The following is a 168,650-nucleotide window of genomic DNA, read 5'->3' on the forward strand; positions in this document are numbered from 1 at the left end:
TCGTCGGTGAGATCAAGCGGTTCTTCCGCGACACGACATGGGCGGTGCACGTGCCGCGCCGCCTCCAGGAGCTGCGCGTCGAGCTGGCCAAGGCCCGCGAGGAACTGTCGAGCAGGCTGGACCGCGATCCGACGGTCGCCGAACTCGCCACGCTGATGAACCTGTCCGAGGAAGAGGTGGTCGAGGGTCAGATCGCCTCCAACGGTTACAACTCCTCCTCCCTCGACGCCGCGTTGACCGGTGACGGTGCCGACGACGGCGAGGCGGTGCTGGCCGACTTCATCGGGGTCGAGGAGCACGGGATGCGACTGGTCGAGGACTTCCAGTCACTTGCCCCGCTGCTAGCCGAACTCAGCGACCGGGACCGGCAGATCATCCATCTGCGGTTCGTCGAGGAATCGACCCAGGCGGAGATCGGTGAGCTGCTCGGCTGCTCGCAGATGCATGTCTCCCGCCTGATCAAGCGCATCATCACGCAGCTGCGCGAGGGCATGCTCGGCGAGCTGGACTACGCCTGACACGCGGGTCGGCCTGACCGTCCGGACCGACCGGTGAGTCGGGACCAGTAAGCCTGGTCCCGACTCACCGGTCGGTCCGGTCACCGGTCGGTCCGGTCACTGATCGGTCCGGTTGAGTGGCAGCACGGCCCTGACGTACTTGCCGACCGGTACCCGGCGGGCGGTGACCTCGGACGCGAGTGCGTGAACGATCTCCAGACCGTGCCGGCCGATCCGTTCCGGGTCCCGGGGGTAGCGCAGGGGCAGCGCGGCACTGCTGTCGTACACGGACACCGTCACCGAGGTGTCCGTCCCCTCCAGCTCGAGGACGTACGGGCCGTGACTGTGCCGGTCCGCATTGGTGACCAACTCGCTGACCACCAGAACCAGTTCACCGTCGACACGTTCGTCCGTCGGAGCGCACCACTCCTTCCGCAGCTGCTCGAGGAAGTTCTCGGCGAAGGCGCGTGCCTCCGCGATGCAGCCCGGCTCGCCGGTGAAGTGCGTCGCCCGGCGCAACGGTTCGGCGGGGACGCCGAAACCAGTCGGTATCACTGCTCCGCCCAGATGTTCGATCATGTGGCGCTCTCTCGGTGCCCGGTCCGTCCGGACCCGGTCGCATCACTGCTCGTACCCCGAGTCACGCTCCGCAGTCCCCCCGTTCCCCGGGCCTCCCCTGGACCTCAGGAGGACGGCGAGCTGAACGCCGGCTGGGGCGTCGTCTCGGAGAGGCCGTCGTCGGGCGGTGACAGCGGCGACGCGGGTGCCGAGGAGGGTGGCTGGACGGCCGGGGGCGAGGAGGGGGGCGCACTCGATGTCGGCGGGCAGGGCGTGGCCGACGGGCTCGCGGTGCCCGGTGTGGCCGGTGTGGCCGGTGACGCGGGCGGGGTCGGTGGCCCGGTCGAGACACTGGGTGAGGACACACAGGGCAGCGGTGACTGCGGCGGCAGCAGGCCGGGCGACGCGGACGTCGGCTCCGAGGACGCTGCCGAGGGTGCCGACGAACTCACCGACGGGGTCGGCCGGTCGGCCGGCGGATCGGTCTTCTGGTCGTGCCGGCCCGTGTCGCCCTGGTGGCGGTGGAACCAGTCGCCGCGCTCGGGGTCGTAGACGACGAAGATGTTGATGACCGTGGTGGCGGGCGCCACGACGACCACGTTCGAGGAGCGGTACGAGGGCCACGCGTCGCCCTTCGGGTGCGGGGCGCTCTGCTGTCGTACCGGGTCGGTGAGCGGGTTGCCGCAGGCGCAGCGCACGCGCGGCCGGCCGCGGTCGTCGACCAGGACGGCCGTGCCGGTCTGCAGGACGGCCTGGTAGCTGGTGGCGGCGGCGTCGCGGTAGCCGTGGTTGGTGACGCGGGTGTCCATGCGCAGCTGTACGGGGGTGAGTGAGCGCAGGTAGGCGGGGACCCCGGCGGGCTGGAGGCCGAGGACCGAGGCGAACGCCCCGTTCTTCGCGGGGGCCGTCCCGAGTACCCGGATCTGCTTCTCCACGTCGCAGCTGGCGACCTTGCGGGTGCCGCCGTACAGGCCGGGCGAGGCACCGTCCACGCCCCGTAGGGCGTTCGAGGTGACTGTCGTCGAGACCGTGGCGGTGGGGGTCGTGGCCGGCGGGGCGGAGCTGTCCTCGGCCGTGGACTCGGTGAAGGGGTCGGGGCCCGACTTGTCCGCGGCCTGGAGGAAGACCTCGCCGCTCGCCCGGTCGGTGGTGCCGTCGGAGCGGGTGAGAACGACGATCAGGGCCACGGCGGCCACGACCGAGGTGACGAGCACCGCGATCCGGGGCACCGACCTCCACCATGGCCGGTCGCGCCCGGGACCCGGCCCGGTTCCGGGCCCGCCGCCGGTGCCTCCGCCGCCTCCGATTTCCCCGCCTCCGCCGTCGGCGGGCGGCTGGGACGGTGGTCCCGCGGGTGGCTGGGAGGGGCCCGACAAGGGGCCGGAGGGCGGTCCTGTGGGGCGGCCGGAGGACGGCTGTTCGACGCTCACGGGCTCTTCTTCCGACGTGGGCTCCTGCGGCACTCGAACCGATTTATGCCGCTTTCTTCCACAACATTCCCATTGTGCGCCCTGGTCCCGGGTCGCCCGCAAGCGGACGCCCTTGTTCCTCCCGACAGGCGCACCGCCCGAGAGCTGCTTAGCGTGGCAGGGTGAGCACGCGAACCCCCGCTCCCGTGCCGGTCATCGCCGAGGAGCGGACCGTCTCCCGGCACGGCTGGATACAGGCCCTGGCCGCGGTGCTGACCGGACTGGGTGCCATGGTGCTGACCGCCGGGCTGGGGCTGTGGGCGGCGGGTGCGGGCGATCTGCCGGACGGCGCGTTCCCCCGGGTCGTCGCGGCCACCGTCGTGACAGCGGTCGGCGGCACCGTCGACCTCACGGGCGACGCCGGAGACCTCGCCGAGACAGCGGGCGGCCTGACCGTGATGCCCCTGTCGGTGACGCTGATCGGGGCGCTGGTGACCGGCGCGGGGTTCCTGCGCCCGCTGCGGCACCGGGCCGTCGCCGGAGCTCCCGAACTGGCCGGCTGGGCGGCGCGCATCGCCGTCCTGTGGCTGCTGGGCCTGGGAGGTCTGGCGTTCGCGGCCCGCCAGACCTTCGCGGTCTCGCTGGGCGACGGAACGCTCGCCGACATCGGCGACGTCTTCGGGGCCTCACCGAGGATCGGCTTCACGACCGACGTACCGCTGACACTCCTCGCCGGCCTGCTGTGGCTGGCGGGCGTACTGACACTGGCCCTGCTGGTCTCCCGTGGTGCACCGCTGCCCGCGCGTCTGCTGCGCTTCCAGGAGTCGGTACGTCCGGCCGCGTACGCCATGGTCGTGCTGCTGCTCGCCTTCGTCGCCCTGGGGACCGTGATCGGGCTCGTGGTGGCGGTGACGCGCGGGCAACCCGCGCAGTCGCTCGCGCTGGTCCTGCTGGGCATGCCGAACCTGGTCTGGCTCGCCCTCACCACCGGCCTGGGTGCCACCTGGGAGGGGCGCGTCGACGGTCCCTTCGGGCTGCCGATGCCGCACGTTCTCGACGAGGTGCTGCGCACCCCGGACACCGCCACGCTCAACCTGGACACCCTCTCCGGCTTCGACGGCAGGGTGTGGTGGCTGGTGGCCGTCGACGCGGCGCTGCTGCTGGCCGCCGCGTTCCTGATGGCGGCGCGCTCACCGGCCCGGATGCGGGCCTGGCAGCACGCCGTGCGCATGGCGGTCGCGCTCGCGCTGACAGTCCTGATGATCTGCCTGATCGGCCGGATATCCGCCCGCTTCGGCCTGTCCGTACTCGGCGTCGGCGACCTCGGCGGCAACCTCTCCGGCAAGCTGTTGCTGAGCCCGCAGCTGTGGGGTGCGCTCGGTCTCGCCCTGCTGTGGGGACTGGCCACCGGGTTCCTGGGCGCACTCTTGGCACGGCGGGTGCACCGGCGGGGCGCGGTCGAAAACCGTTAGGCCGGGTCCGACTGCCGCGCGGACGTGACCCGGTATGCGTTCCGGCACGTGAGCGCCGGGGAACATCGGAGACGGGGACGGCCAAGTTATACGCGCCCGTGTACTGTCCGCCCGCCACGATGCCCGAGACCTTTGGAACAGGCGAGGCACGGCACGCTCCCCTGCGACGACGAGGCGCCACCGCTCTCCTCCGGCCTACAGTCGCCGAGCAATTTCCGGCGCCAACTGCGCTATACCGAGGGCCTGTTGCGGGTTACCCCGGCCGCCGGTGGCCCTGTCGGGTGAACACCGGGCGGGCCCAGGCCGGCGGCCTCGGTGGTCGTTCCTCGGCGGTCTCGGGCAGTCGGACCACCTGGGTGGGCGCGTGATCCGCGTGCACGGGTCCTGTCGAGGCCGTGCGGAGGGCGGCGACGAAGTCGAGGCAGGAGTCGTAGCGGTCGTCGGGGCTCTTGGCGAGGGCCTTCGCGAACACCGGGTCGACGCCGGCGGGGAGTTCGGGGCGCTGTTCGGTCAGCGGTGGCGGCTGGTCGTACTGGTGGGCCCACAACAGGGCCATGTCGTCGTCGCGTTGGAAGGGCGGGCGGCCCGCCAGGATCTCGTGGACGACGCACGCGAAGCCGTAGACGTCGCAGCGGCCGTCGACCGGTCGCCCCGAGATCTGCTCGGGCGACACGTAGTCGAGGGTGCCGACGAACTGGCCGACGGTCGTGAAGCCGGTGAGCGACAGCGACTTCTTCGTCAGTCCGAAGTCGGTGAGGTAGACGTGCTCGGGGTGGTCGGTGTCGGTGCCCCGGGCGACCAGGATGTTGCCGGGTTTGACGTCCCGGTGGACCAGTCCGTGCTCGTGGGCGGCGTCGAGCGCCGAGGCGACCTGAGCGGCGATGCGGAGGGCGACGGGGAGCGGCAACGGGCCTTTGCGGTCGAGGAGATGACGCAGGTCGCTGCCTTCGACGTAGCGCATGGCGATGTACAGGATGCCGTCCGTCTCGTCGGCCTCGAAGACCGGGACGATGTGCGGATGGTCGATCGCGGCGGCCACCCGCGATTCATGGGTGAAGCGTTTGCGGAAGGTGTCGTTGCGGGCGAGTTCCGGGGCGAGGAGTTTCAGGGCTACGGTCCGGTCGAGCCGCAGGTCCTTGGCCCGGTAGACGACGGCCATGCCACCACGGCCGATCTCCTCCTCGACGCGGTAGCCGGCGATCTGCGTCCCGAGCAGGTCGGAGGGCCGTCCCGCGTGCGACCGCGTGTCGTGGTCCGGGTCGCGTGCCATCAGCCGCTGCCGATTCCGCTGCCGCCGTCCCTGACGACCTGGGTGGGCGCGTGGCCCAGGTCGGGCACCACCTGGGTCGGCTCCCGCGCGGGGGCGGCGGGTTCCCGATCGGCGGCGTAGGTGCTCAGCCGGGTGCCGTCGGTGTACACCCAGCGCTCGTGCTCGGCGTCGTACAGCCACACGGACTCGCCGTCGACGACGATCCCGATCCGCTGGCCGCGCGTACGGCCCCGGAACGACTCCCGGTCGAGTGCGCCCCCGGTCAGCTCCTCCACGGCGCCGCGGTACCGGGCCAGCGCCTCTTCCGCGCGGGCCAGCAGGGGGCGCGGGTCGGCGGTGCGGGCGAGCGGGGCGGCGGCGGCGGGCGGATCCTGCGGTACGGCGACCAGGAGCCGTCCGTCGACCCAGGCGGACCAGCCGTTCGCGCACCGGACGTGCCCCCAGTCGCCGCGCCGTTCGACCAGTTCGACCGGCAGCAGCGCGTCGAGGGGCACGGTGGGCCGGGACGGGTCGGGCGCGTCCCAGGCGGCCAGGCCGTCCTGCGGGACGACGTGCGTGGGCCGGAATCCGGAGATCTGGTATCCGGAGATCCGGTATTCGGCGGACGTCATCTCACCCACCCCTCTACTTCCGCATGACAGCCGGTTCGTGCCGCCGCAGCAGCCGGAGGACCACGTACCCGAAGACCACCGACAGCACGACCAGCATCCCCGCGTTGAGCAGCCAGACCGCGGCCGAGTGTTCGAACAGCGGGTCGCCGGTCAGTTCGCCGGGGACGATCCGCGACAGTCCGATCGTGCCCGCCATCGCGCCGAGCGCCCACCGCGAGGGCACCAGCCAGGCGAGCTGCTCGATGCCGGGGACGCCGTCGAGTTTCAGCAGGGCCCCGCAGAACACCACCTGGACGATGGCCAGCAGCACGAGCAGCGGCATCGTCACCTCCTCCTTGCTGACGAGCGCGGAGACCAGCAGGCCGAGCATCATCGCCGTGAAGGAGAGCAGCGCGACGGCGACCGTGAGCTCCACGAGGGGTGGCATCAACACGCCTTTCCCGCCGGGTGTGTTGAGGTCGACGCCGAGCAGGGCGACGAGGGTCAGCACGACGGCCTGGGCGACGGTGACCGTCCCGAGGACAACGACCTTCGACATCAGATACGCCGATCTGGACAGGCCGACGGCCCGTTCACGCTGGTAGATCACGCGTTCCTTGACCAGTTCGCGCACGGCGTTGGCCGCACCGGTCAGGACGCCGCCGACGCACAGGATGAGCAGCGCGTTCATCGCCGTCTCCTGGGTGAGCCGGCTGCCGGCGAGCGCCCGGGCCATCGCGCCCATCACGAACGGCAGCGCGACCATGATGGCGAGGAAGGTGCGGTCGGCGCTCAGCGCGGCCGTGTAGCGGCGGACCAGGGTGCTCAGCTGGGCGCCCCAGCTCTGCGGCTTGGGCGGGGGCGGGGCGGCGTCGACCGGGCCCGACCTCGCCAGCCGGGGCTGGGCGGACGAGTTGACGATGTACTGCCCGTGGAACGGTGAGGCGCGGTACTCCCCCGCCCAGTCCCGTTCCTGGTCGCGCTCGAAGGCCTCGAACGCCTCGGGCCACTGCTCGTACCCGAAGTAGGCGAGAGTGTCCTCGGGCGGTCCGTAGTAGGCGACCTTGCCGCCGGGCGCGAGGACGAGCAGCCGGTCGCAGACGTCGAGGCTGAGCACGCTGTGGGTGACGACGATGACGGTCCGGCCGTCGTCGGCGAGACCGCGCAGCATGTGCATCACCGAGCGGTCCATCCCCGGGTCGAGGCCCGAGGTCGGTTCGTCGAGGAAGAGCAGCGACGGCTTGGTGAGCAGTTCCAGGGCCACGCTGACCCGCTTGCGCTGTCCGCCGGAGAGGCTGTGCACGGGCTGGTGGAGGCGCTGTTCCAGGCCGAGTTCGCGCACCACCTCGTCGACGCGGGCCCGTCGTTCCGTCTTCGCGGTGTCCTGCGGGAAGCGCAGTTCGGCGGCGTAGGTGAGGGCTCCGCGCACGGTCAGCTGGGCGTGCAGGATGTCGTCCTGCGGGACCAGGCCGATGCGCTGGCGCAGTTCCGCGTAGTCGCGGTAGAGGTCGCGCCCGTCGTACAGCACCGTGCCGTGGTCGGCGGGGCGCTGGCCGGTCAGGGCGTTGAGGAGGGTGGACTTGCCTGCGCCGCTGGGTCCGACGACCGCGAGCAGGCACTTCTCCCCCACCGGGAAGGACACGCCCTCCAGGAGCGTCTTGCGGCCGTGGTCGACGGCGACGGTGAGGTCCTGGACGTCGAGGGAGACCTCGCCGGTGTCGACGTACTCCTGGAGCTGGTCGCCGACCAGGCAGAACGCGGAGTGGCCCACGCCGACGATGTCACCGGGAGTGACGATCGCCCGGGCGACGGGCGTGCCGTTGAGGAACGTGCCGTTGTGGCTGCCGAGGTCGACGATCTCGTACGTCCCGTCCGGGTGGGCGCGCAGTTCGGCGTGCCGGCGGGAGACGACGAGGTCGTCGACGACCAGGTCGTTGTCGGCGCCACGGCCGATGCGGACGGTGCGGGCGGACAGTGGCCGGACGGTGGTGGGCTGCCGGAAGGTGCCGGTCAGGGAAGGCATCGAGACTCCGGCGACCGCCGAGGGGCGTTCGCGGGCCGGCGGGGGCGGGCTGACGAGGACGGCGCGCGGTCCGTCGCCGGGACTGCCGAAGCGCAGAACGCTGCCGGGTCCGACGTCCCGTTCGTGGATGCGCAGGCCGTCGGCGTATGTACCGTTCGTGCTGTTCTCGTCCTCGACCGTCCAGTGGTCGGCCTCGGGCCGCAGCACCGCGTGGTGCCACGAGACCCGGGCGTCGTCGATGACGATCTCGCTGAGAGGGTCGCGTCCGACGTGATAGTCGTGGCCCGGACTCATCACCGTGGAGCCCGTCTCCGTCTCCAGGACGAGTTCGGGCGCCGTCGGCGCGACCGAGCGGTCTACCATGCCCAGAATTCTAGCTATTCGTCCGCATATACGCCCGGCCAGCCTCGGGACGCCGAAGGCCTCGGCGACTATGCGACCGGTATGACCAGTGCCGGGTTGGTCCGCTGCATCCGCAGCGCGTCCACGGACTCGGCGAGCAGTTCGTACTCGGCGGTCTCGTCGTACGTGGCGATCCGGACGAGCCTGCCGCCCGCCAACTCATTGGCGACCAGCTCCTGTTGGTACGGGTCCATGGACCAGGTGCGCAGCAGGCGGGGCACGTCGGGCACGGTGGCGGCCACCGGGATGAGCGCGTTCGGGGGGAAGTACGGTTCGTCGGGCTGCGGATCGAGCCGTTCGGCGATCCAGTTCGCCCGGTCCCGCAACCACCACAGAGCCAGCGCGAGGGTGGGTGCGCGATAGGTACCCAGCGGTACGCCGATACGTCGGCCCGCACACACTCCGTACGCCGTGACATGGCAAAGGAACTCGTCGTGCACGATCTTTCCCCCGATCGCCTGCCGGCCGTGCCTCGCTTTCCCTGCGACTCGCTCGCTGTGCGCGTTGGTGCTGGTCACTCGATGGTCACTCAGTGGTGCAGTGTTCTACCACTTGAGTATCTTCACTATTGACACTCTGTCACCACGCCTTTCCAGCCAGTTTCCAGGCTTTCTCCTGGCATATTCCTGGCAGGTATGGACCGGAATCCGACGGGACGGCCTCTCGCCCCGTCGGCAGATCTCCGGAGATTCGCGATGATCGCGGGATTCGCGATGAGTTTTCCGCTTCCCAGTGGTCTCTTTAGCGAAGACCACTGGAAATGGAGGGCCCCATGGCCACCAGCGGAAAAGTCGACACCATCGACGCCGAATTCACAGCCGTACTGCGCAAAAGCCCGGACCCCGGGGGCTGGACCTACCTGGTCTGGCCGGAATCCGCCACGTTCTTCGGTACCCGCGGCCTGGTCAAGGTCGGCGGGACGATCGACGGGCACCCTTTCCGCAGTTCGTTCATGGCGCTGGGCGACGGCACCCACAAACTCCCCGTGAAGGCCGAGATCAGGAAAGCCATCGGAAAGAATGAGGGTGACACCGTGACAGTACGGCTGGCGGAGCGGCTCCGTTCATAACGGGGCGAGGAAAGATCGGGAAGAGATCAGGCCTTGATGACCGCGTCGATCCGGGCCAGCTCCTCGTCGGAGAACTCCAGGTTGTCGATGGCCGCGACGCTGTCCTCCAGCTGCCGCGGGCTGCTCGCGCCGACCAGGGCCGAGGTCACCCGGCCGCCGCGCAGGACCCAGGCCAGGGCCAGCTGGGCCAGGCTCTGGCCGCGGGACTTGGCGATGTCGTCGAGGGCGCGCAGCTGCTGCACGAGGTCCTCGGTGATCCGGTCGGAGTTGAGGAAGGGGCTGTCGCTCGCCGCCCGCGAGTCCGCCGGGATGCCGTCGAGGTAGCGGCCGGTGAGCAGGCCCTGCTCCAGCGGGGAGAAGACGATGGAGCCGACCTGGAGCTCGTCCAGCGCGTCGAGCAGCCCCTCGTCCTCCGGACGGCGGTCGAGCATCGAGTAGCGGGGCTGGTGGATCAGGAGCGGGGTGCCCAGCTCGGCCAGGATGCGGGCGGCCTCCCGGGTCTGCTCCGCCGAGTAGTTCGAGATGCCGACGTAGAGCGCCTTGCCCTGCTGGACCGCCGTGTGCAGGGCACCCATCGTCTCCTCCAGCGGAGTCTCCGGGTCCGGGCGGTGCGAGTAGAAGATGTCGACGTGGTCCAGGCCCATCCGGGTCAGGCTCTGGTCGAGGGAGGACAGCAGGTACTTGCGCGAACCCCACTCGCCGTACGGGCCCGGCCACATGAGGTAGCCCGCCTTGGTGGAGATCACGAGTTCGTCGCGGTACGGGGCGAAGTCGGCCCTGAGGGCCTCACCCAGCGCGGACTCGGCGGCGCCGGGCGGCGGGCCGTAGTTGTTGGCCAGGTCGAAGTGGGTGACGCCGAGGTCGAAGGCGCGGCGCAGGATGGCCCGCTGGGTGTCGACCGGACGATCGGGGCCGAAGTTGTGCCACAGGCCGAGCGACAGCGCGGGGAGCTTCAGGCCGCTGCGTCCGGTGCGCCGGTAGGGCATGTCCGCGTAACGGTCGGTGTGTGCGGTGTACAACGCGACTCCAGAAGGGTTGGCACGGTGGATGTGATCAGTCTGGTCCCACTCTTCCCCCGGAGCCGGGCAGTGGTCCAACAGGAGAATCCGATGGAATTCAGCGGATAGGCTTCTCAATCATGGAACTACGCCACCTCCAGCACTTCGTCGCGGTCGCGGAGGACCAGCACTTCACCCGGGCCGCCGAACGCCTGATGGTGTCCCAGTCGGGCCTGTCGGCCTCGATCCGCGCACTGGAGCGGGAGCTGCAGACCCCGTTGTTCGTGCGTACCACCCGCCGGGTGACGCTCACCGAGGCGGGGCGGGCACTGCTGGGCGAGGCCGAGCGCATCCTGGCGGGGGTGCGGGCGGCGCACGACGCCGTGGCCGCCGTACAGGGCGTGCTGCGCGGGACGCTCTCGCTGGGCGCGGAGCAGTGCATCGGCGGGGTGGATGTCGCCGGGCTGCTGGCCGCGTTCCGGCGGCGTCATCCCGATGTGGAGATCCGGCTGCGTCAGGCGGGGTCCGAGGCGATCGCGGACGAGGTCGCCGCCGGGCGGCTCGACCTGGCCTTCGCGATCCGCACCCGTAAGGACTCCGACCAGCTGCGTTCCGTACCCCTCAGCAGTGAGCCGATGACCGTGCTGTGCCATCCGAGCCATTCGCTCGCCCTCGCGGGCGCGGTGACTCCGGAGGAGCTGGGCGGGGAGGCGTTCGTCGACTTCCATCCGGACTGGGGGCCGCGCCGGATCACGGACGAGGTGTTCGCCGCCGCGTGCGTACGGCGGACCGTGGCGCTTGAGGTCAACGACGTGCACAGTCTGCTGGACCTGGTCGGGGAGGGGCTCGGCGTCGCGGTGGTGCCCCGCCACTTCGCCCACAAGCGCGCGGCTCTGGCCGCGCTGCCCGTGAAGGGCACCGGCGAGACGGTGTACGAGACGGTCGCGATGCTGCCGCCGCCGCAGGCGACGAGTCCGGCGGCCCGGGCGCTGATGGAGCTGCTGGAGCGGCCCGAGCGGCAGGGCTGATACGCGTGTCCTGTTCCTGATGCCATAGGCACCGCGGTGCCTATGGTGGGTGGCATGGATGCCAAGGACGTTCTCATCGACGCGTACGGCCGGATCCAGGAAGAGGTCCACAACGCCCTGGACGGTCTGTCACCGGACGACCTGTGCGCCCGGCCCGCCCCCGACGCCAACTCCGTCGCCTGGCTGGTCTGGCATCTCACCCGGGTCCAGGACGACCATGTCGCCGACGCGGCCGGCTTCGACCAGGTCTGGCTGAGCGAGGGCTGGGAGAAACGGTTCGGGCTGGGACTGGAGCCCGGCGACATCGGCTACGGCCACAGCGCGCGGCAGGTCGCCCGGGTGCGGGTGGAGTCGGGCGACCTGCTGCTCGGCTACTACGACGCGGTGCACGCGCAGAGCCTCAAGTTCCTGCGGGGCCTGACCGCGGGCGACTTCGGGCGGATCGTCGACGAGCGCTGGGACCCGCCGGTCACCCTCGGCGTACGGCTCGTCAGCGTCCTGGCCGACGATCTTCAGCACGTCGGCCAGGCCGCTTATCTGCGGGGACTGCTTCAGAGCGCCGAGGCGTAGCCCGGCAGGACGACATCCTCGATGAGGGCGTTGCGCTCCTCGAACGGGATGAACGCGCTCTTGACCGCGTTCACGGTGACCGTGCGCAGGTCCTCGACCGTCCAGTCGGCCTCCTCGACGAGGAGGGACATCTCGCGGGTCATCGTCGTGCCGGAGACCAGCCGGTTGTCGGTGTTGAGGGTGACACGGAAGCCCAGGTCGCGCAGGGCGGTGATGGGGTGCTCGGCGATCGACTTGGCGGCGCCCGTCTGGAGGTTGGAGGTCGGGCACATCTCCAGGGCGATCCGGCGGTCGCGCACCCAGCGCGCGAGATGGCCGAGCTTGCCGTCCACGATGTCCTCGGTGATGCGGACGCCGTGGCCGATGCGCTGGGCGCCGCAGACCTGGAGGGCCTGGTGGATGCTGGGCAGGCCGTGGGCCTCACCGGCGTGGATGGTGAACGGCACGCTCTGGCTGCGCAGGTGTTCGAAGGCGGCGAGGTGGTCGGCGGGCGGGAAGCCGTCCTCGGCGCCCGCGATGTCGAAGCCGACGACACCGGCGTGCCGGAAGGCGACGGCCAGGTCGGCGGCCTCACGGACGCGGTCGAACATGCGCATCCCGCACAGCAGCGTCCCGACCCGCACCGGGGTGCCCGCGGCGGCGGCCTTCGCCATGCCGGCCGCCAGGCCCTCCTGGACGGTCTCGACGACCTCGGCGAGGGTCAGGCCGCCGTTCACGTTCAGTTCGGGGGCGTAGCGCACCTCGGCGTAGACGACGCCGTCCTCGGCGAGGTCGAGGACGTATTCCTCGGCGGTGCGCAGCAGGCCCTCGCGGGTCTGCATCACGGCGAGGGTGTGCTCGAAGGTGGCTATGTAGCGCACCAGGTCACCGGAGTTGGCGGCCTCGTAGTACCAGGCGGCCAGTTCGTCCGGGTCGGTGGTGGGCAGGGTGTGGCCGACCTCGGCGGCGAGCTCGACCAGGGTGGCGGGGCGCAGGCCTCCGTCGAGGTGGTCGTGCAGCACGGCCTTGGGGAGGCGGCGGAGGGTGGCGGTGTCGACGGGGGACGCGCTCATGTGCGGTGTTTCCTCGGCAGGTGGTGGTGCGGTGGGATGGGTCTAGGCGGTGGGGGGCTGGAGGAGGTCCCAGCGGTTGCCGTACAGGTCCTGGAAGACGGCCACCGAGCCGTACGGCTCATGGCGCGGCTCCTCCAGGAAGATCACGCCGGCGGCGGTCATCCGGGCGTGGTCGCGGGCGAAGTCGTCGGTGTGCAGGAAGAAGCCGACGCGTCCGCCGGTCTGGTCGCCGATCCGGGAGCGCTGTCCCTCGTCCTTGGCCCGGGCGAGAACCAGACCGGTGCCCGCCTCTCCGGCGCCCGGCTCGACGACGACCCAGCGGGAGCCGTCCGGGCGCGGGGTGTCCTCGGCGAGCCGGAAGCCGAGCGCGTCGGTGTAGAAGCGGATCGCCTCGTCGTAGTCGCCGACGACGAGGGTGACCAGGGCGATGCGTCTCATCGGCTCTCCTCGGACTCTCGGGGGGGGTGGTGGCGCGGTGGACTGTCCGGCCGGCCTGCGAATCACGTGCGGTTGACGGGTGAGGTTATACGTAACACGCCACGTGTGTCACCTCCGTGCCCGCACGTGTGATCTGCTCCGCATCCGCGGGTCCCGGGAACGATCGCCGGGGCGTGATCGTCGAGCAGATGTGAACCGTGAGCGTGCCGTGGCGAGGGCCGGCTCTCCTGCGCTGGGGAGCCTGGTCGCTTTCGTGCTGCTGACGCTGCTCGCCGTCACGGTCGTGGCGCGGGGCGGCGGCACCCTCTTCGGCGACCGCGACCTGCTGGAATGGTCGCTCGCCCACCGCCCGGACCTGGCCGTCACCCTCGCCCGTGTGGTGACCCACACCGGCACGGGCTTCGTTCCGTACGTCCTGGTCGCCCTGGCCGGGTTCCTGCTCGGCCGGACGGCACGGCAGCGGATCCAGGCAGCCGCCGCCTGTCTCGTTTGCCTGGTCACCGCCCAGGCGGTCCGGTTCTCGGCGATGGCGCTGCTGTCCCGGCCCCGGCCCGACACGGCGCTCTGGGCGACGGACGCCGGCCACTGGTCGTTCCCCTCGGGCCACACCACCACGTCGGCCATCACCGCCGGACTGCTCGTCCTGGCCGTCCGGACACGGGCGCCGCGCGGCCGGTACCTGATCGTCGCCGTGATCGGTTGCTGGGGTGTGCTGGTCGGGCTGACCAGGGTCTATCTGGGCGTCCACTGGTTCTCGGACGTGGTCGGCGGCTGGTTGTTCGCCGTGTGGTGGCTGGGCCTTGTGGCGTACGGGGTGTCGCGCTTCGCGCCGGACTCGTGGGCGGAGGTGCTGGGCGGCGACAGGACCCTGCGGCCGGGGGTGATGCTGTTGCCCGGTATACCGGGGCCGGGATCAGAGGTCCGACTCATCCACGGCAAGGTGGGGATCGCGTCGGAGTCCGACTGCGGCGCACCCCCACCGGGTGCTGTCCTTCCCGGAGTTGAGCACCATGTCCGAGCCGCCGCAGCCGACCGGATTCCTCTCCCGCCAGAACGTGACGTTTCCCAGCGCTGACACCACCGCGCACGGCTACCTGGCACTGCCGCCGTCCGGCAGCGGACCCGGCGTGATCCGGGGCGGGCTGCCCGGCTTCTCCGGCCTCAAGGCCGAGGTGCTGGGCCACTACGGCGAACTCGACGAGAGCATCCCGGTGGAGAGCCTGGACCGGCTGCGCGAGGCCATCGAGGAACAGTCCGATATCACCCCGGACCCGCGCGTCCACCCGGCCTACCACGCCTTCTTCAACGACTCCCGCCCGGTGTACGACGCCGAGTCGGCGACCCGGGCGTGGGAGAGCACGGTGCCGTTCCTCAAGGAGCAGGTGCGCTGAACGCCGGTGCGCTGAGCATGAGTGGCCGACGCGAGGGAGGGCGGGCGGGCGGGCCGGGGATGGTTTCCCTCGGCCCGCCCTGACCTTTTCGGTCCTGTACGTCAGTTCAGTTCCGCTCCCCTGCGTCAGCCGCTCGCGCCCGCGAGCCAGGCCGTGGCGTTGAGGGCGAGGGGCGCGTTGGTGGCGCCGGTGTCGTTCCAGCCGTCGTACAGGGTGTTGCCGGACTGGCCGGTGCCGTCGTCGATCGGGGAGCTGTCGCCCCAGAACGCGATCCGGCCGCTGCCGAAGGTGCTGGTCAGGAAGAAGGCGCCGGTGTTGCCCGAGTACCCGGAGCGGTAGAGCAGACCCTTCACGGCGGAGTTGTCGGCGGGCTTGAGGGTGGCCGTCGTACCGCTGGCGATGAGGCTCTTGGTGACCGTCCCGAAGGTGCCGTGCAGGACCGGGTTCGACGCGGCGGTGATCGCGGCCGGGTAGCCGGAGCTGATGCTCAGGGAGTCGATGGAGAAGCCGAAGGGGTCGGTGGAGTCGACGCTGTTGTTGGTCATCAGGTCGTTGAGGATCTCGACGGCGTCCTCACCGTCGTTGTTGCGGTCGGCCCCGGTGTGGTCGGAGATCATGAAGAGGCCGCCGCCGTTCTGGACGAACTTCATGATCGCGGTCTTCTCGGCGGTGGTGAAGAGCGTGTTGGGCTCGGGGAGCACCAGTGTGTCGAAGTTCGACAGGTCGGTCGCCGTGGAGCCCCCGTAGGCCAGGCTGGAGCCCGAGGCCAGCGTCTTGAGGCTGTAGTCGCCGGTCTTCTGGAGAGCGACGCCCCAGGAGGAGAGCGCGCCGGTCCAGTCGGTCTCGCCGGAGGGGGCGGAGTCCTCGGAGAGCGGGTCGGGCTGGCTCTTGGAGATGATCCAGTCGGCGTTGCCGGCCGTCTCGGCGTGGGCGTTGTCGAAGAGGATTCGGTGGGGGGTGGCCGCGGTCGCGGTGGTTGCGGCGGCGGTGGCCTGGACGGCGGCGCCGGTGGCGATCAGGCCGAGCACTGCCAGGGCCGAGGTGAATCTGTGGCGGGACCCGGTGATGGCGTACATCTGGCATTCCTCCATAGGTGGGGGGGGAGAGCTGGGGGAAAGCGGTGCGGGTGACGAATCTGCGCGCGTAGACCGGGCGTTGGAGGCCTCCCGGTGCACACAAGGCAGGACCGTACCGACAAGATCCGCGCCACCGGGAGGCCCGGCCGGGGTTTCACGTAAAGCTCTTACGCACGTGCGACCACCGGCCGAGAAGGGGAATTTGGGGGCGATTACGGGTGATGTGACACACCGAGTCGGGACAACTCGTCGTCTGTCAGACGCAGTCCGCCCGCCGCCACGTTGGCCACGACGTGGTCCGGGTTGCCCGTGCCCGGGATGGCGAGCACATGCGCCCCCTGGTGCAGGCTCCACGCGAGCCGGATCTGGGCGGGGCTCGCGTCGTGCGCGCGGGCGACGGCGAGCACCGCGTCGTCGTGGGTGTCGGCGGCGCCCTGGGCTCCGCCGCTGCCCGCGACCGCGAAGAAGGGCACGAAGGCGATGCCCGACTCCTCGCACAGGCGCAGGAGTTCGTCACCCTCAGGGTCTGGGCGGTCCAGCGCGTACCGGTTCTGCACACACACCACCGGGGCGATCTCCTGCGCCTCGGCGAGGTGTTTCGGCTCGATGCCGGAGATGCCGAGGTGGCGGATCAGGCCAGCCTCGCGCAGTTCGGCGAGCGCGCCGAAGTGCTCGGCGACGGAGTCCTGGTTCATCCTGCGCAGGTTGACCACGTCGAGGTGGTCGCGGCCGAGCTGGCGCAGGTTCTCCTCGACGTGGCCGCGCAGTTGGTCGGGGCGGGCCGAGGTGGCCCACTCCCCCGAGTAGTCACGGTAGGGGCCGACCTTGGTGACGATGACCAGGTCGTCCCCGTACGGCGCCAGCGCGCTGTTGATCAGTTCGTTGGCGGAGCGCAGCGCGGAGAAGTAGAAGGCGGCGGTGTCGATGTGGTTGACGCCGAGTTCGACGGCCTTCCGCAGCACGCCCAGCGACCGTTCGCGGTCGCTGGGCGTGCCGAGGTGGAAGGCCGCGCTGCCGGTGAGGCGCATGGCTCCGAAGCCGAGCCGGTTGACGGTGAGATCGCCGAGTTTCCAGGTGCCCGCGGCGTCCGCGGCGTCCGCGGTGATCGTCTCCGAGGCCATCGGTGGAGTCTCGCATGCGCCGCACGTGCCGGACCGGCGGCCGAGGCTGCCTTTGGGCGCCCTTTACGGATAGACGTAGGTGTTCAGCGTGGTCACCGCCGAGGCGGGATTGCCGAGGTCGTAGCGGTCCACGGCGAGGAAGTTGGGCTTCTTGCGGGCGGCCGGCCGGCAGAACCGCTGGGCCCGGTCGGCGAGCTTGGTGTTGTCGGTCGTCGCCGTGGAGGCGATCGCCACGTCCCGGAAGTGGTTCATGACGAAGAGGGGCCTGAAGGCGCCCTCGGTGCGGGTCAGCGGGGTGTTGGAGTCGGCGCCGTACCAGCGGCTGTAGCAGGACCAGTCGGAGGTGCCGAGGCCGCCGCCCATGGACCAGTAGTTCTCCACGGTCCACTCGCGCTGGTACATCACACCGAAGGTGTCCCGGGTGAGTCCGGCGGTCTGGTCGGCGGAGCGGCTGTGGTCGGTGAAGATCAGCAGCCGGTCGTTGGCGGCGACCAGATCGGCGATCTTCGGCCAGCCGTTCTGCCGTACACCGGTCTGGTCGGGCCGGTAGAGGACGTCCGACAGACCACTGACGCGGGCGAGTTCGCCGCGCAGGACGCCCGGGTCGACGTAGTCCTCCAGGAAGACGGTGACGACCTGGGTGGGGTTCTGCTTGAGAAAGTCGACCATCCGCTGGAGGTCGACCCAGAGGGCGACCGGGCTGCTGACGAGGGTGCAGCTGTTGTGGCAGAGGATCGCGCCGTCGGAGGTCTGGTGGATGTCCAGCATGAACCCCCGTACACCGTCGGCGAGTTGCTGGTTGATGCCGCGCGACTGGTTGGGGACGAAGTTCACGAAGGGCGGGGCGAAGCCGCCGTCGACGCCGTTGGCGTAGGCGTTGTGGGCGGTGAGGAACGTGACCTGGTCCAGGGTCCGTTGGTCGGCGGACGGCATCGGGGCGACGGTGGGGGCGACCGGGGTGAGGTACCAGGCGGCCAGGCCGCCCGAGTCGCCGATGGCCAGCTGGTCGGGGTAGTTGGCGCCGGACGGCTTGGCGGCGACCGTCAGGTAGCGGGTGGCACCGGGGGCCTTGAGGGTGTACTGGTCGGTGCCGGACGGGGTGATCTCCCAGGCCGCGTCGGCGCTCGTACAGGCGACGGTCCTGGCCTGGTCGCCGGAGCGGCCCAGACAGGAGCCCGCGGTGTCGGTGCTCTCCAGGAGGTGCGAGGTTCCGCTCGCGCGCAGCGTCCACTGCTGGCGGTCCTCGTTGCCCTTGGGCCTGTGCTGTTCGACGGCTCCGGCGTCGTCGGCGGCGTTGAGTCCGGTGGTGGCGCTCTGGACGTAGTAGGCGCCGACAGCCGGAACGGGGGCGGCCAGAGCGGGCGGTGCCGGGGCGGCGACCACGGTCGCCAATGCGGCTGTTGCGGTGAGCAGAGCGGTGCGGGGGGTCGGCATCTACGGGGGCCCTTCATCGACTCGGCGGCTCGACGACTTGGTCGGCAGGGGCATGACATCACGAAGCCCTGCATGAAGTCAGCACACCCGTCACACCCGTCCCTCAACCATCAACACCCGTCTGTCACTTCGGTCTGACCTTTGATATGTTTCGACGCCACCGAGGCTGCGGGAGGCGTCCGAGCTGTGGACTTCGAGCTGACCGAGGATCAGGAAACGATCCGCAAGTCCGTCGCCGGACTCCTGCGTGACTTCGACGACCGGTACTGGATGGAGAAGGACCGCGACCACGAGTTCCCGGCCGAGTTCTACGACACCGTCGCGCGCGGCGGCTGGCTTGGGCTCACGATCCCCGAGGAGTACGGCGGCCACGGCCTCGGCATCACCGAGGCCACGCTGCTCCTGGAGGAGGTCGCGCGGTCGGGCGGCGGAATGAACGCGGCGAGCGCGATCCACCTGTCGATCTTCGGGATGCATCCCGTCGTGGTGCACGGCTCCGAGGAGCTCAAGCGCCGGACCCTCCCCCGTATCGCCACCGGCGACCTCCATGTCTGTTTCGGCGTGACCGAACCGGGGGCGGGGCTGGACACGACGAGCATCACGACGTACGCGCGCCGGGACGGCGACCACTACGTGGTGAACGGCCGCAAGGTGTGGATCTCCAAGGCGATGGAGTCGGAGAAGATCCTGTTGCTGACGCGGACGTCGAAGATCGACGAGGTCACGAAGAAGACCGACGGGATGACGCTCTTCCTGACCGATCTCGACCGCGCGCGGGTCGACATCCGCCCCATCCCGAAGATGGGCCGCAACGCCGTCACTTCCAACGAGCTGTTCATCGACGATCTGCGGGTGCCGGTGGAGGACCGGGTCGGCGAGGAGGGGCAGGGGTTCCGGTACCTCCTCGACGGGCTCAATCCGGAGCGGATGCTGATCGCCGCCGAGGCGCTGGGCATCGGGCGGGTCGCGCTCGACAGGGCTGTCCAGTACGGCAAGGAGCGAGTCGTGTTCGACCGGCCCATCGGTATGAACCAGGGGGTTCAGTTCCCGCTGGCGGACTCGCTGGCCAGGCTGGACGCGGCCGAGCTGGTGCTGCGGAAGGCGACCTGGCTGTACGACCACGGGCGGCCGTGCGGGCGTGAGGCCAACACCGCCAAGTACCTGTGTGCGGACGCCGGGTTCACGGCGGCGGACCGGGCGCTGCAGACGCACGGCGGGATGGGCTACTCCGAGGAGTACCACGTGGCCCGCTACTTCCGTGAGGCGCGGCTGATGCGGATCGCGCCGATCAGCCAGGAAATGATCCTCAACTATCTCGGCTCCCACGTGCTGGGGCTGCCGAGGAGTTACTGACCATCGCTGATGGTGCATCGGTCATCGCCCGGCAGAAGCCTGATGAGGGGAGTCAGTCATGAGCGACAACAGGGGGCTGTTCGATCTGACCGGCCGGTCCGCTCCGGTCACGGGGGCTGCGGGCGGTCGGACAGGCCATGTGACAGGCGGCGCGCGTCCCGTATTGAATGGTCCGGTCGAAGTGGTGCCACCGACGAGAGGCTGACCTGTGCAGAGCGCCGGACATTCCGCCAGTGATCCACGCTTCGACGTGGTGAGGGTGCCCAAGGCGTCGGACGTGCTGGCCGCCGAGGTGCGTGAGCGGATCCTCTCCGGCGAGTTCACCGAGGGCATGTCGCTGCCGCCGGAGCGCGCACTGGTCGACCAGACGGGGCTGAGCCGCGCGACGGTGCGGGAGGCGCTGCGCATCCTCGAGGTCGAACGGCTGGTGCGGATCAGGCCGGGTCGCGGCGGCGGCGCCTTCGTACACCGGCCGGGCCACGAGTCGGTGACGAACACGGTTCGGCTGGTCATCCGGGGTCAGCAGATCCGGCTCGAGGCTCTGCACGAGACGCGCGAGGCGATCGAGCCGACATGCGCCGCGCTGGCCGCGAAGCGGCGTACGGCAGCCGACCTCGCCGAGCTCGACGCGGCGCACGCCGAGTTGATGGCGGCGGACGACGACGTCCCGCGCTTCCTACGGGCCAACGTCCGCTGGCACACCGCTGTGGCGAAGGCCGGCGACAACGAGCTGTTGATCGGTTTCATGACGGCGCTCTCCCAGTCGATCTACGCCGCCACGGACATCGACCGGTTCATGGACGCGGAGATCCGCGAGGTCACCGCCCGTGCCCACGCGCGGATCACCGAGGCGATCCGGGCGCAGGACGGGCCCGCCGCGATGCGGCGGATGACCCGGCACGTGTGCGGGTTCGCCCGCGCGGCGGCCGAGGTGGACCAGCGGCAGCGAGTGGAGCTGCCCGCACCGGGCGACGACTGACAGGGCGCGCGCCCCCTCCCGAGCCGAGCTCCACCTGTGCGAGAATGCTATTTCCATTCAGCGTGAACAACACTCTTCACTTTCGGTCTGACCTTTACTAGCATCCGAGGTCGACCGACCAGTGGCGCCAGCGGCAAGGGAGAGGGTGCGCATGGGCGAGGCCGACTCCGTCCTGACCGTGACCGCCGACGGCGATGTCCGCGTCGTCACCCTGAACAGGCCCGACAGGCTCAACGGGGTCTCCGAGGAGCTGCACCGGCGACTCGCCGCGGTGTGGCGGGAGTTGGCGGACGATCCCAAGGCGCGGGCCGTCGTCCTCACCGGAGCGGGACGGGCGTTCAGTGCGGGCGGCGACTTCGACCATCTGCGCCGCCATCACACCGACCCCGAGCTTCGGGAGCGGTCGATCCGCCTCGACCGGACGATCCAGACGGAGATGATCCGCTTCCCACTGCCCGTCGTGGCAGCGGTCAACGGCCCTGCGGTGGGCCTCGGTTGCAGCCTCGCACTGGGCTGCGATCTGGTGCTGATGGCCGACGACGCCTACCTCGCGGACCCGCACATCTCGGTGGGCCTGGTGGCCGGTGACGGCGGTGTGACCCTCTGGCCGCTGCTCACGAGCCTGCTCCGGGTGAAGGAGTACCTCTTCACCGGGGACCGCATTCCCGCCGCGACGGCGGTCCAACTCGGTCTGGCCAACCGGGTCGTTCCGGCCGCCGACCTCCACCAGGAGGCGCTGGCGCTGGCCCACCGGCTGGCGGCCCAGCCTCCGGAGGCACTGCGCGCCACGAAGGCGGCGCTGGCCGTCGTGGTGGAACAGATGACCCGAGGCGGCATGGAGGCGGCCCTGATGGCGGAGCGGGCCACGATGACCAGCCCGGACCATATCCGGATCGTCGACGAACTTGCGTCGCGGGCGGAGCGCCGGTCCAGGGGCGGGGAGGGGTAGCGCGTGGACACCGAGGAGTTCGTGCTCGTACGCGACCAGCTGCGTTCGTTCGCCGCCCGGTTCCGCGTGGGGTCCGCCGACGACGTCAAGCCCTCGGCCGGCGCCGCCGCGCAGGAGGCACTGGGCGAGTTGGGGCTGAGTGAACTGCGCCGGGCCACTCCCCCGGCCGCCACCGTCCAGGAGTGCGCGCTGCTCTCCGAGGAACACGGCAGCCTGCCACTGCCCACCTCCCTCCTCGGTACGGTCCTGCTCGCCCCGGAACTCCTCCGCCTGCTGGGGACACCGGCGGCGCCGGGCCGGACCCCGACGATCGCCCTCGGCCGCGACCTTCGCTTCCCCGCCGCGAGCTCCTCCCCGCTCGTCGCCTGGGACAGCGAGGGCGCGGACGAGGCGCTGTGCGTGCTGCCCGACGGGACGGTGACCGCGGCCGGGCTGGGTCCGGCGGCACCGAGCGTGGACCTGTTGCGCGCGATCCGTATCGCGGAGCCCTCAGGGCGCGTGGTGGGACGGCTCGATACGGCCGGACACCGGCACTGGCAGGCGTACGCGTTGACCGTCGTGGCCTCCGAACTCGTTGGTGCGGCTCGGTCGTTCGTCGCACAGAGCGTGGAGTACGCGCGGGAACGCGCCCAGTACGGGCGGCCGATCGGGTCGTTCCAGTCGGTGCAGCATCTGCTCGCCGACGCGACCGTGCTCGTCGAGGCCTGTGCGAGCGCGACCCGGTACGCCGCCTGGTGTCTCGACCACGAACCGCCGGAACGGGCGCTGGCCGCCGCGCGGGTCGCGAAGGCCGAGGTGAACAGGTCGGCGGTGGAGGCGGTGTACGCCGGTACGCAGGTGTTCGGCGGGATCGCGCAGACGTGGGAACACATCGCGCACCTGTATCTGCGCAAGGTCCGCGTGGGCGCCACGGTCCTGGCCACGACGGCCGATCTGCTGACGGTGCTGGCCGAACCGGAGGCGGTGCGATGACCGACACCCCGCTGGACTTCGGCGACCCGGCCGACCTGAATCGGCTCCGGATACGGTTCCGCGCATGGCTGGCCGAACACCCGCTCCCTGAACGGCACTTGGACGAACCGGTGCCCGTCTTCCTGCGTCGCTGGCACCGCCAGCTGCACTCCGGTGGCTGGGTAGGCCTCGATGTACCGGAGCGGTACGGCGGCCGTGGCCTGACGGCACTTCACCAGGTGGCGATCAGCGACGAGTCGGGCTCCTGCCGCGCCCCTGGCGTCCCCCGGATCGGCTATCTCGCCCACGCCCTGCTGGAGTTCGCCTCCGAGGAGCAGCGCCTGCGCATGCTGCCGAGGATGCTGGCGGGCGACGAGGTGTGGTGCCAGGGGTTCAGCGAGCCGGGCGCGGGCTCGGACCTCGCCGGGATGAGCACTTTCGCGGAGCGCAGGGGCGATCACTACGTGGTCCGGGGCCAGAAGCTCTGGACCAGCTACGCCCAGTACTCCGACCTGTGCCTGCTCCTTGCCCGCACGGACCGCGAGGGCTCGCCGCACCGCTCGGTCACGGCGTTCGCGCTGCCTCTGGACCGCGCGGGCGTGACCGTCCGGCCGCTGCGGGCCGCCAACGGAGACGACGAGTTCTGTGAGCTGTTCCTCGACGACGTCCGCCTGGAGGAGTCCGAACGGGTCGGCTCCGAGGGCGACGGCTGGCCGCTGGCGATGACGACGGTGTCGTACGAGCGCAACGCCCTGGACACCGGCCATCTGTCGAAGTACGGCCTGCTCGTCGAACGTCTGCGGTCCACCGTCCGGGAGCGCGCTGACACACTCCCGGACGGACTGCGTTCCGAGATCGGGCAGTGCTACGTGGACTACGAGGTCCTGGTGGCGCATGCCCGGCGCCGTACCGCCGAGCGCCTGGGCGGGCAGGTCGCCGGACCCGAGTCGTCCGTCGACAAGCTCCTGATGACGAGGGCCGAACAGCGCCTGTACGAGACGGCGCTCAAGGTGTTCCCGGAGCAGCTGGCCGAGGACGGCGGCGAGCTGTTCGGCGAGTACCTCTATTCGCGGGCCGCTTCGGTGTACGGCGGTACCTCCCAGATCCAGCGGAACATCATCGCGAAACGGGTCCTGCATCTGCCTTCGTCCGGCCGGCCTTGAGCACTGGAGCCTTCTCGATGCGATACGACGAAGAATTCCTGACCATTCCCCATGCCATCAGGCTGGCCGCCGAGCGCTTCGGAGACGACATCGCACTGATCGACGAGGACCTCCGATGGAGTTTCCGCGAGCTGGAACAGCGAATGACGGAGGCGGTGAGAGCCACTGTCGCGCTGGGGATCGAGGAGGGTGACCGGGTAGGGCTCTGCGCGCCCAATTCCGCCGAATGGATCTTCGCCGCACTCGGCATCCAGGGTGCGGGAGGTGTCGTCGTCCCGCTCAACACACGCTTCAAGGCGGGCGAGATCTCCTACATTCTGCGCAAGTCTGGAGCGAAGGCGGTTTTCGCGGCCCCTTTCCTAGGCAGCGATTACATCGCCGAGCTGTTGCGGCACGACCCCGATCTTCCGGCGCTCCGCAGGACGGTGTCGGTTCTCGGTGCCAAGGGTGCCGCGGATCTGTCGTGGACCGAATTCCTGCGGGCCGGTGAGGAAGTCCCCGCCGCCACGGCCGAGGAGGTTGTCGGGCGGCTCACCCCGGACGACATCTCCGACGTGATGTTCACCTCCGGCACGACGGGCCATCCCAAGGGCGTCATTCTCACCCACGGCCAGTCGCTGCGAGCTTACGGCTGGATGGCCGAGGAGTACACGTTCCGGCGCGGCGACAGCTTTCTCGTCATCCCGCCGTTCTTCCACTGCTTCGGCTACAAGGCGGGCTGGCTGGCCTCCTTCCTGCACGGGGTGACGGTCATTCCGATGCCGGTGTTCCATCCCGGAAAGGCGTTGGAGATCATCGAAAGAGAACGTGTGAGCATTCTCCTGGGCCCACCGACGATCTTCCACGACCTGATCAACCACCCTGACCGCTCCGGACACGATCTTTCGTCGCTCCGGGTTTCCATGACGGGCGGCACCACCATTCCGGAGTCGCTGATCCGCGCCATGAAGTCGGATTTGTCCTTCGACATCGTGATGAGCGCGTACGGGCTCACCGAAGCCTCCGCATTGGTGACGACCACCTGTGTCGACGATTCCGAGGAGACGGTGGCCCGCACGACCGGGCGGGTCATTCCGGACGTCGAGGTACGGATCGTCGACGAGACAGGTCAGGAACTCGCGGCGGGACAGGACGGAGAAATCCTCGTACGGGGATACAACGTCACCCGAGGTTATTGGGACGACCCCGGGGCGACCGCCGTCACGATCGACGACGAGGGCTGGCTGCACACCGGGGACATAGGGCGGCTCGACGGGAACGGGAATCTCTCGATCGTCGACCGGAAGAAGGAGATGTACATCGTCGGCGGATTCAACGCCTATCCGGCGGAGATCGAGAAGCTGCTGCTGGCCTACGAGCCCGTAGCGCAGGTCGCCGTGATCGGTGTGCCCGACGAGCGGCTCGGCGAGGTCGGCTGTGCCTTCGTCGTCCCGAAGGAGGGGTACGAGGTCGGCGAGAAGGACATCGTCGAGTGGTCGCGCGAGCACATGGCCAACTTCAAGGTGCCGCGCCATGTCCGCTTCAGCGACCAACTCCCGCGCAACGCCAGCCAAAAGGTCCTCAAGGACGAGTTGCGCACCCGCTTCGAAGCGAAGGCCTGACATGGCCGACGAAGCCGTTCCGGCCGGGGCCGTCGGGCCGCTCGACGGCATCACGGTGGTGACGTTGGAGCAGGCTGTCTCCGCTCCCATGTGCACCCGTACCCTCGGCGACTTCGGCGCCCGGGTGATCAAGGTGGAGAACCCGAAGGGCGGCGACTTCGCCCGGCACTACGACGACGTGGTGAACGGTCTCTCGGCGCACTTCGTGTGGATCAACCGGGGCAAGGAGTCGGTGGCTCTGGATCTCAAGTCCCCTGCGGGAATGGCGGTGTTGCACCGGCTGCTCGCCCACGCGGACGTCCTCGTCTCCAACCTCACCCCCGGCACCACGGCCAAACTGGGCATCGCTCCCGCCGACCTGGCCGTACGGCATCCGGAGCTGATCGCGGTCGAGATCGACGGGTACGGTCCTGGCGGCCCCCTCTCCCACAAGCGGGCCTACGACCTGCTCGTCCAGGCCGAGGCGGGGGCGTGTGCGGTGACGGGTCTGCCCGGGGCACCGGCCAAACCCGGACCGCCGATGGCCGATGTGTGCGCCGGACTGTACGCGGCCATGTCCATCATGGCGTTGCTGTACGAGCGGGGGCGTGGGCGGCATGGCGGACCGGCGTCGGTCGCGGTGAGTCTGTTCGACACCATGACGGAGTTGATGGGCTATCCGCTGACGTACACCCAGCACTCGGGCGTCGACCAGCAGCCCTGGGGCATGGGTTCGCCGGCGGTGGCACCGTACGGGGCGTATCCCACGGCCGACGGTCACACCGTCGTCCTCGGGACGACCAACGACCGTGAATGGCAGCGGTTCGCACGGGAGTTGCTGGGCAGGCCCGACCTGGCGGACGACGAGCGGTTCGCCACCACGCCCGGCCGGGTCACCCACCGGGCCGTCCTGGACGCCGAGATCAGCGCCTGGTGTGCCCGCCACGAGCTGGCGTACGTACAGAGCAGCGCGGACGCCGCCGGGATCGGCAACTCGCGGTTCAACACGCCGAGCGAGGTGGTCGCGCATCCGCATCTGAAGGCGCGTGACCGGTGGCGGAAGGTCGAGACACCGTACGGGCCGATCTCCGCACTGCTTCCGCCGCCGGTGATCTCGGGCTACGAGCAGCCGATGGGCGCGATCCCGGCGCTCGGTGAGCACACGGCGGCCGTACTCGCCGAGTTGGGCATCGACGGTCAGGGCGAGGAGACGGGCAAGAATACGGACCCGGACACGGATACTGGCGAGGGCGTGGCGACGTGAGCGGCGCAGCGCCTGTGCTGCTGTGCGACGACCGGGACGGCGTACGGACGCTGACGCTCAACCGGCCGCGCCGGAAGAACGCCATCGACGCCGAGTTGTGGGCCGCGTTGCGAGACGCGTTGACGGACGCAGGACGTGATCGCGACGTGCGGGCGCTGGTGGTCACGGGGGCCGGGGGCGCGTTCTGCTCGGGGGCCGACATCTCGGGCGGGGTCAGCGGCGTCCATCCCCTGTACCGGATGCGGACGTTGAGCGAAGTCGCCCTGGCGTTGCACGAGTTGCCGGTGCCGACCATCGCCAAGGTGACCGGTGTCGCGGTCGGGGCCGGGTGGAATCTCGCGCTCGGGTGCGATCTGGTCGTGGCCACGCCGGAGGCACGGTTCTCGCAGATCTTCGCGCGGCGCGGGCTGTCCTTGGACCTGGGGGGTTCCTGGCTGTTGCCGAAGCTGGTCGGGTTGCAGCAGGCCAAGCGGCTCGCGCTGCTCGCCGAGACGATCAGTGCCGAGGAGGCCCGGGCGCTCGGGCTGGTGACGTGGGTGGTGGCGGCGGACGAGGTGGATTCCTTCGTGGACGGACTCGGGGCGCGGCTGGTGGTGGGTGCGCCTGTCGCGCTCGCGCAGACCAAGGCACTGCTGAACGAGGGTGCCGACCGCACGCTGCGGGACGCGCTCGCGAACGAGGCCCGCGCCCAGGGGGTGAACTTCGCCACGGCGGACGTGTCGGAGGCGTTCACGGCGTTCGCGGAGAAGCGGGAGCCGTCCTTCGACGGGCGGTGGTCGGTAGTGGGAACCGGGACCGGCCCGGAGACCACCGACTCGGCGGCGCCTGGCGCCCCTTCGGTCAGGAGGCCGTAGTGCGTGAAGCGGTGATCGTGACGGCGGGGCGCAGCCCAGTCGGGAAGCGCGACGGCGGCCTCGCAGGCGTCCACCCGGCCGACCTGTCCGCCCTCGTCCTGCGCGCGCCGCCCGAGCGACCCGCATGATCCACCACATGCGGGAGCGCGGCCTGCGCCACGGCCTGCAGACCATGTGCGAGGGCGGCGGCACAGCGAATGCCACTCTCGTCGAACTCGCCTCCTGACGGGAGCAGTTGTGCGCAGAGAGATCTTCACGCCCGACCACGAGGCGTTCCGCGGGCTCGTCCGGGACTTCGTGGCCAACGAGGTGGTGCCGTACTACGCCGACTGGGAGGAGGCCGGGCGACTGCCCCGGGAACTCTTCGAACAGCTCGGCTCACTAGGCCTGTTGGGCATGTCCGTCCCCGAGGAGTTCGACGGTGCGGGCCTGGACGACTACCGTTACAACGTGGTCCTCCAGGAGGAGGCGGCCCGCGCGCTGGTCACCCTGGGTACGGTACGCACCCAACTCGACGTCGTCCTGCCCTACTTCCTCACCTACGCCGACCAGGAGCAGCGCGCCCGCTGGTTCCCCGGCCTCGCCGCCGGCAAGTTGCTCACGGCCGTCGCCATGACGGAACCCGGTACGGGCTCCGACCTCGCGGGCATCCGCACGACCGCCGTCCGGGACGGCGACTCGTACGTCCTCCACGGGGCGAAGACCTTCATCACGGGCGGGCTGCTCGCCGACCTGGTGGTCGTGGTGGCCCGGACGGCCACCGATCCCGACGACCGACGCGCGGGGCTGACCCTGCTGGTCGTCGAGGACGGCATGCCGGGGTTCACGCGGGGCCGGGTGCTGAAGAAGATGGGCATCAGAGTGCAGGACACGGTCGAGCTTGCCTTCGACGACGTACGTGTCCCGGTCGCCAACCGGCTCGGCGAGGAGGGTGCGGCCTTCGGCTACCTCGGCCACAACCTGCCGCAGGAGCGGATGACCGTGGCGGTCGGATCGGTCGCGCAGGCGCGGGCCGCCCTCGATACGACGGTCGAGTACGTCAAGGAGCGCCGGGTCTTCGGGAAGCCGGTCGCCGCCTTCCAGAACACGAAGTTCGAACTCGCCGCCGTGGCAGCCGAGTTGGAGGCGGCGCAGATGATGCTCGACCGCGCTGTCCTCGAACTCGTCGACGGTGAACTGTCCGGCGCCGACGCGGCGAAGGTCAAGCTGTTCTGCACGGAGATGCAGGCCCGGGCCGTCGACCGATGTCTTCAACTCTTCGGCGGATACGGGTATATGCAGGAGTACCCCATCGCCCGGCTCTACACGGACGCGCGCATCACCCGTATCTACGCCGGGACGAGCGAGGTCATGAAGGTCATCATCGCCAAGTCGTTGGGACTGTGATGCCGGATGTCCGGGACAGCTGATTTCGAGGGCCGGACGGGCGCCGCGTTCGTCGCGGGCGGTACCGGTGGCATCGGCGCGGAGATCGTACGGATGTTGGCCGAGCGGGGCAGCGACGTGGCGTTCACATACCGAGCCAACGAGACGGCAGCGGTGGCGATCGCCGGCGAGGTGAAGGCATACGGCCGTCAAGTCCTGGCGCTGCGGCTGGACTTGGGGGACGAGATGGCCACGGCGGAGGCGGTGGGCGAGGCCGACGAGGTGTTCGGAGGGCTGCACACGGTCGTGTACGCGGCCGGTCCCCACGTACCGATGAGGCATCTCAGCAAGGTGACGCCGAGCGAGTACCGTGCCCAACTCGACGCGGACGCCGTGGCGTTCTTCAGTCTGGTCCATCCCGCGCTGCCGAGGCTGCGGGAGACCCGGGGCAGCATCGTCGCCGTGACGACGGTGGCCACCCGCCGTTACCCGGTCCGGGACGGGCTGTCGGCGGGCACGAAGGGCGCCGTCGAGGCGGTGGCCCGGGCGCTCGCGGCGGAGGAGGGCCGGTACGGGGTCCGCGTGAACTGTGTGGCGCCCGGGATGCTCAACGACGGTATCGCGGGCCGTCTGATCGCCTCCGGGGAACTGGACGAGGCCGCGCTCTCGATCACCCGGCGCAACATCCCGTTGCGCCGCTTCGGGGCAGCGAAGGACATCGCGGAGGCGGTGGCGTTCCTCGCCTCGGAGCGCGCGGGGTTCATCACGGGGCAGGCGTTGGGGGTGGACGGTGGGTACAGCGTCTGACGCGTCCCTTCACTCGCGCCTGCTCATTCGGGTGCGGTGATGCGGTCTCCGGCTACGAACGCCGCCCTGACGGTGTCGGCTGTCAGTGCGTCGAGTGCTTCCCGCAGGGGTACGTGGAGCAGGCACAGGTCGGCGACCTCGCCGACCGCCAATCGCCTTGGCCTGGCGGGGTGTCGGGGCTCCCCGGTGAACAGGTTCAGGGCCGCTTCCGCGTTCAGGGCCTCTCCCCCGGTGCGTTCGACGGTGGCCCGCATGACCGCCCACGGGTCATGGGTTCCGTAGGGGGCGTCGGTGCCGGCGGCGAGTGGGATGCCCGCGTCGGCCAGGGACCGGCAGCGGTAGAGGTGGGGGCGGTCGTCGGGGTCCACGTCGGTGGCGTAGGCGTTGCCGCGTTCGGCGGGGAAGTGCGGCTGGGTCACGACTGTCACGCCGAGCTGCTTGATCCAGGGGATCGTCTCGGCCGGGACGACGGATGCGTGCTCGATGCGGTCGCCGTCGACCGGGCCGGCCTCGTCCAGGGCGAGGAGGGTCACGAGCAGCTGCACCCGGGTCACGCAGTGGACGGCCACCGGGCGTGGCCGGAGCGACGCGATCCGGACGGCGAGTTCGGCCGGGGCGGGCAGGGTGGCGTCGTCGAGCATCAGCTTCACGGGCGCGTCGACCGTCATGACGAGCAGCCGCTGCGGCAGCACCGACAGCAGGTCGAGGAGACCGCCCGCCGGGTGCGGATCGGCGTTGGTGAACCCCGTGACACCGAGCGCCGCCGCCCTGCTCCCCACACCCTCCAGATCCAGCCGCACGGGCGGTACATGTCCACGCAACCGTTCGTCCTCCCGCCAGAACCGTCCGTCGCCCGACTCCGTCTCCAGACCGGCCGCCCGCAGCGCGGCACTGTTCCACACCCACAGCGCGCCGGTCCGGTGCTGGACGCGGACCGGCCGGTCCGGCACGAGGTCGTCGAGGGCCCATCGGTCGAGGTCGCCCGCGACGCTCTCGTGGTAGCCGACGGCCCGCACCCACTCGCCGGGCGCCCCACCGTGCAGGGCCGCGGCGAGTCCGTACCGGCCGGCGACATCTACCGGGCCGACCCGGACGGACGCGGCGTCGGCGGCCAGCGCCGCGAGGTGGATGTGGTGGTCGTGGAGGCCGGGAAGCAAGGCGCCGCCGCGCCCGTCGATGAGGTCGGGGTCGTCTCTCCCGTCTCGCCCACTTCTCCCGTCCATCCGCTCTCCGATCTCGGCGATACGCCCGTCCCGGACACGTACGTCCGCTCGCCCGGCGCCCTGGATCTCGACGTTCCTGATCAGCACGGCGACGGCACCAGGGAGGCGGCGCAGGCCGACATGGCGAGGTTCAGCAGTTCGCCGCCTCCGGTGGCGAGGGAACGGGCCGTGGCATGGGCGGCGTAGACGCCGGTGACCGGGTCGGCGAGCGCGTCGCCCAGGAACACGGGGTCGCCGTGAGCGTCGACGCCGGTCAGGCCGCCCGCGGCGGCGGCGTCGTCGCCGAACGCGATACGGTCGTCGTCCCTGCCGTAACCGGTGATGCTCACCCAGACCCGGCCCGGCCGGGCGGCGAGGAACTCCTCGGCGTGGACCCCGAGCCGGCGCAGCGCCCGCGCCCGGGACGCCTCGATGACGATGTCCGCCCCCGCGATCACCTCGGCGAGCGCGCCCGAGGCGAAGTCCAGCACCAGACTGTCGTGCCCCTCGTGCAGCCAGCGGTAGAACGCGGGCGACCCGACACGGGCACCGTCCGGGCGGGTCACGCTCTCCACCTTCACCACTTGGGCGCCCGCCAGCCCCAGAAGGCGCGCACACAAGGGGCCCGCCCAGAGGGCCGACAGGTCGACGACACGCAGGGCGGCTGTGTCGCGTACGCGCTGCTCGCCGAGACGCTCGGTCCGTACCGGGGGCCCGCTCACGGAGGCGTGCTCCGAGGCCGCGATCCCCAACAGTTGTGCGCTTGTTGCCACTTCGGCGGCCTTGGCCCGGCGCACCACCCTCTGAAGCGGTTCGCCCGCCACCCCGTTCAGGAGGGCGACGAGAGCCGGTACGGCGGCCAGGTCGTCGGGACGGGCGAGGTTCACCGCGGTCCAGCCGTCGGCCGCTTCGAGGAGGTGACAGGAGCCGCCGGCCGACGACCGGCCCGGGAGGGCGTGGCCCATCAGCCGGGCGCGGAGAAAAAGGGCCGCGGGCAGGTCGACGGACACGCCCGTGAGAGCGGTGAACTCCTTCGCGACCGAGACCAGCGGAGACAGGTACGGCTCGACCGACCCCATCCAGCTGTCGAGAGCGTCATTCTCCAATGGCCAAACGCCCTTCTCCTCCGAGGTAGCCCCAAATTACACTCCGGTCGTGACCTTGCCCTCCCCCTTCGTCCTCGTCGACCTCGACCGTGGACCGAGTCCCGACCTCGGCCTCGGCCTGGGCCTAGGAACGACTGGAGTGACCGGGCGGGTGCTCGTAGGCATCGCGGAGAAACCCATCGCGGCCGACGCACGCTTCGACATCCTCCTCACCAGCGAGCCCGACCCACCACGCCCCTGGGTGAGCTGCGCCGACCCGTACGCCACGGCCCGCCGTCTGGCGGAGATCGTCGCGGACCGTCCCGCCGCCTCGGTCGCCCTGACGCAGGTGCTGCGGATGGGACCCGCGCTGGCGCCACCCGACCGTCTGGTGGCCGAGTCGCTCGCCTATTCGACGCTCCAGGCATCGGCTGCCTTCCACGCCTGGCTGGACTCGGCGCCCGCTCGTACACCACGCCCCTGCGCTGAGCCGGTCGCCCTGGCCCGTGACGGTGACAGCCTCTCCATCACCCTCGACCGGCCGCAGGCCCGCAACGCCATGGACGCCGGTACGCGGGACGCCCTGTGCGAGGCGCTCGAAGTCGCCGTACTGGACCCGTCGATCACCCGCGTCGACCTCTACGGCAACGGGCCGGCCTTCTGCGCCGGCGGGGACCTGAGCGAGTTCGGCTCGGCCAGGGATCCCGCACAGGCCCATATGGTGCGCGTCCACCGCAGTCCCGCCGCCCTGCTCCAGCGGTGCGGTGCGCGGGTCACGGCACATCTGCACGGCGCCTGCATCGGGGCGGGCATCGAACTCACCGCGTTCGCGGGACGGGTGCGGGCGACGCCGGACACAGTGATCCGGCTGCCCGAAGTGGGGATGGGACTGATTCCGGGCGCGGGCGGCACAGCCAGCCTGCCGCTGCGGATCGGGAGGGAGCGTTCGGCGTATTTGGCGTTGTCGGGGGAGGCGCTGGGAGCTGAGGATGCGCTTCGGTGGGGGTTGGTCGACGAGGTTGTTCAGGGGGACTGAGCGCTCTGTGCGATGTGCGGTATTGAGTCTGCGGGCAGTCGGTGGCTGGTCGCGCAGTTCCCCGCGCCCCTGAAGGGGCCCTGCCCCGTCACTTTCCCGTCCACACCGGGGGCCTGCGCTCCGCGAACGCCCTCGCTCCCTCTGTCGCGTCGGCGCTGCGGAACACCGACTCGATCTCCGACGGTTCGGCCAGGCGGCGTTCCCGCATCAGCTTCTTGGTCATGGCGACGCCCAACGGGCCGTTCTGTGCGATCCGTTCGGCGAGGGCCAGTGCCTCCGCGCGGACTTCCTCGGCCGGGACGACCCTGTTCACCAGACCGATCTCCCAGGCCCTGGCCGCCGTGACCAGTTCACCCGTGAGGCCCATCTCCAAGGCAACGGCCAGCGGGATGCGGTCGGCAAGGGTGGTGGCGCCACCGGCCGCGAAGAGGCCGCGTCTGACCTCGGCGATGCCCAGGGACGCGGTGTCGGCGGCTACCACCAGGTCGCAGGCCAGAGCGAGTTCGAAGCCGCCGGCCACCGCCGACCCGTTGAGCGCCGCGACGACCGGGGTGGTGACGCCCTCACGGTAGAACCAGAGCAGGCTGTCGAAGCGGGCGCCGCGTGCGAACGCCTTCAGGTCCATGCCGGCGCAGAAGGCCGGGCCCGCCCCGGTGAGGACGATCGCCCGGACGGCAGGGTCGGCGTCCGCCTCCTTGAGGGCTGTCGACAGTTCGTGAAGCAGCTCTGGGTTCAGGGCGTTTCGCGCCTCGGGCCGGTTCATCGTGGCCACAAGGACGCTGCCCACCCGTTCGGTCAGGACCAGGTCGTCCTGCGCCATGACAACTCCTCTTCTGACAGGGGCTCGGTTCAGTCCGACGCGGGCAGCGGCCTGGCCGCCTTGACGGTCATCGGAGCGCCGTCGCAGACCAGTTCGCCCGCTCCGGAGGCGGTGCAGAGCAGTTCGAGGGTGCCCGTGGCGTCCACGTACCGCTTGCCGACGAGGGTGCCCGAGCCGGTGTCCTTGACCTGGGGGGCGGAGGCGGCGGGCACCATGGGCGCGCCCGCGCAGGTGAGTTGGGGCTGCGCGTCGGCGGAGGCCCGGATCACGACCACACGGGTGCCGCAGGCGGTGCTGGCGAGCTGGTTGCCGGGGCGCAGCGTCGGTGCCGGAGTGGTCATGGCCAGGGTCCCTTTCGAGCGGACGGTCGAGGTCACGCGGGTGATCGCGGGGCCGGAGTCACTCCGGGTCGTGCAGCCGGTCCTGGTCGCGCAGTCGTTCGGCGAGGAGGCTGACGTCGTACGACTGGCGGGCCATCCAGAACCGCAGGAAGCCGGTGAGGGAGTAGCGCAGGAACAGCGCCGAGCCCACAACTCCGGCAGCGATTCCGGCGAGGCCCAGAGCGAGACCGTCGTTCTGGACGAGGGGGTCGAGGGTGTTGTGGGCGACCAGGTAGCCGGAGGCGCCGAGGATCAGGCCGAGTGCCATCAGGGTTCCGCCGAGGCGCAGCCAGAGCCCGGAACGGGCGGCGGCCGGGTCGGGGATCTTCAGTTCGGTCAGTTCGCGGACGAAGCGGTCCGCACGTGGCTCGGTGGACGTCATGCGGAACTCCCGAGGTAGAGGGCGGACAGTTCGGCGCGCAACCCGTCGTCGGGGTGGCCCTGCCGTTGGATCCGGCCGCGCACGAGTACGGCGGCACGGTCGGCGATGTCGAGGACGGCGGCGGCGAACTGCTCGACGACCAGTACGGCCACACCCTGGCGGGCGATCTCCGCGACCTGTTCGTAGAGGCGGGCGACCACCAACGGGGCGAGTCCCATGGAGAGTTCGTCGAGAAGCAGGACGGCCGGGTCCGTGGCGAGCCCTCGTGCCAGGGCGAGCATCTGCTGTTCGCCGCCTGACATGGTGCCGGCCGCCTGCGAGGCACGCCGGGCGAGGACGGGGAAGCGGCTGAACGCGATTTCCTCGACCTCGGCCCGGCTGCGGCCCGTGTAGGTCATCATCAGGAGGTTGTCGCGCACCGAGAGGTTGGGGAACACCCCGCGGCCCTCGGGGATCAGGCACACTCCGGCGCGGGCCAGGTCGCGCGGAGCGGCTCCCGTCATGTCACGCCCGCCAAGGAGGAGTTGCCCGGACTCCGGCGGGTGGACGCCCGCCGCGATGCTCAACGTGGTCGTCTTTCCAGCGCCGTTGGGGCCGAGCAGCGCCACCACCTCGCCTGCGGCGACGCTCAGATCGACTCCGTGCAGGACGGTGATCCGTTCGTGGGCGGCGCGGATGCCGCGCAGTTCGAGTAGCGCGTTCACGCGTCCCCCAGATAGGCGGCTAGGACCGTCTCGTCGTTGCGGATCACCTCGGGCGGGCCGACGGCGATGACCTTCCCGAGGTCGAGGACGTACACGTCGTCGCAGACGCTCATGACGAGACTCATGTCGTGTTCGACGAGGACGACCGCGGTGCCGTCGTCGGCGAGGGAGCGCAGGAGAGCGGCGAAGCGTTCGGTCTCCTCGCCGTCCTGTCCGGCGGCGGGTTCGTCGAGCAGGAGCACCTTGGGGCGCAGGGCCAGCGCCCGGCCGACCTCGACGAGGCGGCCGACACCGGTGGGCAGACTGTCGGGGGCGGTGTCGGCGATGCCGGTGAGGCCCAGCCGGTCGAGGATCTCCGTGACGACGGCGACCGCGCGCGGCCGTTCGGGTCCGAGTTCGGCGGCGACGAGCAGATTGTCGCGGACGCTGAGCCGGCCGAACAGCTCCAGCCGCTGGAACGTGCGGGCGAGTCCGCAGTGCGCGCGGGCGGAGGGACGCAGCCTGGTGACGTCCCGGTCGCCGAGGAAGACCCGTCCCGAGGACGGTCTGCGCAGCCCGGACGCGACGTCGAACAGGGTACTTTTCCCTGCCCCGTTGGGCCCGATGAGCCCGGTGACGCGGCCGGGCTCGGCGGTCATACCGACCCCGTCCAACGCCCGGTTCCCGCCGAAGGAAACCGTCACTCCACTAACTCGCAGCGACGCCACGGGCCAGCACCTCCCCGTCCTCCGGGCGCCAGTCACGCCGTACGCCCCACCACTCGACCGGAATCTCCGGCTCGGCCGCCGGGGCCTGCCTGACGCTCGCCCATGTCCGTAGTGCGACGGCCACGACGACGGCTCCGCCGAGGAAGGTCCAGCCGTTGATGACGTCGCCCAGGCGCAGCAGCCAGGCCGTGGCCAGCCAGGCGGCGAGTGCCGTGAGCGCGATGCGGTCGCGGCCGAGCGGCTCCCACTGGCGCCGGAAGTGGGCCGAGATGCCGTCGGGGCTCTTGCCGAGGCCCATACCGGCGAGGGCCGGCAGCAGGGCGACCGGATTCTGCAGCGCGGGCGCGACGGCGACCAGCGCGTTGGTCGGTCCGATGAGCGCCGTACCGGTGAACAGTCCGTTGCCGACCGCGCCGAGGCCGCCGATCACCGCGACCAGGAAGATCGGCAGCCCGGCCACGAGGTTGAACTGGTCCGGTGTGATGGCCCGTTGCTGCATTCCGTAGAGCGCGCCGCCGAGGCCCGCGATCCCCGAGGCCAGCGCGAACACCAGCACCTTGGCGACGAGCAGGTTGCCGCCGAGCGTGGCGTATGCGGCCTCGCTGTCACGCAGGGCGATGAGCCGCCGCCCGAACCGGCCCCGCCGCAGCGCCGCGACGCCGATCGACGCGAGGGCGAGACAGACCGCGGCGAGCACCATCAACTCCTCCCCGCTGTCCAGTCGTAGCCCGAACAGCGAGGGCCCGGTCACTTCCACCGAGCCCTGGTCGAACAGTGCGACCTCGATGCCGAACACGTGGAAGGCGGGGAGGGTGAAGATCCAGCGGTCGAGTACGACGGCGAAGGCGGCGGTCCCCAGCGCCAGGTACACGCCGGACAGCCGCAGCGCGGGGAGCGCGATCAGCGCCCCGGCGACCGCCGAGACCAGAACCGCCAGGCCCAGCGCCCACAGTTGCCCATGAGCGCCGAAGTGCGCCCACACGACCGCGCCGATCCCGGCCATGCTCAGCTGGCACAGGGAGATCTGGCCCGCGTAACCGGTCAGGGGGACGTACGAGAGGGCCACCACGCCGAGCGAGAAGATCGGTCCGTAGGTGATGAGGTCGGCCTCGCCGAGCATCGATGCCAGCACGACTCCGAACGCCACGGTCACCACAGCGAATACCAGCGTGCCGCGTGGAGTGGGTACTGGGACCGGGGCCAGCCGCCGGTCGCGTCCGCGCAGCCGCCGGTGCGGGAACACCAGCAAAGCGATGAACAGGAGCAGGGCGGGCGCGGCGAGGCGCAGGCCTGGCAGGTAGTCGTTCTGCGGCAGGTAGCCGGTCAGATAGCTCTCCGTGCAGCCGATGACGACTGCCCCGATGAAGGTGAGCGGCACACTGCGCAGTCGGCCGAAGACGGCGGCGGTGTAGGCGCTGACGATCAGGAGGGAGAGCTGCGCGGCATCGAGGGTGACGCTCGGTGCGATCAATATGCCACCGAGTGCGGCGAGTTGGGTGCCCATGATCCAGGCTGCCTTGTTGGCCCGTACGGGATCGGCGCCGGTGAGCCCGACGAGTGCGCGGTCGTCGACGGTGGCACGCATCTCGGCGCCGGCGCGGGTCCGGTAGAGCAGGACGCGCAGTCCGGCGGCGACCGCGAGGGCCACACCCATGGTGATGGCCTGGTGCCAGGTGACGGCGGCAGGGCCGATGTGGAAGGGGGTCCGGTCGGCGAAGAAGGCGGGCAGCGGCCGGGCCACGTTCGGGTCCCAGATCCAGCGGGCGACCCCGATGAGTCCGCTGAGCAGCGCGACCGTCATCACCAGCCGTTCCGCTTCGCCGAGCGCCTGCACGGGCCGCAGGATGAACCGCTCGACGAGGAGCCCGAACGCCGGGGCGAGCAGGAGCAGTACGACGGCCAGTGCGACCGGAACCGGCCACCCCCAGCCGACGGAGAGCTGCCAGTAGGTGAAGGCCGAGAGCATGCCCGCGGCGCCGTGCGCGAAGTTGAACACGCCGGTGGTGGTGTAGGTGAGTACGAGGCCGCTGCCGATGACCGCGTAGATCGCGGCAGTGCTGAGGCCGACGATGCCGAAGGTGAGGAACTGGTCCATGACGCGCCGTCACTCGATGTCGGGGTCGGCCGACGGAGTGGTCCCCTCTCTGAGGGTGGAAACTAGCTTCTCAATTGGAGAGAATCAAGCATTCCGACAAGCCTGGGAGAAACGATGACCGGACAGCGCAGGGGAACCGCGATCGCCATGACCGAGCCGGAGCGGGACGCGTTCCTGCGTACCCGGCCCGTATGCCGGGCGGCTACCGTCGGAGCGGACGGCGCCCCTCATACCAGCGCCCTGTGGTTCGTGTGGGACGGAGCGGCCCTGTGGCTCAACTCGCTGGTCCGCAGCCAGCGCTGGACCGACCTGGACCGCGACCCGCGGCTCAGCGTGATCGTGGACGACGGGGGCTCCGACTTCACCCGACTGCGAGGCGTGGAGCTGAGGGGCCGTGTGGAGGTGGTCGGCGAGACGCCCCGGAAAGGGGCGCCTGTGGATGAACTCCGGGAGCCCGAACGCCTGTTCGCGGACAAGTATGCCGACGGCCGGGACTTCCCGTACGACGGGCGGCACGCATGGCTGCGGGTGACGGCGGAGAAGGTGGTGAGCTGGGACTTCTCGAAGCTGCGGCGGGACCGTTGACGTCTTCGCGGCCTCCGTGAGAACCTTCCGCTCTCTTTTAGAGAATGGAATTCTCAGTGTCCACTGACGACCTGATGGAGATCCAGCAACTGCTGGCCCGGTACGCGGTGTACATCACCCAGGGGAACCTGGACGGCGTGCTCGCGGTCTTCACTCCCGACGGGACCTACAGCGCCTTCGGCGACACCTACGCCCTCGACGAGTTCCCGGCACTGGTCGCGGCGGCGCCCAAGGGCCTCTTCCTCACCGGGACGGCCGTTGTCGAGCCGGGCAGGGACGAGAACTCCGCGTCCGGCACGCAGCCTCTGTGCTTCGTCGACCACACCACCCACGACCTGCGCATCGGCTACTACAACGACACCTACGTGCGCACCGCCGACGGCTGGCGGTTGCGCACCCGCGCCATGACGTTCATCCGCCGCAGCGGCGCGCACGACTCGGGCCGCCCGCACGCCTATCAGCGCCCCGGGACATGAACGTCACCGAGTTCCGCACGGACCTGCGGCGCTGGCTCGACACGAACGACCTCTCCCCCGGCCCCGACGACTCGCTCGACGCGCAGGTCGCGCAGCTCGCCCGGATCCGGCGCGCGCTGTACGAGGCGGGGTGGATGCGGTACGGATGGCCCGCCGAGGTGAGGGGGCTCGGCGGGCCGGCCGTACTGCGCGCGGTGCTCGGCGAGGAGGTCGCCACCAGAGGCCTGGCCGAGCCCGGGATCTATTCCATGGTCGAGGTTCTGGCCCCGACGATGATCTCGTACGCGCGTCCGGAGCTGGCCGCCGAGATGGTCCCGCTGCTGCTCGGCGGACGGGAACAGTGGTGCCAGGGCTTCTCGGAACCGGGTTCCGGCAGCGACCTGGCCTCGCTCACCACCAGGGCCGTCCCTCGAGGTGACAGTTGGGTGGTGACGGGCCAGAAGGTGTGGACGAGCCTCGCCCAGTACTCCGCCCGATGCGTCCTGCTCACCCGCACAGCCCCCGGCCATGCGGGCATCACCGCTTTCTTCGTCGACATGGACACCCCCGGGATCACCGTCCGGCCGCTGCGCACCATGCACGGGGTGGACGAGTTCGCGGAGGTGTTCTTCGACGACGCGGTCGTCCCCGGCGACCGGATGCTGGGCCGCCCGGGCGACGGCTGGCAGCTGGCGATGGACCTGCTCCCGCACGAGCGCTCCACATGCTTCTGGCACCGGATCGCCCATCTCTACACCCGACTTGATCGTCTGCTGGAACAGGCGCCCGCACCCGACTCCGCCCAGGACGACGACGCCCTCGGCGCCGCCTATCTCGCCCTCCACACAGCCCGCTGCCGCTCCCACGCGACGCAGCGACGCCTGGCGGAAGGGGAGCACCTGGGCCCGGAGACCTCCGTCGACAAGGTCCTGCTGGCCACGGCGGAGCAACAACTCTTCGACACCGTACGGGACTTGCTGCCCGGCGTTCTGGAGCTGACCGAGACGCCCTGGCGGTCGGAGTACCTGTACTCACGCGCGGCGACCATCTACGGCGGCACCGCCGAGATCCAACGGAACATCATCGCGCGCCGGTTGCTGAACCTGGGGAAGGAGTAGCCGTGGACGCCGCCGAACGGGACCTGCTGGCCGAGACGCTCCGCAAGACGATGGCGACGGCGACAGGTCCGGCGCTCGACTCGGCACTGAGCGACCTCGGTTGGTCCGACCTGCTGGTGGAGGCGCCCAAGGCCGCGGTCCCGCTCGCGTTCCGGCTGCTCGGCGAGACGGGCGCCCATGCCTCGCTCCTCAACGACGTGATGCTGCACGCGGCGGGTCTGCCGCTCGGGGGCACGCCAGCGCTGCCGTACACAGGCGGCTCGTGGGTGGTGTGGGAGCGCGGCGGGAGTGGGACGCCGGGTATCTCTCTCGACGATGAACTGCCATTGCAGGTCGGCCCTGTTGGGGAGCCGATTCCGCTCGGTGCGGGTCGGCTGGCGCTCGGCTGGTGGTTGGTGGGCACCGGGCGGGCGATGCTCGCGCTGGCCCGCTCGCATGTGCTGGACCGTACCCAGTTCGGCCGGCCCCTCGCTTCCTTCCAGGCCGTACGGCACCGGCTCGCGGAGACACTCGTCGCCCTGGACGGCGCCGAGGCGACCCTCGTGGCCGCCGACGACGACCTCGGCGCGCTGCTGGCCAAGGCCGCGGCCGGGCGGGCCGCGCTGACTGCGGCCCGGAACTGTCAGCAGGTCCTGGGCGGGATCGGCTTCACCGCCGAGCACGATCTGCACCGGCATGTCCGGCGGGCGCTGGTGCTGGACGGACTGCTGGGCAGCGCACGGGAGTTGACACGGGAGGCGGGGGCGCTCGTACGGGAGAGGCGGTCGGCGCCACGGCTGGTGCAACTCTGACAGCCGTCTCTCACCTCTGTCCCCTCTCTGTCCGGTATCTGGGAGCCCCTGTGACGGATCTCTGGAGTGACCTCCTCGCGTGCCTCGACCTCCGTCCTGCCGATGGGGACTCGGAGTTCGAGGGAGCCAATCAACGCCTCGGCTATCACCGGCTGTTCGGCGGCCAACTGCTCGGCCAGTTCGTCCGGGCGGCCACACTCGCCTCCCCGGACAAGGCGGTGAAGTCCGTACACGCCCTCTTCGCCCGCGCGGGTCGGCCCGACGAGCCCGTCCGCTACGAGGTGTCGCGTCATCACGAGGGCGGAACCTTCGCTACGTTGGGGATCATCGCCCGTCAGTCCCCCGGCGTCATGGCCACCGCCTCGGTGTCGATGCACGCCGTCGAGGACGGCCCCGACCACCAGACGCCGTTCCACGTCCCCGCCGTACCCGGCGAGGAGTACTCCGTGGATCTGGATCTGCTGCCCTGGGACACCCGCGCGGCCAGCGCCCTGGACACGCCCAAGTCGGAAACGCCCGAGTACGAGCTCTGGATGCGCACCCCGGCCGTCGGCCCCGAACTGGCCCCCGCCCTCACGGCGTACGCCACCGATCTGAGCCTCATCGGCACTGCGCTGCGCCAGGTCGAGGGGATCGGTCAGCACGATGCGAACACGGTGTTCACGTCGGCCGTGACGGCGCACACCGTCCGCTTCCACCGGCCCTTCCGGACCGACGCCTGGCTGCTCCTGCGCCAGCACAGTCCCCTTGTGGCGCACGGCCGTTGCTACGGCCGCGGTGACGTACTCACCGAAGGGGGCTCCCTGGTCGCCTCGTACGCCCAGGAAGCCCTGCTTCGCTTCACATAGCCGACGGCCGTCAACTCACGTCACGGTGCCGGTACTTCGATCACCGTCGCCGAGCCCATCCCCCCGCCCGCGCACATGGCGGCGACGCCGATCCCGCCGCCGCGCCGACGCAGTTCGTGCACGAGGGTGACCAGCATCCGGGCGCCCGTGGCGGCGACCGGGTGACCGAGCGAGCAGCCGCTGCCGTTGACGTTGACGAGGTCCGGGTCGAGGCCGAGTTGCTTGACAGCGGCCACGGGTACGGCGGCGAACGCCTCGTTGATCTCGTAGAGGTCGACGTCGGAGAGTGAAAGCCCCGCGCGCTTCAGGGCCTTGGGGATCGCGGTCACCGGGGCGAGACCCATGTCGGCGGGGTCGACGCCCACGGACGCCCACGACCGGACCGTGCCGAGAGCCGGGAGGCCGAGGCGGTCGCTGGCGATGACCAGGGCCGCGGCGCCGTCGTTCGCACCGCCCGCGTTGCCTGCCGTGATGCTGAAGCCCTCGATCTCCGGATGCAGCGGCTTGAGCGCTGCCAGCCTCTCCGCGCTCGTGTCGCGTCGCGGGTGCTCGTCGACGGAGAAAAGGCCGTGTGGGGTGTCGATCGGGACGAGTTCGGCGTCGAAGCGGCCCTCGTCGATGGCGCGTACGGCGTTGCGGTGGGAGCGCAGCGCCCAGTCGTCCATCTCGGCGCGGCTCAGACCCGCCCGGACGGCCGTGTTCCAGCCGACAGTGATCGACATGTCGGTGTTGGGGGCGTCCGGCCGGGCGGGGTGGGTCGGTGACATCCAGGGTTCCCACTCCCCGTCGGCCTTGGTCACCGAACGCGGCGAGGTGGAGGCCGAGTTGACTCCGCCGGCGATGACAAGCTCGTCCATGCCGGCGCGGATGCTCGCCGCCGCGCTCTGGACAGCGGCCTGGCCTGCCGCGCAGTGCCGGTTGTGAGCGAGGCCGGGCACCCAGGTGAGGCCGGCCGTCAGCGCGGCATGCCGGGCGATGACTCCGCCGCCGTACAGGCCCTCTCCGAGGACGATGTCGTCGATGAGGGACGCGTCCACGCCGTCGGTGGCGGCTGCCGCGGCGACGATGTGGTGGGCGAGGTCGAAGGCCGTGGTGTCGCGCAGCGTGCCCTTGAAGGCGGTGCCGACGGGAGTGCGCAGGGCGGACACGATGACGGCTTCAGGCATGGGTGGCCTCCAGGTCGGCGAGCAGGGTGCGGCGCAGCAGCTTTCCGGTGTCGGTCTTCGGCAGTTCGGCGCGGAAGACGACGGTGTCGGGGGTCTTGGCGGAGCGCAGGCGTTCCCGGACCCAGGCGAGGATCTCGTCCGGGTCGCCCTGCCCGACGAGCACGGCGACGATCCGCTGCCCCCACTCGGGGTCGGGCAGTCCGAGCACCGCCGCCTCGACGATGCCGGGATGGGTGAGGAGGACGTCCTCGATCTCGGCCGGGGCGATGTTCTCGCCGCCCCGGATGATGGTGTCGTCGGCACGCCCCTCGATGAACAGATAGCCGTCGGCGTCGAGCCGCCCGCGGTCCCGGGTGGCGAACCAGCCACCGGCGTCCAGAGCGGCACCGTGTCCTCCGTACTCGCCGGAGATCTGTTCACCGCGCACGAACACCAGCCCTGTACCGCCGACTTGGACCAGCTCGTCGGTCTCCTCACCGCGGATCTGGATCTCGACGCCCGGCAGTGCGCGCCCCACCGAACCGAGCCGCTCGCGCACCGCCGGTTCGTCGGACAGGAGCGCCTGGCGGTGGTCGTCGGGGCCGAGGACGGCGATCGTGGACGTGGTCTCGGTCAGTCCGTACGCGTTCACGAAACCGGTGTCCGGGAAGGCCCGCAGCGCCCGTTCGACGACGGGTCGCGGGGTGCGGGCGCCGCCGTACGCGAGGCTGCGCAGCGTCGGTGTCCCCGCGGTGGCACCCTCACGGACCTCGGCGACGATCCGGGCGAGCATCGTCGGGACGACCAGCGCGTGGGTGACGCGCTCGCGTCGGACGGTGGCCAGCCACTCGGGCGCGTCGAAGGCGGACTGGTACACGATCCTGCGCCCCGAGTAGAGGTTCGTGAGCAGGTTCATCAGACCGGCCACGTGGTACGGGGGCACCGCCACGAGTGTCGCGGCGTCGGGCTCGGCGGACCCGAACTCCTGGGTGTTGAACACGTAGGCGAGCAGGTGGCGGTGGCGCAGGAGCGCCGCCTTGGGTTCGGCCGTCGTCCCGCTGGTGTAGAGCACCACGGCAACGGCGTCCTGGTCCTGCGGCGCCGGCTCGTCGTCGCCCTCGCCCATCTCCAGCGCGGCTGACAGGAGTTCGTCGAGGTCGGCCGGGTTCAGTACCAGGGCACCCGGGTGGCGGCCCAGCAGTCGGGCCAACTGGTGTTCACCGAGGCGGTAGTTGAGGGGGATGAAAGGAACTCCCGCCAGGGCCGCGCCGAACAGGGCGACGGGGTAGGCGAGATGGCTGGCGCCCAGATAGAGGACGGCCGAACGGCGCCGGAAGCGGTGTGCGGCGGCCCGGGCGCGGTCCAGCAACTCCGAGGCGGTCAGGGAACGGTCGTCCGCCGTCACCACCACCCGGTCTCCGGCCGAGCTCGCCATCTCCAGAAGCGTGGTTATATTCATGAGAATGCTATTCTCATCTGACTAGAGCCCTGCTTGCAAGAGAGGAAAACCTTGATGCAGATCAGTGGCAGCTCGGCAGTCGTCGTCGGCGGGGCGGGAGGTCTGGGCGAAGCCACCGTCCGCCGACTGCACGCGGCGGGAGCGAAGGTGGTCGTCGCCGACCTCGCCGACGAGAAGGGCAAGGCGCTGGAGCAGGAGCTCGGCGTGCGCTACGTCCGGACGGACGCCACCAGCGAGGACGATGTCCTGGCGGCGCTGGCCGAGGCCGAGTCGGCGGGACCGCTACGGATCTCGGTGGACTGCCACGGCGGCCCGGCGAGCGGCGGCAGGCTGATCGGCAAGGACGGCACACCCATCAGCCTCGACGGCTTCAGGACGACCATCGACGTCTATCTGACCGGCGTCTTCAACGTGCTGCGCCTGGCCGCCGCCGCCATCGCCAAGCAGGAACCGACGGATGACGGCGACCGAGGGATCATCGTCAACACCGCTTCGATCGCGGCGTACGAGGGCCAGATCGGCCAGCTCCCCTACGCTGCGGCCAAGGGCGGGGTCGTGAGCATGACCCTGGTGGCCGCCCGTGACCTGTCCCCGCTCGGCATCCGGGTCGTCACCATCGCCCCGGGCACCTTCCTGACTCCGGCCTACGGCAAGGCGGGCGACCAGTTGGAGGCCTACTGGGGTCCCCAGGTTCCGCATCCCCGGCGGATGGGCCGCTCCCCCGAGTACGCGGCGCTCGTCGAGCACATCTGCGAGAACGGCTATCTCAACGGCGAGGTCATCCGCCTCGACGGAGCACTCAGGTTCCCGCCCAAGTGAGCGGCGGGAGTGGGTCGTTGAAGGGGAAGGTCGCGTTCGTCGCCGGCGCGAGCCGGGGCATCGGGCGGACCGTCGCCGTCGCTCTGGCGGAGGCCGGGGCGTCGGTGGCGGTGGCCGCGCGGTCCGAGGAGGCGGGCCGGTTGCCGGGGACGATCCACTCGGTCGCCGACGCGATCACGGAGGCGGGCGGCCGGGCGTTCGCGGTGCCCTGCGACGTCAGCAGCGAACAGTCGGTGGAGGCGGCCGTGGCGTCGGCCGTCGGCGAGTTCGGCGGCATCGACATCCTGATCGCCAATGCCGGGGTGCTGTGGCTCGGCCCCGTCGAGTCCACACCGCTCAAACGCTGGCAGCTGTGCCTGGACGTCAATCTGACGGGCGTCTTCCTCGTCACCAAGGCCGTGATCCCGTACGTCCGGGAGCGCGGCGGCGGTTCGCTGGTGGCCGTGACGACCAGCGGGGTCGGGATGACCGACCGGGGTGCCAACGCGTACTGGGTGTCCAAGGCGGCCGTAGAACGGCTCTACCTCGGGCTCGCCACCGACCTTCGTGCCGACAACATCGCCGTCAACTGCCTGGCCCCGTCCCGGATCGTCCTCACGGAGGGGTGGCAGGCGGCGGGCGGTGGCCGCGAGATCCCGCCGGAGATGGTGGAGCCGCCGGAGGCGATGGGCCGGGCCGCGGTACGGCTGGCCGGGCAGGACTCGGGCGGGATCACGGGGACGCTACAGCGCTCGGAGCCGGTCGGCTGAGGAGCGAATACCGGATGCCATCCTCCGTACGGGAAAAGGTAGTTGGCATCCGGCACGTCAGGTGTACGTCCTACCGCCCAGCCCGTTCCCGTACCGCCGCACAAGCTCCGCCGTCGATCAGCAGGTCGATGCCCGTGATGAAGCTCGCCTCCGCCGAGAGCAGGAAGGCGACTCCCGCGGCGACCTCCTCGGCCCGGCCCGGACGGCCGGTCGCGGACCGGCGTACGAGCGCGTCCATGGTCGGCTGGTTCGCGGCTTCCTGCCTGCCCTGCGGGGTGTCTATGACGCCGGGCGAGACCGAGCAGATACGGGCGCCGAGCGGGCCGAGCCGGAGCGCCTCACTCCGTACGAAACGGTGTACCCCGTGTTTGGCCCACGCGTAGGCGGCGCCGCTGTCCTCGACAGCCGGTCCCAGAGCATCGTGGAGCCGGCCGAGGAAGGCGTCGTCGAGAGGATCGTCCAGGACGGCGGCGACAGCAGGATCGGCTTCCAGGTTGCCGAGCAGCGGGGCCATCGAGGCGAAGCACACCAGCGCCGTACCGTCCGTGGCGAGCGGGCGCAGGGCCTCGGCGAGCCGCGCGGTGCCCACCAGGTCGACCGCGAAGATGGTCCGCCAGTCGGCCATCGTGGGCGAGATTCCGGCGGCGTGGGCGACGGCGCGCAGGGTGCCCAGTTCGGCGGTGCGTGCGGCGAGCCGGGCCAGTCCGTCCCGGTCGGTGACGTCCAGGACGAACGGCTCGACGGCCGTGGCCCCTCCAGCACCTGCCAGTTCCTTCGCCGCCGCTGTCACGGTCGCCTCGTCCCGGTCGACGAGCAGCAGCGTGTCCACCGTGCCGACCAGCCGCCCCGCGCACGCCAGCCCCATCCCCCGCCCGGCACCGGTCGCGATACCTACGGTGTTCATGCTCTGTCCCCTCCGTCGGCCCAGAACTTCTCCAGCATCGGCTGTGCCGCCCGGTCCACGAGTTCGACGAGGACACCGTCGGGGCCGCGCAGGAACGCGAAGGCGGACCCGGCGGGTCCGATGCGGGACGCCTCGAGCGTGTATCCGAGGTCGACGAGTCCGGCGCAGTCCGCGCCGACGTCGTCGGACCAGTAGCCGACGTGGTGGACTCCCCCGCCGGGCGCCGCTTCCCAGAGGGTGCCGGGGATGCTCCGGAGGATCTCCAGCCGGGGTGAGGTCCGCGAGTACACGCAGCTGAGCCGTACTTCCGCGTCGCCGGTCGACAGTGTCACGGTCAGCGGGCCGGCGATCTCCGCGCACCACTCGTAACCGAACGCGGCCGACAATCCGGCGAGGGTCCCTTCGAAGTCCTCGGCGACGATGCCAAGGTGGAACTGGTCCTCACCTCTCATGACTCGACCACCTCACGCTCACCGGAACCGCGCAGGACGGCACCGTTGTGCTCGCCCAGCCGGGGTGGCGGCCGGTGGTCGGGCTCGTGACCGGCGATCCGTACCGGGCTGCGGACCAGCCTGTAGTCACCCGCCGTCACCACGACCTCAGGTGTGGCTGCCAGTGCCTCCGGCAGCGTGCGTACGGCGGCGGCCGGTACGCCCAGGGGCCGCAACCGGGCTTCCCAGGCCGCGGCGGTGTCGCCCGCCAGAACCGCCGTGACCGCCTCCAGCACCTCTTCCCGCCGGGCCGCCCGCTCTGCCATGGTCGGAAACCCCTCGACGCCCGCCTCGGCGGCGAAGGACTTCCAGAAGCCGTCGTGGGTGATGAACAGCGCCAAGTGGCCCTCAGCTGTGGGGAAGAGCTGCGCCGGTACGTAGTACGAGTGCGCGCCGAGCGGCAGGCGCCGTGGCTCGGTGCCCTCGTTGAGGTAGGCCGAGGCACGGTAGTTGAGCTGGGACAGCATCACGTCCCGCAGGCAGACGTCGACTTGGCCGCCACGACCCGACACGATCTGCGCGAGCAGACCCAACGCCGCTGTGAGGCCGGTCGAGTTGTCAGCGGCGGAGTAGCCGGGCAGTGTCGGCGGGCCGTCGGGATCGCCGGTGAGCGCGGCGACTCCGGTGGCCGCCTGGACGACGTAGTCGAAGGCGGGCTCGTCACCCGTGGCCAGCCCGAAGCCGGTCAGCGCGACACACACGATCCGCTCGTTCCACTTCCGCAGCGCCTCGTACGTCAGCCCCAGCCGGTGGATCGCCGACGGCTTGAGGTTGACGAGCAACGCGTGCGCGTCGGAGGCCAGTTCACCGAGTCGGTCCTGGCCCTCCGCGGTCGTCAGGTCCAGGCAGACACTGCGCTTGCCCCGGTTGAGGCTGGCGAAGTAGGCGTCGCTGACCTGCCGCGAGATGTCCCCGCCGGGCGGCTCGATCTTCGTGACCTCGGCTCCGAGGTCGGCGAGCATCATCGTGGCGTAGGGCCCGGCCAGCATGTGGCCGACCTCCAGGACGCGGATGCCCGCCAGTGGCCCGGCGGTCGGCCCGGGGCTCATCGCACTTCCGCCGCGATGGTGGCCAGCATGTCCCGTGTACGGCGCTTGGAGGCGACAAGTTCTTCCCTGTCCTCGCCGATCGGCAGCAGCCGTACCGACAGGTCGGTCACTCCGGCGTCGGCGAAGCGGCGGAACCGGGCCAGGATGGCCGCCTCGTCGCCGGCCGCGCACAGGTCGCCGATGTCCTGGGCGTCGCCGTAGTCCAGCAGGCGCTGGTAGTTGGGCGAGATCTCGGCCTCCCCGAGGATGCGGTTCGCGCGTTCTCGGGCCGCGTCGACCTCCGTCGGGCGGCACAGACAGACCGGGATGCCCGCGACGACCCTGGGCGCCGGCCTGCCCGCGCCCTCGGCCGCCTTGGTGATGCGCGGGACGACGTGGTCGGCGACCGCTCGTTCGTCGGCCATCCAGAGGACGGTGCCGTCCGTACGCCCGCCCGCGAGGGCCAGCATGACCGGGCCGAGCGCGGCGATCAGGACGGGCAGCGGGCCGACCGGGCCGAGGTCGAGCGGGTTGTGCACGGTGAAGGTGGCGTTCTCGACGTCGACCGGACCGGGGCCGCGCAGGGCCACGTCCAGGACGTCGAGGTAGTCGCGGGTGAACGCGGCCGGCCGCTCGTACGGCAGCCCGAGCATGTCCCGGACGATCCAGTGGTGCGAGGGTCCGACGCCCAGCGCCAGTCGGCCCCCGGTCGCCGCCTGCGCGGACAGCGCCTGGCGGGCGAGGGCGATCGGATGCTGGGCCTGGAGCGGTACGACCGCCGTCCCGATCTCGATCCGTTCGGTCCGCGCGCCCATCAGCGCGACGGCCGTCAACGCGTCGAAGTCCGTGGGTATCTGGGGCACCCACGCGGTGTCGAGGCCCGCCTGCTCGGCCCACATCACGTCGTCGATCATCCGCGCGACCTTGCGCGCGGCGTCCCCACGCTCCGGCCCGATCATCACACCGACCCGCACAGTGCCTCCAGACGTCCGACAGGTTTCCGAGCAGAGTTCGAGCAGAGTTCGAGCAAGTCCTAGGAGCCCGTGGCCGCGCTCCCCGCGCCACCCGTCAGCGCCCGCATCTCCGCGACGAGCACGTCGAGCGGCGTACCGGTCGGGAAGACCGCCGCCGCGCCCGCCGCCCGCATCCGGGGTACGTCGGCCGGTGGGATGGTGCCGCCCACGACGACGGCGATGTCGTCGGCCCCGGCGGCCCGCAGCGCCTCGACCACCTTCGTGGTCAGGGCGAGATGCGCGCCGGAGAGGATGCTGAGCCCGACCACGGCCACGTCCTCCTGGACAGCGGTCGCCACGATGGTGTCGACGCGCTGGCGGATGCCGGTGAACACGACCTCGAACCCGGCGTCACGCAGCGTCCGCGCGACGATCTTGGCTCCGCGGTCGTGGCCGTCCAGGCCGGGCTTGGCGACCAGGATCCGGGTGGCGGCGCCCATCAGAACACCACCGGCTGCTGGAACTCGCCCCAGACCGCCTTCAGCGCGGCGACCATCTCCCCCACCGTGCAGTAGGCGTTGGCACAGTCGATCAGTACGGGCATCAGGTTCTCCGTCCCGTCCGCCGCGCGCGCCAGCCGGAACAGCTGCTCCCGTACAAGGGCGGCGTCTCGCGTGGCCTTCACGTCGGCGAGGCGTTTCAGCTGCCGGTCGCGGCCCTCCGCGTCCAGTTCGTACGTCGACAGGTCCGGCGGCGGCTCGTCCGAGACGAACCGGTTGACGCCTACGACCGGACGGGTGCCCGCCTCGACGTCCAGGTGCAGTTGGTAGGCCTCGTCGGCGATGAGCCCTTGCAGATAGCCGTCCTCGATGGCCCGGACCATGCCCCCGTACCGCTCCAGGTCGTCCATGATCTCGACGATCCGTGCCTCGGTCGCGTCGGTGAGCGCCTCGACGAAGTACGAGCCGCCGAGCGGGTCCGCGACCCGGGTCACGCCGGTCTCGTGGGCGAGTATCTGCTGGGTGCGCAGGGCCAGGGTCGCCGACTCCTCGCTGGGCAGCGCGAAGGGTTCGTCCCAGGCGGCCGTGAACATCGACTGGACGCCGCCGAGTACGGAGGCCAGCGCCTCGTACGCCACCCGGACGGTGTTGTTCTGCGCCTGGGGCGCGTAGAGGGAGGCCCCGCCGGCCACGCAGCCGAAGCGGAACATCGACGCCTTGTCGGTCGTGGCGCCGTACCGCTCCCGGACGATGGTGGCCCAACGCCTGCGTCCCGCACGGTACTTGGCGATCTCCTCGAAGAAATCGCCGTGGGTGTAGAAGAAGAAGGAGATCTGCGGGGCGAACTGGTCGACCGTCATCCGGCCGCGCTCCAGCACCGTGTCGACGTACGTCACCCCGTCGGCGAGCGTGAACGCCATCTCCTGAACGGCGTTGGCACCCGCGTCTCGGAAGTGCGAGCCGGCCACCGAGATCGCGTTGAACCGGGGTACCTCGGCGGCGCAGAACTCGATGGTGTCCGCGATCAGCCGCAGGGACGGCTGGGCGGGCCAGATCCAAGTCCCCCTGGACGCGTACTCCTTGAGGATGTCGTTCTGGATCGTGCCGGTGAGTTTCGCGCGCGGCACACCCTTGCGTTCGGCGGCGGCGACGTAGAAGGCGAGGAGGATCGCCGCGGTGCCGTTGATGGTGAAGCTGGTGCTGATCCTGTCGAGGGGGATGTCCCCGAAGAGGATCTCGGCGTCGGCGAGGGTGTCGAGGGCTACGCCGACACGGCCGACCTCCTCTGTCACTTCGGGGTCGTCGGAGTCGTAGCCGCACTGCGTGGGCAGGTCCAGGGCGACCGACAGGCCCGTACCGCCCTGTTCGAGGAGATAGCGGTAGCGGCGGTTGGACTCCTCGGGCGTGCCGAAACCGGAGTACTGGCGCAGCGTCCACAGCCGTCCCCGGTAGCCGGTCGCGTAGTTGCCGCGTGTGAAGGGGTAGTTGCCTGGCTCGGGCGGGTCGGCGCCCCGGTCGGCGGGTCCGTAGACCGCCTGGAGCGGGATGCCTGAAGCGGTCTCGTCCGGTCGTGTCATCTCAGCTGGTCCTTCATCACCTTGCCGGTGGCGTTCAACGGCAGTTCTTCGAGGAACTCCACGAACCGGGGAGCCTTGAACCCGGCCATCCGCTTTCGGCTCCAGGCGATCAGTTCGTCCGCCGAGACGGGTTCGCCACGGACGACGAACGCCTTGGCGACCTGCCCGAGCCGCTCGTCCGGCACACCGATCACGGCGGCCTGCGCGACGGCCGGGTGTTCGAGGAGGAAGCTCTCGATCTCCGCCGGGTAGGCGTTGAAGCCGCCCACGATGAACATGTCCTTCTTGCGGCCGACGATCCTCAGGTGTCCCCGGTCGTCGAGGGTGCCGAGATCTCCGGTGTGCAGCCAGCCGTCCGCGTCGATCGCCTCGGCGGTGGCCGCAGGATCGTCGAGGTAGCCGCGCATGACGCTGTAGCCGCGGATCAGGACCTCCCCGTCGTCCGCGACGCTCACCTCGACGCCCTCGCAGGGGGTGCCCACCGTGGTCGCGATGTCCTCGAAGGAGTCCCCGGGTCGGGAGGCCGTGGCCGTGCCCGCCTCGGTCAGGCCGTACCCGGTCATGATGTGCCGGAAGGGCAGGTCGCTGACGATCCGGCGGATGAGCTCGACGGGGATGTCGGCGGAGCCTGTCACCGCCACCCGCAGGGAGGACAGGTCGCGCCGGTCCCCGGCCGCCAGGAGCGAGTGGTAGAGCGTGGGCGGGCCGGGCAGAACCGTCACCTTCTCGCGCTCCACCAGATCGAGTACGCGGTCCACGTCGAAGACGGGTACGGGCAGGATGGTCGCGCCCCGGATCAGGGAGGCGATACAGCCGGCCTTGTAGCCGAAGATGTGGAAGAACGGGTTGACGATCAGATAGCGGTCGCCCTCGCGCAAGGTCGCCAGGTCGCACCACTCGCCGTACAGGCGGAGCGTCTGGGCGTGGGTCATCAGGACGCCCTTGGGCCGCCCGGTGGTCCCGGACGTGAACGTGATGTCGCTGACGTCGTCACCGCTCACCGCCCGCTCGAACGGCGAACCGCTCGTCAGGAAGCCCGACTTGAGGTCGATCACCGGCACACCCGGCGGGCCCTCGAAGTCCAGGCCGAGGAAGCCCGCCTCGACCAGGACGAGTTTGGCCCCGCTGCGGCGGACGATGTCGTGGGCCTCGTCCGCCTTGAACCGGGTGTTGACCGGGACGAGCACCCCGCCGGCGGTGAGCAGCCCGAAGGCCGCGACGATCCACTCGGCGGAGTTGGGCGCCCAGATCGCGACCCGGTCGCCCCTCCCGATCCCGGCAGCGGCGAAGGCGCCCGCGGCCGTGCGCACCCGGTCGGCCAACTCGGTGAAGGTGAGGCGGAGTTGGCCGTCGACGACCGCTTCGGCGTCACCGAAGCGGTCGGCCGCGCTCAGCACCATCCGCGGGATGGTCTCCCACTTCATCCCGGGATCAGCCTGGAGAGGTTGCCGCCCATGATCTTGGCCTGGTCGGTGACGCTCAGGTGCTGGATGGCGTCGACGTAGCTCTGCGGCTGGGCCAGGCCCTCGGGGTGCGGGTAGTCCGAGCCGAACAGCACCCGGTCCACGCCCATCAGGTCGATGAGGTCGCCGAGGTCGTCCTCGTAGAACGGGCTGACGTGGATGCTGTCCTTGACGGCCTGGACCGGGTCGCCCAGGAACTCGTTCGGCATCTTCTTGTAGACGTCCCGGAGTTGGTCGAGCAGCGGCGCCACCCAGGAGGAGCCGTTCTCGATCAGCGCGATCTTCAGCCCCGGGACCCGGAACAGGGCGCCGTGGCAGACCCAGGCGGCCACCGCGTCCTGGATCGGCCGCCACTCGGACACCGTTCGGAAGGCGTTGGGCTTGAACGGGAGCATCTCGTTGGTCCCGCCCTCCCAGTCGCTGGTGTACCGGGCGTAGCCGCTGTCCGAGGAGTGCATCGCGACCAGCACGCCGGTCTCGACGGCGCGCTTCCAGAACGGGTCGAACTCGGGCGCCGCGAAGGAACGCGAGCCGCCGTAGCCGGGCACCGGGGCGGGGCGCACCAGGATCGCCCTGGCGCCGCGCTCGACCGCCCAGTTCAGCTCCGCGATGGCCTTGTCGACGATGGGCAGGGTGATGACGGGGGTGGTGAGGATGCGGTCCTTGTGGTTGAAGCCCCACGTCTCGTGCAGCCACTCGTTGAGCGAGTGGATCACCGCGTGGATCAGTTCGGGATCGTCCCGCATCCGCTCCTCGATGAGGCTGGCGAGCGTCGGGAACATCAGGGTCTTCTGCACTCCGAGCTCGTCCAGAAGCTCCAGCCGGGCCCCCGGTTCACGGAAGGCGGGGATGGAGCGCATCGGCTCGCCGAAGATCTCCCGGCGGCTCTTCCCGTCCGGGTTGCCGAACTTGAAGTAGTCCTCCATCGCCCCGGGGCGGGCGACCACCTCGAAGGTGGGGTTGGGGATGTACTCGCTGATCTGCCCCCGGATCGCGATCTTCGTACGGCCGTTCACCTGCACGTACTGGATCGCGCCCGCGTATTGCTTGGGGAGGTGCCTGGTCAGCGCCTCTTCGGTCTCGTACAGGTGGTTGTCCGCGTCGAAAAGCGGATACGGCAGCTCGCGCGACGGCATTGAGATCCTCCTTCGCAGATTGCGAGAATCTTATTCTCACTTCTTGCGGCTCGCAATGTCCTTGCGGAGAACGAACTTCTGAACCTTGCCGCTCGCGGTGCGCGGGAACTCGTCGACTACGTGCAGTTCCTCCGGCCACTTCTGCCGGGCGAGGCCCTCCCGGTCGAGATGGGCGCGCATCTTGTCGAGCGTGGGCGCGGGGTGACCGGGCCTCAGCCGCAGGACGGCCGCCGCGTGTTCGCCGAGCCGCTCGTCGGGTACGGCCACCACCGCGGCCTCCGCGACACCCGGCAGGGCGAGCAGCACCTCCTCGACCTCCAGCGCGCCGATGTTCTCGCCGCCCCGGATGATGATGTCGGCCTTGCGGTCGGTGATCGTGAGATACCCGTCGCCGTCGACGACCCCGATGTCACCGGTGCGGTACCAGCCGTCGGCGTCGAAGGCCCGTCCGGTCAGCGCGGGGTCGGTGTAGCCGAGGCAGAGGTCCGGTCCCCGGCTGAGGATCTCGCCGTCCTCGGCGCGCCTGACCTCGACGCCGGGCAGGCGGTCGCCGTCGGTGTAGAGCCGCTTGCCCTCGGGCGCGGTGTGGCGGGAACCGGTGATCGAGGGGTGCTCCGTGCTGCCGTACGAGCGGAAGACGGTGATGCCGAGGCGGGCCAGCCTGTCGGTGACGGCGGCCGGTACCGCCGAGCCGCCGAGGCCCGCGTACTTCATGCCGGCGAGGTGGGCGGGCGTGAAGTCCGGATGGTCGAGGAGGCTCGTCATGTAGTACGCGGCGCCGCCGCCGACCGTCAGCCCGTCGCTCTTCATCAGGCCGAGGGCCGTGCCGGGGTCCCAGACGTCCGCGAGGTTCACCGGGGTGCCGTCCAGGACGGGGATGAGGAAGGCGTTGACCATGCCGATGAAGTGGCCGACGGGTGCCGAGGTGAGCTGGCGGCCCCGGTCGGGCGGGTAGAGCCCGGCCAGTTGCCGGGTCTCGAAGCCGAGGGTCTGGTGGCTGTGCACAACTCCCTTGGGATCACGGGTCGTTCCGGAGGTGAACGCGATGAGGGCTGGGCCCGCCGGGTCCGCCGGGAGGACCCCGGGCAGGGGTTCGTCGGCGAGCAGGTCATCGAAGTCCCGCCCGACGACGCCGACCACGGGCACGTCCGCGCTCAGGTCGGGCTGGTGTTCCAGGTGGCCGAAGCGGGCGGCGGTGACGAAGACGTTCGGCCGGACGGCGTCCAGGATGTACCCGACCTCCTTGCGCCCGTAGAAGTGGACGACCGGCACGACGACCGCACCGAGGAACGCCGACGCCCAGAAGACCGCCGCCGCCTCCATCCAGTTGGGCAGCTGGAACGCGACAACGTCGCCGGGACCCACCCCGCGCGCCCTGAGCCCGGCCGCCAGTCGGCGTGCGACCCGCTCGACGTCGGCGAAGGTTCCCGTCCACGGCCGCACCGCCGAGTGCACGCGGAACTCGGTGCCGGGGGCGGCGGTCAGGCCGTGCGCCAGCAGGTCACCGAGCGTGTCTCGGGTCCACCAGCCCTCCGCCTCATAGCGCTTGGCGAGCTCGGCGGGGACTGTGCGCGTGGGGATCGTTCGCATTGCGGGAACACCCTCCCTTGTAACGAGAATTGCACTCTCGCAGAGAGAGAAGGTAAATTCCATACATGGTACGAGACCACGGTTTCCACCCGGTCCGGATCAAGCGGATCGTCCAGGAGACAGCCGACACGCGCACGTACGTACTCGACGCTCCCTTCCCCTATCGCGCCGGACAGTTCCTGACGGTGCGAGCGTGCGGCACCCTGCGCAGCTACTCGATGTCGAGCTCCCCGGACACCGACAGCGAGTTGACGACCACGGTGAAGCGCGTCCCGGGCGGTCTGGTGTCGAACTGGATGCACGACCACCTCGCACCCGGCGACCTCATCGAGACCACGTCCCCGGCAGGCGTGTTCTGTCTGCGCGAGGGGACGACGCCGCTGGTCGCGCTCTGCGGAGGCAGCGGGGTCACACCCGTCCTGTCCCTCGCGAAGACCGCGCTGGCCACCACCGGACGGCGGGTACGGGTACTGGCCGCCAACCGGGACGCGGACTCGGTCATCTTCGGCGACACGCTGGCCGAGCTGGTGAAACAGCACCCTGACCACTTCGAGGTCCGTCACCATCTCGACGACCGGCAGGGTCTCGTGACCGGGGCCGAGGTAAGGGAGTTCGTGGGCGCCGACCTGGGCGCGGACTTCTACCTCTGCGGGCCCGCGCCCTTCATGGCGCTCGCCGAGAACACGCTTCTCTCGGACGGTGTCCGGTCCGGGCAGATCGTCGTTGAGCGCTTCTCGGTGCCGGGTCCGACGGTCGAGGAGTCCATCAGCACGCTGTTGCCCGGTGGCGGCACGGTCACCATCGCTCTCGCCGGAAAGCGCCGCACCGTCGACCAGCATCCCCGCGAGTCACTGCTGGAGAGCGCCCGCCGGGCCGGTCTCATGCCGCCCTTCTCCTGCGAGATGGGCAACTGCGGCACCTGTATCGCCCGACTCACCGAGGGCGAGGCCAAGATGCGCGTCAACCACGCCCTCGACGACGAAGAGGTCGCCGAGGGCTGGGTGCTGACGTGCCAGGGCGAACCGGTGACCCCGCACGTCACGGTCGAGTACGAGAGCTGAGCCCGAGAACCGAGTCCGGGAACCGAAGTCCGCGCCCCACCGACCGAAGAGGCACACATGGTTGATCTCGAACTCGAACTGGACGAGGGCCTGGCGGTCATCACCATCAACCGCCCGCACGCCCGCAACGCCATCGCGCCGGCCACCATGGACGAGCTGGACCAGGCCCTCGACGCGGCGGCGGACGCCCGGGCCCTGGTCATCACGGGCGCCGGCGACAGGGCGTTCGTGTCGGGCGGCGACCTCAAGGAACTCGCCGCGATCCGCACCGAGGACGAGGCGCTGGCGATGGCCCTGCGGATGCGCGGCGTCTGCGACCGGCTGGCCGCCTTCCCCGGCCCGGTGATCGCCGCCCTCAACGGGCACGCGTTCGGCGGGGGCGCCGAGGTCGCGGTGGCCGCCGACATCCGGATCGCGGCCGACGACATCAGGATCGGCTTCAACCAGAAGGCCCTGGCGATCATGCCCGCGTGGGGCGGCGCCGAACGCCTGGCCGCACTGGTCGGCAGGGGCCGGGCACTCCTGCTCGCCGGCACCGCGCAGATACTCGACGCGCCGGAGGCCGAACGCCTCGGCCTGGTGGACCGGGTGCTGCCCCGGGCCGCCTTCGAGGAGGGCTGGCGCACGCTGGCCCGACAGCTCGCCACCCGCCCCGCACAGGAGATCAAGCGGGTGGTGTCGGGGAACCTGACGGCGGACGAGGCGGCCCGCGCCTTCGCCCGACTGTGGGTCTCCGACGAGCACTGGCAGGCAGCGGAAAGGGTGATGTCCCGTGGATGACACACGAGTTGAGACCGCAGACGGAATCGTCGGCGAACACCGCGGCCTCGCACAGGCCTGGTCCGACGACTCCCCCACACCGACTGAACACCGCGCCACACAGACCGACTTGACGGACGTGCGCATCGAGGCGGGTGACGCGGCGGTCGACGCGGGTCAAGTAGGGTCCGTACGCGTCGAGTCGAGCCCGATCGGGCCGGTCGTGACCCCGCCGGACCCCACCGATCTCGTGATCCTCCACCTGCACGGCGACCGGCACATCTCCGGCACCCCGGAGTCGGCGCTCGATCTGGCCGAGCGGCTCGCGCTGCGCACCGGAGCGGTGGTCGTCTGCCCGCGCTACCGCTCCTCGTTCCCGGGCGCCCTCGACGACGTGCACGCCGTGTACGACTCCTGCCGGGCCCGGGGTCCGGTGGCGCTGGCCGGGGAGCGGCTCGGCGCCGGGCTCGCGGCCTCGCTGCTGGTGCGGCTGCGGGACATGGGGGCGGCGGCGCCGCAGTGCGCGGTGTTCGGCTCGGCGCTGCTCGATCTGACCCTGGACGCGCCGAGCCTGCTGTTCAACGCGGCGGCCGAGCCCACCTTCGACCTCGACGAACTCCGGCTGCGAACCGCCCTCTACGCGGCCGGCACCGAACCGTCAAACCCGTTGCTCAGCCCCCTGCACGCCAACCTGCACGGACTGCCGCCGGTCCAGTTGCTGGTCGCGGGCACCGATCCGCTGCTGGACGACTCGCTGGGATTCGCCGCCCGCGCGGCCCGTTCCGGGGTCGCCGTGGATCTGCGGGTGTGGGAGGACGCCGAGCGGTTGCGGACCGGGACGGTGGCGGCCATGGCCGGGTTCATCCGGGCGTGGACCCGATCAGAAGGGTCATCACGTCCCGCATGATCTCCGGGTAGTCGGACTGCTCGTCGTCCATCAGCCACTGCAACTGCATCCCGTCGAGCATCGCGACCAGGGCACTCGCAGCCGCGCGCGGGGTGAGCCCGCTGGGCAGGCGGTCGCCGTATATCTCGGTCAGCTGGGCGACGGTGTTGTCCTGGATCGAGCGGTAGTGGTCGTGGAAGAACGCGTGGGAGGGATCACCGCCGATGATCCCCTCCGCCACCAGCACGCTGTGGATCTGGACGAGCCCGGCGTTCTGATGGTCGTAGGCGACGACTTCGGCGACCAGGCTCGGCAGGTCCTTGTCCAGGTGACCGGCGGCCAGATGCTCCCGAGCCAGGTCCTCCCGGCGCTGGAGCAGCGCGTGCAACAGGAGCTTCTTGCTGGGGAAGTAGTGCAGGACGCCCTGCCGGGTCAGCCCCGCCCGCTCGGCGACCGCGTCCATCGAGGCCCGTCTGTAGCCGCGCTCGGCGAACACTTCCAGGGCGGCACCCAGGATTTCCTCACGCCGGGCCGTCGTCTCCACGCGTCACCTTCTCCGCCGCCGGCACACCGATGTGCCGGTACGGTCACCACACCACACAAGTGCCTCCCGCGGCCACTGCCACAGGCCGGCCATTTCCGGGGCGGGGTACGCACGACACGACACGCCAACGCCCTCCTGACAGACGGGCGTTGGCGTGTCGTGAAGGAACGGCCGCGGTGACGGGCCGGGGTCAGCCGTTCCCGGCGGGCGGCTCGAACCCGGCGACGATCACCATGTTGGTGTCGGCCGCCGCGTGCCGCAGAGGCTTGGCCTTCTCGTACTCGGCGGACTCGTACCAGGCACGGGCCGCCTCCACCGACTCGAACTCGAGGACGATGGTCCGGTCACCGTGCCATTCGCCCTCCAGTTGCTGCGGCCCGTCGTCGACGGCGAGGATCGACGCGCCGCTCGCGACCAGCGTCGCCCCGGCGGCGCGGGCGTAGACCTCCAGGCCCACCGGGTCCTTGATGGCCTCGGTGACGATGACGTATCCCTTGGGCATCTGCCTGTCCTCTCGGTTCACTGTGCGGGCCGGGCTCAGCTCAGCACGATGGCCCGCTCGGGGCAACTGCCGACAGCGGTGCGCACCGCGTTCTCGTGCTCGGCGGGAATTTCCGGCACCAGCACCTCGGCGTACCCGTCGTCGGTGAGGTCGAAGACCTCGGGGCACAGGGTCCAGCACACGCCGTGCCCCCGGCAGCGGTCCTCGTCCACTGCGACCTTCATCGGGCGCGCCCCTCTGCGGGCGTGAACTCCAGGCCCAGGTGGGTCAGTCCGCGCAGGATGTACGTCGGCAGATACCGGTACCGGCGGGCGTCGGCGGGGCCGTGCACCGCCTCGGAGATCCTGATGTCGGCCGTACGGTCGAGGATGCGCTCGATGGCCACGCGGCCCTCGGCCCGGGCCAGGGGCGCGCCGGGGCAGGTGTGGACGCCGCGGCCGAACGCCAAGTGGTGGCGGGCGTTGGCCCGCGTGGCGTCGAAGGTCTGCGGGTCCTCGAAGTGGCGCGGGTCGCGATTCGCTGCGCCGTTCAGGACCATGAGCGTGGTGCCGGCCGGGATGTCGACCCCACCCACCGTGGCCGGTACGCGGGAGAGCCGGAAGTCGCCCTTGATGGGGCTCTCCATCCGCAGCACCTCTTCGATGAAGTTCGGGATGCGGTCACGCTCGGCCCGCAACAGGGCCTGGATCTCGGGCTGTTCGGCGATGATCTGGAGCGCGTTGCCCAGCAGCCGGACGGTGGTCTCCTGGCCGGCCGCGAAGAGGTTGGTGGCGACGCGGGCGACGTCGGCGACGTCGGGGGTCGAGCCGTCGGGGAAGGTGGCGATGGCGAGGCCGGTGATCACGTCGTCGCCGGGTTCGCGGCGACGGTCCTCGACATACTCCGCGAACCGTTCGTACAGGTACTCCAGGGGCGTGTGCGTCATCTCGCCCTTGGTGCTGCCGACGCCCGCGTCGGAGTGCGGCCGGTTGAGTTTCTCGGCGAACTCGTCCCGGTCTGCCTCGGGTATGCCGAGCAGGTCGGTGATGACCCGCAGGGTGAAGGGGGCGGCGAAGGCGCCGATGAAGTCGCCCTCGCCCGCGGCCAGATACTCGTCCAGCTGGGCATCGGCGAGATGCCACATGGACGCCTCGTTCTCCTTGAGGCGCCTCGGCGTGATGAGCCGCATCAGCAGCCCGCGATGGGCCGTGTGCAGGGGCGGGTCGAACGTCGGCAGCTGGTCGCTCATGGGGAGTTCGTCCCGGTGGCGCTCGATCAGCTCGCTGACGTCGTCGCCCTCCAGCGGGACCGGGAACCCCGGGAAGGGCCCGGTCACCGACACGCACGAGGAGAACGTCTCGGCGTCACTGAAGACCTGCACGGCCTCGTCGTAGCCCGTCACCATCATCACGTCGTGATGGTTCTCGCGCTGTACGGGGCACTGGCCGCGCAGGGCCTCGAAGTACGGATACGGGTCCGCGACGGCCCCCTCGTCCCGGAAGAAGTCGATCGCCTCGAAGTCGTTCACGGCCTGTACCGCTCCCTTCGTCGCCCTGACGGCAGACGATAGCAACGCTCACAAATAATGAGAAGACCATTTCCATCCAGGGGAATCATCCTGGGACCCGCCTGGTGGAGATCAGCGGTCGGTCGATCCGCGCCATGACGGCGAGGGCGTCGTCGGCCGTTCGCATCACGGTCGAGCCCGCCGGAGTGCCGACTCCTTCGGCGAGGTCTGCCAGCAGTCGGGCGTCCTTGCGCAGCAGCGGTCCGCCGTGAACGGCGATCCGGTCGAGGGTGCCGCCGGCCGCGGCGACCCGGCCGAGCGCGAAGCTCGCCCCGCTGCCGTGCGCGAGGACGTCGGCGAGGCCGGCGGGGTCCACGTCGAGGGTGCGCCCGAGGGCGAGTACGTCGGCGGAGGTCGCCAGATTCGCCGTGAACAGGGCGTTGTTGAGCAGCTTGGCGACCTGCCCAGAGCCCAGCGGGCCCATGTGGACGACCGGATCGCCGTACGTCTCGAACACCCGCCGGCAGAACGCGACGGTCCCGGACTCGCCGCCGACCATCACCAGCAGCCGCCCCTCGGCCGCCGCCGCGCCGCCCCCGCTGACCGGCGCGTCGACCAGGGCGACTCCGCGCAACCGGGCCCGGTCGGCGAGCCGACGGCAGGTGTCGGGGTGGACGGTGCTGTGCACGGCGATCACCCCGCCCTGCCGGAGCCCGGCGAGCACACCCTCGTCACCGACGACGACCTCCTCGACGTCGGCGTCGTCACCGACACAGACGCACACCAGGTCACTGGCGGCGGCCAACTCGGCGGCGGAGACGGCACGTTGAGCAGGCGTGCCGGCGAACGGGGTCAGCGAGGCGGGTCTTCTCGCCCACAACGTCGTCGGGAAACCGGCGTCGACGATACGCCGTGCCATGGGCCCGCCCTGACTCCCGAGCCCGATGAACCCCACACGCATCAGCCGGTCTCCTGCCCTGCCACTCCGGTGACGGTCGGCTCCTCCGTCTTCACGGCCCGTTCGGGACGCTCGGGCCGCCAGAACGTCGCCAGCAGCCCCGCCGTCGCCACCACGGCGACCCCGAGCGCGATGCCGCCCCCGGCCCAGCCGGTGACCTCGATGTCGGCAGCGTGGTCCACGGACACCTTGCCGGGCCCCAGTACCCCGAGCGCCAGGGAGATCGCGGCCAGCATCAGGACGTACTCGTAGCCGTCCTTGAACACGAAGAACCCGTTGGGCCGGTGGGCGAGGAGCCCCGCGACCAGCATCACCGAGACCACTGCCGCGCAGGCCAGCGGGGTGAACAGACCGAGGACCAGCAGCGCGCCCGCGCCCACCTCGGTGATCACGCTCATCCACGCCTGCAGCGTCCCGTGCCGCAGCCCGAGCCCGCCGAACCAACGGGCCGTGCCCTCGATCTTTCCGCCGCCCCGCCAGTGGTTGAGCCCGTGCGCGATCATGATGACGCCCAGGACCACTCTGACGACCAGCACCGCGACCGCTTCCGCGTTCGTCAACTTGCTCTCCCCTGCTGCCGTTGGGCGACTTCCGCCGCCTCTGTCGCTGCCGCTTCTGCTACCTCGCGTGCGAGCACGCACTCCTCAACGAACGAGAGCACCTTGAGGTGATAGGCCAAAGACGTCAACCCAATGCTCAAGTTGTGTCCGCCGCCCGCCTGTTCGTCGACGGCGACCCGGGGCGACGCGGTGAACAGGGAGGCGATGTCGGCGAGCGCCGAGGGCCCCGAGCTCCACACCCGCTCGTGTTCGCCGAGCGTGTAGTGGACGGGGACGCGGATCAGGGGGGCGAGCTGGGGAAACGTGTCGATCCAGCTCCGGGCCACGACACCCTCGTACGCGGGCGAGCGCGAGGAGATACGGGCACCGCCGACCACGTCGTCGGCGTACAGACGCGACGGTTGCCACAGCAGGTCGTGCACCCTGCTGTTCGGCGGCCGGTGCCGCCAGTCGCCGAGGATTCCGGCCGCGTCGTCGTGGTGGCGGCGTCCGGTGCCGGCGAGTTCCAGGCCGAGCAGTTCCGGGCCGCGCCGCTCGTCGGCCGCCATACGGACCCCGAGTTCGCTGCCGATGGAGTGCGCCCACACGAAGACGCCGGCCCCGCGCGGGCGGGCCGCGAGGAGTCGCTCCACAGCCCCGTAGGTGACGTCGACACGACGCTCGGGGGACGTGAACTCGTCGGCGTACGGGGCCGAACTGCCGTATCCCGGACGGTCGATGGCGATGACGGTGAAGCCGAGGGCCTCGCCGGTGCGCAGCAGGGACAGCCGGGGCCGGTCCGGGTAGTCGAAGTAGCCGGAGAAGGCGGCCCCGCCGTGCAGCGCGAGGACGACGGCGCGTGGTTGCCGTGCCTCGCGCAGCAGGGCCGATACGGGGATGCCGTCCACGTCGACGACGACGCGAGAGGCACCGGTCATGTGTCGGCCCGGAAGAGGATCGCACCGCTGGGGGTGAGTCCTCCGGTGCTGACCACGGCGACCCGGGCGTCCGGCACCTGGCGCGCGTCGGCCTCCCCGCGCAGTTGGGTGATCGCCTCGTGGATCAGCCCCAGACCGTGGGTGCGGCCGTGGGAGAGCTGCCCGCCGTGGGTGTTCAGGGGCAGCAGTCCGTCGCGGGCGATGTTCTTGCCGCCGTCCAGGAAGTCCTTGGCCTCACCGATCCCGCAGAAGCCCAACGCCTCTATCCAGGAAAGGCAGTTGAAGGTGAAGCCGTCATAGAGCTGCGCGATGTCGACGTCCGTCGGCCGCAGCGAGGTGCGGGTCCACAGATGGGCGGACTGGCCGAGCACCTGGGGTTCGTGGGTGAGGGTGCTCTGGTCCCACTCGATGCGTTCGAGGATCTGGGTGCCGACCGCCTCGACGAGGACGGGCGGTCTGGCCAGGTCCCGGGCCGCGTCCACGGCGGACACGATCACGGCGACCGATCCGTCGCAGGGCACGTCGCAGTCGTAGAGCCCGAAGGGGGTGGTGACCGTCCTGGCCTGGAGGTAGTCGTCCATGGTCAGCGGATCGCGGTAGATCGCGGTGGGGTTGAGCGCGGCGTTCGCCCGCTGGTTGAGGGCGATCCAGCCGAGGGTCTCGCGGGTGGTGCCGTAGCGGTGGAAGTGGCGTTGCGCGTTCATGGCGAGGGTGTGCGAGGCCGAGATCGCGCCGAAGGGCTTCATCCAGCCCGCCGCCGCGGGGCCGCCGGGCGGGGTGATCCGGCCGCGTTTGACCAGTTCGCCGTACGACGACTCCCACACCGTACGGAAGCACAGCACATGCCGGGCCAGGCCACCCGCGACCGCGAGCATCGCCGCGATCAGTGAGCCGCCGGGGCCGAAGGTCTCGCTGCCGCCGTTGTACCAGGTGGGCCGGACGCCCAGCGCGGCCTCCAGCGCCATGACTCCGCCCTCGGCGAAGCCTCCGTACGCCCCGGCGCCCGGGTAGGCCGCCAGACCGTCGATGTCGGCGATGGTCAACCCGGCGTCGGCGATGGCCTGTTCGCAGGCTTTCACCGTCAGCGACAGGGGCGGTACGAGGAGGCGCCGCCCGATCTCCGAGGCGCCGACGCCGGTGATCGCGACCTTGTCCTCGAACTTCTCCGGGGTGACCATCGGGCGTACGCGGGACGGGAATCGGGACGGTTCGATGGCGTCCGTGGGGAAGGGGGCCGGGGATCCCTGGTCGGCCGCCGGGCGGAACAGGGGGAGCCACGCGTCCCCGGCCCGCTCGAAGACGACCTCCATGCGCATGCCCAACTTCAGCTGGTCGGGCTCGCACTGGACGGTGTTGGTGGTGAGGCGGACCCGGGGGTCCTCCTCGATGGCGACCTGGGCGACGACGAACGGGGTCGGCAACCCGGGGGCGGGAAAACGGTGGTTGACGGTGAAGCCGATCAGGGTCGCGAAGCCGGAGACGGCCCGCACGCCGGTCTCGTGCCCGTGGCAGTAGCGGCACACCGGCTGCGGCGGATGGATGAGGGCCGCGCAGGACCCGCACTCCGTCAGCCGCAGCCGGCCGTCCGCGCCGGAGGTCCAGAAGAAGGCGTTCTCCTCTGTGATCTCCGGCGCGGCCCGCCCCGACGTGTCGGGTGTCTCGTCGGTCATTCGGCGATCTGCGCCTTCGCCCTGCGAACCGTCACCGGCTCGGCGATCCGCTGCTCGTCGCAGACCCGCTGCAGCTTCTCCAGGGTCTCGTCGAGCCCGGCGCCGAGCCGGGGGCCCGGGGTGAAGGTCGCCGGGAGATGGCGCATGCCCTGGATGATGCCGATGGTCTCGTAGTGCACAGTGCCCTCCGGGTCGCACCGGTAGTCGGGCATACGGTCGAACACCTGGGTGACCATGCGCTTGAAGACCGTACGGGCGACGTTGGATCCGATGCAGCGGTGGATGCCGAGGCCGAAGCTGCTGTGCCGGTTGGCCGGGCGTTCCAGGTGGATGGTGTCGGGGTCGGGGAAGACGGAGGGGTCGCGGTTGGCCATCGCCCAGGACAGCCAGAGCCGTTCTCCCTCCTTGAACCGTGTTCCGGCGATCTCGCAGTCGGCGGAGAACGTGCGTCCGTCGCCCGGCGCGGGCGCGAAGAACCGCAGGAACTCCTCCGTGGCAGAGTCCAGCAGGGTGTCCCGGTCGCGGCTGAGGCGGTCCCGCTCAGCGGGATTCTCCCCGAGCCACTCCAGCGCGTGCGCGGTGAGCGCGGTCGTGGTGTCGAAGCCACCGCCGATCAACAGGGCGAGTACGCCCAGGAGTTCGCTGTCCGGCGGGTTTTCGCCGTTGATGTCCGCGTGGATCAGTGCGTCCACCAGTCCGGGCCTGGGGTTGGCGCGGATCTCCGCGATGGCCCTGGCCAGACCGACGGCCATGTTGCGGCCCATCTCGGCGACCCGCTGCATGTCGGGCGAGTCCGGCGGTGTGTAGACGGAGGCATGCGCCGGCTCGTTGTAGACGGTCCAGTCCTTGAGCGGGATACCCATCATCGCCAGGGTGAGAACGGCCGGGACGACGTTGGCCAGGTCGTCGACGAAGTCGATCCGGCCGGACTCGATCCTCTCGTCGATGGCGGCCCGGACCACCTCGTCGATGACCGGGATCCAGCGGCTGATGGCGGCCGGGGAGAGGTAGGGGTTGAGCGACTGGCGGTAGTGGCGCTGCTCGGGCGGGTCCATCTCCAGGAACCCGCCCTGTACCTGTCCCCGTTCCTTGGACGGTGGCGGGATGGTGATGCCCTGGTATCCGCGCCGCTCCCCCTTCACGTCGTGGTCGTTGGAGATGAACTCGGCCGCCCGGGCCAGTTCGAAGACCTCGCGGTTGCCGCTGGCGACCCAGTGGCCGCCGTGCGTCTCGGTCCAGGCGATCGGGCACCTGGACTGCAACTCGTGGGTGGTCTCGGTGAACTGGTGCCGGTACTCGGGGGTGTGCCGGTCGAAATGGATCGTGTGCTTCTTGCGGTCGGCGTCGTCGTCCGTGGTCATCGTGTTGTTGTTCTCCCCTCAGGAAACGAAGATCGCGCGTTCCGGGCAGGACCTGACCGCCTCGATGACCTGGTCCTGCTGGTCGTCCGGAACCTCCTCGTTGATCGCCGACGAGTGACCGTCGATCTCGCTGAGCTCGAACACCTTCGGAGCTCTCATGGCGCAGAGCGTGTGGCCCTGACAGCGCTCCGGGTCGACCCGTACCTTCACGACCTGATTCCTTCCTGCCGCAACTTCGGTCGTCCTGCCGCTACTTGGGGCTGTCTGCCGCCCCTTGGGGCTTTCTGCCGCTACTTCAGGTCAGCCATCGACTTGCCGACGTCGGCGAGCGTCATCGGCTTGCCGTAGGAACCCTTGTACTTGTACGCCGGAATGTCGCAACGGTAGGAGCCCTGATCCGGCTTGAAATCGGCGACGGTCCAGCCCTTGTCGGTCGCCTGCACCACGTTGAAGCACTTGGGCGGGTTGGTGACCTTCGTCAGGTCCATCGGGGCCTGGAGACCACCTGCGGTCCACTCCGTCTGCTTCATCGCGTTCTCGTACACGCACTTGCGGGTCAGGTCGTCGCACTCGCCGGCCGCGGTGGCGAACAGCAGCCAGGCCGTGAAGGAGCGCAGTGCGGGCAGGGTGACCTGGGCGTCGGGCGCGTACTTGGCGAACAGGTCCTGGACCTCCTTGGTCGCAGGGTTGTCGGCGGCCTGCTCCAGGGGGGCGACACCGCTGAGGTCTGCGTAGTTGTTCTGCTTGGCAAGGGAGCTTTTGGCCAACTGGAGGAAGGCGGGGCCGTAGGCGTTGTTGTTGGTGTCGATCCAGTCGAGCTGGTAGCCGGTGTTGGTCAGCGCCTGTTCCAGTTTGGCGAGCTCGTTGAAGGAACCGTTGAAGATGAGGCCTTTGATCTTCTTGCTCTTGATGGTCTGCGCGTAGGGCGTCCAGTCGGAGACCCCGGCCGCCGGGTAGACGTCCGCGTAGGCCACCTTGCCGCCGATCGCGGGAATCAGTTCCTTGACCTGCTCGGCGATGACCTTGGTGATCGGAACGTCGCCGGAGATGACGCCGACGTGCTGGGCGGAGTCCGGGTGGGCCTCCTTGATCAGCCACGTGTAGTAGCCGGTGTAGGGGGCGTAGCCGACTCCGGCGCCCTGGGCGAGCACCTGGAGGTCCGCGCCGAGGGCGTTCAGCGGGCCGGACTGCGCGGGGAAGTCGGGCAGCAGACAGCTCAGCCGTGCCTTGACGCCGAGCCCGTCGAAGGCGGCCCCGCCGCCGACGAGGGCGAAATCGTCCCGGCAGGCCTCGATCATCCGCTGCTGGACCTCCATGAGCTTGGAGTCGCGGGTGACGGGGACGATCTTGCGTCCGTTGATGCCGCCGGCGGCGTTGCACCACGAGGTGAACACCTTGGCCGCGTCGACGAACTCCGGGTTCTTGGTGAAGCCGATGTCGCTGAACACACCGACCTTGATCTCGCTGTCGGTGACTCCCTGTTCGGTGACGGCCTTGGGACTGCCGGAGTGGCAGACGTTCTTGAGTGTGCCGAAGTCCGCGTTCGCGGCGGCACCGGACGCGGATGTGGACGGCTCGTCGGCACTGGACGTGTTCGTGGAGCGATCGGAACACCCGGCCAGGGCCAGGACGAGCGCGGTCGCGATGAGCAGTCGTCTCATCGGTCCTCCCGGTGAATCGGTTCTGGAACTGCGGTGATCACCCGGTTGCGGTGATCAGGTGACCGCGCCCACCTCTTTCAGTTCGAGGATGCGGGCCCAGTCCAGGCCCAGTTCGAGGAGGATCTCCTCGGTCTGGGCGGCGAACTCGGGCGCGGGCCCGAGTGGTACTGGGGTGGTGACGTCGAACTGCACGGGACTGGCCGCGAGTTGGAGCTCGCCGGCCGTCACGAGGTACTCGTTGGCCCGGACCTGGGCGTCCTCGCCGACCTGGAGGGTGTTCTGTACGGGGGCCCAGGGTCCGGCGAGGGTGGCGAAGCGCTTCGTCCAGTCGGCGAGCGTTCGGCCCGCGAGCACCTCGCGCAGGATCTTGACGGCCTGCTCGGTGTTGGCGGCGATGAGTTCGGCGGTGGCGAAGCGGGGATCGTCGGCGAGGTCAGGCCGGTCGATGTGGTGGCACACGTCGGCCCAGAACTTGCCGGGCTGCATCATCACGAAGGCCAGATGCTGGCCGTCGGCAGTGGCGTACAGCCCGGACAGGGGGTTGACGACAGAGCCGTGGACGCCCGCCGGTGGCGCCGCCCAGGGCCTGCCGAGGTGGAGGGAGAGGGCGGTGGCGTGTCCCATGGCCCAGACACCGCTGCCGAGCAGGGACACGTCGACGACCGAGGCTTCGCCGGTGCGTTCGCGCCTCAGCAGCGCCGCGGCGATACCGCCGGCGAGGTTCGTCCCCGAGATGGTGTCCCCGTAGGCGGGCCCGGGCGGGCTGATCATGCCTTCGGTGCCGGCCGGGGTGATGCTGGCGGCGGTGCCGGCCCGGCACCAGAAGGCGGTCATGTCGTAGCCGCCCTTGCCCGCCTCGGGGCCGCGGGGTCCGAGGGCGCTTCCCCGGGCGTAGACGATGTCCGGGTTGACGGCGCGGATGTCGGCCACGTCGATGCCGAACCGTTCGCGGTGTCCGGGCAGGAAGCTGGTGAGGAAGACGTCCGCGCGTCTGGCCAGGTCGTACAGCACCTCGCGGCCCTCGGGTTTGGAGATGTCGAGGCCCAGGCTGCGCTTGCCCCGGTTGGCGTGCTCGACGTTGGGGTTGGGATCGCCCTCGACGACGAACGTGCCGGTCCTCCTGAGCCCCCGCTGCGGGTCGCCGTTGACGGCGTGCTCGACCTTGACGACGTCCGCGCCCCAGTCGGCGAGTACGGCACCGGCCGAGGGGACGAAACCGTACATGGCGACTTCGAGGACGCGGATTCCTTCCAGTGGCCTCACCGGACGACCGCCGCGAAGGACTTGTACTCCAGGAACTCCTCGAGCCCGGGGACTCCGCTCTCGCGGCCGATGCCGGACTGCTTGTAGCCGCCGAACGGTACGTCCGCGGCGAAGTAGTTGCCGCCGTTGATGCTGAACGTGCCGGTCCGGATGCGGCGGGCCAGGGCGATGGCCCGCTCCTCGTCGGCGCTCTGGATCCCGCCGGACAGTCCGTAGACCGAGTTGTTGGCGATGCGGACCGCGTCGTCATCGTCGTCGTACGGGATGACCGTGAGCACCGGTCCGAAGACCTCGTCCTGGGCGATCTCGCTGTCCGGGTCGACGTCGGTGAGCAGGGTGGGGGTGAAGTAGAAGCCGGGGTCGACCTTCGTGCCACCGGTGACGAGTTTCGCGCCCGCGGCGACGGCCCGCTGGACCATTCCGTCGACCTTGTCGCGCTGTTTGGCGCTGATGAGCGGGCCGGCGAAGGTCTTGGGGTCGGTGGGGTCCCCGAGGCGCATCCGGGCGAGGCCCGCGGCGACCTTCCCGACGATCTCGTCGTGGTGGGCCCGGGGCACGAGGAGGCGGGTGGTGAGGGCGCAGCCCTGTCCCGAGTGGGAGCAGATGGTGCCGGCCGCGAACATGGCGGCGGTGGTGAAGTCGGCGTCGTCGAGGATGATCATCGCGGACTTGCCGCCGAGTTCCAGGAAGACCTTCTTCACGGTGCGGCCGGCGACTTCCATTATTCGGCGGCCGGTGGCGGTGGAGCCGGTGAAGGAGACCATGTCGACGTCGGCGTGGCCGGTGAGCACCTCGGCGGCCTCGACGGAGGTGGAGGTCAGCACGTTGACCACGCCGGGCGGGATGTCCGTGTGCCCGGCGATCAGTTCGCCGAGGAACAGTGTGGTCAGGGGGGTGTCCGGGGCTCCCTTGAGGACGACCGTGCAGCCCGCGGCGAGCGAGGGGGCGAGCTTGGCCAGGGCGAGCTGGTTGGGGTAGTTGTACGCGGTGATCGCGGAGACGACCCCCACGGCCTCCTTCTCCACCCAGCGGCGGTGGCGCTGACCGCGGATCTCGACCTCGCCGAGGTTCTCGGTCAGGGGGTACTTCCGCAGCAGGTCCGCGTAGTAGCGGACCAGCTTGACCGGGTCGTCGAGCTGGGGGCCGTAGGTGAGCATGCGGGGTGCGCCCACCTCGGCGATGGTGAGCTCGCGCAGCTCTTCCAGGTGGTCGGTCAGGGCCTGGTGCAGCTGGTCGAGACAGCGGATGCGGAACTGGACGTCGGTCGGCCAGCTCGTGGTGTCGAAGGCCCGGCGGGCGGCGGCCACGGCGGCCTCGGTCTGGGCGACCGTGGCGTCGGGGGCCTGGCCGAGGACCTCGCCGGTGGCGGGGTTGAGCGAGGGGAAGGTGTTCTCGGTCCCGACGAGCGATCCGTCGATGAGCAGCCGTTTCACCGCGGACTCCCCTGTACGTCGCTGGATTGCCGCTTCACCGCGAGCCTCCCTGTTCGTCGCTGACTCGCCGCCTCACAGCCGGACCCCCTGGCCGCCGTCCACGGCGATGACCTGGCCGGTCAGCCAGCCCGCGGCGTCGGAGAGCAGGAACAGCACGGTCGGGGTGAGGTCACTGGGCTGCCCCATCCGGCCGAGCGCCAGCCGCTGCGCCATCGCGGCCTGGTGCTCCTTCGGGAGGACGGTGCCGGTGGCTTCTGTGTCCGTCGGCCCTGGCGCGATGCCGTTGACCCGGATGTTGCGGCCACCGAGTTCAGCGGCGAGCGAGGCGGTGAGGTGGTTGATGCCGGCCTTGGCGAGCCCGTAGTACCCGGTGGCCATGTAGGAGGCGGTGGACGACTGGTTGACGATCGCGCCGCCCTCGGTCATGTGCGGGACGACGGCCCGGGTGCAGTAGATCGCGCCCATCAGGTTCACCTGGATGAAGCGGTTGAGGTAGTCCAGGTCGACGGTGGTGATGCCGTCGCGCTTCATGCTGTGGTAGATCGCGGCGTTGTTGACCAGGTAGTCGATCCGGCCGAACTCCGCGACCGTGGCGGCGGCCAGCGCCTCGGCCGACGCGGGGTCCCCGACGTCGACCTTGACGAAGATCGCCCCGTCGATGTCCTTGGCGACCCGCTGCCCCTGCTCCTCGTTGATCTCGGCTACGACGACGTGGGCACCCTCGGCGGCCAGCGCCCGAGCGTAGTCCTCGCCGATTCCCTGTCCGGCACCGGTGACGATCGCCACCTTGTCCTGGAACCGCATCCTGTCTCCTTGCTCGGATGGGCGGCCTTGCTCCAACGTGGCGGAAACTACATTCTCACTTTCAGCAAATCAACCATCCGAACACGAGAATGTGCCGCATCACAGCGAGTTGCAGGCGAACGAAGGGCGCCCGACCCACCACCCACGCCCCCGCACCTCCGACTCGAGATCCGCACGACACTTCCGGGCGACCATTGATGAGAATATCATTCTCACTCAGGGAAGGGATATTTTCATGATCGATACGAGGGTGTCGAGTCAGGCCCCGGGCCCCAACCGGCAGACCAACGACCGCACCACGTGGGAGACCCCATGAAGACCGCAGTTGTCACCGGAGGCAGCTCCGGAATCGGGCTGGCCGTCGCCGAGCGGCTGACGGCCGACGGCTATCACGTCGCGACCCTCGACCTGAACTCCTGCGACTCGGCCCCGGCGCTGTCACAGATCGCCGACGTCACCGACCGGGCCCAGGTGGACAAGGCGCTGGCCGCCGTCCGGGAGCGGCTCGGGCCATGCACCATCCTGGTCAACGCGGCCGGGGTGGCGGGCTACAAGCGCTTCCAGGATCTGACGTTCGCCGCCTGGCAGCGGGTCGTCGACATCAACCTCAACAGCGTCTTCCACTGCGTCCAGGCCGTACTGCCCGACATGCTGGAGGCGGGCTGGGGGCGCATCGTCAACATCTCCTCCTCCAGCGCGCAGTCCGGGCAGCAGTTCATGACGCACTACGTCGCCGCCAAGTCGGCGGTCAACGGCCTGACCAAGTCACTCGCGCTCGAACTGGGCCCGGCAGGCATCACCGTCAACGCGGTGCCGCCCGGCTTCATCGACACGCCCATGCTGCGCAAGGCGGAGTCGCGCGAGCTGCTCGGCGGGACGGTCGAGGAACACATCCAGCGCACTCCCGTACGGCGGGTCGGGCGCCCCGAGGACATCGCCGCGGCCTGCGCGTTTCTCGTCTCCGAGGAGGCCGGGTACATCACCGGGCAGATCCTGGGCGTGAACGGCGGACGCAACACATGAACCGCACGCGCCGCATCGCACCCCTCCCGCACGCCGAGTACCTGAAGGCGCTGGGCTCCTCGGCCCCCGACCCGCAGAAACCGCCCTCGAACGCGCTCGGACTGCTCGCCCGGCACCCCGAACTGGCCAAGGCGTTCCTCGCGTTCAACAAGTACCTGCTCGTCGACTCAACGCTGTCGAAGCACACCCGTGAGCTGGTCATCCTGCGAGTGGCCTGGCGGCGGGAGTGCCGGTACGAGTGGGCGCAGCACCTCCTGATCGCCCGGCGCGCCGGGATCACCGACGAGGAGATCGACCTGGTCCGGACCGGCGCCCCGACGCCCCTCAACCGGGCGGTGGACGAACTGGAGACGGACTCGCGGCTGTCCGACGCGACCTACCAGATGCTCGGTGCGGACCTGGACGACCAGCAGCTCCTGGATCTGGTGTTCACGGTCGGCACGTACGGCGCGCTGGCCACGGCCTTCAACACCTTCGAGGTGGAGCTGGATCCAGGAATCCTTGACGAGAACTTCAATAGCCAGACATGAGAATGCTATTCTCACACTAGAGAAGGGAGTGCTCATGCCACACTTCGCCAAGCCGTCTGCCGGCAGCTGGACCGAGCAGTACCCCGAGTTGGGTACGAGTCCCGTGAACTACGAGGACTCGATCGACCCCGCGTACTACGAGGCCGAGCGGGAGGCCGTCTTCAAGCGGACCTGGCTGAACGTCGGGCGCGTGGAGCAGGTGCCGAAGACCGGCAGCTACTTCACGAAGGAGCTCGCGGTCGCGGACACCTCGCTGATCATCGTGCGGGGCAGGGACAAGGAGATCCGCGCCTTCCACAACATCTGCCGGCACCGCGGCAACAAGCTGGTGTGGAACGACTTCCCGGGCGAGGAGGTCAAGGGCACCTGCCGTCAGTTCACCTGCAAGTACCACGCCTGGCGCTACAGCCTCGACGGCGATCTGACCTTCGTCCAGCAGGAGCAGGAGTTCTTCGACCTGGACAAGTCCGACTACGGACTCAAGAACGTCCGCTGCGAGGTCTGGGAAGGGTTCGTCTTCGTCAACCTGGACCCGAACGCCCAGCCGCTCAAGGAGTACCTCGGCGAGTTCGCCAAGGGCCTGGAAGGCTATCCCTTCCACGAGATGACCGAGGTCTTCACGTACAAGGCGGAGATCGGCAGCAACTGGAAGCTGTTCATCGACGCGTTCGCGGAGTTCTACCACGCCCCCGTCCTGCACATGAAGCAGGCCGTCAAGGACGAGGCCGACAAGCTCCTCAGCGTCGGGTACGAAGCGCTGCACTACGAGATCCACAGCCCGCACTCGATGATCTCGTCCTGGGGAGGCATGTCCCCGCCCAAGGACCTGAGCATCGTCAAGCCCATCGAACGCGTCCTGCGCAGCGGCCTGTTCGGCCCCTGGGAGGCGCCCGACATCGAAGGGCTCGACCCCCTTCCTCCAGGTCTCAACCCGGGCGGGCACCGGGCGTGGGGCAACGATTCCTTCGAGTTCTTCCCCAACATGACGCTGCTGATCTGGAAGCCCGGCTGGTATCTGACGTACCACTACTGGCCGACGGCGGTGGACAGGCACATCTTCGAGGCCAACCTGTACTTCGTGCCCGCCAAGACGGCCCGGGAGCGGCTGAAGCAGGAGCTCGCGGCGGTCACGTTCAAGGAGTACGCCCTCCAGGACGGCAACACCCTGGAGGCCACGCAGACCATGCTCAAGAGCCGGGTCGTGACCGACTTCCCGCTCTGCGACCAGGAGTTGCTGCTCCGCCATCTGCACAAGACGGTCGCCGACCACGTCAAGGAGCACACCGATGCTGCCCAGTGAGTTCGCGACGCTCGAACCGTTCGCCCCGTGGGTCCTGGAGACCGAACGGGAGCGCTACAGCAAGCGGCTGGCCAGTTCCATGGAGGAGATGCAGGCCTTCTACGACGAGGCGTTCCCGCTCCTTGAACAGGCCTCCGACCACCTCGACAAGTTCCCCCTCGACGAACTGCCGGAGCTGGAGCGCAACTTGCTCCTGCTGATGTTCTCCCTGGTGAACGTCTCGTTCCCGGTCGAGGTGTGGAAGCAGGCCCGGGTGCCGGACAGCGGGGCCGCCTACATGGACCTCGTCGTCGAACCCAGGGTCTGACCGCCCGTGGTCACGCTCAAGGCGGCGCGTGTACTGCACGTCGAGACCGGGGAGTTCGAGGAACCCGGCCTCGTCCATGTCGACGGCGACCGCATCGCGCGGACCGGCGACGGGGGTGACGTCCTGGACCTCGGGGACGTCACCCTGCTGCCCGGCCTGATGGACATGGAGGTCAACCTCCTGATGGGCGGCCGGGGGGAGACCCCGGTCCTGTCCATGGTCCAGGACGATCCGCCGCTTCGCATGCTGCGGGCCGTGGGCAACGCCCGGCATACCCTCCGGTCCGGCTTCACCACGGTCAGAAACCTCGGGCTGTTCGTGAAGACCGGCGGCTACCTGCTGGACGTCGCCCTCGCCAAGGCCGTCGACGCCGGCTGGATCGAGGGGCCCCGGATCATCCCCGCGGGGCACGCCATCACCCCGACCGGCGGTCATCTGGACCCGAGCGTGTTCGGCGCGCTGGCCCCCGGCATCATGCCGCTCTCCGTGGAGGAGGGCGTCGCCAACGGGGTCGACGAGGTGCGCAAGGCCGTGCGGTACCAGATCAAGCACGGGGCACGGCTCATCAAGGTCTGCGCGTCCGGGGGTGTCATGTCCCACACGGGCACCCCCGGCGCGCAGCACTACTCCGACGCGGAGTTGCGGGCCATCGTCGACGAGGCCCACCGGCGCGGGCTGAAGGTGGCCGCGCACACCCATGGGGCCGACGCGGTGCGTTCGGCGGTCGAGGCGGGCATCGACTGCATCGAGCACGGCTTCCTGCTGGACGACGAGACCATCGCGCTGATGGCGGAGCGCGGCACCTTCCTCGTCCCGACCACCGCGCTGATCGACGGCATGGATGTGTCCCGGGCCGCGCCCGAACTGCGCGCCAAGGCCGCCGAGGTGTTCCCGCACGCCCGGTCCGTCGTCGCCAGGGCCGCCAAGGCGGGCGTCCGTATCGCCGTGGGCACGGACGCGCCGGCCATCCCGCACGGGCGGGGCGCCCAGGAGATGGTCGCGCTCGTCGAGCGGGGCATGGAGCCGATGGAGGTGCTGCGGGCGGCGACGGTCAACGCGGCCGAGCTGATCGACGCGGACGACCGCGGACGCGTCGCGGAGGGCCTGCTCGCGGACCTGATCGCCGTACCGGGCAACCCACTTGAGGACATGTCGGTACTGGCCGACGTGCGGTTCGTGATGAAGGGGGGCAAGATCTTCCGCAACGAGCAGTCATGACGCGAGCCGTACGAACAGGGCCGCTCGGCGGGGTACGCCCACCCCCGCCGAGCGGCCCGTTCGGCGTCCGCCACCACAACTCCCGTCCGGCTACTGGCCCTTGATGTGTTCCTTCATGCCCTCCAGCCGGGTCAGCACCGGATACCCGCTCACGCTCAGCGCGTTCCCGTGCCCCGTCTCGTGGATGTCGAACACCGACTGGACGGCCGCGTAGAAACCCTGGACGTCGAGGGTCTGGTTGACGGCCCGCTTGGCCTGGCGCAGCCCGAAGGGCGGCATCTGGGCGATACGGTCGGCCAGGTCCATGGTGGCCGCGTCGAGTTCGTCTAGCGGGACGACCTGGTTGACCATGCCGACCCTCTCCGCCTCGGCCGCCGTGACGGCCCGCCCGGTGAAGAGGATCTCCTTGGCCTTGCGCGCGCCCAACTCCCAGGTGTGACCGTGGTATTCGACGCCCCCGATGCCCATGTGGACGACGGGGTCGGAGAATTCGGCGTTCTCGGCGGCCACGATGAGATCGCAGGGCCAGCAGAGCATGAGCCCGCCCGCGATGCACTTGCCCTGCACGGCGGCGATCGACGGCTTGGGTATGTTGCGCCAGCGCAGCGTGTACTCCAGGTACCGGCGGGTCTCCGCATTGTAGATCCACTCCAGGGTGATCTCCTTCGGGCCCGGCCAGCGGTCCTTCAGGTCGTGCCCGGCGGAGAAGTGCCGCCCGTTGCCGCGCAGCACGATGACGCGTACGTTTTCGTCGGCCGCCGCCCGGCTCCACGCGGCGTCCAGATCGTCGAGGAGCGACATCGTCTGGGCGTTGGCGACCTCGGGCCGGTTGAGCGTGATGACCGCGACCCGGTCCTTGACCTCGTACAGAATCTGGTCCATGCGCGTGCTCCTTGTCGGTCCCGGCGGCTATCTGGGCAGGCCGAGGATGCGCTCGGCGATGATGTTGCGCTGGATCTCGGAGGTGCCGCCGGCGATGGTCCCGCCGAAGCTGCGCGCGTACCGTTCGAACCAGCTGGAGGAGAACACCTCCATGTTCATGTGGAAGTGCGGGGCCGTGGAGACGGGGTGGCGCAGGGCGTCGGTGCCGTGCGCCTCCAGGGCGCGCAGAGTGGCGTTCTGCACGGCCTCCGAGCCGAACAGCTTGAGTACGGACACCTCGGCCGGATTACGGTCGGTGCCGAGCTGGCGGTAGCCGAGCAGCTTCAGCGCCTGGAAGTCCATGAGGAGGGTGGCGTACCACTCCTCGTCGCTCGGCGCGTCCCGGATCAGATCCTCCAGTCGCTCGGCGTAACTCAGCCAGAGCAGGGTCCGTTCATGCCCGAGCGAGCCGTTCGCCACCTTCCAGCCCTGGTTCAGCGGCCCGATCAGGTTCTCTTTTGGCACCCGGACGTCGGTGAAGAACACCTCGTTGAAGTCGAAGTCGTCGGGAGCGGCGATGGACCCGAACGGCCGCCTGACCACACCCTCGGTGTCGGTCGGGATGATCAGCACGCTGATGCCCCTGTGCTTGGGCGCGTCCGGATCGGTGCGGACGAACGTCAGCAGCACGTCCGCGTCATGGGCCCCGGAGGTCCACACCTTCTGCCCGTTGACGACGAAGTGGTCGCCCTCCAGAGCCGCACGGGTACGCAACCCGGCGAGGTCGGAGCCCGCGCCCGGCTCGCTCATCCCGAGGGCGGCCGTCAGCTCCGCACGAAGAATGGGAGCCGCCCACCGCCGTTTCTGCTCGTCGGTGCCGAAGCTCAGGATCGAGGCCGCGATGATGCCGACGCCCTGCGGGTTGAAGCTGTGGTAGATCCGGCGCCGCGACATCTCCTCGGCGTGGGCCAGCAGTTGGGGCAAGGTGGCGTCGCGCCCGCCGTACTCGGGCGGGTTGCCGGGCACCAACCACCCGGCGTCGAACAGTTTCCGCTGCCATGTCCGCGCCCAGGGAGGCACATCCGCGCTCGACTTGGCACGAGGTACGGCCTCCTCGGCGGTAGGCAGGTTGGCGTCGAGGAAGGCGGCGAACTCGGCCCGGAACTCCTCGATCCCGGGGTCGGCGGCAAGTCTCATACCAGCAACGCCTTCCTGTGCACGGCCGCGGTCCCGAGCAGCAGATCACCGGCCTTGGCCCGCTTCAGATGGATCTGGAGTTCGTTCTCCCAGGTGTAGCCCATCGCGCCGAAGAGCTGGAACCCGCTCTGGAAGCAGAGCCGTTGGCACTCCCCGGCCGCCGCCTTGGCCATCGCGGCGGCCCTCGCCCGTTCCTGGTCGTCCTCGGCGATGGTGAGGGCGGAGTAGAGGGCGAGCGCCCGGGCCCGTTCGATCGCGACGTACATGTCGGCGGCCTTGTGCTTGACCGCCTGGAAGGACCCGATGGGCACCCCGAACTGCTGCCGCTGCTTCACATGCGCGACCACCAGGTCGAGGATGCGCCGACAACTGCCGACGGTGGAGATCGCCAGCCCCATCAGCGCCAACTCGGGCACACCGGCCACGAGTTCGGGGTGGTCGACCCGGGCGACATGAATCGTCGGGTCGAAGACGGCGACCCGCTCGGCGCGTACGTCGGCACCGCCGCGGACGACCACACCGTCCTGGGTGAGCAGGGCGATCTCGTCCGCCCGGTCCGCGTCGAGGACGAACTCCCCGGCGCCGTCGAAGACCGCCGTCCCCGAGCCGTTCGGCAGCCGTCCGGCCAGCGGTGCGAACCAGGTCGCCGTGGCCAGGAAGGGCGTCGGATCGGCGGCATACCCCAGCTCCTCCAGAATGATCGCCAGCTCCACCGGAGGAGCCTCCAGCCAGCCCAACTCCAGGTAGGTGGACCAGAGTTGTTCCTCGGGCAGCGCCCGCGACTTGGCCACCGTCTCGCGCACCACGCGCTGCAGCAGCCGCTGGTCCTCGTCGAATTCAAACTCCACGGGCGACCTCCAGAAGGACCTTGCCGATGGCACCGCGGCCCACGCGCAGCGCGGCGCACACCTCGTCGAGCGGGTGGACCGCGTGGATACGGGGGTGGATGGCACCCTCGGCGAACAGCCGGTGCAGTTCGGTGCGGGCGACGGTCAGCTTCTCCCGGTCGTGCCGGGCCCAGCCGCCGAAGTCGAAGCCGTGGATCGTAACGCCCTTGAGCATCGCGAGGTTCAGCGGGATGCCCGGGATCTCGCCGCTCGCGAACCCGACGCTGACGAACCGACCGCCCCAGCGCATCCCGCGCAGCGCCTGCTCGGAGTGCGGCCCGCCGACCGGGTCGACGACCACATCGGCACCGCCCGCCTCCTGGAGCGCCCGCTTCAGGTTCTCGTACGGCAGGACGGTGTGGGCGCCGGCTTCGGCGCAGGCGGCGCGTTTCTCCTCGCTCGACGCGACGGCGATCACCTCGGCGCCCAGCAGCAGGGCGAGTTCGACGGCGGCCAGGCCGACCGCGCCGGCGGCGCCGAGCACCGCGACCCGCTCACCCTCGCGAACATCGGCGACCAGGCGCAGGGCGTTGAAGGCGGTGGCGTGGGAGACACCGAAGGCCGCCGCGCGTTCCGTGGGCACGGCGGCCGGGATGCGGTGGAGGCTGGTGGCGGGCACGGCGACACGTTCGGCGAAGGCGCCGACGAAGGCTGAGCCGAAGACCCGCTCCCCCGTGCCGAAGCCGTGCCCGTCCCGGGCGACCACCCCCGCGAACTCGCTCCCGGGGATGAAGGGCACCTCGGCCTTCACCTGGTAGGCACCCTCGATCACCAGCACGTCGGCGAAGTTGACCGCCGCGAAGCGCACGTCGACGGGCACCTCGCCCCGCGGTTCGGGGACCTCCTCGACGATCACCGGGCCGCCGATGGTGTGACAGCGGGCAGCCCTCACAGCCGGGTCGTCGCGGCCAGTTCGGCGGCCTGGGCGGCCATCGTCAGGACCGTGTCGCCGTAGAAGGCCATCTTGGGGTTGCCGCCGTCGCCCTTGACGTGCCGGGCGTAGCCGCCTTCGAGGACGATGGCCATCTTGAAGCGGGCCAGCACCACGTAGTAGTCGATCTCGGCGACGTCCCGGCCGCTGACCTTGGCGTAGTGCTCCAGGAGGTCGGCCCGGTCGGGCATGCCCTCGTAGCTGACGTACCCCTTCTGCGAGCGGTCCTCGTCGGCGTTCGGCCAGCCCATGATCACCCAGGCGAGGTCGAGGAGCGGGTCACCCACGGTGGCCATCTCGAAGTCGACGAGGGCCGCGAGGCGGGCGGGGGCGCCGTGCTGGAACATCACGTTGGCGAACTGGTAGTCGCCGTGGATGATGCCCGGGGTCCAGTGGCTCGGCCGGTGCGCGCGCAGCCAGGCGGCAGCCGTGTCGAGTCCGGGTATCTCGCGGAACGCGAACTTCGCCAAGTGCGCCTGCCAGCGGTCCACTTGACGGTCGTGGAAGCCGTCGGGCCGGCCGAAGCCCTCCAGGCCCTGGGCCCGCCAGTCGACGTTGCCGAGCCGGGCGATGCCCTCCACGAGCTCGTGGGCGAGGCCCGGGCGCAGGGAGAGGTCGCTCTTGAAAGGCTCGGGCCAGCCGCCCTCGACGTTCATCGGTGACCAGCCGTCGACATGACCCATGAGGTAGAAGCAGGAACCGATGACGTCCGTGTCCTCGCACACCGCGACGGCCTCCGGATGCGGAACGTCCGTCCCGTTCAGGGCGTTCAGCACCCGGAACTCGCGCAACATGGTCTCGTTGCGCCCCGGCGGGACCTTCTCGGGCGGCTTGCGCAGGACCAACTGGCGGTCGCCGCGCCGGACTTCGTAGATGTCGTTGGAGGTGCCCCCGGAGATGAGGGACACCTCGACGGGTTCACCGGGGGCGATGTCCCGGCCGTCCAGCCAGCGGGCGAGCGACTCGGTGTTCACAGGTTCTCCAACTGCTTGCGGGCCCACTCCCGGCGTGCGGGCAGATGCTGGGTGGGCCAGAGTCCGGGGGCGGCCTCGTAGCCGCGCAGGAGGTCGCGGGCCACGGTGATCTTGTGGACCTCCGTAGGTCCGTCGACGACGGCCATGACGGCGGCTCCGGTCCACATGTCGGCGAAGGGCATCTCGTTCGAGACGCCCAGGGCGCCGTGCAGATGCATCGAGCGGTAGACGACGTCGTGCAGCACCTTCGGCGTCAGGAACTTGATCGTGGCGATGTCCTTGCGGACCCTCTTGTAGTCGCTGTATTGATCGATCTGCCAGGCCGTGTAGAGGACCATCAGCCGGAACTGGGTCAACTGCGCGTAGGAGTCGGCGAGATCGGCCTGCACGAGCTGCTTGTCGGCGAGGCGGCCACCCTGCGTCTCACGTGACAGCGCGCGCTCGGCCATCATGTCCAGCGCCCGTCGGCACTGCCCTACGACCCGCATCGCGTGATGGACGCGTCCGCCGCCCAGCCTGGTCTGCGCGATGGCGAACGCCTGCCCCTCCCCGCCGAGCAGCGCGTCACCGGGGACACGGACCCCGTCGTACGCGATCAGCGCGTGCATGCCGTCCTCCGGGCCCTCGCCGAGCAGCCCGACGTTGCGCTCCATCCGGATTCCCGGGGTGTCGCTCGGCACCAGGAACATCGACATGCCCTTGTACGGGCTGACGTCCGGGTCGGTCACCGCCATCACGATCACGAACTTCGAGGTGCGGGCGTTGGAGGAGAAGTACTTGCGGCCGGTGATGACCCAGTCGTCGCCTTCGCGCACGGCCCGGGTGGTGAACATCGTCGGGTCGGCGCCGGCCTGCGGCTCGGTCATCGAGAAGCAGGAGAAGCACTCACCTTCGAGCAGCGGCTGAAGGTAGCGCTCCTTCTGTTCCTCGGTGCCGTAGCAAGCGATGATCTCCGCGTTGCCGGTGTCGGGGGCCGCCGTGCCGAAGATGACGGGTGCCCAGCTCGACGCACCGAGGATCTCGTTGATGAGAGCGAGCCTGACCTGCCCGAAGCCGCGTCCGCCCAGTTCGGGGCCGAGATGCGGGGCCCACAGTCCCTGGTCTCGCACCTGTTGCTTGAGGGCCCGGACGATCGGGCCGGTCTCGTCGTCGAGGGGATGGTAGGCCCGGTCGGGGTGGAGGAGGTCCAGCGGGTCCACGCGCTCGGCGCGAAACCGCCTGATCCACTCCAGCTTCTCCTCGAACTCGGGCTCGGTGGAAAAGTCCCATGCCATGTCGGACGACCCTCGTTTCGACAGCTCGTTGTCGCGCGGGCGCTGCTCCGGATGTCCGCGATGCAGGTGAGAATAACATTCTCATTCAGCGTAAGTAAGAGTCTCGGAAGTTGCGGTGCGTGATTCGGTAGGGAGCTTCGACTGATTACCGCTGAGGTGCAGTATCGTTCTACGCGTGACCGCCATCCCCGAAGAGCCCGCATGGCGCCAACGCGCCGTAGAGCGATCCACCCGCGCCGCGAAACAGCGCGCCGAGCAGCGCGTTCAGCGCTTCCTGGACGCCGCGCAGGAACTCATCGCCGAGAAGGGGACGACCGACTTCACCGTCCAGGAAGTCGTCGACCGCTCGAAGCAGTCACTGCGCAGCTTCTACCAGCACTTCGACGGCAAGCACGAGTTGCTGCTCGCCCTGTTCGAGGACGCCCTCTCCACGTCGGCGATCGAGATCCGTGAGGCCACGTCGGGCGGCGGGGAACCGCTGCCCCGGCTTCGTGTCGCGGTGGAGATGCTGTTCGAGCAGTCGCTGCCCAACCCCGGTGTCCAGCGCCCTCTGTTCAGCGACTTCGCCCTGCAACTACTGGTCAAGCACCCGGCTCAGGTGGCCACCGCGCACCTGCCCCTGCTGAACCTGTTCACCGAGTTGCTGGAGCAGGCCGCCGAGGCGGGCAGCGTCCACGCGGACAAGCCCCGGCGACTGGCGGCGCTCCTCATGCAGACCGTCATGTTCTCCGCTCAGGCCAACAGCGTCCCCTCGGACAGCCAGGCCCACCCGGTGACCGCCGACGAGGTGTGGCAGTTCTGCCTCGGCGGCATCTCGGGCGCGTGAGCCACTCCGCACCCACCGCTCACACCTGACACCGATCGCCCGTCTTGCCGAGAACGTCATTCTCGGCAAGACGGGCGATGGGCGTTCCGGCCCGCCGGCTTCAGGCCGGCGGCCTCGGCTCACCGACTCCAGCTGAGCGGTGTCAGCTCAGCGGCTTCGCCAGCACCGCCTTGCGGTGGCTGAACGTCTCGATCGAGTAGCGGCCGTGGTAGCTGCCCATCCCGCTCTCCCCCACACCGCCGAACGGCAGGTCGGAGACGGTGAGATGGGCGAGCGGCAGACCGTAGCCGACAGCGCCGGAGGACGTCTCGGCTGCGATCCGCTCCCGGGTCGTGCCGGACTCGGTGAACACGTACAGCGCGAGCGGCTTGTCGCGGTCGTTGATGAAGCCGATCGCGTCGTCAAGGCCGGGCACCGTGACGATCGGCAGGATCGGGCCGAAGATCTCCTCCCGCATCACGGGCGAGGCGGGGTCGACGTCGGCGAGGACGGTCGGCGCGATGTACTTCGTCGTACGGTCCTTGACCCCTCCGGTGACGACCCGGCCCGAGTCGAGCAGACCGGCGAGCCGGTCGAAGTGACGCTCGTTGACGATCCGGCCGAACTCGGTGGAGGTGGCCGGTTCCGCGCCGAACAGGTTCTCGACGGCCTTGGCGAGCGCGGGCTCCAGCGCGGCGGCGGTCTCCGGGTCGGTGAGGACGTAGTCGGGGGCGACGCAGGTCTGGCCGGCGTTGAGGAACTTGCCCCGGACCAGCCGGTCGGCGACGACGTCCACATCGATGCCTGTGTCGACGAACGCCGGGGACTTGCCGCCGAGTTCGAGGGCGACCGGGGTGAGGTGCTCGGCGGCGGCGCGCATCACGATGCGGCCGACGGTGCCGTTGCCGGTGTAGAAGATGTGGTCGAAGCGCTCGGCCAGCAGGGCCGTGGTCTCCGGGATGCCTCCCTCGACCACGGCGACCGCGTCCGTGTCGAGGTACTGGGGCAGCAGCCGAGCCACGATGTCGGAGGTGGCGGGGGCCAGTTCACTCGGCTTGACCACCACCGCGTTACCGGCGGCCAGCGCGCCGACGACCGGGGTCAGCAGGAGCTGGACCGGATAGTTCCAGGGGGCGACGACCAGGACGACGCCCAGCGGGTCGTACTGCGTCCAGGCCGTGGCGTCGGCGCCGAGGCGCTCCGGGACCGGCGCGGCCTCGGGGCGCAGCCAGCCGTCGAGGTGGTCGAGGGTGTGGTCGATCTCCCGGATCGTGAAGTCGATCTCCGTGCGGAAGGCCTCGGTCGAGCTCTTGCCGAGGTCCGCGTGGAGCGCGGCGGCCACGTCCTTGCCGTGCTCCGTGAGCAGTTCGCGCAGCCGGCCGAGTTGGGCCTTGCGCCATTCGACGGGCTTGGTGCGGCCCGTACGGAAGGTGGCACGCAGGCGCGCCACGATGTCGGCGGGCTGCTCGGGGGGCGTGGGGTGGTTCACGGTGCCTCGCTCACGGTGGTGTCATGCGGTGGTCTCGGGCGCGGAAGGCCGGCTCGATGCTCTCGACTCATATGCCAACCCTTCACGTGGCAAAATATATTCCACATACACGAAGATGGCTGTGAGCGACTGACCATCACCGTGCGTGTCAGACCTGGGCCGCCGTCCCGTCGAGTGTCACGGCCAGCCGGTCCAGGAGAGCGCTCAGCAGTTCGTCGTCACCGTCGCTGAGCAGCGGCCAGTCGGCGCGGACCTCGCGGTCGAGGCGGCGCCAGTACTCCTGGCCGCGCGGGGTGAGGTGGACGAGGATTCGGCGGCGGTCGTGCGGGTCGACCCGGCGGTGCACGAGGTTCTGGTCGACGAGGTGGTCGACCAGCCGGGTCAGCGTCGGCGGCGGCAGGAAGACGGCCTCGGCTATCGCGGTCATGTGGTGACCGGCGCCGTCGGAGAGCAGGGCGAGTACCCGCCAGGCGTCGAGGGAGCAGCCGTGCTCGTCCAGGACGGGCTGGAGGCGGCGCGCGGCCAGTCGCTCGGCCCGCGTCAGGAGCCGCAGAAGGTCCTGGGGCCGGCGCTGCGACGGTGTGGGCATCCTGCTCCTCGATCCCGGGGATATGTACATCGTATGAGACGTCTGAAAGTTCGTCGGCCCGCCCCGGCGCCACGACGCCGGTCCTTCAGTCGTCGACCTGGCCCAGGAAGGGCCGGACCTCGACCGGCATGGTCGTCGCCAGGGCCGCCTTGCGGCCCCACTCCAGGGCGACGTCGAGGTCGGGTGCCATGAGGAGGCAGATCCCGCCCAGGAACTCCTTGTTCTCGGCGTAGGGCCCTTCGGTCTCCTCGACCTCGTCACCCAGGGGCCGCAGCACGGTCGCGGCGTCCGGGCGGTGCAGTCCGCCTGCGAAGACCCAGGCCCCGGCCTCGCGCAACTCGTCGTGGAAGACACTCAGTCTGTGGTTGATCTCCACCATCGACTCGGGCGCGGACGGTTCCCCGACCGGCTTCATGGCGCTGAGCAGGTAGTACTTCATCGCGTCCTCCTGGGCATCACGGCTCTGCCCCATCTCCTACACGAAGGGAGCACCTCCACGGAGGCACAACGCACCGCGACACCGGGAGAATCTTGTCCATGACCGCCATCGCGCACCCGCTCGTCACCGTCGCCCGCCGGTTCGCCGCCGATGTCCTGGCCCCGCAGGCCGGCCGGGTCGACCAGGAAGGCGTGCCCGCGAGCAGCATCAAGGCCATCAAGCGGTCGGGGCTGCTCGGGGTGAGCGCGCCGAAGGAGTACGGGGGTGCGGGTGCGCCCGCCTCGGTGGCCCGGGAGGTCGCCGAGATCCTGGCCGGGGCCTGCTGCTCGACCTGGTTCTTGCAGACGCAGCACCACACTCCGGTGAAACTGTTGACGGAGTCTCAGTTTCCGGTAAGGGAGCGCCTGTTGGGCCCGCTGTCGACGGGCGAGCTGCTGTCCGGGATCGCGTACGCGCACCTGCGTTCCTTCCCTCGCGTTCCGGTACGGGTCGGGTACGAGCGGGGCGGCTGGCGCTTCGACGGGACGGTCCCCTGGTACACGGGCTGGGGGCTGAACGACGTCATGCTGCTCGCGGGGCTGTCCGACACGGACGAGGTGGTGTTCGCCTTCGCCGACGCCCGCGAGCAGTCGGGGCTGCGTGCCTCGCCGCCCATGCGACTGGCGGCACTCACGGCCGCCCGGACAGTCTCCCTGGAGCTCAAGGGCCTGCGGCTGCCGGAGGAGGCGGTCGTCCTGCGCACCCCGCGCGAGAAGTTCGCCCTCGTCGACCTGCCCCGGGCCGCCAACACGAACCCGGCCGTGTTCGGGGTGGCGTACGCGGCCCTCGATCTCCTCGCCGCCCACCCGGACGCCACGGCGACCGCGCGCTCGCTGCGCACCCGCCTCGACGCCGTACGCCGCAACGCCTACGCCCTCGCGGACCACCGCCGGCCCCAGGAGCACATCACGGACCGGCTGGCGCTCAAGACCCGCGCGTACGACCTGATGCGCTCCGCGACGACCGCGGCGATCGTCGCCGGCGGCGGCAGATCGCTGGACCTGAACAGTCCGGCCCAACGCCTGGCCCGCGAGGGCCTGTTCCTCCTGGTACAGGCCCAGACGACGGACGTCCGCAGCGCCCACCTCACCTCACTGGCCGACTGACCCCTGAGGGGCGCGGGGCCGTGTCGATCTGCGGCTCCGCCGCGGGGCGCGACAAGCCCCCACGGGCCCGCAGCATGCGAACTGCCGATCTCGCGGAGCGCCTAGCTCGCGAACGGCACCTGTGCCGCCGGGGCGGCGGTCGCCGCGAACGGATGCCGCCACAACCCACGCGCGGCCAGCCGCGGCAGCACCCCCTCGCCGAACCAGTACGCCTCCTCCAGGTGCGGATAGCCGGAGAGGACGAACTCGTCGATGCCCAGGTCGTGGTACTCGGCGATACGGTCGGCGACCTCGTCGTGGCTGCCGACGAGCGCGGTGCCCGCCCCGCCGCGCACCAGGCCGATGCCGGCCCACAGGTTGGGGTGGATCTCCAGCCCGTCCCGGTTGCCGCCGCCGTGCAGGGCGAGCATCCGCTGCTGTCCCTCCGACTCACTGCGGGCGAGCCCGGCCTGGATGTCCCGTACGGTCTTCGTGTCGAAGCCCGCGAGGATCCGGTCCGCCTCCGCCCATGCCGCCTCGGCGGTGTCGCGGGTGATGACATGCAGCCGGATGCCGAACCGCAGGGTGCGCCCCTGCTTGGCGGCAAGCCCCCTGACCCAGGCGATCTTCTCGGCGACCTGGGCGGGCGGTTCGCCCCAGGTGAGGTAGACGTCGACGTGCCGTGCGGCGACCTCACCGGCGATGGGCGAGGAACCCCCGAAGTACACCTCGGGGATCGGATCGGGCGCCCGGGCCAGCTTGGCGTCCTCGACCCGGAGGTGTTCGCCGGTCAGGCTGACCGTCTTGCCTCCCACAACTCCCGTACGACTTCCAGGAATTCGCCGGTACGACGGTACCGGGCATCCTTGTCGAGGAAGTCGCCGTAGGCCTTCTGTTCGTGGCTCTCGCCGCCCGTGACCACGTTGAGGAGGAGCCGTCCGCCGGTCTGGCGCTGGAAGGTGGAGGCCATCTGCGCGGCGAGGGTCGGGGAGACGAAGCCGGGGCGGAAGGCGACCAGGAACTTCAGGCGCTCGGTGTGCTGGCTGACCATGGCGGTGGTCAGCCAGGCGTCCTCGCACCAGGCACCGGTGGGGGTGAGCGCGCCGACGAAGCCCAGGTCCTCGGCGGCGCGGGCGATCTGGCTCAGATAGGCGACCGTCGGCGGCCGGTTCTGTCCGAAGGCGGTGGCCGGGGTGCCGTGGCCGCCGCCGACGACATGGCGGCTGTCACCGTTGGTCGGGAGGAACCAGTGGAAGGTGAGGGACACCGAAATCTCCGATCAGGTACGTCGCGCACGTTGCGTACGTCGCGTTACAGCAGTCCGTGGCGGGGCGGTTTCGTGCCGTTCAGCACATAGCGGCCGATGTGCTGGATCTTCCAGCGGACCGGGTCGTGCAGGGTGTGGGTGCGGGCGTCGCGCCAATGCCGGTGCAGGTTGAGGGAGTTGAGTGCCGAGCGGGTGCCGGCGACCTCGAAGAGGGCCCCGGTGACCTCCACCGCGGTGGTCGTGGCGTGCGCCTTGGCGACGGCCACCGCGATGGACGCCTCGGCCGCCGAGTCGTCGGTGAGGTCGGCTCGGGCCGCGTCCACGGCACGGGCCGCCTCGCGCAGCAGCGCCTCGGACGCCCTCAGCTGGACGGCGAGTTCACCGAACCGCTGGATCAGCAGCGGGTCGTCGGCGGCACTCTCGGCGGCGCTCTCGAACCAGGGGCGGCTCTTCGTCCGGACGAACTCCGCGGCCTCGGCGAGCGCACCTCCGGCGATGCCGACGTCGATGGCGGTGTGCAACAACTGGGCCACCGCGCCGTGGAGTTGGGGTTCCTGGAAGGTGAGGTGGTGCGGGAGGACCCGGTCGGCCGGGACGGGGACCGCGTCGAGCCGGACGGTGCCGCTGGCCGTCGTCCGCTGGCCCATGCCGTCCCAGTCGTCCACGACCGTGAGGCCGGACGCGTCGTACGGGACGTACGCCACGTGCAGGTTGTCGTCCTCGGCGCGGGCGAGGACCGGGATCCAGTCGGCGAACAGGGCGCCGGTGGAGTAGTGCTTGACGCCGGTCAGCGTGAACGAGCCGTCGGGCTGCCGGTCCAGGCGGGTGCGGATGTCCTGGACGTTCTTCGTGCCAGCCTCCGACTGGGCGTTGCCGAACCGCCGCCCGGCGAGGATCTCCCCGAAGAAGAACTTCCGTTGTTCTGCCGTGCCCTGACGGCGGATCACGTTGACGTACACGAAGTGGTTCTGCGGGATCTGGGCGAGGCTGGCGTCGGCGGAGGCGAGCAGCCGGAAGATCTCGGCCAGGGTCTCCTGGCGTACGTCCGCTCCCCCGTACTCGGCGGGCACGGTGACCGCGAGGAGTCCCGAGGCCGAGAGGCGGTCCAACTCAGCCCGCGGGAGCCGTCGTTCGGCGTCCCTCGCGGCGGCCCCGGGGCGGAACTCGTCCGCCAGGGCCGCCGCAACGGTCAGGGCCTCCACGTCGTCGGCGATGACTTTCGCGGTCATGCGGGTCAGACCGCCGCGGCGAGAAACGGGGAGCGGCCGAGCGCCGCCGAGAACTGGTCGAGGACCTGGGTGAGGGCCTCGGCGGCGGCCGGTGCGACCGCGATGGAGCCGTCCTCGTGTGCGGTGATGTCCTTGTCGAGGGTGAACCAGCCCTGGACGATGTGGGCGGCGCCCATCGAGTTGAGAACCGGCCGCAGGGCGTAGTCGATGGCCAGGACGTGGGCGGTGGTGCCGCCTGTCGCCAACGGCAGCACGGTCTTGCCGGTGAGGGCGTACTGCGGGAGCAGGTCGAGGAGCGCCTTGAGGACACCGGAGTAGGACGCCTTGTAGACCGGGGTGGCGACGACGACGCCGTCGGCGCGTGCGAACAGTTCGGTGGCCTCGACGATCGCCGGGTGGCGGAAGTCGGCCCCGAGGAGAGCCTCGGCGGGGATCGTGCGTACGTCGAGCGGGATCACCTCGTGTCCCTGGGCGACCAGCCTGGCGTCCAGGTGGCGCAGGAGTTTTCCGGTGCGGGAGGAGACGGAAGGGCTGCCGGAGACGGACAGGACGGTGGCCATGGGTCCTCTTTCGGGAGGCTTGCCGGGACCCGGGGCGCCTGTGCGTGGCAGGCGTTCCGGTCGAGCGGGCGGTCAGGGATGCCGGGCGGCGGGCGAGGCGGTGTTCAGGGTGGGACTCTGTCGCCGCGGCGGTGTGAAGGGGACGGACGTCAGACGTGGACCGCTGCGGACTCGGGCTCGTTCTCCGGGAGTTGGGCTTCGAGTTCGCGGACGAGGGGCAGGACCCGGCGGCCGAAGTACTCGACCTCCTCGTGGTAGTGCAGGAAACCGAGGAGGAACAGGTCGACGCCGAGGCGCTTGTAGGCGACGATCCGCTCGGCGATCTGTTCCGGGGTGCCGATGAGCCCCGTACGGAAGCCGTCGTTGTACTGGACGAGGTCCTCGAAGGTGGAGTCCTGCCACATGCCTTTGCCGTCGCCGGCGGACTGTCCGGCCTGCTTGACGGCGGCGCCGAATCCCTCGACGGCCTCCCGGTCGGCGTTCGCGACGATCTCGCGGAGCGTGTCGCGGGCCTCGGCCTCGGTGTCACGGGCGATCAGGAAGCCGTTGAGGCCGACCTTCGGTGCCCGGCGGCCGGCTTGGCCCGCCGATGCCTGTACGTCGTTGATCTGCTCGACGACTCCGTCGAAGTCCTTGCCGTTGGAGAAGTACCAGTCGGAGACCCGGCCGGCCATGGCGCGGGCGGCGGTGGAGTTGCCGCCCTGGAAGATCTCGGGGTGCGGGCGCTCGGGGGTGTTGAGGGGCTTGGGCTTGAGAGAGAAGTCGCGCAACCGGTAGAAGTCACCGGCGAGTTCGGTGTGGTCCTCGGTCCAGATCTGGCGGAGGGCCTGGATGAACTCCTCGGAGCGGCGGATGGGGGTCCCTCCCGGTTCGAGCGAAGCCGAGAAGTGGGGGAGCTCGTCGTGCTCCAGCCAGGGCTCGCCGAGGGCGGTGAACTCGCCCTTGAACCAGCCGCTGACGACGTTCACGGCGAAGCGCCCGTTCGACAGGTGGTCGGCCGTGGCGCCGAGTTTGGCGAGGACGCCGGGGTGCCAGAGGCCGGGGTGGACGGCGGCGATGACCTTCAGGCGCTGGGTGGCGAGGAGCAGGGCGAGGCTGAAGCTGGTCGACTCGTGCTGGAACTCGGCGCCGTAGCTGGCCATGTAGCGGACCTGGCTGAGCGCATACTCGAAGCCGTTGTTCTCGGCGAGGACGGCGAGTTCGCGGTTGTAGTCGTAACCCCAGTCGGTGCGCTGCTCGATCCGGCTGGTGACGAGTCCGCCACTGACGTTGGGGACCCAGTAGGCGAATTTCACGGGCTCTGCGGACATACGGAACTCCTGTTGCGGAATGCGTTTTCGGGCACGCCGATTCCCGTCCGGAATGACATCCGGCAAAATCTCAGGCGGTTGCGGAAACGGAACGGTCGCGGCGGATCAGGATGGGGATCAGGCCGCGAGGCAACAGGAGGCACTGGAGACGCGCGCGAGGTCGACGTGCCGTCGCCGCGTGAGGTCCAGTCGCATCTTCATGTCGTCGATCGTGACAGTCGCCGAAGACGGCAGTCAAGGAAAACCCGACCGGTCTCGTATCCCGGACCACCTGATTTCACGAAGGCGTGACAGGGAAACCCTTGAACGGGTCGCCCGGACGCCCGCATTCTGCTGCGGTGCGTACTGAACAGCTGGAATACATCGCGGCGGTCACCCGGCTCGGTTCGCTCCGCCGGGCGGCGGAGGAACTCCGCCTGTCGCAGCCCGCGTTGAGCGAGACCGTGCGCAATCTGGAGCGGGAACTCGGGGTCGACCTGCTGGAGCGGAAACGGTCCGGCGCGACGATGAGCGCGGAGGGCCGGGAGCTCCTGCCGCACATCATCGACGTCCTCGACGCGGTGGACCGGCTGCGGGGCGCCGCGGGCGAACAGCACCGCATCAGCCGCATGGTGCGCGTCGGCACGGTGAACGCGGCGACCGTGCCGCTGCTCATCCCCGCCGTGCGGGAGTTCCGCGCGACGCACGAGCTGACGCAGGTGGAGGTGGTGGACGTACAGCAGGCGGAGATCCACCGGGGGCTCGCGGAGGGCGGTTTCGACCTCGGGCTCGTGAACCAGCTGGAGGGTGACGACGTACCCGCCGGCTTCGAGAGCACCGAACTGCTGCGCGGACGGCCCGTGGTGTGCGTACGTCCGGACAGTCCCCTCGCCACCCGGTCTGCGGTGTCGGTGGCCGACCTGCTCGCGGGGCCGCTGATCGCGATGCGCTCCGGATACGTCATGCACCGCTATCTGCACCGGCTGCTGGAGGGACACGGCGCGGCCTTCGCGTACTCCACGGACGGTGCCGAGATGGGCAAGCTCATGGTCGCGGAGGGACTCGGTGCGACGGTGCTGCCCGACTTCAGCGTGATCGGCGACCCGCTGGAACGGCGCGGCATCCTCACCTACCGGCCGATCGCGGAGGACGACACCACTCAGGTACTGCTGACCCTCCAGCGCCGCCGCGCGGAGTCCGTACCCCTGGCCGCGCGCGATCTGCACGAGGTGTTCGTGCGCCGGGCCGCGGAGCTGGGCGGGACACTCACCGTACAGAGTGGGTCACCTAGCATCACCGCACTGCCCATAAGGGATAAATAAGAGCACAATACGAGTAAGCGGCGTTCACCGCATACCGCAACAGAAGCGGTCAGGCCTGCACAGTCGAAGGAGACGAGTCATGGCCAATGTCTCGCACACCAGAGGTGACATCCACAGTCACCCTGATGTATCCGAAATGCGGGCGCGGTACGCCCGTATGCTCGGCGGTCGCGATGTGGCGCTCGTGGACGGACCGGTGTTCCTCGTCGGTCTGTACTGCGCGGCATCACCCTGGATCCTCCACTACACGACAAGCCAGCCCCCGCTCGTGACCCACAACCTGATCATGGGCATCGCGATCGGCCTGCTGGCCCTCGGGTTCACCAACACTCCGGAACGCATGTACGGCCTCAGCGGGGCCCTGTGCGCGATGGGCATCTGGATGATCGTCTCGCCGTGGATCGTCGGCGACAGTCCTGATGCGGGTGTCGTGCTGAACAACGTCATCATCGGCGTCCTGGCCCTGTTCCTGGGGCTGTTGAGTGCGGGCGCGACAGCGAGAAGTGCCCCCAGGGCATAGGTGCAAGCGGCCCGGTCCCTCCAGGGGCCGGGTCCGCTCGCCGTTCGGCGGACTGTCCCGGGCCCCAGCGGGCAATAGAGGGGAAGTAGCCAACACCGGCGGAGTGGGGCGGAAATGACGATCTCGAGCATCATCGGCGCCATCATCATCGGCACCGTCATCGGCATCCTGGGGCGGCTCGTCATCCCGGGTCGCCAGCGCATCGGAATCCTCTGGACGATCGTCGTCGGCATCGTGGCCGCGCTCATCGGATCGGCGATAGCCGCCGGGCTCGACGTGTCCGACACGGACGGCGTCGACTGGGTCGAGTGGCTCATCCAGATCGGGCTCGCCGCCGTCGGTGTGGCCGCACTGGACCGGGCGAAGGCACCGCGACGCACACGCAGCAGGCGGCGGTAACCAGGCAAGGGCGGCATCAGCGGCCGGGGCCGTCCTGCCGGGCCGGGCCCCCGGAGCACCGAATTCCCGTTGCGGGCGGCGGCCCGCCGAAGCTAACTTCGGCGGGCCGCCGCCCGCACTCATGTCCCGGCACGGCGCGGCCGACGTACTGCCCTGTACGCCCGGTACGCCCTCCCTGCGTCACGGAGACCTCTTGCCCCCGCGCATCACCGCACTCACCGATCCCGAACCCGGCGCGTCGAGCCGGCGGCTCGCCTGGCTGGCCGCCGAGCCGGACGGCGTACCGCTCGGCTCCGCCTTCCTGCGGCTGTTCACCAGGGAGGGTCAGGAGCATCTCGCCGAGCTGGAGATCTCGGTACATCGCGCCGAGCGCCGGCAGGGGATCGGCACCCGGCTCCTGGAGGCCGCCGTCGCCGCGGCCAGGAGTGACGGACGACGGTCGGTCGTGGCGCAGGCCGAGGAGGGCTCCTCCGGCGACCGTTTCCTGGCGGACCGGGGTTTTCACCGGGTGCTGGCACTGACGTACGCCCGACTGGTACTCGCCGACGCGGACCTCGCGGAGATCACCCGGCTCGCCGAACTCCCGCACTCCGGCTACCGGTTGACGGCCTGGGAGGGCGTCGTGCCGCCCGAACTGGCACAGAGCTACGCCGACTCTCGCCGCGCCATGGACGACATGCCGATGGAGGACACCGACTACGGCACGGTCGTGTGGGACGTCGACCGCGTCCTGGCGGCTGCCCAGGCGGTCGCGGGGCGCGGGGACCTGCTGCACACCGTGGCCGCGCTGGACACTGCGGACGGTTCGGTCGTCGGCTTCTCCGAGCTGGTGGTGCCGGGCGACGGACAGGGGGACGGGCAGCACTACGGCACGGCGGTACTGCCCGAGCACCGCGGACACGGCCTCGGCCGCTGGATGAAGGCCGCGTCGATCCGCCGGGCCCGCCGGCACCACCCCGGGCTCACCGGACTGCTCACCGACACCGCCACCGGCAACGCGCCGATGCTCGCCATCAACGACGAGCTGGAGTACGTGCCCACGCACAGGGCGGTGGAGTACCAGCTCGGGCTGTGAGACCGGCGGCGCCCGGCGATCCGGCCGCCACGGGTCAGGACTCGTACACGTACGGCGTCGTGGTGGTGAGCGGTTCGAAGCCGAGGCGTTCCAGGACGGGCCTGCTCTGGTGGGAGGCGTCGACCTGGAGGTAGCGGTAGCCGCGCTTCACGGCATCGCGGGCACGGTGGGCGACCAGGGCTCGATAGATGCCCTTGCCACGCCAGGCCTCGACGGTGCCGCCGCCCCACAGCCCGGCGAACCGGGTACCGGGGACGAGTTCCATGCGGGCCGCGCTCACCGGTTCGTCACCGGCCAGCGCCACGACGGCCGTGACCGTGTCCGGGTCGTCGGTGAGCCGGGCGAGCAGCTGGTGCCGCATCCGGGAGCTGTCGGTGCCGAACGCCTTCTCGTGCACGTCCGCCACGAGCTCGACGCCGGCCCGGTCGGTCACCGGGACGAGGCGGATTCCCTCGGGCGGCTCGGTGTCGAAGGTCAGACCGGCGACCTCGCCGATCATCAGGGTCTCCTCGGGTTCGGGCGTGAACCCCGCCGTCCGCAGCCGTTGCCCCAGGTCGACGGGGAGGTCGTGGCCGTAGAGCTTCCACTCGAACGTCCGCCCGAGGTCGCTGTAGTGGCGGATCTGCTCGGCGATCGCCTCGTCGGCGCGCGACGCGTCGAGGTCGGACCAGACGACCCCGTTCCACCCCTGGGCGTCGGCGACCTGACGCACCACCCCGCCCACCCGTTCGATCCGGGCGCCTGGCCCGTCGGGCTGCGCCCCTTCGCGCATGTCCCGGTCGTAAAGGGCGAGCACTCCTACATGATCCATGCCGTTACTCCAGCATCCCCATGCGGCAAGCGCAACGGTATTGGCGCCCGCAATACGTCACCCTCCATCCCATTCGCACATGCGAAGTACCGTTCGGCGCCGCCGCGGTGCCGTCCGGCCCGTGCCCCGCACTCCAACAGGGTTGATCTGCGCCGACGTTCGCCCCTACCCGAGTTCGAGCGTGGTCACCCCGAAGATCCGCTCCCGCGCGAACTCCCGTACGGGGCCGGTGTACATGCGTGCCGTCTCGAAGGACGGTGTGAAGCCCGCTTCCTCCATCATCGTGACGGCAGCCGCGTTCGGCTCGGGGACGTCGATCGCGACCTCCGTCCCGGCCAAGTCGGCGGTCAGGGCAGCGAACAGCGCCCGGGCGTCGTCGGCGGTGTCGGCGAACAGCGGGCCGATGCGGTGCGCGTCCCGGCCGGGGCGGACGACTCCGTAGCCGGTGACGGCACGGCTCGCGAGGCCGCCCCCGGGGCCACTTTCGCTCACGAAGGCCCGATGGCCTGGGGCCGTCAGCCAGTACGCCAGGAAGCGGGGCCGGTCGGCGGGGTTGCACAGGGCGTCGTACGCCGTGATCGCCGCCAGGTCCTCGCGCCGCACCGGACGCACCTGTGCCGGGGTGTCGGCGGCCGGGGCGGTACCGGTGAACCGGACGGTGCGGTAGGCGGGTTCGAAGCCTGAGCGGCGGTAGTTGTACTGCTGGGCGACCACTCCGTCAAGGCCGACGGTACGGCTTCCGGCGTGGGCCAGGGCGGTCTTCCAGGTGGTGATCCCGTAGCCGCGTCCGCGCAGATCGGGACGGACGAGATAGAAACCCAGAAAGGCGTACGCGTCCCCGTAGTTGACGACCGAGATCGCGGAGACCGGCTGCCCGCCGACCCTGCCGACGAAGAAGCCCTCGGGGTCCTGGGCGAAGAACCCGGCGGTGTCCGACAGCCCCGGGTTCCAGCCCTCGTCGGCCGCCCATCCGATGACCACCGGCCAGTCCTCGGGCGTGGCCCGGGTGACGACGAGGTCGTCGGGGGCCGGGGAAAGGGGGCCGGCGGAGGAGGTCATGGATGTGCTCCGTTCCGTTCAGTGGGGGGACGCGGCCTCATCCGACCATGGATCCGGACGGGGCCGTGACCACCCGACGCCGCAGCCCGCAGGCGGGTCCGCCCGCCGGGAGGCGAGGCTCTGTGGGCCCGCTTATCGTGTTCGAGGGCGCCGTCCCGGTCCGCAGCCGGGCCCGCCCCTGGAGGCATTCATGCGGTCCGCGTATCGACGCCGGGTGCTCGCCTCGGCCGCGACCCTCGCCCTGCTGGGAACGGTTGCGCCGACGGTGGCCGCGGCGGACGACGAACCCGGCCTGTCACGCTTCTACCACCAGAAGATCAAGTGGTCGGACTGCGCCGACGAGGTGGCGATGGACGACGTGCCCACGGACGACCTCCAGTGCGGCAAGGTCACCGTGCCGCTCGACTACGCCGAGCCCGGCGACGGCACACTCGACCTGGCGATGGCCCGCTACCGGGCGACCGGGAGGTCCCGGGGTTCCGTGCTGCTGAACTTCGGCGGGCCCGGCGGCGCGGGGGTAAGTCAACTCGCCTATGACGGCAAGGACTTCATGGGCCTGACGAACGGCTACGACGTCGTCACCTTCGACCCGCGCGGCGTCGGCAGGTCCTCCCCCGTCAGCTGCGGCGAGGGCACGGACGCGGACGCCGAGGTGACCGGCGCCGAGGCCGCGGACGATCCGGGTGCCGTCCTCGAACAACTGCGCAGGGCGGCCCAGGCCTGTGTGCGGCACTCCGGGCCCGTCCTGCGTCACATCGGCACCGTCGACGCCTCCCGCGACCTCGACGTGATGCGTCAGGCCCTCGGCGACAAGAGGCTCAACTACCTCGGATTCTCGTACGGGACCCGGCTGGGCGCGGTCTACGCGGCCCAATTCCCCAAGAAGGTGGGCCGGTTCGTCCTGGACGGCGTCGACACCCTCACCGAGTCGCTCGCCGAGCAGGGTCTCGCGGGCGCGGCCGGGCAGCAGACCGCGCTGGACGGATTCCTCAACTGGTGCGTGACCGACATCGCCTGCCCGTTCGGCCAGGACGCCCGCATCGCCCGCCGACGCGTAGTCGACCTGGTCGAGTCGCTCGACCAGGACCCGGTGCCGACCGGCTACGGCGACCGCTTCTCCGGCCAGGACCTCGTGGGCGCCATCGGCCAGGGGCTCTACAGCAGGCGGATGTGGTCACCCCTGGAGCGGGCTCTCGCCTCATTGGTCGAGGACGGCGACGCACGAGGGGTCATGGGGTTCGGCGGCGGAGGCGCCGCCGTCCCCGCCCTGCCGGGACAGAGCACCGTACGACCGGGCCCCGTGCGACAGAGCCCCTCCCCGGACTCCGACGACGGCGGGCTCGTCGACGAGGTGGAGGTGCCCGTCGACAACCTTCCCGCCGCGCTGATGGCGGTCAACTGTGCGGACGACCCCGACCGCCCCAGCGCGGCCCGGATCACCAAGGATTTCACCGCCCTGCGTGCCGCGTACGAGAAGGCCTCCCCGGTGTTCGGCCGCTACCGCCTCACCGAGGTCCTGACGTGCTACGGCCGTCCCAGGGGCACCGACTTCATCCGCACGCGGGTACGGGACGTCGACACGCCGAAGATGCTCCTGGTGGGCACGCGCGGCGATCCGGCCACTCCGTACCGCTGGACCACGGAGACGGCCGAGCGGCTGGGCCCGTCGGCAGTCGTCCTCGACAACAAGGGCGAGGGGCATACCGGGTACGCGTCCTCGAAGTGCGTGCACCGGACGGTCGACGCGTTCCTGCTGTACGGCTCCCTCCCGCCCGACGGCAGCTCCTGCGGCGCGGACGGCGACGACTGAGGGCCTCATCCGGGTGCCGGGCATAACCTGCTGCGTTCCACAGTGCCCGCGCGCCTCCGTTACTCCGAATGCCTGACGCCGGAATCCGACCTATGGTGCACATATGGAGCAAGCCCTCAGTCCTGCCACGCTCACCGAACTGCGGCGCCCGCGTCCCTACCCCGCGGTCTCCGTGCTGACGCCGACACACCGCCGCGAACCCGACAACGCACAGGATCCGGTCCGGCTGCGCAACGCCGTGGCCGAGGCCAAGAAGCGGCTGGAGGCCGATCCGGCCGTCACCCGCGAGCGGCGCGTCGACGTCGCCGGCCAGCTCGACCGGGCCCTCGCCGAGGTGGACCTGGCGCACGCCGCGGACGGCCTGGTGATCTTCGCGGCGCCCGGAGAGCATCAGGTGTGGTCCCTGGGTCGGCCGGTGCCCGAGCGGGTGGTGCTCTCCGACACCTTCCTGACCCGGAACCTGGTCTCCGCACAGGCCGCCGAACAAGCGTTCTGGGTGTTGGCGGTGGCCGCCGACCGTGTCTCGCTGTGGAACGGCCGCACGGACCGTGTCGTCGAGGAGAACACCGGCGGTTTTCCGCTGAGCCGGAGCCTGGAGGACCCGGACGCCGAGCGCAAGGAGCGCGTCGGTGATCTGCCGAGCACCTTCCGGGACGAGCACACGCGCCGGTTCCTGCGCGACGCGGACCTCGCGATGGGCGGCGTACTGCGCTCGCACCCGCGCCCGCTGTACGTGACCGGCGAACCGGCGTCCCTGGCCGCTCTCGCCGAGGTCGGTACCGCCGTCAGGGACGCTACGCACGTCCCGCACGGCGGCCTCGGGCACGCCCGTGGCGAGACGGTGTGGCAGGCCGTCCGCCCCCTGGTCATGGACCGGCAGCGGGCGCAGGCCGACGCGGTCCACAAGGACCTCGAAACCGCGCGTGGCCGACGGGAGTTCACCGCCGGCGTGGACGAGGTGTGGCAGAGCGCCGCCGAGGGACGCATCCGGCTGCTCGCCGTCGAGGAGAACTACCGCGTGACGGTGCGGGACGACGGCGGCGACCATCTCGTGCCCGCCGGGAGCGGTGACCTCGACGCCCGCGAGGACATCGTGGACGACATCGTGGAGCGGTGCCTGAGCACCGGGGCGGAGGTCCGCTTCGTACCGGACGGGACGCTCACCGAGGCGACGGGGATCGCCGGCGTGCTGCGCTACTGACCGCCGCGTCACCGACCCTCACGCCCCCGGAAAGTGCCCTTCCCGCCCTCACTGCTCCCTGCCCTCGCTTCCTCCCGAAGGGGCGCCGAGCAGGTCGGCCAGGCCGCGGTCGACGGCGTCGCCGAGATCCTCTTTCCCGGCCGCCACTACGGCGAACGTACGGAGCAGGAATCGGCGCAGGGCCGGCGTGCCGAACTGGAGCAGGGCCAGTCCGTGCGGTGAGTGGAGTTCCAGGACCGTGTGTGCGGGGCCGCACGGCCAGATGTGGACGTCACCGCCCCCGGCGGGCCGCCGTACCCCTTCCTCCAGCAGGCTGCGGGCGAAGGTCCAGCTCACCCCCTCACCGTCCAGGGCGACCTCGGCCGGGAAGTCGATGTGCACGGCCAGCGGATCCGTCGAGGCGTAGCGGAGCGTGGCGTGGACGGGGAGCTCCTGCTCCTCCGAGGCGATCAGGCGTGCACGCGCAGGCTGTTCGAGGGTGACATCCATGGCAGTCTCCGCTCCGGTTCGGGCCGACGATGGTGATGCCGACGCGTTGTGCCGACGTGGTGTTACGACCCCGAAATGGCCTCTCCGATTACGCGGAATCCGTAGCTAATAATGTGAGCTGCATCACTAACGTGCACGGTTTTCCGCAGGGATCACGAACCGCTGGGCGATTCGGGGGCAACCTGACGATGCGCCCCGGCAACACATCGCCACGCATCGCACAAAAGACCGTCGAACACGCGCTTGAATGAGTTGGCACTCAGCTCCATCGCTCCACCAGATCGCGTACCCCGTCTACGACTCGACACGCCGGACGCGTACCGCTTTCACATCAGGAAAACCGTCCAAGAAGACTGTGGCATATGCCAGAAGCACCACCGTCTCGTGTGTTGCCAAATCCCTTACAGGGCGTCGCGGGCTGTGCAACAGTCGTAACCGGTCCTTCCGTAAGCCTTGGTCGAACCGTCTCTTCATCGGAGTGCGTCATGCCGCCCCATCTCTCCGCGGACCGTCCAGCCGCCCAGCCGCCCTCGCGCGGCTCGGTCGACGCGCTCATAACGCAGACCCGACAGCTCAAAGGTGACGTGGACGCCGTACGACGGGACACACCTGCTGACGGATCGGACCCGCAGGGACGCTGGCAGCGCGCTCTGTACGACCTGGCACTGCATCAGCTCAGTGACCTCGACGAACACCTGGCCCAGTTGCGGGACGGCCCGCAGCGCCTTCCCGAGACTCCCGACGCCTCCGAGGCGGTCCCTGTCGTCCGTGCCGCGCCGACCGCTCCCCGGCGCGACTCGCTCCTCAGCCGGGTCGGCAGCGCGGAGTGGAATCTCCTCACCGACGAGGCCAGTTGGTCCGGTGAGCTGTTCCAGATCCTCGGCCGGGACCCTGCCGCGGACCCGCTCACTCTCGACGAACTGCCCTCCCTGGTCCTCGACGACGACCGGCCGAGGCTCACCGCGATGGTCACGGACTGTCTCATCGACGCCAAGCCCATCGACGGTGAGTTCCGCATCCTGCGGCCCGACGGCGGCGTACGGACCGTGCACATGATGGGCGAGCCCGTGCTCGACGCCGACGGCAGCACCGCCTCGATGTGGGCCGTGCTGCGGGACGTCAGCGAACTGCGGCGCAGCCAGCGGACGGTGAGCGAGACCCGTGACTCGTTGCAGCGCCACCGGCACCACGCGCAGTCCGAGCACCGGCTCGCGGTCGAGCTGCAGGAGGCCGTGCTGCCGCCGTGGCGCGGCTCCCTGCGGCTCCCGCACCAGGGACCGCAGGCTCTCGATCTGGCCGCGCACTACCTCCCCTCCTCGACGAGCGCGCTGATCGGCGGCGACTGGTACGACGCGCTCGAACTGTCCGACGGCGACACGCTGCTGAGTGTCGGCGACCTCACCGGCCACGGGGTGACCGTGACCTCGGGCATGGCGATGCTGCTGGGCGCGCTGCGCGGGATGGCCGTCGCGGGCACCCAGCCGGGTCAACTCATGACCTGGCTCAACCAGTTACTCGACGCGTCCGTCCAGCCGGCCCTGGGCAGCGCGGTCTGCTGCCGCTACCGGCCCGAGTCCCGCACCCTCACCTGGGCCCAGGCAGGCCACCCCGCCCCGCTGCTGTTCCGCGACGGGACGGGGCGCATGCTGAACCCACCGGACGGCGTCCTCCTCGGCGCGACCTCGGGCGCCGTCTACGGACAGGCCGAGGAGACCCTCGAACCCGGCGATGTGCTCCTCCTGCACACCGACGGACTGGTGCCCGGACGCCGGGAAGGCACCGCCGCCGCGCACCGCCTGCTCGAACTGGCCCCGCGCTTCGGCGAGGCGCGGACCGCGCAGGAGTGTGTACGGGCGGTGGTGGAGGAGTTCGGCGAGACCGAGCGTGAGGACGACGCCTGCGTACTGATCGCCAGGGTGGCCCCGTAGCAGTCAGAGCGAAGGCTCCGTAGTAGTAGGCCGAGGCCCCGCAGGCGTCCTATACCCGCGTGTTGGTGGCGCTCCTTCGCACCTGCTTCGGCAGCGACAGTTTGATCTCCTCACGAAGTTCGTTGATCTTCGGATAGCTGGAGTACTCGGCGGTGAGCCGGTACATCTCGCGCAGCCGGTCCCAGGTGCGGTGGGAGGAGTTCGAGCCCATCGACACCAGGGCCAACCGCGCGTATCCGGCGGCCTGTTCGGGGTCGTCCGCGATGAAGCAGGCGGAGGCCATGGACAGGAAGTCGAAGATCTTCGACCGCTGGCGGCCGTCGACCCTCAGTTCCAGGGCCTTCTCGGCGTAGTACTGGGCCTGCACCGCCGCAGCCGGTTCGTGCTCGGCCAGGGTGCGGTAGGCCAGCGCCTGCATGCCGTACAGGTCCTCCGCCTTGAACATCTGCATCCAGCTGGGCGGCGGCACATCACCCTTGTCGGAGACGAAGAGGTCCTCCGCCTGCCCGAGGGTGCGGCGCATCGCCTGCCCGCGCCCCATGGACGCCTGCGCCCAGGCCTCGACGGTGTACAGCATGGCCTGGGTGCGGGGCAGAGTCTCCTCGCCCGAGCCGGAGTTGGCGAGCTTCATGAGGTCCAGCGCGTCGTCGGGCCGGCCCAGGTGCACCATCTGGCGAGCCGCCCGGGAGAGCGCCTCCCCGGCACGCGGCCGGTCGCCGGCCTCCCGGGCCGCGTGGGCGGCGATGACGAAGTACTTCTGGGCCGTGGGTTCCAGGCCGACGTCGTGCGACATCCAGCCGGCGAGGACGGCGAGGTTGGCGGCGACGCCCCACAGGCGCCGCTGAAGGGGGTCGGGATGTCGGTAGGCGAGCATGCCGCCCACCTCGTTGAGCTGACCCACCACTGCCTTGCGCTGGAGCCCGCCACCGCGGGCGGCGTCCCAGGCCCGGAACACCTCGACGGCGCGTTCCAGTTCCTCGATCTCCTGCCACCCGATGGGCGCGGACTCGTACCGGTCGAAACCGGCGGGGTCGGCGTGCAGGGGATCGTCGAGGTCGGGTGCGTCGGCGGAGAGAGTCGGGTCGGTGTGCAGCCAGTCGTGCATGGCACTGCTGAGTGCGGAGCCTGCGGTGAGCGCGACGCCCGCACCCACCAAGCCGCGTCGGTTGAGCATGAGGTCCATTCCCGTGAATTCGGTGAGGACCGCGGCAGTCCGTTCGGGCGCCCACGGCACGCCGTCGGGAGCTTCAGCACTCCCGGCGCCCGGCCGTTTCCCCACACGCCCGTGCCGGACCAGACCTAAGTCCTCTATGGTCACGACACGGCCGAGACGCTCGGTGAACAGTGCAGCCAGTACGCGTGGCACCGGATCTCGCGGGATCTCTCCCATGTCGATCCACCGCCGCACCCGCGAGGTGTCGGTCGCCAGCTGAGGGTGGCCCATGGCCGCCGCCTGCCGGTTGACCAGCCGCGCGAGTTCGCCCTTGGACCAGCCGGCCAGGCCGAACAGGTCCGTCAGACGAGTGTTGGGTTGTCCGCTCACGTCAAGCCCCCAGGTTCTCGGCTGAGTTGACAGTAACCGTCTGTCAGTTGCTGAGCGACTATTCGCCAGGGTTCGCCAGGGTTCGCCAGATGGTGTGCCACTGGTCGACGGGTGTCAGGTAGGAACGCGCCACCCCGACCCGGTCACCGAGGAACACTCCCCAGGGTGCACCTGGGAGGCCGGGCCGGGTAGCGCACGACCGCCGTCGGCACACGAAGGGATCTGTTTCTCCCATGTACGCAGCATCGTCCTCCGTGTCCGCCCCTCCACGGCTCCTGCACCCCCGCCCGGGCGGCAGCGGCCCCTATCTCGACCCCGCACGTCCGGGGGCTCCCGTACTCGGTGCCGGTGCCGGCCGGGCACGACGGCTGCCGGGGATCGGCACCCCGCCGCTCAGCGGCAGACTCGACCTGTCCGGACCCCAGGGCGCCCAACTGCGCACGGCCATCGCCTCGGTGCACCGGATCTGCCCGGAGTTCACCCCGGTACAGGTACTGCGCCGCAGCGGACGCTCCGTGCTCCTGGTCGGGACGACAGGACGCAGCACGGCCGTCGCGAAGTGTTTACTGGACCACTCCCCCGCGTGGGCCGAGCGTATCCGGCACGAGATAGCCGCATACCGCTCGTTCGTGCGGCACCGCCCGCCGGTGCGGGTGCCCCGGCTGATCGCGGCGGACCCGGACAACTGCACCCTGGTCATCGAGCGGATGCCGGGCCGGGTCGCGGCCCTGCAGAGGCATCCGGCCGAGGCGCCCCCGCGCGCGGACATCAGGGCGGCGCTCAGCGCGATCTGCCGGCTCAACGCCTGGCGTCCACCGGCCGGCACGTTCGACGCCCCGCTGGACTACGCGGCACGTATCTCCCGGTTCCACGAGCTGGGGCTGCTCACCGACCGGGACATGGGCGACCTCCAGAAGCTGGTGCACGGCATCGCGCACTCGGCGGGCCGCCAGGGAATGGGCCAGTTCTGCCACGGCGACGCACTCCTGTCCAACATCCTCCTCTCACCGGCCGGTCCAGTGCTGGTGGACTGGGAGCACGCGGGCTGGTATCTGCCTGGGTACGACCTGGCGACGCTGTGGGCGGTCCTCGGTGACGCGCCGGTGGCCCGGCGGCAGATCAGCCAGCTCGCGCAGGCGGCGGGACCGACGGCACGGGACGCCTTCCTGGTGAACCTGATGCTGGTACTGACGCGCGAGATCCGTACGTACGAACTGGCCGTGCAGCGTTCGATGCACGAGGCGGCACCCGGACCGGCCCAGCCGGGTACCGCGCCGTCCGGTGAGGAACAGCGGCTGCTGTTGAGGCGGCTGCACGACGACTGCCAGCTGGCCCGCCGGGCCGTGCGCGCGGCGGTCGGCACTCGCTGACGGGGAACGTGGGCCCGCGATGCGCCTGGACAGCGGCGCATCGCGGGCCTTCGCCACGTCCGGAAAAGGGTCGCCACGACACGTCCCGCATCCCTGGTGACGTGGGAAATCTCCGGTCTCTGGGCATGATTGACGGATCGTCGGGCAGCCGACCCACCGATGTGTGTTCCGGCCCCGCACGCCCCCCACGCCCGTCCGACTCTGGAGGCCGCCTTGCGAGGACCTGCCACCGACCCCACCCGCTCCGCCGATCCCGGACACAGACGCCTGCGCAGGGCCACCGGTGCGCTCGCCTCGGCGGCCCTGCTGCTGCCGTTGCTCGGCGCGGCCCCCGCCGACAGCGGCGCCTCGGCCACCCGGCTGCAGCGCGCCTTCGCCGCAGCGGCGGACGAGTACCACGTGCCGCAGAGCCTTCTGCTCGCCGTCTCCTACCTCCAGTCCCGCTGGGACACACATGCCGGGGCGCCCAGCGTCACCGGCGGCTACGGCCCGATGCACCTCACGGACGCCCGTACCGCCCTCGCCGACGCCCCGCACCACAGCGAGGGCGCGGAGGACGCGCGCGGCGACAGTTCGCGTCCGGCCCTGCACCCCACCGCCGAGGTACCGACCCAGGCCGAACTCCCGTCCCGTCTGCGGACGTTGACAAAGGCGGCCGAGCTGACCGGCCTGCCCGCTCAGCGGCTCCGCACCGACCCCGCCGCCAACGTGGCAGGCGGCGCCGCACTGTTGGCCGCCGCCCAGCGGGACCTGGCCGAGCCGCCGAGCGCCGACCCGGCGGACTGGTACGGGGCGGTCGCCCGCTTCTCGGGCGCCGACGACACCGCGACGGCGGCGGCGTACGCCGCTGACGTGTACGACGTACTGCGCACCGGCGAGGAGCGCACGACCGACGAGGGACAGCGGGTCGCCCTCTCCGCGCGCCCCGAACTGGCCCCCGACACTGCTCAGTTGAAGCGGACCGGACTGCGGAAGGGGTCCGCGGCGGGCACCGAGTGCCCGGTGACGGTGTCCTGCGAGTGGATTCCGGCGCCGTACGAGGAGTTCGGCGAGGGCCACTACGGCAACCACGACCTGGGCAACCGGCCGGCCGCCCAGAGCATCCGGTACATCGTCGTCCATGACACCGAGGGCGCCTGGGAAGGCGTACTGAACATGGTCCAGGACCCGACGTACGTGTCCTGGAACTACACGCTGCGCTCCACGGACGGGCACATCGCGCAGCACGTGAAGGCGAAGGACGTGGCCTGGCACGCGGGCAACTGGTACGTCAACGCCAAGTCGGTCGGGCTGGAGCACGAGGGGTTCCTCGCGAACCCGGACGCCTGGTACACGGAGGCGATGTATCGGACGTCCGCCCGGCTGGTGAAGTACCTGGCGGCCAAGTACGGCATCCCGCTGGACCGGCAGCACATCCTCGGCCACGACACCGTGCCCGGTCCGACCAGCTCCTCGGTTTCCGGCATGCACACCGACCCGGGCCCGTACTGGGACTGGCGGCACTACTTCACGCTGCTGGGCCGCCCCTTCGAGCGCACGGGGCACGTACGGGGCGACAGCTCGGTGGTGACGATCCGGCCGGACTACGCGTCGAACCGGCCGACGTACACGGGCTGTGTCACGGCAGGCCAGGCGTGCGCGGCGCACGGGTCGAGCGAGGTGCGGCTGTACTCTCAGCCGGACATCGCGTCGGCGCTGGTCAAGGACATCGGGACGCATCCCTCGGGCGACGGCACCTCGTCGATCGGCGTCAACGACGTCGGGTCGCGGGTGTCCACCGGCCAGCAGTACGCCGTAGCCGAGCGCAGGGGCGACTGGACGGCGATCTGGTACCTGGGCCAGAAGGCCTGGTTCCAGAATCCGGCCACGAACCCGACGGCGGTGAGTACCGTCGGCGCGGTCGTGACACCGAAGGACGGTCTGACGGAGATCCCGGTGTACGGGAGGGCGTACCCGGAGGCCTCCGCCTATCCGGCGGACGTGCCCGCCCAGGCGGTCTCGCCGCTGCCGTACAAGCTGCCCGCGGGCCAGAAGTACGTGGCCGGGGAGAAGGTGCCGGGCGAGTACTACTACGCGGTCGAATTCGACACGGCCTCGCACCAGGTCGTGGTCGGCAAGGATCAGTACTACGAGATCCAGTTCGGCCACCGGGTGGCCTTCGTCCGGGCGGCGGACGTACGGCTCACGCTGTCCTGAGCCACCGGCGACAGAGGTGGGGGCCGGTTTCCGCCGCGCGGCGGAAACCGGCCCCCACCTCCGCGGGCGTCACTTCAGGCCGTCTGGAAAAGCTCCGCGGGCAGCGGCTTCAGCAGCGCGTACAGATCGTCGGTGATCGGACGGTCCCATGCGGCGATGGTCACCAGGACGTTGTCGCTGCGGTCGAACTGCACGCAGGCGATCCGGCTCTCGGAGAGCTTGAGGCGGCGCACGATCAGGAGGTTGTCTCCCTGCATCACCGGCATGTCCTCGGTGCCGACGACGGTGACCTCCTCCTCGTTCTCCAGGGCCACCAGCAGCTGGGCCACCTCGAACGGGACCTCGTCCTCGGCGACGTCACGGGCCGGGGAGCCCTCGGGCAGGTTGCCGATGACCATCGCGGGGCCTCGGCCGCCGAACAGGTCGTAGCGCAGGAACACGCCCTGGCAGCTGCCATCGGGGGCGGGAAGCAGGCCCGCGCCGAGATTGCCGGGCCAGTCGCCCGGATCCATGGCGAGAACATCGAAGTCGGGGCCGGCGGGAGTGGCGCTGCGGCGGCGGAGGAACGACATACAGCCATGGTACGGGCTCGGCCGGACCTCTTGTCCCGCGGGCGCCGCACAAGCATTCGGTACCGCTAGCTCGCCTGCTTGTGCCGCTCGTGGTGGCGGGCGACGCGGGCCCGGTTCCCGCAGGCGGGTCTGCACCACTCCTGGCGCGGATGTTCCTTGAGGAAGTAGCGCACACAGCGCGGCGCGTGGCAGGCCCGCAGCCGTTCCCGGTCCGCACCGGCGAGAAAGGCGACAGCGGCCCGCGCGAGCACGGCCACGACCTCCCCCTCACCTCGTACGCCCTGGTGACGTACGACAGGTTCGGCGTCGTCGGCCCAGTCGAGCACGGGGACGGTGGGCGTGCGGGCTGCAGCCTCGTTGAGCCGGCGCAGCGCCTCGGCCAGGGGCAGCAGCCGTGCCGCGTCCGCCGGGCTCGGTTCCCCGGGCCGCACCGCGCGGGCGAAGAGGGTCCGCACGGCGGCGCGCAGTTCTCGTACGGCGGTCAGCGCGGCCTCGTCGGCGACGAAGCCGTCCGTGCCGGGCATGATGTCGCGGTGGGCGCGTACCCAGGTGGTGAGGCCGGCGGTGTCGGTGAGGTCGTCGGCGATGCCGCCGTCGCCGTCGTGGCGGACGGTGAGGGCGAGGTCGAGGGCGAGCCGCGCGTCGCTCGTGTTGTCACTGGTGATCAGGTCCCGCATGAAGCTAATGCTAATCCCCGAGGCATCCATTAGCACCGCAGGGGCGGCCCTGGCGTTCGCCGGGCAGCCCCTGTCGCGGCTCACCTCAAGGTCACGCGATCTCAGGTCGGAACGCGGTCTCAGGTCAGGTCGAACTCCCCTCCCCGTGCCCCCGACACGAACGCGCCCCATTCCGCGGGCGTGAAAATCAGGGAAGGGCTGTGCGGGCGGCCACTGTTACGCATCGCGATGAACCCCTCGACAAAAGCGATCTGGACATCCCCGCGCCCACTGCTGCTGGACTGCCAGTCGGCATTGCTGAGGTCCAGCTCCGGCTTGTCCCAGCCCGCGAGCGGGTGCTCCTGGATCGTGCTCTCGGCCACGTCCGTGCTCCTCCCGGTTACGTCGTCCGCCGTCAGCCTAGCCATCGGTTCCTGCCGCCGACAGGCCACGTGAGGGGGACGCTTCAGGAGGTGGGCGGTTCGCTGCCGACGAGCCACATGGAAAAGAACTGGGAGCCGCCTCCGTAGGCATGCCCGAGAACCCTGCGGGCGCCGTCCACCTGGTGTTCTCCGGCCAGCCCGCGCACCTGAAGGGCTGCTTCCGCGAAGCGGATCATGCCCGAGGCGCCGATCGGATTGCTCGACAGAACGCCGCCCGACATGTTGACGGGCAGGTCTCCGTCGAGTTCGGTGACCCCGGCCTCGGTGAGTTTCCAGCCCTCGCCCTCGGCGGCGAAGCCGAGGTTCTCCAGCCACATGGGTTCGTACCAGGAGAACGGGACGTACATCTCGACGGCGTCGATGTCCCGGCGCGGGTCGGCGATCCCGGCCTGCCGGTACACGTCGGCCGCGCAGTCCTGGCCCGCCTTCGGCGACACGGCGTCCTTGCCCGCGAAGAGCGTGGGTTCGCTGCGCATCGCGCCGCCGTGCAGCCAGGCGGGCGGGCGCGGTGCGCGGGCGGCTCCGGCGCGGTCGGTGAGGACCATCGCGACGGCGCCGTCGGAGGAGGGGCAGGTCTCGGAGTAGCGGATCGGATCCCACAGCATGGGCGAGGCCTGGACCTTCTCCAGCGTGATGTCGTGCTCGTGCAGATGCGCGTACGGGTTCTTGAGCGCGTTGCGCCGGTCCTTGTACGCGACCAGCGAGCCGACGGTGTCGGGGGCGCCGCTGCGTCGCATGTACGCGCGCACGTGCGGGGCGAAGAAGCCGCCGGCACCGGCCAGCAGCGGCTGCTGGAAGGGGATCGGCAGGGACAGTCCCCACATGGCGTTCGACTCGGACTGTTTCTCGTAGGCCAGGGTGAGGACGGTGGCGTGGACGCGGGACCTGACGAGGTTGGTGGCGACGAGGGCCGTGGACCCGCCGACCGAGCCGGCCGTGTGCACGCGCAGCATCGGTTTGCCGACCGCACCGAGCGCGTCGGCGAGATACAGCTCGGGCATCATGACGCCCTCGAAGAAGTCGGGCGCCTTCCCGATGACGACGGCGTCTATGTCGGCCCACGTCAACTCGGCTTCCACGAGGGCCCGTTGAGCTGCTTCGCGCACCAATCCGGCCATGGACACGTCCCGGCGGGCAGCGACGTGTTTGGTCTGGCCGATCCCGACAACCGCCACGGGCTCACTGGGCATGACGGGGCTCCCCTTCGAGTACGGCGACCAGGTTCTGCTGGAGACAGGGCCCGGAGGTGGCGTGGGCGAGGGCCCGGTCGGACTCGCCCCGGTGGATACGAGCGGCGGCCTCGCCGATGCGGATGAGGCCGGCGGCCATGATCGGGTTGGCGGCGAGGGCACCGCCGGACGGGTTCACCCGGACGTCGTCACCCAGCCGGAGTGCCTTCCTGAGGACCACCTCCTGGGAGGTGAACGGCGCGTGCAACTCGGCTGTGTCGACTGGCCGTTCGAAGGCGCCGGCCTTCTCGGCGGCGAGCCGCGTCGACGGCGAGTCGGTCAGCTCGCGGACGCCGAGCGAGTGTGCCTCGATGCGGTGGTCGATGCCGCGGATCCAGGCGGGCCGCTCGCACAGTTCCCGGGCGCGGTCACCGGCCGCGAGGATCACGGCGGCGGCCCCGTCGCCGATCGGCGGACAGTCTCCGGTACGCAGCGGATGCACGACGTACTCCCCGTGCGGTACCGAACCCCGCAGCTGGGCATGGGAGTTGCCCCGGGCGTCCGCCCGGCTCCGGGCGGCGACGGCCGCGAGCGCGGGCTCGTCGGTGTCGCCCGCGTCGATGAGCGCCTGCGCCTGGAGCGCGGCGAGCGCCACGGAGTCCGGCCACAGGGGAGCCACGTAGTACGGGTCGAGCTGCCGGGTCAGCACGTCACGCACCGAGCCGGGCGAGGACTTGCCGTACGCGTACACGAGTGCCGTGTCGGCGTCGCCCGTGAGCAGTTTGGTCCACGCCTCGTACAGCGCCCACGCACCGTCCATCTCCACGTGCGACTCGGAGATCGGCGGCCAGGCGCCCACGCCGTCGAGGGCCAGGGTGAAGGAGAAGGCACGGCCGGCGAGGTAGTCGGAGGAGCCGGAGCAGGTGAAGCCGATGTCGCTGGTCTTCAGCCCGGTCGTGTCGAGTACCTGGTGCAGCACCGGCATGAGCATCTCGACTTCGGAGACCTCGTCGCTGGTGCGCCGGTGATCGGTCTGGGCGAAGGCGACGACAGCGATATCGCGTGTCACAGGGACTCCTTGAACGTCTCGTAGTCCGCGTCGGGTTCGCCGGTGGGCCGGTAGTGGTCGGGGTAGCGGCCCCCTTCCGTCCAGACCGGCTCCACCCGCAGCCCCATGCGGACCTGGTCGTAGGGGATGCCGCCGATCCGGCCGTGCAGGGCGAGGTCGGCGCCGTCGAGGGCGATGTGCGCGTAGACGTAGGGCACTTCGATGTCGAGGTTGCGCGCCTTGATGTTGACGATGCAGTACGTGGTGACCGTGCCCCCGGGACCCACCTGGACCTGCTCCGCCGTGGCGACACCGCAGGTGGGACAGGCGCCCCTCGGGGGGACGTACACCTTCCGGCAGGACGGGCAGCGCTCGCCGACGATCCGTCGGTCGGCGAGGGCGTTGATGTAGTCGGTCTGGGCGCGGCCGGGCGAGTAGGTGTAGTCGAGTCGGGCCTCGGCGATGATGCCGGTCACCATGGACTCGAACTGCCCGTCGTGGACGGCCACTTCACTGGCGACAGCGCTGTCGTCGGGCTCGAAGCAGGCGATGTCCGTGATCGCGCCGGAGCGCTCCGCCGCCCAGCGGACGCGGACGCGCATGCCGGTGTGCACGGCGTCGGGGCCGGGGGCGTCGAGGGCGTGCAGCAGGGCCGTGTCGGCTCCGTCGAGCCGGACCAGGACCCAGGCGAAGGGCGTCTCCAAGGGCTGGCCGCGGCGCGGGGCATGGTTCCAGGCCCAGGTGGTGACGGTGCCGGTGGGGGCGACCTGCACGAGGTCGCGTATCTCGTCGGCGGTCACCGGGTCGTACTCGACGGGCGGGACGAGGATACGGCCGTCGGCGGCGCGGACACCGAGGACGACCTGTTCGCGCAGGCCGGTCAGGAAGGCGCTCTGGACGGGGCCCAGGGAGCGGGTGAAGGGGAATTCGACGACCAGGGGGGCTTTGAGGACTTCGGTGGTCATCCCGGGTACTCCTTCACGGGGTCAGGCTCGCCGGTAGACGGGCGGGCGCTTCTCGGCGAAGGCACGGGTGCCTTCCTTGGCGTCGGCGGTGTCGAAGACGGGCCAGCCGCGCTTGAGTTCGGCGGCCAGGCCTTCGGTCTCGGTCAGTTCAGCGGTCTCGTAGACGGAGGCCTTGACGGCCTCCACGGCGAGCGGGCCACAGGCGTTGATGCGTTCGGCGATCTCCAGTGCCTTGTCCAGGGCCGATCCGTCGGGGACGACGTGTCCGATCAGGCCGATGGCGGCGGCCTCCTGGGCGCTGTACGGGCGTGCGGTGAGCAGCATCTCCAGGGCGTGGGTGCGCGGGATCTGCCGTTGGAGGCGGACGGTGGAGCCGCCGATCGGGAAGAGGCCGCGCTTGACCTCGAAGAGTCCGAAGGTCGCCGACTCGCCCGCGACCCGGATGTCGGTGCCCTGGATGATCTCGGTGCCGCCGGCGACGCAGTACCCCTCGATCGCGGCGATCACCGGTTTGCGGGGTCGGTGGTGGCGCAGCATCGCCTTCCAGTGCAGGTCAGGGTCGGCCTTGAGCCGGTGGCGGTACTCCTCCCCCTCCAGACCGCTCCCGGCCAGGGCCTTCAGGTCCATCCCGGCGCAGAAGGCTCCCCCCGCCCCGGTGAGCACGATCGAGCGGACGTCGTCGTCCTCGTCCGCCTCGACCCAGCCGTCGTACAGCCCGACGAGCATCGGCAGCGAGAGCGCGTTCTTGGCTTCCGGCCGATTGAGCGTGAGCACCAGCGTGGCGTTCTCACGCCGAACGGTCAGGTGTTCCGTGCCACCCATCGCCCATCTCCCCTCTGAAAGAACGAGAACAGGTGAAAGAACGAGAACAGGTTGCAGGAGCGGAGGAAGCACTTCAAGGGTTTTCTGACAGGTAGTCAGATTTCTTCGGCGCCGCCCCTTCACAGTTGCCGCGCCCTTTGCTCTGATGACGGCGAGCCGACAACCGCCAGGGATGCCCAGGGTCAGGAGGAGCGGTGGAGTACAACCTTGCCGACCTGTTCGAGTCGGTCGTGGACGTCGTGCCGGATCGTGCGGCACTCGTGTACCTCGACCACCCCGGTACGGGCGCTGAACGCCGCCTGACCTACGCGGAGTTGGACGCCGCCGCCAACCGGGTGGCCCATCATCTGATCGACAGCGGGATGCGCCCCGGCGAGCATCTGGGCCTGCATCTCTACAACGGGGTCGAGTACCTGCAGACGGTGCTGGGCTGCCTGAAGGCGCGGATCGTGCCGGTCAACGTCAACTACCGCTATGTGGAAGAGGAGTTGGTGTACCTCTATCGGGACGCCAACCTCGCCGCGCTGGTCTTCGACACGGAGTTCACGGAGCGGGTGGCGGCGGCACAGCCCAAGGCCACGGCCTTGCGGCATCTGATCCGCGTGGGCGAACCGACACCGGGAGCACCCGAGTTGGATGTGGTGCCCTTCACCGAGGCCGAGGCCGCCGGGTCTCCGGAGCGTGGCTTCCCGGCCCGTTCGGGCGACGACCAGTTCATCATCTACACCGGCGGCACCACCGGCATGCCCAAGGGCGTGATGTGGCGCCAGGAGGACCTGTTCTTCGCGGGACTGGGCGGTGGCGCCCCCACCGGCGAGCCGGTCAAGTCCCCGCAGGAGCTGGCCGAGCGGGTCGCGGCCGGCGGCGAGGGGATCACCTTCTTCCCCACTCCCCCGCTGATGCACGGCACCTCGACCCTGACCGCCTTCATCGGCTTCAACTTCGGCCAACGGGTGGTGATCCACCGTAAGTTCACTGCCGAGGACGTGCTCCGCACGATCGAGAAGGAGAAGGTCACCAGCGTCTCCCTGGTGGGCGACGCGATGCTGCGTCCGCTGATCGACGCCCTCAACGGGCGCATGAAGGGCACGGACTGCTCGGCCCTGTTCAGCGTCTCGTCGTCCGGCGCGATCATGTCGGAGACGGTCCGCGCCGAGTTCCAGGCCCTGGTCCCGAACGTCATGCTGCTCAACAACTTCGGGTCGTCGGAGTCCGGCTTCAACGGTACGGCGACCGCGGACTCGGGCCCTGAGCGCGGTTTCCGTATCCGCGTCAACTCCCGTACGCAGGTGGTGGATCAGGCCACCCACGAGCCGGTGCCCGCGGGCGAGGTGGGCCGGATCGCCCAGTGCGGCCACGTACCGCTCGGCTACTACAACGACCCGCGGAAGACGGCGGACACCTTCTTCGAGAGGGACGGCGAGCGGTGGGTGCTGCTCGGCGACATGGCGACGGTCGACGAGGAGGGTGTCGTCACCGTCCTCGGCCGGGGCTCTCAGTGCATCAACACCGGAGGCGAGAAGGTGTATCCGGAGGAGGTCGAGCAGGCGCTCAAGTCCCATCCGGACGTGTACGACGCACTCGTGGCCGGCGTCCCGGACCCGAGGTGGGGAAACCATGTGGCGGCGGTGGTGCAGTTGCGGGAAGGGGCGCCACAGCCCTCGCTGGAGGACGTCCAGTCGTACTGCCGTACGCATCTGGCCGGTTACAAGATCCCTCGGCAGCTGGTGATCACCGAGACGATACAGCGCTCACCCAGCGGCAAGGCGGACTACCGGTGGGCCCAGGAGGTGGCGGTCGGCGCGGACCGGTAGGCGGGGGGCCGCGACCCGCCGGTGGGCCGGCCGGGACGACCGGCGTACTCTGTGCGCGCGGTTGACCCGGTTTGAACGGAGGGTGTCGCAGGGCCGTACGCGAGGTTGGCGGCCCCGCCCTGCGGGCCCGGTCCGCCGTGCCATCAGCGGCTTCGCACGGAAGGACCCACGGGTGTCGCACCACACGCCCCCTCGTCAACTGCCGGAGACGGACGCGGACGCGCCGGACGCGCCGGACGGGACCACAGCCGATGAGGCCTCGACCGCTCCCGCGGTGAACGACACCGAACCCGGCGCCCCGGCGGACCAGGAAGCGGCCGGTACGACGGACGAAGCGACCGGGCCGACGACGACCCCGGAGGCGGACGAGCCGGGCTCGCGCCCCTCGGTGGAGGGGACGGCCGACGACGCCGGGGACGGGAAGGCGCCCGACAAGGCCGTCGTCCCCCGAGAGGCTTCCGCCAACGCCGAATCCGCCGACGCGGCGGCCTCCGGTTCCACGTCCGCCGACGAACCCGATCCGGGCGGCGCCGTCTCCACCTCCGCCCGCCCAGGCTGGTTCGGCTGGCGCCGTCGTTTCCCGCGCGCCGCACGTACGGTGCGGGTGGGCACGAGTGTCCTGGCCGGTGCGCTGGTGCTCGCCGTGCTCCTCATGCCCAACCGCCTCGACCGGATCAGCTTCGAGTCGTTCCTCCGGCTGCCGGTCGAGGCGATCTTCCTCGCGGCTGTGCTGCTCGTACTGCCGTCGAAAGCGCGGCGGATCACGGCCGTCGTCCTGGGGACCTTCCTCGGGCTGTCCACCGTCCTGAAGTGTCTCGACATGGGCTTCTACCAGACCCTGGCCCGGCCGTTCGACCTGGTCTTCGACTGGGTCCTGCTGAACGACGCGGCGGACTTCCTGAAGGACTCGCTCGGTCGCTCGGGCGAGGTGCTCGCGGTGATCGGCGTGACCGTCCTGCTGATCGCCGTTCTCGTGGTGAGCGCGCTCGCGGTGGTGCGGCTGGCCGACCTGATGGCCCGGCACCGCCCCCTGGCCGTGCGCGGCACGCTGGCCCTCGGCACCGCGTGGATCGTCTGCTTCACCATGGGTGTGCAGTCAGGCGGTGTGACGATCGCCACCAAGGGCTACAGCCAGTACCTCTCCAACCGTGTGCAGTACGTCCGTGACGGCCTCGGGGACGCCGAGGTCTTCGACAAGCAGCTCAGGGTCGACGCCTTCGCCGACACCCCGTCCGACCAGCTGCTGACCGGGTTGCGCGGCAAGGACGTGCTGTTCACCTTCGTCGAGAGCTACGGCCGGGTGGCGATCGACGATCCGGCGATGGCCCCGGAGATCGACGCGACGCTCAAGGAGGGCGACGCCAGGCTCAAGTCGGCCGGTTTCGCGGCGCGCAGCGGCTGGCTCACGTCACCGGTGACGGGCGCCGGCAGCTGGCTCGCCCACACGACGTTCCTGTCCGGTCTGTGGATCAAGAACCAGCAGCGGTACCGGACCGTGACCACCAGTGACCGCGCCACCCTCACCAGCTACTTCCAGAAGACCGGCGCCTGGCGCACGGTCGGCATCGTCCCCGGCGTCCGGAAGTCCTGGCCCGAGGGCAAGTACTTCGGCCTCGACAACATCTACGACTCCACGCACCTCGGCTATCAGGGCCCGTACTTCAGCTGGACGCCGGTGCCGGACCAGTTCAGCCTGGAGGCCTTCCAGAAGCTGGAACACGGGAAGAAGAACCGCGACCCGATCATGGCGGAGATCATCCTGGCCTCCAGCCACAACCCCTGGTCCCCCATCGCCCACATGATCGACTGGAACGACCTCGGGGACGGTACGGTCTTCAACAAGATCAAGAAGGAGGGCACGAACCCCACGGAGGTCTGGAAGAGCGCCACGCGCGTGCGGACCGAGTACCGCAAGGCCATCCAGTACTCCCTGGACAGCCTGACCCAGTGGGTCCAGCGCTACGGCGACGACAACACCGTCCTTGTCTTCCTCGGCGACCACCAGCCTGTCCCGACGGTCACAGGGGGAAGCACCAACAGGGACGTGCCGGTCACGATCGTCGCCCGCGACCCGAAGGTGCTGGACCGCGTGGCCGACTGGGGCTGGACGGACGGACTCAAGCCCGCGGCCAACGCCCCGGAGTGGAGCATGGACAAGTTCCGGGACCGCTTCATGACGGCGTACGGGCCTGAGAAGAAGTAGCGCCGTCCGCGCCGAGGCCCGCCCCGGCGCCACCCCCCGAGACCCGGGACGCGGCGGCCCACGCCGTCGCGACCGTGGTGAAGGACGGTATCGGGGTCTCGGCGGCTGTGGAGATCGTCGAGCCCCGGTCACTGGGGCGGTCGGTGGGAAAGATCAGGCAGGTGGTGGACCTCAGGTCGCGCTGAGACCTGACTGCGGGGAAAATGCCAGGTCAGGTGCCGTTGTCAGTGGTCGGTTCTAGTGTGGGTGGCGAGATCAGCATCCGCGCCGAGGAGACGAAGAGGTTCCCATGACAACTCTGCCCGACCGCCCGAACAGCGCGCTGCTCGTCATCGACGTCCAGAACGGCGTGGTGGACAGCTCCCACAACCGCGACGAGGTGATCGCGAACATCAACGCCCTCGTCGACAAGGCTCGCGCGGAGGACGTTCCCGTGGTCTGGGTGCAGCACTCGAGCGACGAGCTGAAGACGGGCAGCGAAAGCTGGGAGTACGTGCCGGAACTGGTCCGCCGCGACACCGAGCCCCTCGTCCACAAGAAGTACGGTGACTCCTTCGAGGCCACCGAACTGGAGGACGTCCTCGCCGAGCGCGGGGTCGGCCGACTGGTCGTCACGGGCGCCCAGACCGACGCGTGCATCCGCTCGACCCTGCACGGCGGCATCGTTCGCGGATACGACGTGACACTCGTCGGTGACGCCCACACGACGGAGGACCTCACGAAGTACGGCGCTCCGACGCCGGCCGAGGTGATCTCGCACACCAACCTCTACTGGCAGTTCCAGACCGCCCCTGGGCGCACTGCCGGGACGATCAGTACCTCGGAGACCACCTTCACCGCCGCCGACGACGAGAACTGACGGTCAGGAACCCGCGAACCGGTCCCTCAGCTCCCGCTTGAGGATCTTGCCGCTCGCGTTGCGCGGCAGCTCGTCCACGAACAGGACCCTCTTCGGTGCCTTGAAGTGGGCGAGCTCCTCGCGGGCGTGGGCGATGAGTTCGGCCTCCGTCACCTCGCCGCGCGCCACGACGACCGCCGTGACCGCCTCGATCCAGCGCTCGTCGGGAAGACCGACGACAGCCACCTCGGCGACCGCCTCGTGGGTGTACAGGGCGTCCTCGACCTGGCGTGAGGCGATGAGCACGCCACCGGAGTTGATGACGTCCTTCACCCGGTCGACCACTGTGTAGAAGCCGTCGGCATCCCGGACGGCCAGGTCACCGGAGTGGAACCAGCCGTCACGGAAGGCGGCGGCCGTCTCCTCGGGCTTGTCCCAGTAGCCCTCGCACAGTTGCGGGGACCGGTAGACGACCTCACCGGCCGTGCCGTCGGCCACTTCCTCGCCGTCCTCGTCGACCACCCGCGCGTCCACGAACAGCACTGGGCGCCCGCAGGAGTCCAGCCGGCCCTTGTGCTCGTAGGGCCCGAGAACCATGGAGAGGGGGCCGATCTCGCTCTGGCCGAAGCAGTTGTAGAAGGCGAGTTTCGGGAGTCGCTCGCGCAGCCGCTCCAGGACGGGGACCGGCATGATCGACGCCCCGTAGTACGCCTTGCGCAGTCCGCTCAGGTCGCGGGTCGCGAAGTCGGGTCGGTTGGCGAGGCCGATCCACACGGTCGGGGGCGCGAACAGGCTGTCCGCCCGGCCGGCCTCGACGAGGTCGAGGATCGCGTCGCCGTCCGGTGCGTCAAGGATGACGTTCGGGGCGCCGACCGCGAGATACGGCAGCAGGAACACGTGCATCTGCGCGGAGTGGTAGAGGGGCAATGCGTGCACGGGCCGGTCGCCGGGGCTCAGGTCGAGGGCGGCGATCGCGCTCAGGTACTCGTGCACCAGGGAGCGGTGGGTCATCTTCGCGCCCTTGGGCAGCGCGGTGGTCCCGGACGTGTACAGCAGTTGCACCAGGTCCTCGGTGCGTGACTCGGGACCGTCGTAGGGCGCGGTGTCGGCCAGCCGGGCGAGCAGGGAGTCGTCGGCGTCGCGCAGCGGCAGGGTCCTTACGCCGTCGGGGAGTCGGTCGGCGAGGTCCGGGTCCGCCAGGACCAGGGTGCTGCCGGACTGGTCCACGATGTAGGTGAGGTCGTCGCCGGTCAGGTTCTGGTTGACGGGGACGTGCACGAGTCCGGCGCGGGCGCAGGCGAGGAAGGCGATCAGGTAGGCGTCCGAGTTGTGGCCGTAGGCACCGACCCGGTCGCCGGGGGCCAGGCCCTCGGCACGCAGAACGCCCGCCGCACGGGAGACGGCCTCGTCGAGTTCCTCGTAGGTCCAGACACGCTCGCGGTACTCGACCGCCGTCCGCGCCGGAACGCGCTGGGCGCTGCGCCGCAGCACCCCGTCAACCGTGCTCCCGTATTGCTGCGTCATAGCTCATGATCCTCGTTCCGGCACCGAACAAGGTCAAGCACCGGAGGGGGTCAGGGAACATACCCGTTGGTACGCTCAACCGCTTCTTCCCTCAATGACGTTGGGAGACACGATGCGCACCCGTTTGAGACGGCTCGTCGTCACGGCCGCCGCATTACTCACCGCCACCACAGCACTGCCCGCCGCCACGGCGCAGAGCGGGCCGTCACAGGCATCGCAGGCGTCACAGCAACATCCCTCCCACGGCGGTCTGTCCGCCGTGATCCGCTACACCGAGTACGGCATCCCGCACATCGTCGCGAAGGACTACGCGAACCTCGGCTTCGGAAGTGGCTGGGCGCAGGCCGCCGACCAGGTGTGTGTGCTCGCCGACGGTTTCGTGACCCTGCGCGGCGACCGCTCTCGCTGGTTCGGGCCCGACGCCGAGACCGACTTCTCGCTCTCCGACGCCTCCGACAACCTCTCCAGCGACCTGTACTTCCGTGGAGTGCGGGACAACGGCACGGTCGAGCGGTTGATCGCCCAGCCGGAGCCGCAGGGCCCGAGCAAGGCCGTCAAGGACCTGATGAACGGCTGGGCGGCCGGCTACAACGCCTGGCTGAAGCAGAACCGGGTCAAGGACCCGGCCTGTGCGGGCGCCGCCTGGGTCCGGCCCGTGACGGGTGTCGACGTGGCCACCCGCGCCTACGCCCTCGCGGTGCTCGGCGGACAGGGCGGCCTGGTGGACGCGATCACCGGCGCGCAACCGCCGACCGCGTCCACCACAGCCACCAAGTCCGCTCTCCCGGACGCCTCTGCCGCCGCCAAGGGTGCGCGCGAGCTGTTCGACCTCTCCGACATGGGCTCCAACGCCGTTGCGTTCAACGGCAGTACGACTGCCAACGGCCGTGGCCTGCTGCTCGGGAACCCGCACTACCCCTGGCAGGGCGGACGCCGGTTCTGGCAGTCCCAGCAGACCATCCCGGGTGAACTGAACGTCGCGGGCGGGTCGTTGCTCGGCTCGCCGACGATATCCATCGGGTACAACGCGAACGTGGCGTGGAGCCACACCGTGGCCACCGGTGTGCCCCTCAGCCTGCACCAGCTGAAACTGGACCCCGCCGACCCGACGACGTACCTGGTCGACGGCAAGCCGGAGCAGATGACACGCCGGTCGGTGACGGTCCCGGTGAAGGACGGCGCGCCGGTGACCCGCACGCAGTGGTGGACCCGCTACGGCCCCGTCGTCCTCTCCCCCGGCGGCAGCCTCCCGTTGCCCTGGACCACGACGACGGCGTTCGCGCTGGGCGACCCGAACGCGGCGAACATGCGCTTCTACGACACCTCGCTCGGCTTCAGCAAGGCGCGCAGCACTGACGACATCCGCACCTCCCTCGACGAGCACCAGGGCATACCTTGGGTGAACACCGTCGCCGCCGACTCCTCGGGGCACTCCCTGTTCACCCAGTCGCAGGTGCTCCCCCGGATCACCAACGAGTTGGCCGCCGCGTGTTCGACGCCGCTCGGCAGGGTCCTCTATCCGGCAGCGGGGGTCGCGGTCCTCGACGGCTCACGCGCCGACTGCGCCATCGGCGACGACCCGGACGCCGTGGCACCAGGGATCTTCGGGCCCTCGCGGATGCCGACGCTGAAGGACACGCCGTACGTCGAGAACTCCAACGACAGTGCGTGGCTGACGAACCTCGACAGGCCGATCACCGGGTACGAGCGGATCTTCGGTCCGGTGCGCACAGCCGCCTCACCGCGCACCCGTGGTGCCGTCGCCGATGTGGCGGCGCTGGCAGCGAAGGGCGGGCTGACGGTCGCGGATCTCCAGCGGCAGCAGTTCGCGAACCGTTCGACGTCGGGCGCGCTGGCCGCCGCCGACGCGGCCCAGGCGTGTGCGGCCCTGCCGGGCGGTACGGCAACAGGCAGCACCGGTACGGCAGTTGACGTCAGCCAGGCGTGCGGTGTGCTGGCGTCCTGGGACCGGACCATGAACAGTGACAGCCAGGGTGCGCTGCTCTTCGACCGGTTCTGGCGCAAGCTGCTCGGCGCTGTGCCGTCCGCGCAGCGCTGGAAGGTGCCGTTCTCGGCGGCGGACCCGGTCGGTACCCCCAACACGCTCAACACGGACGCGCCGGGCTTCGCCAAGGCCCTCGCCGACGCGGTGACGGAGCTGCGCGCGGCGGGCATCCCGCTGAACGCCCGGCTCGGGGACCACCAGTACGTCGTACGGAACGGGCAGCGTCTGCCGGTCGGCGGCGGCACGGAGTCCCTGGGCGTGTGGAACAAGATCGAGCCCGTGTGGGACACGGCGAACGGCGGCTACCGGGACAACGCGTTCGGGTCCAGTCACATCCAGGCCGTGGGCTGGGACGGCAGTCGCTGCCCGGTGGCCCGCACGCTGCTGACGTACTCCCAGTCGTCGAATCCCGGCTCGCCGCACTTCGCGGACCAGACGCGGCTGTTCTCGGCCGAGAAGTGGGTCAAGGCGAGGTTCTGCGAGAAGGACATCCTGTCGTCGCCCGCACTGCGGGTGATCCGGGTGCACGGCTGATGAGCTGACGGACCGACGCACGTACGTACAGTCGGTCCGGTGTGGTCCCGTCCCGTCGCCGGGGCGGGACCACACCGCAGTTCGCACCGCAGTTCGCACGGCCGCTCACACAGCCCGTGTACGACCCTCCCAGTACGGGTCGCGCAGCCGCCGCTTGTAGAGCTTGCCGTTGGGATCGCGCGGCATCCGCTCGATGAAGTCGACGCTCTTGGGCCGCTTGTACCCGGCGAGTTGGCGTGTGCAATGGCCGAGGATCTCGGTGGCGAGGTCGGGCCCCGGCACATGTCCGGGCGCCGCCTCCACGACTGCCTTGACCTCCTCGCCCCAGTCGTCGTTCGGGATGCCGAAGGCGGCGGCGTCGGCGACGGCGGGGTGGGCGAGCAGGGCGGACTCGATCTCGGCGGGGTAGATGTTGACCCCGCCCGAGATGATCATGTCGATCTTGCGGTCCCGGAGGAACAGGTAGCCGTCCTCGTCCAGGACGCCGAGGTCGCCGACGGTGAAGAAGTCACCGATGCGGTTCTTCCGCGTCTTGCCCTCGTCCTTGTGGTAGGCGAAGCCGCCGGTGCTCATCTTCATGTAGACGGTGCCGAGTTCGCCGGACGGCAGCCGGTTGCCGTCGTCGTCGAAGATCGCGAGTTCGCTGATCGGCCAGGCCTTGCCGACCGTGCCGGGCTTCTTCAGCCAGTCCTCGGCGGTGGCGAACGCCCCGCCGCCCTCGCTGGCCGCGTAGTACTCCTCCACGCAGTCGCCCCACCAGTCGATCATGGCCCGTTTCACATGGTCGGGGCAGGGCGCGGCACCGTGGATGGCATGCCGCATGGACGACACGTCGCACGCGTGCCGCACCCGCTCCGGCAGCGCCAGCAGCCGGTGGAACTGGGTCGGGACCATGTGGGTGTGTGTGCACTTGTGGGCGTCGATGACGCGGAGCATCTCCTCAGGCGTCCACTTGTCCATCAGCACCAGGCGGTGCCCGATGTGCAGGGACGCGCCCGCGAACTGGAGAACGGCCGTGTGGTAGAGCGGCGAGCAGACGAGGTGCACGTTCCCGTCGAACGGCTTGACGCCGAAGATGCCGAGGAACCCGCCGAGGTACGCCTCCTCCGGAGGCTTGCCCTGCAACGGGCGCCGGATGCCGCGCGGGCGGCCCGTGGTGCCCGAGGTGTAGTTCATGACCCAGCCGAGGGTGCGCTCGTCGGGCGGCGACTCGGGCTGTCCGTCGAGGAGCCCGGTGTACGGCCGGAATCCGTCGACCTCGCCGACCGCGTACCGCCGCTCCGCCGGGAGCCGCGCCTCGTCGGCGGCGGCGCGTGCTTCGTCGGCGAACCGCTCGTGCGCGATGAGCACCTTGGCGCCGGAGTCGGAGACGATCCAGGCGATCTCGGGCCCGACGAGGTGGTGGTTGACGGGGACGAGGTAGAACCCGGCCTGGGACGCGGCCAGATACGCCGTGAGGAACTCGACGCCGTTGGGGAGGACCACGGCGAAGGCGTCGCCGCGTTCGAGTCCGGCGGCGCGCAGCCCGTGGACCAGCTGGTTGGTGGCGGCGTGCAGCCGTCCGGCGGTCCACTGCTCACCGTCGGGCGCGATGAGGACCATACGCTCCGGGTCGGCGGTGGCCTGCGCCCAGAATCCGTTGGGGGTCTCGCTCACTGTCCCGCTCACGACTGGTCGCCCCTTTCGTCGGCGTTGCTTCCGTCGGCGTTCCGTCCCGCGATCCGGTTGACTCGGCTCACAGCCTCTTCGAAGCCGCTGGTCAGGTCGTCGAAGACGGCCTGGACGCTTCGCTCGCTGTTCATCCGGCCGACGATCTGACCGACCGGTGTGCCGAGGAGCGGGTCGACCTCGTACTTCTGGATGCGCGAGACGGCCTCGGCGACGAGCAGACCCTGCAGGGGCATGGGGAGGGTGCCGGGTCCGTCGGTGGAGTCCCAGGCGTCGGTCCACTCGGTGCGGAGCTGGCGTGCGGGTTTGCCGGTCAGCGCGCGGGAGCGGACGGTGTCGCCGGAGCCGGCCGCGAGCAGTTTCTGCGTGAGCGCGGTCGAGTGCATGTCGGCCTCGGTGACGGTCAGCCAGAGGGAGCCCAGCCAGACCCCCTGGGCGCCGAGGGCCAGCGCGGCGGCCACCTGCCGTCCGCTGCCGATACCGCCGGCCGCGAGCACCGGCAACGGGCCTACGGCGTCGACGACTTCGGGTGTCAGCACCATGGAGGCGATCTCACCGGTGTGGCCGCCCGCCTCGTAGCCCTGTGCGACGACGATGTCGATACCGCCCTCGGCGTGCTTGCGCGCGTGCCGGGCACTGCCCGCGAGGGCCGCCACTAGTACGTCCTGCTCATGCGCGCGGGCCACGACGTCGGCGGGCGGCGAGCCCAGGGCGTTCGCCAGGAGTTTGATCGGGTAGTCGAAGGCCACATCGAGCTGGCTACGGGCGACCTGCTCCATCCACCCCGTGATGCGCCACCCGGACGCCTCGCCCTCGGCCAGTTCGGGCACGCCGTACTTGGCCAGGGTGTCCCGGACGAACTGTCGGTGCCCCTCGGGGATCATCGCCTCGACCTCGGCCTCGGTCACCCCCTCGACCTTTCGGGCCGGCATGACGACATCCAGGCCGTACGGTCGGCCGTCGACATGTGCCTCGATCCAGTCCAGGTCGCGTTTGAGGTCGTCCGGCGCCGTGTAACGGACCGCGCCGAGCACCCCGAAGCCTCCGGCCCGGCTGATGGCCGCGGCGACGGCGGGGAACGGCGTGAAGCCGAAGACGGCGTGCTCGATTCCCAGTTTCTTGCTCAGCTCCGTCTGCATGGCCGCAGGATGCCGCAGTCCTCCGGACGAGGGAAGACCTTTTCTGATACACCGTCAGATTCTTGGCCATGAACCCGTGTGGCCGACAACGTGGTTGACACCCACCTCAGGTGACACGAAAGTTTCACCCCGCAGGGCGAACCCGAAAAGTACTTTCAGGCTGTGCGGTGGGAGGCTCCTCGATGACGGAAGACGCGGCGGGCAGCGGACTGACGCGACGCCAGCTGATCAGACGCACAGTGGCGTTGGGCGGCGCCCTGACCTTCGCCGCCTTCCCCGCAGGCCCGGCCGAGGCCACCCCCAGGACAACGGGCCACCGCCCGATCCTGCACCCCGGCTCACCCGAACGCGCCGGGCTCCTCCCGCAGCACCTGGAACAACTGGTCACGGACGCCGAGGCGTTCCTCGGCCCCTCCCCCAACCACCCCTGGTACGCGGGCGCGGTCCTGCTCGCCGGGCGTGGCTCCACCGTGGCACTGCATCGGCCGATCGGCATGGCGGTGCGCTATGCGGCGTACGACGAGAGGACGGACACCGGCGTCGAGTTCCCGGCCTCGGAGCAGATCCCGATGGCTGAGGACACGGTGTTCGACCTCGCCTCGGTCTCCAAGCTGTTCACGTCGATCCTGGCCGTGCAGCAACTGGAGCGGGGCGCGCTGGAGTTGGAGGGAAGGGTCGCCGCGTATCTGCCGGAGTTCTCGCGAGCCGGCAAGCAGGATGTGACGATCCGTCAACTCCTCACTCACACCTCAGGATTCCGCGCCTGGATCCCTCTCTACAACGCCCCGACCCTCGAGCAGAAGCTCGAACTCATCTGGAACCAGGCGCCCCTGAACCCGCCGGGCACCAAGTACCTCTACTCGGACCTCAATCTGATCTCGCTCCAGCTGGTCCTGGAGAAGATCACCGGTCTCCCGCTGGACACCCAGCTCCACGACGAGATCACCGCTCCGCTCGGCATGCACCGCACTCGCTACAACCCGCCCGCCTCCTGGAAACCGGCGATCGCCGCCACCGAGGACTCCCGCGCGCCCTGGTCCGGGCTCGACCGGGGCCTGGTGTGGGGCGAGGTGCACGACGAGAACGCGTTCAGCCTCGGCGGAGTGGCAGGCCACGCAGGCGTCTTCTCGTCAGCCTGGGACCTCGCAGTTCTCGGCCGTACGCTGCTCAACGGCGGCGCCTACGGCAGGGCGCGCATCCTGTCGCCCGCCTCGGTCGAGCTGATGTTCACCGACTTCAACACGGCCTTCCCCGGGGACGAGCACGGTCTCGGTTTCGAGCTCTACCAGCACTGGTACATGGGCGCGACGGCCACACCCCGCACCGCGGGGCACACCGGCTTCACCGGTACCTCGATCGTCCTCGACCCGACGACCGACTCCTTCCTCGTCGTCCTCGGCAACTCCGTGCATCCCGTGCGCAGTTGGCGTTCCGGGTCCGCACCCCGGGTCGCCGCCGCGAACAACCTGGCCCGCGCGGTACCGGTCCGCCCACGCCACGGGCGTAAGGCCTGGTTCTCCGGCATGGCGAGCGCGACGACGGCGACGCTCACCCTCCCACCCCTCGCCACCACTGCCGACGCCCGCCTGCGGTGTGCCCTGTGCTGGGACACAGAGCCGCAGTCGGACACCCTGTTCCTGGAGTCCTCGGCGGACGGCGGGACGACCTGGCAGCCGGTCCCGTTCACCACCGCGGGCGCGGACGGCACCTCTCAGGAGCATCCGACGGGTTCGGTCACCGGCTGGTCGGGGCGCGTCTGGCACCGCCTCTCGGCGGACCTACCGGCCGCGCCGGCCCTCGCCCTGCGCTGGCGGTACACGACCGACCGGCTGTACGTCGGCCGTGGAGCGTACGTCGACGGCCTGACCGTACGCGGCGACGACGGCACCGCGTTCGACGAGACGCGCCCGGCGGACGCGGCACGTATCGAGGCGGTGGGCTGGACGGCGTCGGCGAACTGACCCGGCGAACCAGCGGGCCGCGCTCAGCCCGCGTCCGCCTCCAGCACGGCCATCGCGGCGTTGTGTCCCGGCACCCCGCTCACCCCGCCCCCGCGCACCGCGCCCGCCCCGCACAGCAGGACGTTCGCGTGCCCGGTCTCCACGCCCCAGCGCCCGCTGTCCTCCTGGGCGTACGGCCAGGTCAGGTCGCGGTGGAAGATGTTGCCGCCGGGCAGGCGCAGGTCGCGCTCCAGGTCGAGGGGGGTCTTCGCCTCGATGCAGGGGCGCCCGTCGGCATCGGTGGCCAGACAGTCCGCGAGGGGTTCGGCGAGGTGGGCGTCGAGCTGGGCGAGGGTCGATCTCAGGAGCTCGTCCCGTACGGCGTCGTTGTCGCGCGCGAACAGCCGTGCGGGCGTGTGCAGTCCGAAGAGGGTCAGCGTCTGGTAGCCCTGCTCGACGAGGTCCGGGCCGAGGATCGTCGGGTCGGTGAGCGAGTGGCAGTAGATCTCGGACGGCGGCACGGCGGGCAGTTCACCGGCCGACGCCTGGGCATGGGCGGCGGCCAGCTGCCCGTACCCCTCGGCGATGTGGAAGGTCCCGGCGAACGCCTCGCGCGGGTCGACGGACGTGTCCTTGAGCCTCGGCAGCCGGGTGAGCAGCATGTTCACCTTGAGCTGGGCGCCCTCGGCGGGGCTCGGCGGCGCGTCACCTGTCAGCGCGGCGAGTTCCTGGGGCGAGGCGTTGACCAGAACGTGCCGGGCGCCGACCGTGCCCTCCCCGTCGGCTGTCCGGTACGTCACCTCGGCGGCACGGCCGTCCGTGTCCACCCGTACGACCTCGTGGCCGGTGGCGAGCACGGCGCCCGCGTTCCGGGCGGCGCCGGCCAGTGCGTCCGTGAGGGCGCCCATGCCGCCCACGGGCACGTCCCAGGCACCGGTGCCGCCGCCGATGACGTGGTAGAGGAAGCAGCGGTTCTGCCGCAGGGAGGGGTCGTGGGCGTCGGCGAAGGTGCCGATCAGCGCGTCGGTGAGGACGACACCGCGTACGAGGTCGTCCGTGAAGTTCGCTTCGACAGCGGCGCCGATCGGCTCCTCGAAGAGGGTGCGCCAGGCGTCCTCGTCGTCGACACGGCGGCGGAGTTCGTCGCGGGTGGGCAGGGGCCCGATGAGGGTGGGGAACACCCTTTCGGCGACGCGGCCGGTCATGGCGTAGAAACGCTGCCAGGACTCGTACTCGCGTTCCCCTCCGGTGAGGCGCGCGAAGGCCTCGCGGGTGCGGCGCTCACCGCCGCCGACGAGCAGTCCGGTGGGCCGGCCGTCCCGTTCCACGGGGGTGTACGAGGAGACGGTGCGTCCGCGCACCCGGAAGTCCAGGTCGAGATCGCGGACGATCTTCCGGGGCAGCAGGCTGACCAGGTAGGAGTAGCGCGACAGCCGGGCGTCGACCCCGGCGAACGGACGGGTCGACACGGCAGCGCCACCGGTTGCGGCCAGCCGCTCCAGGACCAGCACGGACTTCCCGGCGCGGGCCAGATAGGCGGCGGCGACGAGGCCGTTGTGGCCACCGCCGACGATCACCGCGTCGTATCGGTCGTGGCGGTCGGGTCGGCCGGATCGGGCGGGGCGCTCGTGTGCGGGCATGGTTCTTCGTAACACGTGATGATCCACCCCGGCCAGAGCTGTACGGCCGAGGGGCCCCAGGGACACTCAGTGGCCGGACGCCCGCTGCTGCCGCAGTACCGCCACCCTCCGGTACAGCTCGACGGCTTCGGCGCCGCGGCCGAGCTGTTCCAGACAGTGGGCCTCGTCGTTGCGGCTGGCGAGGGTGTCGGGATGGTCGGCGCCGAGTACCTGCTCGCGGGCTGCGGCGACCCGCCGGTACTCGGCCAGGGCGTCGGGCCAGCGGCCGAGCCAGCCGAGGCCGACGGCCACCTCGCGGCGGCTGACCAGTGTGTCCGGATGGTCGGCGCCCAGGATCCGTTCACGGATCGCGCACACGTCGCGCGACTCGGCGAGCGCCTCCTCCCAGCGGTCGAGGCGGCCCAGGTTGACGCCCAGACCGTGCCGGGCGCGCAGGGTCTCGGGATGCGCGGCGCCGTTGACACGGGTGCGGTCCTCGATCAGCTCGCGGTACAGCCTGAGGGCCTCCGCGCTGCGGCCGAGCCGCCCGAGGCTGATGCCGACCTCGTAGCGGGCAGCGAGCGTGTCGGGATGATCGGGGCCGAGTGCCTCGGCGCGCGCCCCGGCGACCTCCTGGTACGTCTGCAGGGCCTCCGGCCAGCGCCCCAACTGGCCGAGCGCGTAAGCGACTTCGTACTGCGTGACCAGTGTGTCGGGATGGGCGGCGCCGAGCACCCGGGCGCGCGCCGTCGCCACCTCGCAGGCCATGCGGTACGAGTCCTCCAGGCGTCCCAGGCGGCTCAGGTTGAAGGCGAGGTTGTGGCGGCAGCGCAGGGTGTCCGGATGGTCGGGGCCCATCGTGCGCTCCCGGGAGGCCAGGACGGTCGTGTAGGCCTGGTGCGCATCGAAGTGGCGGCCCAACTGCCCGAGGACGTATGCCATTTCCTGTCGGGCGGCCAGTGTGTCCGAATGGTCGGCGCCGAGTACCCGCTCCCGTTCCCGGGCCACATGGGTGTACTCGCGCAGGGCGTCGGCGGCGCGGCCGGTGCGGCTGAGGGTGAAGCCGATCTCGTAGCGGCTGGCGAGGGTCGCGGGGTGGGCGGCTCCAAGGATGTGCTCACGCTCGGCGGCGACCGCGCGGTGCACCTCGCCCGCCTCGGCCCAGCGACCGAGGCGCCCCAGACTCAGGCCCGCGTTGTGCCGCCCGGCCAGCGCGTCGAGCGCCTGCGGCGAGGGAGCGGACGGCAGCTGCGGTACGGGTTCCGCCGGGCGTCCGGTGACCGGGCGGGCGATCCAGTCGCCGGTGAGGCCGGCCGACGGGTCCGGGGGTGCGGCGCCGATCCCGGCACCGGTCGCCTTGTGGCCGGTGGTCATGCCCCGGGTCCAGGACGGCAGCCGGGCTTCACGGGCGGCGGGCTCGACGGGCCGGAACTGGGGCCGCGGGGAGACGACGGTCGGCACATACAGCGGGGTGGCCCGGCCCGCGCTGATCCGGCGCGCCAACTCCCTTGCGTCGCTTGGGCGTTCCTCCGGAAGCTTGGCGAGGAGGGCGAGGATGACCCGTTCCAGGAACTCGGGGATCTCGGAGCGGTGACTGCGCGGCGGCTCGGGCGGGGTGTCGCGGTGCCCTATGAGCACCGCCCAGGCGTCGTCGAGGTCGAACGGCGGTACCCCGGTGGACAGTTCGTAGAGAACACAGCCGAAGGAGTACAGGTCGCTGCGCTGGTCGACCTCGCCGGCGCTGATCTGTTCCGGCGACATGTAGTGCGGGGTGCCCATCGCGATTCCGGTGCCGGTGAGCCGGGAGGTGAAGCCGATGTCGTGGCCGAGGCGCGCTATACCGAAGTCGCAGATCTTCACCGTTCCGTCGGTCAGCCGCATGATGTTCGCGGGCTTCAGGTCACGGTGGACGATGCCCTGTTGGTGGGTGTAGGCGAGGGCGGCGGCGACCTGGTCGGCGATGTCGACGACGTCCGGGACGGACAGCGGATGATGCTTGTTGTCCTCCAGGAGCTGGCTCAGATTGCGCCCGTCGAGCAACTCCATGACGAGGTAGAGCACCCCGTCGGACTCGCCGAAGTCGTGCACGACGGTCACCCCGCGGTGCTGCAGCGCGGCGGCCACCCGCGCCTCACGCCGGAACCGCTCCCGCAGGACACGCGTGAAGGAGTGGTCGTGGTGCGGCCCGAGCGGCTTCAGACACTTCACGGCAACCTGCCGCCCCAGCGACTCGTCGCGGGCACGCCACACTTCTCCCATGCCGCCGCGCCCGATCTGATCGATCAGCCGGTACCGGCCCTGGATCAGTCTGGTGTCCGCCATCTCGTACTGCCGCCCCCGGTCCTGTTCGCCCTCCCCCTGCCCGTCCAGTATGGCGAGCTATCCTCCGAGTTTGTACGGCGCGGGCCGCGAGCCGGGGCCGAGCCGTGACATGGCCCGCAGGACGTGTTTGGGCGGGAGCTGCCAGCGAAGACGTGCGGGAATGCGGCGCAGCAGGGTGCCGGTGGCACGCAACTGCCGGGTGACGGTGGCCGGTTCGGCTGCGGCTCTGCCGTACAACTCGTGGGCGTACGGCGGCAGGGAGGCGTACGCCAGCTGTGCCACGCGCCGCCACAGCACCTCACGCGCCGGGACGAGGAGCGGATGCGTCGGCGGACGGCGGAGGAAGTCGTCGACTTCGCGCGCGTCGGCTCCGACGGCCAGTTCGGGCCGGACCTTCTCGAAGTAGGCGCGCATCTCGGCCTGGTTCGCCGGTACGGCGTCGGGGTCGAGGCCCACCAGGCGGGCGCTGACCAGGTGTTCGCGGATGTACCGGTCGGCATGGGCGTCGGTGATCGGGTATCCGGAGCGGCGCAGGATGTGCAGATAGGAGTCGATTTCGGCGCAGTGCACCCACAACAGCAGTTCGGGTTCGTCGACGCCGTACCGCTCCCCGGTGTCCGGATCGACGGCGGACAGCATGCGGTGGATCTTCCGGACCCTGGCGCCCGCCTTCTCGGCCGCGTCCGTGGTGCCGTAGGTCGTCGTGCCGACGAAGTTCTCGGTGCGCATCAGCCGGCCCACGGCTTCCTTCCGGAAGTCCGAGTTCTGGATGACCCCGCGCACCGCGCGCGGATGCAGCGCCTGAAAGTACAGCGCGCGGACTCCGGCGACCCACATCATGGGGTCGGCATGCAGCTGCCACGTCACGGACCGGGGGCCGAACAGCCCAGGGTCACCTGCGCGCGTACCGTCCACTCGACGCCTCCCTTGTCGGGCCGCCTGAAAGGGCACGCCCTCCACCACGACGTCACCCCGGATTCTTCCCCGGCACCTCCGGGTCATTCCCGCAACGGGCCGTGATGCTACCGGCCCTGGGTTCAGTTGCCCTTCTCGGGTTCGGGTGCGGTGATCTCGGCGGGGGCGTTGCGGAGCATCGCCCTGTAGAGGGCGTCATGTGCGGGTGAGGGGGCAGGGTGCCGCGGGCGGGCGCCTCGAGGGACTGGATCATCAGGGCGACGACGCGGCGCCAGGCGTCGGGGGCCGCGTCGCCGGTGGCGTTGACGACGCCGGCGTTGGCCATGTGGATCAGCACCAGGTCGGAGAGGTCGAAGTCCTCGCGGAGGCGGCCCGTGACCTTGGCTCGGCCGATGAGCCGCACCATGCCCTCGTACGCCTCGTTGCGGCGCTCCTCCATGGCCTTGGCGGTGGGGAAGGTCGTGGTCAGGACGTCGGCGAAGCCGTAGGCTCCGCGAGCATGTCGCACGTCATGTCCTCGCGGCGCAGCGCACCGCGCGGCTCCTGAGCACCGCGCAAGCCGTGTCCGGTCGCGCCGAGCTCCGGCAGATCGCGGCTTGCGCCGACGGCGTACCGGCTTTCGTGAACGGCATGGCGCCCGAGGATCCGCTCACGTCGAGCGCCCGAGGGCGATCCGCATCCCTCCCGGCCCGGTCGAGCGTCTGTCACGGCAGTCCGCGGGACCCGACGCTCCCGTCTCGCTTACAGGCACCCCTTCCGCACCACCGGCCTCTCGCACAATGCGATGCCCTGCTCATGCCGGACACGCTCAGGCCGGCAGCGTCCGTCCGCCGAGCGGCGCCCGTTGCCAGTGGGGTGTGCGGTCCTTGTCGACCAAAGCCGCACGGACGCCCTCCAGGAAGTCCGGCGTGCGGATGGTCGTGCGCGTGAGGGTGAGTTCGGCGGCGAGGCACTCGCGCAGCGTGTGCTGCCTGCCCCGGGCCAGCAGAGCGTGAGTGATCTCCAGGCTCTGCGGCGAGGCGGACTCCAGGGCGGTCAACGCGGTTGCCGACCAGGGGGTGTCCAGGTGGCGAAGGCGCTTCTCGATCTCGCCGAGGGACGGTGCGCCGAACGCCAGGTCCACGTCTCCGCGCACCTTCGCCAATCTGCTCCCGGCCACCGGGGAACGGCCGACGAGGCGGTTCAGTACGACGTCCACCGGGGCGTCGGGATTGTCGGCCAGGGCATCCCCGACCGCGTCGAGCCCGTCCGCGGGGACGAAGTGCGTGGCCAGCCCCGTGTACAGCGCGTCGGCCGCGTCGAGCCGGTGGCCGGTCAGTCCCAGGTACATGCCGATCGCGCCGGGCAGCCTCGGCAGGAAGTAGCTGGCTCCGACGTCCGGGAAGAACCCGATCCCGGTCTCGGGCATCGCCAGCACCGCGCGTTCCGTGACGACGCGGAAGCCGCCGTGGACGGACAGACCAAGACCGCCGCCCATGCACAGCCCGTCGATGAGGGACACGACCGGGACGGGATACTCGGCGATCCGGGCGTTGAGCCGGTACTCGGAGGCGAAGAACCGCTCGCTGGCCTCGGCATCTCTGGCGAGGCTGTGCGCACGGATCGTACGGATGTCTCCGCCCGCGCAGAACGCCTTCGTGCCGGCGCCGGCGATCACCACAGCGGACAGCGGTAGGTGCTCCCACGCGGTGAGCACCCGGTCGACGGTGGCGACCATGCCTGTCGTCAGGGCGTTGAGTGCCTTGGGCCGGTTCAACAGGATGCGGCCGACGCCCCGGTGGACGTCGGCGAGAATCTCGCCCGCAGCGGAATCAGTCATGGGTCAGCATCTCGCACCCCGCGCGGACCTGGCTGTCATGACCATCACGTTCCTCACTCGTCGACTGTCAGGCGTAGATCCGCGCGCAGAGATCCTGGATCTCGTCCACGGTGTGGGTACGGCGGGGTCGTCGGCCGGGGATCCGGACGCGAGCGCCTCTCGGCGGTGAGAGGCGACAGGCGGAACCGGTCACCCTTGTCGATGCCATGGGCTCGAGGGGCCGACACCTCAAGATCCTGACACAGGGCGCCGAGCGCCTCCACGAGCTTATCGGAGGCCACGAAGCGCCGAGGACTCCACCCAGCGCGCCTCCCACGCCCTCATCATCACCGAGGGCACCCAGCCCTCCGCCGACGGACAGGGCTACCCGGTGACCCCGGGCATCTGCACCCCCGACCCACGCCGCCTGACGAAGTGACAGTCCGGCGCCCGATGGGAACCACCGACCTCGGGCACCTCGTCGGGCAGGGTGGCGAAGAAACCGCCGTACACACTGCCGAACGCACTTGGCCCCGAGGGACCGGTGGTGAGCCATCGACGCCAGTCCGTGCGATCACTGAACTGCGGCCGAAATCGCCTGCCAAACGTAATATTACGTGCGTCAGGCCATGGATTATCCTTGCCGGGGAAGCAACTGCCCTACGCGGCGAATGGAGAGAACTCGTGGTGCGTTACGCCAAGGAGCACAAGCAGGTGACGCGGCAGCGCATCATCGAGAAGGCCGGCCAGCGGTTCAAGCAGGACGGCATCGACGGCTCGGGCATCTCCACGCTGATGTCGGACGCAGGGCTCACCAACGGAGCCTTCTACGCCCACTTCACGTCCAAGGACGACCTCGTCGCCCACGTCCTGGCCGAGCAACTGCGCGCACAGATCGCACAGTACGACACCCTGCCGCCCGGTCGCCCTGGACTCGAGGGCCTGATTCGCGAGTACCTGTCGCCCGAGCACCGGGACCACCCCGGCGCGGGATGTCCCTCCGCCGCCCTGCTCGACGAGATCGGCCGCTGCGAGGACGGGGCCAAGCAGGCCTACACCGACGGCGCACGGGACCTCGTGGAAGAGATCGGCGCCCGTCTCACACCTGAGGATCCGAAGTCCGCTCGCGGCACGGCCATCGGGCTTTACACCATGCTGGTGGGGACGTTGCAACTGTCCCGCGCCCTCTCCGACCGGAAGTTCTCCGACGAGGTCCTTGAGAAGGGGATCGAGAACGCGCTCGCATTCATGAGGTGAGGGGGACGTCCACGGCCACCCAACGGGGTCGCCGGGAGGCTCCTCCGACCAGAACCACGATCATCGCGGATGCAGCCCTCGCCCCTGGCCTGTTCATCACGTTCCGTCGGGAGGCTGCCGGACCAAACGGTCGGCCCACCAGGGAGGGCACACACCCCACTCCGTCATACAGGCTCCAGCGTCGATCAGGCCGCGCCCGACTGAGGACTCGATGGTCCGTCGGCACCACGTCCACCGTCAGCGACGGCGGCACCCACCACGCCGGGCCCTGCTCCGCCGTCCCGCCGCACCTTGGCCGAACGACGCCGGATCGGCTCCCGACCACGGCCGGCGAGTGAGTACTTCGCCGTCGAACGGCCGTAGCCGCACCCGTTGCCGGACGAGCCGTTCGAGACAGGGCGGTTGTTCGGTCTGCGAACGGACCGCTTCAGCCAGGTCCCCCGCGGTTGCAGCAACAACACGCCGAGCCCGGTCAGCGCCACCTGGGCGTCGGCGGCACGGACCTCCAGCGGCACGACGTCGTTGATGGGCACGTCCGTCGTTGGACCTTCCGTTCCGGTGGGCGGCCGCGGCAGGTGTGTACGCAGGTAAGCGGCCTGAATGGAGATGACGGCCTCGCGGTCGAGGGCGGAGTGCTCCGCGATCCGCCACAGCGCGTGGAGTCCGCCGATGCGTGTTTCCGGCTTGTCACTGCCGAGCTGATCGACGGCCGTGCTGAACCGGTCGGTGACATAGCCCTCCTGGGTGGCGCGCAGGTCGTCCTGGCTGACTCGCAGTTGCCTCCAGGTGGCGTACGCGCCGAACAGCACGACCATGCCGCCCACGGCCTGCAGGAGCGTCGCACGGACGTCGTTCACTGCTTTCAGCCGGTCCTGCGCAGCGACGCTCGCCCCGGCGAGATCGTGGTCGACCACCACACCCGGCAGGACGACGAGCACCGCGCCCAGAACGGTCAGCCCCGCTGTCCCGGCCAGCAGGGCCGCGATCGCACGCCGGTCGCGCCACGGCCTGCGGCCGCGGTCCGGCTCCCCCATGTCAACCCCGAGCCGCTCGCCCGGAGGGCGTCACGGCTCTGAGGCAATCAGCCGAAGCGACGACCGCATTTCACCCCTACTACTGTTCGAGGAACTTGAGAGCCGTCTCCACGAACTGCCGGTGGAACTGGAAGATGCCACCGTGCCCGGCGTCGGGACAGATCACCAACTCGGCGTTCGGCAGTCGTCGCGCGAGGTCCGCCGAGTTCCGCGACGGGACCATCCTGTCGGCGTCACCGTTTGCGACGAGCACGGGCTGGCGGACGACGGAGAGATCCTGTGGCTTCTCCAGGCCCCAGCGGTGAATGGCCTTGAGCTGGTTGTTGTACGCGGTGAGGGACATCGCCTTGTCCCGGTCGACGGTCCGCTCCTTCAGGCTGGCCAGGAACTCCTTGCCGGCCCGACGCCCGCCCGCGGTGCGGGTGAAGAAGAGGAACTGCTTCGGGTCCTGGAAGGTGAGCAGGGCTCGGGCCGTGTCGAGATGGGACAACACCGTCACGTTCTTGATGCCCTCGCCGCCCGCAGGACCGGTGCCACTGAGGATCAGCTTGCGGACGAGCTGGGGATCGGTCTGCACGATCACCTGGGCGATCATGCCGCCCATCGAGAAACCATGAATGTCGACGTGCTCCAGTCCGAGCGCCCGGATGAAGGTGACGGCATCCTTGGCCATCTCCTGGATGGTGCGCGGGGTCGAACCGGTGGAAGTGCCGACGCCTCTGTTGTCGAAGGTGATGACGTGGTGCTTGGCGGCGATGCCGTCGACGACCCGTGGGTCCCAGTTGTCGAGGACCCCGTAGAGATGGTTGAGAAAGACCACCGGGACACCGGACCGGGGACCGAGCTCGCGGTAGGAGAAAGTCACTTCCCCGGCGGTGACGGTGCGGGTCGGCGCGTTCTTGTACGACGTCACGACGTCGCCTCGTACTTCCTGTGAGTCGTTCACGGTCGTGCCCTTCGGCATCGGGTTTTCTGCGAGGGCGTCGGCCCCTCATCCTGCGGATTGGCAAGGCGCAGAGCAGTCACCTGCGTCTCCCGACTGCGGCTGCAGTCTGCGGGGTCGACGGTCAAAGGCCGTGGGCGCAGGAACCCTGAGCGGTTGAGCCCTTCGGCATCACGTCGACCATTAAAGTATGAGCGTAATCCCATGTGGCCGCAAGTCGGCGCTCGAACGAGATGCGGCTCCCAACCCGAAGCGCTGCGGGCACGACGGTCCGGGGCGACCGTGCCGCCGCCCACCCATGACCCCCACCCACTCCCCGGACAAGGCGGCGGGCCACAAGTGGGGCCTCGCGGCCGACCGAACCCCGTGACACATCCCGGCCGACTCCGAGCCGGCAACGAGACGACCCACAGCGAGGAGGAACAAGGCCACCCGGCGCGAGACCTCGCCACCGACGGACGGATGCCGACGCCCCGGGATCATTGAATTATGTTCACAATATAATCCAGCGAGGGAGAGTGAACGGCCCTCCGAGGAGAAGGAGCATGCGGTGCGATACGGGACAGAGCACAAGCAGGCGACCAGGCAGCGGATCATCGAGGCGGCCGGGCGCCGGTTCAAGCGGGACGGCATCGACGGCTCGGGCATCTCCACGCTGATGTCGGACGCAGGGCTCACCAACGGAGCCTTCTACACCCACTTCGCATCGAAGGACGACCTCGTGGCCACCGCGGTCGCCGACCAGCTACGCACACAGAACGCGAACATCGTCGCGCAGGCGACACCCGGGCGCGCCGGACTTGAGCAGATCGCGCGGTGGTACCTGTCCGCCCAGCACCGCGACAGCCCCGACGACGGCTGCCCCTCCGCCGCCCTGCTCGACGAAATCCGGCGCTGCACGGACCCGACCAAGGAGGCTTACACGGACGGCGTACTGAAGGTCATCGACGGCATCGCCGCCCGCCTGGCACCCGACGATCCACTCTCGGCCCGAACCAAGGCACTCAGCGCCTACGCCATGATGGCCGGGACACTACAGCTCTCCCGCGCCCTCACCGACAGGCGTCTCGCCGACGAACTCCTCGAGCAGGGCATCCACAACACCCTCGCACTGCTGGGCGTCGGGCACGAGTGCGCCAGCACCTCCCCCTGAGGCTCCCGCAGTACGCGCGCGTCCGCACCGCAGGCGGCTCGGCCACATCCAGGCATCACGCCACGGCAGCCCTCGGAGCTACGGGCCCACTTGCGGCCCGCTGGTTCGCCACGTAGTATTACGATCATACTTCAATGAGTCTTGCGCATAATCCGCGCTCATCGCGGAGGGCACTCGACCCTCCGTCGACAGCCAGGGCCAGGAGCCCCGCCTCCCGCGAGGCCCATCGCGCAAAAATCTGCATACCACCACGAATCACTGTCCAATAGCCGGGGAAGCCCGGGATCAACAGCACCCCGTCCGCCTGCGGACGAGACATGGAGACGACGATGAGGGCCTTCACGGTGGAGCGTTACGGCGACAAGGCCGGCGTGCGTGCCGGCGAAGTGCCGGACCCGGAGGTGGGTGCGGCCGACGTGCTGGTCCGTATCCAGGCCGCGAGCATCAACCCGCTCGACCGCATGATCCGCGCCGGAGAGATGAAGACGATCCTGCCGTACAAGGTCCCCTTCGTCCTGGGCAACGACCTGGCCGGAATCGTCGTCGAGGTGGGTGCGGCCGTCACGCGGTTCGCGGTGGGCGACGAGGTCTTCGCGCGGCCCGACAAGGACCGGATCGGCACGTTCGCCGAACTCATCGCGGTTCACCAGGACGACGTGGCGCTCAAGCCGACCACGCTGACCATGGAGGAGGCCGCGTCCCTCCCCCTGGTCGCCCTGACCTCGTGGCAGGTGCTGGTCGAGCGGGCGCACATCCAGCCGGGACAGAAGGTTCTCGTCCACGCCGGTTCCGGCGGCCTGGGCACCATCGCCATCCAACTGGCGAAGCAGCTGGGCGCGCACGTGGCGACCACCACGAGCACGGCCAACGTCGACCTGGTGAAGCGGCTGGGCGCGGACGCCGTCGTCGACTACAAGAAGCAGGCGTTCGAGACGGTGCTGCACGACTACGACGTCGTCCTGGACTCGCTCGGCGGCGAGACGCTTCTGAAATCCCTGGACGTGCTCAAGCCCGGCGGACAGGTCATCAGTGTCGCGGGCCCGCCCGACGCCGCTTTCGCCAGGGAGCTGGGAGCGAATCCGGTCATCCGGCTGGCGATGTCCGCGCTGAGCTTCCGCATCCGGCGAGCCGCCCGGCGCCGCGGCGTCACGTACTCGTTCCTGTTCATGAAGGCCAGCGGCGATCAGTTGCGCGAGCTCACCCCACTCATCGAGGCAGGCAGGATCCGCTCCGTCGTGGACACCGTGTTCCCGTTCGAGTCGACCCGAGAAGCACTGGAGTACGCCGAAGCAGGGCGCGCGAGGGCCGGCAAGGTCGTCGTCAGGATGAGGTGAGGAAACGGCCCTGCCGACGTCGATGAGGCTTCTCCACGAGCGCCGCAACGCACCAGCACCTGGTGGCGGCGGCGTTCGTCCAGGGTGGGGAAGAGCCGCTCGACGTCCCGTTCGAACAGGGACTACTCGGTCTGCCGGACGGAAACCGGTTGTCCTCTTCCGCGACGGGACGGCCCTTCGTGCGGATCGCGCCGGCCGGGAATCCGCCCTTGTCCAGTACGTCGCCCGTCGCGGCCGTGGTGAACCCGGACGAGGTGATACGGATGCCGCCATTGCCCCACCAGCCGTTCTCCGTCTTGACCGCTTCGGGAGTGATGGTGGTGAAGTTCTCGATGACCGGTGGTCACCTCGGCGCCACCACCGATCGGGAGCACTTCCTTGATGACGTCGAGGTTGAAGCCGACGTCGAGGTTGAAGGCGACGTTGGCTGACGCTGCTGCTGACCGACAGACTCTGTGTGATCTGCTGACCGGCCTCGACGGCGCTGCCGCAGTTGATGATCAGGTCGGAGGTGTCCGTGGGCGCGCCCACCGAGCTCTTCACCCAGCGCGCGACGACCGGCCCGCCCCTGAAGAAATGACGGAACCATTGAATCGTCAGAGGCAGGTCCGGATGGGAGCGGCCCGCTTCGGCTCGCCCGGCTGCAGGACCGTCCGTCAGGGCGTACGGCGACGCGATTGAAATCCATCAGAAATCGGCCGAACAGGACACACAGCCACGCCAACCGGCTTGTCATCCTATGAATTTCTCCAACTCTCCTCTCTGTGTACACCGTTGACAGCGCCGCGCCTCCCCTCGATCATCAGACATCCGATGAATTGGAGCCGCTCAATGGGTACGTATCCGAGACGCCAGGTCCTGGGCGCCGCGGCCCGAGTCGCCGTAGCCGCAGCCCTTCCCCTCACCTCAGTCGCCGCGCACGCCGCCGAACCACTCACCGAGCACGCCGGGCCGTGGGCTCCGGTCCCCGACCCCGTCCCGGTCCCGCTCGACTCCCTCTACGACAACGACGGCATCGACACGGCCTCCGCACGCGGCGGTGACTTCGACGGCTCGGGCTACACGTTCCCGGGCGAGGAACTGCCCACGGGCCGTGTCGAAGTCGACGGCACACCCTTCGTCCTCCCGACCTCGAATGCCGGCGCGAAGAACAACGTCGTCGCACTCGGGCAGCGCGTCGAACTGCCCAAAGGCCGCTACCTCTCGGCCGTCTTCCTCACCTCGGGCAGCTATGGCAACGCCTCCGGCAAAGCCACGGTCCACTACACGGACGGCTCGACCACGACCGCCACCCTCGGCGGGTCCGACTGGTACGCCGCGGGCGGATCCCTGTCGGTGCCGTACCGCTATGCACCGGACGGCACCAAGGACGAACACCGCGTGGGGATCGGCACGTCCGAGCTGTGGCTCGACCCACAGCGCGACGCCGTGGCGATCACGCTACCGGTGACCAACCCGGCGCAGGCCAACAAGGCGTCGCTCCACGTGTTCGCGCTGTCCCTGCAACCTGCCGCTCAGGGACGTGCGCTGGTCCTGCGCGGGGCCAGGTCCACGGACTCGCTCCTGGAATCGTCCGGCGCCCAGAGCATCGAGGCCACCGTCGTCAATGCGGGAACCGTCGCCGTCCTGGCCGCGGACGGCGTGTCGGTGCGCGTCGACGTTCCGGGAGCTCGCACCGTCGAGGCCGCTCGTGTCCGCCGCCTGGACCCTGGCGAGCAGGCCCGCATCCGCGTGGGTATCCGCAACCGTGCGGGTACCGCCCCCGGCACGGCTCGGGACGGCTCGGTGACCGTCACCGGACGTGGAGCCCAAGCCGCCTCGCAGAAAAGCCGGTTGACCCTCGGTGTCGCCGACTACCAGCCCACTGGGGCTTCTCTCTCCGGCCACCAGGCACCGTACTGGTTCCAGGGCGCCAAGTTCGGCATCTTCATCCACTGGGGCGTCTACTCGGTGCCCGCCTGGTCTCCGGTCGGAAAGCAGTACGCCGAGTGGTACTGGAACCACATGCAGGATCCCCAGAACGCCGTCTTCGCGTACCACCGCGAGAAGTACGGCGAGGATTTCGCCTACGACGACTTCATTCCGATGTTCACGGCGGAGAAATTCGATCCGCGCGCCTGGGTCGAACTGTTCCGGGACGCGGGCGCCGAATACCACGTGCTGACCTCCAAGCACCACGAAGGCTTCGCCCTGTGGGACACGAAGGTCTCAGACCGCAACTCGGTGAAGATGGGCCCGAAACGGGATCTCGTCAAGGAACTCTTCGATGCGTCCCGCCGCTACACACCCGAACTCCACCGCGGGCTCTACTTCTCCATGCCCGAGTGGTTCAACCCGGACAATCCCTGGATGGGCCACGCCCCGCGCAATCCGTACACCCAGAAGCCGGTGCCGTACACGGGCTACACCGCGGGCAAGGACTTCGTGAAGGACTACCAGGCCTCGCAGATGCTGGAGCTGATCCAGGGCTACGACCCGGAGCTCATCTGGTGCGACATCGGCGGTGCCAACGACAGCCTCCATGTCCTGGCCGAGTACTTCAACCACGCAAAGAACCGCGCCCGGCCCGTCGAGGTCACCGTCAACGACCGTTCGGGCATCGGCTTCCACGACTTCACAACGCCCGAGTACACGACGTACGACAACACGGTCGTCGCCAAGTGGGAATCCAGTCGCGGCCTGGACCCGTTCAGCTACGGCTACAACCAGGCGACCCCGGACGACGCCTACATGACGACCGAAGCGGTGGTGCACAGCCTCGTCGACATCGTCTCCAAGAACGGCAACTTCCTCCTCGACATCGGCCCGCGTGCCGACGGCACCATCCCCGAGATCATGCAGACCCGGCTGCGTGAGACAGGCCGCTGGCTGCGCACCAACGGAGAGGCGATCTACGACACCACGTACTGGTCCCGGATGGCCGAACTGGGCGAGGACCTGCGGTTCACCGTCCGCCCCGACGACGCCTTCTACATCCACTCCCTTGCCAAGCCTGGCGCAAAACTCACCGTCCAGGCTCCGATCCCGATCCGCAACGGCGACAAGGTGACGATGCTCGGCCACGGCCGCCCCCTGACATGGACACTCAGCAACGGGGCGCTGGTGATCGACGTCCCCGAAGCCGCACGCAAGGCGGGGCAGCACGCGTGGGTCTTCAAAGTGCACTGGTGTGCTCAGTGACAGTAGGCGGTGGGTTTGGACCGGCCGACGATCCGAACCGGTCGTCGCGGTAGCCCATCGAGTCGGTCGGTCCCACGCCGAGCGCGGGACCGACCGACCTTCACGTGGCCGCCGGCCGGATGTCGGCTGGAAATCACGTCCTATTCCGCACCCGCGGGTTTCACGGCGACCGACTCCGCCGGGACAGTGACATCCCTCGAGGGGTCTGCGGGGATCAGGCTCGCGAAGGCGAAGGCGCCGACGCCCAGGGCCAGGACGGCACGCAGTCCGTTCTCCGTCGGGATGTGCACGCCGTGGAAGTCAGCGGCCGAGATCGTCCTGCACGTCCACGCACGGGCGGCAGGGGCGAGGGGCCCGCACTGCTCCAGGGCTTCGGGGCGGGTACATGGACGGTACGTCCGGCGTCTGACGGACGCGGCGATCGGGGCAGAGCCGTGGTTGTCGAGCTGAGCGTGCGTCGCTTCCGCTGCGTGAACGGCGCCTGCAGCGCGGTGACGTTCACCGAGCAGATCGAGGGCTGACCACGCCTCATGCCCGTCAGACCCCGCCACCGCGCTCGGCACTGTTGTCCATAGCCTGCATGCTCGCCGGTCGGCCCGGCGCCCGTATGGCCGCACTGCTCGGCATCCGCGTCGCCAAGGACACCCTGCTGCAACTGCTTCGCACCATGCCCGACCGGCGTGAGGGGCCGGTGCGGGTCCTGAGCGTGGACGATTTCGCTCTGTGCAAGGGCGACTCGTACGCCACCGTCCTGGTGGATCTGGAGGCCCACCGACCGGTTGATGTACTGCCAGGCCGGGACGCCGGGCCCTTGGTCGCCTGGCTGACCGGGCATCCGGAGGTGGAGATCATCTGCCGGGACCGGGCCGGTGCCTACGCCGAGGGCGCCCGAACCGGTGCTCCCCAGGCTGTCCAAGTTGCCGACGGCTGGCATCTGTGGCGGAACCTCGCCGAGGCGGTGGAGAAGACCCTCGGCTCGCACCACACCTGAATCCGCTCCGCGTTCGCAACGAGTCCAGCTTGTGAGCCGGAATCGGCAAGCAGCACGATGCCGCACTTCAGCCCTCCGGACAGCACGCGCGACTGCCTCGGCCGCCCGCGGCGCCTGGTCGCCCGCACCAAGGAACGCTGCGCGGCAGTGCAGGAGGGACTGGCCGAGGGCAAATCCCTGACGGCGATCGGCCGGGAACTGCGGCTCGACCACTCCGCCGTCCGCCGCTTCGCCCGTGCCGCCAGCATCGACGAACTGCTGGTCAAGGCGGATAACCGTCAGTCCATCCTCGACAAGTACAAGCCCCAATTTCCTCTATAACAGCACCGGCTCCACCGCGAGGTTCGGGAACTCGGCTTCCCTGGAGACGTCCAGACCGTCCGTCGCTACCTCCGTTCATCGAAGGAGAGCGGGCTTCCGGTGATACCGAAGCCCGCACCCCGGCCCCGCCGATTGGTCCGCTGGATCATGACCGCCCCGGACCGTCTGACCATCGGCGACGCGCGGGAGCTCAAGGAGATCCGAACCGCCTGCCCACACCTGGACGCCGCGACCAGACACGTCCGCGACTTCGCCGCCATGCTTCACGACCGACGCGGCGACCTGCTGCCCGGTTGGATGGACCGCGTCCTCACCGATGACCCGCCGGATCTGCACTCCCTGGTCGCGGGCCTTCGCCGGGACCAGGACGCAGTCGTCGCCGGCCTGTCCAGCTACTGGAGCTCGGGCCAGGTCGAGGGGCAGGTCACGCGCATCAAGCTGATCAAGCGGAAAGGCTACGGCCGAGCCAGCCTCGACCTGCTCCGCAAACGGATACTCCTCATGACCTGATCTGACCTGACCGGCCCCGGAGCACAGGATCTTCAGGGGAACCGGTCGCCCGAACGCGCTGGAGCTGACCTTCTTAACGTTCGAAGTCTCTCGCGGCGTCGTCCCAGCAAAGGCTGCGGAGACCGTGATCGGCATCCTCGCCTGATGGGATGTCGGGAGTCGCCTGGAACCACACGACGGTCAGTGCAGAGTGGTGCAGCACCGACTCTCGTTCCGGATCGATCGGCTGAGAGGTGAACGACCCAACGCACGTCACTGCAGGCAGCAGTTCGACCGGGCCGAAACCACCAGCAGGGAGGTCTGGCAGCTTCCGGACCGGCGCGACCAGGTGCACCGGAATTGAGGGACGATCCTTCTCGACGCTCCTGAGCAGGCTCTCCAGCTTGAGGTCGTTCCAGCGCCGGAACGGGTACCCCTCCAGCATCCCGCCATACGTCGAGGACAGTCGCACGTCCGAGAGTTCGATCGAGCGGCCTGAAGTGAGAACTATGTGTGCCAGTGCCATAGTCCCCAACCTAATGGCGCAACAGGATACGACTACCGGCCCCCGGCTCCGAGGCCGTGACAGTTACTCCAAGACTCCGACATCAGCATCGCCGCGTGGATCACAAGATCTTCGGTGTGGATGGTCGTGAGCGGCCGTGGCGGGATCCCGCCCGACGCTCATGGCCGCCCTGGCATGACGTACGACGTGCAACAGGCCGTGACCCCCCGGCAACCGAGGGGCCACGGTACCGGTCCGGCACGCCCTCGCGAGCGCACGAACCGACGTACGGGATCAGTACCAGAGCTGGTTGTCCCCGCCCGTGTAGCGCCACACGTGCGTGTACGCACCGTTCGACGTGGCGTAGTTGGCAACATCGAGGAAGCCGCCGTTGTAGCGGTTCTGCCACTGGTAGACCGTCTGGTTGGAGCCCTCGATCGACCGGGTACCGCGCGGGATCATGGTCCACTGTTGACTGCTGAGATACACGTACCCGCTGCAGTTCCACTGGTGCACCCGAACGCCGTCACCCAGCCAGGGCCCCTGGATGTCCATGCACTTGCCGGTGTAGAGGTTCCTGATCCGGTAGTACGAGTTCCCGCCGACGCTTCCTTCATTGCTGAAGCACCAGAGCTGCGGTTCCTCCCCGCGGTTCTCCCAGAGCGTCACCGGCGCCCCGTCGGAGAGGCTCGGCCCGTCGATCTCGGTGACGGTGCGGACCCCTCTCGCCTTGGTCGCCTGCACCGCTCCCAGCCACTGGGGTCGGCCGCCGGCGTTCCAACCGCTGCCGTACTTGTCGAGGCAGCGGTTGTCCGCCGCGTTCGCCGTGCCCGCGGTGGCGATCACCACGACCGCCCCGAGCGACACCAATGTCACCAGACTCACGAACACGGAGCCCAGCTTCCTGAAGAGCTGCTTCACCTGTTCCCCACCCTTTCGACGACGGAAAAGGAACCGCCGACGGGCGCAGCTCACCGCCCACGAGATGCCGGACGGCCCGCTGAAACAGGCAGCCCACGGCGACATCCCGCCCTGGACGAGATCAAAGAACTTCCCCCGTAGCACGTCCCCCGCCCCGCTCCCCGCAGGGCTCAACGAGGCTATGGCCAAGGTTCCCGAGACGTCAAGATGTTCATATTAATTGCAATAAGGGGCTGAAGATCAGCTTTTGATCATTTTGTCTGATTGGGGCGAGTGTGAGTGGGCGTGCCGGTGACATTGGGGGGTCCAGGGTCTGTCCAGGCGGCCGTTGGCTGGACAGACCCGCACTGGGAGCTACCACCGACGGGCAATCAGAATCAGCGGGCAGCCAGCCGACCTGAAGCTCTCGAGATTCCCGAGAGCTGAGGCAACCAACCCGGGAATCGACCCACTACATCCCAGCAGACCGGCCACCGAATGCCTCGCGAAGATCGGCGCCCTCAACTCCCTCCACGACGGACGCCTCAGGCCCCGCGACCTGGTGCAGATCACCGAACTCCACCAGGCCCCCGCACCCGATCCCCGGGCAAAGGCCAACCGCCCGATCGATATGAACGCCCTCAGCGGAGCGGTATGCCGGAGACGGCCGGACGGGAAGTCCCTGAGCGCCGCCTCCGTTGCCCACATCGCCACCCTGGGTACGAAGGGTGCGTGCCGGCGGACTCAACTCGGCAGGTTGGTGACCAAAACCTGCCGCTCGGCGCGTCTGCGGCCTACAACGTCGCCGAGGGGACGTGTGAAAACCGCTTCAGCACGGTAACCAGTCCACCGAAAGCAGCAGGTCAGAGTCACCAGGAGTGCACGGAGAGACTCGGCGCCGATCGGACCGAGCCGCCATCATCAGTGCCAACTATCTCTCTCTTGTACCAACTAAAAATCCTCGTCACACGGCCCTAACGTCGCACCCTCGGCATCCCCAGCCCGATCCACGAGATGATCTCCCGCTGGATCTCGTTGTTGCCGCCGCCGAAGGTGAAGATCACCGCTGAGCGGTAGCCACGTTCCAGTTCGCCGTGGAGTATCTCGCCGGCCGAACCCTCCTTCAGCGCGCCGGGGGCGGCGACGATCTCCAGGAGCCAGGCGTAGGCCTCGCGGCGGGCCTCGGAGCCGTAGACCTTTACCGCGGAGGCGTCCTGGGGGGTGAGGGTGCCTTCCTGGACGGCGTTCACCATCTGCCAGTTGAGGAGTTTCATCGCGTCGAGCTTGGTGTGGATCTGGGCCAGGCGACGACGCACCCACGGCAGGTCGACGACGCGGCGGCCGTCGGCGAGCTTGGTCTCCATCGCCCAGCGCTGGACGTCATGGAGGGAGCGGATGGCCATCGTGCCGTGGGCGGCGAGGGTGACACGCTCGTGGTTGAGCTGGTTGGTGATCAGCCGCCAGCCCTGGTTCTCCTCGCCGACCCGGTGGGCGACGGGGACGCGGACGTTCTCGTAGTAGCTGGCGGTGGTGTCGTGCGAGGCGAGGGTGCGGATGAGGGTGCAGGAGTAACCGGGGTCGGTGGTCGGCATGAGGAGCATGGTGATGCCCTTGTGCGGCGGGGCGTCCGGGTCCGTGCGCACGGCCAGCCACACCCAGTCCGCCGTGTCACCGTTCGTCGTCCAGATCTTCTGACCGTTGACGACATACTCGTCGCCGTCCCGTACCGCCCGCGTCTTCAGGGCGGCAAGGTCGGTGCCCGCGTCCGGCTCGCTGTAGCCGATCGCGAAGTCGATCTCGCCGGCGAGGATCTTCGGCAGGAAGTACGCCTTCTGCTCCTCGCTGCCGTACCGCATGATCGTCGGGCCGACGGTGTTGAGCGCCATCAGCGGCAGCGGTACGCCCGCCTGGGCGGCCTCGTCGAAGAAGATGAACTGTTCCATCGGGGACAGTCCGCGCCCCCCGTACTCCTGCGGCCAGCCGACGCCGAGCCAGCGGTCGGCGCCGAGGCGGCGGATGGTCTCACGGTAGAAGCGCTTCTGGGCGACATGGTCGCTGAAGCGCGAGTAGGCCCGCTCCGGCACCAACTCGGCGAAGTAGGCGCGCAGTTCGGTGCGCAGCTGCTGCTGCTCGGGCGTGTATTCGAGATGCACGGCGCCTCCTGCTGGCTCCCCAAGGCCGGACCTGTCGGCGCACACGGTAGAACGTGTTCCAGAAATTGGGAATGGCGGTGCGTGTACCGGTGCGCACATGCCTGAGGGGGTCCCGGATGTCCGGAACCCCCTCGGGGCAGTACGGCGAACCGCTCAGTGCGCCACAGGAGTCGCCTGCGGCTCGGCACCGCTCGCCCCGACGGGCGCCGCCGCCCTCGGGACCAGCAGCCGTTCCGCCAGCAGTCCGAAGATCAGGCCGAACGCGGTCCACATGGTCGCCTGGATGGCGAGCGTGGCCACCCGGTACTTCCACAGCAGGCTCGCGGAGAAGCCCTGCGGGACCTCGTTGGTGAACGAGGGCAGGAACGCGTACGCGAGTCCGACGACCAGGACGAAGGAGGCGACCGCGGCGAGGGTCGCGTTCCAGTTGCCCAGGCGCGGGGCCAGTCGCTTGCCAAGGATCACCGCAGCGACGGACAGCAGCACGCTCAGCGCGACCATCAGGAAGAACAGTGCCGTGCGCTGGTTGAGGGTGTCGGGGTCCCCGACGGCGGGCGGGTTGGCCGGGTACTTGAGGAACGGCACGACGTACACGGCGAGCAGCCCGGCCCCCGCGAGGAGCAGCGCGGTCGCGCGCGGCCCGAAGCGGCCGATCCGGCCGAGCGCGAAGCAGTACGCGAGGGCCGCGATACCGCCGAACGCGACGCCGTACACGAGGACACCGGTCCCCAGACCCACGGTGGACTGCAACGCGCGGGAGACGAGAGCCTGTTCGGCGGCATGCCCGTGGGCCTCGTGCATCTCCTCGAACGCGATCGCGTCGTCGACGAGCGGCTCGGCGAAGAAGTACGCGACGACCCAGACGAGCACACCCGCGGCGAGGCCCGCGAGCATGCCGCGGACCAGGAGGTTTCGGACAGTGGTGGAGTTCATGAGCTCGTACGTTTCCCTGTCGTCGTCAGTGGCAGGGGAAGCCGAGCAGGTGACGGGCGTCGTGCACCCATTCGTGCACGCCCTCGCCGGAGACCACGGAGGTGGCGCCCTGTTCGGCGCCGACGAAGTAGAGCAGCACCAGCATCAGCACGCCGAAGAAGACCGCCCAGGGGGCGATCGCGCCGATCGGCAGCTTCTCGGGTACGGCGGTGGGAACGGCGGTCGGCTGGACTGCGGACTGGGCCATGACAGGACCTCCTGGGGGAACTCGCGTCCCGTATCGGTGGTGCAGAGGACGACAGTCACGGGTCTGACTTGACCCCGGACCGCACCAGGCGGGTTGGTACGGGGCTTACAGTGGCGCGACCGTGCCGGATTCCCACCGGCTTCCGTCGAACCGTCGTCAATATCGACGAGAAGGTACCGCGAAGCGGGGGTGCGGCCAAGGGCGCATGTGACGGCGTACGGCGCGCCGGTGCGCCGTACGCTGCCTCAAGTGCCGTACATGACAACGACATTGGGGCGGAATGAGCGCGGGAGCGACCGGATGACGAGCCGAGTGATGTTGATCTCACCGGCGATCAGCGCGGCCCTGCGGGAGGCCCGTTTCGACGACGACTGTCCCCTGGACGCGTCGGGGCTGCGGCTCGCCCGGGCGGCGGCGGGGGCGCTCCCGCCGGTCTCCCGGGTCTGGGTCTCCCCCACCGCACGCTGCCATGAGACGGCTCGGGCGCTGGGTCTCGACGCCGGTTCGGCACCGGGCCCGGCCGGCCTGGACGTGGGCCGCTGGCGCGGCGCGACCCTGACCGAGGTGACGGAGAAGGAACCGGAGTCGCTGGCCCGGTGGCTGACGGACCCTCAATCCGCCCCGCACGGAGGTGAGTCGGTCCGCGCGCTCTGCGACCGGGTCGCCCGTTGGCTCGACGAGACGGCGGCGCAGGTCACGGGCCGGTCGGTCGCGGTCGTCGAGCCGGAGATCGTACGCGCGGCGACGGTACGGGCGCTGGGGGCGCCCGGGTCGGCGTTCTGGCGGATCGACGTTCCGCCCTTGACGGCAACGGAGTTGAGCGGCCGGGCGGGACGCTGGAACGTGCGGGTGGGCGGGCAGCTCGGGGCGCCGCACGAGGCGTCGGCCGGGGCGCCGCACAACGGCTAGGGAGCGGAGCGGGCGTGGACCCGCCGGATTACGGAACGCCGTGTCTCACCCGCCGACGCGCCCGGAGTCCGGCGTCTGAAGCGTCCATGCGAAGTCCGTGCACGCCTGTGCGCACTCCCGGCATGCCTTCGCCGCGTCCTCACCACCGGAGTGGTCGTCGAAGACCTGGGCGGTTTCCAGACAGACCGTGCTGCACCACTCCAGTTGGACGCGGAGAGCGGCCTCGTCAAGGTCCACCTGTTCGGAGAGGAGGCGGCACGTCGCGTCGCACACCTCCGCGCACAGGATGCCCTTGCGGCGTGCGAGGGCTTCGGTGGCGGGTCCGTCCGGGTCCGCGAGACTCGCGCGCAGTGCGCACGCCCGCGCGCACTCCGTGCACGCCTGGGCACAGACGAAACGGTCCTCCAAGAACCGGAAGAGTTCCTGTTGCGTAGTTGTAGGGGTCACGCCGATCGAGTTGCCGAAGCTCGGCCCGCCAAACCCTTTGATTCAGCTGTCGTAGTCGACCGTCAGTGTCTCCGAGACCGGGAACGACTGGCAGGTCAGGACGTAGCCCGCGGTGACCTCCGCGGGTTCGAGGGCGTAGTTGCGGCGCATGTCCACCTCTCCCGAGGTGACCAGCGCCCGGCAGGTGCCGCAGACGCCGCCCTTGCAGGCGAACGGCAGGTCCGGTCGGGTCCGCGCGGCCCCGTCCAGGACGGTCGCCTCCCGGGACAGCGAGGTGGTGGTGGAGCGGCCGTCGAGGGTGATGGTGACCCGGCTCACCGGGCCCTCGGCCACCACGTCCGTGTGCTGGACCTGGCGGACCGGCTGGTCGTCGGCGTAGAAGAGTTCCTGGTGGACCCGGTCCGCGGGCACGCCCAGCTCCGCCAGCAACTTCTGGGCGTCGCGGACCATGCCGTGCGGTCCGCACAGCCACCAGTGGTCGGTGCCCGGCACGTCGACGAGGCCCGCGAGCAGTGCGGCGAGCCGTTCGGCGTCCAGTCGCCCCGACAGCAGCTCGGCCTCGCGCGGCTCACGCGACAGTACGTGCCCCAGCTGGAAGCGCGTACGGTACAGGTCCTTCAGGTCCGCCAGCTCGTCGGCGAACATCACGGTGTCCGTACGCCGGTTGCCGTACAGGAGGGTGACCTGTGAGAGGTCGTCGGCGGCCAGGACCGACTCGGCGATCGACATCATCGGGGTGATGCCGGAGCCCGCGGCGATCAGGACGTGGTGGCCGGACGCGGTCAGGTCGGGGGTGAAGGCGCCGGTCGGGGTCATCACGTCGAGCTCGTCGCCCGGGCGCACCTCGTCGACCAGCCAGGACGAGAACAGGCCGCCGGGCACCACCCGTACACCGATGCGGGGCTGTTCGCCCGCCGGGGCGCAGATCGAGTACGACCGCCGCTCCTCGCGCCCCTCGAACTCCCGGCGCAGGGTGAGCGACTGCCCCGGCGTGAACGCGTACTCGGCGGCCAGGTCCGCCGGCACCTCGAAGCCGACGGCGACGGCGTCCGCGCACAGTCGTCGTACATCGGCGACCTTCAGTGCGTGGAAGACCGGGCGGCGGCGTACGGGGGCCGTGGGCAGGGCGGTGGGCGCGGCCATCAGATCTCCTTGACGTACTCGAACGGCTCGCGGCAGGCACGGCAGCGCCACAGGGCCTTGCATGACGTGGCGGCGAAGCGCGAGGTCTCCTCCGTGTCCGCCGAACCGCAGCGGGGGCAGGGCACCGTGCGCCGGACGGGCAGCAGAGAGAGGGCGACCGGGCCGCGCGGTGCGGCACCGGGCGGGGCGATGCCGTGCTCGGTGAGCTTGCGGCGGCCCGCCGGAGTGATCCAGTCGCTGGTCCAGGGCGGATCGAGGACCGTACGGATCTCCACGCGCACGTACCCCGCCGCCCGCAGCCGGGCGGCGACGCCCGCGCGCATCTCGGCCATCGCCGGGCAGCCCGAGTAGGTCGGGGTCAGGCTCGCCACCACCGTCCCGTCCCCGGTCACCTCCACGCCGCGCAGGACGCCGAGGTCGGCCAGGGTCAGCATGGGCAGCTCGGGGTCCGGCACGCGCTCGGCGATGCTCCGGGCTCGCCGGACGTCCTCGGCCCCGATCGCGGTCCCGGTCACCATGTCGCCTCCGGGTGGGCGCGGGCCACGCCCTGCAACTCGGCGAGGAGCGGGGCGAGATGTTCGGTGTGCTGCCCGCCGCGCCCGGCGCCGTGCGCCGCCGGAACCTGCGGCATGGCCAGCCCGGCGGCTTCGGTGACCTGCCTCAACACATCGACGACTTCACCCTCGACGTCGTACACCACGAACAACTCACCTATATACGGGGCGACTTGGTCCAGGGCCATGCGCATCCGTCGGTGCGACTCGTCGGTGCCGTCGCCGAGCCGGACAGCCCATTCGGCCGCGTACTGCCGGTGGTACGTCAGCTCTTTGACACCCTTCGCGGCGATCGCGGCGAGCACCGGATCGCGGTGGCCGGCGAGCCGCCCGAAGTGCGCGAGCCGCCAGCTGGACAGCACCAGCAGCCGGACGATCGAGAACGCGAAGTCCCCGATGGGCAGTTCGGCCAGGCGTACGTTGCGGAAGTCGGCGGCGTCCCGGAAGTAGGCGTAAGCGTCCTCGTCGCGCCCGGTGCCGTCGACCTGGCCGGCACGCGCGTACAGCAGGCGGGCCTGGCCGAGCAGGTCGAGGCCGATGTTGGCGAGCGCGACCTCCTCCTCCAGCTCGGGGGCGCGGGTGCACCACTGGGCCAGCCGCTGGGCCGACACCAGTGCGTCGTCGGCGAGTTCGACGCAGGTCGCGGCCAGCTCGCCGGAGTCCACACCCTCGGGCACGGTGGTGTCGACGCCGTACAGCGGGTCCTCGAACCCGGTGCCGAAGGCCCAACGGGCGTCACTGCCGTCGTCGTGCCCCTCGGCGAGGGAGAGATAGACGTGTTCGTCGTCGTGGTCGCTGTGACTGTCACTGTCGCTCATGTCCGCTGCTCCTCTCCCAGGGGTGGATGCGCTAGATGTGGGGGACATCGTCGGGGATGTCGTAGAAGGTCGGGTGCCGGTAGACCTTGTCGGCGCTGGGGGCGAAGAAGGGGTCCTTCTCGTCGCGCGAGGAGGCGGCGATGTGTTCGGAGCGCACCACCCAGATGCTCACGCCCTCGTTGCGCCGCGTGTACAGGTCGCGCGCGTGGGTGAGCGCCATCCGGTCGTCGGCCGCGTGCAGCGAGCCCACGTGGACGTGGTTCAGCCCGCGCTTGCCGCGCACGAACACCTCGTACAGCGGCCACTCGTTGGACAGGTCGTTGCTCATGCCACTGCCTCCTTCGCGGCCCGCGCGCGCTGCTTGGCGGCGTGCGCCATGGCTGCCTCGCGCACCCAGGCGCCGTCCTCGTGTGCTGTCCGCCGCCGTGCGACCCGTTCGGCGTTGCAGGGCCCGCCGCCCTTGATGACGCGCATCAGCTCGTCCCAGTCCGGGGTGCCGAAGTCGTGGTGGCCGCGCTCCTCGTTCCAGCGCAGCTCCGGGTCGGGAAGGGTCACGCCGAGCTTGTCGGCCTGCGGGACGGTCATGTCGACGAAGCGCTGGCGCAGTTCGTCGTTGGTGTGCCGCTTGATCTTCCAGGCCATGGACTGCGCGGAGTTGGGCGAGGCGTCGTCGGGCGGGCCGAACATCATCAGGGAGGGCCACCACCAGCGGTCGACGGCGTCCTGGACCATGGCGCGCTGTTCCTCTGTACCTCGCATCATGGTCATCAGCAGCTCGTAACCCTGCCGCTGGTGGAAGGACTCCTCCTTGCAGACACGGACCATCGCGCGCGCGTACGGGCCGTACGAACTCCGGCACAGGGGCACCTGGTTGCAGATCGCGGCACCGTCCACGAACCAGCCGATCACGCCGACGTCGGCGAAGCTCGGCGTCGGGTAGTTGAAGATCGACGAGTACTTCTGGCGGCCGTCGATGAGCCGCTCGGTGAGGTCCGCGCGGTCGGCGCCCAGCGTCTCGGCGGCCGAGTACAGGTACAGCCCGTGCCCGGCCTCGTCCTGGACCTTCGCGAAGAGGATGGCCTTGCGGCGCAGTGAGGGCGCGCGCGTGATCCACTCGCCCTCCGGCTGCATGCCGATGATCTCCGAGTGCGCGTGCTGGGCGATCTGCCGGATCAGCGTCTTCCGGTAGCCCTCGGGCATCCAGTCGCGCGGCTCGATCCGCCGGTCGCGCGCGATCGTCGCCTCGAAGTGCTCAAGCAGCCCCTCGGCAGCCTGCCCGGTGCCGCCCGTGCCCGAGGCGGCGGAGTGTGTCGTCGTCATCGATACCCGCTCCCCAACCGACCATTCGTTCGGTACCAGTGTGACGACTTTTCCGCGCCCGCACAAGCCGTTGCCGGGACCGTCAGCAGGTGGCGCGTCCACCGCTGATGTCGTACACCGCGCCGGTCGAGAAGCTGACCCGGTCGGAGGCCAGGAAGGCGACCGGTTCGGCCACCTCCTCCGGGCGGCCGGTCCGGCGCATCGGGATGAGCCCGGTGAGGCGCTCCAGAACCTCGGGGGCCGTGTTCTCGTTCATGGGCGTGGCGATGACCGCGGGTGCGGCGACGTTGACCAGGACGCCGCTGGTGGCCAGCTCCCTGCCGGCCGACTTGGTGAGGGCGAGCACCGCGGCCTTGGACGCCGAGTAGACCGACAGCTGGGGATTGCCGTCCTTCTGCGCAGGTCATCGCCGCATCGACGCGGTTCGGGACCACCAGTCAAGCTGACGGCAGGTCAGCCGCAGACGGCACGGGAGCCGTACCCCCATGGGATGCCCGACGCACGGCTTACCGGAACAAGTTGAGCAAGGTCACTTACACCACGAGGCGGGGCACGACCGCCGGCCAGGCCCCAGCGGGCGCCGGTGATGTCGAGACGGTCGCCAATCAGGTGGCCGGCGACCCAGGCTTCGGCGTCAGCGGTGCAGGAAGGACAGAAGGAGGCGCCGCGGTCCACAGGTGCTCACTGACGTGCCGGCCGTTCGCGGTTGGACTCCCCGTTGTGCGCGATTCGCCCCGCTCAGTGAGCCGCAAGAGAATAGAGACACCGGGCGTTCGGTGGTCCTGACAGATGTCAGGACGGCAGGTGGCGCGTCGGCGCGTACGTTGCTCTCGGTCCGCAGGCCAACCGCGGCCAGGGACTACGCACCGCATCGGGGGAAGTGGTTGTTCATGAAGCGCATGTGCGCTGCTGCACTCGTCGTGACGGCGGCTTTGGGCCTTGCCACGACGGGATGTGGCCCGCAGGAGCAGGATGCGAAGCAGCCCGGGACGGATGGGGGAACCTCGGTCGGCAGCAAGCAACTGCGAGAGCTGACCGACGCCGAGCAGCTCCGTATCGCGGATGCCCAACAGCGGTTGATCAAAAGCTGTATGACGCGCAAGGGCTTCGACTTCTGGGAGGCGGAGCGGCTGAGCCTCGAGGAGAGCCGCACGCTCGGCTGGGTCACCGACGCTGTTGCCTGGGCGAACAAGCACGGCTACGGCAGCCGCATTGAGGCCAAGCACGATCGCGCCCGGCTGACCAACAGGAACCTCGCCTACCGCGAAGGCCTCTCCGATGAGCGACGTGCGGCGTACGACAAGGCCTTGGACGAAGGCAGCGACGCCCCCGTGATCACGGCCGAGGTGCCCACCGGCGGGACAGTCCGCAAGCGGGTGGGCGGCTGCGTGGCAGAGGCAGAGAAGCAGCTGTACGGAGACCGGGTGGCCTGGTTCCGTGCGGAGAAGACGGTGATGGGTCTGCAACCCCTTTACGTCCCCCAGATGATGGCCGACAAACGATTCGCTTCGGCGCTGGCTTCCTGGTCCCGGTGCATGGCACGTTCCGGCCACACGTACCGCAATCCGCAAGAGGCCCGTCAGGCAGCCGTCGAACAGGGCCTGAAGGCGGGCCCCGGCAAGGGATTCGAGGCGGAGCGGAAGCTCGCCGTCGCTGATGCGACGTGTGCGAAGAACACCTCGCTCCGGTCCATCGGAAACGAGCGCGAGACCCATTACGTCAACATGCTTCGCGGCCGCTACGGCAGCGACCTCGACACCTACGCGCGCCTCCAGCTCCAGGCGTTCGCCCGCGCCGCGGAGGTCGTCGAACCGCGCACGTGAGACCTCCGTTCAGGATCTCCCGTGATGATGGCGCACGGTCGCGACACCACGTCCATGGTCACCACCGTGGATCAGCACGTCTCCGACGAGGCAGACAATAGGAGTACACATGCGCAAGTTGACCACGGCGGTCGCGGCCGCGGGCCTGATGGCCCTCGGTCTCGCCGTCCCAACGTCCGCCGATGCAGCGGCACAGGGCTTCTACTGCGATGCGGAGTGGAGCAGCCACGGCCGCGACGGCAACGTCCGCGCCTGGTCCGGGTACGACTGCACGGGCACGCTCCTCGGAGTTACCCCCGGCAACGACCCCGACTGGAGCGACAGCTCAGGGCCGTTTCAGAGCGGCGACTGGAATGCGGCGAAGTCCGTCGCGAACAACGGCACGATCGGGGGCAACGACGTCGTCGCCTTCTACCTGGCGCTCAACTACGCCTACGAGCACGGGTACGTCTGCCTCTCACCGTACGAGCTGTATGCGGACGACGTGACCGACAACAGCCACACCAGCGGCAGTGTGGCCAGCTACATCTCCTCCCACCGGTGGGTGCAAAGCTCCGGGTGTGCCGCGAACAGCTGGCTCACCTGACCGAGCTCGCTTCCGGGGTCCCTCCGTCGGAGGGGCGCTGGCGCGACTTCGAGGCTGTCCCAGCCACGTGCACAGGTGAACGGGGGGGCGGGCCATCGAACTGCGAGCAGCAGTCCGATGGCCCGCTGTCGTCCGACAGGCACCGCCGGCGGCAACGCAGTCGTACTGGATTCCGGCAGCGCTGATGACGGCAGACGGCTGGGGGTCTGTACGGTCTTCGGCTCTGGACAGACCCGCCCCAGCCTCGCTCCCGCATGCCAGGGACGAACGTCCGCATGCTGTTCACGGCGCCCAGGACGTTGACGTCGAAGACGGACGTGACGCCACTCCTCCGAGGTCGTCTCGGTGAGGGGCTTGTTCGATCTCGGCGGCGACCCGGCGCTGCGCCTCCTCGTCCGTGACGTCCGCGCGGATGTCGGCGCCGCCGGGGGCGAGGTCGAGCGTCGTCACCCGCACGCCGTCGGCCCGGAGCCGTTCGGCCGTGGCCGCGCCGAGTCCACGCGCGCCCCCGGTGACCAGGGCCGACCTGACGGTCGTACCGTCCCTCCCGGAGTTCGCGTCAGTGCGACTCACGGCTCACCTCGGAGCCGCTGGAGCCGATGAGGAAGTCCAGGTCGGCGCCCGTGTCGGCCTGCAGGACGTGGTCGACGTACAGGCGTTCCCAGCCGCGTCGTGGGTTCGCGAAGCCGTTGACGGTGGCCTCGTTCGGGGTCCTGCGGGCGAGTTCCTCGGCGGGTACGTCGACGTCGAGGCGCCGGGCCGCCACGTCCAGGTCGATGATGTCGCCCGTGCGGACGAGGGCGAGGGGGCCGCCGGCCGCCGCCTCCGGGGCCACGTGCAGGACGACGGTGCCGTAGGCGGTGCCGCTCATCCGGCCGTCGCAGACCCGGACCATGTCCCGGACGCCCTGTTCCAGCAGCTTCTTCGGCAGCGGCATGTTGGACACCTCGGGCATGCCCGGGTAGCCCTTGGGCCCGCAGCCACGCAGGACGAGCACGGAGTCGGCGTCCACGTCGAGGTCCGGGTCGTCGATACGGGCGTGGAAGTCCTCGATCGAGTCGAAGACGACCGCCCGGCCCCGGTGGCGCAGCAGGTGCGGGGAGGCCGCCGCCGGCTTGACGAGGGCTCCGTCGGGGGCGAGGTTGCCGCGCAGTACGGCGATCCCGCCCTCGGCGACCAGCGGTTTCTCGCGAGTGCGGATGACCTCCGGGTCCCAGATCGGCGCGTCGTCGATGTGAGCCACCAGCGGCTCTCCGGTGACCGTGAGCGCGTCGGGATCGAGCAGGTCGCGTACCTCGCGCAGTACGGCGGACAGGCCTCCGGCGCGGTGGAAGTCCTCCATGAGGAAGCGGCCGGCCGGCTGTAGGTCCACCAGGACCGGGACCCGGGAGCCGATCCGGTCGAAGTCGTCGAGCGTCAGGGGGATGTCCAGGCGTCCGGCGATCGCCAGCAGGTGCACGACGGCGTTGGTCGACCCACCGATGGCGGCCAGGGCGACGATCGCGTTGTGGAAGGACGCCTTGGTCAGGAAGGTGCCCGGCCGGCGGTCGGCGGCGACCATCTCCACCGCCAGCCTGCCGGTGCCGTGGGCGGCTTCCAGCAGGCGGCTGTCGGGCGCCGGGATACCGGCCATCCCCGGCACGATCGTGCCCAGGGCTTCGGCCACCAGGGCCATCGTCGAGGCGGTGCCCATGGTGTTGCAGTGCCCGCGGCTGCGGATCATCGACGACTCGGAGCGGGTGAACTGCTCCTGGGAGAGCGTGCCTGCCCGCACCTCCTCCGACAGCCGCCACACGTCCGTGCCGCAGCCCAGCGGCGTACCCCGGAAGGTCCCCGTCAGCATCGGCCCACCGGGCACGACGACCGCGGGCAGGTCCACCGAGGCGGCGGCCATGAGCAGCGAGGGGATCGTCTTGTCGCAGCCGCCCAGCAGCACGACACCGTCGATCGGGTTGGCCCGCAGCATCTCCTCCGTGGCCATCGCCGCCATGTTCCGCCACAGCATGGCGGTGGGCCGCACCTGCGTCTCGCCCAGCGACACCACCGGCAGGTCCAGGGGGATGCCCCCGGCCTCGTACACCCCGTTGCGGACCGAAGCCGCCACCTCGTTCAGATGGGCGTTGCAGGGGGTCAGGTCCGAGGCGGTGTTGGCGATGGCGATCTGCGGCCGGCCGGTGAAGGCGTCGTCCGGTGCGCCCCGGCGCATCCAGGCCCGGTGGATGTAGGCGTTGCGCCCCTGCCCCTCGTACCACTGTGCACTTCGAAGCTTCACCGTCGACCCTTTCCAATAATCGGTACAGTGGTCTACCCTTCGGAACTCCATGGAGCATAGACAGATGTACGAGGGCACGTCAGCCCCTGTGAGCGAGGAAGTCGCCGGAGGCGACGGTGACGCCGCGCGTCTCGTGGGATCCGACCGGGTGCTCGCCGTCCTCAAGGAGCTCGCCCGGTATCCCGACGGCGTGGGCCTGGAGGAACTGACCCGGGTGATGGGCAGCCCCAAGCCGACCGTGCACCGGGCCCTGGGGGCCCTGCGCCGGGCCGGGCTGGCCGACCAGGGCGAACGCGGTCGCTACGTTCTCGGCGACGAGTTCCTGCGGATGGCCTTCGCCCACCACGAGGACCGCCCCGAGCACGTCCGGGTACGTCCCGTACTCGACGCGCTGGCCCACCGGTTCGGCGAGACGGCGCACTACGCGGTCCTCGACGGCCGTGAGGTCGTCTACCGGGCCAAGGTCGACCCGCCCACCGGCGCCGTGCGGCTGACCTCGACGGTGGGCGGCCGGAACCCGGCCCACGCCACCGGCGTCGGAAAGACGCTGCTCGCGCACCGGTTGGACACCGTGGCGGCGGTCGAGGCCTGGATCGGCGACGCGCCCCTGGAACGTCGCACGCCCAGGACCCTGTGCACGGCCGACGACCTGTACCTCGACCTGCGGGCCACCCTCGACCGGGGGTACGCCGTGGACGACCAGGAGAACGAGTCCGGCGTCAACTGCCTCTCCCTGCCCGTGTACGCGACCTCGCCGACGACTCCCTCCGGCGCCGTGAGCATCAGCGCGCTCACCTACCGCACTCCACTGCACATCCTGGTGGACGCGGTCGGCGAGATCCGGGAGTTGCTCGGCCCTTTGGGCCGGACCCGTCAATGACCCGCCGATGAACCGTCGGCAGAACCTCGGCCCGCTCCCCGACTCCTCCGCTCCCCCACCGCCCCGCCACCACGCCGTTCGAACTGGAGACTGACCCGTGTTCCTCATGCGCATCGGTGCCGCAGGCGCCGAAAAGCCTGTCGCCCGTGTCGACGACGAGACGTACGTCGACCTCTCCGACACCGTCACGGACTTCGACGAGGCGTTCTTCGGGTCGGGCGGCCTCGACCGCGTCCGCCCTGTCGTGGCCGGGCGGACGGCCGCCGGCCAGGTGTCCCGCTTCGCCGGGGAGCGGATCGGCGCGCCGATCGCCCGCCCGCACCAGATCCTGTGCATCGGGCTCAACTACCGTGACCACGCGGCCGAGAGCGGGATGGCCGTGCCGGACGAACCGATCCTGTTCACCAAGTCGCCCAACACCCTCGTCGGCCCGGACGACGACGTACGCATCCCGCGTGGGTCCACCAAGCCCGACTGGGAGGTGGAGCTCGGCATCGTGATCGGCCGCCGCACCAGCTACCTCGACTCGGTCGAGGAGGCACGCGACGCCATCGCCGGATACGTGGTCGTCAACGACGTGAGCGAGCGCGGCTTCCAGCTGGAGCGTGGCGGGCAGTGGTCGAAGGGCAAGTCCGCCGAGACCTTCAACCCGGCGGGCCCCTGGCTGGCCACCACCGACGAGATCGACGACGTCCTCGCGCTCGACATGTGGCTCGACGTCAACGGTGTCCGCCGTCAGACCGGCAACACCAGGACCATGGTCTTCGACCCGTACTTCATCGTGCACTACCTGAGCCAGTTCCTCGTCCTGGAACCCGGCGACCTGATCAACACCGGTACCCCGCCCGGCGTCGGCATGGGCCTCACCCCGCCGGTGTGGCTCCGCCCCGGTGACGTGATGGAGCTGGGCATCACCCGCCTCGGCAGCCAGCGCCAGCACGTGCTCGGCCCACGGTGACCGCCCGCCGCCCCATGCGCGCGTTCGTCCTGACGGCTCCCGGGAAGTACGAGGTCCAGGAGGTCCCCGCCCCGGTGGCCGCCCCCGGCGAGGTCGTCGTCGACGTCGAGCGGGTCGGCGTGTGCGGCACCGACATGGAGTTCCACACCGGCGCGATGGCCTACCTCCACCAGGGCCACTCCTCCTACCCGATGCGTCTGGGCCACGAGTGGTCGGGTCGTGTGGCGGCGGTCGGTGACGGTGTCGCCCCCGGGTGGATCGGCCGCCGGGTGATGGGCGACACCATGCTCGGCTGCGGCTCCTGCCGCCGTTGCCGACGAGGCCATCAGCACGTGTGCGAGATTCGTCAGGAGGTCGGTATCCGCGGGGCGCGGGCCGGCGCCCTCGCCGAGCAACTCGCGGTGCCGGTCTCGTCGTTGCACGTCCTGCCCGACTCCGTCGACGCGGTGCTGGGCGCGCTCGTCGAGCCCGGGGGCAATGCCCTGCGCGCCGCCCGGGCGGCCCAACTACGGCCTGGGGACCGGGTGTTGGTCCTGGGTCCAGGAACGATCGGTCTCCTGGTCGCGATGTTCGCGCGTGCCGCCGGTGCGGAGGTCCACCTGATGGGAGCGACCGACGGTTCGCTCGCCTTCGCCCGCGAGCTGGGCTTCGAGCACGCCTGGCGGGAGGACTCCGTCCCGGATCTGCCGTACGACGCTGTCGTCGACGCCTCCAATGCCGCCCATCTCCCTGATCTGGCACTGGACCTGGTCGAACCTGCGGGCCATGTCGTCTACATCGGCCTGGCCGGCGTACCGAGCCGCGTCGACACCCGCACCCTCGTCCTCAAGGACGTCACCGCGGTCGGAGTCCTGTCCGCCTCCCCCGGCCTCGACGCCACCATCCGGGCGTACGCCGAGGGTTCGGTGGATCCGCGGCCGCTGGTCGCCGCGACGGTGAGCCTGGACCAGGTCGGAGCCGTCCTCGCGGGTGATCGCCCGGCGGGCGCGGGTCCCGGGCCGAAGTTCCATGTCGACCCGCGTCTGGGCTGACGTAACCCACCGTGCCGCCTGGACAACAACCGGCCCCGTTGTCCAGGCGATACGCCTGCCGTCTCCTCCCTCTCCTACTTGATGCCGATCTCCGCCAACTGGAGGCGGCGAAGCGTGCTCTCGTCGGAGGCCGGTGCGCCCAACCTGGTGGCCTGCAGGCGCACATAGCGGCCGGTGACAGCGGTGAGGGCGTAGGTCTGCGCGGTGCCGTTGGGGTTGGCCTGGCCGGTAACCGTGCGGACGGTGGTGTAGGACGTGGCGCCCTCCGCCCGGGTTCGCAGAGTGAAGTCGACGGGGAAGCCCGCCGTACCGCCGCCGACCGCTCCTGTGTCGGTACGGGGGTGGAGGGTGACGGAGCCGATAGCCCGGTCGGCACCCAGATCGACCTCGATCCAGACGGGTGTGTCACTGACGTCGGCGGAGGAGAAGTCGATGCTGGTGAACCCCTTGGCACCGGCGACACCGACCGTGGTGCCGTCGAGCACCCGGGTCTTGCCCCAGTCGCCGTTCTCCAGCGTGCAGTTGCCGGTCACCGAGGTCGCCGCAGTGGGGACGGTGAGTTCGGCCAGCTGCAACCTGTACTTGGAGGTCTCGTCCGCGGCAGGGGTGCCGAGCCTGGTGGCCTGCAGACGCACATGGCGGGCGTTGGTGGTCCTGAAACCGTAGGTCTGCACAAGTCCGTTGGGGTTGGGCTCGGCGGTGACGGCACGGACGGTCGTGTAGGTGCCGGCGCCGTCCGCGCGGGTCTGGAGAGTGAAGTCCACCGGGAAGCCCGCCGTACCGCCGCCGACGGCGGGGGTGTCGGTGCGGGGGAAGAGGCGGACGGCGTCGATGTCGGTGTCGGCCCCGAGGTCGATCTCCACCCACACGGGGTTCACGCCGACGTCGGCGGAGGTGAACTCGTTGCTGGTGTAGCCCCTGGCACCGGTCACGCTGGTGAGCTTGCCGTCGGCGAGCCGGTTCCTGCCCCAACTGCCGTTCTCCAGGCTGTTGTTACTGGAGACGGGCCTACCCAGGGCGAGGTTGTCGAGGCGACCGGAGCCGGTGACGGTGAACGTCCAGGTGCCCGGCTGGAGGGTGAAGTAGACGTACGAGGAGTCCTTGCCCGCGTAAGTGAGGCCGTTGACGCCGCCGGTGGCGGAGCCGCCGGTGAACACGGTGGTGCCACCCGCCTTGATGACGGGCTGGGAGCCGCCATAGGTGGGCACGCCGACGCGGGCCGTCGTGCCGTTCGGCGAGGTGAGGTTCAGCGTCACCTGGGTGCCCTCGCGGGTGAAGCCGAAGCGGATGCCGCCCTTGACGGTGGGCGTCACGGCGTTGATCTTCGTGAGGGTGCCGGTCTGCGGGACGACGTCGTACGTCGTCCAGCCGGGCCGGGTGGGACGTACACCGGCAGCGTAGGCGGACAGCGCGTACAACGGGCCGCCGTTCCAGGCATGGTTGTCGGTGCCCTCGGCCTTGGTCCACAGCTCCCACAGCGTGTAGGAGGCGGGGTCGGTGACCTGGGCGGCGAAGCGGTTGCGCATCCGCTCCTCGGCGACGCCGGGCGCGCCCATCAGGTACAGCGCCTCCAGGACGTAGAACTCCATGTACGGGCTGGCGTTGAGGTGGGTTCGCAACACCTCGACGATTCCCCGGTGGCGGGAGGCGGGGGCCAGGCCCGCGACCACGGCGAGGGAGTTGGCACGGTCGTCCGTGTCGCCGTTGTAGCCGGGTGAGCGGTACTCGTTCCTCGACGCGTTCCACAGCACGCGGTCGAAGTTGGCTTTGACGCTGTCGCGTTGGGCGTTCCAGGCGGCCGTGTCGGCGCTGTTGCCACTGAGGTCGGCGAGCTTGGCGGCGGTGTCCAGGGCCAGGTAGTACCAGGAGTTGTCGAGGACGCGGGCGTCGATGTTGCTGCCCCAGTCCTCCCAGTCCCAGTCGCCGGCACGGTGCTTGACCAGGCCGTCGCTGTCCAGGGCCCACAGGTTCAGGTACTTCTTCACCGCCGGGTAGGCCCCGGTGACCGCGACGGCGTCACCGGTGTAGAGGTAGTAGGTCCAGAACGACCACACCGAGGCGAGCATCTGGACGGGCAGTTCGGCCGTCCAGATGGTCGACGGCACCGGGGAGTAGAGCGCGCCGCTGTCCTTCTGCCAGGCCGCGAGCTGGGAGATGGCTTTCGCGCCGAGCGCGTGCGAGCGGGTGTCGAAGGTGTAGAAGCCCTCCTTGAGCTGGTTGACCACATCGCCCCACCACTGGGCGCGCTCCCGGGTGGGGCAGTCCATGTAGTTGTCCCGCATGTTGACGTACATCGTGCGGGCGGCCTTGCCCCACAGGGTGTCGAAGAAGGCGTCGCTGCTGCTGAACGAACCGGCGAAGTCGGTGTCGTAGCCGGACTCGCGGTACTTCAGCTCCAGGACGGTGACACCGGCCGGGACGGTGTAGCGCACCGCGGTGCCGCTCATCCAGGCCAGCGACTCGAACTCCTGCACCCCGCCGGTGCAGACGTAGGTGGAGCGCACGTTGTAGGCGGTGCCGGGTTCGATCCCCGTCAGGTTGGCGCCGTCGTCGTAGTGGTCGGTCTGGATGCCGATCAGCGCACCGGCCGGGGCGTCCACCCTGAGATACGGCGTGACCTGGAGGTTGGACGGCAGGGTGGCGGAGATGGCGGTGCTGCCCTGTCCGGTGGACGGCAACGACGCGGCGTTGGCGTAGGACTTGAGGCCGGAGTAGCGGAACAGCGGGACGGGCCGCTCGACGAGGTCGTTCCAGGGCGCGGCACCGGCGGCGCCGAAGTCGGTGGGCGCCGTCCAGCCGCTGTCGTCGAAGCCGGGCGACTGCCAGCCCGCCATGGCGGTGGCGTTGCGGGCGTCGTAGTAGATGTTCGACTCGGGCAGCCGGAAGTTGGCCTGGGTACCGCCGGTCTGGTTCGAGTAGCCGGCGTGGACGGTGTGCTTCCAGGCGGTGTCGCTGACGATCCGGGTGGTCGTCGAGCCGGTCGTGACGTCCGACTGGAACAGCAGCCCGCCCTTGCCGCTGCTGTTGTGCGAGAACCCCTGCTTGCCGAAGTGCCACACCAGGAGCGCGACGGTGTTGCTGCCGCTGATCAGGTACGGGGCGAGGTCGAGCACGTCGTGATAGGTGCCGGTGCGGTTGGGGCCGCGCTTGAGCTGGCCCTCGAAGACCACCAGGGTCCCGTTCACCCACAACCAGTACTTGGAGTCGGCGGCGATCCGCGTCACAGCGCTGCCCGGCACGGCTGCCAAGGTGAACGACCTGCGGAAGGCCACCCATTGGTTCGTGGTGCTGGACGGCGCCCAGATCCACTTGGCGGTCCAGGGATCCGCGGCGGCTGCCGTCGGTGCGAGCGCGGGCAGCACGAGGGAGCTCAGCACGGGGGCGAGCGCCACGGCTGTGGCGGTACGGAGGACAGACCTGCGGGTCATCTGTCGCATCGGGGGGGGTCCGTTTCATGAGGGCGGGGCGAGTGCGGGTGCGGGTTCGAAGCGGTACGGGCAGAGCAGGGGGCTCACCCGGAGGTCAGCCCTGTACGCCGCCCAGCAGCGCCTCCAGATCGGCGGCGGCTCCGGCGCCGACGTCCTCGAAGAGGACCTTGTTGGCCAGCGTGGGCAACTCACGCGCCGGCACGTCCAGATACGGTTCCAGTCGCCGGGCCAGCCGGGCGGGGTCCGTACCGAGGCCGTGCCGGACCAGGACACCGACCGTGCGCTCCCACAGACCGGGGTCGTCCATCAGGTCCCGTACGGTCGCCACCGCGGTCGGGGCCGACGGGCAGGGATCCTCGGTCGTCCAGAAGTGTCTGCCGTGCGTCGCGGTCAGGACCGGCCAGCCCTCGCCGGGCAGGTGGACGGTGGCCCGTGTCCCCACGGGGACGGTCACCTCCAGATGGAAGCGCCCGTTGTCGCGCCGCCAGCTCACCGACGCCTCCCCGTACGGAGTGATGTGCCGGGCGGCGGCATGGGTGAGTGCCCGGTCCGGCAGCGGACGTACGGTGAACTCCCGGTAGCCGGGGGCCGCTGGGGCGAGGCCCGCCACCGTACGGTGCATCCAGTCGGCGACCGCTCCGAGCGCGTAGTGGTTGAAGGACGTCATCTGGCCGGGGTTGACGGTGCCGTCGGGCAGCATGCTGTCCCAGCGTTCCCAGACGGTGGTGGCCCCCATCGTCACCGGGTACAGCCAGGAGGGGCAGCCCTTCTCCAGCAGCAGCCGGTGGGCGAGGTCGGAGCGGCCGACGGAGGTGAGGGCGTCGGTCATCAGCGGGGTGCCGACGAATCCGGTGGCGATCCGGAAGCCGCTCGTGCGGACCAGGTCGGCGAGCCTGCGTCCGGCGGTCTCGCGCTGCCCGGGAAGGGACAGCAGCTCCCACTGGAGTGCCATGGCGTACGCGGTCGGTGAGTCGCCCACGATCCGGCCGGCCGGCGTGACGAACGCGCGGGCGAACGACTCCCGCGTCCGGGCGGCGAGCGCGCGGTACTCCCCCGCCTCCTCCGCACGGCCCAGTATCGCGGCGGTACGGGCGACGACGTCCGCGCAGCGGACCAGGCACGCGGTGGCGACGACGTCCGCGGGCGTACGGGCGGCGAACGGGTCGTCGGGCGGTGCGGCCGGGTCGAGCCAGTCACCGAACTGGAACCCGCCCGCCCACACGCCGTCGGTGGTCAGCGAGGCCGTCTTGTCGACCCAGGCGCGCGCACTGGCCAACTGCCGCCGCAGGACGTCGAGGTCGCCGTACCGCTCGTGCAACACCCAGGGCACCACGGCGGCGGCGTCGCCCCAGGCCGCCGCGGTCGGCGTCTCGATGTCCAGGACGTCGGGGACCACCCAGGGCACCGCGCCGTCGGCGTGCTGGTCGGCGGCGAGGTCGGCGAGCCAGGAGGAGAGGAAACCGGCGGAGTCGAAGAGGAAGGCGGCGGTGGGCGAGAAGACCTGGGTGTCTCCGGTCCAGCCGAGGCGTTCGTCGCGCTGCGGGCAGTCGGTCGGTACGTCGAGGAAGTTGCCGCGTGTGCCACGGACGACGTTCTCGTGGAACTGTTCGAGATCCGGGTCGGAACAGGAGAACCAGCCGGTGCGGCGCAGGTCGGTCCCCACGACCAAGGCGTGCAGGTCCTCTGCCGTCAGGTCCGGCACACCGCTGATCTCGGCGTAGCGGAACCCGTGGAAGGTGAGCGAGGGTTCGAGGACGGTCTCCTGGGCTTCCGCCAGGAGGTAGGCGTCGGTGGCGTCGGCCGTGCGCAGGGGCCTGGTGCACAGTTCCTCGTCCTCCAGGATCTCGGCGTGCCGGACGGTGACCTCCCGGCCGTCCGTGGCACCGCGCACCCGCAGCCGGACCCAGCCGACGACGTTCTGCCCGAAGTCGGCGAGCGTACGGCCGGACGGCGACTGCCAGACCTTCAGCGCGGGCAGCACCTCGGTGACCCGTACGGGCGGGCCCTCCGGAGCGACGAGTCGCGCCAGGTCCGCTTCCTCGTCGGGCAGCACCTCCACCGGGCCGGTCGCTTCGGCGGGCGCGACCCGCAGATCGGTGCGCTGTCCCTTGTAGAGGTCGTCGGCGACGACTCCGGTGTCCCGGGCCCGCCACTCCTCGTCGGTGCCGAACGTCTCCACGGAACCGTCGGCGTACCGGACTTCCAGCTGGGCGAGCAGGGCGAGCCGGTCGCCGTACAGGGCGCGGGCGCCCCACCAGCCGAGATGGCCCCGGTACCAGCCGTTGCCGAGCAGGACGGAGAGAGTGTTCTCGCCCTCCGCCAGCAGCGCGGTGACGTCATGGGTCTGGTAGCGCAGCCGGTGGCGGTAGCTCGTCCAGCCGGGGGCGAGGACCTCGTCGCCGATCCGGCTGCCGTTGAGAGAGGCGGTGTAGACGCCGTGCGCGGTGGCGTACAGCCGCGCGCTCACCATTCCGGGGCGCAGGACGACCGTCCGGACAAGCTCGGGGGCGGGCGCGTCCAGGGCGCCGTGGTCGCGGGGAGTGATGAACCGGGCGCTCCAGTCGTGCGCACGCAGCAGTCCCGTCTCCACGGTGGCGGGCGCGCTCCACTCGGTCCGGGCTCCCCCGGAGGCCACCCGTATCCGGACGGTCGCCCGGGTGCGGGAAGGCAGGGGCTCGAAGGGCCAGGGCACCAGGATCTGCTCGTCCGACTCGATCCGTACGACGGTGACGCCGTCCAGCTCCACCTCGTACGCCGTCTGCCGCCACCGGGGGTCGTCCGTGCGCACCTGCCAGGAGAGGCGTGGTGCGGAGGTCCCCACACCGAACGGATCGTCCCGGTGTTCGAAGCGGATCGCTACAACGGTGGTGCTGGGCTCCGGATGCTCCAGGATCATTTCCGTCCCCTCCCTCAAGTGTGGAACGTTCCACGTTTGAAACGACTCAACCATGAGCCGAGGAGGACGGGGCGTCAAGAGGGAACGGGAAAGATATCCGTGCGTTCGCTCTGCTCAGAGGCGCGCGGGCGCGGTGCTGCCGCGCACCACGAGGTGCGGTGTCGAGGCCATGACGACGGCGCGGTCACGCCGGTTCTCGATCCGCTCCAGCAGGAGCCTGGCCGCCGTCTCGCCCATCATGGCGCCCGCCTGGTCCACGCTGGTCAGGTTCACCGGAGCGAGGGCGGCCACGGAGGTGTTGTTGTATCCGGCGAGCGAGAGGTCGTCCGGGATACGCAGGCCGAGTTCGACGGCGGCCCGGAAGACGCCGGTCGCGGCGACGTCGGCGCCGGCGAAGATCGCGGTGGGCGGGCGCGTGGAGGTGAGCAGTTCCATGGCGCCGCGGTAGCCGCCCTCGTCGGAGTACCCCGAGTTCACGACCCGGGCCAGGTCGGCCAGACCATGCCGGGCCATCGCCTCGCCGTAGGCGGCCCTGACATGGTGTTCCGGCCGCTGCTGCCACTGGGTGCCGCGCACCGTCGGGTGCGACAGGTGGGCGATGTCCCGGTGCCCCAGCCCGACCAGGTGGTCCACCACGAGATCGACGCCCAGCGCGTCCTGGTTGACCACGCAGTCGTACGCCGGTGAGGGGTCGTGGTGGCCGAGTACCACCGTCGGCACGTCGGCGGCGACGCGCACCACCTCCGCACGGGGAACAGCCGGGGCGATCAGGATCAGGCCGTCCATCTGCCGGTCCACCATGGCGTGGATAAGCTTCGTCTGGTCGTCCATCTCGGCGGAGCCGCTGGAGCCGATGAACACCGCGTACTCGCTGTCCCGCAGCAGCGCGTCGACCCCCTCCAGGAGGTCGGCGTAGAAGGCGTTGCGGATGCTCGCGAGCAGAATGCCGATCGTGTACGTACGACCCCGCATACCGCGGGCGGCGGCATGCGGGCGATAGTCCAGCTCGGCCATCGCGGCCCGCACCCGCTCACGCATCGCGGGGCTCACCCCGTAGGCGTTGGTCAGCACCTTCGACACGGCGGAGGTCGACACGCCCGCGCTGCGCGCGACGTCGGCGATGGTCGCTCTCTTCGCGCCGCCCGTTGATCCCATGGGGGTCCCCACCTCCGTTGTCACGTGCCGCTCCGCCCCACGTCGGCGTTTCCGGAACGTTACTCGCAGATGGCTTGACGGCTCCGGGTGGTTCGCTTCAATCTGTGGGACATTCCCTTTGTGGCACGTTACACGAAAGGCCTGACGCGACAGGCCCAGCCGACAGCCACATCGCAGCACACCGCGCCCGGGGCCCGATGGACGGCCGCGACGGAATACCGGCCGATCCGACAGCGAGGCGCACCGCTCCCCGCCACCTGTCTGACCACATTCACACTGAAACGATTCACCGACGCTCGAACGAAGGAACATCCCAATGCTGAAGTCAAGCTGCTGCCGTGACGGGAAGTGACCCGTGGTAGCACTGTCCGTCACGCAGCATTGCCCAGAGGACGTTCACCCGTCGGCGGGCGAGGGCGATCAGGGCCTG

Annotated in this window: 159 protein-coding genes, 4 pseudogenes and 1 riboswitch (1 of these 164 only partly in view); of the genes and pseudogenes, 65 read left to right on the plus strand and 98 right to left on the minus strand. The window is 70.1% G+C overall.

Features of this window, described 5'->3' with window-relative positions:
* On the plus strand, positions 1-518 hold the 3' portion of the coding sequence (locus tag G3I71_RS05875) for an RNA polymerase sigma factor SigF (RefSeq protein ID WP_164312830.1). Its footprint begins 367 nt before the window's first position; 518 of the gene's 885 nt are visible here — the last part of the coding sequence; the start codon falls outside the window, past its left edge; it ends in the stop codon at positions 516-518.
* 96 nt (positions 519-614) lie between these two features.
* Here G3I71_RS05875 and G3I71_RS05880 read toward each other — a convergent pair whose 3' ends face one another.
* Both G3I71_RS05880 and G3I71_RS05885 read right to left on the minus strand, forming a co-directional pair.
* Entirely contained in the window at positions 615-1,076 is a 462-nt protein-coding gene (locus G3I71_RS05880) for an ATP-binding protein (RefSeq protein WP_164312831.1), read from the minus strand.
* A 104-nt stretch (positions 1,077-1,180) separates the two neighbouring features.
* Positions 1,181-2,485 carry a DUF6777 domain-containing protein gene (locus tag G3I71_RS05885; protein WP_343242861.1) on the minus strand — a complete coding sequence of 435 codons (1,305 nt, stop codon included), beginning with the start codon at positions 2,483-2,485 and terminating at the stop codon, positions 1,181-1,183.
* 161 nt (positions 2,486-2,646) lie between these two features.
* Between G3I71_RS05885 and G3I71_RS05890 the strand changes: the two genes are divergently transcribed.
* Entirely contained in the window at positions 2,647-3,936 is a 1,290-nt protein-coding gene (locus G3I71_RS05890) for a streptophobe family protein (RefSeq protein ID WP_164312833.1), read from the plus strand.
* Positions 3,937-4,189: 253 nt separating this feature from the next.
* Here the strand turns inward: G3I71_RS05890 and G3I71_RS05895 are convergent, their stop codons facing one another.
* From G3I71_RS05895 to G3I71_RS05910, 4 genes are all read right to left on the minus strand, one after another.
* On the minus strand, positions 4,190-5,206 hold the full coding sequence (locus tag G3I71_RS05895) for a serine/threonine-protein kinase (RefSeq protein WP_164312834.1): 1,017 nt from the start codon (positions 5,204-5,206) through the stop codon (positions 4,190-4,192).
* On the minus strand, positions 5,206-5,817 hold the full coding sequence (locus G3I71_RS05900; protein ID WP_164312835.1) for a hypothetical protein: 612 nt from the start codon (positions 5,815-5,817) through the stop codon (positions 5,206-5,208). The genes G3I71_RS05895 and G3I71_RS05900 overlap by 1 nt, the downstream gene beginning before the upstream one ends.
* 13 nt (positions 5,818-5,830) lie before the next feature.
* Entirely contained in the window at positions 5,831-8,182 is a 2,352-nt protein-coding gene (locus G3I71_RS05905) for an FHA domain-containing protein (RefSeq protein WP_164312836.1), read from the minus strand.
* A 68-nt stretch (positions 8,183-8,250) separates the two neighbouring features.
* A complete protein-coding gene (locus tag G3I71_RS05910; protein ID WP_164312837.1) occupies positions 8,251-8,661 on the minus strand; it encodes a hypothetical protein in 411 nt (136 codons plus the stop codon).
* Positions 8,662-8,993: 332 nt separating this feature from the next.
* Between G3I71_RS05910 and G3I71_RS05915 the strand changes: the two genes are divergently transcribed.
* Positions 8,994-9,290, plus strand: coding sequence for a DUF1905 domain-containing protein (locus tag G3I71_RS05915; protein WP_164312838.1), 297 nt, complete (start codon positions 8,994-8,996; stop codon positions 9,288-9,290).
* Between the two features lie 26 nt (positions 9,291-9,316).
* On the opposite strand, the gene mgrA is transcribed toward G3I71_RS05915, so the two are convergent.
* Entirely contained in the window at positions 9,317-10,309 is a 993-nt protein-coding gene (gene mgrA, locus G3I71_RS05920) for an L-glyceraldehyde 3-phosphate reductase (protein ID WP_164312839.1), read from the minus strand.
* 119 nt (positions 10,310-10,428) lie between these two features.
* Here mgrA and G3I71_RS05925 point away from each other — a divergent pair, with 119 nt between their 5' ends.
* Positions 10,429-11,316 carry a LysR family transcriptional regulator gene (locus G3I71_RS05925; RefSeq protein WP_164312840.1) on the plus strand — a complete coding sequence of 296 codons (888 nt, stop codon included), beginning with the start codon at positions 10,429-10,431 and terminating at the stop codon, positions 11,314-11,316.
* Between the two features lie 54 nt (positions 11,317-11,370).
* Positions 11,371-11,886: a DUF664 domain-containing protein gene (locus tag G3I71_RS05930; RefSeq protein ID WP_164312841.1), complete on the plus strand. Its 516-nt coding sequence runs from the start codon at positions 11,371-11,373 to the stop codon at positions 11,884-11,886.
* Here the strand turns inward: G3I71_RS05930 and G3I71_RS05935 are convergent.
* Entirely contained in the window at positions 11,868-12,938 is a 1,071-nt protein-coding gene (locus G3I71_RS05935; protein WP_164312842.1) for an adenosine deaminase, read from the minus strand. The genes G3I71_RS05930 and G3I71_RS05935 overlap by 19 nt on opposite strands.
* A gap of 42 nt (positions 12,939-12,980) precedes the next feature.
* Positions 12,981-13,376: a VOC family protein gene (locus G3I71_RS05940; RefSeq protein ID WP_164312843.1), complete on the minus strand. Its 396-nt coding sequence runs from the start codon at positions 13,374-13,376 to the stop codon at positions 12,981-12,983.
* A 190-nt stretch (positions 13,377-13,566) separates the two neighbouring features.
* On the opposite strand from G3I71_RS05940, the gene G3I71_RS52235 reads away from it, so the two are divergent.
* Positions 13,567-14,451: a phosphatase PAP2 family protein gene (locus tag G3I71_RS52235; protein ID WP_164312844.1), complete on the plus strand. Its 885-nt coding sequence runs from the start codon at positions 13,567-13,569 to the stop codon at positions 14,449-14,451.
* Positions 14,387-14,767: a dienelactone hydrolase family protein gene (locus G3I71_RS05950; RefSeq protein ID WP_164312845.1), complete on the plus strand. Its 381-nt coding sequence runs from the start codon at positions 14,387-14,389 to the stop codon at positions 14,765-14,767. Before G3I71_RS52235 ends, G3I71_RS05950 begins: the two co-directional genes overlap by 65 nt.
* 128 nt (positions 14,768-14,895) lie before the next feature.
* Here the strand turns inward: G3I71_RS05950 and G3I71_RS05955 are convergent.
* The 3 genes and pseudogenes from G3I71_RS05955 to G3I71_RS05965 form a co-directional block, all read right to left on the minus strand.
* Positions 14,896-15,843 (minus strand): annotated as a pseudogene (locus tag G3I71_RS05955) (hydrolase); the annotation flags it as partial.
* A gap of 212 nt (positions 15,844-16,055) precedes the next feature.
* Complete coding sequence (locus G3I71_RS05960; protein WP_164312847.1) at positions 16,056-16,964, minus strand: aldo/keto reductase; 909 nt, start codon at positions 16,962-16,964, stop codon at positions 16,056-16,058.
* Positions 16,965-17,027: 63 nt separating this feature from the next.
* The gene (locus G3I71_RS05965) at positions 17,028-18,398 is read right to left on the minus strand and encodes a PI-PLC domain-containing protein (RefSeq protein ID WP_164312848.1); all 1,371 of its coding nucleotides are present in this window, start codon (positions 18,396-18,398) and stop codon (positions 17,028-17,030) included.
* A 186-nt stretch (positions 18,399-18,584) separates the two neighbouring features.
* Between G3I71_RS05965 and G3I71_RS05970 the strand changes: the two genes are divergently transcribed.
* From G3I71_RS05970 to G3I71_RS06025, 11 genes are all read left to right on the plus strand, one after another.
* On the plus strand, positions 18,585-19,751 hold the full coding sequence (locus G3I71_RS05970) for an acyl-CoA dehydrogenase family protein (protein WP_164312849.1): 1,167 nt from the start codon (positions 18,585-18,587) through the stop codon (positions 19,749-19,751).
* A gap of 253 nt (positions 19,752-20,004) precedes the next feature.
* Complete coding sequence (locus G3I71_RS05975; protein ID WP_164312850.1) at positions 20,005-20,730, plus strand: FCD domain-containing protein; 726 nt, start codon at positions 20,005-20,007, stop codon at positions 20,728-20,730.
* A 151-nt stretch (positions 20,731-20,881) separates the two neighbouring features.
* Positions 20,882-21,679 (plus strand): enoyl-CoA hydratase/isomerase family protein, encoded by a 798-nt coding sequence (locus tag G3I71_RS05980; protein ID WP_164312851.1) that lies wholly within the window; start codon positions 20,882-20,884, stop codon positions 21,677-21,679.
* 3 nt (positions 21,680-21,682) lie between these two features.
* Positions 21,683-22,651, plus strand: coding sequence for an acyl-CoA dehydrogenase family protein (locus G3I71_RS05985; RefSeq protein ID WP_164312852.1), 969 nt, complete (start codon positions 21,683-21,685; stop codon positions 22,649-22,651).
* Positions 22,648-23,793, plus strand: coding sequence for an acyl-CoA dehydrogenase family protein (locus tag G3I71_RS05990; RefSeq protein WP_164312853.1), 1,146 nt, complete (start codon positions 22,648-22,650; stop codon positions 23,791-23,793). Before G3I71_RS05985 ends, G3I71_RS05990 begins: the two co-directional genes overlap by 4 nt.
* Positions 23,794-23,810: 17 nt before the next feature.
* Positions 23,811-25,394: a FadD3 family acyl-CoA ligase gene (locus tag G3I71_RS05995; RefSeq protein ID WP_164312854.1), complete on the plus strand. Its 1,584-nt coding sequence runs from the start codon at positions 23,811-23,813 to the stop codon at positions 25,392-25,394.
* 1 nt (position 25,395) lies between these two features.
* Complete coding sequence (locus G3I71_RS06000; RefSeq protein WP_164312855.1) at positions 25,396-26,637, plus strand: CaiB/BaiF CoA-transferase family protein; 1,242 nt, start codon at positions 25,396-25,398, stop codon at positions 26,635-26,637.
* A complete protein-coding gene (locus tag G3I71_RS06005; protein WP_343242862.1) occupies positions 26,634-27,491 on the plus strand; it encodes an enoyl-CoA hydratase-related protein in 858 nt (285 codons plus the stop codon). Before G3I71_RS06000 ends, G3I71_RS06005 begins: the two co-directional genes overlap by 4 nt.
* Positions 27,491-27,619, plus strand: coding sequence for a hypothetical protein (locus G3I71_RS52240; RefSeq protein WP_275409168.1), 129 nt, complete (start codon positions 27,491-27,493; stop codon positions 27,617-27,619). Before G3I71_RS06005 ends, G3I71_RS52240 begins: the two co-directional genes overlap by 1 nt.
* Positions 27,620-27,728: 109 nt before the next feature.
* Positions 27,729-28,877: an acyl-CoA dehydrogenase family protein gene (locus G3I71_RS06020; RefSeq protein ID WP_164312856.1), complete on the plus strand. Its 1,149-nt coding sequence runs from the start codon at positions 27,729-27,731 to the stop codon at positions 28,875-28,877.
* 6 nt (positions 28,878-28,883) lie between these two features.
* The gene (locus G3I71_RS06025; RefSeq protein ID WP_164312857.1) at positions 28,884-29,663 is read left to right on the plus strand and encodes an SDR family NAD(P)-dependent oxidoreductase; all 780 of its coding nucleotides are present in this window, start codon (positions 28,884-28,886) and stop codon (positions 29,661-29,663) included.
* 23 nt (positions 29,664-29,686) lie between these two features.
* Here the strand turns inward: G3I71_RS06025 and G3I71_RS06030 are convergent, their stop codons facing one another.
* Together G3I71_RS06030 and G3I71_RS06035 are read right to left on the minus strand one after the other, a co-directional pair.
* A complete protein-coding gene (locus G3I71_RS06030) occupies positions 29,687-30,973 on the minus strand; it encodes an amidohydrolase family protein (RefSeq protein WP_164312858.1) in 1,287 nt (428 codons plus the stop codon).
* Entirely contained in the window at positions 30,967-31,971 is a 1,005-nt protein-coding gene (locus G3I71_RS06035; protein WP_239148940.1) for a CoA transferase, read from the minus strand. The genes G3I71_RS06030 and G3I71_RS06035 overlap by 7 nt, the downstream gene beginning before the upstream one ends.
* Before the next feature lie 49 nt (positions 31,972-32,020).
* Between G3I71_RS06035 and G3I71_RS06040 the strand changes: the two genes are divergently transcribed.
* Positions 32,021-32,986 carry an enoyl-CoA hydratase/isomerase family protein gene (locus G3I71_RS06040; protein ID WP_164312859.1) on the plus strand — a complete coding sequence of 322 codons (966 nt, stop codon included), beginning with the start codon at positions 32,021-32,023 and terminating at the stop codon, positions 32,984-32,986.
* Positions 32,987-33,074: 88 nt separating this feature from the next.
* Here G3I71_RS06040 and G3I71_RS06045 read toward each other — a convergent pair whose 3' ends face one another.
* The 6 genes from G3I71_RS06045 to G3I71_RS06070 are packed head-to-tail and all read right to left on the minus strand — an operon-like array spanning position 33,075 to position 38,074.
* Positions 33,075-33,806, minus strand: a complete 732-nt coding sequence (locus G3I71_RS06045) for an enoyl-CoA hydratase-related protein (RefSeq protein ID WP_164312860.1) — start codon at positions 33,804-33,806, stop codon at positions 33,075-33,077.
* A gap of 29 nt (positions 33,807-33,835) precedes the next feature.
* Entirely contained in the window at positions 33,836-34,147 is a 312-nt protein-coding gene (locus G3I71_RS06050; protein WP_203729458.1) for a hypothetical protein, read from the minus strand.
* A gap of 58 nt (positions 34,148-34,205) precedes the next feature.
* The gene (locus G3I71_RS06055; RefSeq protein WP_164312861.1) at positions 34,206-34,568 is read right to left on the minus strand and encodes a hypothetical protein; all 363 of its coding nucleotides are present in this window, start codon (positions 34,566-34,568) and stop codon (positions 34,206-34,208) included.
* Positions 34,565-35,272 (minus strand): ABC transporter ATP-binding protein, encoded by a 708-nt coding sequence (locus tag G3I71_RS06060; RefSeq protein ID WP_164312862.1) that lies wholly within the window; start codon positions 35,270-35,272, stop codon positions 34,565-34,567. Before G3I71_RS06060 ends, G3I71_RS06055 begins: the two co-directional genes overlap by 4 nt.
* Complete coding sequence (locus G3I71_RS06065) at positions 35,269-36,015, minus strand: ABC transporter ATP-binding protein (RefSeq protein ID WP_343242863.1); 747 nt, start codon at positions 36,013-36,015, stop codon at positions 35,269-35,271. Before G3I71_RS06065 ends, G3I71_RS06060 begins: the two co-directional genes overlap by 4 nt.
* Positions 35,960-38,074 carry an ABC transporter permease gene (locus G3I71_RS06070; RefSeq protein ID WP_164312864.1) on the minus strand — a complete coding sequence of 705 codons (2,115 nt, stop codon included), beginning with the start codon at positions 38,072-38,074 and terminating at the stop codon, positions 35,960-35,962. The genes G3I71_RS06065 and G3I71_RS06070 overlap by 56 nt, the downstream gene beginning before the upstream one ends.
* A gap of 114 nt (positions 38,075-38,188) precedes the next feature.
* On the opposite strand from G3I71_RS06070, the gene G3I71_RS06075 reads away from it, so the two are divergent.
* The 5 genes from G3I71_RS06075 to G3I71_RS06095 are packed head-to-tail and all read left to right on the plus strand — an operon-like array spanning position 38,189 to position 41,871.
* Positions 38,189-38,659 carry a pyridoxamine 5'-phosphate oxidase family protein gene (locus G3I71_RS06075; RefSeq protein WP_164312865.1) on the plus strand — a complete coding sequence of 157 codons (471 nt, stop codon included), beginning with the start codon at positions 38,189-38,191 and terminating at the stop codon, positions 38,657-38,659.
* A 56-nt stretch (positions 38,660-38,715) separates the two neighbouring features.
* Entirely contained in the window at positions 38,716-39,135 is a 420-nt protein-coding gene (locus tag G3I71_RS06080) for a nuclear transport factor 2 family protein (RefSeq protein ID WP_343242864.1), read from the plus strand.
* Positions 39,132-40,232: an acyl-CoA dehydrogenase family protein gene (locus G3I71_RS06085; protein WP_164312867.1), complete on the plus strand. Its 1,101-nt coding sequence runs from the start codon at positions 39,132-39,134 to the stop codon at positions 40,230-40,232. Before G3I71_RS06080 ends, G3I71_RS06085 begins: the two co-directional genes overlap by 4 nt.
* Before the next feature lie 2 nt (positions 40,233-40,234).
* Positions 40,235-41,023 carry an acyl-CoA dehydrogenase family protein gene (locus G3I71_RS06090; protein WP_164312868.1) on the plus strand — a complete coding sequence of 263 codons (789 nt, stop codon included), beginning with the start codon at positions 40,235-40,237 and terminating at the stop codon, positions 41,021-41,023.
* Between the two features lie 50 nt (positions 41,024-41,073).
* Positions 41,074-41,871 carry an acyl-CoA thioesterase domain-containing protein gene (locus G3I71_RS06095; RefSeq protein WP_164312869.1) on the plus strand — a complete coding sequence of 266 codons (798 nt, stop codon included), beginning with the start codon at positions 41,074-41,076 and terminating at the stop codon, positions 41,869-41,871.
* Between the two features lie 20 nt (positions 41,872-41,891).
* On the opposite strand, the gene G3I71_RS06100 is transcribed toward G3I71_RS06095, so the two are convergent.
* Together G3I71_RS06100 and G3I71_RS06105 are read right to left on the minus strand one after the other, a co-directional pair.
* A complete protein-coding gene (locus G3I71_RS06100; protein ID WP_164312870.1) occupies positions 41,892-43,037 on the minus strand; it encodes a thiolase family protein in 1,146 nt (381 codons plus the stop codon).
* Complete coding sequence (locus tag G3I71_RS06105; protein WP_239148943.1) at positions 43,030-44,451, minus strand: class I adenylate-forming enzyme family protein; 1,422 nt, start codon at positions 44,449-44,451, stop codon at positions 43,030-43,032. Before G3I71_RS06105 ends, G3I71_RS06100 begins: the two co-directional genes overlap by 8 nt.
* A 78-nt stretch (positions 44,452-44,529) precedes the next feature.
* On the opposite strand from G3I71_RS06105, the gene G3I71_RS06110 reads away from it, so the two are divergent.
* Both G3I71_RS06110 and G3I71_RS06115 read left to right on the plus strand, forming a co-directional pair.
* Entirely contained in the window at positions 44,530-45,294 is a 765-nt protein-coding gene (locus G3I71_RS06110; protein WP_164312872.1) for an SDR family NAD(P)-dependent oxidoreductase, read from the plus strand.
* A 17-nt stretch (positions 45,295-45,311) separates the two neighbouring features.
* Complete coding sequence (locus tag G3I71_RS06115) at positions 45,312-46,043, plus strand: SDR family NAD(P)-dependent oxidoreductase (RefSeq protein WP_203729460.1); 732 nt, start codon at positions 45,312-45,314, stop codon at positions 46,041-46,043.
* Positions 46,044-46,113: 70 nt separating this feature from the next.
* On the opposite strand, the gene G3I71_RS06120 is transcribed toward G3I71_RS06115, so the two are convergent.
* The 9 genes from G3I71_RS06120 to G3I71_RS06160 are packed head-to-tail and all read right to left on the minus strand — an operon-like array spanning position 46,114 to position 55,685.
* Entirely contained in the window at positions 46,114-46,947 is an 834-nt protein-coding gene (locus tag G3I71_RS06120; protein WP_164312874.1) for an SDR family oxidoreductase, read from the minus strand.
* Positions 46,944-47,399 carry a VOC family protein gene (locus G3I71_RS06125; RefSeq protein ID WP_164312875.1) on the minus strand — a complete coding sequence of 152 codons (456 nt, stop codon included), beginning with the start codon at positions 47,397-47,399 and terminating at the stop codon, positions 46,944-46,946. Before G3I71_RS06125 ends, G3I71_RS06120 begins: the two co-directional genes overlap by 4 nt.
* Positions 47,396-48,487, minus strand: coding sequence for a CaiB/BaiF CoA-transferase family protein (locus G3I71_RS06130; protein WP_164312876.1), 1,092 nt, complete (start codon positions 48,485-48,487; stop codon positions 47,396-47,398). Before G3I71_RS06130 ends, G3I71_RS06125 begins: the two co-directional genes overlap by 4 nt.
* Complete coding sequence (locus tag G3I71_RS06135) at positions 48,484-49,440, minus strand: TIGR03564 family F420-dependent LLM class oxidoreductase (RefSeq protein ID WP_164312877.1); 957 nt, start codon at positions 49,438-49,440, stop codon at positions 48,484-48,486. Before G3I71_RS06135 ends, G3I71_RS06130 begins: the two co-directional genes overlap by 4 nt.
* A 59-nt stretch (positions 49,441-49,499) precedes the next feature.
* Positions 49,500-49,919, minus strand: coding sequence for a cobalamin B12-binding domain-containing protein (locus G3I71_RS06140; protein WP_164312878.1), 420 nt, complete (start codon positions 49,917-49,919; stop codon positions 49,500-49,502).
* On the minus strand, positions 49,919-51,496 hold the full coding sequence (locus G3I71_RS06145; protein ID WP_164312879.1) for a methylmalonyl-CoA mutase family protein: 1,578 nt from the start codon (positions 51,494-51,496) through the stop codon (positions 49,919-49,921). The genes G3I71_RS06140 and G3I71_RS06145 overlap by 1 nt, the downstream gene beginning before the upstream one ends.
* Positions 51,493-52,920 (minus strand): FadD3 family acyl-CoA ligase, encoded by a 1,428-nt coding sequence (locus G3I71_RS06150; RefSeq protein WP_164312880.1) that lies wholly within the window; start codon positions 52,918-52,920, stop codon positions 51,493-51,495. Before G3I71_RS06150 ends, G3I71_RS06145 begins: the two co-directional genes overlap by 4 nt.
* Positions 52,917-54,095 (minus strand): amidohydrolase family protein, encoded by a 1,179-nt coding sequence (locus G3I71_RS06155; RefSeq protein ID WP_164312881.1) that lies wholly within the window; start codon positions 54,093-54,095, stop codon positions 52,917-52,919. The genes G3I71_RS06150 and G3I71_RS06155 overlap by 4 nt, the downstream gene beginning before the upstream one ends.
* Before the next feature lie 36 nt (positions 54,096-54,131).
* Positions 54,132-55,685, minus strand: coding sequence for an AMP-binding protein (locus G3I71_RS06160; protein ID WP_164312882.1), 1,554 nt, complete (start codon positions 55,683-55,685; stop codon positions 54,132-54,134).
* Positions 55,686-55,750: 65 nt separating this feature from the next.
* Between G3I71_RS06160 and G3I71_RS06165 the strand changes: the two genes are divergently transcribed.
* From G3I71_RS06165 to G3I71_RS06175, 3 genes are read left to right on the plus strand one after another with little or no spacing between them, the layout of a single operon-like run.
* Positions 55,751-56,746: a ferredoxin--NADP reductase gene (locus tag G3I71_RS06165; protein ID WP_164312883.1), complete on the plus strand. Its 996-nt coding sequence runs from the start codon at positions 55,751-55,753 to the stop codon at positions 56,744-56,746.
* 57 nt (positions 56,747-56,803) lie between these two features.
* Entirely contained in the window at positions 56,804-57,526 is a 723-nt protein-coding gene (locus tag G3I71_RS06170; RefSeq protein WP_164312884.1) for an enoyl-CoA hydratase/isomerase family protein, read from the plus strand.
* Complete coding sequence (locus tag G3I71_RS06175) at positions 57,519-58,412, plus strand: alpha/beta hydrolase fold domain-containing protein (RefSeq protein WP_343242865.1); 894 nt, start codon at positions 57,519-57,521, stop codon at positions 58,410-58,412. Before G3I71_RS06170 ends, G3I71_RS06175 begins: the two co-directional genes overlap by 8 nt.
* Here the strand turns inward: G3I71_RS06175 and G3I71_RS06180 are convergent.
* The 14 genes from G3I71_RS06180 to G3I71_RS06245 all read right to left on the minus strand — a co-directional run bounded on the left by G3I71_RS06180 (position 58,366) and on the right by G3I71_RS06245 (position 71,550).
* Positions 58,366-58,935 (minus strand): TetR/AcrR family transcriptional regulator, encoded by a 570-nt coding sequence (locus tag G3I71_RS06180; protein ID WP_343242866.1) that lies wholly within the window; start codon positions 58,933-58,935, stop codon positions 58,366-58,368. The genes G3I71_RS06175 and G3I71_RS06180 overlap by 47 nt on opposite strands.
* A gap of 190 nt (positions 58,936-59,125) precedes the next feature.
* On the minus strand, positions 59,126-59,437 hold the full coding sequence (locus G3I71_RS06185; RefSeq protein ID WP_164312885.1) for a DUF1330 domain-containing protein: 312 nt from the start codon (positions 59,435-59,437) through the stop codon (positions 59,126-59,128).
* A 35-nt stretch (positions 59,438-59,472) separates the two neighbouring features.
* The gene (locus G3I71_RS06190) at positions 59,473-59,661 is read right to left on the minus strand and encodes a ferredoxin (protein WP_164312886.1); all 189 of its coding nucleotides are present in this window, start codon (positions 59,659-59,661) and stop codon (positions 59,473-59,475) included.
* Positions 59,658-60,944 (minus strand): cytochrome P450, encoded by a 1,287-nt coding sequence (locus G3I71_RS06195; protein ID WP_164312887.1) that lies wholly within the window; start codon positions 60,942-60,944, stop codon positions 59,658-59,660. The genes G3I71_RS06190 and G3I71_RS06195 overlap by 4 nt, the downstream gene beginning before the upstream one ends.
* A gap of 85 nt (positions 60,945-61,029) precedes the next feature.
* On the minus strand, positions 61,030-61,842 hold the full coding sequence (locus G3I71_RS06200) for an NAD(P)-dependent oxidoreductase (RefSeq protein ID WP_239148945.1): 813 nt from the start codon (positions 61,840-61,842) through the stop codon (positions 61,030-61,032).
* Positions 61,843-61,883: 41 nt separating this feature from the next.
* Positions 61,884-62,441 carry a DoxX family protein gene (locus G3I71_RS06205; protein WP_164312889.1) on the minus strand — a complete coding sequence of 186 codons (558 nt, stop codon included), beginning with the start codon at positions 62,439-62,441 and terminating at the stop codon, positions 61,884-61,886.
* Complete coding sequence (locus tag G3I71_RS06210; RefSeq protein ID WP_164312890.1) at positions 62,438-63,358, minus strand: alpha/beta fold hydrolase; 921 nt, start codon at positions 63,356-63,358, stop codon at positions 62,438-62,440. The genes G3I71_RS06205 and G3I71_RS06210 overlap by 4 nt, the downstream gene beginning before the upstream one ends.
* Complete coding sequence (locus G3I71_RS06215; RefSeq protein WP_164312891.1) at positions 63,355-65,028, minus strand: OB-fold domain-containing protein; 1,674 nt, start codon at positions 65,026-65,028, stop codon at positions 63,355-63,357. The genes G3I71_RS06210 and G3I71_RS06215 overlap by 4 nt, the downstream gene beginning before the upstream one ends.
* The gene (locus G3I71_RS06220) at positions 65,025-66,389 is read right to left on the minus strand and encodes a cytochrome P450 (protein ID WP_164312892.1); all 1,365 of its coding nucleotides are present in this window, start codon (positions 66,387-66,389) and stop codon (positions 65,025-65,027) included. Before G3I71_RS06220 ends, G3I71_RS06215 begins: the two co-directional genes overlap by 4 nt.
* An 18-nt stretch (positions 66,390-66,407) precedes the next feature.
* Positions 66,408-66,599, minus strand: a complete 192-nt coding sequence (locus G3I71_RS06225) for a ferredoxin (protein WP_164312893.1) — start codon at positions 66,597-66,599, stop codon at positions 66,408-66,410.
* Between the two features lie 80 nt (positions 66,600-66,679).
* Entirely contained in the window at positions 66,680-68,050 is a 1,371-nt protein-coding gene (locus tag G3I71_RS06230; RefSeq protein WP_164312894.1) for an ABC transporter substrate-binding protein, read from the minus strand.
* Between the two features lie 54 nt (positions 68,051-68,104).
* On the minus strand, positions 68,105-69,313 hold the full coding sequence (locus G3I71_RS06235; protein ID WP_164312895.1) for a CoA transferase: 1,209 nt from the start codon (positions 69,311-69,313) through the stop codon (positions 68,105-68,107).
* Positions 69,310-70,746 carry an aldehyde dehydrogenase family protein gene (locus tag G3I71_RS06240; protein ID WP_164312896.1) on the minus strand — a complete coding sequence of 479 codons (1,437 nt, stop codon included), beginning with the start codon at positions 70,744-70,746 and terminating at the stop codon, positions 69,310-69,312. The genes G3I71_RS06235 and G3I71_RS06240 overlap by 4 nt, the downstream gene beginning before the upstream one ends.
* 72 nt (positions 70,747-70,818) lie before the next feature.
* Positions 70,819-71,550, minus strand: a complete 732-nt coding sequence (locus G3I71_RS06245; RefSeq protein ID WP_164312897.1) for an SDR family oxidoreductase — start codon at positions 71,548-71,550, stop codon at positions 70,819-70,821.
* Between the two features lie 312 nt (positions 71,551-71,862).
* Here G3I71_RS06245 and G3I71_RS06250 point away from each other — a divergent pair, with 312 nt between their 5' ends.
* From G3I71_RS06250 to G3I71_RS06270, 5 genes are read left to right on the plus strand one after another with little or no spacing between them, the layout of a single operon-like run.
* On the plus strand, positions 71,863-72,573 hold the full coding sequence (locus tag G3I71_RS06250; RefSeq protein ID WP_164312898.1) for an SDR family NAD(P)-dependent oxidoreductase: 711 nt from the start codon (positions 71,863-71,865) through the stop codon (positions 72,571-72,573).
* On the plus strand, positions 72,570-73,103 hold the full coding sequence (locus G3I71_RS06255; protein WP_164312899.1) for a carboxymuconolactone decarboxylase family protein: 534 nt from the start codon (positions 72,570-72,572) through the stop codon (positions 73,101-73,103). Before G3I71_RS06250 ends, G3I71_RS06255 begins: the two co-directional genes overlap by 4 nt.
* A gap of 34 nt (positions 73,104-73,137) precedes the next feature.
* On the plus strand, positions 73,138-74,403 hold the full coding sequence (locus G3I71_RS06260) for an aromatic ring-hydroxylating dioxygenase subunit alpha (RefSeq protein ID WP_164312900.1): 1,266 nt from the start codon (positions 73,138-73,140) through the stop codon (positions 74,401-74,403).
* Positions 74,390-74,710, plus strand: a complete 321-nt coding sequence (locus G3I71_RS06265; protein WP_164312901.1) for a hypothetical protein — start codon at positions 74,390-74,392, stop codon at positions 74,708-74,710. Before G3I71_RS06260 ends, G3I71_RS06265 begins: the two co-directional genes overlap by 14 nt.
* A gap of 6 nt (positions 74,711-74,716) precedes the next feature.
* Entirely contained in the window at positions 74,717-75,928 is a 1,212-nt protein-coding gene (locus G3I71_RS06270) for an amidohydrolase family protein (protein WP_164312902.1), read from the plus strand.
* A gap of 90 nt (positions 75,929-76,018) precedes the next feature.
* Here the strand turns inward: G3I71_RS06270 and G3I71_RS06275 are convergent, their stop codons facing one another.
* Genes G3I71_RS06275 through G3I71_RS06300 form a run of 6 tightly spaced genes read right to left on the minus strand, consistent with a single transcriptional unit; the run spans position 76,019 to position 82,052 of the window.
* On the minus strand, positions 76,019-76,810 hold the full coding sequence (locus G3I71_RS06275) for an enoyl-CoA hydratase (protein WP_164312903.1): 792 nt from the start codon (positions 76,808-76,810) through the stop codon (positions 76,019-76,021).
* A 27-nt stretch (positions 76,811-76,837) separates the two neighbouring features.
* Positions 76,838-77,986: an acyl-CoA dehydrogenase family protein gene (locus G3I71_RS06280; RefSeq protein WP_164312904.1), complete on the minus strand. Its 1,149-nt coding sequence runs from the start codon at positions 77,984-77,986 to the stop codon at positions 76,838-76,840.
* Positions 77,983-78,834 (minus strand): acyl-CoA dehydrogenase family protein, encoded by an 852-nt coding sequence (locus G3I71_RS06285; RefSeq protein WP_164312905.1) that lies wholly within the window; start codon positions 78,832-78,834, stop codon positions 77,983-77,985. Before G3I71_RS06285 ends, G3I71_RS06280 begins: the two co-directional genes overlap by 4 nt.
* A complete protein-coding gene (locus G3I71_RS52620) occupies positions 78,824-79,765 on the minus strand; it encodes an NADPH:quinone oxidoreductase family protein (protein WP_164312906.1) in 942 nt (313 codons plus the stop codon). The genes G3I71_RS06285 and G3I71_RS52620 overlap by 11 nt, the downstream gene beginning before the upstream one ends.
* Entirely contained in the window at positions 79,762-80,778 is a 1,017-nt protein-coding gene (locus G3I71_RS06295) for a phosphotransferase family protein (protein ID WP_164312907.1), read from the minus strand. The genes G3I71_RS52620 and G3I71_RS06295 overlap by 4 nt, the downstream gene beginning before the upstream one ends.
* Entirely contained in the window at positions 80,775-82,052 is a 1,278-nt protein-coding gene (locus G3I71_RS06300; RefSeq protein WP_164312908.1) for an acyl-CoA dehydrogenase family protein, read from the minus strand. The genes G3I71_RS06295 and G3I71_RS06300 overlap by 4 nt, the downstream gene beginning before the upstream one ends.
* Positions 82,053-82,227: 175 nt before the next feature.
* On the opposite strand from G3I71_RS06300, the gene G3I71_RS06305 reads away from it, so the two are divergent.
* The gene (locus G3I71_RS06305; protein WP_164312909.1) at positions 82,228-82,878 is read left to right on the plus strand and encodes a TetR/AcrR family transcriptional regulator; all 651 of its coding nucleotides are present in this window, start codon (positions 82,228-82,230) and stop codon (positions 82,876-82,878) included.
* Positions 82,879-83,020: 142 nt separating this feature from the next.
* Here the strand turns inward: G3I71_RS06305 and G3I71_RS06310 are convergent, their stop codons facing one another.
* The 3 genes from G3I71_RS06310 to G3I71_RS06320 all read right to left on the minus strand — a co-directional run bounded on the left by G3I71_RS06310 (position 83,021) and on the right by G3I71_RS06320 (position 85,374).
* Positions 83,021-84,346, minus strand: a complete 1,326-nt coding sequence (locus G3I71_RS06310) for an aldehyde dehydrogenase family protein (RefSeq protein WP_164312910.1) — start codon at positions 84,344-84,346, stop codon at positions 83,021-83,023.
* Positions 84,347-84,494: 148 nt separating this feature from the next.
* Positions 84,495-84,935: a MarR family winged helix-turn-helix transcriptional regulator gene (locus G3I71_RS06315; protein ID WP_164312911.1), complete on the minus strand. Its 441-nt coding sequence runs from the start codon at positions 84,933-84,935 to the stop codon at positions 84,495-84,497.
* Between the two features lie 85 nt (positions 84,936-85,020).
* Complete coding sequence (locus G3I71_RS06320; protein WP_164312994.1) at positions 85,021-85,374, minus strand: YciI family protein; 354 nt, start codon at positions 85,372-85,374, stop codon at positions 85,021-85,023.
* 98 nt (positions 85,375-85,472) lie between these two features.
* Here G3I71_RS06320 and G3I71_RS06325 point away from each other — a divergent pair, with 98 nt between their 5' ends.
* Positions 85,473-86,519, plus strand: a complete 1,047-nt coding sequence (locus G3I71_RS06325; protein WP_164312912.1) for an acyl-CoA dehydrogenase family protein — start codon at positions 85,473-85,475, stop codon at positions 86,517-86,519.
* A 101-nt stretch (positions 86,520-86,620) separates the two neighbouring features.
* Here G3I71_RS06325 and G3I71_RS06330 read toward each other — a convergent pair.
* From G3I71_RS06330 to G3I71_RS52900, 5 genes and pseudogenes are all read right to left on the minus strand, one after another.
* Positions 86,621-87,765, minus strand: a pseudogene (locus G3I71_RS06330) (LLM class flavin-dependent oxidoreductase).
* A gap of 44 nt (positions 87,766-87,809) precedes the next feature.
* Positions 87,810-88,994: an SfnB family sulfur acquisition oxidoreductase gene (locus tag G3I71_RS06335; protein WP_164312913.1), complete on the minus strand. Its 1,185-nt coding sequence runs from the start codon at positions 88,992-88,994 to the stop codon at positions 87,810-87,812.
* 5 nt (positions 88,995-88,999) lie between these two features.
* A complete protein-coding gene (gene ssuE, locus G3I71_RS06340) occupies positions 89,000-89,554 on the minus strand; it encodes an NADPH-dependent FMN reductase (RefSeq protein WP_164312914.1) in 555 nt (184 codons plus the stop codon).
* Between the two features lie 149 nt (positions 89,555-89,703).
* Positions 89,704-90,864 carry a dimethylsulfone monooxygenase SfnG gene (gene sfnG, locus G3I71_RS06345; RefSeq protein WP_164312915.1) on the minus strand — a complete coding sequence of 387 codons (1,161 nt, stop codon included), beginning with the start codon at positions 90,862-90,864 and terminating at the stop codon, positions 89,704-89,706.
* A gap of 117 nt (positions 90,865-90,981) precedes the next feature.
* Entirely contained in the window at positions 90,982-91,065 is an 84-nt protein-coding gene (locus G3I71_RS52900) for a putative leader peptide (RefSeq protein ID WP_369335566.1), read from the minus strand.
* Positions 91,066-91,202: 137 nt separating this feature from the next.
* On the opposite strand from G3I71_RS52900, the gene G3I71_RS06355 reads away from it, so the two are divergent.
* The 4 genes from G3I71_RS06355 to G3I71_RS06370 all read left to right on the plus strand — a co-directional run bounded on the left by G3I71_RS06355 (position 91,203) and on the right by G3I71_RS06370 (position 94,159).
* Entirely contained in the window at positions 91,203-92,165 is a 963-nt protein-coding gene (locus G3I71_RS06355; RefSeq protein WP_343242867.1) for a LysR family transcriptional regulator, read from the plus strand.
* Positions 92,166-92,244: 79 nt separating this feature from the next.
* Positions 92,245-92,685, plus strand: coding sequence for an SPW repeat protein (locus tag G3I71_RS06360; protein ID WP_164312917.1), 441 nt, complete (start codon positions 92,245-92,247; stop codon positions 92,683-92,685).
* A gap of 114 nt (positions 92,686-92,799) precedes the next feature.
* On the plus strand, positions 92,800-93,084 hold the full coding sequence (locus G3I71_RS06365; RefSeq protein WP_164312918.1) for a GlsB/YeaQ/YmgE family stress response membrane protein: 285 nt from the start codon (positions 92,800-92,802) through the stop codon (positions 93,082-93,084).
* 193 nt (positions 93,085-93,277) lie between these two features.
* The gene (locus G3I71_RS06370; protein ID WP_164312919.1) at positions 93,278-94,159 is read left to right on the plus strand and encodes a GNAT family N-acetyltransferase; all 882 of its coding nucleotides are present in this window, start codon (positions 93,278-93,280) and stop codon (positions 94,157-94,159) included.
* Positions 94,160-94,193: 34 nt separating this feature from the next.
* Here G3I71_RS06370 and G3I71_RS06375 read toward each other — a convergent pair whose 3' ends face one another.
* Together G3I71_RS06375 and G3I71_RS06380 are read right to left on the minus strand one after the other, a co-directional pair.
* A complete protein-coding gene (locus G3I71_RS06375; protein WP_164312920.1) occupies positions 94,194-94,970 on the minus strand; it encodes a GNAT family N-acetyltransferase in 777 nt (258 codons plus the stop codon).
* Positions 94,971-95,135: 165 nt separating this feature from the next.
* The gene (locus tag G3I71_RS06380) at positions 95,136-96,029 is read right to left on the minus strand and encodes a GNAT family N-acetyltransferase (RefSeq protein WP_164312921.1); all 894 of its coding nucleotides are present in this window, start codon (positions 96,027-96,029) and stop codon (positions 95,136-95,138) included.
* Between the two features lie 190 nt (positions 96,030-96,219).
* On the opposite strand from G3I71_RS06380, the gene G3I71_RS06385 reads away from it, so the two are divergent.
* Both G3I71_RS06385 and G3I71_RS06390 read left to right on the plus strand, forming a co-directional pair.
* Complete coding sequence (locus G3I71_RS06385) at positions 96,220-97,839, plus strand: alpha/beta hydrolase (RefSeq protein WP_164312922.1); 1,620 nt, start codon at positions 96,220-96,222, stop codon at positions 97,837-97,839.
* 103 nt (positions 97,840-97,942) lie between these two features.
* Entirely contained in the window at positions 97,943-99,040 is a 1,098-nt protein-coding gene (locus G3I71_RS06390; RefSeq protein ID WP_164312923.1) for a chemotaxis protein, read from the plus strand.
* A gap of 48 nt (positions 99,041-99,088) precedes the next feature.
* Here G3I71_RS06390 and G3I71_RS06395 read toward each other — a convergent pair whose 3' ends face one another.
* Positions 99,089-99,529: an SsgA family sporulation/cell division regulator gene (locus G3I71_RS06395; protein ID WP_164312924.1), complete on the minus strand. Its 441-nt coding sequence runs from the start codon at positions 99,527-99,529 to the stop codon at positions 99,089-99,091.
* A 485-nt stretch (positions 99,530-100,014) separates the two neighbouring features.
* On the opposite strand from G3I71_RS06395, the gene G3I71_RS06400 reads away from it, so the two are divergent.
* On the plus strand, positions 100,015-101,457 hold the full coding sequence (locus G3I71_RS06400; RefSeq protein WP_164312925.1) for a PP2C family protein-serine/threonine phosphatase: 1,443 nt from the start codon (positions 100,015-100,017) through the stop codon (positions 101,455-101,457).
* Between the two features lie 49 nt (positions 101,458-101,506).
* Here the strand turns inward: G3I71_RS06400 and G3I71_RS06405 are convergent, their stop codons facing one another.
* The gene (locus G3I71_RS06405; protein WP_164312926.1) at positions 101,507-103,000 is read right to left on the minus strand and encodes a hypothetical protein; all 1,494 of its coding nucleotides are present in this window, start codon (positions 102,998-103,000) and stop codon (positions 101,507-101,509) included.
* Positions 103,001-103,233: 233 nt separating this feature from the next.
* On the opposite strand from G3I71_RS06405, the gene G3I71_RS06410 reads away from it, so the two are divergent.
* Both G3I71_RS06410 and G3I71_RS06415 read left to right on the plus strand, forming a co-directional pair.
* Positions 103,234-104,370 (plus strand): aminoglycoside phosphotransferase family protein, encoded by a 1,137-nt coding sequence (locus tag G3I71_RS06410; protein WP_164312927.1) that lies wholly within the window; start codon positions 103,234-103,236, stop codon positions 104,368-104,370.
* A 213-nt stretch (positions 104,371-104,583) separates the two neighbouring features.
* Positions 104,584-106,566, plus strand: a complete 1,983-nt coding sequence (locus tag G3I71_RS06415) for an N-acetylmuramoyl-L-alanine amidase (RefSeq protein WP_164312928.1) — start codon at positions 104,584-104,586, stop codon at positions 106,564-106,566.
* Positions 106,567-106,640: 74 nt separating this feature from the next.
* Here the strand turns inward: G3I71_RS06415 and G3I71_RS06420 are convergent, their stop codons facing one another.
* The 7 genes from G3I71_RS06420 to G3I71_RS06450 all read right to left on the minus strand — a co-directional run bounded on the left by G3I71_RS06420 (position 106,641) and on the right by G3I71_RS06450 (position 112,241).
* Entirely contained in the window at positions 106,641-107,138 is a 498-nt protein-coding gene (locus G3I71_RS06420) for a hypothetical protein (protein ID WP_164312929.1), read from the minus strand.
* Positions 107,139-107,203: 65 nt separating this feature from the next.
* Positions 107,204-107,815, minus strand: coding sequence for an ABATE domain-containing protein (locus G3I71_RS06425; RefSeq protein ID WP_164312930.1), 612 nt, complete (start codon positions 107,813-107,815; stop codon positions 107,204-107,206).
* Positions 107,816-107,934: 119 nt separating this feature from the next.
* A complete protein-coding gene (locus tag G3I71_RS06430; protein WP_164312931.1) occupies positions 107,935-108,177 on the minus strand; it encodes a DUF397 domain-containing protein in 243 nt (80 codons plus the stop codon).
* 83 nt (positions 108,178-108,260) lie between these two features.
* Positions 108,261-109,427: a thiolase domain-containing protein gene (locus tag G3I71_RS06435; protein ID WP_164312932.1), complete on the minus strand. Its 1,167-nt coding sequence runs from the start codon at positions 109,425-109,427 to the stop codon at positions 108,261-108,263.
* Positions 109,417-110,475: a thiolase domain-containing protein gene (locus tag G3I71_RS06440; protein WP_164312933.1), complete on the minus strand. Its 1,059-nt coding sequence runs from the start codon at positions 110,473-110,475 to the stop codon at positions 109,417-109,419. The genes G3I71_RS06435 and G3I71_RS06440 overlap by 11 nt, the downstream gene beginning before the upstream one ends.
* Positions 110,472-111,419, minus strand: a complete 948-nt coding sequence (locus tag G3I71_RS06445) for a Zn-ribbon domain-containing OB-fold protein (RefSeq protein ID WP_164312934.1) — start codon at positions 111,417-111,419, stop codon at positions 110,472-110,474. The genes G3I71_RS06440 and G3I71_RS06445 overlap by 4 nt, the downstream gene beginning before the upstream one ends.
* A gap of 21 nt (positions 111,420-111,440) precedes the next feature.
* Complete coding sequence (locus G3I71_RS06450) at positions 111,441-112,241, minus strand: crotonase/enoyl-CoA hydratase family protein (RefSeq protein ID WP_164312935.1); 801 nt, start codon at positions 112,239-112,241, stop codon at positions 111,441-111,443.
* 194 nt (positions 112,242-112,435) lie between these two features.
* On the opposite strand from G3I71_RS06450, the gene G3I71_RS06455 reads away from it, so the two are divergent.
* From G3I71_RS06455 to G3I71_RS06470, 4 genes and pseudogenes are all read left to right on the plus strand, one after another.
* Positions 112,436-114,055, plus strand: coding sequence for an acyl-CoA synthetase (locus G3I71_RS06455; RefSeq protein WP_164312936.1), 1,620 nt, complete (start codon positions 112,436-112,438; stop codon positions 114,053-114,055).
* A gap of 172 nt (positions 114,056-114,227) precedes the next feature.
* Positions 114,228-116,258, plus strand: coding sequence for a sulfatase (locus G3I71_RS06460; protein ID WP_164312937.1), 2,031 nt, complete (start codon positions 114,228-114,230; stop codon positions 116,256-116,258).
* Between the two features lie 4 nt (positions 116,259-116,262).
* Positions 116,263-116,443: pseudogene (locus G3I71_RS06465) on the plus strand (phenylacetate--CoA ligase); the annotation flags it as partial.
* 104 nt (positions 116,444-116,547) lie between these two features.
* On the plus strand, positions 116,548-117,117 hold the full coding sequence (locus G3I71_RS06470; RefSeq protein ID WP_164312938.1) for a cysteine hydrolase family protein: 570 nt from the start codon (positions 116,548-116,550) through the stop codon (positions 117,115-117,117).
* Between the two features lie 3 nt (positions 117,118-117,120).
* Here G3I71_RS06470 and G3I71_RS06475 read toward each other — a convergent pair whose 3' ends face one another.
* Complete coding sequence (locus G3I71_RS06475) at positions 117,121-118,620, minus strand: acyl-CoA synthetase (protein WP_164312939.1); 1,500 nt, start codon at positions 118,618-118,620, stop codon at positions 117,121-117,123.
* A gap of 112 nt (positions 118,621-118,732) precedes the next feature.
* Here G3I71_RS06475 and G3I71_RS06480 point away from each other — a divergent pair, with 112 nt between their 5' ends.
* Positions 118,733-121,159, plus strand: coding sequence for a penicillin acylase family protein (locus G3I71_RS06480; RefSeq protein WP_164312940.1), 2,427 nt, complete (start codon positions 118,733-118,735; stop codon positions 121,157-121,159).
* Between the two features lie 105 nt (positions 121,160-121,264).
* Here G3I71_RS06480 and G3I71_RS06485 read toward each other — a convergent pair whose 3' ends face one another.
* Both G3I71_RS06485 and G3I71_RS06490 read right to left on the minus strand, forming a co-directional pair.
* On the minus strand, positions 121,265-122,761 hold the full coding sequence (locus G3I71_RS06485) for an acyl-CoA synthetase (RefSeq protein WP_203729553.1): 1,497 nt from the start codon (positions 122,759-122,761) through the stop codon (positions 121,265-121,267).
* Positions 122,762-122,823: 62 nt separating this feature from the next.
* On the minus strand, positions 122,824-123,966 hold the full coding sequence (locus G3I71_RS06490) for a nitronate monooxygenase (protein WP_164312941.1): 1,143 nt from the start codon (positions 123,964-123,966) through the stop codon (positions 122,824-122,826).
* A 182-nt stretch (positions 123,967-124,148) separates the two neighbouring features.
* Between G3I71_RS06490 and G3I71_RS06495 the strand changes: the two genes are divergently transcribed.
* Positions 124,149-125,927, plus strand: coding sequence for a serine hydrolase domain-containing protein (locus tag G3I71_RS06495; RefSeq protein ID WP_164312942.1), 1,779 nt, complete (start codon positions 124,149-124,151; stop codon positions 125,925-125,927).
* A gap of 23 nt (positions 125,928-125,950) precedes the next feature.
* Here the strand turns inward: G3I71_RS06495 and G3I71_RS06500 are convergent, their stop codons facing one another.
* From G3I71_RS06500 to G3I71_RS06520, 5 genes are all read right to left on the minus strand, one after another.
* Entirely contained in the window at positions 125,951-127,546 is a 1,596-nt protein-coding gene (locus tag G3I71_RS06500; RefSeq protein ID WP_203729468.1) for an NAD(P)/FAD-dependent oxidoreductase, read from the minus strand.
* Between the two features lie 66 nt (positions 127,547-127,612).
* On the minus strand, positions 127,613-129,847 hold the full coding sequence (locus tag G3I71_RS06505; RefSeq protein WP_164312943.1) for a serine/threonine-protein kinase: 2,235 nt from the start codon (positions 129,845-129,847) through the stop codon (positions 127,613-127,615).
* 57 nt (positions 129,848-129,904) lie between these two features.
* On the minus strand, positions 129,905-130,687 hold the full coding sequence (locus G3I71_RS06510) for an oxygenase MpaB family protein (RefSeq protein ID WP_239148977.1): 783 nt from the start codon (positions 130,685-130,687) through the stop codon (positions 129,905-129,907).
* A gap of 127 nt (positions 130,688-130,814) precedes the next feature.
* Positions 130,815-131,270: a hypothetical protein gene (locus G3I71_RS06515; protein WP_239148948.1), complete on the minus strand. Its 456-nt coding sequence runs from the start codon at positions 131,268-131,270 to the stop codon at positions 130,815-130,817.
* 300 nt (positions 131,271-131,570) lie between these two features.
* Entirely contained in the window at positions 131,571-132,581 is a 1,011-nt protein-coding gene (locus tag G3I71_RS06520) for an enoyl-CoA hydratase/isomerase family protein (protein WP_164312945.1), read from the minus strand.
* Positions 132,582-133,244: 663 nt separating this feature from the next.
* Between G3I71_RS06520 and G3I71_RS06530 the strand changes: the two genes are divergently transcribed.
* Positions 133,245-133,817, plus strand: coding sequence for a TetR/AcrR family transcriptional regulator (locus G3I71_RS06530; RefSeq protein ID WP_164312946.1), 573 nt, complete (start codon positions 133,245-133,247; stop codon positions 133,815-133,817).
* 185 nt (positions 133,818-134,002) lie between these two features.
* Here the strand turns inward: G3I71_RS06530 and G3I71_RS06535 are convergent, their stop codons facing one another.
* Together G3I71_RS06535 and G3I71_RS06540 are read right to left on the minus strand one after the other, a co-directional pair.
* Positions 134,003-134,851, minus strand: coding sequence for a hypothetical protein (locus G3I71_RS06535; protein WP_239148949.1), 849 nt, complete (start codon positions 134,849-134,851; stop codon positions 134,003-134,005).
* 79 nt (positions 134,852-134,930) lie between these two features.
* Positions 134,931-135,797, minus strand: coding sequence for an alpha/beta hydrolase (locus tag G3I71_RS06540; protein ID WP_343242868.1), 867 nt, complete (start codon positions 135,795-135,797; stop codon positions 134,931-134,933).
* Between the two features lie 547 nt (positions 135,798-136,344).
* On the opposite strand from G3I71_RS06540, the gene G3I71_RS06545 reads away from it, so the two are divergent.
* The 4 genes from G3I71_RS06545 (at position 136,345) to G3I71_RS06560 (ending at position 141,461) form a co-directional block, all read left to right on the plus strand.
* A complete protein-coding gene (locus G3I71_RS06545) occupies positions 136,345-136,947 on the plus strand; it encodes a TetR/AcrR family transcriptional regulator (RefSeq protein ID WP_164312948.1) in 603 nt (200 codons plus the stop codon).
* A gap of 329 nt (positions 136,948-137,276) precedes the next feature.
* The gene (locus G3I71_RS06550) at positions 137,277-138,281 is read left to right on the plus strand and encodes an NADP-dependent oxidoreductase (protein ID WP_164312949.1); all 1,005 of its coding nucleotides are present in this window, start codon (positions 137,277-137,279) and stop codon (positions 138,279-138,281) included.
* Between the two features lie 62 nt (positions 138,282-138,343).
* Positions 138,344-138,712 carry a hypothetical protein gene (locus G3I71_RS06555; RefSeq protein ID WP_164312950.1) on the plus strand — a complete coding sequence of 123 codons (369 nt, stop codon included), beginning with the start codon at positions 138,344-138,346 and terminating at the stop codon, positions 138,710-138,712.
* Positions 138,713-139,112: 400 nt separating this feature from the next.
* Positions 139,113-141,461 (plus strand): alpha-L-fucosidase, encoded by a 2,349-nt coding sequence (locus G3I71_RS06560; RefSeq protein WP_164312951.1) that lies wholly within the window; start codon positions 139,113-139,115, stop codon positions 141,459-141,461.
* A 140-nt stretch (positions 141,462-141,601) separates the two neighbouring features.
* Here the strand turns inward: G3I71_RS06560 and G3I71_RS06565 are convergent, their stop codons facing one another.
* Positions 141,602-141,751 carry a hypothetical protein gene (locus tag G3I71_RS06565; RefSeq protein WP_164312952.1) on the minus strand — a complete coding sequence of 50 codons (150 nt, stop codon included), beginning with the start codon at positions 141,749-141,751 and terminating at the stop codon, positions 141,602-141,604.
* 290 nt (positions 141,752-142,041) lie between these two features.
* Between G3I71_RS06565 and G3I71_RS06570 the strand changes: the two genes are divergently transcribed.
* From G3I71_RS06570 to G3I71_RS06580, 3 genes are all read left to right on the plus strand, one after another.
* Positions 142,042-142,452 carry a transposase gene (locus G3I71_RS06570; protein ID WP_164312953.1) on the plus strand — a complete coding sequence of 137 codons (411 nt, stop codon included), beginning with the start codon at positions 142,042-142,044 and terminating at the stop codon, positions 142,450-142,452.
* Between the two features lie 57 nt (positions 142,453-142,509).
* On the plus strand, positions 142,510-142,773 hold the full coding sequence (locus G3I71_RS06575) for a hypothetical protein (protein ID WP_164312954.1): 264 nt from the start codon (positions 142,510-142,512) through the stop codon (positions 142,771-142,773).
* A gap of 99 nt (positions 142,774-142,872) precedes the next feature.
* Positions 142,873-143,283, plus strand: coding sequence for a transposase (locus G3I71_RS06580; protein ID WP_164312997.1), 411 nt, complete (start codon positions 142,873-142,875; stop codon positions 143,281-143,283).
* 73 nt (positions 143,284-143,356) lie between these two features.
* Here the strand turns inward: G3I71_RS06580 and G3I71_RS06585 are convergent, their stop codons facing one another.
* The 5 genes from G3I71_RS06585 to G3I71_RS06605 form a co-directional block, all read right to left on the minus strand.
* The gene (locus G3I71_RS06585) at positions 143,357-143,788 is read right to left on the minus strand and encodes a hypothetical protein (RefSeq protein ID WP_164312955.1); all 432 of its coding nucleotides are present in this window, start codon (positions 143,786-143,788) and stop codon (positions 143,357-143,359) included.
* Between the two features lie 273 nt (positions 143,789-144,061).
* Positions 144,062-144,688, minus strand: coding sequence for an RICIN domain-containing protein (locus G3I71_RS06590; protein WP_164312956.1), 627 nt, complete (start codon positions 144,686-144,688; stop codon positions 144,062-144,064).
* 953 nt (positions 144,689-145,641) lie between these two features.
* Positions 145,642-146,820, minus strand: coding sequence for an acyl-CoA dehydrogenase family protein (locus G3I71_RS06595; protein WP_164312957.1), 1,179 nt, complete (start codon positions 146,818-146,820; stop codon positions 145,642-145,644).
* A gap of 153 nt (positions 146,821-146,973) precedes the next feature.
* Complete coding sequence (locus tag G3I71_RS06600; protein ID WP_164312958.1) at positions 146,974-147,753, minus strand: CbtA family protein; 780 nt, start codon at positions 147,751-147,753, stop codon at positions 146,974-146,976.
* Between the two features lie 25 nt (positions 147,754-147,778).
* The gene (locus G3I71_RS06605) at positions 147,779-148,000 is read right to left on the minus strand and encodes a CbtB-domain containing protein (protein ID WP_164312959.1); all 222 of its coding nucleotides are present in this window, start codon (positions 147,998-148,000) and stop codon (positions 147,779-147,781) included.
* A 40-nt stretch (positions 148,001-148,040) separates the two neighbouring features.
* Positions 148,041-148,197, minus strand: a riboswitch (cobalamin riboswitch).
* A gap of 103 nt (positions 148,198-148,300) precedes the next feature.
* Between G3I71_RS06605 and G3I71_RS06610 the strand changes: the two genes are divergently transcribed.
* The gene (locus G3I71_RS06610) at positions 148,301-148,909 is read left to right on the plus strand and encodes a histidine phosphatase family protein (RefSeq protein WP_164312960.1); all 609 of its coding nucleotides are present in this window, start codon (positions 148,301-148,303) and stop codon (positions 148,907-148,909) included.
* Between the two features lie 45 nt (positions 148,910-148,954).
* Here G3I71_RS06610 and G3I71_RS06615 read toward each other — a convergent pair whose 3' ends face one another.
* The 7 genes and pseudogenes from G3I71_RS06615 to G3I71_RS06645 all read right to left on the minus strand — a co-directional run.
* Positions 148,955-149,356 (minus strand): ferredoxin, encoded by a 402-nt coding sequence (locus tag G3I71_RS06615; protein ID WP_164312961.1) that lies wholly within the window; start codon positions 149,354-149,356, stop codon positions 148,955-148,957.
* A gap of 42 nt (positions 149,357-149,398) precedes the next feature.
* Positions 149,399-150,499: a 1,2-phenylacetyl-CoA epoxidase subunit PaaE gene (paaE, locus tag G3I71_RS06620; protein ID WP_164312962.1), complete on the minus strand. Its 1,101-nt coding sequence runs from the start codon at positions 150,497-150,499 to the stop codon at positions 149,399-149,401.
* Positions 150,499-151,017 carry a 1,2-phenylacetyl-CoA epoxidase subunit PaaD gene (paaD, locus tag G3I71_RS06625; protein WP_164312963.1) on the minus strand — a complete coding sequence of 173 codons (519 nt, stop codon included), beginning with the start codon at positions 151,015-151,017 and terminating at the stop codon, positions 150,499-150,501. The genes paaE and paaD overlap by 1 nt, the downstream gene beginning before the upstream one ends.
* Positions 151,011-151,871: a 1,2-phenylacetyl-CoA epoxidase subunit PaaC gene (gene paaC / locus G3I71_RS06630; protein ID WP_164312964.1), complete on the minus strand. Its 861-nt coding sequence runs from the start codon at positions 151,869-151,871 to the stop codon at positions 151,011-151,013. The genes paaD and paaC overlap by 7 nt, the downstream gene beginning before the upstream one ends.
* Before the next feature lie 31 nt (positions 151,872-151,902).
* The gene (gene paaB, locus G3I71_RS06635) at positions 151,903-152,199 is read right to left on the minus strand and encodes a 1,2-phenylacetyl-CoA epoxidase subunit PaaB (protein ID WP_164312965.1); all 297 of its coding nucleotides are present in this window, start codon (positions 152,197-152,199) and stop codon (positions 151,903-151,905) included.
* On the minus strand, positions 152,196-153,191 hold the full coding sequence (paaA, locus tag G3I71_RS06640; RefSeq protein ID WP_164312966.1) for a 1,2-phenylacetyl-CoA epoxidase subunit PaaA: 996 nt from the start codon (positions 153,189-153,191) through the stop codon (positions 152,196-152,198). Before paaA ends, paaB begins: the two co-directional genes overlap by 4 nt.
* Before the next feature lie 82 nt (positions 153,192-153,273).
* Positions 153,274-153,573: pseudogene (locus tag G3I71_RS06645) on the minus strand (SDR family oxidoreductase); the annotation flags it as partial.
* A 508-nt stretch (positions 153,574-154,081) separates the two neighbouring features.
* On the opposite strand from G3I71_RS06645, the gene G3I71_RS06650 reads away from it, so the two are divergent.
* A complete protein-coding gene (locus G3I71_RS06650) occupies positions 154,082-155,014 on the plus strand; it encodes a hypothetical protein (RefSeq protein WP_239148954.1) in 933 nt (310 codons plus the stop codon).
* Positions 155,015-155,123: 109 nt separating this feature from the next.
* Entirely contained in the window at positions 155,124-155,600 is a 477-nt protein-coding gene (locus tag G3I71_RS06655; RefSeq protein WP_164312967.1) for a hypothetical protein, read from the plus strand.
* A 282-nt stretch (positions 155,601-155,882) separates the two neighbouring features.
* Here G3I71_RS06655 and G3I71_RS06660 read toward each other — a convergent pair whose 3' ends face one another.
* Complete coding sequence (locus G3I71_RS06660) at positions 155,883-156,173, minus strand: hypothetical protein (RefSeq protein WP_164312726.1); 291 nt, start codon at positions 156,171-156,173, stop codon at positions 155,883-155,885.
* Positions 156,160-157,872: an IlvD/Edd family dehydratase gene (locus G3I71_RS06665; protein WP_164312968.1), complete on the minus strand. Its 1,713-nt coding sequence runs from the start codon at positions 157,870-157,872 to the stop codon at positions 156,160-156,162. The genes G3I71_RS06660 and G3I71_RS06665 overlap by 14 nt, the downstream gene beginning before the upstream one ends.
* A gap of 49 nt (positions 157,873-157,921) precedes the next feature.
* Between G3I71_RS06665 and G3I71_RS06670 the strand changes: the two genes are divergently transcribed.
* The 3 genes from G3I71_RS06670 to G3I71_RS06680 all read left to right on the plus strand — a co-directional run bounded on the left by G3I71_RS06670 (position 157,922) and on the right by G3I71_RS06680 (position 160,741).
* Positions 157,922-158,752 carry an IclR family transcriptional regulator gene (locus G3I71_RS06670; protein ID WP_164312969.1) on the plus strand — a complete coding sequence of 277 codons (831 nt, stop codon included), beginning with the start codon at positions 157,922-157,924 and terminating at the stop codon, positions 158,750-158,752.
* Between the two features lie 97 nt (positions 158,753-158,849).
* On the plus strand, positions 158,850-159,710 hold the full coding sequence (locus G3I71_RS06675) for a fumarylacetoacetate hydrolase family protein (RefSeq protein ID WP_164312970.1): 861 nt from the start codon (positions 158,850-158,852) through the stop codon (positions 159,708-159,710).
* A 14-nt stretch (positions 159,711-159,724) separates the two neighbouring features.
* Positions 159,725-160,741, plus strand: coding sequence for a zinc-binding dehydrogenase (locus tag G3I71_RS06680; RefSeq protein ID WP_164312971.1), 1,017 nt, complete (start codon positions 159,725-159,727; stop codon positions 160,739-160,741).
* 74 nt (positions 160,742-160,815) lie between these two features.
* On the opposite strand, the gene G3I71_RS06685 is transcribed toward G3I71_RS06680, so the two are convergent.
* From G3I71_RS06685 to G3I71_RS06695, 3 genes are all read right to left on the minus strand, one after another.
* Positions 160,816-164,169 (minus strand): discoidin domain-containing protein, encoded by a 3,354-nt coding sequence (locus G3I71_RS06685; protein WP_239148956.1) that lies wholly within the window; start codon positions 164,167-164,169, stop codon positions 160,816-160,818.
* A gap of 94 nt (positions 164,170-164,263) precedes the next feature.
* On the minus strand, positions 164,264-167,065 hold the full coding sequence (locus tag G3I71_RS06690; protein WP_164312973.1) for a family 78 glycoside hydrolase catalytic domain: 2,802 nt from the start codon (positions 167,063-167,065) through the stop codon (positions 164,264-164,266).
* A 114-nt stretch (positions 167,066-167,179) separates the two neighbouring features.
* Positions 167,180-168,220: a LacI family DNA-binding transcriptional regulator gene (locus G3I71_RS06695; RefSeq protein ID WP_164312974.1), complete on the minus strand. Its 1,041-nt coding sequence runs from the start codon at positions 168,218-168,220 to the stop codon at positions 167,180-167,182.
* Positions 168,221-168,650 lie beyond the last annotated feature (430 nt).

The sequence above is a fragment of the Streptomyces sp. SID12501 genome (genome assembly GCF_010550245.1).
Taxonomy (GTDB): Bacteria; Actinomycetota; Actinomycetes; order Streptomycetales; family Streptomycetaceae; genus Streptomyces.

Bases quoted from the DNA above. Each gene is read 5' to 3' on its own strand.
- G3I71_RS05880 (WP_164312831.1), bottom strand. From the start codon at position 1,076: ATGATCGAACATCTGGGCGGAGCAGTGATACCGACTGGTTTCGGCGTC.
- G3I71_RS05895 (WP_164312834.1), bottom strand. From the start codon at position 5,206: ATGGCACGCGACCCGGACCACGACACGCGGTCGCACGCGGGACGGCCC.
- G3I71_RS05900 (WP_164312835.1), bottom strand. From the start codon at position 5,817: ATGACGTCCGCCGAATACCGGATCTCCGGATACCAGATCTCCGGATTC.
- G3I71_RS05905 (WP_164312836.1), bottom strand. From the start codon at position 8,182: ATGGTAGACCGCTCGGTCGCGCCGACGGCGCCCGAACTCGTCCTGGAG.
- G3I71_RS05915 (WP_164312838.1), top strand. From the start codon at position 8,994: ATGGCCACCAGCGGAAAAGTCGACACCATCGACGCCGAATTCACAGCC.
- G3I71_RS05925 (WP_164312840.1), top strand. From the start codon at position 10,429: ATGGAACTACGCCACCTCCAGCACTTCGTCGCGGTCGCGGAGGACCAG.
- G3I71_RS05930 (WP_164312841.1), top strand. From the start codon at position 11,371: ATGGATGCCAAGGACGTTCTCATCGACGCGTACGGCCGGATCCAGGAA.
- G3I71_RS05935 (WP_164312842.1), bottom strand. From the start codon at position 12,938: ATGAGCGCGTCCCCCGTCGACACCGCCACCCTCCGCCGCCTCCCCAAG.
- G3I71_RS05940 (WP_164312843.1), bottom strand. From the start codon at position 13,376: ATGAGACGCATCGCCCTGGTCACCCTCGTCGTCGGCGACTACGACGAG.
- G3I71_RS05950 (WP_164312845.1), top strand. From the start codon at position 14,387: ATGTCCGAGCCGCCGCAGCCGACCGGATTCCTCTCCCGCCAGAACGTG.
- G3I71_RS05960 (WP_164312847.1), bottom strand. From the start codon at position 16,964: ATGGCCTCGGAGACGATCACCGCGGACGCCGCGGACGCCGCGGGCACC.
- G3I71_RS05965 (WP_164312848.1), bottom strand. From the start codon at position 18,398: ATGCCGACCCCCCGCACCGCTCTGCTCACCGCAACAGCCGCATTGGCG.
- G3I71_RS05980 (WP_164312851.1), top strand. From the start codon at position 20,882: ATGGGCGAGGCCGACTCCGTCCTGACCGTGACCGCCGACGGCGATGTC.
- G3I71_RS05990 (WP_164312853.1), top strand. From the start codon at position 22,648: ATGACCGACACCCCGCTGGACTTCGGCGACCCGGCCGACCTGAATCGG.
- G3I71_RS05995 (WP_164312854.1), top strand. From the start codon at position 23,811: ATGCGATACGACGAAGAATTCCTGACCATTCCCCATGCCATCAGGCTG.
- G3I71_RS06000 (WP_164312855.1), top strand. From the start codon at position 25,396: ATGGCCGACGAAGCCGTTCCGGCCGGGGCCGTCGGGCCGCTCGACGGC.
- G3I71_RS06025 (WP_164312857.1), top strand. From the start codon at position 28,884: ATGTCCGGGACAGCTGATTTCGAGGGCCGGACGGGCGCCGCGTTCGTC.
- G3I71_RS06045 (WP_164312860.1), bottom strand. From the start codon at position 33,806: ATGGCGCAGGACGACCTGGTCCTGACCGAACGGGTGGGCAGCGTCCTT.
- G3I71_RS06050 (WP_203729458.1), bottom strand. From the start codon at position 34,147: ATGACCACTCCGGCACCGACGCTGCGCCCCGGCAACCAGCTCGCCAGC.
- G3I71_RS06055 (WP_164312861.1), bottom strand. From the start codon at position 34,568: ATGACGTCCACCGAGCCACGTGCGGACCGCTTCGTCCGCGAACTGACC.
- G3I71_RS06070 (WP_164312864.1), bottom strand. From the start codon at position 38,074: ATGGACCAGTTCCTCACCTTCGGCATCGTCGGCCTCAGCACTGCCGCG.
- G3I71_RS06075 (WP_164312865.1), top strand. From the start codon at position 38,189: ATGACCGGACAGCGCAGGGGAACCGCGATCGCCATGACCGAGCCGGAG.
- G3I71_RS06085 (WP_164312867.1), top strand. From the start codon at position 39,132: ATGAACGTCACCGAGTTCCGCACGGACCTGCGGCGCTGGCTCGACACG.
- G3I71_RS06100 (WP_164312870.1), bottom strand. From the start codon at position 43,037: ATGCCTGAAGCCGTCATCGTGTCCGCCCTGCGCACTCCCGTCGGCACC.
- G3I71_RS06105 (WP_239148943.1), bottom strand. From the start codon at position 44,451: ATGGCGAGCTCGGCCGGAGACCGGGTGGTGGTGACGGCGGACGACCGT.
- G3I71_RS06110 (WP_164312872.1), top strand. From the start codon at position 44,530: ATGCAGATCAGTGGCAGCTCGGCAGTCGTCGTCGGCGGGGCGGGAGGT.
- G3I71_RS06120 (WP_164312874.1), bottom strand. From the start codon at position 46,947: ATGAACACCGTAGGTATCGCGACCGGTGCCGGGCGGGGGATGGGGCTG.
- G3I71_RS06125 (WP_164312875.1), bottom strand. From the start codon at position 47,399: ATGAGAGGTGAGGACCAGTTCCACCTTGGCATCGTCGCCGAGGACTTC.
- G3I71_RS06130 (WP_164312876.1), bottom strand. From the start codon at position 48,487: ATGAGCCCCGGGCCGACCGCCGGGCCACTGGCGGGCATCCGCGTCCTG.
- G3I71_RS06140 (WP_164312878.1), bottom strand. From the start codon at position 49,919: ATGGGCGCCGCCACCCGGATCCTGGTCGCCAAGCCCGGCCTGGACGGC.
- G3I71_RS06145 (WP_164312879.1), bottom strand. From the start codon at position 51,496: ATGACACGACCGGACGAGACCGCTTCAGGCATCCCGCTCCAGGCGGTC.
- G3I71_RS06150 (WP_164312880.1), bottom strand. From the start codon at position 52,920: ATGAAGTGGGAGACCATCCCGCGGATGGTGCTGAGCGCGGCCGACCGC.
- G3I71_RS06155 (WP_164312881.1), bottom strand. From the start codon at position 54,095: ATGCCGTCGCGCGAGCTGCCGTATCCGCTTTTCGACGCGGACAACCAC.
- G3I71_RS06160 (WP_164312882.1), bottom strand. From the start codon at position 55,685: ATGCGAACGATCCCCACGCGCACAGTCCCCGCCGAGCTCGCCAAGCGC.
- G3I71_RS06165 (WP_164312883.1), top strand. From the start codon at position 55,751: ATGGTACGAGACCACGGTTTCCACCCGGTCCGGATCAAGCGGATCGTC.
- G3I71_RS06170 (WP_164312884.1), top strand. From the start codon at position 56,804: ATGGTTGATCTCGAACTCGAACTGGACGAGGGCCTGGCGGTCATCACC.
- G3I71_RS06185 (WP_164312885.1), bottom strand. From the start codon at position 59,437: ATGCCCAAGGGATACGTCATCGTCACCGAGGCCATCAAGGACCCGGTG.
- G3I71_RS06190 (WP_164312886.1), bottom strand. From the start codon at position 59,661: ATGAAGGTCGCAGTGGACGAGGACCGCTGCCGGGGGCACGGCGTGTGC.
- G3I71_RS06200 (WP_239148945.1), bottom strand. From the start codon at position 61,842: ATGGCACGGCGTATCGTCGACGCCGGTTTCCCGACGACGTTGTGGGCG.
- G3I71_RS06210 (WP_164312890.1), bottom strand. From the start codon at position 63,358: ATGACCGGTGCCTCTCGCGTCGTCGTCGACGTGGACGGCATCCCCGTA.
- G3I71_RS06215 (WP_164312891.1), bottom strand. From the start codon at position 65,028: ATGACCGACGAGACACCCGACACGTCGGGGCGGGCCGCGCCGGAGATC.
- G3I71_RS06220 (WP_164312892.1), bottom strand. From the start codon at position 66,389: ATGACCACGGACGACGACGCCGACCGCAAGAAGCACACGATCCATTTC.
- G3I71_RS06230 (WP_164312894.1), bottom strand. From the start codon at position 68,050: ATGAGACGACTGCTCATCGCGACCGCGCTCGTCCTGGCCCTGGCCGGG.
- G3I71_RS06245 (WP_164312897.1), bottom strand. From the start codon at position 71,550: ATGCGGTTCCAGGACAAGGTGGCGATCGTCACCGGTGCCGGACAGGGA.
- G3I71_RS06250 (WP_164312898.1), top strand. From the start codon at position 71,863: ATGAAGACCGCAGTTGTCACCGGAGGCAGCTCCGGAATCGGGCTGGCC.
- G3I71_RS06255 (WP_164312899.1), top strand. From the start codon at position 72,570: ATGAACCGCACGCGCCGCATCGCACCCCTCCCGCACGCCGAGTACCTG.
- G3I71_RS06260 (WP_164312900.1), top strand. From the start codon at position 73,138: ATGCCACACTTCGCCAAGCCGTCTGCCGGCAGCTGGACCGAGCAGTAC.
- G3I71_RS06265 (WP_164312901.1), top strand. From the start codon at position 74,390: ATGCTGCCCAGTGAGTTCGCGACGCTCGAACCGTTCGCCCCGTGGGTC.
- G3I71_RS06275 (WP_164312903.1), bottom strand. From the start codon at position 76,810: ATGGACCAGATTCTGTACGAGGTCAAGGACCGGGTCGCGGTCATCACG.
- G3I71_RS06280 (WP_164312904.1), bottom strand. From the start codon at position 77,986: ATGAGACTTGCCGCCGACCCCGGGATCGAGGAGTTCCGGGCCGAGTTC.
- G3I71_RS06300 (WP_164312908.1), bottom strand. From the start codon at position 82,052: ATGGCATGGGACTTTTCCACCGAGCCCGAGTTCGAGGAGAAGCTGGAG.
- G3I71_RS06315 (WP_164312911.1), bottom strand. From the start codon at position 84,935: ATGCCCACACCGTCGCAGCGCCGGCCCCAGGACCTTCTGCGGCTCCTG.
- G3I71_RS06320 (WP_164312994.1), bottom strand. From the start codon at position 85,374: ATGAAGTACTACCTGCTCAGCGCCATGAAGCCGGTCGGGGAACCGTCC.
- G3I71_RS06325 (WP_164312912.1), top strand. From the start codon at position 85,473: ATGACCGCCATCGCGCACCCGCTCGTCACCGTCGCCCGCCGGTTCGCC.
- G3I71_RS06335 (WP_164312913.1), bottom strand. From the start codon at position 88,994: ATGACCGCGAAAGTCATCGCCGACGACGTGGAGGCCCTGACCGTTGCG.
- ssuE (WP_164312914.1), bottom strand. From the start codon at position 89,554: ATGGCCACCGTCCTGTCCGTCTCCGGCAGCCCTTCCGTCTCCTCCCGC.
- sfnG (WP_164312915.1), bottom strand. From the start codon at position 90,864: ATGTCCGCAGAGCCCGTGAAATTCGCCTACTGGGTCCCCAACGTCAGT.
- G3I71_RS52900 (WP_369335566.1), bottom strand. From the start codon at position 91,065: ATGAAGATGCGACTGGACCTCACGCGGCGACGGCACGTCGACCTCGCG.
- G3I71_RS06360 (WP_164312917.1), top strand. From the start codon at position 92,245: ATGGCCAATGTCTCGCACACCAGAGGTGACATCCACAGTCACCCTGAT.
- G3I71_RS06365 (WP_164312918.1), top strand. From the start codon at position 92,800: ATGACGATCTCGAGCATCATCGGCGCCATCATCATCGGCACCGTCATC.
- G3I71_RS06375 (WP_164312920.1), bottom strand. From the start codon at position 94,970: ATGGATCATGTAGGAGTGCTCGCCCTTTACGACCGGGACATGCGCGAA.
- G3I71_RS06380 (WP_164312921.1), bottom strand. From the start codon at position 96,029: ATGACCTCCTCCGCCGGCCCCCTTTCCCCGGCCCCCGACGACCTCGTC.
- G3I71_RS06385 (WP_164312922.1), top strand. From the start codon at position 96,220: ATGCGGTCCGCGTATCGACGCCGGGTGCTCGCCTCGGCCGCGACCCTC.
- G3I71_RS06390 (WP_164312923.1), top strand. From the start codon at position 97,943: ATGGAGCAAGCCCTCAGTCCTGCCACGCTCACCGAACTGCGGCGCCCG.
- G3I71_RS06395 (WP_164312924.1), bottom strand. From the start codon at position 99,529: ATGGATGTCACCCTCGAACAGCCTGCGCGTGCACGCCTGATCGCCTCG.
- G3I71_RS06400 (WP_164312925.1), top strand. From the start codon at position 100,015: ATGCCGCCCCATCTCTCCGCGGACCGTCCAGCCGCCCAGCCGCCCTCG.
- G3I71_RS06410 (WP_164312927.1), top strand. From the start codon at position 103,234: ATGTACGCAGCATCGTCCTCCGTGTCCGCCCCTCCACGGCTCCTGCAC.
- G3I71_RS06420 (WP_164312929.1), bottom strand. From the start codon at position 107,138: ATGTCGTTCCTCCGCCGCCGCAGCGCCACTCCCGCCGGCCCCGACTTC.
- G3I71_RS06425 (WP_164312930.1), bottom strand. From the start codon at position 107,815: ATGCGGGACCTGATCACCAGTGACAACACGAGCGACGCGCGGCTCGCC.
- G3I71_RS06435 (WP_164312932.1), bottom strand. From the start codon at position 109,427: ATGCCCAGTGAGCCCGTGGCGGTTGTCGGGATCGGCCAGACCAAACAC.
- G3I71_RS06445 (WP_164312934.1), bottom strand. From the start codon at position 111,419: ATGACCACCGAAGTCCTCAAAGCCCCCCTGGTCGTCGAATTCCCCTTC.
- G3I71_RS06450 (WP_164312935.1), bottom strand. From the start codon at position 112,241: ATGGGTGGCACGGAACACCTGACCGTTCGGCGTGAGAACGCCACGCTG.
- G3I71_RS06470 (WP_164312938.1), top strand. From the start codon at position 116,548: ATGACAACTCTGCCCGACCGCCCGAACAGCGCGCTGCTCGTCATCGAC.
- G3I71_RS06475 (WP_164312939.1), bottom strand. From the start codon at position 118,620: ATGACGCAGCAATACGGGAGCACGGTTGACGGGGTGCTGCGGCGCAGC.
- G3I71_RS06480 (WP_164312940.1), top strand. From the start codon at position 118,733: ATGCGCACCCGTTTGAGACGGCTCGTCGTCACGGCCGCCGCATTACTC.
- G3I71_RS06485 (WP_203729553.1), bottom strand. From the start codon at position 122,761: ATGGTCCTCATCGCGCCCGACGGTGAGCAGTGGACCGCCGGACGGCTG.
- G3I71_RS06490 (WP_164312941.1), bottom strand. From the start codon at position 123,966: ATGCAGACGGAGCTGAGCAAGAAACTGGGAATCGAGCACGCCGTCTTC.
- G3I71_RS06495 (WP_164312942.1), top strand. From the start codon at position 124,149: ATGACGGAAGACGCGGCGGGCAGCGGACTGACGCGACGCCAGCTGATC.
- G3I71_RS06500 (WP_203729468.1), bottom strand. From the start codon at position 127,546: ATGCCCGCACACGAGCGCCCCGCCCGATCCGGCCGACCCGACCGCCAC.
- G3I71_RS06505 (WP_164312943.1), bottom strand. From the start codon at position 129,847: ATGGCGGACACCAGACTGATCCAGGGCCGGTACCGGCTGATCGATCAG.
- G3I71_RS06510 (WP_239148977.1), bottom strand. From the start codon at position 130,687: ATGATGTGGGTCGCCGGAGTCCGCGCGCTGTACTTTCAGGCGCTGCAT.
- G3I71_RS06520 (WP_164312945.1), bottom strand. From the start codon at position 132,581: ATGACTGATTCCGCTGCGGGCGAGATTCTCGCCGACGTCCACCGGGGC.
- G3I71_RS06535 (WP_239148949.1), bottom strand. From the start codon at position 134,851: ATGGGGGAGCCGGACCGCGGCCGCAGGCCGTGGCGCGACCGGCGTGCG.
- G3I71_RS06550 (WP_164312949.1), top strand. From the start codon at position 137,277: ATGAGGGCCTTCACGGTGGAGCGTTACGGCGACAAGGCCGGCGTGCGT.
- G3I71_RS06560 (WP_164312951.1), top strand. From the start codon at position 139,113: ATGGGTACGTATCCGAGACGCCAGGTCCTGGGCGCCGCGGCCCGAGTC.
- G3I71_RS06570 (WP_164312953.1), top strand. From the start codon at position 142,042: ATGCTCGCCGGTCGGCCCGGCGCCCGTATGGCCGCACTGCTCGGCATC.
- G3I71_RS06575 (WP_164312954.1), top strand. From the start codon at position 142,510: ATGCCGCACTTCAGCCCTCCGGACAGCACGCGCGACTGCCTCGGCCGC.
- G3I71_RS06585 (WP_164312955.1), bottom strand. From the start codon at position 143,788: ATGGCACTGGCACACATAGTTCTCACTTCAGGCCGCTCGATCGAACTC.
- G3I71_RS06600 (WP_164312958.1), bottom strand. From the start codon at position 147,753: ATGAACTCCACCACTGTCCGAAACCTCCTGGTCCGCGGCATGCTCGCG.
- G3I71_RS06605 (WP_164312959.1), bottom strand. From the start codon at position 148,000: ATGGCCCAGTCCGCAGTCCAGCCGACCGCCGTTCCCACCGCCGTACCC.
- G3I71_RS06610 (WP_164312960.1), top strand. From the start codon at position 148,301: ATGACGAGCCGAGTGATGTTGATCTCACCGGCGATCAGCGCGGCCCTG.
- paaE (WP_164312962.1), bottom strand. From the start codon at position 150,499: ATGGCCGCGCCCACCGCCCTGCCCACGGCCCCCGTACGCCGCCGCCCG.
- paaD (WP_164312963.1), bottom strand. From the start codon at position 151,017: ATGGTGACCGGGACCGCGATCGGGGCCGAGGACGTCCGGCGAGCCCGG.
- paaC (WP_164312964.1), bottom strand. From the start codon at position 151,871: ATGAGCGACAGTGACAGTCACAGCGACCACGACGACGAACACGTCTAT.
- paaB (WP_164312965.1), bottom strand. From the start codon at position 152,199: ATGAGCAACGACCTGTCCAACGAGTGGCCGCTGTACGAGGTGTTCGTG.
- paaA (WP_164312966.1), bottom strand. From the start codon at position 153,191: ATGACGACGACACACTCCGCCGCCTCGGGCACGGGCGGCACCGGGCAG.
- G3I71_RS06650 (WP_239148954.1), top strand. From the start codon at position 154,082: ATGAAGCGCATGTGCGCTGCTGCACTCGTCGTGACGGCGGCTTTGGGC.
- G3I71_RS06655 (WP_164312967.1), top strand. From the start codon at position 155,124: ATGCGCAAGTTGACCACGGCGGTCGCGGCCGCGGGCCTGATGGCCCTC.
- G3I71_RS06670 (WP_164312969.1), top strand. From the start codon at position 157,922: ATGGAGCATAGACAGATGTACGAGGGCACGTCAGCCCCTGTGAGCGAG.
- G3I71_RS06680 (WP_164312971.1), top strand. From the start codon at position 159,725: ATGCGCGCGTTCGTCCTGACGGCTCCCGGGAAGTACGAGGTCCAGGAG.
- G3I71_RS06685 (WP_239148956.1), bottom strand. From the start codon at position 164,169: ATGACCCGCAGGTCTGTCCTCCGTACCGCCACAGCCGTGGCGCTCGCC.
- G3I71_RS06690 (WP_164312973.1), bottom strand. From the start codon at position 167,065: ATGATCCTGGAGCATCCGGAGCCCAGCACCACCGTTGTAGCGATCCGC.
- G3I71_RS06695 (WP_164312974.1), bottom strand. From the start codon at position 168,220: ATGGGATCAACGGGCGGCGCGAAGAGAGCGACCATCGCCGACGTCGCG.